Source organism: Rhizobium sp. BK491, from assembly GCF_014194925.1.
GTDB lineage: Bacteria > Pseudomonadota > Alphaproteobacteria > Rhizobiales > Rhizobiaceae > Rhizobium.
The window spans coordinates 1-230686 of record NZ_JACIAR010000004.1 but is presented as its reverse complement, the minus strand read 5'-3'; the positions used below and the strand labels follow the sequence as shown (position 1 = coordinate 230686).

The window sequence follows — 230686 nt, the reverse complement described above, 5'->3', positions numbered from 1 at the left end:
TCCAGGCCGGACTCCACCAAGGCAAGTTTGCGACGAAGACGGGAGATATGCGCATCCAGCGTATTCGACTGGATATCTTCGCTGAACCCGTAAACAGCCTCTTCCAGAGCATGGCGCGGTACCGTGCGGCCAAGACGGCGCGCAAGCGCCTCGAAGACCAGAACTTCCCGGCGCGGCAATTCGAGTCGCTCGCCTCCAATCAGGATATCGTGGCAGCCGAAGTCATAGGACAGCTTGCCGAAATTCACCACCTCGGTCCGTAACTCGCCGGGGCGTCTCAGAATGGCGCGCAATCGCGCCAGCAGTTCTTCAATGGCAAATGGTTTGACGATGTAATCGTCGGCGCCGGTATCGAGACCACCGATGCGATCGCCGAGATCGCCGCGCGCCGTCAACACGATGACGGGCGTATCGATGCCGGCAGCCCTCAACTTTGGAATGATCGATAAGCCGTCTCCATCCGGAACCTGCCGGTCGAGGAGAATGACATCATAGGGAAGATTTATCGCAGCCTCTTCGGCATCAGCCAGTATCGACACGTGATCGACGATGGCATCGCGAGCCTGCAACCCAGCGCTCAGCGCCGCAGCCATTTCCGGCTCGTCCTCTAGTAACAAGATCCGCAATGAACCATCCCCAAAAATGGAACGACTGCATTGCATAAGCGGATTGCGGGAAGATTGCGACCCTATCCGGGCTACACTTTATTATTCATTGGAGAATTTGAACCGATATGCTGCCGGTATCCGAATATCTCAGCCAGTTCGGCTTTCGACGCCAGTCAAGTCGCAGGGGAAGGCATCGCCTCCCCCTGCGATATCCGCCGTGCGGTGGCCGATAGGTAAGCTACAGCGAACGGAGGAGTGAGCCCACCATGCAAATGGTTTCCCGCCCGTCCTGATTTTGCTGCCGCGCCGCCATTCTCGAAGCAACAGAGATCGAGAAGGAAGAGCCGTGAAGCGTTTACCTGCATCAAGCCCACCTCATTTGAGGCGGCTCATATGCAATGCCAGCAAGCTGCGATAGTCCAGACCTTCCTCACGCTCGGGAAGGCCGATATCACGAAGCTGATAATTCGATAGTTCAGATACCTGCTGATAGATCTGCCGCCGTTTCCAGGCGACAAACAACAGGGCACGTACAGTCCTCCAGGCACCGAATTTCTGGTACAGTTCATCGACCGTTGCCGTCAAACTTTTGGCAACTATAAATTGTGAATGAGTCATCGTTTTTCCTGGCGCAATCACGCGACCAGGTCCTCTTGAAGCTTGACCGACTTCAGGAGTGGATGCGTCAACGACGCACCAAGTCATTCCCTGGGCAGGTCATATAGGTTTAATGGGAAAACGCCTAAACGGCGACAGATAAAGCTATTTAAAGCTTTAATTATAGAGTCGTCGTGCAGTTGGTGCAGCACACACCAAGGCCATCGACATCATTCCGCCGGAGACGTATGTAAACATATGTAGATTATGCATATCACGCCTCCCTGTTCGATTTGCGGATGCGTCTATCATACGCAAGATTCGGAAATCGGCAACCCCACAATTTCGAATTGCAAATATCCGGCACAATATGTTGCATCAAAGCAACGGTGATGACGGTGTCAAATCAGCTGCAAGGCAGGTCCGACGACGAGCAGAACTTTCAGAGCTCACTAGAACGAATTGACGATGCCCCCTCCCGTGCGCATCTGCTGCACCATGATATGGGCATGGTAGTGCATGGCGCATTTGATCGCGTAGATTTGCAGGACGACGGGCGAGCGCCGATGCCGCAGGAGATTGAAAAGCCGTGCACGGTAAGTGGCGCGCAGATCCGCTTCCTTCACCCGGCGCATCAACCGGAGGAAAATCCCGACCGCCTCGAATGCCCATGTCGCGTTGAGCGCCAGCAAACGCAGCGGATGGCGGCGCAAGTGGCGTAAGCGGGTACTTTCCGGTTCGATACGCGCATCGATGTAAAGCGCATCCAGCCGATCAAAATAGGCGGCCGGCTCATGCAGATCGCTCAAGACCGAAAGATATCCGTCCCGCAAGGTTTCGCGCGAGAGCTTGAGCGGGATGACATTGGTGCCGTAGGCGGGCGGATCGTCATGATCGAGACGGCCCTCCTTGGCGAGACGTGTATAGAGCGGCGTCTTCGGGATCGCCGCCAGCATGCCGATCATGGCGTTGACGATGCGCGCATCCCTGATGAAGACCCGCTGCGCATCGAAAATGGTCGCATCGTCGCTATCGAAGCCCAGGATCATGCCGCACCAGACTTCCATGCCGGTCTGCTGGATCGCGTGGATTTTCTCCAGCATCGTCCCGCCCTTGCGGAGGTTCTGCAGCTTCTTGGTTTCGCGCAGAGCCTCTTCGTTCGGCGTCTCAATGCCGATGAAGACGGTGCGGATATTGGCATCGACCATCAGCTGCATCAGTTCGGCATCGTCAGCCAGATCGATCGATGCCTCCGTCAGGAACGTCATCGGGTAATGATAGCGCTCCTGCCAGGCGACGACATCGCGCAGCACCTCCTTGATCGCCTTCTTGTTGCCGATGAGATTGTCGTCGACGATAAAAGCCGTATCCATTCCGGAAGCGAGCAGGGCCTCCATCTCGGCGACGATCTGCGTGCTGGTCTTGATGCGCGGCTTGCGGCCGAAAACCACGATGATATCGCAGAAATCGCAGGTAAACGGACAGCCGCGCGAGAACTGGATGCTGCCAACAGCATATTCATCCATCTTCAGGAGATCGAAGCGCGGCACGGGCACCTTGCTCATATCCGTCTTGTCAGCCTGTTCATAGCGCCGGGCATGATGGCCCTCCTGCCATTCAGCCAGGAATTTGGGCCAGGTCTCCTCGGCCTCGCCGATGAAGGAGACATCGACGAGGTTGCCGAAATAATCCTCCTTGACCGTAACCCAAGGTCCGCCGACGACGGTGAAACAGTTGCGCCGTTTGAGCTCGGTCAGGATTTCCGTCATACGAAAGCGCTGGACGATCATCCCCGTCAGCGCAACGATATCGGCCCTCTCGCAAAGGCCGTAGTCTATCGGCTCGATATTCTCGTCCACCAGAGTGACGGTATGTTCCGCAGGCGTCAGCGCCGCCAGCAAAGGCAGGCACGCCACCGGAAGGTTAGCTTTGACGTCGAACAGCGGCAGAGCGTGCTCCATGCCCCAATAAGAGGTTTCGAAACGCGGATTGATGATGACGATATGAGCCATTGAATGGTCCGCTCCATGATATGAAGATCTGGTTCGGTATTGCTTTGAGCCTGTATGTCATTTGCAGCTGCATGCGCCGGCCTTTCGGCTGCGAAGCAGGGTCTTCCAGCATCGAGGCGGCTGTCTTAGCAGCCCTATATGAGCTCAGGATTAAATTCGGGATGCTGACGACGCCATTGCCTCCTGGCGATCTCGTCGGCAGGTACTCATAAACATGGTTTGCAATGCCGCTAAAAATTTTTTCGGCAGCAATGTCGAAATCGTCCCGATGCAATCGTCTTTATTCCAGACATGGCGCGAAAGCATATTATCGGATCTTTCGCGCCTTGAGCTGAACCGGATGAAGGGAGCTGCAAATGAGTTCGTCCTATCGTTGGGTGATCGTTGGCGCCGGCGCGCTGATGACCTGTGTTGCGCTCGGCGCGATGTTTTCCCTGGCAATCTTCCAGGTGCCGATCGCCGCCGATACAGGTTGGTCGCATGCCGGCATCGCCGCCGCCATGACGCTGAATTTCCTGACCATGGGCCTCGGTGCCTTTGCCTGGGGTGCTGCAAGCGATCGCTTTGGCATCCGCATCGTGGTTGTGATAGGCGCGCTGCTGCTCGGGCTGGCGCTTGTCCTGGCAAGCCGGGCGGGCTCGCTTCTGCAATTCCAGCTGACCTACGGCATTCTCGTGGGCCTTGCCGCCAGTGCCTTCTTCGCACCGATGATCGCGGCAACGACCGCCTGGTTCGACAAGGGCAGAGGCCTGGCGGTGTCGCTGGTCTCAGCCGGCATGGGCGTAGCGCCGATGACGGTGTCGCCTTTCGCCCGCTACCTGATTTCGGCTTACGATTGGCGTTTTGCCATGCTTGTCATCGGCATCATGGCCTGGGTTCTGCTGATACCGGCGGCGCTGCTGGTGCGGCGAGCACCGGTCTTAGCCGAGACGACCGGCGCAGACAGGCAAAGGGAAGAGCAGCGCCTGCCCCTTGGCCGGATCTTCCGCTCGCCGCAGTTCCTCGTGCTCGGCGCGACCTTCTTCGCCTGCTGTGCGGCCCATTCCGGACCGATCTTCCACATGGTCAGTTACGCCACCATCTGTGGTGTGGGGCCGATGGCGGCGGTCAGCATCTATAGTGTCGAGGGCCTTGCGGGTCTTGGCGGCCGCCTCCTTTACGGGACGCTGGCGGACAGGCTCGGTGTGAAACCGGTGCTGGTCGCCGGCCTCCTGGTGCAGGCGGCGGCACTTGCCACCTATCTGCTGGTCAGCGAACTCGGCGAGTTCTATGCGCTGGCGGTCGTCTTCGGCAGCGCCTATGGCGGCGTGATGCCGCTTTATGCCGTGCTGGCGCGCGAATATTTCGGGCCGCGCGTCATCGGCACCGTCTTTGGAGCGGCATCGATGCTCTCGAGCATCGGCATGGCAGCCGGACCTCTGATCGGCGGCTGGATCTTCGATACGTTCGCCAACTACTCCTGGCTCTTCATCGGCTCGTCGATGGTGGGGTTGGGGGCGGCCGCCATCGCACTTGCCTTTCCGCCAATGCGACGCCTGCAGCTGCAGCCGGCTTGAAACAAGCCGAAAACGGCCCGAATCCGCTTCTGTGAACCGTGCCGGGTGCCTCATATTTCGCCGCGCCCGGCAGCGCTTTTCTCGGCGACAAGCCCTTGCCGCCACGCTGGGGAGGACACATTCGTATTTCTTGATGCTTACACACAGATTTTCATAAGCGGCAGCGGTTGCAGCCATTGCAATTTTCAATTTTTGGCCAACACTCACATATGCATCAGGTGCGTGATCTTCTGGGGGAGGAAATCAGGAGAGCACCCACTGGCGCGACTTTCCGCGCCCGTCGGCAGGAAAGTCCTGCGTAATGTCATTATGGGGGACATGACACGGGTCTTTTGACCATGTCCCTGGTGCAATTGGGAGGATTGATTCATGGCATCCACGTCCGTGGCCGAGACGACGAGTCGAGGCATGACCAGGGAGGAGAAGAAGGTCATCTTCGCGTCCTCCCTTGGAACCGTGTTCGAATGGTACGATTTTTATCTTTATGGTTCTCTGGCCGCCTTCATCGGAACGGCCTTCTTCAGCGACTATCCGGAAGCAACCCGCAATATCTTCGCCCTGCTCGCCTTTGCCGCAGGCTTCCTCGTGCGGCCGTTCGGCGCCCTCGTCTTCGGGCGCATCGGCGATCTTGTCGGACGTAAATACACCTTCCTCGTTACGATCCTGATCATGGGTCTTTCGACCTTTCTGGTCGGCGTCCTTCCCGGATCGGCGAGCTGGGGTTTTGCCGCGCCTGTCATCCTGATCATCCTTCGCATGCTGCAAGGTCTGGCGCTTGGCGGCGAATATGGCGGTGCTGCAACTTATGTCGCCGAACATGCGCCCGACAACAAACGCGGCTATTACACCTCCTGGATCCAGACGACTGCGACGCTCGGCCTGTTCCTGTCACTGATCGTCATCCTGATCGTCCAGAATGCGCTGGGCAAGGAGGCTTTCGCGGCATGGGGCTGGCGTATTCCCTTCCTTCTCTCCTGCCTTCTGCTCGCCATCTCCGTCTGGATCCGGCTGTCGCTCAGCGAATCGCCGGCCTTCAAGAAGATGAAGGAGGAGGGCAAGGGCTCCAAAGCTCCGCTTTCCGAAGCCTTCGGCCAGTGGAAGAATGCCAAGATCGCCTTGATCGCGCTGCTCGGCCTCACCGCCGGCCAAGCGGTCGTCTGGTATGCCGGCCAGTTCTACTCGCTGTTCTTCCTGCAGAACGTACTTAAGGTCGACGGTCAGTCCGTCAACATCATGATCGCGATCGCGCTTCTGATCGGCAGCGGCTTCTTCGTGTTCTTCGGCTGGCTTTCCGACAGGATCGGCCGCAAACCGATCATCATGGCGGGCCTGGCGCTGGCAATCCTCACCTATTTCCCGCTGTTCAAGGCATTGACCCACGCCGCCAACCCCGCCCTCGCCCAAGCGGAGCAAACCATCCGGGCGACGGTGACAGCCGCTCCTGGCGATTGCACCTTCCAGTTCAATCCTGTGGGAACCGCCAAGTTCAACAATTCGTGCGATATCGCCACCTCCTTCCTGGCGAAGTCTTCCGTGCCCTATACGATTGTCGACGGCCCAGCCGGGCAGCCGGCGACAGTCAAGGTCGGCGACGCGACCATAACCTCTTACGATGCAACGGCGGCAGGGGCCGGTGCAGCGGCAAAGAATGCGGCATTCACGCACGACATGAACCTTGCCCTGCAGAAGGCCGGCTTCCCGCTGGCGCGCGATCCCGCCAAGGTGCCGGACGCCAAGCTTGATGCCTTCATCGCCGCCAATCCCGAACTGGGGCTTAACGCGGCGACCGTACGGGCGGGCGACAAGACCGTCACGCCGGTTACGGATCTCGTCAAGGCGAAGCTTCTGACCGCGGATCAGGCTGGCGGCGCCACCGACATGCCGGTCTACACCATCGCCAATGGCGGTACCTTCAAGATGGTTGCCGATCCCAAAGCCATCAATTGGCCACTGACCATCCTCATCCTGACGATCCTGGTGATCTACGTGACGATGGTCTACGGCCCAATTGCCGCGATCCTGGTCGAGATGTTCCCGACCCGCATCCGCTATACCGGCATGTCGCTGCCCTATCATATCGGCAACGGCTGGTTCGGCGGCCTGCTGCCGGCAACGGTCTTCGCCATGAGTGCTGCCACCGGCGATATCTATTATGGCCTTTGGTACCCGATCGCGATCGCTGCGATGACCCTTGTCATCGGCCTAATTTTCGTTCGCGAAACCAAGGGCGTCGATCTGAACAGCATCAAGTAACCGCATAAAAGCCCGGCGTTCACATGCGGCACGCCGGGCTTTTTTCTTCGTCTCATCCATTTCTGATCGAAGCTCGAATCTCAGCTTCCGCAAAATGCATGCAGCAGCACCAGAAGCGAAAAGAGGACCATCAGGCCCGCCAGAAAATGCTGCAGGATCGACCAAACGCGTTTGGTCGCAGCAAGACTTGGCCGCGTTGCGAGAGAAGCGAGATAGAGTACTGTATCCATGAAAACCCCTGCCGAACGTTTCCGCAAGCGCGACGTGAATACTCACCACCGCGGAAATTGCTGACATTTATTGGTTTTATATTGTCTACAAAAATAGTAGATTAAAGGAAGGGTTTTGCGGTTCCCCTGCAATTTCAGACAAATTAAACTCCCCGGAGACAGGCGTGAGCGAGGCTTACTTAGTCCCGCCGCCCACCTGTAGAGACCGGAACGGGAGCGAACAGAAGCGCAGAAAAAATTTATTCTATAGATTAAATAAACAAAGCAAGGCTTGTCCTTTTAATTGAATGCCAGTGGCTTACGAGTACCGCTGACAATCGGTGACCCCTTGCCCATGACCTTGCTGGATGCCCAAAATCTTTCGCTTGCTTTCGGCTCGACACAGGCTCTGGCTGGAGCGTCTCTGACCGTCGATCGCGGCGAGGTCGTCGCGCTGATGGGGGCCAACGGCGCGGGCAAGTCGACGCTGGTTAAAATCCTGTCGGGCATTCATCGCGCCGATTCAGGCAGTATTCTATGGAATGGCGCGGATTATCGCCCCGAAAGCCCCGCCGAGGCGACGGCGCGAGGCATCGTTACCGTGCATCAATCGACCGACGTCGTCGGGATCGCCGGCCTTTCGGTCGCGGATGCCCTGCTGCTCAACCAATATGTTGACGGACGCCAGCCCTTCTTTCTGTCGAAGCGTTCAGTCCGGCGGAAGGCGGAAGCAATCCTATCGGAAGCCGGGTTCGACCTGCCGCTCGACCGCGATTTTGGCGATCTGGGCACAGCCGACCGGCAGATGGTCGCCATAGCCCGCGCCCTTTCCAACAAGGCACAGCTGCTGATCCTGGATGAGCCGACCGCAAGCCTTTCTGCGCGCGAAACGGCCCGGCTTTACGATATCGTCCGCCGGCTGAAGGCCCGCGGCCTGGGCATTCTCTATATCTCGCACCGTACGGCCGATCTCGATGCGCTCGCCGATCGCGTTGATGTCCTGCGGGGCGGCCGCAATGTTGGAGCTTTCTCGCACCCAATCGACTTCGATGCCGCCATTGAAACCATGATCGGCCGCCCCTTGAAGGCGGCTCGCCCACATCGCCGTGAACAATTCGACCGGACCATACTGGAACTTCAGGCTGTCCGGCTGCTTGCCGACAGCCCACCGATCGATCTGAGGCTCCATGCCGGCGAGGTCGTCGCCATCACCGGCGTTCTCGGCGCCGGCAAGAGCCGGCTTCTGTCGACACTTTTCGGCCTTGAGCGCTTTGCCTCAGGCACTGCACTCCTGGACGGCATTGCATTTCAGCCGGGCTCACCCGCCGATGCAATCGCCCGCGGCGTCGTCATGGCCGCAGCTGACCGCCACCGCTCTTCTCTCATGCCATCGGACTGGCCGGGAGAGAGTATTGCGGCAACGATCAGCCTGCCGCATCTGAAACATTGGTACCCGTCGGGCTTCCTGTTTTCCGGGCGGGAAAGCCGCGAGGGAGAAAAGGCCATCCGGCGCCTCGGCATCAAGGCCCCCGGTCCCGAGGCATCCGTCTGGTCGCTTTCCGGCGGCAATCAGCAAAAGGTCGTGCTCGCCCGCTGGGAGGCGGAGCCAAGCCGGCTCATGCTTCTCGACGAGCCCTTCCAAGGGGTCGACGTCGGCGCACGCCAGGACATTATCGCGGCCATACGCGCCCACACCGACCGCGCCACGCTGATCGCGACATCCGATCCGGAAGAGGCGCTCGAAGTCGCTGATCGGGTGCTGTTGATGGAGCATCATGGTCTCACAGACGTCGCTGACGCGGCCGCAGGCGGCCGACAGAACAAGGAATATGCCTGATGAGTGAAGGTACCGCAGAAATCCCCGAACAGGTCAGGCCAGCAAGCAATACGGTTTCACCGCAGGAATTCGTGCGGCGGGGGGCGGTATTTCTCCTCCTTCTTGCCCTCGTCATCATCTTCAGTTTTGCCCAGCCGGCCTTCATCAACATCAACAATCTGATGAGCATCCTGCAGGCGGTTTCGGTTGTTGCCATCATCGGTGCCGGGGTCACGGTGACGCTCGCCATCGGCGGCTTCGATCTTTCCGTTGGCGCGGTGGCTGCCTCCAGTGTCATGGCCGCGAGCTATGCGATGATCGTATGGGGTCTCAATGCTTATGAAACCGTGCCGCTGGTGCTTGCCTTCGGCGCGATCGTCGGGCTTGCCAATGCTCTGCTGATCGTCAGGCTGAAGGTACCGGATCTGCTGGCCACGTTGGCCACCATGTTTCTCCTGACGGGGCTACAGCTGATTCCGACGGCGGGGCGCTCGATCTCGGTCGGCTTGATCCTTCCCGACGGGACGACGGCGTCAGGCAGGGTCGACTCCGCCTTTTTAACGATCGGACGTTCAAGCCTGTTCGGCATCATTCCCTTTCCCGTCATCCTCATGCTGATCGTCGCGCTCGCGCTCTATGTGCTGACCGAGCGTACGCGTCTTGGTCGCCTTCTCTACGCCACCGGCGGCAATGAAGCGGCGACACGGTTGGCCGGCGCCAATGTCGCCCGCCTGAAGACCTTTGCCTATGTGCTTTCGGGTACTCTCGCCTCGCTTGGCGGCATCATCGTCGCTGCCCGTGTCGGTCGAGGAGACGTTTCCTCCGGTGCCTCGCTGCTGATGGATTCCGTCGCAGCCTCGCTCATCGGCTTTGCCGTGCTGGGACTGCGCCGTCCGAACGTTCTCGGCACGACAATCGGCGCCGTCTTCGTCGGCGTGCTTCTGAACGGCCTGACGATGCTGAACGCGCCCTATTACACGCAGGATTTCATCAAAGGCGCCGTTCTCGTCGGTGCGCTCGCACTTACCTATGGGATCAGCCGCGGCAGAGCGTGACCCCGCCATCCTATCCGCAGACTTTTCCGCCCGTCGGAAATGAGCCACGGCTGTCGGGGCAGCACATATCGATATCGCTGCCATATTCCCGGCGTCCTAACGCAGCTTAGGCCAAAATGCATTCGGACAATCCCAAAGGCACTCCTGATAGACGTTAGAGCAGCTTTTCCAATGTGATCGGCAAGTCGCGAACGCGCTTGCCGGTGGCATGGAATACGGCGTTGGCAATCGCCGGCGCCACGCCGACGATACCGACCTCGCCGACCCCCTTGCCGCCAAGTGCCGAGGCATTGAAATCCGGCACACCGACGGAGATCACCTGTATATCCGGAATGTCGGAATTCGTCGGCACGAGATAATCGCCGACATTGTTGTTGACGGTTCGTCCGTTGCGCTGATCGATCAGGCCCTCCTCCAGAAGCGCTTGGCCGATACCCATGATGATGCCGCCGCGCCACTGGCTTTCGACCAGCTTGGGATTGTAGAGACGGCCGCAATCGAAGGCGGAGACCATGCGGGAGACGCGTACCGTACCGAAATCCTCGTCGACCCGCACTTCAGCGAAATGGGCGCACCAGCTGTGCATGGAATAATCGCCCATGGTCGGCCCCTGAACCTTAGCCATAGTGGTCCAGGCCTGAAGCTGTTCCTGTGCGTTCGCACCGTCGGGCAGGGTATTCCGCCGGACTTCGATCTCCTCACGTTTCAGCGCGGACATCAGCTCGGCCAGAGTCAGCGATGGGGTTTCGCCGCGCGGTGCCACGATGCGCCCCTCGGCGAAATTCAGCGTGTTCGCGCCCGTCTCGCGGAAGGGTGAGTTGGCATCGCTGAGGGCAAGGCCGATGAGTTCGTCGCGGGCCGCGACCGCTGCCTTATGGACGGCGCCCATGATCGATCCGGCCAGCATCGAGCCCCCAGCGATCGCCGAGCCCGGCAGGCGTGAATCGCCGAGATGGACGTCGATCTGATCGACCGGAATACCGAAGACTTCCGCGGCACTCTGGGCAAGGATCGTATAGGTCCCCTGCCCCATATCGATCGCACCGCTGACGACCTCGACGCGGCCGTTCCCGAGGATGCGGATCATCGCTTCGCTCGGTGCCCGGATGACCGGGAAAGTGCCGCAACCGATGCCCCAGCCGATCAGCGTCTTGCCATCGCGCATCGAGCGCGGCGCGTGGCTGCGCCGCGACCAGCCGAAGGCTTCCGCACCTTCCGTCAGCGCCTCGCGGAGCCGGCGAGTCGACCACGGTTTGCCGGACTGATAATCGTGATCGGCATAGTTCTTCAGCCGAAGCTCGAGCGGGTCTATGCCGAGCTTGTAGGCCAGTTCCTCGATCGCGCATTCGATGCCATAGGCGCTGGGATTCTTACCCGGCCCCCGCAAGGCGCCAGGCGTGACGCTATTGACCGGCACGACGCGGTGCTGCGAGGAGAAGTTCTCGACCTTGTAGAGGATTGACGTTGCCGCCCCCGTCTGTTCGGGCCAGTCCGCATTAAGCGAGGTTTCGCTGGCGCCGCGGTGGACGATCGCCTGCAGGATGCCATCCTCCGTCGCGCCAAGCGCGATCTTCTGTCTGGTCGCTGCGCGTCCGCCGTAGCTGGTGAAATTCTGTGGGCGGGTGACCGCGAGTTTCACTGGTCGGCCGAGCTTTCTGGCGGCCGCGATGGCGACTGCGCCATAGGCGAGCGGCTGCCCCTTGGAGCCGAAACCACCGCCGATAAAGGGCGAGATGATCCGGACATTCTCATAGGGCATGTCGAACCATTCGGAATACATGCGCGCCATGCCATGCGACCATTGGCTGGGTTCCCAGATGGTCAACTGGTCACCATCCCATTTCGCCGTCAGCCCGTGCGGCTCCATCGCCACGTGATATTCGCGCGGAGTGGAATATTCGGCTTCGATCCGCACCGGGGAAGCGGCAAGTGCAGCCTCGGCATTACCCCAGGCAACCGAGAGCGGCTCCATGAGCTTGCCCTCGCCGGCATTCGGATCGTTGAGATCGGCGACGTGCTTGCTCTCTTCATAGCTGATGCGCACCAGCCTGGCGGCTTCCGTCGCCAATTCCCGGCTTTCGGCGATCACGGCGGCAATCGACTGGCCGTTAAACTGCACCTCCCGCGGCAGCGGATAATACGGGCCGTCGGCAGGCTTGTTGCCGCCCCAATCAGCCGAAAGCTTGAGACCGAGATCGTCCTCCGGCGTCAGCACCAGCAGCACTCCCGGCATCGCAAGTGCTGCCGAAGCATCGACCTTGACAACGCGGCCAGCCGGAATCGTGCTCTGGATGAGGACGGCATAAGCGAGGTTTTCGACCGGATATTCCAGGGCATAGGTCGCCGTACCCGTCACCTTCATCCTGCCTTCGAAGCGCGACTGACGACCGCCGACCGTGCCGTCGGAAGCATCGCCATGTTTACGGGGTTCCATCATGGTCATGCGAGACCTCCCACTTTGAAAATGGCGCGGGCAATGACGCGCGGCGCAAGTTCGATCTTGTGACGATTGCCGCCATGATCGACGGCCCCCTCCATGGCCAACCGGCTGGCTTTTTCGACGGCTTCCGAGGTGAGAGCCTTACCGATCAGCGCTTGCTCCACATTGCGCGCCCGCCAGGGCTTGGTGGCGACCCCGCCGATGGCCACGCGAATATCGCGGACCGTCCTGCCGTCGGCTTCAAGCTCCAGGCCGACTGCGGCACTCGCGGCAGCAAATTCATAGGACTGCCGATCGCGAACCTTGAGGTAGGTGGAGTTCCGGGCGGCGGCGGAGGCAGGAATAGTAATGGCGGTGATGATCTCGCCACGCTGCAGGACGGTTTCCTTGTTCGGCGTCTCATCGGGAACGAGGAAGAAATCGTCGATGCCAACTTTGCGGCTATCCGTCTCGATTACGGCGTCAAATGCAACAAGGGCTACCGCCAGGTCGCCCGGATAGGAGGCGATACAGGCCTCGCTCGTTCCAAGTACGGCGTGATTGCGCGTGATACCGCCGATCGCCGAACAGCCGGAACCGGGATTGCGCTTGTTGCAGGCAGGAAAGGCGCCGGGATCACGGAAATAGGAACAGCGCGTGCGTTGCAGGAGATTGCCGCCGATCGTCGCCATGTTGCGGAGCTGGGCGGAGGCGGCCAGGGACAGCGATTCGGAAACTGCCGGGAAGGCAGCGTGGATATCCTTGTGGTCGGCGACTTCGCTCATCCTGGCAAGCGCGCCGATCGTTGCACCATCGGCGTTAATAGTGATGCCGCTCATGCCGGAGAGATGAGTAATGTCTATGACGGTATCGGGCTCGCCGACACCGCACTTGGCGAGATCGAGCAGCGTCGTTCCGCCGGCAAGCAGCAGGGCGCCGGCCTGTTGCGCCGCCTGGGCAGCCTCCGCTGTCGATGTGGCGCGCAGATAGGAGAAGTTTCGCATCATGCCACCTCCGCGGCCTGGCGCACCGCCGCAACGATGCTGTTATAGGCCCCGCACCGACAGAGGTTGCCGGACATATATTCGCGGATTTCCGCATCCGATCCGGCATGCCCTTCGCGAATGCAGGCGACCGCTGACATGATCTGGCCCGGGGTGCAATAACCGCACTGGAAGGCATCCTGCTCGATGAAAGCCGCCTGCACCGGATGCAGATCGCCGGCTTCGTCGGTGAGCCCCTCGATCGTCGTGATCTCGCGACCTTCGACCTGCGCGGCGAGCGTCAGACAGGATAGCACGCGCTTACCGTCGACATGGCAGGTGCAGGCGCCGCACTGTCCCTGATCGCAGCCCTTCTTGGTGCCGGTGAGGGAAAGATGCTCACGCAGCGCATCGAGCAGCGTCACACGTGGCTCGATATCGAGCTCGTGGCGCTGCCCGTTAATGTCGAGCGCGATATGGATGATTCGTGTCATGATAAGCTCCTGCCATCGTCACGAAGATGAGACCTACGAAATCTAGTAGAAACTCTTCGTCGGTCTACCGGTTGCTGTGGGTTTCTTTCAGGAAGACGGAGCCGATGGAATTGTGGTGTCACGGTCGGTTCTCATCTGAATAAGGAAGCAAAGGGCGCCATCAATAAACGGAGGCGCCTCCGTTTAAATTAATGCCTGGCTTGTTTTCGTCAAGCCCCCGGCAGGCGGGCAAATCTTGAACCGAGATGAGAAAGAGCCCCTGCTGTTTGTCCTACGTCGCCCACCACTGCACGCCGGCGGAATCAGGGAACTGATCAATGCCCATTCTCGGTCCGTAAAATCACTTGAAAAATGAAGCCCACGTCAGTTATGCTCAAACCGAGCAATAGTAGAGCACATCATCGAAAACGCCGTTTTGTTTCAGCACTACAAGGAATCACAACCCACTGTTATCGCTCAACTATTTTTAAATCTGGCTCGCGGGAACATGCTCGGCCTGCTCTGAATTCACCCAAGGAGGATTTTTCATGATCCATGAAATGCGCATCTATACTTGCTTGCCCGGCAAGCTGCCAGCGCTGCAGGAGCGCTTCGAAACGGCGACACTGGCGATCTGGAGCCGGCTCGGCATCCGCCCCCTCGGTTTCTGGACGACGATGGTCGGGCCCTCCAGCAACGACCTCATCTATTTCCTTGAATGGCAATCGCTGGAGGAGCGCCAGCGGAAATGGGCGGAATTCGTGGCTGATCCGGCCTGGAGGGAGGCTCTGGCTAGGAGCGAGAGGGCAGGCCCGATCATTGCCAATATCGCCAGTTCGATCCTGCAGCCGACTGAATTCTTTCGCCCCTTTATCTCCGTCGAGGCCGATGGCTGAAAACCGATGGAAGATTGATAAACCTGAGGTAAAAGCCGGGACATGCCCGGCTTTCAAAATCTTTTCGACGCGCGCGCCTGCTGCTTTCCAGTCAACCGTTCTGATCGCTGCTATTGTCGGCAGCCGGCTCCTGCTCTTTTTCCTTCAGCACGTCCGTCAGCTTGTTGACGCCTTCAAAGCCGGCGACGGCGGCGGCGGCCTTCGTCAGGAAACCGGCATTCGGGTCGACAGCCTCAACGGCCTCGTCGGCGGCCACGGCACCTGCAACTTCTTCAATCAGCTTTCCGATACCCATTTCAAGCTCCTGATCGTTTTTTGTCTGCCGCAAATTGCGGCGATCGAGCGTTGCGAACGCCTCGCAGTGGATGTTTGGAAGGTCACTGCAGGTGACCTTTTCCTCCCTGGGGCGAGGCATGGTTTTCCCCGGCTCCTGCCATTTAGGCAACCAAACTGAAAGCGGCCTTAGCCCATGATGAATCGAAGCTGATATCACGCAATCTCTACGGCACGCACCTGCCCGCATTTGACACTTGCCGCCGTCAAGCCGTCACATCAGCCTAATAGGTCTGTGCTAAGCCCTCCGGAATTTCGGGCAATGCCAAACCGTTTGAACCTGGGAAATTTCCTGCCATGACATTCTCGTGTCGCATTACGGCTCTTGCCGCATCCTTCCTCCCCCTCCTTTTCGCGCCGGCCTTCGCCGACTCTGACGTGCTCTGGAAGATCGTTCGTGACAAGTGCGTCGTACAAACTGCACCCTGCCTTTCGGTAAATACGAACGAGCACTATGCGATGCTGAAGGATCTTCGCGGCGTTGCGCAAGTTTTGCTGATTCCGACCGATAAGATCACAGGCATGGAGAGCGCGGCACTCCTCGATCCTGCAACACATAACTATTTTGCCGATGCGTGGGCGGAGCGGGGTGACGTCGAGGCCCGCTTGCCGCATGCGCTCCCGCGCGACGGCCTCAGCTTGGCCGTCAACGCACAGCAGGCACGCTCGCAGAACCAGCTGCATATCCACGTCGATTGCTTGAGCGCCGATGCTCGAGCTGCCCTCAAGGCCGATGCCGACAAGATCGGTACCGACTGGGCACCTCTTCCCGATACCATCGCCGGGCATAAGTTCACGGCGCTCCGTGTCAAGGGCGAGACACTGGGCGACTTCAATCCGTTCCTGGCGCTTGCCAGGATATTGAAGAACCCGACGAAGGAAATGGGCGATCACAATCTCGTGGTTGTCGGCGCCAATTTCGCCGACGGCCCCGGTTTCATTGTCCTCACCGATGTCGCAGTGCCCGGCATGGGCGGCGAGGACGTGCAGGATCATAGTTGCTCAATAACGCATTGAGATCAGTAAGTTACGGCGTAGATCGAAGACCGTATCGTCTCCCCATCGGCTAGGGAGGACCTTGCTTCGGCGGTCAAAATGGGCTTGGAAGCCAATTTATGAATCTGGCTTCTAACGTCTATCGAGATTCACCCACTAATCTTTTTGATGCAGGCGGTTCAGTGTTATAGTCCGGGTTGTGAGCCTGAGCTATGCGTCCGTTCGTTGAGCATCCAGATCATCGAACTGCGTTGGCATTGAAGGTTCGCGATCGAAAGCCTCAGGAGGCGCCTCATGAATCTTCAAATCAATAACCAATCCTACCAAGTCGATTCGGAGGGAGATACCCCGCTCCTCTGGATCATCCGTGACGAGCTTGGCATGACCGGCACGAAATATGGCTGCGGGTTGGCACAATGCGGTGCCTGTTCCGTTCTTGTCGATGGCGAAGTGGTGCGCTCCTGCGTAACTCCGCTCGACAGCGTCGCCGGCCGCCAGATTACGACGATCGAAGCGATCGAGGCGGACCCGGTTGGAAAGCGTGTTGTCGCCGCCTGGGTCAAGCATCAGGTCCCGCAATGCGGTTACTGTCAATCGGGGCAGGTCGTTGCAGCGACTGCGCTCCTCAAGCAAACGCCCAATCCCTCCGATGACGAGATCGCCGCGGCGATGATCAACCTCTGTCGATGCGGGACTTACAATGCGATCAAGGAAGCGGTCAAAGACCTCTCCTCCAAGCAAGGAGAGACGCTATGACCGAAACCAACCGCAATCTCGTTCCGGAGGATGAATTCCCCACCGGATCGCCGGTCAATATCTCGCGCCGGCACTTTCTCCTGACGTCTGCCGGCGCTGCAGCAGGCGCCTTCGTTCTCGGCTTCGGCGTTCCGGTTGGCCGCGCGCGAGCCCAGCAGGCGGCAAGCCCAATGCCTCCAGGCACCCGTGTTCCGGCATTCCTCGAAATCCGCCCGGACAGCAGCATCCGTTTCATGAGCCCCTTCGTCGAAGGCGGACAAGGCGTCTTCACTGCGATGGCCCAGATCGTCGGCGAAGAACTCGATGCGGACCCGAAAACCTTCGTCGTCGAAAACGCGCCCACGGGCAGCGACTATCTGGTCGTACATGGCCAGATGCGCATCACCGGCGGCAGCATGTCGGTGCGCACCAGCTATGAGACGATGCGCCGGCTCGGCGCGCTCGCCCGCAACATGATCCTGCAAGCCGCCGCCAAGCGCCTGGACGCACCGATTACCGAACTGACCACAGAGCCGGGCCACGTGATCCATGCCGCATCGGGCCGCAGCCTCGCCTATGGCGACGTAGCGAGCGAAGCACTGGATCTGCCGGTTCCTGCCCCTGAGAGCGTGGCGCTTCGGGACCCAAGCAAATTCCGCTGGATCGGCAAACCGGTTGAGCGGCTCGATATCCACGACAAGTCGACAGGCAAGGCAGTCTACGCCATCGATTGCAAGGTTGACGGCATGTTGCATGCCGCCGTGCAGCACGCGCCGCGCCTCGGCCTGACCGTCGGCAAGATCCGCAACAAAGAGCAGCTCAAGGCAATGCCGGGTGTTCATTCCGTCCACAGCCTGCCCGGCGCCGTTGCAGTCGTCGCCGAGCGCTGGTGGAATGCCAAGCGGGCAGCCGAGGCCGCTCAGGTCGATTGGCGCGAGCCCGGCCCGGACGCCGATCCCGCCTTCCGTTACATGCCCGCCGATTTCTCGACCGCAGCCTTTAACGACAGGCTCGCCAACGAACCGGGCAATGGCAAGGAAGCGGAGAATGTCGGCGATATCGCCAAGGCGTTCGACGGCGCCAAGACAGTCGTTTCCGCCACCTACAGGAGCCAGTATCTGCATCATGCGCAGCTGGAGCCTCCGTCCACGCTGGCCCGCTTCAACCCGGACGGCAGTCTCGAACTCTGGATGCCCAATCAGGCGCCCGAGCAATTCCAGGCCGACATAGCCAAGCTGACCGGCCTCGATCCATCGAAAGTGATAATCCACAGCCCCATCCTGGGCGGCTTCTTCGGACGGCATTTCCTGTATCCATCGGCCAATCCCTATCCGCAGGCCATCCAGCTCGCAAAAGAGGTCGGGCGGCCGGTCAAGCTCATCTGGAGCCGGGAGGAGGAATTCCTGCGCGATCCGATGCGTCCCATGGCCGCAGTACGCTTTCGCGGAGCACTCGACGCCAGCGGCATGCCGGTGGCACTCGAGGCCATCAGCGCTTGCGAGGGTCCGACGGAAGGCGTCTACGGTCATAAGGAGGATTCACTCGATCCGACGGCCCTGGAGGGCCTTGCCGGCAAATCCTATGCAATCCCGAACTACCGCATCGCGCAGATCTACGTCAAAAACCCGACGACGCTCGCCTATTGGCGCTCTGTCGGCAATTCCATGAACGACTTCTTCTACGAGACGTTCCTAGACGAGCTAGCCGACAAGGGTGGGCAGGACCCCTATGAGCTGCGCCTCAAGCTGCTGCAAAAGAACGAGCGGCTGAGTAATCTCCTGAAAGCGGCCGGCGACCTCTCCGGCGGCTGGAAACGGGGGCCCTTCACGGCAGGCGACGGTTCGCGGCGCGCGCGCGGCGTGGCAATGGCCTCTCCGTTCGGTAGCCACACTGCTGCCATCGCCGAAGTGTCGATCCGCAACGGCCAGGTCGTCGTCCATGACGTCTGGGAAGCGATCGACCCCGGCAGCATCGTCAATCCGGCAATCATCGAAGCTCAGGTCAATTCGGCGACCGCACTCGGCATGTCGCAGGTGCTGATGGAGGAGGCTGTCTATAAGAACGGCGAGCCGGTGGCGCGCAATTACGACCTCTATCCGATCCTGCCACCGGATCGCATGGCGCGCGTACACGTCCGCATCGTCGAAAGCGGGGCGGAGATGGGCGGTATCGGCGAGCCGGGCCTGCCAGCCATCCCGCCAGCGGTCGCCAATGCGGTTTCCACGCTGACAGGCAAGCGGATACGCAGCATGCCTCTATCCAACTACACCTTTGAAAGCTGAGGCGCAGCACTCGCTGCGCCAAGCACACTTCCGGCTCTCGGCTCATTTCTGGTCCGAGAGCCGGCTCGGTTGGCTCTAGCCGCGTAAAAAATCCCGAAGCAAAGACATGAGGGCACACCTTTGAAGAAACTTCTTCTGGTTCTTCTCCTGATTATCGTGCTTGTGGCCGGCGGCGTCGCATGGTTCGTAACCCGCACGCCGGCATCTCCCTTCGACAATGTCGCCGCGATACAGGCGCCCTCGGAGGACCTGCTGCAGCACGGCGAATATGTCGCGCGCCTCGGCGACTGCGTCGCCTGTCACAGCACGCCAAAGAGCGCCCCCTTTGCCGGCGGGCTGGAGATGGGGACGCCGCTCGGCTCCATCTTCACGACCAACATCACGCCGGACAAGGAGACCGGGATCGGCAACTATACGCTCGCCGATTTCGATCGCGCTGTGCGCCAGGGTGTTGCCCGCGATGGGCATCGCCTCTATCCGGCCATGCCCTATCCTTCCTATGTGAAGATGAGCGACGACGACATTCGTGCGCTCTATGCCTATTTCATGAATAGGGTCGAGCCTGTGAAGCAGGCGGACAAACCTTCCGACATCAAATGGCCGATGAACATGCGCTGGCCGCTGGCGCTCTGGAACGCGGTCTTCACCGAAGGCGGCACCTATCAGCCGAAAACGGCCGGCGATGACCAGTGGAACCGTGGCGCCTATCTCGTTCAAGGGCCAGGCCATTGCGGCAGCTGCCATACGCCCCGCGCCATCACCATGGCTGAAAAGGCGCTGGATGAGAGCAGCCCGCTCTATCTTTCCGGCGCTCTTCTCGACGGCTGGTATGCGCCGAGCCTGCGTGGCGACCCCAATACCGGCCTTGGGCGCTGGAGCGAGGACGATATCTATGCCTTACTAAAGACCGGCAGGAACGGTCATGCCGTCGTCTTCGGCTCGATGGCGGATGCCTTCAACAATTCGACACAGTTCATGAATGATGACGATCTGAAGGCAATAAGCCATTACCTGAAATCCCTGCCCGGCGATCCCGCCCGCGACGGCACCCCCTGGCAATATGACGAAGGTACCGCCCAGAACGTATCGCTTTCCAACCGCGAGAACATCCCGGGTGCCCAGACATTCGTCGCCAAATGCAGCTTCTGCCACGGCGTCGACGGACGCGGAAAGCAGCAATGGATTCCGCCGCTCGCCGGCTCTGCCGCTTCACTTGCGAAGGAAAACGCGTCGCAGATCAATGTAACGCTGAACGGCTCCAGCCGGGTCGTGGCGAGCGGCATTCCGGATGCCTATCGCATGCCGCCGTTCCGCCAGCAGCTTTCGGACCAACAGATCGCCGACGTCCTGACATTCGTGCGCTCATCCTGGGGAAATCATGGCGGAGCGGTTGCGGCAAACGATGTGAAGGCGTTGCGGGAGCATACGGATCCGGCCAGCAGCAGCCCGATCATATTGCAGATGCGGTAGCTTTCTACCGCATCTGGCTATTGCCGGCACAACGCAGTTGTCGCGAAGTGCTTTATGCGCCCCCCGCCGGGCAGCAGGGACCGTGTATCGTTCAATTGAATGCGACGGTTCGTATTCTACGGAGCGAGAACGCAATCAACAGGCCAGCCATCGCAGCGATAGCGCCCGCCAGGAAGACGCTGCCATAGCCGGCCCGGTCGGCCAAAAGGCCTGCGAATGGCCCGGTCAGCCCGTAGGCGAGGTCCTGAAAGGCCGAGAAGCCGCCAAGCGCCGTGCCGCGCAGATGCGGCTCCACCCGCCGGACGACCTCGCGGCCCATGGAAGGATAGATCAGCGAGCATCCGAGACCGGTCAAAAAGGCACCGGCGAGCGCGAGCACGGGATCGGTGGCACTCCAGATCAACAATTGGCCCACTGCTTCGACGGCCAGTGAGCCGAGGGCGACCGGCAAGCCACCGATACGATCAGGCAGATGGCCGAAGAACACGCGCACCAGAACGAAGCCGACGCCGAAGGCGGTCAAGCCCAGCCCAGCGTAGTTCCAGCCCTGGTCGAGGAAATAGAGCGTGAAGAAGGCGCCAATGACGGCAAAGCCTATGCCCTGAAGGCACACGATCGCCCCATACAGCCAGATCCTGCTGACGACATCCCAAAATGGCAGGCGCTGCTCATCGGGATGCGGCGCAACGCCGGGAACTCCCCAGATCGCCACCAGCCCGAGGAACGGCAGGACGGCGCTGATCGCCATCGTCCCGGCAAAGCCGAACCGGCTGAACGACATCAACCCGATCGGCCCGCCCACCGCAAGCGCTCCATAGATGGCAGCACCGACCAGTGCCAGGACCCTGCCCGAGCGCGCCGGGCCAACAAAGCCGATGCCCCAGGCGATGATGCCGACGGCAACCAGACTCTCACCCCACCCCAGAGCCAAGCGTCCCAGAAGGAGGAGCAGGAAGGATGACAATGGCATGTGCGCCAGCAGGCCGGCGACCAGAGCCGTCAAAGCCCCGACGATATAGAATGCAAGCCCCCGCGTCACAGCCACCTTGGCGCCACGATGGTCCGAAAGCACGCCGGCATAACCGCGCGTGAGGATCGTCGCCAGAAAGGCGATGCCGACGCCGAGCCCCGCCCAGACATTGCCGAGCTGCAGTTGTCCGCTCACGTAAAGCGGTACGATCGGAAACGAAATGCCGATGCAAAGATAGGAAATGAAGAGAATGGCGCTGAGCAGCATCAGCCGGCCGCGCGCCGGATCAGGTGTCGATTGAAAAGCCATGATAATCTCCAGGCTTTTCCTCGATCGGCGAAGGCATAAAAAAACGCACTCCGACCGACGAGGATCGTTGAGTGCGTTGCTTGACGTCAAACGCTTACGGCCAGCAAGGCTGACTACGTCTGCAATATGCGATTGCTAAATCAGAGTCAATCCGAGCTCGCCAAGCTGAGCGGTCGGCCAACGAAGCTTCAGGCTTGCGAGATCGGTTCAGACTTATTCGGCGACGGGGCCGCACCAGCCGGGCAGGTAATCCGCATCCTTGTGCTTGGCAAGATCGTGCGCCTTTTCCAGCGCGGCCTCGAAATTCTTCTCTAGATCTTTGCGCTTGATGCGGCGGCGCAAGAAATCAGCCCAGAGAAATTCGCTGAACGGGGTCGTGTCCTTGGCATAGCCGCCGACATGCCGCAGCTCGCCAGCCAAAGAGCGATAGGGATCGTCGATCAGATCCTTGATGCTCTTCGGGATGTCTTCATAGCCACGGCGTTTCCCCTCTTCGTCAAAGGGATGCATCCAGTCATGACAATCCATGACGAACCAGAAGGCGTCCCGCTCGAGCCGGGAGAGATCGGCAACGGTCGTGACGAGAACATCCTTCACTCCCTCCTCGTAGAGCGCGAGGGAAAGATGGTGATGATCGATGACATAGTATTTTCCGCGCGGTCCCCGAATGGTCGGCACCATGTGATTTCCGAGGAACTCACCGGCCTTGTCGCCCGCCGCTTCCGCCTTGAGGCGCCAAGCCTTGCGCTTGGCCTTAACCTCGCGCATGCCGACGGTGATCTGGGTGGGTCTCAATTCTTCGATGGGAACTGGATGCAGGATCGGTTCGCGCAGCGTAACCATTTGAAAGCTCTCCGCAAAGGCAGGACGATCCAGCCTAACATAACCGGCCGATCCGGCAAAGTCGGCGCTATATGCTCGTCGGCAAGCTGTATCGGCTGAAGGCGAACCTGCCGTGAGACGCACAGCTCATGTTTGGAGATCAATTGCCTGTCATGCGGCTTTCTTGATCACCGTAAACTGCGAACGCCTGTAGAAGGCCAGCATTTCCCGCTCGAAACTCTCGACGGCAAGTAGGACCCACGGCTCGTAATGGTCTTTGCGGGACCGCATCCTGCGCCGGCCATCCATCTCGAGCATTCCCCGCAACGCCCAATCTACCAACCCCATCCCATCACTCTCACCCTGACCAGGTCCTTTCGCCGTCCGCCTTACCGGCCTCGATCGCGTTCGGCGGCATGGCGAACGCTAAATAGGTAAACGCTGATCGAAGGAAAGGTGAAGAAACGTTGTGTTAAGGTTTGTAACATCCGTTTGCTTGGAACTGTCGCATTGCGGAGACACCCTGGCGATAGGGTCATTTGAACATAAGGCGCGTGACGTAGCGATCGATGGCCCGCGAATTCGCGCCGATCCAGCGCCAGATCATGGCCATGGCGAACATGGTCAAAAGCCACCCGAGCATGACATCCGACAGGAAATGAGCACCGAAGATCACGCGGTTGAATGCCACGAACAGCGAGCATGGCACCATGATCGCCGCGGCAATCCATCTGTGCCGTGCAGGCACGAGAATCAACAGAGACAACGCCGCCGCAGCCGCGGCGGCTTCGCCGGAGGGAAAGGAACAATTGCGGCTGCACGCCCCAGAAAACTGCCATACCGGCGTAAAGTCCGCCGTGCCCCCGAATTCGATCAAGTCACGGGGGCGTACACGTCCGATTGCGACCTTCAGCGTCTGCACGATCAATAGCGGCCCGGCGGCAAAGCTCAGAAGCACGAACAATGGCTTGTGGGGAGGGCAGAACCGCAGTCGCCGCGGCAGGAAGACATGCAGAACCACGGTGACAGCCATGGCGCCGACAATATAGGGCTGGCTTTGGCGAGCGATGTCCCTCACCGCTTTCAGCCGGGGATTCTCCACCAGCCAGAAAGCATGCCCATGGGCAAACAGGCGCGCGACCGCCAGATCGAGCTTCGGAAAAACCACAAAGACGAAGCTGGTCCAGACGATCAGCATGCCGATAACAGCCAATTCGCTATCCGCAGTTGCCTGCAGCTGACGCGGCCGCATTTGACCGGAGCCGGCGCTCCAAGAATTTGATGCAAATTTCCACATGCCATGTCTCCAGAGGCGGAACGGCGTCAAGCTGAAGCCCGATTGTCAAGAAATGGCGAAGATCGCATGAAGGCTCTGTTCAGAATCGGCCATCGGACGATCGGAAAACTGTTTGGAAATTGCGGAAGCGGGCTTAGTCCGCAATAGTAAGGTTCGGGCGACAAAGTCGAACGGAAAACGGAAGAAGCACAGGGCGCTAGGGGTGGATAACAGTCTCGTTCTTATTGTCGAGGATGAACCGGCGATCGCGCAGATACTCGAGGGCTATCTGACGCGGGACGGCTTTCGCACGGTTCGCGCCGGCGACGGCGAAACCGCGCTGCAGCACCATGCGCTTTTGAAGCCGGATCTCGTGCTGCTGGATGTTCGCCTGCCGAAACTGGACGGCTTCGGCGTGCTCGGCCGCCTGCGTCAGGCCGGCTCGACGCCGGTCATCATGGTTACGGCCGTTGCTGACGACATCGACCGCCTGAGCGGATTGCGCCTTGGTGCCGACGACTACATCGTCAAGCCGTTCAACCCGCAGGAAGTTGTCGCCCGCGTCAGAGCGGTCTTGCGCCGGACGCAGGGCGAGCGAGCAGACGCCATCAAGCGCTTCGGCGCGCTGGAGGTCGACTTCGGCAGCTATACCGTCTTCATCAACAAGGACGAGCGCCGTATTGCATTGCCGCTGACGCTCAGCGAATTCCGCATCCTCGCCTATATGATCCGCCATCCGACCCAGGCTTTCGCGCGTGCCGATATTCTCGATGCCTGCCTGCCGGAAAGCGATGCTCTGGTGCGTACCGTCGACACGCACATTTCCAATCTCAGGCGCAAACTGGAGGAAATGGGGCAGATCGGCTTCTTTCCTGCCGTGCGCGGCATCGGCTATCGCTTTTCGGACCCGAGATGAAGAAACCGAGATTTCCCAGCGCGCCGCTTGCCACGCTCACGGCCGTCGTCATCACGATCATGCTGCTGCTCAGCGTCGGCCTGACCTATCTGGGGGTCAACTGGTACGCGACCTATCTGGAGCAGGGTATCAGCGATGCCCTGCCGCCGCGAGCCGCAACCGCCTACAAGATGCTGAGTGAAAACAAGATCCCCGATGGGGATTCGCTCAAGCTGCTTGTCGAACATCTCAATTCGCTGACGGAGCCGACGGATCTCAAGGTGCAGCTTTCCGTGCTTGTCTTCGGCCTCATGTCAGCGCTCCTCTGCGCCGTGATCGGCGTCTTCCTGGCGCGTCGGCTCACACATCCGCTCGAAGAGCTCACCTCTGCCGCCGAGGGCCTTAAATCAGGCGACTTCTCCGTCCGCGTCCCCGCCCCCTATCGAAGCGCCCGCGAAGTCGCGAGCCTTGTCGAAACCTTCAACGCTCTTGCGACCAGCCTGGAGACGATGGAAGAGCGATTGCGTTTCAACAACATGGCGGTTGCACACGAGCTGCGCACGCCGTTGACCATCCTGCAAGGATCGCTGCAAAGCATGCTCGACGGCGTATTTCCAATGGACCGGAAAATCATTTCCGATCTCCTCCTGCAGGTCGAAGGCCTGGGGCGGGTTGTCGAAGACTTGCGCACATTGTCGCTCGCCATCGGCCAGAAGCTGGTGATGGAGCGCCAACGCATCGACGCATCGCGATTGGTCGAGACTGTCATCGCCGTGGCAAAGCCCATGCTGGAAGCCAGCAGGCTGCAGGTGGAAACGGAGCTGAAACCCGCCTGGATTTCAGCCGACTCTCCCCGTATCCGCCAGGCTGTATTGGCGCTTTTCGAAAATGCATGCCGCTACGCTGCAGAGGGCGGCTCGCTGCGATGCGAAACCGAGCAGGTGACGGACGATAGCGTCATCATCCGCGTTCTCGATCGCGGCCCCGGATTTCCGCTGGATATGGATGCCGTCGCCGTTAACCCGTTCTGGCGTGGCGACCCCTCGCGTTCGCGCGCGACCGGCGGCACCGGACTGGGGCTATCCGTGGTGCAGGCAATCGCGCTTGCCCATGGCGGGCACCTGGAATTCGCAAACCGGCCGGAAGGCGGCGCGATGGTGTCAATCCATTTGACGGACAGCACGCCAGGAGAAACACATGGTTTCGATGAGCAGGAAACAGCCTCCCGCCAATGCGGGCTTTGTTGAGCAAAACCGCTTCGCACTTTTGCTGGAACTGCTCTGGCGCAACATCGGTCTCACGCCGGGTCTTCCCGGTGGAGATCGTGGATGGCGACCGCATCATCCGTGAAGGGCGGCAACAGCCAGTCGGTATGGCGCAGCGTCCGCTTCGTATCCTCGAGGCCCATATCCCAGTGCTCTCGCATCGAGGTGCCAGAGAACTCGTAATCCTTGGCGTGACCTTCGTAGTTCTTGTGCTGATAGATCAGGTGCACAATGTTGACGACACCGGCATCGGAATAATCTGCGATCAGTTCTTCCTCTTCCGCGGTCAGCTGATCCCTAGGGACACGCTTCAGCGCACCCAGGAGCTTCATCTTCAGCCCGTGAATGCGCTTGAAATTATCGGTGTTCTGCCGCGTGCGGCTCGAATACATGATGTCCTTGTGGCGCGAAAGGACATCCGGCATGCTGCGCGGCAGGACGCCGCGAGCGCTGAAGAGATCCACCTGGAAAACGAGCGAACTGCGGTCTTCTTCCTGATCGAGCAGATATTGCAGCGGCGTGTTGGAGACGATGCCGCCGTCCCAGTAATATTCGCCCTCGATGCGGATGGACGGGAGCGCCGGCGGCAGAGCGCCGCTCGCCATGATGTGCTCGGGGCCGATGCGGATATTGTCGGTGTCGAAGTAGACGAAGTTGCCGGTACGCACATTCACCGCGCCGACGCTGAAACGCTTCTTGCCGTCATTCAGCACGTCGAAATCGATAAGCATTTCCAGCGTCTTCTTGAGGTCTGCCGAGTCATAGAAGCTGGTGGCACCTTCCGCACCCGGCAGCTCCAGCCAGGGATTGGGAAAGCGCGGCTTGAAGAAGCCGGGCTGGCCCATGGTCATCGTCATCCACGAGCTGGTGCGGTTGCGGATATCGCGAAAGAAATCGCCTTCGGGCGTATAGGCCCAGATCTTGCGGCCGGAGATGATCTGCCAGAATTGCTCCAGACGTTGCAGCCGCCGACCAGGCTCGTTGCCGGCGATGATCGCGGCATTGACCGCGCCGATCGAGACGCCGGAAAGCCAGGTCGGCTCGCATCCCGCTTCGGCAAGCGCCTCGTAGACGCCGGCCTGATAGGCGCCGAGCGCGCCGCCCCCCTGGAAAACCAGAGCGACGCGATCATATTGAGCGGCAATTTCCGGGATAGTCGGGGCTGCGGCCTTGGTGTTTCGTTCAAGCACGGTCCGTCTCCAGCATAAAATAGCAATGAGGTTTGGTTATCTGCGCTCTGCGAGATAGTCGTGAACGACTTCGCCGAGGCCGAGCGTCAGATCGGCGGTGAAATGAACCGCGGAAACCACTTCCAGCACAGGCAGCCGCGCGACGTCCGCCATGACATGCGGCCTGAGATCGAGGGCGGCTGGCGAGGTCCAGGCTTCCTTGATGGTGATATCGGTTAAGTAGTAGCGCACAAGCTCGCAGATGCGCGGGGTGGCGTCGACATGCGGCACGATCTTGATCAGGAAGTTGGGTTCCGAGAGAGCGGACAGAAGCGGTCCCTGGTCGATCGGCTTGTGCTTGTAACCCATCGTTCCCGTGGCGCAAAGGACGCTGCCATAATGCAGCGTGCCGACGATGACCTCGCCCTCGTTGACGATCTTCGGACTGGCTAGTTTTTTCGGGAAGCCCCAGATCTCGCGGCCGCCGGTGATCGGCGCATCGTCATCCAGATACATGGAGTGGACATAGCCGCCCTTTTGTCCACGATAGGTCACCAGGATGACCTGTCCGGTCTCGGTATAATCACCGAAGCCAGTGGAATCCGGCATGCGGATGAATTCGTATTTCACCAGCGGCTCGTCGATTTCGAGCGGGGCCGGCACGACGGCCTCAAGCGCCTCGCGCGAGGTCCGGTAGGTGATGATGATATATTCGCGATCGAAGAACCGATAAGGCCCCGGAGGATAGGAGGGATTGGTCAGCGGCATTGCATAGGCATGCTTGAGAATGTCTTCGACCTTCATCGTATTTTCCGTCGTTGGAGGAAACAGCGAGGCGCCGGCGGCAAATTTGCACGGTTGCATGACAGTGAAGTGTCAGGTGCCGAAGGGTTGCGGCGAGAGGCGAAACCGCACTGTTATCAAAGCGACATATCCGGCTGGCAGTGTGCACCCATCTTGAGCATTTCCCTTTACCCAACCACGTCATTACGATTGCAGGAGTTGCATCATGGGTTCGTTGACTTCGAAGAATGCGCTGGTCACCGGTTCGACGAGCGGTATCGGGCTTGCGATTGCGCGCGCCTTTGCCGCTGAAGGCGCGAATGTCACGATCAACGGCCTTGGCGATGCCGATGCGATCGAAAAGGAACGCGCTGCCATCGAGGCCGATTTCGGCGTGAAGTGCCGCTACTCCGGCGCCAACATGATGAATGGCGAGGAAGTGACATCCATGGTGCGCGAAGCCGAGGAAGCCTTCGGCAGCCTCGATATTCTCGTCAACAATGCCGGCATCCAGTTCGTTGCCCCGATCGAGGAATTTCCTGACGACAAGTGGGAAGCGATCATCCGCATCAACCTGCTTGCTGCCTTCTACGCCATCAAGGCTGCCATCCCCGGCATGAAGGCGCGCAAATGGGGCCGCATCATCAACACGTCCTCGGCGCATGCGCTGGTCGCCTCGCCTTTCAAGTCGGCCTATGTGTCGGCCAAGCACGGCATTACCGGTCTCACCAAGACCATCGCTCTCGAAGCCGCCCAGAACGGCGTGACCGTCAACTCCATCGCGCCCGGCTATGTCTGGACGCCGCTCGTCGAGAAGCAGATCCCCGAGACGATGAAGGCGCGCAATATGACGGAAGAGCAGGTCAAGCATGATGTGCTGCTCGCCGCCCAGCCGACGAAGGAATTCGTGACTGTGGATGAAGTCGCAGCCATCGCCGTCTTCCTGTGCGGCGATGCCGCCAAGCAGATTACCGGCACGACGCTTTCCGTCGACGGCGGCTGGACCGCCGAATAATACCGAAACCCATAGCCGGTATTTGTTCGAGGACCATACCGGCTTTCCGCGGCCGCAGGCCGCGGCACCAACATGAAAACAGAGCAGGAGGCGCACAATGACCGATGAAACCCAGGACCCGCTCAGCCGCATCAAGGATGAGATCGTCGACAGTTTCGACGAAGAGCTGGAGATGCAGCTCGAAGAGGACCGTATCGACGAGCTGGTTGCCGAAGGGCTTGTCAGCGAAGGCGAGGCAACCCTCGACCGCAGGGTCTATTTCCGCGAACTGTTCCGTCTTCAGCATGAGCTCGTGCGCCTGCAGGATTGGGTGCAGTACAAGAAGCTCAAGGTCGTTGTGCTGTTCGAAGGCCGCGATTCCGCCGGCAAGGGCGGCGCCATCAAGCGCGTTACGCAGCGCCTCAATCCGCGCGTCTGCCGCGTGGTCGCACTGCCGGCTCCGACCGAGCGCGAGCGGCACCAGTGGTATTTCCAGCGCTATGCCGCTCATCTGCCGACGGCGGGCGAAATGGTCCTGTTCGACCGTAGCTGGTATAATCGTGCAGGCGTGGAACGCGTCATGGGGTTCTGCACACCGGAGGAGCTGGAGGAATTCTTCCGTTCCGTGCCGGATTTCGAACGCATGCTGGTACGCTCCGGCATCATTCTTCTCAAATACTGGTTCTCGATCACCGACGAAGAGCAGGAATTCCGCTTCAGCATGCGTATTCAGGACCCGCTGAAGCAGTGGAAGCTTTCGCCGATGGATCTGCAGAGCCGCGTGCATTGGGAAGAGTACACCAAGGCCAAGGAAGAGATGCTGGAGCGCACCCATATTCCAGAAGCGCCGTGGTGGGTCGTCCACGCCGTCGACAAGAAGAAGGCGCGCCTCAACTGCATCGCCCATCTTCTGGGCCAGATTCCCTACGAGAGCGTGCCCAAGCCGGAAATCGTGCTGCCGGAACGCATGCGCAATGCAGACTATCACCGTACGCCGGTACCGCCGGAAATGTACGTGCCCGAAATCTACTGATCACGCCGACGAGGGGCCTGCCCGAGGCGGGCCCCTCTGAGGATTGCTTGAAAAACGAAATCACTAACTCCGCCGCCGGCAAGCAAGGCCGGTTCAAGATCAGGCCGAGCGATAGGCCCATTCGGATATGGCGCCCAAGCCCAGCCGCCGCAAGAGCTCATAGGCGACCCTCCGGTTGATGGGATCATGCAGCCTGAGGACTTTCGAGCCAAGAAAATCCATCTCCGCATGCTCGAACGGCAGAAGATGTCGTGCCCTGCCAAGTGCGGCCCGATAGAACTCATGAAAATCCCGGCGGCAGACGTAGGTCTTATACTTCGTCATGCAGAAGGCGGCAAATGTATCGCTGTTCCTGCGCAGAAAATCCGAGACGCCGACCGTCACCTCCGGCCAAGCCGGATTGAACGTGTCGTCGAAGGCGATGATGCCGTGATCGGCCAGTACGCACTTCGCCAACCGGCTGTCGGCAACGATGTGGCGAAGCAAATGTCCTCCATCGATGCTGAAAAAACGAACCTGCCCAACCCTGTCGATGATGGCCTGCGGATCGAGCCTGGTGCTATCACCTGTTATGACGAGGTCCTCATCAACGGGAATGCCCAGTGATCTTCCGTTGTCGAGAAAGCGTTGATATTGCGCACCATCCGCTTCTATGTCGAAAAGATCGATCGCAAGCACATTGTCGTCGGGGGCACTGATCTTGCGCAGCAAAAAATAGGACCGCCCGTAATAAACGCCGATTTCGGCGAGACCGCCGTAAAGTTTCTCCTGTCTTTGCTTTTCGATCAACGACAGGAAGACAAGTGCATCCGGCGGGTCGATGTAACCATCGATTTTCTGAAGATCGCGAAATACAAATTTTCGAACGCCCGATTTCAAATGTAAACCTCATTGGTTCTCTTCATGCATTTCACCTCCGAGCCTGCTCATCGGTTAGGACCGGTCGATCAAGAAACGCCCCATTTCTGCGGGACCGCGACAGCGAAGCCGGAAGCTCTCGAAAATTGGGGTGGTACGGCGTCAAGGCGAGCGCCACTCATGCATATAGCGACCTTTCTGTCGTATTCCGGATAGTCATGCGCTGGTTGGATAGTTTCGCCTCATATCGGGTTCAGAGCCAAAGCAGCATCGTAGATGATGACGAATAGCGAGCCGGCACTCTAAGTGATGTATAATGTGAGTCTAAAATTCACATCATCGGCCGAGGAGACCGTCATGACTGCGCCGCATCCGTCCAAAACGCATATCGGCAACCACCCCCTCCACCCCGAAACACAGATGCTGAATTACGGCTATGATCCTGAGCTCTCCGAGGGCGCGGTCAAGCCACCGGTTTTCCTGACCTCCACCTTCGTCTTCAAATCGGCCGAGGACGGGCGTGATTTCTTCAACTATATCTCCGGCCGCACCGAGCCGCCGGCGGGCACGGGCGTCGGCCTCGTCTATTCGCGCTTCAATCACCCGAACAGCGAAATCGTCGAGGATCGTCTTGCCGTCTATGAAAAGGCGGAAAGCGGCGCGCTGTTTTCCTCCGGCATGTCGGCGATCGCGACGGCCCTTCTCACCTTTACACGCCCGGGCGATGCGATCCTGCATTCGCAGCCGCTCTATGGCGGCACGGAAACGCTAGTCGCCAAGACATTCCTCAATCTCGGGGTCGCCGCCGTCGGCTTCGCCGACGGTGTCAACGAAGGCTCGGTGACGGCAGCTGCCGAGGAGGCCATGGCCAAAGGCCGCGTCTCGGTCATTCTCGTGGAAACGCCTGCTAACCCCACAAACAGCCTCGTCGATATCGCGATGATCCGCCGCGTTGCCGATGCGATCGGCAAGAAGCAGGGACACACGCCGATCATCGCCTGCGACAATACCCTGCTCGGCCCTGTCTTCCAGCGGCCGATCGAGCATGGCGCGGATATTTCCCTCTACTCGCTGACCAAATATGTCGGCGGCCATTCCGATCTGATCGCCGGCGCCGCACTCGGCTCCAGAGCCATCATCAAACAGGTGAAGGCATTGCGGGGAGCGATCGGCACTCAGCTCGATCCGCACTCCTGCTGGATGCTCGGCCGATCGCTGGAAACGCTGCAGATCCGCATGGAGCGGGCAAACAGCAACGCACGGGCGGTTGCCGATTTCCTGCGCGACCATCCGAAGGTCGAGCAGATCCACTATCTGCCCTACATCGATCCCTCTTCGGCGACCGGCCGCACATTCGCCGCCCAGTGCACCGGCGCGGGCTCCACCTTCTCCTTCGACATCAAGGGCGGCCAGCCGGCATCGTTCAAATTCCTGAACGCACTGCAGATCTTCAAGCTCGCCGTCAGCCTCGGCGGCACGGAATCGCTAGCCTCCCATCCTGCCACAACGACACATTCGGGCGTGCCTGTGGATGTGCGCCACCGCATCGGTGTGCTGGAATCGACGATCCGCCTGTCGATCGGGATTGAGCATCCCGATGATTTGATTGCCGATCTTGCGGCTGCCCTCGACGCCGCTTGACGAGACATGCAGATCAATCGGGGCGATCAGAAGATCGCCCCGCAAGCGAGGCGACGAAACTCTTGCGCCGGAGCGCCTGGAACGCGCTATCGCGATTTAAGCTGGGCAATCGAGAGCATGAGGTCCGCGCTCATGCCGATCCCGGCACCCCGTGTGAGAATGGCTGACGCGGCTGAGGCGGTGCTTCCGCCATTTGCCGCATCGAAAACGGCCGAGAAGCGCTTGAGCAGCTTGTCCACCTTCCCAGCATCGTGCAGATCCTTGACGGGGAATAGTTTTTCCAGCATCGCCGCCTGGCGGGTCACATCCATGTTCGACATGGATGCGGGCAGCGAATAGGTCGTCTTGATAACATTGTAGAGCGCAGGATCCGACATGATATCGTAGACGGAATTGACCTGCGGCGCCTTGCGCTGGAAATAGAGGGCGAGGCGGACGCCTTCGTTGGAGTCGCCCTGTTGCGATTCCAGGGTCTGATGAAGATAGAGATCGTTGGTTGCCAGACGCGCGCCCTTGTTCTGTCCCGCCTCGATCTTGGCCGTCGTCAGATTTCCCTTGGCATCGAAGTTGAAGACGTTCACCATCACCTTGAAGCGCTGGCCTGCCTGCGTATTCAAAAAGCCTTTGAGATCTTCGGCGTCTGCCGTGAAGGCCTTCTTCAAGGTAGCCTTGTCGACCGACTTAGGATCGATATTGTTCGCAACGAGGATAAATTCCGTCAGCTTCTTGTCGGCCAGGAGATCATCGACGGTCTTGATCTTGACGATCGACTTGTTGAATTCAGTCGCTGCGTCCTTGGCATCCTTGACCGCCTTGTCCCGCATCTCGCCGGTCAGTCCGAAGGTCTTCGACTTGGAATAGGCTGAGATCAAGCTGTTGATCGAAGTCTGCGACAGCGCCGTGACAGGCGCCCGCAGATTGCCTTTGCTGTCAAAATTGTATGCCTTGGCAAGCTCGACGAACCTGCTGTCTTTCAGCGAGTTGACATAGCTCTTGCTGTCATAGGGATCGCTTTCCAGGATCTTGCGCAGCTGATCTCTGGAGACCTCATTCTTGCCGATGCCAAAGGCGCGAAGCGCCATATCTTCCACGGTGGGAAGACCCTTGCTCTTTATGTCGTTGGCGGCAAAGAAGTCCGCGATCGTCTTTATCTCACCAACCGCGGTCTTGTAGTGTTTCTCGGCATCGGTGAACAGAGCCTGTTTCGCGCCCTTGGCCTGCTTCAAATATTTGATCGAGATATCGTCGATGGCCTGCGGCGTCTGTGCCGGCTGACCGGCCGGCAACGTTCCGTCGGATGCAAACTGGAAATGCGCGACCATATCCGTCATTCCGGTCAATGCGGCATAGTCGGAATTCGTGAAGACTAGGTTGAACTGGACCGGGGTGAGCTTGGGATCGAGGTTGAATGCCGTCTTGATATAGGAAAACAGCCTGTTGTCGCCAGTGATCTCGCTGAGCGACTGAACTTTCGTGATTGCCTGGCGATAATAGTCGTCATTGCTGGTGGCCGCAGCCGGTGTCAGCAGATTCGGGACCATGCTGTCATAGCGCGAGATCATGGCGTCCTTTTGCTGCGCTGTCTGGGCAGTCGCGCCGGAAAGCGTTCCATCCGCCTTGAAGCCGAACTGCGACGCAATCAGCTTATATGTCGCCTGGACCGATACGGAAGAGAAGTTGCTCGCCGTGTTAACGAAACTGTTGGGGTCGTTGACATCGCTGGTCAGAACCGACTTCAGGAACGTTTTCGATATATTGTCGGGGCTCAAACCGTGCGCCCGCAGAATATAGTCCGTCATCCTGCTGCTGTTGACGATATCGTCGACATTCGACACCTTGTCGATCCAGGTATCGTAGAACTTACTTTCCTTCTTGGCCAAGGTCGTTTCATTGGCGAAGGATTGCTCATAGAGCCCGATCGTATCGGTTTTCTGGGAATCGCTTTGGGCGGATTGATTTTTCGACGCGCCGCCAAAATTGAAAGCGGCGGCAAATTGCCGATAGCGGCTGTCCGTCAGCTTGTTTGCAAAGCTGCTCGCGTTGCTGAGATCGCTCGTCAGAACCTTTTTCATGAAGGCTTTGGCGTAGGCCATATCCTCCAGGCCATAGGCTTTCATCGCATAGCTGTACAGCTTGTAGTCGTTCAGAAATTCGTCGACATTCTTAACCTTGCCGATATGCGCATCATAATATTGCTGATCGCTTTTGACCGTCGCCTGCTTGGCGATGCCCGCCAGCGTCGATGTCATGTCCTTTGTCGCGGACACATAGCCGAGATACGTCGAAATCATAGATCGCCCCCACAGCGCAGTTCATCAGTAGTCAACCCCCCATCGGTTATCGCAACCAGACCTTGCGCGAGGCTATATCGGCAATCATAGCGCCACTGGGGCTACTGCGGGAAAAGAGTGGCCAAGCCCACGCGCGCAAGGGCGCTGCCGTCAGGCGCGCAGCGCCGCAGCGGGACTGGAGCGCAAGGCACTGACCGCCGGGACGACGGAGATGATCGCCGCAACGGCCGCGAAACCTCCGACAAGCCATAGATCGTCGAAGACGAAGCCAACCGGCAAATGCACCGCCGTCGCAGCCGCGAGTCTCGCGGAGATCGTCAGTGCTGCGAGATAACCAAACGCGATGCCGAGCGCGATGCCGGCGGCAAACAGAATGAAGAGCTCGCCCCAGACAAGCATGACGATCGAGCGGAGCGGCGTTCCGAGCGCCCGCAAGGCACCGATCTGCCGCCGCCTGGATCCGACATGCATGATGGTGACAAGCACGATGGCGGCAATGACGATCGCTTGCGTCCCAAGCGCGATCGCCAGAAGCAGACTGCGGGCATCGCCGAGCGTCGCATAGAGCCGGGTCAACACCTCCGCTGGAAAGACGCCAAGGGTCGTGCCGGTGCGGTATTCCTGCCTGAGGCGATAGGCATCGGCAATCGTCTTCGGCTTGACGAGAACGGCGGGCACGCCCGGTGTCTGCGCGTCGAAATGCTCATCCAGCGGCGCATCAGCGTCGATATGCCCGTGTTCGTGGCCTTCATGACGATCTTGTTCAGGATTGGCCGCGCCGTGCGCATCTGCTTCATCGCCATCATGGTCGTGATATTCCCCGCCATGCATGCCGTGCAACTGCCAGACCGCCCGGATCGGCACGAGGATCGCGCGGTCCCAAGCGGTTCCCGTCGGCGCCATGCGGCCCGTGATCTTGTAGGCGATGGCCGTATGGGTTTCGCCACCGGCCTCGGCCGTGCCGTGCATCGGCTTGACTTCCGCACCGGTCGACAAGGCGACATCGGAGCCGACAACCGCTTCGCCGAGGTGTGCAAACATCGCACCTTGCGAGAGCGTTGGCGAAAGGGACGAGATCAGGCCTGTGGTTGTGCCGACGATCGGATGCCTGTAGGCAGAATCGCCGAAGCCGACGGGTGCGGCCAATTCGACACGCGGATCGTTGGCAAGGCGGGAAAGGACGGCGCCGTCCATCAGCGGCAGCGGCGCGGGCTGCAGAAAGACGGCGGAAAGCGCCAGCTGCGTCTCGCTACCCGCGGCTCCGACAAGCAGATCGAATTTCTCGGCGGCGCGAGCGCTACCGAGACGGACGGCCCGCTCCTGCAGCGTCACTGTCACGCTCAGCGCGACCGACAGGGCAATCAGCACGACGACAGCCAGCGCCCCACTCCAGAAACGCCTGAGGTCGGCAAGGATGAAGGTTATCATTGCGCGGCCACCTCTTGGCTGTCTTCCTCGATGCGCCCGCTTGCCAGATTGATGCGGCGACCAAGACGCGCGGCGAGCGCTGTGTCATGCGTGACCACGATGAGCGTCGTCCCTTCTTCTGCCGACAATTGCAGCAGCAGCTCTGCAACCTCGTTGCCTGCCTGGCGATCCAGGCTGGCGGTCGGCTCGTCGGCGACGATGACGCCCGGACGCGACAGCAGTGCGCGGGCAACGGCAACGCGCTGCATCTCGCCGCGCGACAAGGTTTCGATCTTTTGCTGCGGTCGGGCGATACCGGTCACCGCCAGCAGATAAAGCGCTCGTTCCCGTTCGCTGGCCGCAAGGCGCCGTGTCAGCTTGATCGGCAACACGACGTTCTCGAAGGCGGACAGGCCAGGAAACAGATGAAAATCCTGCATGACGAGGCCGATATTGCGGGCGCGAAAGGCGTCGCGCCGGCCGGCAGAGAGGCGCGTGATTTCCGTTCCGCTCCAGGAGACGCTGCCATCCCTGACGTCTTCCAGCCCGGTAATCGCATTGACGAAGGTACTCTTGCCTGAGCCGGACGCACCCGTGATCGCAAGCCGACCGCCCGCTGGCAGATGGAAGCGGTCGATGGAGAGAACCGGTGCGGCAAGGCCGGGGAACTGCATCCTCAGGCCGGAAACATCGAGAGCGAGCATGAGGATCAGACAGTCCTGAACGAGGCGTCCCTGAGACGCAGCTGGCTGATGAAGCCGGTTTCGGGGTCGGTCCACGAACCGAACTCCAGCACGCCGCGCGCCATGATCGGCGCATTGTACTGCACGAATGTCTGCTTGGACGAGAGATAGACGACCACGATATTATCTGGCCAGTCGGCATCGGAAGAGCAGAAGGGGCAAAGCGACATCGGGATTTCCGTGAGCACGAAGAAGGCCGCCTCCGCCTTCAAGGGTGGTGCCATGAAGCCGTTGATGGCGACGTCCTTGCCGCTCGACTGCTTGACCTTGTCAGAAAATTCGAGCCCGAGCGGACCGAAACTCTTGTAGAGCTCGCCGAAGCCTAGTTTCTCGGAGGCATTGGCACGTACCACAATGCCCATGACAGGCAAGGCTGCAGCGGCGGCCAGAAAGTCTCGGCGATTGATGGTGGCGATCTGATGCTTCGACATCGCGTACCCTCATAAAAATGGAGAAAACAGGCGGTTTCGACACCGCCTGCCCTATTCACATGGCCTGTCAGGACTTACATCTTTTCGGTGCCGAGCGCGAAAGTATCGGCCAGCACCCGGTAGACATCGCTCTGTTCCATGTAACCACGGAAGCCTTCGGCACCTGGACCTGCCGCCTGGAGCACGACATCATCGACGGCGTGGACACCGCTGTCCTCGTCCTTCGGAAGGTTGCCCTGCACGAAGACGGCACCGGGCACATCCTTGTAGGCTTCATTGGCGACATATTCCTTCTTCTCGTTCTGGATCGCCGGAACGAAAGGACCATCGAGCTTCGGACGGAAGGTTTCGTAGTGGTCAGGACCGTTGTTGGCGGCGATGAACAGGCGGCGCGAAACGTCGACGCGGTCCGGATAGCCGTCGCCATCCTTGTCCTCATAGTTCGGGAAGCCGGCCGCCGCATAGGTGCCGACCTTCTCGCGCATTTCCGTGCCCGGCTTGTTATCGTCGACAGTGCCGATGATCGAGACGCCATGCGTGTGGTCGCCGGTGACGACAACAAGCGTATCCGGGTTCTTGGCTTGGAACTCGCGGGTGACGGCAACGGCCTTGTCGAACTCGATCGTATCGACCAGAGCGCGATCCCAATCGAGCGGATGGCTCATCTTGTCGATGGACGCACCCTCGACCATCAGAAAGAAGCCATCCGGATTCTTGGAAAGCTTGCCGAGCGCGATCTTGGTCATATCGACGAGGCCTGGCTGATTCGGGAACTTGTCGACAGTGCCCTTCTTGAGGAATTCGCGGTCGAGCGTGACGTCGAGATTGCCGGTATGGAAAAGGCCGAGCAGCCTGTCCTGGTTCGAGCCGGCGGCAGCCGCCAGTTCGTTCTTGTCGGTCGCAACGGCATAGCCGGCATCCTTGAAGAGCGCGATATAATCTTTATCGTCCTTGCGCTTGGAACCGGGCACGCTTTTCGCCAGGAAATAGGCCGAGCCGCCGCCGAGCAGGACATCCGGCTTGACGTCATACATCATGCCGACGATATCGGCCTTGTCGCCACGCTTGCGGGTATGGGAAACGAGCGCTGCCGGCGTCGCATCCTCGACTTCGGCCGTGGTGACGATGCCAAGCGACTTCTTGCCGGTGCGGCGCAGGGCCTCGCCGATGGTTTCGACCTTGGGATCATCGAGGCTTGCCGGCGTGCGGTCGGCATAGACGCCGAGGGCGTTCACGGCCGACTTGTGGCCGGTCATGTAAGCCGACATGGTGTTGGCACTGTCGGTGGCAATCGCCGAGGTCGAGGACGTGCCGATGAAGGCAACCGGCGGGATGTCGTCCATGGCGAGGCGGCCATTGGCCTTGCCTTCGGTCATGCCCTTGGACATGAGGCGGGCGCCGGTGCGATGCGCAACCGAGAGACCATCGCCGAGCAGGAAGATGATGTTCTTGGCTTTCGGCGTCGCCGAAGTGCCATAAACATCCCAGTTGACGGATTTCTTCTCGTCGCCGGCCGAAACCTCGACCTTGTACTGGCCGGGCTTTGCGAGCTTGACGCCACGCAGGATCAGGGCAGATCCGAGAACCTTGTCCTCAGCACCCTTTTCTTCGCCGACGAAATCAGCCGCCTTGCCGAAAACCGCGTCGTAGCTTTCGCCGTTGACCGTGACCTTCACGTCTTCCGGCTTCACGACCTGGCTGAATTCCACCTTGAAATCGAACGGAGAGCCGGCGAGTACCGTTGCCCGGTCCAACGGATAGACTGTCGCTGCATGGGCTGCGCCGGACATTATGGTCGCAGACATCATGGCGAGAAGAAGTTTACGCATTTACACCCCCTGCGTTTGGTTGCTTCCCGCTCCCCACATATAAAAGCCAGATGACAATCATGTAAAAATGGGTCAACTTTCCACAACCACTAATTCCAAAACATAAACCGATAAGCAATCCTGATTGTATGTGCCGCATCTAAAATGCTGCGTACACATGCAAACGGTCCCGTCAATTCGTCGTCATCCGCAATCCATTATCATGCAAGCTATACCGATCACCGTGAGTGAAAACTTGCTATCTTAACCGAAGGGGAAAATATTACGCACGTTTCGTGAGGACTTTGAGGATTTTTCGCAATGGAAGAACAGCTCGATAAACTGGATCTACGCCTGCTGGAGGAGCTTCAGAAAGACGGCAGACTGACGAACAACGAGCTGGGTGAACGCATCGCGCTATCGCCTTCGCAATGCTCGCGCCGCCGCACGCGACTGGAGGCGGAGGGCTATATTCGCAGCTACCAGGCCAATCTCGACCGGCAGAGGCTGGGGCTGGACATGCTCGTGGTCATTTCTGTGACGCTTGCCACTCACAACAGGGACAACGCCCGCCGGTTTTCGCAGCTCATCAACGGTCTGCCCGAGGTGCTGGAAGCCTATGCGTTGACGGGCGAAATGGACTATCACCTGAAGGTCGCCACCCGCGGGCTTACCGATCTCTCCCGTTTCGTCAACGACGTGCTGCTTCCGCATGAATCGGTCCAGCATGTGAAGACGGCGATCGTCCTCGATACCCTCAAGACCTTCGAGGGATTTCCGGTTCATTTGCCGCACGGCTGATATGGCGAAGGCGCTTGGCGGTCACCGCCACGCGGCCGTGCCCTGTTGAGCGTCAAGGGCAAGTTTTGAGGGGTTGCTTTCTGCGCATACAGCCCTTCCAATCATACCAAAGACAATCTCCTTGGCGAGGATCGGCTTGCATGACCACGGATGTACAGACGCGGCATTTCGAAGAATTTGCCGAAGTCCTGCTCAGATGCAATCATCTGTATCATCCCAGCAACGATTCCATCGCCTTGCGCAATGCCGTCGAAAGCAGGCGTCAGATAGAGATATTCGACTATAGCCGCGCCGCCGATGCCTTTATGCGTGCATTCGGGATGCGGAACTCACTAAAATGCCTGCAGGCGCTCACCAGCCTTCGTGCAACTGTTCACAAGTATAGAAGAGTATGTGACCTCGGCTGCGGCTCCGGCGCTTTCAGCCTTGCCTTTGCCTATCTCGCCGGCAATCCCGAGCTTCAGCTTCACGGTCTGGACATATCCGAACATCAGCTTTCTCTCGCCCGGGAACTGATATCGGCTGCCGGACTGCCTGGGCGTTTCCAGTTCGAGCAACGAAACCTGCCGGCACCGATCGGCTATCTTCCCGACCTGACGATCTCCTCCTACTGGTTTTGCGAAAATGAGCACGTTATCGCCGACGCGGAGCTTTTCAGCCTCATGGCGGGACGGGAGATGCTTGTTGTCGATTATGAAAAGATAATCGACCGCATCGCGACCTGTCTTCCAAAAGGATTCCACATCCTCGGGCGGCACAGCGGTCACGTCGAAATTCCCCCTGCCCTGGCGGATTTCGTCGCACAGGAGAGGGCAAGCGTTTACGGCGTTCACATCGGTCGGGCGACGGGTGAGACGGGCAAATGATGTTGCTGCTCTGCTGCAAAATGCGCGCAAGCCTCTTGAAAGGCTAACAGTCGCTTCCCAGCTATTGGCCAACCCGCTGGTCCGGGCCCCTCTGGTGAGAGCCGTCGGCGCTCTTGCGATGTCGGACCGTTTCCGACATTGCGCCGACAGGGGTTTTCTCTCATGGAAACGTCTTTTCTCTTCGTCGAGTGGCTGGGAAAGCCGCTCTGGATGTGGATGAGCTTCCTGGCGCTCGTCATCGCCATCCTCTCTTTCGATCTTGGCGTCCTGCATAAGGAAAACAAGGAGATCGGCGTCGGCGAGAGCATCAAGCTCTCTGTCCTCTATATCACCCTTGGCCTCGCCTTCGGCGGCTGGGTATGGTGGTATCTCGGCGCCGATTCCGGCCTTGCCTATATGACGGGCTTCGTCGTCGAAAAAACGCTGGCTCTCGACAACGTCTTCGTCATTGCCCTCATCTTCGCCTTCTTCGCCGTGCCCCGTCTCTATCAGCACCGCGTGCTCTTCTGGGGCATTCTCGGCGTCATCGTGCTGCGCGCCATCATGATCGGCGTCGGCGCGACATTGGTGGCCGAGTTCTCATGGCTGCTCTATGTTTTCGCCGCCTTCCTCATCATCACCGGCATCAAGATGCTGGTCGTGAAGGATACCGAGCCGGATGTGTCGAAGAACCCGCTCGTGCGCTTCATGCGCAGCCGCTTCAACGTCACCGACCATCATCATGGCGAGCGCTTCTTCATCAAGCAGCCGAATCCGCAGACCGGTAAGATGGTCTGGTTCATCACACCGCTTTTCATGGCGCTCGTGCTGATCGAAGTGGCAGACGTGATCTTCGCCGTGGATTCGGTTCCCGCAATCTTCGCGATCACCACCGATCCGTTCATCGTCTATACGTCGAATATCTTCGCTATCCTCGGCCTGCGCGCCCTCTACTTCGCACTCGCCGCCATGATCCATCGCTTCCAGTATCTGAAGCCGGCGCTCGCCATCGTGCTCGTCTTCATCGGTTCGAAGATCTTCGTCGCCGACATGCTGGGTCTGGAAAAATTCCCCGCCGCCCTCTCGCTCGGCATCACCTTCGCCATCATTGCAAGCGGCGTCGGCTGGAGCCTGCTGAAGACACGCAACAAAACCGAAACCGAAAGCGCCTGATGCCGTGAGGTGCCCCCACTCCGGGGCACGTCCCTCCCCGCTTCAAACAGATCTCCGACAAGGTACAAATATGATCTCCAATCTCCTCGCAGCCCTCTTTGCAACTTTCGCCCTTGGTCCGCTTCAAGCCGAAATTGAGCGGCATGCGGCTGCCGCCGGCCAGCCCGTCGAGATCATCAGGCAATCGCAGGCATGTCTCTCGTCCGAGGTCCCTGCCCTCACGCGGCGCGCCTCCGAAGACACCTTCTGGACGATTTCCACCGTCATCGGCCTCTCGACCGGCTGGAGCAGCCCCGCCAATCTGCTCGACAAAAGCAATCCGGACTGTGCGCCCATCATCAAGCTTATACAAGGAAGCGGCGAAGGTGCCGATGAAGCTTGATGCTTTGTGTAAGCAAGAAATTCCGGTGTCCTCATCTGGTGATGTCCGATGACAGAACAGGCTGCCGGCACGACTGAGCATGATGACCGGGCATCCACTCGCCTGCACCAGCTCGCCAGGTTCGCCCATGAACAGGGCGGCATCTCTATCGGCGAGGCGCTCTGTGGCCTCGGGCACCCGAGCTTGGCCTTTATCATCCTCTTTCTCTCGCTGCCGGCACTGATCCCGATACCGGGACCGTTCGGCGTCGTATTCGGCAGTGCGCTTGCCCTGGTGGCGGCGCAGATTGCAATCGGTCGCCGGACCATATGGCTGCCGGCCTTCCTCAGCCGACGCAGGCTTTCGCCATCAATCGTGGAACTCACCGTGCGTTACAGCGCGCCGATCCTCGCCAGGATCGAGGCGGTCGTTCGTCCCGGACGGCTGGCCCTTTTTACGGGCGCAACCATGCAATGGCTGCTCTCATTTCCGATATTCCTGCTGGCGATCGCCATTGCCCTTCCGATCCCGCTCGGCAACTATCTGCCGGTCGCTGCCCTCGTGGCGATCGCGGTCGCCCTGATGGCACGGGATGGCGTGCTGATCCTGGCGGCACTGTTCGTCTCCGCTCTGGCTTTCGTCGCCACGGCAGGTCTTATTCGGATGACCGTCACAGGTCTGAACGCAATCGGATCATAGACGCGCATCCCCAATATTTCGGGTCTTGCCAATGGCGGCGGGCCTGCCATTTATGCCAGCGACATTTTAGTCAGCCATAAGGCCTCGGCCGTAAAATCAAATCCGCCGGAGGATTTCAGCGCATGCCATCAAAGCCCCCGTCATTCGTCCGTATGATCACTCTCGGCAGTTCCCTCGCTGTTGCCCTTGGCACGCAGACGGCGATCGCGCAGGAGATGGCAGCTATTTCTCCGTGGCCCGACACGCCGACCTCGCGTCTGGAAGCACTGGCAATCCTGCAGACACTGAATGCCGATCTCCTCAGCAATGCCAGCGCCACGCTGACGCTCGATCGCTGGTGCGCTGCCCATAAGCTTGCCCCGGAAGGCTCGAAAATCGTTGCGCAGCGCGTGCGCGGTCAGGACAAGACTGCCGACACTGAAATCCGGAAACTGCTGGCGGTTGGAGCTGACGAGCCTATCGCCTATCGCCGCGTGCGCCTCGCATGCGGCGATCGCGTGCTATCGGAGGCGGATAACTGGTATGTGCCGGCAAAGCTTACGGCAGATATGAACAAGGCCCTTGAAACGAGCGACGTCGCCTTCGGTCGTGCCGTTCAGGCCCTTAATTTCTCCCGCACGAATTTGTCGGCAAAGTTGCTTTGGTCGCCTCTCCCGCAAGGTTGGGACACCGGTGCCGATCTCCCACCATCCGCCGGCGCGCCGCTCGCCCTACCTCCGTTTCTTCTCGAACATCACGCCGTATTGAAGCTGCCGGACGGCACGCCGTTCAGTGCGCTGATTGAAAGCTATACCAGCCGCGTGCTGGACTTTCCTGCCCCGCATCTGCCAGCGCAATAGGCACGCCCTGCACTCTAACAGCCCCGGAATTCAAAGCTCCGCCGCAAGCTGATTATCGAAGCGGAAAACTTTTCTCGACTTTGCAACACAGGAAAAAGCCAGCTTCACACAAGTCACCCTCGCTATCGTGGCGGCATCAGCAACGTGCGAGGAACCAATGAGCATCTTTGGTAGCATGAAAACGTCCGTTTCAGGCATGAACGCGCAAGCAAATAAGCTTAGCACCGTGTCGGACAACATCGCGAACGTCAACACGACGGCCTACAAGTCGGCAACGGCCAGCTTTTCGTCGTTGATTCTGCCATCGGGCGGCGGCAATTACAATTCCGGTAGCGTCGAGACGAATGTCAGCTATTCGGTCTCGCAGCAGGGCGACGCCATATCCACCAATTCCGGCACCGATCTATCGATCCGAGGCGCCGGCTTCTTCGTCGTGCAGGGTGCCGACGGCAAGACGGTTTTGACACGTGCAGGTGATTTCAAGCCGGACGCCAATGGCAATCTCGTCAACTCCGCCGGCTATACCCTGATGGGCTATTCCTATGCATCGGGCGCGCCTGCCGTCGTCGTCAACGGCTTCGACGGCCTCGTGCCGATCAACGTCAACCAGAGCGGCCTTGCCAACTCTCCCTCGACCTCCGGCAGCTTTACAGGCAACCTGAATTCGGGTGCTAAGGTTGTGGTGCCTAGCGCAACCGAGACGTTACCGGGCGCAAACTTGGCGACAACCACGACGGACACCCAGAAGAGCTCGGTGGTTGCCTACGACAAGCTCGGCAACACTGTCATGTATGACATCTATTATACGAAGACGCAGGCTGCCGACATCACCACAACACCGTCGAAGACGGATCAGTGGCAAGTCGCCGTCTACCGGAATGCCGACGCGGCGACGGGTACCGGCTCATCCTTCCCCTACTCATCCGGTCCTGTTGCAACGAGCACGCTGACCTTCGATACAAACGGCAATATGACGAGCGGCGGCAGCTTTACGATCACCGATCCGAAGACTGCGGGGTCAATCGCAATGGACCTGACCAAGATGACCCAGAAGGCCTCGGCTTTCGCCTCCACCGGGTCCACCAATGGACAGGCAGCAGCGCCCGTCACCGGCATCACCATCGACAAGAGCGGCGTCGTCTACGCCAATTATGCGAAGGGCGATCCGAAGGCGCTCTATCAGATTCCGCTCGCAACCGTCGCGAGCCCGGACAAGCTGACGCTCATGAGTGGCAACGTCTATCAGGCCAACGCCGATTCCGGCGTCACCGTCACCAGCTTCGCCAACAGCAACGGCCTCGGCTACATCCAGTCGAACTCGCTGGAGGCATCGAACGTCGACCTGGCCGGCCAGCTCACCGACATGATCCAGGCACAGAAGAGCTACACAGCCAATTCCAAGGTGTTCCAGACGGGCTCAGACCTGCTGGACGTGCTGGTCAACCTCCAGCGCTAAGCTTCGCGCCGATCGATCACAAAGGGCCCTTCGGGGCCCTTTTCTATTTCGCCTTGATGCGGCGGCCATGAGCTGGTGCACCCCCAAGCAATATGCATGGTTTTCTCCGCATCACAGGTTGAGCAGTTTAATCTTCATTCCGTTGGATAATGATCCAAACTCCACGGAGTTGAGAAGTAAGAGTTCCTTTGGGCATGCGTAATAGTCTCCCACTCAGCACGGGGGGTGTGATGGTAGTCCTGGACGATGGTTTCTTCTCAAGCTTCGACTGTAGCTATCGCATGGCTGCGATATTCCTCAGCAGTTTTCTGTTGCAGACAGCCATCGTCTCCAGTTTTGCCGCATTAGTTCGCAGGCCGAATCGTTATGGACCTGCGATCGAAATGCTCGACCAGGGTCCATTCTTCACGCGCAGGCGTTTGATCATATGGGCAGTCTGGGGTGTGATCTTCGCGATAGTTTCGGGGATATCAGCCTCTCTGCGAACGGTGACTGCGGTTCTGCTTGATTCGACGACGATTGTCGAAACAAGCTGTATCGGACCGTTTGCAAGTGCATACCGGCTCGATCGCGCGCAGCTGAACATAACATTCGGTCATGATTCCGACTGGCTCACGAAGCGGCCATTAGAAAGCGCCTATCTAATGCTTAATCAAACCAGCAAGCCGCGACCGATATTTATCCACCTCAAGGGGCGGCCGGCCTCGAAGGAGCTGCAGGATTTGGCACCGGAGGCAATAGCCGATTATGGCCGATATCGATCGAGCCATGGTGCCCGCTAGTATCCTCCACTCTCAATTTGACACGGCGGCTTCGAAAGAAGAAGTAGGATCCCGGACGTGGGATATTCAACCCAAGGGCTGCATGACGCCTGCCATATTTGCGCCGCGATCGCTGAGGAATGCTGACGCAAACCGGCAGAAAAATGAATCGCAGGCACAGAATTTTCCTAGTCAGCAGAGATTCCCGCGCCTGTTAGGGTCTCGTTCAGCAAAGCAGCGCACAAATATGATTTCTGGATTCGAGCGCATGATAGCCGGGCTTGTGGAGCAGGCCAGCTTTCAAGATTGCTTTAGGCGGCAGCGCCGGGTGTGGATCCAGGATATTTGATAGGAGAACCATTTCCGTGCGGTTGAGATATGCCCTTCGAAGCGTCGCCCAGATGCTCAGCCTTTGCTCCCTCGCCCTCGTCATCCCCGCCACATCGCAATCTCTGGCAGCAACCCGGCAGCCGGATATTCCGGCATGGCTCGGCGCCTATGTCGGCGCCGGTGACGGGCAGATTGCCCTGCCGGTCCTGCAGAGAGCCCGTGCGCTCTACATGCGGAAAGTGAGCGAAGGCACGGTCAAAAATCCCTGCTACTTCGCCATGGACGCCACCCGTCCGAACACGCCGAATGACGGCAAGTCGGCAGGCCGCTTCTATATCGTCTGCGAGGCGGCCCAGACCTTTCGTATCGTCTCATCGGGCCACGGCAGCGGTCGCGATCTCAAAGGTGTTGCCGATTTCGGTAATGGCCGCATGTGTGCGAAGAACTTCGGCAACGCGATGGATTCCAACCTGACGACGGGCGGCTCCTATCTGACGGAAGAGACGAAGACGACCTTCAAGGGTTACTACAAGCTCTCGCAGGCGAAGGAGGTCGCCTACCTTCGCACCTTCCTCCAGTTTGACGGCGAGGGCGAAACCGCCAATGCGCGGCAGCGGGCCATCGGCGGACATGCGGCGGCTAAGGTCGCCGGCATTTGCATGAAGAAAGACCCACAGAGCCCCTATGCCAACCGGGACGGATATGTTCCGCTCGGGAAGCTGGTCGAATATGCCGGCGGCCGCAGCGACGGCTGCACAAGCTGGTCGGCCTCAGACGCCAATCAGATCATCTCCATGGTGAAGGACAATCCGACGACGCTTTACATCTATCCCGAATCCTCGGATATCAAGGCGGTTGCCAAGGCCGTTGCGACCGGACATTCCCCTGCCCAATCCGGATTGTACTGGAACGAATCCTGCCTGAAAGAAATTGGCACGCCCAAGTTCTGGCCCAAGGAGACCCTCGAGCCGATCATCGTCCAGTATAAGAAGGACCATCCCGCACCGCCTGCCCGGCCGATCCCGATCTGCGATCAGCAGTGAGTCTCGCGAAGGCCAGGTCCGGAAATTCGACAAGCGACGGTCGGATTGATCGGCATTGCTCAGAATGACATATTCAAGGTTCTTACCATCGTGTCGATCGCGGGCATTCCGCCAACCCTTATTGCCGGCATCTATGGCATGAACTTCAAGAACATACCCGAATATGATTGGGCTTGGGGATATCAATATGGTTGGGCGGTCATCATATTGAGCACCGTCATCACACTGGTTTGGTTCAAGGTGAAGGGCTGGTTTTGACGCAGCATGTCTCGAGCAAGGTGGTCTTTCTGCATGAGGGCGTGATAGAAGAAGGCAAGCTGGCCGAGATGTTCACATTACCTAGATCGCTTCGGTTCCGCCAATTTCTCGCTCAAGAACGCGGCTGACTAAGTGCCGTAAAAAGTCGCGACGGTATATCCGAAATACCTTTCAATAGAATATCGACGGCTTGTTCGGCATCGGTGGTCCAAGGCGGATACGCCTTAATGGGTCATTGCCAATAGAGCGATGACGGAGGATGTCCATCACTCTCGGACTGTTGTGAACTGCCTTACCAGCCATAGCTGAAGGTGGCGCCAATACCGTTATCCCCATCCTGTACCACGTTGGTTTCCGTATTTCGCCCGTATTGGAAAATGCCATAGGCATTGTTATTGCCATTCTGCTGCAAGGTCGCGGAATGGCCATTGCCCCGTTGCTGGATGAAACCGATGTTACCGCGGCCAGCCTGAGCGATGCCGGCCGCATTCCCCCGTCCCAGCTGCCGGATGTCGGCACCCTTCAGATCGCGGTAGAGCGAATAGACCCGCAATCCGGTGGAGAAAATATTGGCATCCTCGGCATTATCCGGCGCGAGGTTGAACGAGATCCGGCCGCCGGCATAGGCTGGCGCGTCCAATGCCCCCTGCCCCAGGGTCCCGGCAAGAAGGGTGACGGTAAGGATCTTAAACACGCTGCGGGTCATCCTGATCTCCATGTGTCGGCTGCCTTGGCCGATGATCAACTCTCGCATTTCGCGGCTGAACCAATTCGGAATTACCCGTTCAGTTCTCGTTCAGTCATTTCAGGCTGATGAAAGACAAAAGGGCGCCGGAAGTCGGCGCCCTTTTAGGGAATTTGCGGGGTCTTGTAGGCCGATCAGTCGTCGCCGCTTCGCTTTATGCAGCTGAAACTCTTGTTTCCGATCACGACATCCAGCGTCGCCTTGTATTCCGTTCCTTTGGAGTCGAGCGAAACGGAGCTGAGGATTGCTGCCTGTCCCGCCTTGGCGTCGAAATCGCCACTTTGGTTGATTGCGGAACTTCCACCGTTTCCGGCTTTTTCGACATGGAAAGTGTAGGTCCCGCCGACATGCTTGTCGGCGTGGACGAGCGCATCCAGTCTCACCATACCTGCTCCAGGCGTTGCCTTGATTTCGCAAAGCCGTGCCCCATCGGATTGATTGGCCGCAGTCATGGCCGCTACCGCGCCGACGGGAAGCAGGACCAGCGCTAGAATCGCCATCAGGTGGCGCGGATATTTGACGTTATTTGCCATGGATCATCCTCCTAACGGCCTGCAGTTGGTATCCTGGTGTCTTTGTCGTTGCGCAGTCGTGTCCGTGCCTTAAGGGCATGCCTGGACGAAGGCCGCGACATTGCCGTTACCGCCCTGGCTGACATTGGCGCTGCAACCATGACCGACCTGTACGCCGGCCGCGATATTGCCATTCCCGTCCTGGGTAAGGATGGTTGTATGGTTGGAGCCGAACTGACCGATGCCGGCTACGTTACGGTCGCCGTTCTGATAGGTGGCGCCATAGTTGTCATGGCCCTCCTGGCCGACCGCCGAAAGATTGTGACGACCATATTGATGGCCGATGATCCGGTTATAACCGCCGTTCTGATAGGTTCTGATCCGATTTCCGTATCCTTCCTGAGCACCGCCTGCGGAGTTCGACCAGCCATATTGTTCGATACGCACATCATTGGCCATGGCGGGGGCTGCGGCGGTGATGCCGACGAGTGCGACGAGTGCGGTTGCAATGATAGACGTGCGGATCATGACTAAGTCTCCTCAGGCGGATAAGACCGCGGTTGAACGTCTCCCTTCTATAATTTGTCCTTGGAACGGAAGCTGAAGGCACTATTCAGACAGCGTTCATTCGCAGAGATCCGCACCCGCGCCGTCGAGGAGCGAGCGCCCCATGCTATGGCGACGCCGCTCCAACGCTCGCATTCGGGCACGTAAAACCTCTTCAATAAGCCGGAGGCAGATCAGGCACCGTTGCGATGCCTGATCTGGTCGTTCTCTTTGCGATCGTGCCTTAGATCTGGGCGTGACCGCCGTCGACGAAGAGTTCGATGCCGTTTATGAAGGAAGCGTCGTCGGAGGCCAGGAATAGGACGGCCTTGGCGATCTCTTCCGGTTGCCCGACGCGGCCGGCAGGGATGAGGCTCGCGAGGTAATTCTTCGTGTTCTCCGCGCTCTCACCATTGCCGAAGAGTTCGTTGAGGCCGGCTGTCTCCGTCACGCCAGGACTAATTGCATTGACGCGAATATGGCGATCCTTGAGATCGAGGATCCAGTTGCGGGCGAAGTTGCGCACGGCGGCCTTGGTTGCAGAGTAGACGCTGAAGGCAGGTGTGCCGGAAATGCTCGTCGTCGACGAGGTGAGGACAATCGAACCGCCGTCGCGCAGGAGCGGCAACGCCTTCTGCACGGTGAAGAGTGTGCCCTTCACGTTGGTGTCGAATGTCTTCTGATAGTGTTCTTCGGTAATCGCGCCGAGAGGCACCATCTCGCCGCCGCCGGCATTCGCAAAAACCACATCGATGTGCGAATGCTCCTGCTGAACAGCATCATACAGGCGGTCGATATCGACAAGCTTGCTCATATCGGCTTGCACACCTTTGACACGGCCGCCGATCTGCCGAATGGCAGCATCGAGCGCTTCCCTGCGCCGGCCCGTGATGAAGACCGCAGCTCCTTCCTGGGAGAAAGCTTTTGCGGTGGCAAGGCCAATGCCGCTCGTGCCGCCGGTTACAATCACGACCTTGTTTTCGAATTTCCTGCTCACTGTCATGCTCCTTTGTTGCGGCTGGTTGCCGTTGAGAAGAACATGCCAGCAGAACGATGCTGCAAATAGCAGGCAAATTTGATACTCATCGTTCCAAATGGAGAACGATGATGCGATCTGACCTCAACGATCTATTCTACTTCGCCGAGGTCGTCGCCCACGGCGGGTTCGCCGCCGCGGGACGAGCTCTGCGCGAGCCGAAGTCGAAGCTGAGCCGGAGAGTTGCGGGGCTGGAAGAACGGCTCGGAGTGCGACTGATCGAAAGATCGAGCCGCCGCTTTCGGGTGACCGATATCGGCCAATCCTTCTATGAGCGCTGCAAGGCGATGCTGGCGGAAGCCGAGCGCGCCGAAGCCCTGGTGGCCGAAGCTCAATCGGAGCCACATGGCCTGATCCGTATGAGCTGTCCGACAGGATTGGTCGAACCGATCTCAGCGCTTGTGATGCAATTCCTGACACGGCATCCGAAGGTGCGCCTGCAACTCGTCGCGATCGATCGCCCGGTCAACCTCATCGAGGAGCGGATCGATGTCGCGCTCCGGGTCCGAACATCGCTCGATGGCGATGCGTCGCTGACCATGCGGTCGCTCGGAAATTCGGTCCGGATTCTCGTCGCAAACCCACAGGTCGCCGCCCGCATCCACAGCCTCAATGACCTGTCGACCCAACCGACGCTTTCGACGACGGATGACCAGAGTGAGGTCAATTGGTTTCTCGAGTCGGAGGAGGGCAAGACGCATATATTCCGCCATGAGCCGAGAATGGGCTGCGCCGACTTTACTGCCGTGAGGGCAGCCGCGCTTGCAGGGCTGGGCGTCGCATTGTTGCCCGATCACACTTGCCGGCAAGCGCTCGATCAGGGCGAACTCGTGCGCGTATTGCCAACCTGGCGCGGGGTGAAGGGATTGGTCCATATTGTGTTCACGACGCGCCGCGGTCTTCCGCCAGCGGTCCGCAGTTTCATCGATAGCCTCGCCGCCGGTTTCCCCAAGGATGCACTGGTGCGCTAAGGCAATTCTCCGCCTTGTGCCAAGTCGAACGCACCCTTAAATTTGCACACTGTTTGTGCAAATTTTTCTATTGCTTAATTTTACACCAGAATCGTGACGCCCTCTTGGCAACAAAATCAATAGGTTACGATCTGGCACACCGCTTGCTTCGTATTTTGCTGAGTTGGTGGCTAGGGTTCCGGCGCTCCGTTGAGAGCGTGGCTGGTCCGAGAGCCACCACCGGCTGGGGGAGAAATCCCACCGGATGCACGGCGGGATAAAAGCCCGGGAGACCTCGTAAGCCAAGGGATTGGCGGCGCGATGGTCTTTGCCGATCCCTTTTTGACAAAAGCAAAAGGGGAATTTCAATGCAGACTTTTTCGAAAATCCTTTCCGTTACAGCCCTGTCCGTTTCGCTGGCCCTCGGGCTCGGTTCCGCCGCCAGTGCTGCGCCGAAGACCAGCTTCAAGGTCGCCTGGTCGATCTATGTCGGCTGGATGCCCTGGGGCTATGCAAGCGACCACGGCATCGTCAAGAAATGGGCCGACAAATATGGAATCAATATCGAGGTCACCCAGTTTAACGACTACGTCGAGTCGATGAACCAGTATACGGCCGGCGCCTTCGACGCGGTGACGCTGACCAACATGGACGGCCTGTCGATTCCCGCTGCCGGCGGCGTCGACACGACGGCCGTCATCGTCGGCGACTTCTCGAACGGCAATGACGCCGTCATCCTCAAGGACAAGACGAGCCTTGCCGACATCAAGGGCCAGAACGTCAACCTCGTCGAATATTCCGTTTCGCACTATCTGCTTGCCCGCGCCCTCGACAGCGTCAAGCTCAACGAACGCGACGTGAAGGTGGTCAACACCTCGGATGCCGATATGGTCGCGGCCTACAAGACGCCTGACGTCTCGGCTGTTGTCACCTGGAACCCGCTGGTTTCGACCATTCTCGAGGACCCGACGGCCAAGAAAGTCTTCGACAGTTCGCAGGTGCCAGGCGAAATCATCGACCTGATGGTCGCCAACAGCAATGTGCTCAAGGACAACCCGAATTTCGGCAAGGCACTCGCCGGTATCTGGTATGAAACGGCCGCGCTTATGAAGGCCGACACGCCGGAGGGCAAGGCCGCCCGCGAGGCCATGGGTAAGGCATCGGGCACCGACCTCAAGGGCTTCGAGGCGCAGCTCGCCGCAACCCGGCTTTTCGACAAGCCCGCCGACGCGCTTTCCTTCACCACCTCGCCGAACCTGCCGAAGACCATGGATCTGGTGCGCAACTTCCTCTTCCAGAAGGGGCTTCTGGGCAATGGCGCGCCTTCCGCCGATGTCATCGGCATCGAAATGCCCGACGGCAAGGTCCTCGGCGACGGCAACAACGTCAAGCTTCGCTTCACCGAAGCCTACATGAAGTCGGCCACCGACGGGTCGCTCTAAGCCTCCTTGAACGGCGGCGCGCCAGCGCCGCCAGCCTTTCCGCGGAGCCTTTCATGCGCTGGATCAATACCAAGCCAAGTCCCGGTGCGCAGCTTGCCTTGACGCTTTTGCCGTTTGCGCTGCTCATCATTGCCTATGCGATCGGCTCTGCCTCAAGGCTTGCCGAAAACGCCAATGACAAGCTGCTTCCGAATTTCGCCGGCTTTGCCGACGCCATCAACCGCATGGCCTTCATCGCCGATCCGCGCACGGGAGATTACCTTCTGTGGTCCGATACCGGGGCAAGCCTCGTCCGGCTGCTCTCCGGCCTTGGCATTTCCACGGCGATCGCGCTTTGCCTGGGCATGCTGATCGGCATGCTGCCCTATTTGAGAGCGCTTCTTTCGCCTTTCGTCGCCGTCATTTCCATGGTCCCGCCGCTGGCATTGCTACCCATCCTCTTCATCGTCATGGGCCTTGGGGAAACCTCCAAAATCGCCCTGATCGTCATCGGCGTCGCACCGACGATGGTCCGGGATCTGGCCCTGAAGGCGCTGGAACTGCCGCGCGAACAGATCGTCAAGGCCGAGACGCTTGGCGGCTCATCCTGGCAGATCGCCCTTCGTGTCGTGCTGCCGCAGATCCTGCCGCGGCTGATAACCTGCCTCAGGCTGCAGCTCGGCCCGGCCTGGCTGTTCCTGATCGCCGCCGAAGCGATCTCGTCCGATTCCGGCCTCGGCTACCGCATCTTCCTCGTTCGCCGCTACCTCTCGATGGACGTGATCTTTCCCTATGTTGTCTGGATCACACTGCTCGCCGTGCTCATGAACTACCTGCTCGATCGCATCCGCATCGCCGTCTTCCCCTGGTCCGAACTGGAGAAGCAGGCATGAGCGAACTCAAAATCGAAAAGGTCTGGAAGGAATATGGCGACCAGATCGTGCTTGAGGATGTCTCGCTGACGGTCGACTCGCGTGCCTTCGTCGCGCTCGTCGGGCCCTCCGGCTGCGGCAAGTCCACCTTCCTGCGCATGCTTTTGGGGCAGGAGCAGCCGACACGCGGGACGATCCTGCTCGATGGCGCGGCGCTGCCTGCGGAACCCGGCGCCGATCGCGGCGTGGTCTTCCAGCGCTATTCGGTCTTTCCGCATCTGACAGCACTCGGCAACGTGCTGCTCGGCAAGGAGCTCGCCGCCTCGCGCTACAAGGCTAGGTTGTTCGGCTCGGCGCGCCGGAACGCCATAGAGGAGGCACGCCAGCTTCTTGCAGAAGTCGGTCTTGCCGGCGCCGAGATCAAATATCCGGCCCAGCTTTCCGGCGGCATGCAGCAGCGCCTGGCTCTTGCCCAGGCGCTCATCATGCGGCCGAAAGTGCTGCTGCTCGACGAACCCTTCGGTGCGCTCGATCCGGGCATCCGCGCCGAAATCCATACGCTGATGAAACGCCTCTGGCACGAGACGCAGATGACCGTGGTCATGGTGACCCATGACATGCGCGAGGCCTTCACGCTTGCGACCCGCGTCGTCGCCTTCGAGCGCCGCCGCGACCGGCCGGAGGAGAAGGAGCGCTACGGCGCGACCATTACCAAGGACATTTCCATCTGGCCGCCGCGCATTGCCGGCACAGCCTCGATCTTTGGCCCCGACCGGGACGGCCCGGTCTCTTCCCTGGGGCACCACCGGGACGACCTGGCACCATCGGGAGACATTTAGCCATGCAGCACGTCAGACGTTCGCCGGAAGAAATCGCCGCCAATCGCGCGCGGTATGAAGACCATCAAAGGAAGGGGCTGGAATTCGCGCCCAAAGCATTGCCGGCGCCAAGCCCACTTCCCGCTCGGCCGATCGACCCCGCCCTTATCCTCCACCGGGAGACTGTCCCCGGCGGCTGGTACTGGTCGACACGCATCAGGGCGGGCGAGACGTTGCGCATCGCGCAGGAACAGGGCTTTTCCGCCGCATCCCTGATTGCCTGGAACGCGGCTGAGCCGAGCGAACGGCTGAACCTCGTCGATACGGTTAAGGTGCAATGGACGACGGCTCTGTCGAGGGGCCGCGTGATCTTTTCCGACATGGGGCGTATCATGTTCTCGGTGACGGAAGATTCGTCCGGCGCCCATGATTGCCTGATGGGAGGCTCCACCGCCGCCTCCAACGAGGCAAAATATGGCCAAGGCTTGCGCAACAGCCGCGACAACTTCATCCTGCTCGCAACGAAAGCAGGCTTGGATCGGCGCGATATTCCCGCCGCCTTCACGCTTTTCGCGCCCGTCCGGGTCGATGCGGACGGCAAGTTCGTGTGGAAGCCGGAACTACTGCACGATGGCGACTATATCCATCTTCGCGCCGAAATGGACATGATTGTCGGCTTTTCCAACTGCCCTCACCCGCTCGATCCAAACCCGCATTACGCACCGAAACCGGTGACCGTGACCCGCATTGCCGCTCAGCCTATCGCTGAAGACGATCTGTGTCGCACGGCCACCGCCGAAGCCGTGCGTGGCTTTGAAAACAACGCCTTCGCCAATCTTTGAGCCGGGAGAGACGATCATGAGCGATTTCATTCAGACCGCGCCGTCCCGCACGCTCGACAACGCGGTGCAGGATCATTTCATCGCTGCCGAGGCGCCATTTTCGATGATCGTGCGCAAGGGCCAGACGCTGCGCATCGAGGATAGCTACGGCCAGCAGGCAATCGACACGCTGTTCTACAATGCCGGGGATTATTCCGAGCGCTATTCCAACCAGGACACGATGCGCGAACAGGGTGCCGCCTATATCACCACAGGCACCCGGATCATCTCCAACGAGGGGCGCGTCATGCTGACGATGACCGCCGACAGCTGCGGCCGTCATGACACATCGGCGGGCGCCTGCTCCTGCGAGAGCAACACGGTGCGTTTCGGCCATGGCACGAAATATCTTCACGCCTGCCGGGACAATTTCGTGCTGGAAGTCTCAAAGCACGGCATGGGCAAGCGCGACGTTGTGCCCAACATCAATTTCTTCATGAACGTGCCGATCGAACCATCAGGTGAGATGACGATCGTCGACGGCATCTCCGCTCCTGGCGACTATGTCGAGCTCAAGGCCGAAATGGACGTGCTCCTCGTCATCTCTAATTGCCCGCAGATCAACAATCCCTGCAACGGCTTCGACCCGACGCCGATCCGTGTCCTCGTATGGGACGGTGAGGCCTGAGATGTTCAAGAAAATATTGATCGCCAATCGCGGCGAGATCGCCGTCCGGATCATCGGGACGCTGCGGCGCATGGGCATTGCCTCCGTCGCCGTCTATTCCGATGCAGACCGTTTCTCAAAGGCATCCCTGATGGCCGACGAAGCCGTCAGGCTCGGCCCGGCGCCGGCTTTGGAAAGCTATCTCAATAGCGACGCCGTCATTGCCGCCTGCAAGGCAACCGGCGCCGAGGCGGTGCATCCCGGCTATGGCTTCTTGTCGGAAAACATCGGCTTTGCCGAACGGCTGGCAAAGGAAGGCATCGTCTTCATCGGGCCGACGCCGGACAATATCGCCGCCTTCGGGCTCAAGCACACGGCGCGCGAATTGGCGCGCACAAGCGGGGTGCCGCTGCTTCCGGGTAGCGACCTCGTCGAAACCCGCGAAGCGGCGCTCGTTGCCGCGGCGGAGATTGGCTATCCGGTTATGCTGAAGTCTACGGCCGGCGGCGGCGGCATCGGCATGCAACTCTGCGAGGACGCTGCCAGCCTGAAGGCCGCCTTCGACAGCGTGCAACGCACGGCAAAAGCAAGCTTTGGCGATGCCCGTGTCTATCTGGAGCGCTTCGTTTCCAAGGCTCGGCATGTCGAGGTACAGATCTTCGGCGACGGCAAAGGCGGTGTGATCGCGCTTGGCGAACGCGATTGCTCGTTGCAACGCCGGAACCAGAAGGTGATCGAAGAGACGCCCGCGCCCGATCTTTCGCCTTCGGTGCGCAAACGTCTCCATGCAGCGGCGGTGGCACTCGGCACCTCCGCCCACTATCAGTCCGCCGGCACGGTCGAATTCATTTATGACCCCGCATGCGAGGAATTCTACTTCCTCGAGGTCAATACGAGGCTTCAGGTCGAACATCCGGTCACCGAGGCCGTCTATGGCATCGATCTCGTCGAGTGGATGATCCGCCAGGCGGCCGGCGAAGAGGTGATCACAGGCAACGATCGACTTGTTCCGAAGGGTGCGGCGATCGAGGCGCGCATCTATGCCGAGATGCCGCATGCGGGCTTCAGGCCAAGCGCCGGCCTTTTGACCGAAGTCACTTTTCCGGAAGGCACGCGCGTCGACGGCTGGATCGAGACGGGTACGGAGGTCACTCCCTATTACGATCCCATGCTTGCCAAGGTGATCGTTGCGGCCGAAGACCGGCCGGCCGCGATCGAGAAACTCAAAACCGCACTTTCGCAAAGCTCCATCTCCGGCATCGAGACCAACCTCGACTATCTGAAGGCAATTGCCGGATCGGAACTGCTCGCCAGCGGCAAGGTGGCAACGACGGCGCTGAAGGATTTTCCCTTCGTGCCTGACGTGATCGAGGTGGTGGCGCCCGGCGCGCAATCGAGCATCCAGGAGCTTCCCGGCAGGCTGGGGCTCTGGCATGTCGGCGTGCCACCGAGCGGGCCGATGGACGAGCGCTCGTTTCGCCAGGCAAACAGGCTGGTCGGCAATGCCGATGAGACCGCGGCTCTGGAGCTGACCGTCTCCGGCCCGGTGCTCAAGATCTTCTCCGACGTCATGATCGCGCTTGCGGGCGCCCATATGCCGATGAGCCTTGATGGCGTTCCATTACCGCATGGTGAGGCCGTCATCGCAAAAACAGGGCAGACGCTTGCCATCGGCGCCATAGAAGGCCCAGGCCAGCGCTCCTATCTCGCCGTTGCGGGCGGTTTCGCCGCGCCGCTCATGCTCGGCTCCAGGGCAACCTTCGGCCTCGGCCGCTTCGGAGGCCACGCGACCGGTACACTCCAGACCGGCCATGTGCTGCGACTGGCACGGACACGGCAGCCTCAGGCCAAGCCTGCGGACATGCCGGCAGCCCTCACGCGCACCTGGGAGGTCGGCGTTGTCTATGGGCCGCACGGCGCGCCGGACTTCTTTCTGGACGAAGACATCGAGACGCTGTTTTCGACCGAATATGAAGTGCATTTCAACAGTGCCCGCACCGGCGTCCGTCTGATCGGCCCTGCTCCCAAATGGGCGCGTAGCGACGGCGGTGAGGCTGGTCTTCACCCCTCCAACCTTCACGACAATGCCTATGCGATCGGCGCGATCGACTTCACCGGCGACATGCCAATCATTCTTGGTCCCGATGGACCGAGCCTTGGCGGCTTCGTCTGCCCGGCCGTCATTGCGCGCGACGAGCAATGGAAGATGGGCCAGTTCAAGCCGGGCGACAAAATCCGTTTTCACCCGGTGGCGCGCAGCCAGGACGCTATCGCCGGTCCGACAGTTCGCCGTGCACCCGAGGAGACCGGATCGGCGATCGTCGGCCAAAGCCAGGATGGGCCAGTGCCTGTCGTCTATCGCCGGCAGGGTGATGACAACCTGCTTATCGAATACGGGCCAATGACACTTGATATCGCCCTGCGTTTGCGCGTGCATCTGCTGATGCAGGCAGTCGTCGGGGCACGCCTGCCTGGGATCATCGACCTGACGCCCGGCATCCGTTCGCTGCAGATCCATTATGACGGTACGACGCTGACGCGGAAACGCCTCGTTGGCCTTTTGACCGAGATCGAAGCAAAACTGCTGCCGGCGCAAGAGGTCAAAGTCCCAAGTCGGATCGTGCATCTGCCGCTCTCCTGGAACGATCCGCAGGCCGAGCTTGCTATGCGTAAGTATCAGGAGCTCGTGCGCCCGAATGCGCCATGGTGCCCTTCCAACATCGAGTTCATCCGCCGCATCAACGGCCTGCCCGACGAGCAGGCGGTGCGCGATATCGTCTTCGATGCTAGCTACCTCGTGCTCGGTCTTGGCGATGTCTATCTCGGTGCACCGGTCGCCACACCGATCGATCCACGCCATCGGCTGGTGACGACGAAATACAATCCGGCGCGCACATGGACACCGGAAAACGCCGTCGGCATCGGCGGTGCCTATATGTGCATCTATGGCATGGAGGGACCGGGCGGCTATCAGCTCTTCGGCCGCACGATCCAGGTCTGGAACAGCTGGCGGCAGACGCCGGTTTTTGCCAAGGACAAGCCATGGCTTCTCAACTTCTTCGACCAGATCCGCTTCTTCCCCGTCACGCATGACGAACTGAACGAAGCGCGTGCGGCCTTCCCGCACGGTGGCTATCCAATCAGGATCGAGGAGACGGAATTCTCCTACGCTGCCTATGAGGCGGACCTCGCACGCGAGGCTGCGGCGATCGGTGCTTTCAAGTCCAGGCAGCAGGCAGCCTTCGAGGCGGAACGGCAACGCTGGAAGGAGCTGGGGCTCGACAGCTTCTCGGTCGACGAAGGAGCGAGCCCTGCCCTTGCCGGAGATATACCGGAAGGTTGCTTCGGCATCGAAAGCGCGGTGCCCGGCAATGTTTGGAAGATACTTGTCGAGGAAGGCCAGCCGGTCGCAGCCGGCGATACTTTGGCCATCATCGAGTCGATGAAAATGGAAATCAACGTCACCGCCCACGCTGCGGGACGCGTCCGCGATCTGCGCGCAGCACCTGGGCGCAACGTCAAGGCCGGCGACGTGCTTGTCATTCTGGAGGAAATCTGATGCTGCCTACTATTCTCGACCTAACCTCGTTGAAAGAGGCTTATGGAGCAGGTCTATCGCCGCTCGACCTCGTGGAGGAGATTATCGCCCGATGCGGGGCGTCAGATGATCCGGCAATCTTCATCACGCCGACATCTCCTGAGGCCTTGCGAGTTGCGGCGACGGAATTGCTGACGACGGCACCCGAGCCAAACAGCCTGCCGCTTTGGGGCATACCTTTTGCAGTCAAGGACAATATCGATGTCGCAGGCCTGCCGACAACGGCCGCCTGCCCGGCCTTTGCCTATCATCCCCAAGCGGATGCGACAGTGGTTGCGCGTCTGCGGGCTGCCGGCGCCATCGTCATCGGCAAGACCAATCTCGACCAGTTCGCAACCGGCCTCAACGGCACGCGCTCGCCTTACGGTGCGCCCCGCTCGGTTTTCGATCGCGCCTATGTTTCCGGCGGCTCCAGTTCCGGCTCCGCTGTAGCGGTCGCTGCTGGTCTTGCGAGCTTCTCGCTGGGAACTGATACTGCAGGCTCTGGCCGAGTGCCGGCTGCCTTCAATAATCTCGTCGGCATCAAGCCCACGCCAGGGCTTGTTCCCAATGTTGGCGTCGTACCGGCTTGCCGCAGCGTCGATGTCGTCACGGTGTTCGCCGCGACCGTTGGTGACGGGGTCGCCATTCGCCGGATCATGGAAGGCTACGACGTCCGTGATCCGTTCTCGCGGGAAGCGGCTCCAGCGAGCCTACCTTCGGTGCGCCCGCGCGTCGGCGTGCTGGATGGAGCCGAGCGCGAATTTTATGGCAACAGGCATGTCGAGGCCCTCTACGATGCCGCCATCGACAGGGCGAGATCGCTCGGGGCAGAGATCGTCCCGTTCGACTATGCGCCTTTCCGCCGGGCTGCCGAACTGCTCTACAACGGCCCCTGGGTTGCCGAGCGCCTGGCGGCGGTAAAGGACTTCCTCGCAAGCAATGCCGGCGATTTCGATCCGACGGTCAAAACCATCATCGAGGGCGCGAAAGGCTACGACGCGGTCGCGGCCTTCGAAGGCAAGTACAGGCTGGAGGCATTGCGGCAAAAGACGAAGGCGGAGTGGGAGAAGGTCGATTTCCTGATGCTGCCGACATCGCCCACGACCTATACGGTCGAGGAAATGCAGGCCGATCCGATCGTCAGAAACAGCCATTTCGGCCGTTATACCAATTTCGCCAACCTGCTTGATTGCGCGGCGATCGCCATACCCGCAGGCTTCGATGCCGACGGCCATCTGCCAGCCGGTGTAATGCTCGTCGGGCCGGCCTTTACCGACGATGCTTTGGCGCCTTTCGCCGATGCCATGCACCGAGCGGTAAATAGCGGAATGGGTAGAGATCGCATGGCGGCACTGCCGGACAGAAGCCGCGTGACACCCAAAACCGCTGACGTCGTTCCGATCGTCGTTGTCGGCGCGCATCTGACCGGTATGCCGCTCAACCACGAGCTCACCGGAAAAGGCGGATACAGAATGAAGACGGATCGAACGGACGGCAGTTACCGACTCTTCGCCCTGCCGGGGACGATACCACCCAAGCCGGGTTTGGTGCGCGATCCGAACTTTGCCGGCAACGGTATCGAAATCGAGGTATGGGCGTTACCGCCGACCGCATTTGCCCACTTCGTCCAGAATATTCCCGCCCCGCTGGGGATCGGCAAGATCCAGCTTGAGGACGGCAGCCATGTTTCCGGATTCCTCTGTGAAGCCCATGCCACGGCCGGTGCCAAGGATATCACCGGGTTTGGCGGCTGGCGAAATTTCATTCGCGCCGCGAATGCCACGGCTTAAAGGAGATACGAGATGAGAAAGATTCTCCTGCAGGCATTGCAAATCGTCCTTCATGGCCTGATCGCAAGAACCCAGGCAATTGGCAGCCATGAGCTGCCTCGCTCGCAGCAAAGCAGCCTCGGAGACCAATAAAATATTTTGTACGGGGCGGGTTCACCGATGCCGAACGGAAAAACGCCGACGAGTGAGTACCGTCATACGAGATGATTGCACTCACTCCGGTCACCCACATCAGCATCAGAGCAACATCGATGCACCACGGTCGAGATAGGTATCGAGGAATTGCTCAAGACGAGGATTTCTCGGCTTCTTGAACACTTCTTGAGGCGGCCCGCTGAATAGCACCTTGCCGTGATCGAGAAAGATGATCTGCTGGCCGACGGTCGCAGCGAAACCGATTTCGTGCGAAACGACAACCATCGTCATGCCTTCGGCTGCCAGGTCGCGCATGACGTTCAAGACCTCGCCGGTCAGTTCCGGATCGAGCGATGATGTCGGTTCATCGAACAGCATGATCTTCGGCTTCAAAGCGAGGGCGCGGGCGATCGCCACGCGTTGCTGTTGTCCGCCGGAAAGCTGTGACGGATAATGCCCTGCTCTCGCCTCAAGCCCAACCTTGACGAGTTGCACCATGGCCGCATCCTCGGCTTGCTTTCGGCTCATCTTGTGAACCGTCTTCAATGCCTCGCTGACATTGCCGAGCGCCGTCATATGCGGCCAAAGATTGAACTGCTGGAACACCATGCCAATCTGGGCGCGGATCGAGCGATTGGTGGCTGCCGAGATCCGTTCACGGCGCCCTTGAGAATCCTCGGCAAAGCCAAGGACCTCGCCGTTGATAGAGATCGTCCCGCGCGTTGCCTCTTCAAGAAAAGCCATGCATCGCAAGAGCGTGCTCTTGCCGGAACCGGATGGACCGATGAGGCAGGAAACCTGCCCCGGCTCGATGGCGAGATCGATGCCATGAAGGACCGTGGTCTCTCCGAACGTCTTGACGAGATTCCTGACTTCTATAGCGGGGACGCTCATGCGTTGAAAAACCTGAATCTGGAAAGTTTCGTTTCGGCAAGGTTGCCAAGCCAGCCGGTGACTTCGACCAGCACCCAGTAGAAGAGCGCCAGGGCCGAAAGCGCCTCGACGAAGGCATATTGCTGCGATCCGATCGCACTGAGCGTCGCCGTCAATTCCGGCACGGTGATGATGGAGAGGACTGCCGTCTCCTTCATCAGAATGACGGTCATGTTCACGCAGGGCGGCAGCACCAGCATCGTCATCTCGGGCAAGAGAATGCGCCTGATGATCTGCCCCCGCGTCAAGCCGACGCATTCGCCAGCCTCGATATGACCTTTCGGCACGGCCCGAAATCCGGAACGGAAGATTTCGCTGAAATAAGCCGCTCCATAGATCGAAATGCCGATCAGTCCGGCAGGCACTGGATCGAGCTCAAGGCCGACGAAAGGGCCGCCATAATAGACGAGGAAGATCTGGATAAGAAACGGCGTGCCGCGCAGCACCGCCACGATGGCACCCAGCACCTTGTCGACCACCACGCCGCCATATTGCCGGCCAACCGCCATCAGGAAACCGATAACGGCCGCGGCAATGGTGCCTATAATCCATATCATGATCGTTACGCCAGCGCCGCTGAGGATGGCGGGCCACTGCCCGATCAGGACGTTGATGTCGAAGGTCATCGCGCTACCCCCGGCAATCTGCTTTCGATCAGGCCGCCGGCAAGCGCGACTACCCAGTTGATCACGAGGTAGATAAGGCCGGCCGAGGCGAAGATCTGCAGCGGCAGAAAGGTGCTGCCGGCAAGATCCTGGGCCATGCGGGTCAGTTCGACGATGCCGACGACAGAGACCAGCGACGATGCCTTCAGAATGAGGATCGCCTCGTTGACAAGAGCCGGAAAGGTTAGCCGCAGCGCGATCGGAACCTTGATGCGGCGAAAGATCTGGCGCGGCGTCAGGCCAACCATCTCCGCCGACTCCACAAGGCCCAGCGGCACGCTGGCAAAGCCGCCGCGCAGATTCTCTGCCTGGTAGGCAGCTGTGCAGAGCGACAGGCCGATGACGGCGGCGACGATGCTTGGCACGTTGAGGCCGACGGCCGGGAGCAGATTGTAAATCAGCAGCAACTGCACCAGCAGCGGCACGCCGCGAAAAAAGCTGATGAAAAACTGGGCAGGTCGCACGAAAAGGCTACGCCCCGTCAGCAACATTCCCGAAATCAGGATCGCAATTGCAAAACCGATAAAGATCGACACAAAGCTGATCGTCACCGTGTAGATGGATGCCTGTACAAGCAATCCAAAGAGCTCGATGGACATTGTTGAGTGTTCGCCCGCGTGGTGACCAGGAAGCTGGGATCTCGGTCGTCAGCCGTGCCCGACAAGAAAGCGGGCACGGCCGGTTTCCGAGGACTGATCAGAATGCCGGGTCCTTGACAGCGTCAGGCGTGTCGAAGCTTGCGCCGAACCATTTCTTCTGCAGCGTCGCCATGCGGCCGTCGGCCTTGATCTTCAACATGGCGGCATCGATAGCGTCCATCAACGGTGCATGATCGGCGTCCTTCAGGCCGATGAAGCCGAAATAGGACTTCTTGCCGAAGGGCGGCAGCACGACTTCGAACGTGCCTTCACGCTGTTTGGCGACGAACGCAATATTCGGCAACGAGTTGGCAACGCCGGCGATACGGCCGGCTGCGAGGTCGGCGTAGGATTCCGTAAAGGCCGGATATTCGCGGATATCGACCTTAGTCGGCAAGGTTTCGGAAAACTCTTTGAGCTGATCAAGCTGCGCCGTCGCCTTACCAACGCCGATCTTCTTGCCGGCGATGTCTTCCGGCTTGCTGATCGTCTTGTCACCGGCCTTCTTCAGGATCGCAATGGTCGCTTCGGCCAACGGCGGCGTGAAGCGATAGCGCTCCATGCGCTTCTTGGTGATGGTTGCCGGACCGGCAACGACATCGAACTTGCCGGCTTCAAGCGCCGGGAAAACGCCGTCCCACGGAAGCGTGACCCATTCGATCTTCACGCCCAACTCCTTGCCGATCTCGTCGAAGAGGTCAACGTTCAAGCCAACGTGCTTGCCTGCATCGATGAAATCGAACGGGGCGAAGGCCGTCTCGGTGCCGACCTTCAGGGTGCCGGCGGCCTTGATCGCGGCAAGCGTGTCAGCCGCATGGGCCGAAATCGTTGCGCCAAATAAAAGTGCGGCGCCAACCAACCCCTTCAGAAGCGAATTCTTCGTCATGTCTTTCTCTCCAGTTTTGTACCCTTCCCTTGGAAGGTTCAGGTTCCCCAAGCATTGTCCCGTCAGGCCGATTTCTATGACCTTTTTTGTCTATACAAATAGATACAGCCTCGCCTACACTGTCAAATACAAAACATAACGAACGCAAGAATTATGCCGCATGATGCCCGATGGATCGGGCAGAAGCGGTTTTCACGGACATTGAATTCATTGCCGGAGCAAGGCGAGCGTTGGTCCCAATTCATCAGAAAATTCTGAAGGATATCGAAAGCAGGATCGTGAGCGGCATCTGGCCGCCGGGGTACCGAATACCTGTCGAACACGAGCTGCTGAAAGAATATCAATGCTCTCGGATGACCGTGAACAAGGCGCTCTCGACCCTGGCTGAGCGTGGCATGATCATACGTCGTCGCAAGCTCGGCTCCTTTGTCGCTTCGCGGCAAATCGATCGCACGGTCATGGACATCCAGGATATTTCCACAGAAGCGGAGTTGGCGGGACACGAACATAGCCACACGATGCTGATGCGGAAAGTCGAAAAGCTCGATTCTGCCACGGCGATGCGGCTTGGCGAAACCATGGGGGCGGAAATCCTGCGGCTCCATTGCCTGCATGCGGTCGATGGCAAAGCGAATGCGCTGGAGCGGCGCATCATCATGCTGGACCTGGTGCCTTCAGCAAGAACCGAGAGTTTCGCTTCGGTACCACCAGGCAAATGGTTGCTGGACAGGGTGCCCTGGTCGAAGGCCCGGCATGTCATTCGAGCCGTCTCGGCCGATGCTGCGACGGCTCGCTTGCTTGAGACCGAACGCGGTGAAGCCTGCCTGACGCTCATCCGTCAGACATGGCAGAGCAGTCGCACGGTCACTTATGTCGAATTCATCCATCCCGGCGATCGTTTCCAGTTCGCCGGCGACTTTCATCCCAATGAAAGAGGCGTCATCGATCAACCACCGCAAGGAAGCACTTCTTGAACGACAAACGGATTAACAGGGCAGTTCCGCTTAAGGGCTTGCAAGCCTTTGAAGCCGTCGGCCGTTGCGGCAGCGTGAGCGCCGCAGCCTTGGAGCTGAAGGTTTCGCCCGGGGCGATCAGTCAGCAGATTCGGAAGATCGAAAGCTTTCTCGGCGTCACCTTGCTTGAGCGCAATGGTCGAACGGTGGAGCTCACCCAATGGGGGCGGCTCTATCATCAGGAAATATCGAAGGGATTCGAACAATTCGCAGCCGCGGAGCAGATCCTGGAACGGGCTCGCAACGAGAATGCCCTGGTTCTCAGCGCGCTGTCTTCCGTCGTCAACAAATGGATCGGGCGCCGGATCTTCGACTGGCAGGTCCTTCATCCAAATGCGCATGTCAGGATCGTCGGTCGCGACAAGGAACCACGCATGGGCTTCGACGACATTGATTTCCGCATCAGCTACGGATCGGACGTACTGCAGCACGAACATTATACCGAGCTGTTCCGCGATTGGGTGGTTCCCGCCTGCTCGCCGGCCCTGATCAAGGGCAAAGCGCCTTCTGCGACGCAACTTCTTCAATATCCGCTCCTGCATGTCGAATGGGAGCGGCATTTCACGCCCTATCCAAGCTGGCTTGAATTCGCCGCGAAGACGGGAGCGGCACTCGAGGAAACCGCCGCCGGCCTTTCCTTCACGCTCTCGAGCAGCGCAATTGATGCCGCCGTCAACAAGCGTGGCGTCGTTCTCGCGCAGATGTCGATGATTGCAGATGAGCTGGAGGCGCAGACGCTCATCATTCCCCTCGACATACGTATTCCCCTGCGCGAAAGCTACTTTCTCGCCTGGGACCGGGCTGCCCTGGAAAAACCGCACGGGCGCCAGTTTCGCGATTGGCTCGTCGCCATTTCCCGCCAGCAGGGTCTGGTATCGGCGCCCGCACCAACATTTTAGAAAAACTAAAACGGAACTCAGGTGCACGATATTGATGAAATTTTGCGCTTGGCGATAATTTACGCATCCGCCGTCAACGGGACTGCGTGGCCGATATAAAGGGAGAATTCGATGGCACGGACCGACAAGATGAAACTCGGAACTTTCGTCTATACGTTCGGCTTTCATCCAGCCTCCTGGCTGCATCCGGCAAGCGATGTCAACGGCGCCAACGACTTCGCGCATCTGCTCGATGTCGCCAAACGATCCGAGGCGGCGAAATTCGATTTCATGTTCATGGCCGATTCTCCAGCAGCGGCTGTCGGCGATCCGAATGCGCTCGCCCGGATTCCAACCAAGATGAACCGCTTCGAGCCCCTGTCGCTGCTCTCGGCACTCGCGGTCACGACCAACGATCTCGGTCTCGTGGCAACGGTCTCGACGAGTTACTATGAGCCCTACAATGTAGCCCGTCTGTTTGCCTCGATCGACCATCTGAGCAAGGGCCGCGCCTGCTGGAATGTCGTCACGTCAGACCATGACGAAACCGGCTACAACTTCAATCGCGAGGGGCTCGATCCGCACGCGCTACGCTATGAACGCGGCAACGAATTCGTCGACGTTGTCTTCGGCCTATGGGACAGCTTCGAGGAAGGCGCGCTCCTTCTCGATCGCGAAAACGGTGTTTACTACGACAAGGACAAGCACCACACGCTCAACCATAAGGGCAAGCACTTCCAGGTTCGCGGACCCCTCAACATCGCCCGAACGCCACAGGGCCGTCCCGTCATCGCCCAGGCCGGCGGTTCCGAACCCGGAATGGATATGGCGGCACGCACCGCCGAGATCGTCTTCAGCCTCGCATCGAACATCGAACGGAACCGGTCCTTCTACGACAATGTCAAAAGCCGGATGGCCGCCCATGGCCGCGATCGGGATGATCTGAAAATCATGCCAGGCATCGTTGTCAATGTCGGTGAAACCGAGGCCGAGGCAAAGGCGAAGGTGGACTATCTGATCGACAAGATGCATCCCGATGTCGGGCGGTTGATGCTCTCCGAATTCCTGGAGGCGGACCTGCGTGGCGTGGCTCTCGATGCGCCTTTCCCGATGGACCGGCTGCCGGCCGCTCCGAAAGGGTCGCGTGCCCTGTTCGACGAACTGGTCGATTTCGTCAAGAGCGGTCACACCGTCGGTGAGCTGATCCGGCATTATGCGGAGAAACACACCGGCAATGGCATAACGGGCACGCCGTCCCAGATCGCCGACTGCATGGAAGAGTGGTTCGAGACGCGTGCCGCCGACGGCTTTATCCTGATGTTTCCGACCTTGCCATCCAGCCTTGACGACTTCGTGCGGCTCGTCCTGCCGGAGCTTCGCCGCCGCGGACTGTTCCGCGAGGAATATGAAGGCAAGACCCTTCGCGAAAACCTCGGCATTTCAACGCCGGCAAACCGTTTTGCCAAGAGCTGAGGGCCTATCCAATGGGTGACGAGGCTCTGATCAGCGACGCGGAATTCAGACTATCGATGCGTCATCTGGCCGGTGCGGTCAGCGTGATAACGGTGGGTGATGGCCAAGACCGCACCGGCTTCACCGCAACATCGGTTTCCTCATTTTCGGCCGATCGGCCTTCCGTCATCGTCAGCATCAACAGGACCTCTTCCTCCTGGCCGGCGCTGCAGCGGTATGGCTGTTTCTGCGTCAACGTGCTTGCAGCCGACCAACAGCACGTCGCGCAATCCTTTTCCGGTATTAGCGGACGCAAGGGCGCCGACCGCTACGAGGGTGCCGGGTGGTATCGCCTCAAGACAGGCGCCGCCGCACTTGAAAATGCCCTGACAGTCCTCGACTGCAAGCTCGAAACCGCATTCCATCACCATTCCCATGCCATTCTGATCGGGCATATCTGTGCGATGGAAATCCGGCAGGACATCGGACCGCTGCTCTACTGGCGAGGCGGCTATCATGACCTTCCGACCGCGGTTGACGAACGCTGCCTAGCGCAGCCGATCCGGCAATAGTCCGATCGAAGCGACATCGGCATTGGCAAAGGCAAGTCTAAGGTAGCGCTCCTGCCCCTCGCCGAAATATGCCCCGGGTATGCAGACCACGCCGCGTTCCCTCGCAAGTTCTTCGGCAACCTCGGACGACGATCGGCCCTCGAAAGGATGGCGAACAAAGGCAAAATAGGCGCCTATCGCTGCAATCTCCCAGCCAGCCAACTCGGAAAACGCTCCCCTCAAGGCATCGGCACGGCGAGCAATTTCCAGCCGGTTGCCGGCCCGCCAGTCGGCAACGACAGGCAGAGCCGCAGCGACTGCGATCTGAGCCGAACGCGGGGCGCAGATCTGCATATTGTCCATGACCTTCGCGATCTCTGAAATGAGCTCGGGACCTGCCGTGACAGCACCGAGGCGATGACCTGGGATGCAGAAGGATTTCGAAAAGCTGTAGAGAAGAACGAGCGTATCTTCCCAACCCGGCTCCGACAGCAGCGAGTGCGGCCGGCCGTAATCTTCGGCCAGGAAATCGCGGTAGGTTTCGTCAACGACCAGCCAGGCGCCATATTTTCGGCAGAGCCTGAAAAGCGCGTGAAGCAGCTCGGGCGGATAGACTGCTCCGGTAGGATTGTTGGGCGTCACGACGGCAAGCATCTTCGCGCCGGCGGAAAGCGCGGCCTCTGCTGAACCGAGATCCGGAAGAAAGCCGGTTGCGGGATCGCACTCGACCAGCCCCCGCCCGATTCCCAGCATCGACAGCGTCGTGTCATGATTGAAATAGAAAGGATTGGTGAGCGCGACCGTATCGCCGGCGCCAGCAAGAGCAATCGCCGTGCACATGAACGCCTGATTGCAGCCGGCCGTGATATGGATATTGCCGGCAGATATGTCCGCGCCGTAAACTTCTGCGACATGTGCGGCATAGGCCTGCCGCAGCAAAGGCTCGCCCTCGATCGGGCCGTATCCCGTCATCGCCTGTTGTGCAGCTGTCTCGCCAAGCAGACGCAGCATTTCAGGATGCGCAGGATAACCGGGCACGGCCTGCGACAGATCAATGAGTGGCCCCTTCAATCCCTTGTATTCGCGGCCCCAGGCAACGACGGAAGGGATGGGTGGAGGGGAGAGGCGGGCAACAAGCGAATTGGATTTTGCAGCGGTCATATCGATTTCTCTTTGATACCGATTGCTACAACGATACCAATTGCTTTCTCAACCTCTTTGTTGAGTGATACGGATCTCAAGTGGAGACGCATGCGCATGGTGTGGGACAAGATGCGGCTCGAACAGCTGCGTGCGGAATTTGCAGACAGCAAAGGCGGCGAGATATTCGACGAGAAGTTTCGCAAAGTCGCAGAGAAGATCATCTCCAAGAGCGGCACGAGACTGGCACCATATGCCGGTGTGCCGACTTTCCTCAGCGCGCCCTACATGCAGGTCGCAGCCGACGAGCCTGAATTCGGCAATCTCCAGGTCGCAATCACGGGAATTCCGATGGATCTCGGCGTCACCAACCGCCCCGGCTCCCGCTTCGGACCACGCGCACTTCGCGCCATTGAGAGGATCGGCCCTTATAACCACGTTCTGGGAACCGCGCCGGTCTTCGATCTGCGCGTCGCCGACATTGGCGACGTACCGTTCCAGAGCCGCTATAGGCTGGAGCTCAGTCACGACGACATCGAAAAGCGTATCGGCCAGATCGTCGATGCCGGCGTCGCGCCTCTCTCGGTCGGGGGTGACCACTCCATCACTCATCCCATTTTGAAGGCGGTCGGTCGGAAGGAGCCGGTGGCCCTCATTCATATCGATGCGCACTGCGACACCAGCGGCGCCTTCGATCAGACGAAGTTTCATCATGGCGGACCGTTTCGCAACGCCGTACTGGATGGCGTGCTTGATCCGACAAGGACGATCCAGATCGGCATCCGCGGTTCGGCGGAATATCTATGGGAATTCTCCTATAAATCGGGAATGACCGTGATCCACGCAGAAGACATCAGCGCAATGGGGATGGAAGCCATCATCGCCAAGGCCAAATCCATCGTCGGTGACGGCCCGACCTATCTATCCTTCGACATCGACAGCCTCGATCCGAGTTTTGCCCCCGGTACAGGCACGCCCGAGATCGGCGGATTGACAACGCGCGAAGTGCTTGAGCTGATACGCGGGCTGAAGGGCATAAATCTCGTAGGCGGCGACGTCGTCGAAGTCGCTCCCCAATATGACGCGACGACCAACACCGCACATGCCGGAGCTCAGGTGCTCTTCGAGATACTCAGCCTCATGGTGTTCAGTCCGTCGATCGGCAACCGCTGAGCATTGTGTTCAGCGAAAGGCAATTTCGCCGCATAGGCTGGGTTTTCATGGCGATACGGAACAGACAATAGTGTGTCGCCATCGGTCCTCTTGGAACGCATGTCGACACACTGTTGTCGCGACGTCTTTGAGCCAGTGGACATTGGGTGACGCAATGAGTGATACGTTGGTCTGCACCTCATGCGGACTAGACAAGACCGAATCGATCGTTCACGGAGGCTCATACATACTTCGATGCGCCGCCTGCGGCAAAGCAATCGTCGCAACGTCGTTCATGGCGATGCTCGATTCCGAAGACGACTGGGCCGCCTTTGTCGATGCGGGTCCTGGAAATGTCCCTCAGCCGGAGGCACTCGTCGCGCGTGGACCACTTCGTGAGATATCGACGGCGATCAAGGTCTCGGCACGTCATGGAACTCAGATACGCCTGATCCCCGAAAGAAGGGATTGACCGCTATTGACCTGATGCTGCCGTGACGGAAATCCGCCCGAACTCGACATTACTGTGGCTGTTGTCCCCCAGGCGTCGCTTGACGCTCATTTCATTTCGTCGGCTGAGACCGCGCGGACAATTTATTTCCGTCAGGATCGCGAAGATATGCGACGAATGCTCCGTTCGGGCGCTCGGAGGGCGGACTTTCGATCGCCATGCCACCATGCGCGACACCGGCGGCATGCCACGCCAGAACATGGCCGGGGCTCGCGGCGGCTATACCGATAGTCCCGCCGTTAGCCGCGGTCGCAGGCTTGCCATCAATCGGTTTCGTGATCATCAACCGGCCACCCTCGTGGATATAGACCAGCCTGCCTCGCTCATCCATCTCGCCCGGATTACCACCCAATGCACCGAATGTGGCGTCGTAAAAGCTTCTGGCTCGTTCCAAATCGTTGCTGCCGATCATGACGTGAGTGAACATGCTTCGTCTCCGGTAAAATACCCAATGGCTCCCATTCAATGCTAGCCTAACCTTGCCGTAGGCCAGCCGCAAAGCTCTTGATGGAGAGCGATCTCCTACTCATTCTGCTCATCTCGGCGATGAAGTCGAGGCCTTATCCGCAAATCGGGGATGCGTTTGGATGTAGTGCCAGAGTCGGCTGGCGATGGGTCCGTGCGGGCGGTCGCGGCGGCGTGCCGCCACAAGGTCGATATCCATGCCCGGGAAATGCTGTCCCGTGATGGAGAGCAGACGTCCGTCACGCAACTCCTCCTCGATCATGAAGCGGGGCAGATGCCCCCAGGCCATGCCGCGAAGGACGATCTCCTTTTTCATCGCGTGATCGGCGACCGTGCATTGCGGTGCACCCTCGACCACGTAGAAACTGGGTTTTGCAATATCGCGCGCCGTGTCTCGGATGATGCATTGGGTCAACCCACGCATTTGTTCTGGAGTGATCGATCGCGAGGGTGCGAATGGCAGGAAGTCGGGAGCAACCACCGGCACGAAGGAGATCGCGCCGAGATCGATCCATTCGAGCCGCGGATCGGATTTATCGATCCAATGGAGGATCAGGTCGGCTTCGTCTTCTAAAAGCCGCTCGGATGGTCCGCCAATCGTCTCGAAATGCAGATCGAGCCGCGTGTTCGCACAGGCGGCGAAGAAGCCACCGAGCAATTGCAGGCCATCATGCAACGGGCAGGTGTCGCCAAGGATCACGCGCAGATACGTCTCCTCTCCCATTGTGAGCTGACGGGCATGCACCCGCAGCGCTTCCATTTCGCCGAGCAGGGCCTGCGCCTTGCGATGAAAGGAGCGACCAGCTTCGGTGAGATCTACGCGATAGCCGGTACGATCAAGGAGGACGACGCCGAGATTGGCCTCAAGCTTGGCGATCGCTGCAAACACGGCCGTATGCGACCGGTTCAACACCGAGGCTGCCGCTTGAAAGCCGCCTTCGCGGACCACCGCATCGAAACATTGGATTTCCTGGAGCGTGAATGGCTGCATTGTAGATTCTATTTACAATGACTTTCCAATCTTTTCAATTTTTTTGGAAGGAAGAGAGAATTAGCGTCGGACTGTTCTCGACCCCGCCCCGCTTTCCGGAACCAGATTCTGCGGCAATGCGGCAGGTGCCAACAACAAGAGAAGGACCATATCGATGACGAATAATTCCGCAGAACTCGCCACACTCAATCCCGAAGAGCCGGCCGCCCTGTCGTTCTTCACCACCGGCGATGGCGTCCGGATCGCCTACAGGATCGATGGGCGGGACGACCGCCCGGCACTAATCCTTGCCAATTCCATTGCGACCACCCTGCAGATGTGGGATCTCCAGATTCCCAAATTCGCCGAACACTTTCGGGTCATCCGCTATGATTACCGCGGTCATGGCGGCTCGGACGTGCCGGCTGGCGCCTATTCCGACGGAAGGCTCGGCCGCGACGTGCTGGAGCTGATGGACTGGCTCGGGATTGAGAGAGCGCATTTTCTTGGCCTGTCCCTCGGCGGCTGGGTCGGCCAATGGCTTGCCATCCACGCGCCGGAACGGATCGACCGTCTGATCCTCAGCAATACCTCTTCCTACCTCGGCCCCGCCGAAACCTTCGACAGGTCGATAGCCGCAACGCTCGCTGCGCCGGACATGAGCGAAGCCGCGGAGACCTTCCTCGGCAACTGGTTTCCGAAAGCGATGATCGCGGCGAACGGACCGGTTGTTCGCCAGTTTCGAGAGATGTTGCTGAACATATCGCGCAAGGGACTCGCTGGCCTGTTTGCCGCCGTGCGCGATGCCGACATGCGCCGTACCAGCGCCCTCATCCAGAGCCCGACGCTCGTGATCGCCGGCGAGTTCGACACCGTGACGTCGCACGCCATGGGTGAAGCAATCGCCAGCACGATCCCAGGAGCAAGGCTGAAAACCTTTCCGGCCGTGCACTTCTCCAATATCGAGTTTGCGCAAGCCTTCACCGAAGAGGTTGTGGCGTTTCTCAACCAAAAATCCGCTTGAAATCCTGGTCGAGTCCGGACGAACACCGCCTGTGAAACCTGGGCAGGCGGCGCTTGTCCAGGCCGAAAACTGCAGGCGAAGGACAAGGCGTCGCGGGTCGACGCTCGCTCGATAGTGGCCTTCTTGTTCCGACTTTCGGTTGAGTATAAGGATGGTGAAGCTTGGGATTGTCTTTACCGCGGGGCTCGCTGAATGACTTGGACGTCGCTATGACGCAGGTGCCACATGTCACTTCCGCTGAGCGGATCGGCGTACTCGATGAGCTCAGGTTCCTGGCTGCACTTGCGGTGGCGCTCTTTCATTTCGGGTTCCGAGGCAAAACGCTTGGTTTTACCGAGATGAATCTTCCAGACTGGATATCCGTGTTGAAATACGGATATCTGGGCGTGCAGATGTTCTTCGTGATAAGCGGTTTCGTCATCGCCTACTCGGCGGAAGGGCGAACACCGGGGCAATTTGCTATCGCGCGCTTTGCGCGAATTTATCCAATGTTCGTATTATGCATGACATTGACGTCCCTGATCGTCGCCATCTATGGCGCGCCGCAGATCAACGCGACCGTTGCGCAATGGGCCGCTAATCTGCTCCTCCAGCCCGGACTGCTGGGGCAAGAGATCATGGACGGCTCCTATTGGTCGATCTCTTACGAGGTCGTGTTTTACGGTTGGGTTTTCGTTCTGATAAAACTGGGCGGTTTCAAGCCGCGGCTGTATCCGGCCATTGTTGTCGGCTGGCTGCTTGTTTCAACAGTAGATCGTGCTTTCTTTGCCAATCCTTTGATGCGCCATCTCGCGCTGACCGACGAAAGCGGTTTTTTCTGTATCGGCTTGGTTTTTTACGCCGCGTTTCGCAAAGGCTACACGCTTCGCAATTTCGTTTTGCTCGCCTTATCGGTTGCGGTTGCCCTGTACCAATCCTTGGAAATGACCCAATGGAATCGCGAAAATTACGGTGTGGACTATAGCGATCTGGTTGTTGTCAGTTCCTGTCTTGCCATTGTGGCAATTGTCGCCTTGGCAATAAAGCGACAACGTTCGCTTTTGCCTGGAGGCGTGATGCTCGCGCTTGGCGGCATCAGCTATCCCTTTTATCTACTGCATCAGCACATCGGTTACGTAATCTTCAATAAGGTCGGAGCGACGGCCTCGCCGGAAACCGTTGTGACGATGACCGTACTGCTTCTGATATGCATTTCATACCTGCTTTGGCGCTTCTTCGATGAGCCGTCCCGACGGCTGACCAGGTCAGTTCTGACGCGGCTATTTGAGAATGGGTTTTATCTACCTCGGCCGAAGAAAGGTATTTCCGAAGCGGAATGAAGATTCGCCGTGCGACGAGACGGTCATGGCAGTCTCCTTCAAAGGGAACTTTCCGCGCTCGTCGGTTCCGCTGGGCGCCCACTCAGAGCGCACAAAGCAATGACCATCGACCTTCCGGGAAGGCTTCAAAGCGATCGAACGACCCCACAAGACGCTTCATACCGGTGAGTTTCCCGAGATTGGGCACCTTAGCGAAAACATCATGCCGGACAAGTTCCGCGTCCGCTGCGAGACCTGCGATATCGAGGATACGAACCGGCACGTCAACTGGCTCCACCGCCGGATGGCGAAGGACGAGTTTTTGGGAATATGTGATACCGACGATCCTCCTCTCGGCATATGTATGGGCCGATCTACAGGCCGGCCAACGCTTGATCGATCGCCGCCATCACATCTGCTCGCAAGGGTCCCTTTGCCAGAGCACCGGCGTTTTCCTCGACTTGGGCAACTGTACGGAAGCCGGGAATTGGCAGCGTGCGGGGCGAACGCGCCCATAACCAGGCAAGCGCACCCTGCGTAAGCGTGCGTCCGTCCTCGGTCAGCAGATTACGGACCGCCTCTAAGCGAGCAGCAAATTGAGGCGCGATCCTGCCGTCTTTGAAGTAGACCATCCAGTCGAGGCTCGCACCGCGCACATCCTTCTCGCCGATAGCCTTGTCAGGCGTGAACTTGCCGCTAAGAAGCCCCATGGCAAGCGGACCGCGATTGATGGAAATCAAGCCGTTGCGCTCGATGACATCGATCATCGCCGGAACCGGCTCGAAGACGTTCATCGTATGTTGAACCGAGACGAACCCTGCGCGATGCACATGACGTGCCGCACGATCCGGGTGGTCAGTGCTCCAGCCGAAGGCCTCAATCTTGCCTTCAGCCTTGAGCATTTCGAGTGTCTCGAATACCTCGTCAGACGCTTCAAGCGGAAAATCGTTGAGATGGAACTGCAGCAGATCCAGACGATCGCGGCGCAGACGGCGCAAAGATGTCTCGGCGGACCGCCGGATAAAGGCGGGATCGGAGAAAGCGCCTGTAGCTTGCTTGGTCTTCTCGTCCGTCGCGAAGCCGAATTTGGTGGCGATGATGATATCGTCGCGATTGCCGAGCGCTCTGCCGACCACCTCTTCAGAATGCCCAGCCCCGTAATTCGAGGCAGTGTCGAAGAAGCGAATGCCGAGATCCACCGCCCGGTCGATAGCACGGATCGATTCATCGTCATCGACTTCGCCCCAGCCGAGAGGCACGTCGCCAGCGTAAAACGGTCCGCCGATTGCCCAGCATCCCATGCCAAGGCGTGGAATTTCCAGGTCATTCCAGAGCGTTATTGTGGTCGCACTATCGGCTTTGGTCAGCATGTCATCCTCCACGATCATCCACCGTTACAGGCAGACATAGGCAGAGATGCCGGAGTGATAAACAGCCAAATCTGCAGGGTGTTTTTCATTCATGAAAAGCGGTGGTTCAACCGTTTCGAGGGGCGAGACGCAACCAAGACAGAGTTGAATGCCAGAAAGCCCCGAGGAAAGCGGACCGCTGCATCAGCGATCCGCCGCCGCGGCATTCGTCACTCCTTCACGGCACCGGTCATCGACGAAACGTAGTAGTCGACGAAGAAAGAGTAGAGGATGACGACCGGCAGTGAACCGAATAATGCGCCGGCCATGAGCGACCCCCACTCGAAAACATCGCCGCGAACCAATTCCGTCAGGACACCGACCGGGATCGTTTTGTTTTCCGACGATTGAATGAAAGTGAGCGCATAGATGAATTCGTTCCAGGACAGCGTAAAGGCGAAGATGCCGGCCGAGATCAGTCCGGGCACCGCCAGGGGCAGAATAATTTTGACAAGGATCTGCCAGCGGCTGGCGCCATCGACCAGCGCACTTTCTTCCAGCTCGAAGGGTATCGACCTGAAATAGCCCATCAATAGCCAAGTGCAGAATGGAATGAGGAAGGTTGGATAGGTGAAGATGAGCGCAAGTCTGGAATCGTAAATTCCCAGCTTGAAGACGATGAAAGCCAAGGGAATGAACAGGATCGAAGGCGGAACGAGGTAGGCCAGAAAAATCAGCAGCCCGATCGAACGAGAGCCGGTAAAGCGCACACGCTCGATTGCGTAGGCGCCAAAAATCGACGCCAGCAGCGACAACGCCGTCGATCCCACCGCCACCAATATCGTGTTCCAGAGCCAGCCTGGATAGGAGGTCTCGAAGAACAGGTACTTGATGTGATCGAGCGTCGGCTCCACGACCCAGAAGGGGCTGTAGTTATTGTAGTCGGTCAGCTGTGCGTTCGGCTTGATCGCCGTCATGGCCATCCAGTAGAAGGGAAACAGAAGAACGAAGACAAAGACCGCCATCGGCAGATAGAGTATGACGATACGGCGAGGCAGGCGGTTCAAGTAGCCCATGCCTTGGATGTCGTCGGTCAGAACGGGATTGGCCGTTTCGGTTTTTATGGTCATGGCGTTCTCCCGATCTCAGTCCTGTCCGCCCTGCTGCCATTTGCGGCGCTGCAGACCGAAGAAGCTGAACATGATGGCGGCAAGCAGGAAGGGGATCATTGCCACGGCGATTGCCGCACCCTCGCCGAGCTGACCGCCCGGGATGCCGCGCTGAAAAGAAAGCGTCGCCATCAGATGCGTCGCGTTGACCGGCCCGCCCTTGGTCAGCACATAGATCAACTGGAAATCCGTGAATGTGAACAGCACGGAGAACGTCATCACGACGGCGATGATCGGCGTCAACATCGGCAGCGTTACATACCGGAAGCGCTGCCAACTTGTGGCGCCATCAAGGGACGCCGCCTCCTGAAGCGAAGCGGGAATCGTCTGCAGGCCGGCAAGCAGCGAGATCGCGACGAAAGGAATGCCGCGCCAGACATTGGCGATGATCACCGAGATCCTTGCATTGGTCGGATCGCCGAGGAAATTGATCGGACTATGGATCAGGCCAATTTTCATCAGGGACCAAGAGATAATGGAAAACTGGGAGTCGTAGATCCACCAGAATGCCAATCCCGAAAGTACCGTCGGCACGACCCAGGGCAGGAGCACGATTGCCCGGAAGAACGATTTGAATGGCAGGTGCTGATTGAGAAGCAGCGCCAGCCAAAGGCCCAGCACGAATTTCAGGACGGAAGCTACGAAAGTGTAGAGCAGTGTATTGAAGACCGACAGCCAGAAGACGGAATCATTGGCCAGGTATTGATAATTCTCCAAGCCGATAAAACTGCCGGCGCGCCCGATCCGCGTGTCAGTGAAACCGAGCCAGACACCAAGTCCCAGTGGGTAGGTGAGAAAGCAAACCAGAAAGATGGCTGCCGGCAACATGAAGAGGAAGCCGAGCATATTGTTGTTCTGCATGAGCGATCTGATCGGGCCGCGCGTCGTATCGCCAGATGTCACGGTCGACATGGCATTATCTCCTGATGAACGGTCGCAGCATGCCGGCGCCGGCATGCTGCAGATCTTCTGGGGGATCAAACCTTGTAATAACGGTTTGCGCGCCGCTCAGCCTCTTTCATCGCATCCTCCGGCGTCATCTGGCCGGTTACGGCGGCCGCGAACATGTCGACGAGCACGTAATCGGCCATCACACCTGCCGAAGCATAGCCGAGTGGGCCGGCATAGCCGTTCGGGCGCAGCGTTTCCGAGGCGCGTGCATAGGGTGCGTGAACGGGATCGGCGGTCCAGACAGGATTGTTGGCAAAGGCCTTCAACGGTTGGCAGCAATAGGCGCTCGATCCTTGGATCCAGGCGTTCATCTGGTCGCCTTCCATCATGAACTTGATATAGGCCTTGGCTGCTTCCGGATATTTGGTATGGCTGAATAGAACCAGCGAGCTCGTCTGGTGCAGTTCGACACTCTTGCCGACCGGGCCGATCGGGAAGTTTGTGGTTCTGATATCGGCCGCGATTTCGGCAAGCTTCGGATCTTTTTTAGCTGCGTAATAAACCGAAACGCCGTTTGCGATCAGCGATACCTGCCCGGCAAGGAAGGCCCGGTTGTTGTTGATGTCCTGCCAGCTTTCCGTGCCGGGGATGAAGGTTGCATAGAGGGCTTGCGCATAGTGGATGGCCGCCAGCGTTTCAGGGCTGTTGATGGTCACCTTGCCGCTTTCGTCCACCATCTTGCCGCCATGGCTCCAAAGCAGCCAATGGGCGTAATTGTTGCCGTCACCGACCGCCTTGCCATGCGGGAAGCCGGCGGGCGTACCTTTCGCCTTCATGGCCTTGCAAAGCTCAAGGAATCCCGCGGTATCCTTGGGGAATTCGCTGAAACCGGCGGCCTTGACATGGCTATCGCGATAAACGACGGCGTTGCCGATCGCCGTCAGCGGCATGGCGATGAACTTGTCACCGCGGGTCGCATAACCGCGCACGCCGTCATACCAGCCGCCGTATTTATTGCCGAGATAGGTGGCGAGCTCCGTCAGGTCGACGAGTTTGTCAGGGTATTGATGAGCATCGTCGAACCAACACATCACCATGTCAGGCCCTGAACCGACATTGGCCGCGACGGCAGCCTTCGGTCGGATGTCCTCCCAGCTTTCCTTGTCAACACGAACCTCGACGCCCGTCGCCTCGGTGAATTTCTTGGTATTGGCAAGCCAGGCATCCTCGTCTCCCTTGACGAAGGGTGTCCAGCGAAGCAGCCGGAGACTTGCGCCCTTTTCGGGCGTGTAGCCCGGTTCGGCTTGGGCGAAAGATGGGCGTATACCGAGTGGCGAGAGGCCGGCGATGCCGGCGGCGGCCGCCGATGCAGCTAGAAAGTCACGTCTCTTGAATGGCATGATACTCCTCCTTTGAAAAACGGGAGCAAATTCCCCCGGCGCCCACCTTCCCGTTTGGTGAACGACGACTATCGCATTCGAACCGGCCGAATGCTTCCGCATCGATGGGTGAGCAGGAAGACTCCTCTTCTTCCGGCTCCGCACCGAAGCGGCATCAAATCGTCAATCTCTGACCGCTTTCGGCGTCGAAGAGATGGACATGCGGCACATCGATGGAAATGCGCAGCGTATCGCCGGGTTTGGCATTGATCCTCTCCCGGAAGATGCAGTTGACATCGCTGCCGCCGAACCGGACCGTCATCTGCGTTTCATAGCCCGTCGGTTCGATCACGATGATTTCCGCAGGCAGCCCCTCGGCATCGAGCGTGATGTATTCCGGACGCAGCCCATAGACGAGGTCGCGCCCCCTGGCGCCAGCGGGCGGATTTGCGACGGGCAGGACAGTTCCGTCCGACGCGATGAACCGACCATCACTCTCCGTATCGAGGCGGCCTTTGATCATGTTCATCGCCGGCGAACCGATGAAGCCCGCGACGAAAAGATTGGCAGGCGTGTCGTAGAGATCCAGCGGCTTTCCCACCTGCTCCACGACGCCATCATGCATGACGACAATCTTGTCGGCCATCGTCATGGCCTCGATCTGATCATGCGTGACGTAGACGGTCGTGGTGCCGAGACGTTGGTGCAGCTCCTTGATTTCGGCGCGCATGGCAACCCGGAGCTTGGCGTCAAGATTGGAAAGCGGTTCGTCGAAGAGAAAGACCTGGGGATCGCGCACGATCGCGCGACCCATGGCGACACGCTGGCGCTGACCGCCGGAAAGCTGGCGGGGATAGCGGTCGAGAAGTTTGGTCAGACCCAGGATTTCCGCCGCCTTCTTGACGCGCTGGTCCATGTCCGCCTTCGGCGCGCGTTTGAGCATCAGCGAGAAAGCCATGTTCTGGGCCACCGACATATGCGGATAGAGTGCATAATTCTGAAACACCATGGCTATGTCGCGGTCGCCCGGCGCCATTCCATTGACCACGCGATTGCCGATACGGATCTCGCCGGCGGAAATATTCTCGAGCCCGGCAAGCATTCTGAGAAGCGTGGACTTTCCGCATCCGGACGGTCCCACCAGGATCACGAATTCCCCGTCCGCAATATCGATATTCACACCCTTGATAACCGGGAACGCCCCGAATGATTTCCTGACATCGACAAACTCGACACCTGCCATAAAAGCTCCTCCCAGAACCTTTCACCTGTCTGACTTGCGGTCAGCCCTCCTCCGAGGCACGAACCGCCAGAATGCATTAATCCGACTTCGACGTCCTATACCCCGCCGCCGACCGGCATCTTTGTCTCTCTCACGTGCATCTCAGCCATATCTCCTCATACTGGCCAGATCAGACAGGATTGCCGCTCGCCAGTTGAACCTTGGTCGTGTCGTAAATACGCGTCAGATGATGCTCGAACGCCGCAACGACGGCATCTTGGTCATGGCGAGCGAGCGCCTCAAAGATCGCCAGATGATCGCTGTAGCTCGCCTCGACGGCACCCGGCTTGGCCATGGCATGGCGGCGGTAATTCATCATGTAGGTGTATAAATCGGTGACGAAGTCGGCGAGGAGCGGGTTTCCGCAGGCTCGATAGATGGCCACGTGGAATTCGCGGTCGCAGATCAGGAAACGCATCGCATCGTCGCCCCCGAGACGCTGGGCCTCCAGCAGCGCCTGCAGCTTTGCCAGAGTGACGTCATCGATGCGCTCGGCGGCGTCGCGGACAACCTTGAGTTCGATGTGAAGACGGGCAGCGTGGACGGATTCCAGATCATAGCCGTCGATTGCATTGGGAGAGGCGATCGTCACCGTAATGTGGCTGAGATCGACCTCACAGACGCGGCTGCGGCTGCCATGCGAAACTTCGATAATGCCCTGCGCGGCGAGCGCCTGAATAGCGCCACGCACCGTTTCGCGGCTGACATGAAGAACGTTGGCCAATTCACGCTCGCCCGGCAGCTCGTCGCCCGGTCGCAACATGTTGGTGGCGATCAGGACCATCAGCTTCTCGGCGATGACATCACGCGCCGTTCGGCGGGCGAGACTCCGCGCGATATTCGGCACCTCGGTCAAGATCGGACTTTCGTCCATCGCGTCCCCCGGTCCACTGGTTGGTCCAGCAGATCAGTTAATTAAAGATCGTTGAGGAAATCCGTCAAGACAATTTCGTTGCCGCAACCGACGAGAGCCTAATCAAAGGCGCTGCCGCTGAAGAGGATTCTTTTTCGTTGCAGTCTCGCCTTTGGCCACGATGGCGGCGAGCCAAGAGGCTTGCGGCGCTCTTCTGCCTCAGCTTCGATCTGCGTGATCTTGTGCCAATTATGGTGCAGCTTGTTCAACAGCATTTCGGCAAGCGCCCGTCACGAGAAGCCGCCTTGGTCTTGCGTTAAGCCAATCGGAGGCGGTTTTGCGGAACTGCGTCGAGGTCAGCGGCGCATATGCGATTTCGTCCCGCAGCTTTCGCCAGATACAGTGCTCGGTCAGCCTCCCGACAAAGGCTCGCAAGTTCAGTCCCGTGGAAAGCTCTCGCAACCCCGCCACTTATCGTCACCGTAATCTCGGGACCAAGTGTAGGAAAGCGGAGTTCGGCTACGGTCTTGCGGATCCGCTCCGCATAAAATGACGCGTCCCCCGCCTTTGCCGGAAGGAAGACGATAAACTCTTCTCCCCCTTGGCGCGCTAGCAACGCCCCTTTCGGTAAGGTTGACTGAACCGCCTGCGCCATCGCTGAAAGAACCTCGTCGCCCGCTGCATGCCCCCAGCGATCGTTCAATTGCTTAAAATGATCTATGTCCAGAAAAAGAACCGCGTCTCCGGGATGTGGCTGGCTAGGCGCGTTTGCATTAAAAAAGCGACGATTGTAGAGGCCCGTGAGGTGATCGCGGTCAGCAAGATTTTTAATCTTGGCATGTTGACGCTCGCTGATGAAGATCACGATTGCAATCGCAAGCACGAACTTGGAAATGATCATCAGGAGGAAGCCGTTAGCCACAGCGAGCACAGGAAAGGACCTGGTGGAGAATTCCAGCGCCATAATTAACGAAAGCAGACTGGCGGCGGCAAGCAGTCCTACAATCAACCTGCGGATCGGCAGCGGCTCACGATATGCATCCCGAAACACGACAACAGCGGTAGCAGCCATCGTCAAACACCCGAGAACCGTGAAAGTTGTCGCCCGGTAGATGTTAGTCAGATGGAATGCTGTGATCAATCCAGCCGCCAAAGTTCCGATTGCTGGCAGGAATACAAGCCATGGGTTGATTTTACGATCGGGATCGCTGATCAGGACAAAGGCCAAGGCAAGAAGGCAATACCCCAGAACCCCAAGCGCGATATTGAAAAGACTTAGGAGGCCATAAAGCGCGGGATAAAGCTCTGCATACCCCGCCAGTGTCGATCCCGCGGCAAGGACCACAAAGCTCGCTGCGAGAAGCCCGACCCCACGGCTTTCCGCCGAGGTGAGCCGCAAGTAACCCAAGGTCAAAGCGCCAGCAATATAGGACGTTTTCTGCAAGAAGAGGACAGTCGGAAGATCAAGTTCGCTGGTCATTCAACACCAAGGGGTCGTTCGTCAGCACCGCAATATCCAGTATTGTTGAATTTTTTGCGAATATCCAAAGAGAAGTGGAATTTTGTTCTAATTCTGAGGGTTCTCTGGAGTTGCAATTGACGTGATGCTATCTGGTATCGCTGCTCGTCGGTTAGGCAGGGCGATCGCATATGAACTGAGGTAGGTTCACTGGCCGGGAATTTTCCGCCCTGCTGCCGTCGGTTGCCAATCGGCGCTTCGACATTGCTGTAGCGATGATCGGAGCGACCGAGGCAGGCAGGAGAAGGTCGCTTTCTCTGATGCCTATCTCACTTACATGCCTTTTGCGGCGACGAGCTATTATGGAACAGCTATGCGTTTTCTCGCCGCTTGCCTTCACTGCTGTCTAGAGGACGATGCGTCCTCCCATCGCGGCCGAGCGCTTGACGGCCTCAATGACTTTCAATGTCTCCAAGCCTTCCCGGCCGCTGACTAGAGGAGCTTCCTCGCCCCGGATAACGCTGCAGAACTGACGAATCTGCATGACAAGCGGATCCTCGTTTTCGAATGCGGCTCTGTCGCGCTCAAATGCCTCGGTCCAGCTTCGCTTCTCGGCATTGCTCCATATTTCCAGCGACGGCACGGCCATAGATCCGTGTGTTCCGCCGATCATGTAGCAAATCTCCTGAGTTTTCGGGTAAGCGGGATTTTCTCCCGTCGTCATCTCCCAACTCCATGGCGCGACAACGGAATCGGACACGGAAGCAGTGCCGAGAACACCGCTTTTGAACTCGATGAGGATAACAGCGGTTTCCTCGACGGCATTGCCTCGCACAGCGTTGGATTCACGCGCCTGTACCGCGTTTATATCGCCGCAAAGGAAACGGAGGTTATCGATGTCGTGAATTAGGTTGAGGAAGACCGGCCCCGCTCCACGCTCTCGCCGCCAGGGGATGTCAAAGTATTCGTCCGGCTTGAACAGCCAGAACATCGCATTCACGATCAGGATCCGACCGAGCGTCCCGCTGTCGATAATCTCCTTCGCTTTCTGCATCATCGGATTATACCGGCGGTGATGTCCCGTCAGCAGCGCCACGCCTTTGGCCTCGGCCGTTTGCACAAGCTTCTCGCCGGCAGCGATATCGTCCGCGATCGGCTTTTCGATCAGCGCCGGGACGCCCGCTTCCACGGCTTCCAACCCATTTTGAACATGCACCTGGTTCGGCGTTGCGATGATGACTCCGTCGGGGCGCTCGGAAATCATCATGTCGGCAAAACTGGGGAACCATCTGACACCAGCCTCACTCGCGATCGCCTGGCCGGCTGGCGTGGGATCCACAACTGCCATCAGCTCTGCGGCGGGCTCTTCCATCACGTGCTTGATATGACGCGTGCCGATCAGCCCCGCCCCAAGGACTGCCAGCTTGACCCGGCTCGCCATCGCTATCAGTCCTTCTTCGCAGTCTTGAGCATGGTCGCAACTCTGCGGATGCCGAGTTGATAGCCTTCGGTGCCGAGACCAGCGATGACGCCATCGGCCCGGTGGGACACGAAGGAATGGTGGCGAAAACTCTCGCGCTTGTGGACGTTGGAGATATGGATCTCGATGACGGGGCCTTCAAAGGTATTCAGGGCGTCGAGGATAGCGAGCGAAGTGTGCGTGAACGCGGCCGGGTTGATGACAATGCCGGCGCCGTCCTCGCGTGCCTGGTGGATCCAGTCGATGATCTCGTATTCGCGGTTGCTTTGATGGAAACGGATCTCGTGCCCCAGCTCCGATGCCAACTTTCGGCAGCCCGCCTCGACGTCAGCCAACGTCTCGTGCCCGTAGATATGTGGTTGGCGCTTGCCGAGGAGGTTTAGGTTTGGTCCGTTGAGAACGTAGATGATGCTCATTGCATTTATCCTTGTTGGGCGTTGCCGGGATCAGGCGAAGGCTATGTCCTGAAACGCGAAGTTTGGGTCGGATTCGTAGAGATCTGCGCGAAGCCCGAGCCGGCCGGTTTCCAGTGCGGGAGCCGCGACGTCACGCGCAGCTTCGAGCACCGATTTCAGCAGCTCTCGTTTGACCTCCGCAGGACGGCCTGGGGCCATGCGTACAATTATCTGCACAAAGTGGTTGTCGGGATGTTCGTCGCCGACGCAGGAGACGGTGGCTTCTCTAGCGAAGGTGCGCACCACGGTTGGCTTGACCAGCCCTCCGTCGCGGACCTGGCGATGAACAGCGCGGGTCAGCTCTTCGATGGCGACGCGTTCCGCTGCGCCTCGGCTGTAGTCGATGATAATATGCGGCATGGAGTAGTCCCCCGATCAGGCTGTCACCCTGCATAGCTCGTCGAAATGGCGCGACATTCGTTCCGTATCGGGCGACAGGCCTGTGAAAAGCTCGAAGGCTGCGGCCGCCTGAAACACGGTCATTCCTCCGCCTGGGAGTGTTCGGCACCCCTTCTGCTTTGCCAACGCAAGGAGCTCGGTCACCAACGGCATATAGACAATATCCGCCACCCAGTGATGATGCTGTATCCAATCGGGATCTATCGGAAGCCCCGGATGGCTTGGCATACCAGTCGGTGTGGCGTGGATCAGGCCATCTGCGTTGGCGAGCGCAGCACCGACGTTCCGGACCGGCCTCGCAACCTCTCCTGAAAATCTCTCGTTGAGCTGATCCGCGAGCGTGGAGGCACGACGCTCGTCCTGATCAAAGATCGAGAGCCTTTCTATGCCGAGTTTCACGGCAGCGTGCGCGACGGCCACCCCAGCGCCGCCAGCCCCAAGCAGAACAGCATGAGCCTTCGCGACGTCGGGCAATCCGCGCTCGAAATTCTTGTAGAAGCCATACCAGTCGGTGTTGTGTCCGATCCGCTCGCCGTTCTGAAGCACGACCGTGTTTACGGCCCCAAGCATCTTAGCGTCCTCGGACAGGCGGGTCAGGTGAGGCAGCACGGTCTGTTTGCATGGATGGGTGATGTTGGTTCCCGCAAAGCCGCGGCTTTCCAGTTCGTTCAAAAGATCTGGCAGCGCGGAAGAAGGCAATCCGCGCTCCGCCAGGTCCACGAGCTCGTACTCGTAATCAAGCCCCAGGTGGCGCCCTTCCGTTTCATGGAGCGCCGGCGACTTTGACATCTGGATGTCGGCGCCAATGAGGCCGACCAGGAATTTGTTGTTGTCCATATCTCTGCCCGATCAGTGATGCGCAAGGATTTCGCCGAGAAATGCCTTCGTCCGTTCATGCGTGGGGTTCTTGAAGAAGGTTTCGGGCTCCGCCTCCTCGATGATCTCTCCGGAAGCCATGAAGATGACCCTGTCAGCAACTTGCCGGGCGAAGCCCATTTCATGGGTCACGCAGATCATGGTCATGCCGTCTCTTGCGAGGCCGATCATGGTGTCGAGAACCTCTTTGACCATTTCGGGATCCAAGGCGGATGTGGGCTCGTCGAAAAGCATCGCTTTCGGCTCCATGCACAGGGCGCGCGCGATGGCGACGCGCTGCTGCTGTCCACCGCTGAGTTGTGCCGGATACTTTTCCGCCTGATCGAGGATGCGAACGCGCTCGAGATATTTTCGTGCCAACTTCTCCGCGTCGGCGCGGCTTGCGCCCCGCACTCTCATGGGTGCAAGCGCGCAGTTTTGCAGGACGGTCATGTGCGGGAACAGATTGAAGTTCTGGAAAACCATTCCGACTTCACGTCGAATGGCGTCGACCGCCTTGGCGGTGCCGTCCAGCAGTTGACCTTCCACCACGATCTTGCCGCCCTGAATCAGTTCAAGAGCGTTGATACAGCGGATCAGGGTGGACTTGCCGGAACCGGACGGTCCGCAAAGGACGATCTTCTCTCCTTTGCGAACCGACAGATTGATGTTCTTCAGGGCATGGAAGGCGCCGTACCATTTCTCCACTTTATCAAGGGATATCAAGGTCGACTGATCATTGGGAGAATTGAGCACGGCGCCCTCCATTTATGCTTTACTTGACCGTAAACGGGATGTTGGGGATGGATTCAGGGAACTTGGGAAGATCGATTGCCATCCACTTCTTGGTGATGGCTGCGAGTTCCCCGTTGCCCTTTATCTTATCGAGGAAGGCGTTGACGGTCTCGTTCCAGTCCTTCTCGCCGAGTCGCGTTCCCACGCCGTTGTAAGTCGTCAGGAAGTCGATCTTGCGTTCATAGGTGCCGGCGCTGGCTGCATCGAGCCTCTGCCCGTAGAACTGATTGCCGCCCACTGCCTTTACCTGTCCGGAGATCAGGGCCTGGATAGTGGCCGCGTCATCGTCGAAGCGGCGGATGGTGGCCTTCGATCCGACCGCGTCGGTTACGGCCTTGTCCTGCGAGCTGGACTTCGGCACGCCTATTTCCCAACCAGCCACATCGGCCGGCGATTTCACGGCGTCGGCTTTGGCGGCATAAAGCGAAATCGTGTTGGCCGCATAAGGTTTGCTATACTGGATCGCCTTGGCGCGCTCTTCCGTCATCGCCATCGTGGCGAAGAGAATATCGACCTTGCCGGTCGTCAGCGCGGGAATACGGTTCGCTACCGCGAGCGGTTGGAACTGGACTTTCACGCCGAGCTCCTTGGCGAACAGCGTGGCCACGTCGGCGTCGAAGCCGTCCTGTTTACCGCTCGAGTTCACAAAGCCCCAAGACGCGTTGTCGCCCTGAATGCCCACGACGAGCGTTCCCTTCGACTTGATCTCCTCAACAGATGCCGCGTTGGCTGCCGCAGCGCCAATGGCGGCGAAGGTAGCGGTTGCCAGCGCTAGACCGAGAAATTTCCGACGATTGGTATTCATTGCACTTTCCTCCTCTTGTGCTGTTTACTTCTCCCGAAGCAGGTTTAGCGGGCGGCTTTTGCCATCCGTTTCTCAAGGCCGCTTCCGACGTGGGAAAGAGGCCAGCAAATCATGAAGTAGATTATGCCGACGATCCCGAAGACGAGCAGCGGGCGGTAGGTCTGGTTCGATATGATCTGGCCAGCCCGGGTTAGCTCGATGAAGCCCACGATCGCAGCAAGCGACGTCCCCTTAATGAGCTGCACGAGAAAGCCGATGGTCGCAGGCATCGAAATCTTCAAAGCCTGTGGCAAAACCACGTCCTTCATTCGGGAGACGTAATGCAGGCCAAGAGCGTTCGCGGCTTCGGTCTGCCCTTTGGGAACGGCTTCAATCGAACCGCGCCATATCTCGCCGAGGAAGGCGCTTGCGTGGAGAGTGAACGCGATCGCGACAGCGACCCAGGCGTTGACGTCGATGCCAAGCAAGGCAACGCCGTAGTAGACGACAAAGAGCTGCATCAGGAGCGGCGTGCCCTGGAAGAGCGCGATATAGCCGGATGATGCAAGCCGGGCGAACCGATGCTTCGACGTGCGCGCAAGCGCGATCAAAATGCCGAACACGCCCCCGCCGATAAAACCGATAACCGCCAGCAATACGGTCCATTTCAGACCCTGAAGGATGAAGAACAGCTCGTTTTCGCCGATGGGACCCATGAGCGCCTCCTATCGAGTCGGATAGTTGAAGTAGGAACGGGAGATCAGGGAGAAGATTCCCATCATTAGGCTTGAGATGACCAGGTAGATTGCGGTCACGGTGAAGTAGACTTCGAAGCTTCGGAACGTATCCGACTCGATGCGTTGCGCCGCGGAAGTCAGCTCATATGCGGCGATCGAGGTGCACACCGACGTGGTCAAGGTCAGCATCACGAACTGGCTCGTCAAAGAGGGGTAGATCGCTCGCAGTGCCGGCTTCAGAACGATGAGCCGGAAGACGTCGGCCTTGTGCAGCCCGAGCGCAAAACCGGCTTCGATCTGTCCCTTGCTGATGCTCTCAACGCCCCCGCGGATGATCTCGATAGCGTAGGCGCCTCCGTTGATCCCCAGCGCGATGATTGCGGTGACCGTCGGGTTCAGGCGGATGCCCATAAGCGGGAGGGCGAAGTAGATGAAGAAGATCTGCACCAGGAACGGCGTGTTGCGGACGACTTCGACGAACGCGATCACCGGAGCGCGAACCCACGCGGTCTTCGAGGTTCTTGCTGCAACGCCCAGGATTCCGATCACGAGAGCGAGCAGCATCCCGGCGAAGGCGAGACCCAAAGTTCCGAGCGAACCCCAAAACAATTCCGGGGCGCGGTCGAAGACCGCGCCAAAATCAAACCTGTAACCCATCTGCTGGCTTCCTCCCTTCGGCGTAGCTCTCACCTCGCCGCCGCCGCGATCATTGACCCGGCTTAAATATTCGTAAGGTCCCTTCGAACAGGCGTTTCAAATGCTCCCCCGCGTCTGCCGAGCCTGAAAGAGGTACTTCGACCGAGACCGATGCTGCCCCGTTGGCTATCACGACCAATTCGCCCAAGGGCAATTCGCCCTCGCCAGGGGCAAGACGCTTGCCTCGGGCCTCAGCGATCATGGCCTCCGCCGTGCTCGGAGCGGGTCCGATGACGTCGCACAACTGAACGTGCTTGACCCTATCGATCTCGTCGCGCAGCGATGCCAACGTTCCGCCGTTCCTGAAGAAATGAACTCCGTCAACGAGTGCGCCGGCATTGGACGCGCCGCTCGATTTCAGGAGATCGACGCTATCAGCGAAAGTTCTGACCGTCCGCCATCCCATGTTCTCGATATCGACTGCCAATCCGTAGCTGCTTGCAAGGCCGCAGAATTCGGTGAAGTTCGACTGCAGCCTGCTCTGTTCCGGATCGTCGCCGCACACGCTTAGACGCCTGGCCCCGATGTTGGCAGCCGCAGCCACTACGGGCTCCAGAGACAAGGCATTGAATGAGGGATCGATGACAAAGAACTCGATATCGAAGACCTCGAGCGCTTCGCCGCGTAATACGGCTTTCAATTCTTCCGCTGCGCGGCCGCCTACGGGCAGCTCGTAGTATGGCGCTCCAGGAAATGCCGGGTTCAGCCTCAGTCCAATCCTGGAAAAGCCCGCCCCCGCCGCGGCCTTCGCAAAATCGCTCGGCGCCAGGGAGATGGCGGAGAAGTGCGCTACGCCAATCTGTTGCTCTGATTTCGATCCAGGTGTCACCATCACACGATCCCTTTCGTCGCGAGATGATTTCGAAGGTTCGTCCCAGTGCGGTGGATGTGCTGTCGCAGTTTCTCGGTGGCGTATTCGATGTCCCGCGCGACCGCTCCTTGCGCAATCTCGCTGTGCTCCTGCCCGACGTTTCGGTCGCCGGAAGTCCTGATGAGGAAGACCCGGCGGTATCGGTCATTCAAGTTCAACAAGAGGCCGCAGAAATGCAGCAGAAGCGGTTTGCCGCAACCGGAAATGAGCGTGAGATGGAATTCCCGGTGAAGAGTCTCCCATTGCTCGAGCGTCTCAGGCCGTGAGGCATCTCGTTCCGTGCGGTTCAGGCGATGAAGCGAGCGCATTATATTGCCCTCCCACTCGACATCGCCGATACGCATGGATTCCCGCAGCGCGAAGACTTCGAGCTCTTCGCGGAGCGTCGTGATTTCTTCCAGATTCGCCAGCGAGATCGGCGCTACGCGATAGCCGCGATTGTCCTGAAACTCCACCAGGCCGTCGGAGATCAAGCGGGCAAGCCCCTCCCTCAGAGGGCTTAAGCTGACGTTGAACGTGCGGCGCGCCTTGTCGAGATTGATCTTGCTGCCGGCTTCCAGTTCGCCAGAGATGATCGCCTCGCGCAGACGCGACGCCAACTGGCTTCCGATCGTGTTCTTGCCATCATCGGAAAAACCCGCGGACGCCGTCTCCTCGTCTGTCATCGGCGCAGAGGCGCTGTCGTCGGTCGAGCTCATCCCTACTCCTTGACAATTCTGATCAACTGTCGATGATCGATATGATAAACGATTATTTATGTCAACGAGAAAGCGAAAAAGGGCCCGCTTTATAGTTGAAACTCTATCGCATCTTAAATTTAATTCAATAAATTCAGTATGTTAATACAATTTAGAGCCAATCTTCCTCCCGCTAATGGAAAAAGCCGTCACAACGTTCATTGACAGATAATCGATTATTTTTAATAGTCGGCGCCAGTGGAGGTACCCTTATGGCCGTAAAAACTGAAAGCGAGTTGACGCCTGCCGTCCTCGCGGTGATGAACAAAACCGAGGATCCACGTCTGCGAGAAATCCTCATGGCAATGGTGAAGCATCTCCATGCATTCGTGCGCGAGGTGAGATTGTCCGAAGTCGAGTTCCGCGAAGCCACGGCGATACTCAACGAGATCGGACAACTGCAGACGGACAGCCACAACGAGTTTGTTCTCATGGCCGGATCTCTCGGCGTGTCCTCGCTGGTTTGCCTTTTGAACAACGGCGACGGCGGCCAGACGGAGACGTCGCAGTCTCTTCTTGGCCCGTTCTGGCGCCTGAACTCTCCCCGTGTCGAAAATGGCGGCACGATCATCCGCTCCGACACGCCAGGCACGCCGCTCTATGTCCGCGCCAGGGTCGTAGACCGGGACGGCAGGCCGATCGCGGGTGCCGAGGTCGATGTTTGGCATGCTTCTCCTGTTGGGCTCTATGAGAATCAGGACCCCGATCAGGCTGAGATGAACCTTCGGGGCAAGTTCACCACGGACGCCGACGGCCGCTTCTGGTTCAGTACCGTGAAGATGGTCGGATACCCGATCCCGGTCGATGGCGTCGTCGGCCGACTGCTAAAGGCGCAGGGACGTCACCCGTACCGACCAGCGCATCTTCACGCCCTGATCTTCAAGCAGGGATACAAGACGCTGATTTCCCAGGTCTTCGATCCAAGCGATCCCAACATCGATTCCGACGTTCAGTTTGGAGTGACGGCAGCCCTGACCGGCGACTTCGTCCGCCATGACGAACCGCATCCGTCCGAACCCGGCATCGAGGGACCCTGGTTCTCGCTCGACTACACCTACGTCATGGAGCCCGGCGAAGCCGTGCTGCCGCGCCCGCCAATCAAATAACCAACGACAGAGCCGAACCGATGATCACAGAACAGGAACGCCGAGAGGCGGCCAACGCCCTTCTGAAGGCCGAAACCGATCGCAAGCCAATCGTTCAACCGAGCAAGACCTATCCCGGTCTGGAGCTTGAAGACGCCTACAAAATTCAAGCGCTCTGGGCGGAGGCTCGGACTGCTAGGGGTGCTCGGGTCGTAGGCCACAAGATCGGTCTTACGTCGCGCGCGATGCAGATGGCATCCAAGATGACCGAGCCCGACTATGGTGTCATCCTCGACGACGCTCTCTACAACGACGGAGCGCAGATCAAGGCGGAGCTCTTTATCAAGCCCCGCCTCGAAGTCGAGCTCGCCTTCGTGATGGGCGAGGATCTCGAGGGGCCTGGTACGCGGATCTACGACGTGATGAGGGCGACCGAATTCGTAGTCCCGGCTCTCGAGATCATCGACTATCGCACCGAGGTTCCAAGGGCGATCACCGACACGATTGCCGACAATGCCGCTTTCGGAGCGATCGTTGTTGGCGGGCGCATCATTCGGCCAATGGACGTCGATATCCGCTGGGTGGGCGCCACCCTCTCGAAGAACGGCATTATCGAGGAATCCGGTGTTTCTGCAGCGATCATGGGCCATCCGGCAGCCGGGATCGCCTGGTTGGTAAACAAGCTCCATGCCGTGGGCGGGGGTTTGAAAAAGGGGCAGATCGTGCTGGCCGGCTCTTTCACCCGCCCTGTGGACATAGCCCAGGGCGACGTGATCCAGGCCGACTACGGTCCCGTCGGCTCAATTGGCGTCTCATTCGTGTGAGGATGTAATGGAACTCCCCGTCAACAGCTTCAAGCGAAAACTCCAGGCCGGTCAAAGTCAGATCGGATTGTGGTGCGGCCTTCCGGGCAGCTATACAGCGGAAATCGTCGCACCGTCCGGTTTCGACTGGCTGCTTTTCGATACCGAACATTCTCCCAGCGACGTTCTTACTGTGCTTCCACAGTTGCAGGCGGTCGCGCCGTACGACGTCGCCCCCGTGGTTCGCCCAGCCTTTAACGACCCCGTATTGATCAAACGTTTTCTGGATATCGGCGTCCAGACGCTTCTCATTCCATATGTGCAGAATGAACAGGAGGCGAAGGCGGCCGTGGCGGCGGCGCGTTACGCACCGCGAGGTATCCGCGGCGTATCCGCCCTCACCCGCGCCACCCGTTTCGGGCGCGTGCCGAGCTACGCGCAGACCGCCGAACAGGAAATCTGCCTCTTGCTGCAGATCGAGACGCGAGAGGCGCTCGATCGGCTTGAAGCCATTGCAGGGGTCGACGGAGTCGACGGGATCTTCATCGGTCCGGCAGACCTTGCAGCCAGCCTCGGTTATCCCGGCCAACCGGGACATTCCGAGGTAGTTTCGGCAATCGAGAATGCGATCGAGCGCTTGAAAGCCGTCGGTAAGCCCTCGGGCATCTTGACGCCTGACGAGAAGTTTGCGGCTCGCTGCATTGCGCAGGGAACGCTGTTCACCGCTGTTGGCGTCGATGTTGCTCTCCTTGCCAGAGGATCGGAAGCACTTGCGTCCAGGTTTTCGCACTAGAGCCGGATGATTTTAGGTCTGTTCGACCTAAAATCTGAATCCGCTCTAGACTCAAAGAAGTAGAGCCGGGTTTCGTCCGAAAACCGCCTACACTTTTCGGTATCACGCTCTGGGGGAGACGTAGCATGTTCAGTCTGGAGCAGGTCCGGTCGGAAATAGCGTCGGCTGGATCCATTAGGGCCGCCGTCAATATGTCGAACGCAGCATTGATCCGCTGGGACGAAAACGCGGGCGCCTTAGTAGGCCCGAGCGCGGAAATTGCGGATAGGATCGCCCGCGAACTTGATCGGGGGCTTTCCCTCATACGATACGGATCCGCGGCGGATATCCTTTCCGCTGCGGACGGCGGCGAGTGGGACATCGCCTTCATTGCGTCAGACCCATCAAGAACCGATCGCTTCAGCTTCTCGCCCCCCTACATCTCGGTCGAGGCCACCTACCTGGTTCCGGTAACTTCATCCTACCGGACGGCGGACGAGCTGGATACCACTGGAATTCGCATCGCTTCCGCGCGTAGCGCAGCCTATACGAAGCAGCTTGAGCGAACACTCAAGCGAGCGACGGTGCTGCATGTCGACAGCCCCACGGCGGCCCTCGACTTTCTCTCAAACCGAGAATGCGACGCGGCGGCTGGACTGACCGAATTCCTCTTCAACGCCTCGGAGCGGATGGAAGGCTTCCGGGTGGTAGATGGAGTGTTTTCGCAAATTCCTCAGACCATCGCGGTGCATAAACGGGCCACTAACGCCTCGCTCTTCCTCGCGGACTTCGTGCGGCGGCTCGGCGGTGCGGATGCTGGGGAAGAAAAAAACGGAGTTCCGTGAACCCTGCCTCTACGCATAAACCCTGCGCGGGCACAGTTTACCTCTAGATCAGCCGAACGCGCCGTGCCGCCACAACCCGATAAAGCGGATCACCCCAGACCAGTTGTTCCTGTAATGCCGAAAAGACCAAGCTAATGTCGTGTTCGTCGTTGGAGGCCACGGCCGTGGCCCTTATCTCTGGCCAGTCCGGTACCCGCATTTCACGCATCGCCTGAAGCGCTTCGGCGGTCGGAAGCGCCGGGAAGCCGATTTTCGGAACGAGTGTGGCAATCACCTGCCAGAAGGCACGGTAGAGCGGCAGGGGATCATCCAGATGCGGCGCGACCAGCCGAGCCCAATGCAAGCCGGTAACGGCGTGGAGCGCCGAGAAATCCATAGTCGAGGCGAATAGGGCGAGCGCCGTCTCCGCCATGCGCTTTGGCGTCGCTTCATCAATGCGCAAACGATCGATCACCGGCGGAAAGTCCGGTAAGGCGGCGACTTCGCGTATATTATGCCAGAGAAGATCGGTCTCAGGCACATAGTCATGTGCGCCGGCAACATCATTCATCGCAGCGAGAATCGCTGCCGGATCGTCCGTGTCGGGCTCTATTCCAGTCGGACCCGGCAAGGGCAGATAACAGGTCGCCCAGTATCCGAGCGCCGTTCCCACTTCCTTCGTGTCGCTGTTGAGTACCGCGTAGGCCAGCCGCATCAGCGGGTGCAGCGCACTGCCGGCCACACCCTGGATCAGCAGAGGCAAATAATGGCGGATCGCGGCATCGGTTCCGAGCCGTTCGACTTCGGCGATGAAATAGGCGCGGTAATCGGATTCCCGCGTCCGGTCACCCAGCGCCGCATCCCAACGCGCACGCTCGATCGGAACCACGGGCGGCGGCGCGGGAACAAGCTGGTTTGCCACGCGGTAAATCTCATACCATTCGTCGAGACGCTCAGGGGATGCGCCCATGCGATCGAGTGCCACGAGGACCATCGGAGCGTGATTGGCCAACAGATAGGGAAATTCCACACTCTCACACCGGGTCTTCTCCAGAACTCGGCCGAGCGGAAACGCTGGTATGATTGTCATGATGACACTTCCTTTATGCCTTGTCTCCACCGTGGCCGCGCGGATCGAAATGATGCTCCTGATAGGCCGCAAGGTCACGGAGAAAATCGTCGGCCGCCTCGTGAAAGAGACCGCCCACCACCGCATCGACGATCTGCGGCAGACCGTATTTCATGCCAGTCACACCGTTACTGATCGGGCCGAGGCTGGCAAGGGCCGAGCAGTTGAACAAATGGATATGCGACAGCCAGCCATGGGTCACCGCATTCTTCGGCGTCAGTTCGAAGCCGCGCCCGAGATAGGGGTGGGCCGCGATCTCGGCGGATGTCTCGCCATCCGGCGGCGTGAAGCGATCGGACCAGAAAGCCACATGCGGCGCAATGCTCTTCAATTCGGCGCGCAGGGTGAAATCGATCGTATAACCGGTACCAAGCAGAAGATGATCGGCGCTGAATGTACCGCTGTCGCTTGCGATCACAACCCGCCCGGCATCCAATGTCACGGACCGCACCTTATGACCCAGCGCCATGGTGAAGCGCGGATCGGACACTGCACGATCGAATTGATCCTGTGTCGGCGGGATCTTGAAGCCATTGTAGAGCCGGATATAGCGCCATTTCTGTAGGTCCGACAGGTCACCGAAATGACCAAGGAAGCCCGGAAAATTGGTCCAGGCCAAGACTTCCGTCCGGCCGAAATTGCGTGAGCGGCCGATCATAACAACGCTTTTTGCGCCCTTTTCCAAAGCCGTTGCCGCCCAGTCGAAGCTGGAAGTCGCCGAACCCAGAATGGCGACATCTCGATCCTTGAGATGACCATCGTCTGCGATCTCGGCACTATGGGTCCAATATGGCTTGGGCAAGGTACGAACGACATCGGGAATCATCGGCGCGCCGCCGCCATCAATACCGGTCGCCAGCACAAGCCGACGGCATTCGATCTGTTGCGTTTCACCGTCCGCTTCAAGCACAAGCCGCAGCCAGCCGTCGACTTGCGAGATACCGGCAAGGCTCTTGCCGTTGGCCACATCCGGCTTCGTCACCGCACGATACCAGCCGAGATAGGCCATCCAGTCTTGCCGTGACATCTTGTCGAGGCTTTCGTAGGCGTCTGTGCCATAGACCGCTTCGTACCAGGCGCGCGGCGTCAGCGACGGCAGGCCGAAATCCGGCCCCGCGAGATGTTTCGGCGAGCGCAGCGTCTTCATGCGCGCGCAGCCGATCCAAGGCCCTTCCCGCCCCGTCTCGGCCTTGTCGATCACCTGAACGCCCTCAATGCCGCGCCGTTTCAGGCCGAAGGCGATAGCGAGTCCCGACATGCCAGCCCCGCAGATCACGACATTATAGCGTGCGACGCGAGCAGGTCCTGGCTCTGGTGCTGAAGCCCAGACCCGCCCGAGCGCTTCCGTCGCCTCCATTTCGCCGACAAGCCGTTTTTCGAGCGTTTCAAGTCGCGATATGCTGAGAGCGCCATTCATGTTCGATCCTGACACTTCTTTCTTCAACACGGCCTCGCGCTAGTCCGCCATGACCGCAAGTCTTTTAAGCAACCCGACGGATGCGCAAAAACGAGGCATACTGCACAATCGTCAAGCAAAAAATGAGCGATATTGTTCAATTTTGTTATATTCAGGCCGTTATTGCTTTTTTGTCAAGTGTACTTGAGTGCGTTTTTGTTTGATGTATAGTGGCAACCAATCATGAAAAGGAGAACATTAATGACATTCATGAAGGGGAATTTTCGGAAATTTGCTACCGTTTGCATCGTTGCCCTGACAGCGGGCATGGCGCAGGCCGCCGACAAGCCGCTGGCCGGCATCACACTCAATCTTGCATCCATGAACGACCAATTTTCGGCCGTGCTGGCGCAGATCGCGCCCGAGTTCAAGGAAACGACGGGCGCGGAACTCAAGGTCGACATCATGGACTACGGCTCCCTGCTGACGAAAACGACCGCCGACTTCGTCGGGCACACCGCCGGTTATGACCTGATCACCATGGACATTGTCTGGGCAGGGCAGTTCGCCGCCAATGGTTATACGATCGATCTCAACGACCTGATGAAACGCGACGCCAAGGAGCTCGATGCCGCCGACATCTATCCTAAGCTCACGGAAGCGCTCGGCAACTACAAGGGCAAGCAGGTCGCCTATCCCTTTGCCGGCTATGCCAACGTCCTCGCCTATCGCAAGGATCTCTTCGATGCCGCCGGCCTGAAGGCTCCGGAAACGATGGAAGACCTCGTTGCCGCCGCCTACAAGCTGACCGACCCGGCCAAGAAGCAGTACGGCTTTGTCGCCAACGGCCAGAAAGGCCCGGCGGTCGCTCAGGACTGGATGCAATATAACGCTGAGATGGGCGGCGCCATCCTCGACAAGGACGGCAAGCCGGCGCTCAATTCCGAAGCCAATATCAAGAGCCTGACTGTTTATCGCGATCTCTTCAAGAAGGCAGCCCCTCCCGGCGCTGCCGACTATGACTGGGGCGGCCGCGAGGAAAGCTTCCGACAGGGCATCGCCGCCACGATGCAGACTTGGTCCGTCGGCGCGCCCGGCTATTACGATCCGAAGACGTCCAAGGTGGTCGGTAAGGTCGATATCGCGCTTGCCCCGCGCGGCAAGGGTTTGCCGAAGATCTACGGAATCGGCGGCTGGGGCATGGCCATCAATGCCGATGCGAAGGACAAGCAGAAAGAAGCCGCCTGGACCTTCATCAAGTGGGTCACCAGTCCTAAGATCCAGAAGGAGATGAACATGCTCGGCGCGGGCAGCTATATCCGCAAGAGCACGATTGCCGACAAGGAGCTGAACGCCAAGTATCCGTTCCTGCCTGTCCTCAACGAGGTCTTCGAGAACGGCGACGGCGACTATCGCCCGCGCATTCCGGAATATCCGGAAATCCAGGACATCCTGGGCACGGCGGTCAACTCCGTCCTCGTTGGTACGGTCGAGCCCAAGGCCGCGCTTGATGCGGCGCAGGAAGCAGCCGCCAAGCTGTTCTAAGAACAGGCCCGCTTCACGAAAGACCATGAAGCGGGCCTTTCATTTCGAGGGCGATGGTCGGGCCGGCTTTAGCGGCACGCTGAAGGCAAGATTCCGTTTGCGCACCGGCCCGTTTTCCTCTCAGATCGAAACGCGAAGCAATTGGCCATTCGGTGATGACGAATTACGCGATGAACCTGACCAGTTCCGTTGACAGCAAGGCGGCCACGCGCTTCCCCTCGGTCTCTTTTGCCACGCGACGAAAATTCTTCCTGTTTGCCATGGCGCTCCCCGCCGTCGCCTACGTGATCGCGCTCGGCGTCTTCCCGCTCGTAAAGGGCATCTGGTACAGCCTCTACGAATACAATCTCCTGAAGCCGGCGCGGACGCATTTCGTCGGCATCGACAATTACATCAACCTGCTGGCAGATGCCGATTTTCGCGGCGCCATCGCCAATACGGTGATCTTCACCGTCTTTTCTGTCGCCATCGAACTCGTCTTCGGCTTTGTCATCGCGCTGGCGCTCTGGCGCGACGACCGGTTCAATCGCGTCTGCCTGACGTTGATCCTTGTTCCCGTCACCATTACGCCGCTGGTCGTCGGCCTCATCTTCAAAGGCTTGCTGCTCGCCGACTACGGGATGGTCGGCTATTATCTTGCCCAGTGGGGTATCACCGATCCGCGCGGCCTCTTCGCCACGCCGTCGACTGCGCTGGCCACGCTCATCTTCATCGACGTCTGGGAATGGACGCCGCTCGTCGCGCTTATTCTACTGGCCGGCCTAAAGGCACTCCCAGGAGATCTCCTGGAAGCCGCCGCCGTCGACGGAGCAACCGCCTGGCGCACTTTCCGCTCCATTACATTGCCACTCATGCTCCCCGCCGTCATGCTGGCGCTGACGCTACGCACCATCGACGCCTTCCGCGTCTTTGACAGCGTGTTCGTTACCACCGGCGGCGGACCGGGCAATTCCACCAACACTCTCATGGTCTATGCGGTGAAGGAGGGCCTAAGCTTCTTCAATATCGGCAAGGCATCGGCGATTTCCAACATCGCGCTTCTGTGCGTAGCGATCATCGCCGCCTGCTTCATCTTCATGATCCGCCATTTCGACAAGAAGGCCAACGGCCGATGACGACACGCTCCATGGTCTTTGATACGGCGCGCCGCGGCTTCCTGCTGCTTACTCTCGCCTTCTTCCTGCTGCCCTTCCTGTGGCTCGCAATGACCGCCTACAAACCGTCGAACGAGATCTTCTCCATTCCGCCCCATCTCTTCTTCGCACCGACGCTGGACCAGTTCCGCAATGCACTGCGCATCTTCGATGTCGGCAGCCTCATCACTTCCAGCCTCTTGATTGCAGGCGGCTCGATGCTGCTTTCGCTGATACTCGGCGTTCCGGCCGGCTATGCGCTCGCCCGCTCGGCACATCCGGCCGCCATGGGCGTTGCCTATTTCTTCATGACGATCCGCATGGTCCCCGCTGTCGCGGCGCTTATCCCTTTCTATCTGCTCATGCGCGATATCGGCCTCATCGGCAGCTGGTTCAGCGTCGTCCTGATCAATTGCGTGCTCAATACCGCCTTCGTGAGCTGGATGATGTTTTCCTACTTCCGCGGGCTGCCGAAGGAGCTGGAAGAAGCGGCGTTGACGGATGGCTGCGGGCAGTTCGGCGCGTTCTGGAAAGTATCCTTGCCTGCGGTGCGTTCCGGCATCATCGCCTCTGCGCTTTTCTGCGTGCTCTTCTCGTGGAACGATTTCCTCTTCGCCATGTTCCTGACGCGGCTCGATTCCAAGCCGATCTCCGTGGCGTTGCTTTCGGCTTACGGCACAAAGGACATCACCTGGGGGACGCTCGGGGCGTTGGCGCATTTCTCGACCGTGCCAATCGTGCTCATCGTGCTCGTCCTCAACCGCTATTTCGTGCAGGGACTGACCAAAGGCATCAACTGAGCGAACAAACATTGGCGATTAAAAAGGCGTCACCTCGCGGAGCCGTCTTTCGTCATTTCGAACAAGTCAAACAAAAACATAAAGAGCGCTTCAGGCGATTTCGTTTTTACCGGAAACCCTCCCCCGAGAACCTTTCTCAGGCCGCTTTCGAAGCCAGGTAATTCTTCCAGCCGGCATGCGCCGTAATGTCGATCGCGCCGTCCAACGCTACGGTCTCGCAGAGAAAGCCGGATACCTGGCGACCGTTCTCAAGCGCGAGCTTACCGATCCCCAGCGGCTGCGGAATGCGCTCGACGAAATCGGCAAAGCCTGCAAGCGGCAGTGACCAGATCTCGACCTCGATGCCCGGCCCCTTGGCGCTTGGATCGCGAACGAGACCCGGCTTGGCCGGTGTCGTGCCGGTGAGCGCATAAAGCCGATAATCACCTGTCGTGCGGGTCTGGCCACGGAATACGCCGCCGCGCTCCGTCAGTTCATGATTGAGCGGCATGCCGGACAGATGTGCGCCGACAACGGCAATCTCGCGGTGACCGGCCGGAATTTCCGTTGGTGCGCCATAGGCCGGATAGGGATTGAGGTTCATGCCAAGCCCGATACCGGCGCGACGGTGGAATTCGGCCGCGATCGCCGCCGCTTTCGCTTCAGCCATGCCGGGGGCGAGGAAGGTGACACCCGAGGGCAGCCCATCGGCGCGGAAACCATTCGGTACGGCGATCCCGCAAAGGCCCATCAGATTGACGAAATTGGTATAGATGCCGAGCCGCGCATTGAGCGCGATCGGATCGGCGAGAATCTCGCTTTTGCGATAGATCGTCGGCGTCGTCGGCACCAGAAGCACTTCGATGTCGTCCCAGATCGGGCGTGTCGCGCATTTCAACTCGGCGATGCGGTGAATGGCGCGGAACGTATCGAGGGATGAATATTGCCCGCTGTTTTCGAGGATCTTCTTTGTCACCGGATGGATCGCGTCGCCATGCTGGGCCAGCACCTTGTCGAGACTGAGCGCGCGCTCCGAAATCCATGGGCCTTCATAGAGAATGCGCTGGGTTTCCTCAAACGCGGCGAAATCGACCTCGACCGCCGTGCCGCCCATGGCATCCAGTCGTTTGATGGCTTCCTGGAACAGCCGCTCCGCCTCGCTGTCGCCGAAGAAGCGAAGCGAAGCGCCAGCTGGAACGCCGAAGCGGAACTTCGGCGGGGCCGACCGCATGTCGAGCGCGACATGATCGGCCTCGGGCTTGGAAAAGGGATAGGTCGGATCGTATCCGGTGATGATGCGCATGACCGCCATGCCATCCTCCACCGTCAGCGCGAAGACGGATACGGTCTCGATCGTCTTCACGCAGCCGCCGCCCGATACGCAGGCATTACTGACAATGCCCGGCGTCGGCTTGATCCCGACGATATTGTTGAAGCCCGCTGGCACGCGGCCGGAGCCGGCAGCGTCGTTGGCGATGGAGAAGCTGGAAAGCCCGGCCGCCACCGAAACGCCAGAACCGGAACTGGAACCGCCGGAAATATAGTCATCGTTGAACACCGACGAGCATGCACCATACGGCGTGCGCATGCCGACAAGGCCGATGCCGAACTGGTCCATGTTGGTCTTGCCGATCAGGATCGCACCATTGTCGAAAAGGCGCGTCACCACCTGACCGGTGCTTTCAGCGATATAGGCCCCCTCTTTCAGCGCGTTGGTCGTCGGCAGGCCGATAACGTCGTTGCAATCCTTGATCGAAAAAGGAATGCCCCAGAGAGGACGGCCGTCATAGCCGGAATTCTCCAGCTTCTCGGCCGCTCTCAGCGCATCGGCGCGGGAGACGAGATAGATCCAAACATGGTCCTCCCCCCGCGCCTCGATCCGATCATAGATCGCATTGACGACCGTGTAAGGCTTGAGCTGACCTGAAGCATAGGCAGCAGTCAGCTTATGGAAGTCGAGGCTGCCGGTCTCGGCCGGCCAGTGAAAATCAGACATGTCGATCCTCTTCAGGTCGGGATGGGCGCCCTCAGCGACGAGAACAGTTGATCCGAGCGCGCCACGGTGCCGAAAAGCCCGTTGCCGAAGACGGTTATGCGCAATTGCCCGGCATGACGGGCATCCGTCGTTCCCTTGCAAGCATCGGAAACGGCGATGCATTCGAAACCCATGTCGTTGGCAGCACGCTGGGTCGCGTGCAGTAGGCCTTCGGTTGGAATACCGGCCAGCACCAGATTGCGGATGCCGCGCCGTCGCAACCAGGCATCGAGCCCGGTCGAATAGAAGGCGTTGTCGCCCGGATGATCGAAGATCGAAGCCTCCACCCGCAGGCCGAGCGTGTCTGAAAGCTCCCATTCCGGCGTCCCCGGCGCAAAGACCGGATCGCCCATGGCGGCGCGGCGGGCGGCAACCGGGGAAAGCGCCTCGCTGCGGCCGCGCCGGCTCGCAATCACCGGCAGGCCGGCCTCCTGGGCGCGTGCGATCAACTTTGCCGCGACAGCGGCCTCCGGCTCCGCTCCCAGTGCGGCGATCGTACCGTTCTGGAACCCCAGAATGAGAAGCGCGCTGTCGGCGGCGTTCCATTGCCCATCGAAGGGCCAGGAATAGGGAGTGGCGGCAATGCCGGCGAAGCTGTCAGCCATGAAGCGCCTCCATGGCGGCACGGAAGCCCGCGAGATCGGACACCATCCCCCAGCGCCCGCCGAAGGCTTTCAGGATATCCATCGTCGCTTCGTGATTAGCCGTTTCGACCGCGGCTGTGCAATCTTCGAGAATGACGCATTCGTAACCGCGCTCGAAGCCGTCGCGGAAGGTCGATTGCACGCAGCAATCCGAAGTGACGCCGATGATGATGAGATGGGTGATGCCTTGAGCCGTCAGCCTCGCATCGAAATCGGTCGCATGGAAACTTGACTTGCCCGGCTTGTCGATCACCGTTTCGCCGGTGAGCGGCACGAGCTCCGGAACGATTTCGAAGCCGGGTTCGCCGCGCACGAGGATGCGCCCCGAAGCACCTTCATCGCCGATGCCGAGCCCATGGATGCGGGTACGCCATTGCTTGTTAGCGGGCAGATCCGATAGGTCCGGCTTGTGGCCCTCCCGGGTATGGAAGACGGCGAGGCCCGCGTCCCGTGCGATTGCCAGAGCCTCCGCAACGGCCGGAATGACGGAGCGCGTATTGTTGACATCCTCACCCAATTGATCGACCCACCCGCCCGGCGCGCAGAAATCGACCTGCATGTCAATCACGACGAGCGCCGCTTTTGCTGCGCGTTCAGGCGGGCTGCATGGCCAGAAATTCGTCATGCGCGAAGTCTCCGCTCCTCGACGAGATTGAGGATCGCCGAGAAGTCGGTGAAATCCGCGCCATAGCGCAGCACAGGCATGCCCGCCGCCTGCGCCGAGGCCGCGCCCACGACGCTATCCTCGACGGCCAGCACGTGCGAAGCATCAAGGCCAAGACGCTCGCAGGCAAGCCGATAGGGCTCGGGATCAGGCTTGCCATGCATCACATCCTCGCGCCCGATCGCAAAGGCCATCGCGCGGTCGAGCCCCATGGCCTTGAGATTGGCCTCGACAATGCGGCGAGACGAGTTGGAAACCGCGCATTGAACAAGCCCCGCCGCGGCAAGCACAAGCACCGTCTCCGGCGCACCCGCCATCGGCTGCAACTCCGCGGTCCGCTCAATATAGGCCTCGACAATCTCGGAGTTCCAGGTCTCGGGGCGAAGTCCGGGCGGATAGAGCGGTGCGAGCACCGTCCAGACATCACTCATTGCCACCCCGATGAAACGCGTATCATCGGCCGCGATGTTGACGCCATGGCGCTCCGAGACAGCCATCAGCGCCTTATGGTGAACCGGTTCGCTGTCGATCAGCGTCCCGTCGACATCCCAGGCAATTGCCTTGATCATGGCTGGCCTTCACGCTCGAAGAAGGGTTTCAGCGACCGGTAGAGATCGCGGTAGTCGGCATAGATCCGGTCACCGGCGGTAACACCTTCGGGCGAAGGCTGCAGCACCGCGCCAAAACGCACGGAAGCCGCGGCATCGTCCCATGCTGCAATGCCGGAGCCTGCCGCCGCCACCCAGGCCGCGCCAATCGACGAACCGAAGGCGTCGGACAAGACATGAACCGGCTGACCGCAGATATCGGCGACGATCTGCATCCAGACGAGGCTTCGGCTTCCCCCGTCGGAGGCGATCAGCCGTGTTGCCGGGCGCCCGGTTTCCGCAAGCACATCGAGATGATGGCGGAAGCCGCAGGCAATCGCCTCCAGCACCGCGCGCCACATATGGCCGCGCGCGTGACCGAGACTGAGGCCCGTGATTGTACCGCGCGCCAACGGGTCATGAATCGGTGTCTTCTCGCCCAGAAAATAGGGCAGTGCGCGCACGCCGTCCGCGCCAGCTGGGACGGTCGCCGCTTCTTGGTCAAGCCGCTTTAAAACATCGTCGCTTTCCGAGCCACCGATGAGGGCGGCAAGCCACCTGAGAAGCGAGCCTGAGGAAGCCATGCAGCCGTTCGGCGCATAAAGGCCGGGAACGAGATGGTAATCAAGGAAAAGCCGGCGGTCGGGCTCCGGCCAGCCGGCAATGGCGATGATGTCGCCTGCCCCACCAAATTTGAGGAGGACATCACCGGCCTGCGTCAGGCCAGCTGCTAGCGCAGAGGCGATATGGTCGGCGGCTCCACCGAAGACAGGCAGGCCTTCCGGCAGGCCGGTCAGTTCCGCCGCTTCCGCCGTCACCGCGCCGATGACCTCATGCGATGCGACCAGCTCCGGCAGGACGCCGGGACGAAGCCCCGACAACGCCACAAGGTCGTCCGCAATCCGGTGATCGTCAAGATCGATGAAGCCCGCTTCAAGCGCCCAGTTGCGCTCGACCGTCAGACGGCCGGTCAGGTGCATGTTGATGAAATCATAGGAGCCGAGGACATGGGCGATCCGGCCATAGACATCCAGCTCATGCGCCCTCAGCCATTGCAGTTTCGGGGCGACCAATTGTTGGGTCAGGCCCTGGCCGGTGCGGCTAAGGAAGCGCTCCTCGTTCAACGCCGCTTTCATGGCTTCGACTTCCGCCCCACAACGCGCGTCACTCTGCTGGATGCTCGGGCGCAGTACGCGGCGTGCGCGATCGAGCAGCACCACAGCCGGCAGCATTCCGGTGACGCAGACACCGGCAAGTTCGCATCCTTCAGGCAGGCGCGCGATCATCTCCCGCACCACGACCTGCGTGTTCGCCCACCATTGCCCGGGATCGGCCTCGGCAAAGCCGGGATGCGGCGAGGACAAGCGCGAGGGGCGCGAGGCCGAGGCCAGCGGCTCGCCGGCCTCCGACATCGCTACCGCGATCGTCGAGGTCGTGCCAATATCGATGCCGATGAACACTGGCATGCGGAAGAACCTTTCAGTCGCGGATCGCGTTTTCGGTCTCGGCGTCGAAGAAATGCAGTTCTGCGGGATTGACCGACAGGGATAGCGTCTCGCCGAGGCGAAGCGCATACGTGGCCGGAACAGAGGCACGCAATCGAGGCCCGGAAAGCGAAACCTCGTCGGCTTCCGCCGTCACCTCCTCCAGCTTGCCAGCCCCGCCAATATCGAGATGGACGAGTTTCGTGGCACCGAAATCCTCAATGAAGGCGATCGTTCCTTCAATGCGCCCGAAACCGGGATCAACGGCGTCCGTGGCGCTCAACGCTTCGGCACGCACGCCGACAATGATCTCCTTGCCGACATGACGCACAAGTGCCGGACGCCTGGCAATGACAGGCTCGGGCACCGGCAGGCCGAACCCACCGGCAGCAGCAGCCAGACCGCCCTCGCCGACCACCAGCGTCGCTTTCAGGAAGTTCATCGACGGCGTGCCGATGAAGCCGGCAACGAAGAGATTGGCGGGCGTGTCGTAAAGCGCACGCGGCGTGCCGAGCTGCTGCAAAGCGCCAGCGCGCATCACGGCGACGCGATCACCCATGGTCATGGCCTCGATCTGATCATGCGTGACGTAGACGGTGGTAATACCGCTCAACTTCTGCAGCCGGGCGATTTCGGCCCGCATCTGGCCGCGCAGCCGTGCGTCGAGATTGCTCAAAGGTTCGTCCATCAGAAACGCCTTGGGCGCGCGCACCAGCGCCCGGCCCATCGCCACGCGCTGTCGCTGACCGCCTGAAAGCTGCCCTGGCTTGCGGCCGAGATAGGCATCGAGTTCGAGAAGCTTGGCCGTGTCCCTGACCTTGCGGTCGATCTCCGTCTTGCCGACGCCGCGCACGGACAAGCCGAAGCCGATATTCTCGGCGACCGTCATATGCGGATAAAGCGCGTAGGACTGGAAGACCATCGCGATATCGCGATCGCGGGGTGCAAGGCCGTTGGCAACGGTATCGCCAACCAACAGGCGACCGCCGGTGATATCCTCAAGACCCGCAATCATTCGGAGAGCGGTCGACTTACCGCAGCCGCTCGGGCCGACTAGAACCAGAAACTCACCATCCTCGATAGTGAGATCGAGGTGCTGGATTGCCGCATATCCGTCCGGATAACGTTTTTCCACTCCCTCAAAGACGATGGATGCCATGATCTCTCCGATATGATGCGGCTTGGGCGGCCGGCTTGCCCGTCAGGTCATATAGACGCCGCCAGTGACATTGACGCCCTGGCCGGTCATGAAACGGGCGGAATCCGAGCAGAGGAAAACGACGACATCGGCGACGTCCTCGGGCGTCTCCAGTCGTCCGAGCGGCGTCTGGGCGATGTAGTCTTCAACGACACGTTCAGGACTAACGCTGCGCAGTTTGGCTTCCCAATCGATCTCGCGCTCCTGCATGCCGGTCTTGACGAAACCCGGGCAGACGGCATTGACGCGGATGCCTTTCGAGGCCAATTCGCGGGCAAGCGCCTGTGTCCAGCCGAGAACGGCGAACTTGCTGGCAGAGTAATGCGCCAGCAGCGGCGCGCCGACCTTTGCGGCAAGCGAGGCCGTGTTGACAATCACCCCCTGGCCCTGCGCCACGAAGCGGCGCGCAGCGATCTGGTTCGTCAGAAAGATGCCGCGTGTATTGACGTCAAAGTTGAAATCCCACTCCTCGTCGGTGATCTCCAGCGCATGCTGCATGGTGGAGACACCGGCATTGGCAATCAGTATATCGTAGCCGCCCATGATATCGGCTGCTTGTTCGAACGTCTTTTCCACGAAGGAACGTGAGCGAACATCGATCTCCAGAGCGTGGCCGGAAATCGACTGTGCGACTGTGTTCGCCGCGTCCAGATTGATGTCGCAAATGGTGATCTTGACGCCTTGTTTCGCCAGCGCCCGCGCGATTGCGCGGCCTATTCCACTGCCCCCGCCGGTGACGATGGCCTTTAAACCCTCGAGTTCCGCAAATTTCGGATGTCCCACGAACCATGTCTCCGACCAAAAGAACACGTCGATCATATAGCAACAAAAACGTACAAATCAATCGAAATTTATGTTTGAATTTGTTCGCTTTCTGAGTTAAGCACTGATCATGTAATGGGAGGACTGGACTTCGGGTGTATGCGGCCGCAATCACCCAGCCGCCTTTTCTAAATGAAAGACAGACCAATGATCGCAGGCCATGACGCTGAAACGCAGACAATCGAAAGGACGAAAGTTCTTGCGCGCACGCGCCGCGCCTTCATTTTAGATGCGGTGGCCGAAACGGGCGCCGTATCCGTCACGGAAATTGCTGCGCAGCTCGGCGTGTCCGAAATGACTGTGCGGCGCGACCTGACCGAACTGGAAAAGGAAGGCCGGCTTGCCCGCACCCATGGCGGAGCAGTAAGCACCGATCTTACCGCAATTGCCGAACCCGGCCTTTCCGCAACCATCTCGCGCCTCAACGAGCCGACCTTTCAGGCCCGTCTTGCCAAGAACGCATTGCCGAAGCGGTTGATTGCGGAAGCGGCGGCACAGGTCGCTTCCGGACTTCGCACCATCGCGCTGGATGTCGGCACGACAACATTCCTGCTTGCCCGGTTGCTCGCCGGCCAGCAGCATGTGAAATTCTTTACCAACAGCGTGCGAAACGCTACCCAGCTTGGCGAAGGCTTGGCGGAAGTCTACCTGCCGGGTGGGCGGATGAGAAACGATGAATTGTCGATTTCCAATGCGACGGCGATTTCCCAGTTCGAAGCACTTTGGTTCGACATCGCCTTTGTCGGCGTTTCCGGACTGACGTCGGATGGTATTTATGACTATTCCTTCGATGATACGGAGATGAAGCGCGTCTATCTCCGCCGCTCGACAAAGAAGGTCGTTCTCTGCGACGCATCGAAATTCGATTGCATGTCGCTCGTCCACATCGCGCCGCTTTCACAATTCGACATGCTGATCACCAATGCATCGCCGCCGCCCGAACTGGCCGAAGCGCTTGAGGCTGCCAAGGTCGAAGTGATGGTCGCCGGCTCGCCCTCCTGAAACATCCGGTTTGTGAAAACACGCTTTCTCTAACGCCCAATTTCGGAGCTTTCGATGGTTTTTGAATTTTTTGGTGACAAGAAGAAGGTCGTCATTGCCATGGCGCATATCGGCGCCCTGCCGGGTTCGCCGAATTATGATCCGAAAGGCGGCGTCTCGAAGCTCATCGACGACGTGATGGAAGATATTCGCGCGCTGCAGGAAGGCGGCGTCGATGCCATCATGTTTGGCAACGAGAATGACCGGCCTTACGAGTTGAAGGCGCCTCCGGAAGGTATTGCTGCGATGACGGCGATCGTCCAGGCTGCAAAGGCCGAACTCAAGATCCCCTTCGGCGTCAACTATCTCTGGGATCCGACAGCCAGCGTTGCCATCGGTGCCGCCACCGGCGCAAGCTTCGTGCGTGAGATCTTCACCGGCGTCTTCGCTTCCGACATGGGTATCTGGGCGCCGGATTGCGCGACGCCGGCGCGGCTACGCGCCAAGCTCGGCCGCACCGATATGAAGATGCTGTTCAACATCAATGCGGAATTCGCCCATTCGCTCGACCAGCGCCCGATCGAGCTCCGCGCAAAGAGCGCCGTGTTTTCCTCGCTTGCCGATGCCATCCTTGTATCCGGCCCGCTGACCGGCCAGCCGGTCGATCAGTCCGGCCTGCGCAAGGTCTGTGAAGCCGTGACGGATGTTCCCGTTTTCGCCAATACGGGCGTCAACAAGGATAATGTCACCGGCATCCTCTCCTGCGCCAGCGGCGTCGTCATCGGCACTCATTTCAAATATGAGGGCAATACCTGGAACAAGGTCGAGCCCGCCCGCGTCAAGCGCTTCATGGACGTCGTCAGCACTATTCGCTGACGACGCTCTGGCTCAAAAGTCTCCATCTTGCAAAGTCATGAGTGGAGTGACGATGTGGACGCCTCCCCACCAGCGACGGAGTCCGCATAGGGAAGTACCCGAGGAGGAAGCTTGGAAAATCATCATAGTTCCAATCTCTTCGCCGCCGAGCCACCACGAGCTCCAGGTTTCCGATCAAGCCGGTCCGTATCCCCGGCTCGAGAGAACCTTTGAAAGTGACGATGAAGCAGCCTTCGCGGAGAAGACAAGCCAATCCCAGGTCAGTTCTCAGCGCAAATCAACAGCGCCTGCCGATGATCGTGAAATCATGCATCACTTCGACCCGATGGCAGCGGCGGTTCGACAAGCATCGCGACCTGCCGAAAACCTTCTCTTCCGCCACCTCTGTTGCCAATATTTCAATTTAACCTATATAAGGTCTATCGACCATTGCTTGCGACATCGTCGAGGAGCCTCTGCGCCCTCGCCGGATTTCCTCTCAAATAATCGATCTAATCCCGCAAGGTATCGCGGGGCAAACAACGATTGCTATGAAAGGAAATCGTTATGAACACTGGTACAGTAAAGTGGTTTAACTCCACCAAAGGCTTCGGCTTCATTCAGCCTGATGATGGCAGCACGGACGTTTTCGTCCATATCTCCGCGGTAGAGCGCGCCGGCATGCGTTCGCTCAACGATGGTCAGAAGATCACTTACGACATCGTGCAGGATCGCAGATCCGGCAAGAGCTCGGCTGACAATCTTCGGGCCGCATAAGTTTGTCACGGCTTTGTGCGACCACGGATGTACTGGCGCGCTGAAACCATGACCGAGGAAGGTCGGGATACGTCCCGGCCTTTTGTTTTTCATTTCGAACGGAGAACGACATGGCAAATGGTCGTTACCGGCCGGGCGACAGCATCGTCCTGAAGCCTGGAATTTTCGGAAACGCCCAGCCGGCCGGCCGCATCGTGTCTGTGCTGCCTGTGTCACAGGGCGTTGTCCATTATCGCGTCCGCTTCCAAAGTGAGAGTTTCGAGCGGAGCGTCCGTCAGGACGATATCGATGCCGGGGCGTCACCATCGTCGCTTTCACCGGCGCAAGCCGAGATATCGCAAACATCGAAATCGAGCTGGATCAACTCGAATTCAATCCGCACCAAGAAATAAATCCAGCGCGAGCTGAGAAGGAGAAGTTTTGCAGGTTCTGGTCAGAGACAACAACGTCGATCAAGCACTCCGCGTTCTGAAAAAGAAATTGCAGCGCGAAGGTGTATTTCGGGAAATGAAAGCCCGCAGCGCCTATGAAAAGCCGTCCGAAAAGCGCGCTCGCGAAAAGGGCGAGGCGGTCCGCCGCGCGCGGAAGCTTGCCCGTAAGCAGGCACAACGCGAGGGCTTGCTGCCGGCGCCGAAGAAGAAAGTCGTGGCGCGAGCTCGCTAACGTCCAGCGTCTTTTGGAACGCACCTGCTGAAATGGAGGAAGCATGACAAAGACGAGAGACAATCTGTTCAAGCCTGAAAAGCTGTCAGCGCAGACCAAGTCCGAACAGACGACGTCGATTGCCAAGGATATCCTGGCCGATGAGGCCTCCGCTCGACAGAAGAAGACGGACAGGCTTCGCGCGCTTCGTTTGGCGCAGGAGCCTGCGCCTGCGCCAGCGCCGAAAGCAAAAAAGAAAGACAGGAAGGGATAGCGGTTGTCTGGCGGTTCTTCGCCAGACAACCGCTCGCTTTCCCGCGGCGGAGCACTATGTGAGGTTTGGGAGGCAATGTCGTCGTCCGGCGGCACGAGGCCTAACAGTTGGGCCGGCCTCATCAGGTCTAGTCAATCGTCGCGCTCGTACCAACCGCGCGACAACACCTAAGCAATGTCTCCACCCTCCAAGCATCATCACCTTTTAGACGGCGCATTTCGCTCGCACTGAAGAGACTGCAGCCGTGAGCGCCCCGCCGGCCTGCTTCGATGTCGACGCCAGCTCCATCGTGCTTTTGTCGTCAAAGGCAAGATGCACAGTCATGCCTTTCGACATTAAGATTTGGACCCGGTCTTACAAACGCCTCGACAGCCCGAACAGCCATGTTCGATTCCCGGGAATGGACCCATGCCTGGGCTGAAGCGATGGATTTCGCGAAGTCTTTGCCAACCTGCGGCATTGCCTCAACTATCGCCGTGCAAAATTCTTCTCTCCATCTCTTCAATATTTTCATCATTGCATCGTGCACGGGAACAAAGCAGCGTATTATTCCCTGTGTAGCAGACCGATAGTTAGATTTTTGTATTTCTTCGAACCATTACTTATTGCCGGAGATGCAGGGCAAAGGGGCTGACACCATAATGGTGACGCGTGCGCAGCAAATTGGCGTCGTTATCGGCCTGGCCTTCGTCACGGCATTGACGACCCTGCGGGCAAGCGATCCTCCGTTGCTAAGGCTCGCCCGCGATTTGACATTCGACCAGTATCAGCGCCTGGTGCCCCGGACGTTCGAAAACCAGCCTGTCCGGGTCGTCGACATAGACGAGGCATCGCTGCGGGAGTTCGGTCAATGGCCCTGGCCAAGAAACCGGATTGCCGCGCTTGTCGACAGGCTTTCGGATCTGGGCGCGGCCGCCATCGCTTTCGATATCCTCTTCGCCGAGCCGGATCGTCTGTCGCCGCGCAACGTCGTTCGCGATGTCATGGGCGTCGATTCGTCATTGCTTGGCAAACTGCCTGATAATGATGAGATTTTTTCCCAATCGCTGTCGGGAAGGCCGGTGGTTCTGGGCTTCGGCCTCTCCAACGAAGGAAACTATCTGCCGCCGGTCAAGGCAGGATTTGCCTATACCGGCGAAGATCCCTCCGGTGCGCCGCCGGCGATCAAGGCCGCCACGCCGTTGCAGCCGCAATTGGAAACCAATGCTGCGGGGCTCGGCCATATCAGCCTCAATCCGGGCGCATCATCGGCGGTGGTGCGTGCGGTTCCGCTTTTTCTCAGCGACGGCAAGCAGCTTTATCCCAGTCTCGCGCTTGAGGCGCTTCGCGTCGCACAGGGAGCCTCCACCTACGTGCTTGACGCTGCGCCGCACACACCCAATACGCTCACCCGGGTCAAGATCGGCAATTTCGTCGTGCCGGTAACGGCCGCGGGCGAGCTGTGGCTCTATGTCAGCCGCGATACCGCGGAGCGCTATATTTCGGCAAGCAAGATACTCGCGACCGAAGGCGCCTCCGCCGATATGAGAGCCGCCATCGAAGGCAGTATCGTTTTCGTCGGAACCTCCGCTTCTGGCCTCCAAGATGTCCGCACGACGGCCCTTGACGAGAATGTGCCGGGTGTCTCCATCCACGCGCAGATCGTCGAGCAGATCCTGTCAGGCCGCTTCCTTTCCCGACCGGATTGGGCAGACGGACTGGAAATCCTGTCCATCGCCGTCCTGGGCAGCCTTTTGGTGATCGTCACCACCTTCGTCAATCCGGCCACGGCCCTCGCCTGCGGCCTGCTGATTACCTTTTTTGCCCTTGTGGCCTCCTGGGCTGCCTTTCTTTATGGGGGGCTTCTCTTCGACCCACTGGCACCGATCGTCTCGGGATCGATCACGCACTTCGCTGCAACGGCATTCCGCTTTCTCGTGACGGATCGGGAGCGGCGCGACGTGCGGCGGGCTTTCGGCCATTATCTTTCGCCATCGCTGCTCCATCGCATCGAGCATACGCGCAATGCCCTGCGTCTCGGGGGAGATGAACGCGAGCTGACGGTCATGTTCGTCGACGTGCGAAACTTTACCCAGATTAGCGAGGAGATGAGCCCGAGCGCCGTCGTCGCGTTTTTGAACACGCTGCTCGATGCGCTCAGCCACCATGTCATCGCCAATGAAGGCACGCTCGACAAGTTTATCGGAGACTCGATCATGGCCTTCTGGAATGCCCCCGTCGATGTCTCCGATCATGCCGGCAAGGCCGTGCGGGCGGCTCTTGGCATGCGCGAAACACTCGCACGCCTCAATGGCGACGATGCCTTCGGTTTCGGAGACGCGCGACGGGTCGGGATAGGGATCGGCATCCATACGGGGCTCGCCTGCGTCGGTAATATGGGGGCCGAGACCCGTTTCAATTACACGGCAGTTGGCGATGCCGTCAACATTGCCGCGCGTATCGAATCCGCCTGCAAGGACATCAATTTCGACATTCTGGTATCCGAACCGACGGCGGGCTTGCTGCCCGACTGCGCCCTGCTCGAAGCGGGAGCGCTGACGCTGAAGGGTAAGAGTATGCGAACCAAGCTCTTTGCGGTGGTCGGCGACGAACGCGTGGCGAGATCCGCCGGATTTGTCGAATTGCAGGCTACGCACAGGCAGCTTGTGAATGCCCTGCGAACTCGGTCAGCGAGCAGCCGCAAACTCATCAGTGCCGCCAAACTTAAGGCGCAAGCCGCGGCAACAGGACTGTTGCAGGGCTTTTACAGCCACATTTCGCGACGAGGCGGACATTTCGCCGACGAGACTGCGGAGGAAAAGGCAGCCGACATCTAGCTGATTTGGAAGCCATCCTGCGCAACCCACGGCGCTATCGCTGGTGATGCCCACCACCGTGATCGCCATGGTTGCCGCCATCGCCCTGGCTGTCCTTGTCGTCTCCTTGATGATCACCCCATCCGTGATCGCCTCCGCCATGATGGTCGTGATGTTCATGGTGATCGTGATGCTCGCCTTCGTCGCCATCATGCTCGTGCGGTTTGCCTGACTTGTCGGGCGCACTTGGCGGATTCGAGACATCCGGCGTGCTGGGAGTTTCGTGTGGTGCGGCAGGCGCCTCGGCGTGTGGCGATTCCTGGGGGCTGGGTGCGCTCGGCGTATCGTGCGGTGCCGGTGCTGGATTATTCGCCGGAGCGCTGCGCGGAGAGATCCCGTTAGGCTGGCCTCTCATCGCCGTCGACAGACCGCAGCCACCGCCGGCAAAACCCATTCGTCCCGAAAGTTGCTGATCCCCGGACAGAAAAGGCAGAGCCCGCTGATTGCCCAGTGTTTTGAGAACGTCGCGATTGACCCGACGAGGTTCACTGATCTGACCGTTGCGCTTCGCAACGACACAATCACATTGCTGTTTCAGTTGCCTGCAGCCGCCAGCGCCGCAGAATTGCGCAGCGCCGTTCAACAGCACGACCGCCGTCGTGCCGTTCGCCCCGACATAAAAATCAAACGCGGTTCCACGCACGCCGATCGTTCCGGCGGGCGTCACGATCTGATAGGCTGAGTGGTTCGAATTTCCGCTCATCCAGCGAAAGCTGCCCTTTGCCGCATTTATGGTCAGCTTTTTCACTGCGCCCGAGTCATCAAACACGAATTTGTCGATGGTAACGGACGATCCGGCTCCGACAGCCAGTCTCGTGCCGTCCCGAAATGTGAACTGTCCGAGGCCCGAAATCGAGGTGCGAATTTGCTCGTCCCGATGAACGGGATCGTCGACCGCGAGCGGACCACCAGCACCCGTAACTTCGGTTTTAATCAGCACCGCCTGGCCGACCTTCTCGGCGGCTTTCGAAGACAATGGTGCGAGTAGCATGGCGCTCAGCACACCGGTCACGGCGTGACGCAAACAAAACACCGCACCCTCCCAATATTACTTATATATTATCATAATATTTTAATAAATACAAATCGTAATTCATAATCACAAATATGTATATCTTTAGACCGTCGAATTAAAATTCGCCAAAACATGCGTGTATTCCGCTGAATATGTTTTTATATATATATTCTTGAAGGAAATTTATACAGTAATTACAATAATATGCCCGGCGGCAGCTCTTGCGGATATCTCAAAAAAGAGGTGCCTATTCAAGGCTGCTGAGCTCGAAGAATTTGAGGCAGGCTCCTTGAACAAGGCGTAAGAATATCGGCTGGCAGAGGCCCTCGAAAGAGTTGGCTTTGGTCGCGCGCAATGTAGACTGGCGAACTGTTCCGGATGTTGTCATACAAGTATAGGCCGATACGGAGTTCACATCATGGCGATCAGCGATGCTCGGTGGGAGCAAACATTCCCAACGCTTTCAGCTCTTCAAATCGGTGCGGCGCGACGCTTCGCGAGCGGTGAGCCGCATCATTTCGGCCCAGGCGATGTACTCTACGAGATCGGCACTCGCAACGTCCCTGCCTGGCTAGTTCTAGAAGGCTCTGCCGATGCAATTCAGCGTGGCGCGACTGGGAGATCATCCGTGATCGGCACCTACGGTCCCGGCCAGTTCACCGGCGAGACCAATCAATTGTCTGGTCACGCAACCCTCGCATCGGTCGTCGCGGGCGATAAGGGCGTATTGGCTATACCTTTCGATGCGCCGCATCTGCGTGCACTGGTGATCGGGTCGGCGGATGTGGGTGAAGCAATCATGCGCGCCTTTATACTCCGTCGCGTTGCGCTGATCGAAGAAGGGCGGATCGGAGGTGCGGGGTCGGTTCTGGTTGGACGCCGGGATGCTCCCGATATTGTGAGATTATCGGGATTTCTCACCCGGAACGGCTATCCCCACGCCCTTATCGCAGCATGCGAGGTCGAGGGGCGCGAGCTGGTGGAGCGGCTGGGCATCGCACCGGAAGATCTGCCATTGATGATCTGCCCAAACGGAACGCTGCTCAGAAATCCGAGCGACGCGGATGCGGCGTCTTGTCTCGGCATTATGCCGGATCTCGATCCGAAGAATGTCTATGACGTCGCAGTTGTCGGAGCCGGACCGGCTGGGCTGGCCACTGCCGTTTATGGGGCATCTGAGGGATTGTCTGTTCTCGTTGTCGATTCGCGGGCCTTCGGCGGCCAGGCGGGGGCATCCGCCCGGATCGAAAATTATCTTGGCTTTCCGACGGGTATCTCGGGACAGGCTCTTGCAGGTCGGGCCTTTAATCAGGCGGCGAAATTCGGCGCCGAGCTTGCGATCCCGCTGACCGTCGGAAAGCTTTGCTGCCATGGAACCGATTCGGCGGCTCCATTCTCCCTTGAACTTAGCAACGGATATACTGCACGGGCGCGTTCCATCGTGATCGCGTCAGGAGCGCGCTACCGGCGGCCCGATATTGCCAATGTCGAAGAACTGGAGGGGGCCGGCGTCTCCTACTGGGCATCCCCGATTGAGGCTCGCCTTTGCGCCGGAGAGGAAATCACTCTGGTCGGCGGCGGAAACTCAGCCGGCCAGGCCGTTGCTTACCTCGCACCGCAGGTAAGCCGCCTGCACCTCGTGGTCCGGCGGCCGCTCGAGCAAACCATGTCCCAATATCTGATCGACCGGATAGCGGCATTGCCCAATGTCGAACTCCATGTGGGTATCGAGATTACGGACTTGCATGGTGATCGAGAGACAGGTCTGACCGGGGCCACCTTCCGTAACGTTCGAACCGGAGAGACCGAGGAATGTGCCTCGCGCCACCTCTTTCTGTTTATCGGCGCCGATCCCTATACCGGCTGGCTCGATGGCTGTGTCGCGACTGATGGAAAGGGCTTCGTTCTCACAGGAGAGCTCATCAGTGATGGCGAGCGACTGCCGCTGGAGACGAGTTGCCCTGGCATTTTTGCCGTCGGAGACGTACGCGCCGGCTCCACCAAGCGGGTCGCCGCCGCCGTCGGTGAGGGGTGCGGCCGTCATCGCTCAGATCCATTCCTTTCTGGCGCGCAATGTCGGAGGTCAAAATAGCCACTAGCCGACCACGGGTCATCACCGGCTGGCTATTGTCGGCATCTCTACCTTTTTCACGCTTGACTGCATGCCTGGAGTTCCAGGAAAAGTGCGTAGCAGTTTTCCGTCCGGAATTGCGTGAAAACAAGGAGATAGAGCGGTTCAGGGATTCCGCGAAAAGCTGAACCGTTCTAAGTATTTCCCGACACGGCTTGGAACCTTTCTGGTCTCGCCAACCCAAGGGGACGCGCAATTTTCTGCAAGCTCCGCAGATGGGATCTACCAAATGATGGATATGGCTTAGGCGTTGCGCCTGATACGGCCGGCACCGGTGTCGTCGACGGTAATGAAGGGCGCCGAAACCAGTCCGGCGTCCACCAACAGTGGGCTTCGATACCTCTCACGTATGGACATCTCGGTTAGAAGCGGGAGCCCGTCGCACATGCGAAAGCTCCTTTCTAGTGCCTAATCGCGATGTTCGGGCATTGCCTTCAGCTGGTCCTTTGTCCAGGAAGTCACCCCATGGACCTCGCCGCTTTCGTCGCGGATGAAATCGAGATCGGTCACTCGAACGGACACCGGCTTTGCGCCGATACCAAGGAAACCGCCAACATCGATCACGACGCTGCTGCTGATGCCGGCTCCATGCACGTGGTCAACCGTGCCAACCTTGTGATCATCAGTACCATAGATCGATGCGCCTTCCAGGTTAGCCTGCGTGAGTTCCTCTTCGGTCAGTCGTATGTGGTTGCTATGATCCATGAGTTATTCCTCCTTTAGCTTCGGGTGTAGCGTCGATTAGCGATGTGATTGGCCTTGCATTCCCGTATGTCCGTCTACCTGGATTGATTGCCACTGGGGCTTGGCCTTTCCTTTTCCGTTCTTCAAAAGAACGAACGGCCATGCGAAAACTTTGTTCCGGAGGGCGCGGTTCGGAAGTCAGTCCTATGACCGACGTCTGCCAGCGTGTCGGCCAAACTCCCCTGGAAACACTTGGCGTCTGCCATTTAATCGGGGTCTTGCTCACTTTGCGTGGTTAAGAGATCACTAGTAGTGACGCCGCTATGGGCTGGCATGCGACCAAAATCGAAATGGTCGCCCGGTCCGGGCATCAAGATGCAGAGCGTAGTATTCGGCGAGGAAGGCTGTTGGCTGCGTCTGTTTGCGGACCATCCTAGGGCATATGCCCGGATTGCCGATATTGCGCCCGGCGAAGCCGATTGCGCCAAGGCATTTCAGACGCCTGCTCATGCGCCACCAGGTGCCTGCGCCGTTCCTTTTCCCAACGGCGGATGTATCGGGCAGCTCCTAACTCTCGAATGATCATAGCGACCGTGCATGAAGGATATCCAAAACGTTTTGACTTGACTACCAAAACGTTTTGGAGAATCCTTTGTGCCATTCGGGAGGATGATCTTGGCAAATCTCAAGCAACTCGCGCAGTCGCTCGGACTGTCGATCACAACGGTTTCCCGTGCACTCGACGATTACAACGACGTCTCTGCAGCAACCCGGAAGCGTGTGCGAGAGGCTGCAGACATAGTCGGCTATCGCCCCAACGCATCGGCACGTAGACTGAGAAAGCAACGTGCCGAACTGGTTGCCATCACGCTGCCGAGCGACCCCGGCCATATCGGTCCGCCGCATTTCCTCGATATGCTCTCCAACTGTGCTGAGCATCTTGCGGGTGCCGGTCTCAATCTGGTCATCGCGCCTGTACCACGCGGTGAAAGCGAACTCGACATCTGCCGTCGTTTCGTTGATGGCCGCCGCGTTGATGCCATGCTTCTCGTGCGCACCAGGCGGCAGGACGAACGCGTCGAATTTCTCCAGTCGCGCGGCATCCCCTTCGTCACCAATGGACGCACCGAAAGCCTCGTGCCGCATCCCTATATCGACGGCGACGGTTTTGCCGGGTTCCACGCGGCAACGGCCCGTTTTCAGGCCGCCGGCCACCGCCGCATCGGCCATATTGCCGGGCCGCAGGACTATTACTTCGCGCATGTGCGCTGCACGGGCTGGAAGGCCGCGATGGACGAGGCAGGTCTGGATGCCGATCTCTGCGCCGAAGGCGCGCCCACGGAACAGGGCGGTTATCTCGCCGCACTGGAATTGCTCCGGCAGCCTTCGCGTCCCACCGCGCTCGTCTGCTCCACGGACGAAATGGCGATCGGAGCGCTCAGAGCGCTACGCGAGATCGACGGCGGCGAAGCGATCAGCATTGTCGGTCACGACGACCTGCCGACGGGCGCTTTCACCAGCCCTTCCCTCTCGACCATGCGCATGACCGGCGAAAACCTCGGCGCGAGCTTCGCCTCGCTGCTGTTGCGGGCAATCGCCGGCGAGCCTGCGGAGGAACTGCAAGAGCTTCACGCGATCGAATTCATCGATCGCGACAGCCATCGCCGTCCAATGAAGGCAGCATGATCCGACACAGTGCATCACAGATAAAAACAATGAAGGAGGAGAGAATATGAAACGCATCACGTCATTCGGAATTCTGGCTTCCACTGTGCTGGCCTTTGCTTCGCCGGTGCTTGCCCAGACGGTTTTCGTATCCACCCAGCTTCGGCCGATCGAAGAGGCGACCGTCGTGCGGCAGGACCTGCTGAAGGATGCCGGCGAGGTGGATTATGTGGTTGAAGAACCGCCGCAGTTCGCCGTACGCATGGAAGCAGAGGCCAAGGCCGGTAAGCACACCGTCAGCCTGGTCGGCGCGCTGCACGGTGAACTTTCGCCACTTGCCGACAAGGATCAGCTCGAACCGCTTGATAACCTCGCTAAGAAGCTCGCCGGCGGCGGCATGCCGCAATCGCTCCTCGATCTCGGCAAGCTCGGCAAATCCACCCAGCAATACATTCCGTGGATGCAGGCAACCTATGTCATGGCCGCCAAGAAGGAAGCCCTGCAATACCTGCCGAAGGGCGCCGATATCAACGCCATCACCTACGATCAGCTGATCGAGTGGGGCAAGAACATGCAGCAGGCGACGGGCCAGCCGCAGATCGGCTTCCCGGCCGGTCCCAAGGGCCTGATGGCACGTTACTTCCAGGGTTATTTCTACCCGTCCTTCACCGGCGGCGTGGTGCGCACCTTCAAGAACGCCGATGCCGCGGCAGGCTGGGAGAAACTCAAAGCCCTCTGGGCCTATGTAAATCCCAACTCGACCAATTACGACTTCATGCAGGAGCCGCTGGCCGCCGGTGAAGTCATGGTCGCCTGGGACCATGTCGCCCGACTGAAGAATGCCATTTCCGCCTCGCCCGACGACTATGTCGTATTCCCGTCTCCGGCCGGCCCCAAGGGCCGCGGATACATGCCCGTTCTCGCGGGCCTTTCGATCCCGAAGGGTGCCCCGGATGCGGCGGGCGCGATGAAGATCATCGAAACACTGACGACCCAGAAGATCCAGCTGCTCACCGCATCCAAGGTCGGCTTCTTCCCGACGCTGAACGTCCAGCTGCCGCCGGATCTCGACAAGGGCGTCGCACTTCTCGCCGGTGCCGTCACCAAGACCCAGGCGGCCAAGGATGCCGTGATCTCGCTTCTTCCAGTCGGCCTCGGCGACAAGGGCGGCGAGTTCAACAAAGTCTATATGGACAGCTTCCAGCTGATCGTGCTGCAGAACCAGCCCGTCGGCGACGTGCTGGCCAAGCAGGGCGCCGTCATGGCCAAGCTGATGACCGATACCAAGGCTTCCTGCTGGGCACCGGATGCCAAGAGCGACGGCGCCTGCCCGGTTCAATAATCCTCCCTTGAGTGCCTGGGCGCGAATGCCCGGACATTCTTTCTGCAACCCTGCTTTTCGAGGCGGGAGCCCATGACCCAAAACCGACCCTGGATCCCCTATCTGCTGATCCTGCCATCCGTCGTTTTCCTCGGCCTGCTTTTCATCGTGCCGCTGGTGCAGACGATCTGGCTGGCGGTCTCGGATGATGGCGCACCGTCGCTTGCAAACATGCAGCGCATGGCGACGGACATCAATTTCATGCAATCGGTGCGCAACACGTTCCTGCTGACGATCGTGGTCGTACCGGTCCAGATCGCCATCGCGCTCGCCATGGGCACGATGGTCGCCAAGATCGGCCGCGGGCGGGAGACGATTCTGTGGATTTGGACGATCCCGCTCGGCATTTCGGATCTTGCCGCCGGCCTCGTCTGGCTGTCGATCCTTCAGAATACCGGTTATTTCAACTCGCTGCTCTTCAGCCTCGGCGTGATCACCCGCCAGGCGAGTTGGCTCTCCTATCAGACGCCGGTTGCGCTTTTCATCGCCATCGCGGTGGCGGAGATCTGGCGCGGCACGGCGATCGTCATGGTCATCATCGTCGCCGGCCTCAACCAGGTGCCGAAGGAGTTCAAGGAAGCCGCCGAAATCTTCGGGGCCGGTCCCTGGACGCGCTTCTGGAAAATAACGCTGCCGCTGATCCGCCCGGCGCTGCAATCGGCCCTCATCCTGCGCACCGTGCTCGCCTTCGAGGTCTTCGCAGTCGTATATGCGCTGGGCGGCCGTAATTTTCCGGTTCTCGTGGGCGAAGCCTACAACTGGCAGAACCAGAACCAGAATTACAGCGTCGCGGCCGCCTATGCGGTTCTGATCATGGTCATCTCGCTCGCCGCAACCCTCGTCTATCTCAAGGCCTTCAAGGTCGATCCGGAGCGCCTGCCATGAACATGCAAGCCATTAGTTCCGAAGCAGCGGCCGCCAATCCCGCAAGCTTCGTTTCATCGCGCCGCTGGTTGCTCTGGAGCGGTATCACCGCGCTTTGCGCCTGGGTTCTGGTGCCGATCTATCTCGTGGCGCTAGGCGCACTCGGCGGGCGACAGGGCGTCTACATCTGGCCGAAGACCGGCCTACCGACCGGCATCTCGCTCGAACCCTTCATCCTTTTCCTGCAGACGGAAGGGGTCGTCCGCTCCTTCCTCAATTCGCTGGGCGCCGCAGGCATCACGGTAGCCCTCTCCATCCTGCTCGGGGCGCCCGCGGGCTATGCGCTCGCCCGCTACAATTTTCCGGGCAAGGACAGCTACCGGCTGCTGGTCCTGCTGACGCGTGCCTTCCCGCTGGCGATCCTGGCGCTGCCGCTCACCGTCTCCTTCATCCGGCTCGGCCTTTACGATACGATTGTCGGCGTCGGCCTGATCCATACGGTCCTGGCGCTCCCCTTCGCGGCTCTAGTGACCCAAGGCATTTTCCTTGGCGTCCCGAAAGAGCTGGAAGAAGCCGCATGGGTTTTCGGCTGCACCCGCATCCAGGCCTTTTTCAAGGTCGTTGCGCCGCTCGCCTTGCCGGGCATCGTCGCGACGGCGGTCTTTGCGTTCGTCATCTCGTGGAACGAAGTCTTCGCCGCCTCGGTGCTGACGGTGCGCAACCGCACACTGACGGCCTATCTGCTGACGGTGCTTTCCGAAAGCCCGATGCATTATCGCTTCGCCGGCGGCCTGATGCTCATCCTTCCCTCGGTTGTCTTCATCTTCGCGGTCAGGCGCTACCTTTTCGCGATCTGGGGCATTTCCTCCAAATAACGGGACCAATTCCATGGCCAATATTGTCATCGACCGTGTCCGCAAGAGTTTCGGGGCATTTCAGGCCCTGAAAGAGGTCTCGCTGACGATCAACGACGGTGAATTCGTCTCGCTTCTCGGCCCGTCCGGCTGCGGCAAGACCACGCTCCTGCGCATCATCGCCGGTCTCGAAACCTCATCCGGCGGCGATGTCCGCATCGGCGACAAGTCGGTCCTCGGGCTCGCTCCCAAGGATCGCGGGCTCGCGATGGTCTTCCAAAACTACGCGATCTTCCCGCATATGACGGTCTACGAAAACGTTGCCTTCGGGCTGCGCATGCAGAAGGCAGATGAGGCGCGCATCAAGGCGCAGGTCGAAAAGGCCGCCGGCCTGCTGCATATCGAACAGTATCTCGATCGTTATCCGAACAAGCTTTCGGGCGGCCAGCGCCAGCGCGTCGCTGTTGCCCGTGCGCTTGCCGTCGAGCCCAAGGTACTCCTCATGGACGAACCGCTGTCCAACCTCGATGCGCTGCTTCGCCTCGAAATGCGTACCGAACTCAAGACGGTGCTGCAATCGGCCGGCACGACGACAATCTACGTCACGCATGACCAGACGGAGGCGATGGGCCTTTCCGACCGCATCGCCGTCATGCACGGAGGGATCGTCGAGCAGGTCGGCTCGCCGGTCGATGTCTACAATCATCCCGCAACGCGCTTCGTCGGCGGGTTCATCGGCAATCCGCCGATGAACTTCATCAAGGTACCCGTCCTGAACGGCCAGGTCTCCGCCGGTATCGAGCAACTGAATGCACCGCAGGAAGCCGGCAGGGAGATCATCCTCGGCCTGCGCGGCGAGGCGGTCGAGCTTGCGGGCCTGCCCGAGGGCCTCGAAATGAAAGTGCGGGTCGCCGAACCGATGGGCTCGCACCTGCTCCTGACCGGCTCGATCCACGATCAGCCCGTCCGCGTCATTCTGCCTGCCTCCGAAACCGTTGGGAGCGGCGATACGATCGGCCTGAAGCTCGATCGCAAGCGCATCACCTGGCTTTCGCCCGAAAGCGGCAAATCCTTTCCGGCCGTGATGGCCTAGGGGCGTCCCTCCCCGATACCGGAGTACCGACATGAACCTGCATATCGATCAAGCCAAGCGTATTCTCGTCGCCAACGACCGCGGCGGCTATACGGTTCCGACGGACCGGCTCTATCCCTTCCAATGGAACTGGGATTCCGCCTTTGTCGCCATGGGCTTCGTGCTCTACGATACGGACCGCGCCTATCGCGAACTGGAGCGGCTGATCGAGGGCCAGTGGGCGGACGGCATGATCCCGCATATCGTCTTCCACCAGCCGAGTGATACCTATTTTCCAGGCCCGAGCGTCTGGCGCACTCGCCATACGATCCCGACCTCCGGCATCACCCAGCCACCCGTTTTTGCCATCGCGCTCCGCAAGCTGCACGAAGCCACCGGCGACAAGACCCGCACCCTACCGCTCTATGAGGCGGCCCTGAAATGGCATCGCTGGTGGTATGCGGCTCGCGACCCTGAGGGGACCGGCCTCGTTGCCCTGCTTCATCCCTGGGAAAGCGGAAGCGACAATTCTCCCGCATGGGACCTCGCGCTCGCGCGCGTTCCCACCACTACCGACACGCCGGTCGTGCGCAAGGATACCGGCCATGTGAACGCTTTGATGCGCCCCCGCAACGAGGACTATCAGCGCTTCATCCACCTGGTTGATAGCTATGCCGCCTGCGACTGGGAGCCGGCCAGACAGTGGGCGAAGGCCCCCTTCAAGGTCGCCGAGATCCAGACCACCGCGATCCTGCTCAAGGCCGGCGAAGACCTCGAAGCGCTCGCCCACGAATTCGGCCGCATGGAAGACGCGTCCGAAATCGCCGCGCTCAATGAAAAAACTCGTAACGCGATCCTCGCCCAGTGGCGACCCAATCTGTCACGTTTCGTATCCCGCGATCTCGTTTCGGGCTGGGATATCGAGGCTCCGACACAGGCGGGCTTCATCCCGCTTCTGTCGCTCGATCTCGACCAGGCGGTCGTCGGCGCTCTCGTCGATGAAATGAAGGCATGGTCCAAGGGGATGAAAGTCGCCTTCCCGACAGTAAAGCCCGGCGTCGCCAGCTGGGAGCCGAAACGCTACTGGCGCGGCCCGGCCTGGGCGATCATCAACTGGCTGCTGATCGACGGCCTGAAGCGCAACGGCCGGGCCGACGATGCCGAGAAGCTGCGCAAGTCGACCATCTCGGCGATCGAGGCGGAGGGTTTTGCCGAATATTTCGACCCGGTCACCGGAGAGGGCTGCGGCGGCCTTGGCTTCTCCTGGACGGCTGCAGCTTATATGTGGCTCGTCGCATCATAAATTTAGGTGCCGGTCGTGCTACGCATAAATCTTAGATTGTGCAAGCAAATCAAGGCAGTAGAAGCAGAGACACTCGCCGGTAAGCTGAAATCAAGCTACCCCTACCAAGCCCGGCGAGGCGCGCAAGCGGGCTATGTCGCGCGCCGGCGGTTCTCCAAAGTGGCGCCGATATTCGCGAGTGAACTGCGACGGGCTTTCGTAACCCACGCGGAAGGCGGCAGTCGTGGCGTCGATGTCATCGACCAGCATCAGGCTGCGCGCGTCCTGAAGCCTTAGCTGCTTCTGGAATTGCAGCGGCGTCATCGCCGTCACGGCGCGAAAATGCTCGTGCAGGCTCGACGGACTCATGCCGACTTCCGCAGCAAGCTGCTCAATGCTGAACCGTTCCCGGAAGTTCTGCCCGATCCACGCGATGGCGCGGCCGACCTGTGCAACCCGCCCCTGGCTGGAGGTGATCTGGCGCATCCTGGCAGCATCCGGACCGGCGAGCAGGCGATAGAGAATTTCCTGCTCGGTCAACGGCCCGAGTACGGGCAACGCTGCCGGATCGTCGAGCAGAAGCAGCAGGCGCAGCACCGCATCGAGCAGATTGGCGCCGGCGTCGGACACCGTCTTGCCTATGGGCCGAGCGGGCGCTCCCGGTGGCGGCGACACGTGCAACGCCAGCTGTCCCAGCATGACTGGATCGAAATCGAGGAACAGGCAGAGATAGGGCTTGTCAGGTGTCGCCTCGACCACCTGGCCCGTCACGGGCAGATCGTAGGTCACGATCCCATAGCGGCCCGGAGCATATCTGAACACGCGGTCGCCCAGGGTGACCTCCTTTTGCCCTTGTGCGACAAGGCATAGTTGCGGCCGGTATACGTTCGGCATCGGCATCGTCACCGTGGAGGATCGAGCAAGCGTCACACGTTCGAGTGCGGTCGCGTGGAAGCCATCCTTCGAGACGTGCCGGGCAATCACCGCAGCGATTTCAGACAATGTTTCCATGAAGTGGACCATCGCATGCGAGCAGGAAGGCGGCAAGGCGAAACCCGCGCGTTTCTGGAGGATTGGGCAGTAATCCCGGCGCATCGGGCTAACGGTTCAGCGTCGCCACCCATCATAGTGTCTGCAGCGCCTGAGTCACTGCGAACCTGGCTGCAGAACAAGTATGGAGCAAACATGACAATCGATAATCTGAAGACCCCCAAGGTCGCACTGGGCACCTGGGCCTGGGGCGACAGCGGCGAGGCTGGCGACGGCTACTTTGGCAGCCGCCTCACTCAGGTTGGCCTCGAAGAGGTCGCGGAAAAGGCGCATGCGGCCGGCTTTACCCTGTGGGATACCGCCATGGCATACGGCATGGGCCGTTCAGAGACCACGCTCGGGAAGATACTGGAGCGCTACGCTCGCAGCGACTACCAGCTCTCCACGAAGTTCACCCCGCAAGCGGCAGGGACCAGTGATGATCCGGTGGCGGACATGCTGGAACAAAGCCTGGCGCGCCTCGGCACCGACTACATCGACCTCTACTGGATTCACAATCCAGCCGATGTGGCGCGGTGGACCCCGCGCCTGATACCGTTGCTGAAGAGTGGAAAGGTCAAACATGTCGGTGTTTCGAATCACAACCTGAGCGAAATCGAGCTCGCCAACCAGATCCTCGGGGAAGCCGGATTCCAGGTCGATGCCATTCAGAACCACTATAGTCTCCTCTACCGCAGCTCCGAGCAAGCTGGCATTCTGGATTACTGCCGCAACCGAGGTATTCCGTTCTTCGCCTACATGGTGCTTGAGCAGGGCGCCCTGACCGGCAAGTACAGTCCGGAGAACCTGCTGCCTAAAGGAAGCAGACGGGGGGAGGCTTACAATGGCATGCTGCCTCAGCTGAAGGCGCTGACGGACAAGCTCGCATCGATCGGAGAGAAGCACGATGCGGCAGCGCCCGATGTCGCGACGGCATGGGCCATCGCCAAGGGCACGACGCCGATCATCGGCGTCACCAAGCCCCATCATGTCGATGGTCTGGTCCGAGCCGGCAGCATCACCCTTACCGACGCCGACATTGCGGAGCTGGAGGCTCTTGCAGGTGCCACTGACGTGGACACCCGCGGCTGGTGGGAAAAAGAGATGTAGGCTCGTAGTTCCGCGATCCTAAGATCTCGGAGCCGTTCCGAAGGCGCACTTCGCTCGCGCTGAAGAAGCCTTGGTGCGAGCGGCCTACATAGGCCGCTGCAATCGATGGCAGCAAGATCTATTCAGCTGCCACCACATGCCTGCTCTTCAGCACTGCGATCGAAAGGAGAAGCACGATGGCCGAGCAGATAGCGATGACGACCACCATCGGTCTCGCCGTACCGTCCATAAACATACCGCCGATGCCAACCACCAGCGCCGATGTCATGAACTGGACCGTCCCCATCATCGCCGAGGCCGTGCCAGCGATGCGGCCATGGTGTTCAAGCGCCAGTACCGCAGCATTCGGCACGATCATTCCAAGGAAAGCGTAACCCGCAAACAGGAAGGCCGCCATAATGTCGAGGCGGTCGACGCCACCGGCCATCACGACAGCCAGCGCCAACATCGTCAGCGCATAACCAGAAACCGCACCGCGGATCACCTTGCGCAGACCGATCCGGCGGGCAAGCCAGCCGTTCATCTGCGACATGCCGATGAAGCCAACGGCATTCACCGAAAACACCATGCTGTAAAAGCTCGGAGAGAGCCCATAATGGCCGATGAGTACGAAGGAGGAGTTGGCGACATAGATCATGTAGCTCGACATGCCGAAGGAGGCCATCAGCACCAGACCGAGATAGTACGGGTCCTTAAGGAGTGTTCCATAGGCCTTCAATGCCCCGCCGAGGCTGCTTTCACTGCGAGCCGCAACCGGCCGGGTTTCCTCGAGGAAAAAGCGGCCCGCGACGAAGCCGACAACGCCGGCGAAGACCATGACCCAAAAGATCAGTCGCCAGTTTCCGAACATTGTCACGATGCTGCCCGCGAGCGGAGCCAGAATCGGTGAGATACTGAAGACCAGCATAAGCCGCGACATCAGTTGCGCGGCGGCCGCCCCCGTATGCAGGTCGCGCACGATGGCGCGGGCAATCACGACGCCGGCACAGGCGCCTGTGCCCTGAATGAAGCGGAAGGCGACCAGCCAGCCAATATCGGTCGAAAGCGCGCAACCGATCGCGCCGATGATATAGAGCACCAGACCGACATACAGAGGCCGCTTGCGGCCAAACATGTCCGACAGTGGACCATAGACAATCTGCGACACGGCCATGGCGGCAAAGAAGGAGATCAGGCTTGCCTGAACTGCATGGGTGTCGGCGCGAAGATCCAGACTGATCGTCGGCAACGCAGGTAAATACATGTCGAGGGCAAAGAGACCCACGGCTGAAAGAATGCCAAGGACGATGGCATGGTGGGAGCCGCCGGCCCCGAGGGATGAAACGGAATCCTTGCTCTGCACGGAAGAAACCTTTCCCGCACACCATTCCCCGGACGAAACAAAGTCTCATACAAAAAGCATGTGACGGGGATTGAGTGGGCGATTATAGATGGGACAGCGGAAAGACGGCAATGGTTCCAACGCATGGCCCGTCATTTCTGTAAAATATTTTGGACAGTATTGTCCAATTGGTCAAGTGCTATATGGTGGTGTCATGAAAACTTCGCCCGCAGCGGTTTCTTCTGAGACAGAGAGTCCGCCCGCCACCAGCAAACGGCAGGCAATCCTCAACGCGGCCGCAGACGTTTTTGCCGAGGACGGGTTTGCAGCGGCGAGCATCGATGCCATCGCAGCACGAGCCGGCGTGTCCCGTCAGACGGTGTACAATCAACTCGGCGACAAGGATAATCTGTTCAAGGTTGTGGTTGCGGAGATCACCGAGAAGTCGAGCGCCGACTTCTTTCGGGTGTTGGACACATTTCCCGCGGCGCCTATCGATCTCGAAAAGGAACTGACGGAATTTTCAGCGTTGCTCCTGCGCAAGGCTGTCTGCGATCCGAATGGCCGCTGGCTACGCAAGCTCGTCGAGACCGAGGGCGGCAGATTTCCCGAATTGTTCGAGACCTGGAAGGAATACGGACCAGGCAAGAAATACCCAGCCATCGCGGCTCGCCTGGCGCAGCTCGCGCTCGCTGGTCATCTCGACATAGAGGATCCGGCACTTGCCGCGCGCCAGTATATGGCGCTGCTCGCAACAGATCTGCGGATCAACCAACAGATCGGCCGTCAAACTCCAGAGGAAGAAGTCGACCGTATGGCAAGAGAGGCAACGAAGACCTTTTTGCGCGCATTCGCCAAGCGCCAAGCACCGGGTGTTGGCTCCGCTCCTGTGACTAACGCCGAGTAGTTTTCGAAGGCTCTTGAAGGGAATAGACCGGCGACGCTGTTGTTGCAAAAGCCGTCCGCTCGAGTTTCCTCAATATCGGCGCATTGATACCGCCGACGGTTAACATGGTAGCGTCGGCTTTTGGGAAAGAGCCATTGCGGGCTTTTCGGCCGAATGGGGACGCATTGCTGCCCTCGGATACCGATCTAATTTAAGTCATTCCCTTCTTGCCATCATCGCCAGGCCGACTTGTCAGGATGGCGCTTGTAATAAGGTGGACGAGATGGTCCGCCCGTGGCGCGAATGAGGGTTGGTCGGCCGCCCAGCCGAGAGCCGTTATCAGAGCGAACAGGTCGTCCCCATTCATATCGGCGCGCGCTGTTCCCTCGTCCTGAGCACGAAGCAATAGTCGCGCGCCTGCCGAGTGCACCGCTGCGCACGAAGCATAAAGAGCGGAGTCGGGGTTTGTGTGGGCGGCCGCCATCATGGCGACAACGCCCCTAGAGCTTTGGGTGAATTCCACCAATTTTCGAAACCAGGAGAGAAGTGCTTCGTCGGCCGAAGTCGACCGTTCGAGTTCGGCTGCGCTCCGCGTCAGTGCGTCCAGATGAGTACACAGCAGCGCTTCGAACAACGCCTCTCGCGTCGGGAAATGACGGAGCAGCGTGGCCAACCCGACGCCGGCCCGGCGGGCAATGTCACGCATCGACGCGTCCACGCCATGCTCGGCAACAACGTCACGCGCGACGGTGAGAATTTGGCTGCGATTTTTTTCTGCGTCGGCTCGCATGGACTACCTTGCTAAACGGATCAGTGATCCATATATGTGGATCGGCGATCCGTTTTACGAAGCGGATCAATGATCCATTGAGGTAGCGTGCGTCTGCGCAGATGGCAACAGGCGCCCTCCGACGCGACAAAGGAAAAGTCATGGGAAAGCTTGAGGGTAAGACCGCCGTGATCACTGGCGGCGCCACCGGTATCGGCCTTGCCGCCGCAAGGCGCTTTATCGAAGAGGGTGCCTTCGTCTTCATCTATGGCCGTCGGCAGCAAGCACTCGATGCGGCTGTGGCCGAGCTTGGACCCAACGCCCGCGCGGTGAAGGGCTCGGTTTCCAATGAAGCCGATCTCGACCGGCTCTATGCGGCGGTGAAGGCCGAGCGCGGAACCCTCGACATCGTGTTCGCCAATGCTGGAATAGGAAGCCCGCTTCCTCTCGGCCAGATCACCGCCGAGCATATCGACGAAACCTTCGACACCAATGTGAAGGGCACGATCTTCACGGTCCAGAAGGCGCTACCGCTGATGAGCGACGGCGGTTCGATCATCCTGACCGGATCGAGCGCCGGCACCACGGGCGCCCCCGCATTCAGCGCCTACAGCGCGAGCAAGGCAGCGGTGCGCAATCTCGCGCGGACCTGGGCCGAGGACCTGAAGGGCACCGGTATCCGCGTAAACGTGCTGTCGCCCGGCGCGACGGCGACCGAACTTGCGAAGGAAGCGCTTGGGGAGGAGGGCCAGAAGGCCTACGGCGCGATGACACCACTCCAGCGCATGGCCGATCCGGCTGAAATCGGAGCGGTGGCTGCCTTTCTCGCTTCCTCAGACAGCAGCTTCATGACCGCTAGCGAGGTCGCCGCCGACGGCGGCCTGGCGCAAATCTGACCCCGGCGCGGTTCCGTGCCTATCTCACACACAACGAAGGACAAAAGATTATGAATGCACTCGAAGGTAAAATCGCAGTCATCACAGGCGGAAGCAGCGGGATCGGCTTGGCCACAGCCGAGCGTTTCGTGGAGGAAGGTGCGCAGGTCGTGATTATCGGGCGACGCGAGAAAGCCTTACAAGAGGCCGCCGCCTTTATCGGGAAAAACGTGACGACGGTCGTGGGCGACGTCTCGCGCTTGGAAGATCTGGACCGGCTCTACGCCACCGTGAAGGAGAGACATGGTCATATCGATATTCTCTTCGCAAACGCGGGCGCAGGCACGGTCGCACCACTCGCGGCAGCTACTGAGGCTCATTTTGACCAGACCTTCGATGTGAACGTGAAGGGGCTGTTTTTTTCCGTACAAAAGGCCCTTCCTCTCTTCAAGGACGGCGGATCGATTATCCTGAACTCTTCGGTCTCGAACGTGATGGGGCTGCCAGCGTTCAGCGCCTACGCAGCAAGCAAGGCGGCTGTTCGCAGCTTCTCGCGGTCCTGGACCCTGGAGCTGAAGGATCGCAATATCCGCGTCAACACGATGAGCCCTGGCGCGATCGAGACTCCCGCCTTGGCGACAACGACCGGCCTCACCGCAGAGCAAGCCGAGGAGGCAGTCGCCCAGTTTGCGTCGCAGATCCCAATGGGTCGCAGGGGCAAGCCAGAGGAAATCGCAGCCGCCCTCACCTTCCTCGCCTCCGATGAAAGCTCCTACATCACCGGTATAGATCTCGCCGTCGATGGCGGTTGGGCGCAGGTCTGAGCCAACGTCGACACAGGATAGGAAAAGCATTATGAGCTATGCAATCATCGGCTTCGGCAATATCGGCCGAGCGCTGGCCAAGACCTTTGCCCGCAAGGGCATCGAAGTATCTGTTGCAACCACGCGGGACCCGGAGAGCTTTGCAGCTGATGCGGCCGCGATCGGGCCTAAGGTCATTGCAAAAACATTAGCGGAAGCCGTCAAGGCGGACATCATCTTCTTGGCAGTCCGCTTCGAACAGCATCCAGATGTCGCGAAGGCGCTCCCCACCTGGCAGGGGAAGACGATCGTCGATGTGACCAATGCCTACGGCGTGTCCCCTGAGCAACTGGGAGGACAGCCTTCTTCCAAGGTCGTCGGGCAGGCTTTCTCTGGCGCAAGGTTGGTCAAGGGCTTCAACCACCTGGTTGCCGCCGTTCTTGACCAGGATCCGGCGGTCCATGGCGGCAGGAGGGTCGTGTTCCTGGCGAGCGACGACGTCGCTGCGGCAGACGCGATTGGCGCGCTTGCGGAAAGGCTCGGTTTCGCGCCCATCCAGCTCGGCGGACTTTCGGAGGGTGGACTGCTTGTGCACGCGCGCGGAAAGAGCTGGGGGCAACTGATCTTTAAGGACTTAGTCAAGTTCGAGTGATGCGGCCACGAGACGCCGAATTGGCTTAACGAAAATGGCCCGCACAAAGTGTCCGGGCCAATCTTCGCTTCATGAGCCGCGGTAGAATTGCGGCATCCGTCTTCACATCAGACCAATCAGAACTCCGACCACTCTTGCTGGAGATGTTTAAGCGCAGCATTGCCCTGTGTAGCGGGAGCGGCGCGCGCAGCAAGCCGGCCTGTTGTCGGGGCGGAGGCAGGCCGGGCCACGGGCCTCGCCTGCGGCTCCATGCGCTCGGCTTCGCCTGTGCGGAATGCGCTCAGAAGCTCGCCAAGACGCTTGCTCTCTTCGGCCAAACCTGCGCCGGCCGCGTTCATCTCTTCGACCATGGCGGCATTCTGCTGTGTCGCCTGGTCCATATGATTGACGGCACTGTTGATCTCAGAAAGACCCATGGACTGCTCCTGAGCGGCGGTTGCAATCGCATCCATGTGCTGATTGATCTGCAGGACCAGGTCGGCGATAGCTGAGAGACCCTCGCCGGTGTCGTTGACGAGCTTCACGCCTTCGCTGACTGCGACTTCGGAGTTGCCGATCAGGGCCTTGATCTCTTTGGCGGCATTGGCCGAACGCTGGGCCAGCTCCCGGACTTCCTGGGCGACAACGGCAAAGCCTTTACCGGCTTCGCCCGCACGCGCCGCCTCGACGCCGGCGTTAAGCGCAAGCAGGTTGGTCTGGAAGGCGATCTCGTCGATCACGCTGATGATCTGGCTGATCTGCTTGGACGAATGCTCAATTCTTCCCATGGCGCTGACGGCATTGCCGACGACCTGGCTGGAGTTTTCTGCCCGTGATCGGGCACCACGTACCAGGTCACGTGCATCGCCAGCTCGTTTGGAGGTTGACTGAACGTTGGCCGTTACCTCTTCGAGCGCTGCTGCGGTCTCTTCCAGCGAGGCGGCCTGCTGCTCCGTTCGCTTGGAAAGATTGTCGGAAGCCTGCGAGATCTCGTAGCTGCCGCTGTTTACCAGCGACGCGGCCTGGCCGACCTGGGACATGGCAGCGCGCAGCTGGCTGACCGATGAATTGAAGTCGTGACGCAGAGCTTCGAACTGCGCAGCCAGCGGCGTTTCGATCTCACAGCGCAGGTTGCCTGATGCCAAATGACGAAGTCCCGTCGCAAGCGAACCCGTTGCCTGCAGCAGCCTCTCTTCTGCCTCTGCCTCGGCACGGCGCTGGACTTCGACGCGTTCATTCTCCGATGTAATGCGTGCCTCGGCAGCTTCGGCTTCCAGCGCCTTGTTGCGCAAGGCTGCCTGTTGGAAAATCTGTACGGAACGGGCCATGGCGCCGATCTCATCGCGCCGTTCGACGCCACCGATCGAGACCGAGAGGTTGCCTTGGGCGAGTTCGGTCATGGAATGAGTTAGCACCCCGACGGGCTTGGTGACGCGATAGATGATGACGCAGATGCCCGTAATGCTCAGAGCGACGGCAACAAGGAAAGTGAGCCCGTAGGCGATGAAACTGACGAATGCATCGCTCTGCCTGACGGCTGCATTGGCGACCATGCCATCTGCTGCTGCCGCGGCGGTGTTCGTGATCGTCAGAAGGGCGGCATTGCCGACCGGACGCCAGTCGTCGAGAGACATGGCTTTCTTCTCACCGGCTGCGAACTTCGCAAGCAATGCATTGTGTTTTGCTGCAAAGTCACCGCTGAAAAAGGTCGTGCTGCTGATTTTATAGGCGTCTTTGACGACCTGTGGTGTCGACGGATGATTGACCAGAGTGCCGATCTGCCCCCAGGTGAAGTTCGCGGCGTAATCGAATTGTTGGATCTTGCTGACGTCCTCAGGCTTCATCGCCTCTTCAGAGGCGAGTGTGTTGACGTACAACAAGTTTGCAGCACCGGCCGTTGCGCGCGTGTACCATGTCAGCGCACGGATCTGAATAAGGGCCGTCATTGAAGGATCGCTCGCGCGAATCCGGTTTTCAATGGCGGTCGAACCTGTCTCCAACGCGGTCAAGAACTGCTGACCGAGGTCCAGCGTCGTGGCCTGCAATGTCGGGTCACGATCAGCAAGCTTCTTAGAGACTTCGTTGTCGAGCTTTGAGCGGAATGCGACCACGCGGTCATAGGCATTCATGACATCGGCAATCGGAGCTTTGAGCGTCGTGTCGTCGATGTTTGCAAAGACCGATTTTGCATCAGCCATATATTTATCGACGATGCCCCTGTCCGTTTTCAACAAGGTAAGCGTTGCATCTTGCGCGCCAAGCTCAAGTTTGGCGAGCGACGACCCGTCACCTCGCTCGTTGCGAAAATTCGCAAGTGTTTGGAAGAGCGCGCGATCCAGCATGGTGAACTTCGAGACGTCGGCATACTTGCCTGCATCGCGATAGGCATCAAGCGTCGAAGATCCCGTTAGCACGCATAGGGCGATGCTGAGAAAAAGGAAAATCCCAAGAAGTATATTGCGAAGAGAAAAAATCATAATTGCTCACCTACGTTCGGGGTGCCGTAACGCTAACCCGCTTCGCCAAAACACGTACTTCTGGAGCTCTTGAGGTGAAATTTTCTAAAAGAAAAGCAGTCCGTGAGCCATCGAGGCGCCGCCCGATCACAGGCGCATCATGCCCTGCCCAATCAAAGGAATAATTAGCCCAGCTTTGTTGAAACAGGATTAATGCCCCTAAAAATATACGGGCTGTTTCGCACCAACCAATCCGGCGGCGAGAATGAATCGTGAAATGCTCCAAGCCGAAGCGACATTTGCGATGCCTCGGCCCCATGCAGGACCGCGCCCCGACGTCACCTCAAGCCGGTATCGCGAACTGCGTACTGCGGCCACGAGCCTGCCGGACGCAAATCGCGTAGTCTATCGGGAAGAGCTTTGGGCTGAACTTACTTGGCGAATAGACATATGCCTGTCATCCGGATCCGGGGACGAAATCATGGTCTGCGCTTCCTCCGGACCGAGGGACCAGAAATTTCCGCGCCACACACGAGCGCGAACGCGCCGTCTTCGCTTAAGACGTTTCCCCCGATCTACAATCGCAGCCGCGCTGCAAGCCACGAGCCAGAAATCAGAGCCAGTTCAACGACAGGCAGATGGTGCAGGCAATCGTAAGCCACGCAACAATAATCGCTGCAAGCAGAACGAATTCGACCCTCATATTTCCATGAGGGTCCTTAAATTCCAGAACAATGCCCCCTGTATCAGCGGAGCTTACTTTTTTCGCGGACCGGCTCACCCTGGCTGGTATTCTTCCAAGCAAACTAGACCTCTTGAAGTTTCCAAGTACCAAGCAGGCATCGGTTAATGTATTGATCGGTAATTTCTGCAAGACGAGAGCCTGCTAGCAGTGACCATGCGTGTCACTGACAAGCCCGCCCAGATGCGCATTTGAGAGCGCCGCGCTTTCGGTCTTTAAGACGGAAAGAAGAGCATCTTGTGCCTCCTTTATCAGGAACACGGCCTGCGGTGTATCGAGCCCGCTGGCGATCTGACCGGCATACTGCATCATTTTGACAAGCGCCAAGATCTCGCAATGACGCTCATGACTTTCAAAATCAATCACTCTTAAAGCCCCCAACAAAATTTCCTGAGGCGAGATTGGCATATTTCAAGTGATGAGGTGCGTTGCAAAAGCGTTGCACACGCAAAGCCTGCACTAGAGAATCGGCTACGTGCGGCAAAATTGTGGGAAGAGTTCGCGCCACAGCGGAGTTGCATTGAAGGACCAGCCCGCCTTAGGTGCCGATGATGGTATCTCCGCTATTGCGCGCATCAGCTCTATCGCATCCTGGCGCTTCTGGTCACTCCACGCAGTTGCGACGAGAGCCCTAACCTGCCCTGTGTCCATACTGCTGGTTTCGGCAACACGCCTCCAGGTCCGGTCCTTGAAAAATACACGACGGGCTGCTTGGGAGAGCTGTAGAGCGGCTTCTCCACCGATAACGCCTTGGTCAATTGCAGCTTCGATCGTCGCATCAACATTGACCAGCGGGACTGACAAGGCCGGATAACCCAGTTCCGCCGGGCCATGAAGGAGGGCGACATCCGCATCATCCACCCGGCGCCCGGAAGCATAGTCATCGAAGATCCTGCCAACGCCGACCATGCCGTAAGCCTGGCACTCCACTGCGCGGAGCGCTCCCATACTGGCTGCCCCGAACACCGGGACATCTCTGGATAAGGCAAAGAGCAACTCCTTATGCCACACCGGCGCGACAAACTCGAACTGGCCGTCGACAAGGCCGATGGCCGTCGCCCCATCCTCAAGGGCTCTGACGACGTCGCCCTGACGCGCCGGGGGCCGTATAATCATCGTGTCGTCTGCGAAAGCGTCGGCATCGGGCAGGCTCGGGCCTACAAAGATCACTTTCATAAGAGGCTCGCCGAGAATGCGCGACTGCCAAAACGAGTTCGGCGGTTCCCATCCGGATGTTCGAGTTGTGGCGCGAAAACCTTTGCGACCGATGCCGGCAGCCATTCAGGTGCGAGCTCGATTGCATAAAGCTGGTCGATCCCGCGCTCCGACAGAGCCTCGACAAGATGGTCGAGCGCATCCTGCGCAGGCCCGATAGGCATCGATGGCAGTTCATCGAGGTTCGTCGTATATCGCGCCCGGAACGACAGCAGGTGGGCTGGATCAGCGCGGCGTGAGAACAACTCCGGGACAAGATCATCTCTGGCACCGGCGATGAAGGTCATCCGCGACTGCACGGCCTCGGAAATTGCCCGGGCTGCGGCTACATAGGGGGACAAGGATGCGCCTGCCCCCATGGTCAAGTCGACATATCTGAGCGAACCGTCATCGCCTTTCGGCCGTAGCAACGCGACGACGGCGGCAACGGCCAAATCGCTCGTCACATCGAAAAGGGCGACATCGAAATCGGCGGAGAAAATCTTCTCCAACATCTCGCGAATATCGTTATCCTCGATGCTTTGTGGATCTATCCGGCGTGCATACCGATACTCCGGCTCGTCGACGTTCCAAAGGACGCAAGCATCCCGCTCTACCCGCTCCAACAGCCCGTGCAGGACTGCCTCATGCCAGGTATTCCCCGACGCCAATCCGTCCGATGATACCCAAAAGCGTGGGCTGACATGCGTCCTGTCAAGATGAACGGCCTCGAAAGGTACGAATATCGAGGCGTTCTTTGCCAGATCGTAGGCTTGAGACCATCTGATCTGTTCACCGGCTTCTACCGGGTGCGCGCCGGTCGCCAGCAGATCCTCCAGGCAATCCGTGGCTTGGTCGCTTGCGGCAAGATCATCCTGGCTTGCCATCAACGCTGAACAGAAAGGTTGGGTCGCGACCGATCGCTCGATCGCTTCCATCACGGCGGATGTCTTCGCGGAGACGTCGTCCAGACCTTTTCCCTGAGCGATGACGATCGCCCTGGAATTCGGGGCGTAGGCACACCAAACGGGAATGCCTATGCGATCGAGTTCGGTCTGGCGGCCGACACGGGTTATGCCAAGCCGCTCCAGATAGGGCGAAACCCTCGACAAGGTTTCCCGAGGGGGGCATGCTCTAAAATTGTTCGACACGGATGAACAAGCGCCTAGCCCTCATAAAGGCCTGAGGCCGCGGAGCTTGCCGACCTTAACGCCACAGCGAAATCGACATCTTTCTCCACTCTAACCCCTTTGGCCCGCCAGGACGCCGCCTTCGCCAGATCACCCGACAGCCGCCGCGTGTATCGGACGACAGTCCCCTTTTCGAGGTCAACCAGCCAAAGCCCCTCTTGGCCCTTGATTCCAAGCAACACTGCGCCTGCCATAATATCTTCCTTTCAAAACCCGGCCTTCAGCAGGCCTTCCCTGTAATGCTCAGTCTGCCACTTTTCCTTGTTTGGAATCATGGACAGCCATGCCTCAAGATCGAAATTCGGATTATCGCGTAAGGCGCGCAGCCGATATGTCTTGGCCTTGGCAGCATCGCCAAGCATTGCCCAGCTTGCCGCCGCAAGCCTGCTTGCCGGTCCTGGCTCTCTCATCCTGTCAAGATAAGCCAATGCGTCTGTATACTCCCCAAGAAAATAGCTGGCTCCCGCTGCGGTCCAGTAATAATAGTCCGGAGCAAGCGGATTGAGATCGAGAGCCATTGCGACCTTTGCCAATGCCGCTTTCGGATTGGCGCCATGGGTAAGACTGTCGGCATGACTACAAATGACATCCGCGTAGTGGGGGCTAAGATCCTCGGCATTTGACAAGGCTTCCAGGCTACCGTCGATATTTCCGCGATAAAGCCGAGCAACCCCAATTTCCTTGAAACCTCCGGCAAACCGACTGTCATCGCGGATCGCATCCGCCGCCATTTTTTCCGCCTGACTCAACAGATCGCTGTCGCCCCGGGCCGTCAAAACCCATTCCATGGTCAAGGTTCGGGCGATGCCCGCAAGGGCCGCCGCGAAACCGCGCTCGTGCTCAAGAGCTTCCCTGAAGTGCTTGCGCGCGCGGCGGACATTCTGAAGGCCCAGTCGGGAAAGGCATTGCACGCCCTCAAGATAAGCAAAATAGGCCTGAGGCTTGCAGCTGAAATCAGAAACTATGTGGTGGAAGGCGCCCACACGCTCGATGATGGAGTGCTGGATCGCAGTGGCGATCTCGTTGCGATGCTCCGTTATGGCCGCGCTATCCAATTGAACGCGCGTTGCCCAAACAATCTCGTCGCGCGGCATGAAAATCAGCTGCGCAAAAAGACTGTCGCCAGTCCTCTTCGTATCGAGCGCGTAGACCACGTTATGTTGCCTGAGAAGCCCCGCCTTGTCGTTGGAAGACCGAATCTGCTCAGCCGTGTAGGGAGCGACCACGGAGACGCTTCGATCGACGCAAAGGCTGATCGTGAGGTCTTCGATGACCGCATTGGCAACCGAGCCGGCTCGCTCTGCTGCCTCCAGCGTCTCGGGAGGAAGCAGGGCGATACGGGGCACCCTGCCATCGGCGGAGAGCGGAATCGTGTCTTCAGCCGGGTGGCTTGAAGTCGGATCTTTCGTTTCGCCGATCACCTGAATGTAAGAGGTGATTTTCTCGCCAAGCGCTATCCTGACCTCATCATCGGAGTGATCCCTGTCCAACAGAAGCGTGGCTGCACGCTTCAATTCACCGCGATATTGAGGCGACGAGGGTTCATTCAGCGCCTTGAAGAATTCGGTTCGCAGCTCTCCCGCGAGCCGTGCGCGCACGTCGCGTACCCAGACGGCCACAGCTGTAGAGCCGCTGCCGTAAATGGGTAGAAAATTCTTGGCAACCGCATCGCTAAGGGCGCTAAGCTTGGCAACGCCGGACGCATTTTCGATGGTATCCAGATCGCAGCGCAGCGCGTCGAAATTCAAAGCGATGTTCGCAGCGACGCCGCTGATCAGCGGCTTTGGGGAGTTGGACGTCGCAGTCGCCAAACGCAGCAGGGTCGATCTCAAGTTGACGCTGGCCGCTTGAAGATTGCCGGACCAGAGAAATGCTGCCAACTCCTTGCGTGGTATCGATTGCCGGCAATCACAGAGATAGGCAAGCATGAGCAGCGCCTGTTTGGGCACATTCACACGATCGCCCTTCTCATCGTAAAGGGCACAGCTTCCGAGGGTCGTTAAATGAAATGTCATTTTACCAGATCAGCGCTCACTGTCAGATTCGCTTGATTGCACAAAGGCGAGGATCTTCGCCCGCAACCGCTTGTCCACGATCCCCGATAAGGCTGTTCGCAGAACGGCTTTATGATGCTTCGCAAATCGAAAGCCAGCTAGTGCCTCCTTGGAGGGAAGCGCCTCGTCCGATCCGCTTTTGAAGAAAAACATGATTGGGACATCGAGAATTTCGGAAACATGCAGAAGGCGACTGGCGCTGATTTTCTCGAAGCCGCATTCGTATTTCTCGAGCTCTTGGGGCCTTATGCGAAGCTTCTCGGCCAATACATCCTGCGTAATTGACAATTCCTCGCGACGCAGCCGGATGCGCAATCCAAGCTCAACGTCGATTACATCCGGTTTTTTGTTCATAAAGAAACCATCAGGAGAAAAACTGCCTTCATGTTCGCAGGTTTCCCTCGAATTCACAATCTTCCAGCAAGGCACCCAAGATCAATTTTACACAACGCCAGGAGTTTCCAATCCGCTATATTATGCGGCTGCAAATTCGGAGAGCCGCCGCGGCATCGCGCAGACGACATTCTTCTCGACGAGAACGAGATATTTCTCCGGGAGCGCCCGTTTCCCAATGTCGTTTTGCATTTAACCGGGCTCATCCTCACTCCGTGCGGTTCAGCGGCAGCATTCTCGTGGGTGATGTCAGGTTAATTCTGCGGAGAGTATTTTGGACAGATGCGCTTGGATCAGTTGGCCATGCCAGCAACGGCCTTCCAATGCGATATGGCGCTTAGGCGATGTAAATGGACGGCGATAGCTGAGCGTTTTGAGTGAGGCGGAACGAAGAGATTTCCGGCCGCCGAGAAGACGGGCACGAAACGCTGTAATCCGCCAATCGTCACGACCACTTCGTCGAGATACCACACATCGCTGGCGCTCGGCGATTTCCGCCGGAAACGGCCGGCATAGTCCGGGCCGAACTTTCTCGCCCAGCATCAAACCGCCTCATAAGAAACGACGATGCTGCGTTCCAGCAGCATCTCTTCCACCAGCCGCAGGCTCAGCGGAAATCGCGCGTATAGCCAGACTGCATGGCCAATCACAGCGGGCGGAAAACGATGACGCTTATAACTGACACTGGCTTGGATCATGGCTGCCGATTATCAGCCAAGGGCTTCAGCTACCGTTAACCTCGCATCACCAGGGAAGCAGCTTCAGCTTCCACCGGCAGGGCTATTGATAACTGAGGGGACTCCTTTGCAATTAGCCGAAAGACTGCGACGCAAGTGCAAATACGATCGGAGAACCTGTGTTCGGGGCTCCATAGGAGGCCCTCTCAGAGGAAACCATAGTGGTCACGGTGTCAAAGACGGACATTCCGCTTTGCTGGATAAAACTGGCGAACAGTCCGGCACCAAAATGGGTGTCGAGGCGCAAAAAACTGCCGACATGCGCTACGACATGCGGATGAACGACAGCAATCGCGTCTTCCTCGCAATAAGCGACGACAGGACCGACGACGTGACCGCGGCCAAACCGGCGCCGCATGGAATAAGCCATTAGCTTGCCGCCATCATAAAGACCGTAGCAGATGGAGCTTTCAAACAATCGCTTGAGATGTTGATAGCGCAGCGTACCGAAAGCAGGCTCGTCCAGGGCCGCAACCGCATCCAGATCGCTGCGTTCGAGCCGCCTAAGATCAAGCCCCGGCCTGATATCGCCCGCCTGAGGTACGGATAGAATCTCCCCCTGACACTGGAAGACCGTCTGTTTCGGCATAAATCCAAAAGTTGCACACATCCGGCGTGCCGCTCTTGTCGCATTCAACCGTATCCGTTTATGGTGGCATTCCTCCAGCATCCGCTTAACCAGCCACTCCGCCGTACCGTTCGTCTGCAGGCGCGGTGCGGTGATCAGCATTCCGAATGTGGCGAAGCTCTCCTCGTGCGGGAACCACATGGTGGAACCGGAAACCCTGCCGATTTCGTCAAGCGCCACGAAGCCGCGGCCGACATCCCGCAGGTGCTGCCAGTCCTGCGATCGATGCGGCCACCCGACCGACATCGAGAGAGCCTGAAGCTGCGACAAAGAGACCTCTGAGATGTCAGCAAAGCGCAGTTCGAATGCATCGACATGCAGCTTTTCGGGTATTTTTGTGTCCATTGGTGATCCAGACGCCATCCGATCCTCCCGGCTGCATATTCGCTCACGCCGGCATCATGCTTTGGCGAGCTTAGCCGAGACTCAACGAAACATTTCACTGCCTATGCAAACGGCGGCGCAAGAATTCACCGTATGATCCATACTTTCGGCAGGTATTCTACTGATTGAGGCTTAACCTTCCTTTGATCAAGACGTCGCTTGTACAGACGAGGACGGCAATCGGAGATTGGCAACACCAATGCAGGCATCGGACATTCTGGCAAAACTGGTCGGCTTCGATTCCGTCGTTGGAACGCCCAATGCCGAGATTGTCGAGTGGATCTCCGCCTACCTGAAGTCCTTCGGCGCCACGGTTGATATCCTTGCTGGCCCCGAGGGAGACCGGTCGAACCTTTTTGCCACGATCGGTCCCCGTGATATACGCGGTTATGTCCTCTCCGGTCACATGGATGTCGTGCCGGCCAACGAAACGGGATGGACGAGCAACCCCTTCGCGCTGCGGGCCGATGGAGATAGACTCTATGGCCGCGGCACCAGCGATATGAAGGGCTTTCTGGCCGCGTCTCTGGCGGCCGTACCAATGCTCGCCGCAAGCCCTCTGATGCGGCCGATCCATCTAGCCTTCTCCTATGACGAGGAAGCAGGCTGCCGCGGCGTACCGCATCTCATTGCGCGCCTGCCGGAGCTTTGCGAGACGCCGCTCGGCATCATTGTCGGAGAACCCAGCAACATGCGGGCCATCCTCGCACATAAGGGGAAATCAGCCGCGCGCATCATCTTGAAAGGACGCTCCGGTCATTCGTCGCGGCCCGATCTTGGTCTCAACGCAATCCATGCCGCCGCCGAGGTTTTGCAGGCCGCCGTTTCGACCGCGCATTCTCTGGCCCAGGGGCCATTCGAAGCGGAGTTCGAGCCGCCTTATTCATCGATCTCTGTCGGCACCATTCACGGCGGGCAGGCCCTCAATATCATTCCAGATCTCTGCACGCTCGAAGTCGAAGCGCGGGCAATTTCCGGTGCGGACCCGGCGGCACTGCTCCTACCGGTGCACGAGGCCGCTGCAGCACTTGAGCGTCGGGGCTTTCAGGTGCAATGGGAGGAGCTGAGTTCTTACCCCGCCCTCTCGCTTCCGCGGACAGTGCATCTTGCCGGTCTGCTGGCCGAGCTGACTGGCATCGAACCGCTGGCAGCCGTCAGCTATGGCACTGAAGCCGGGCTCTACCAGCGTGCCGGCCTTGAGGCGATCATTTGCGGCCCGGGCGATATCGCTCGCGCACACAAGCCGAACGAATTCATCCTCACGCACGAACTCGACGCCTGCCAGGCCATGATCGAGGCTCTCGGCCGTCGTTGCCTGGCGTGATGCCGTAAGACCGAAGGATAGAAGCCCATGACGTTCCTCTTCAATTCGGATGCCCGCCGCGGCCATATCTTTCAGCAAGCCTTCGCCCGCGAGCTGCCGGATCTCCCCTTCTCCATGGATCCGACGTCCGTCGACCCGGATGCCGTACGCTATCTGATCACCTGGACGGTTCCGGACGACTTGCCGCGCTACCGCAATCTCGAAGTTCTGTTTTCAATCGGTGCCGGCATCGATCAGTTCGATACGACAAATGTCCCCGATCACGTAAAAGTCGTGCGTATGGTCGAAGACGGCATTACGCGCATGATGCAGGAATATGTGACGCTCGGCGTCCTCGCACTCCACCGCAATCTGCCCTCCTATCTCAGCCAGCAGCACCGTCAGGTCTGGAATGCCTTGCCGCAGGTTCAGGCTCACGAGCGTCGCATCGGCGTGCTGGGGCTCGGGAACCTTGGTCAGGCTGTGCTCGAAAGACTGAAGCCGTTCGGCTTTGTGCTTTCCGGCTGGAGCCGCAATCAACGCGAACTGGAGGGCGTTACCTGTTTTGCCGGCGAAGCTGGACTCCACGCCATGCTTTCCACGACCGATATCGTGATCTGCCTCCTGCCGCTAACCGACGAGACTCGCGGTTTTCTCAACGCCGATCTCTTCGAAAAACTGCCGCAGGGCGCAAGCCTTGTGCATGTCGGCCGCGGACCGCAGCTTGTGTCGGAAGATCTCCTGGCAGCGCTCGACAGCGGCCGGCTTGCCGGCGCCGTGATCGATGTCACCGATCCCGAACCGCTGCCGACCGGACATCCGTTCTGGAACCACGACCGCATTCTGCTGACACCGCATATTGCGAGCGTCACCCAGCCCCATAGCGCTGCACGCACCGTCATCGACAACATCAAGCGGATCCGGGCGGGCTTGGACCCGTTCGGCCTCGTCGACCGCCGCCGCGGCTACTGACCGCCAACCCGAAAGGAACTCCATGTCCCTCCTCAAGACGATTGACCCCAACCCTTCCTTCGCACCGCGCGAAAACGTCGTCGCTCCGGAGCGACTGATCTCGGGCGATCCGAAGCTTAAGACCTGGGCACAGGACGTTGCGCGCAACGAGACTGTGCACACCGGCGTATGGGAAGCCACACCCGGTGTCAGCCGTTCGATCAAGGGCGAAACCTTCGAATTCTGCCATATTCTCTCCGGCGTCGTCGAATTGACACCGGAAGGCGGCGAGTCCGTCGTCTATAAGGCGGGCGACAGTTTCGTCATGAAACCGGGCTTCGTCGGAATCTGGAAGACGATCGAAACGGTCCGGAAAATCTACGTGACCGTTACCGCTTGAGGTCTACTGCCCGGCGCGGCTTTCAGGGCCGGCCGCATCGGGCCTCGCCGAAGAATACACTGCGGGACCTTCTCAAAACGGCTTTTTCCGCCGCGACAGCCGACGCGATCGGATCAAGCTACTTCGCCGATCCTATAGCATCTCGGTAAATTGACCGGAGGTATCATTATGGACCTGAGCTTCGATCCCGATAGTCTTTCGCTCCCCGTCGGGCATTTCATCGGCGAGCATTTCAGCGCCGCGAACGGTGTCATTCCGATGCACCGCCCTTCCGATGGCAAAGCCTATGCCGGATGCCCGGTCGCGGACGCCTCCATTGTCGACCAGGCCGTTCAGACGGCCAAGGCCGCGCTGAAGCAAAGCAATTGGGGCGGCGTCCGCCCACGCGAGCGCCTGAATGTCCTGCACCGTTGGGCCAACCTCATCGAGGAGGAATCCGAAACGCTGGCAAGGCTAGAGGCCGTCGCTTCGACGCGCCCCGTCGGCCAGCTTGTCGAGGGCGATATCGCGATCTCGGCAGAGCAGATCCGCTTCTTCGCCGAATTTGCCGACAAGGAAGGCAGCGACCTCGTGCCGACCGACGACGGCAATATCGGCATGATCATGACCGAGCCCTACGGGGTGGTGGGTGCCATCACGCCCTGGAACTTTCCGATCAACATGGCCGCCTGGAAACTTGGCCCGGCGCTGGCTGCCGGAAATGCCGTCATCCTGAAGCCATCCGAAATGACGCCGTTTTCATCCATCTATCTGGCAGAGCTCGCCGTGCGTGCCGGCCTTCCCGCCGGCCTAATCAACGTGGTACTGGGTGACGGCGCGACGACCGGCCAGGCGATCACCGGCCATCCCGACATCGCCAAGATCAGCTTTACCGGCTCGGGCCGGGCTGGATCGGCGATCATGGAAAACATCGCCCGTACGGGAATAAAGCCAATGACGCTGGAGCTCGGCGGCAAGAGCCCCCAGATCGTCTTTGCCGATGCGGACCTCGACAAGGCGGCCGCGGCCGTTACGGCCAGTATCGTCGGCAATGCCGGTCAGGCCTGCGTCGCCGGATCGCGGCTCATCGTCGAGAAAAAGATATCGGCCGAACTGATCGACGCCATCCGAAATCGGATGAAGGGCGTTGTTCCCGGTCCCACCTGGGATGCCGCAAGCCGCTACTCCCCCATCATATCGGAGAAGCAGAGACAGCGTATCGATGCGATCGTCTCCGCCACCGTCGCGGCCGGCGGAGAATGTCTTGCCGGCGGCGCAATCATGGACGCACCGGGCTATTTCTACGCCCCGACACTGATGGCCGGAGTCGATCAGACTTCTCCAGCCATCATCGAGGAGATCTTCGGTCCGGTGCTGACGCTCCAGACATTCGAGGACGAAGAGGAAGCCCTGCAGCTTGCCGACCATCCAAGCTACGGGCTCGCGGCAGGCCTCTTCACCCGCGACCTCTCCCGCGCCATCCGGCTGACCCGCCGTCTCCAAGCCGGTACCATCTGGGTCAACCGCTATAGCCGCTCACTTGACCACATCCTGCCGACCGGCGGCTATAAGCAGTCCGGTATCGGCAAGGATCTAGGCCGCGAGGCATTCCAGGCCAATCGCAAGAGCAAGAGCGTTTTGATTAGTCTTTAAGGACAGTGAACATGAAAACCTACAAGATCGCATTGATCCCGGGTGATGGCATCGGTCGCGACATGACCGCCGCCGCCTGGTCGGTTCTGCAAAAGGCAGCGGGCAACCGCGGCTTTATACTCGACGGCACCGAATTTCCCTGGTCCTGCGCCTTCTACAGGGAAACCGGCACCATGATGCCCGCCGACGGCATTGCAACGCTACGCGGTTTCGATGCCATCCTGCTCGGAGCCGTCGGCTGGCCGGCCGAAGTGCCGGATGCGGTATCCCTGCACGGGCTACTGCTGCCGATCCGCAAGAACTTCGTACAATATGCCAATATTCGCCCGCACAGGCTGCTGCCGGGTGTCCAGGGACCACTCAAGGCTACCGCCTTCGACATTCTCTGCATCCGCGAAAACACCGAGGGCGAATATTCCGGTGCAGGCGGCCGCATCCATCAAGGCACGCTCGACGAGGTCGCGGTCGAGACCTCGATCTTCACCCGCAAAGGCGTCGAGCGCATCCTGCGTTTCGCCTTCGAGCAAGCAAGGACCCGCCGCGGCAAGCTCGCCTCGGTGACGAAATCCAACGCCCAGAAGCATTCGATGGTCTTCTGGGACGACATTACCCGGCAGCTCGCGCAGGATTATCCGGATGTCGAAGTCACCAGCTATCACATCGATGCCATGGCGGCCCGCATGGTGATGGCGCCGGAAACCCTCGACGTGGTCGTCGCATCCAACCTCTTCGGCGACATCCTCACGGATCTCGGCGCGGCAATCCAGGGCGGCCTCGGTTTTGCGGCATCGGCCAATATCAACCCGGAACGGAGCGCTCCCTCGATGTTCGAACCCGTGCACGGGTCTGCGCCCGATATTGCCCATCTCGGCATCGCCAACCCGATCGCAACGGTGTGGTCCGGCGCCATGATGCTCGAACATCTGGGCGAGCAGGCCGCGGCAAATGCCGTCATGGCGGCGATCGAGGCGACAACCGCAAGCGGCATCGGCACGGTTCCGGGCAAAGACCCGACCGACGCGATCACCGCAGCACTGCTCGCCGCAATCTGAAGTCTTATCGAGGTTTGAACATGCAAAATCTGAAAATGCCATCCCTGTTCCGTGAGCAGGCGCTGATCGGCGGCGACTGGCTTCCCACCCGTTCGGGCAAGACCGTGGCCGTCGTCGATCCGGCAACGCAGGCTGTCATCGGAACGGTGCCGGATATGGGCGGTGATGAAACCCGGGCAGCGATCGAGGCCGCCGAGGCGGCTTATGGCTCCTGGAAGAAGCGGACTCATGCCGAGCGTGCGGCGCGGCTGGAAGCCTGGCACGATCTGATGCTCGAGCATATCGATGATCTCGCGCTGATCCTGACGATCGAGCAGGGCAAGCCGCTTGATGAAGCCCGTGGCGAAATCCGCTACGGCGCCTCCTTCGTCAAATGGTTCGCCGAAGAAGCCCGCCGCATCGGTGGCCAGACCATTCCGTCGCCGACGCCCGACCGCCGCATTCTTGTGCTGAAGGAGCCGGTCGGTGTTTGCGGCATCATCACGCCCTGGAATTTTCCGAATGCGATGATCACGCGCAAGCTTGCACCGGCGCTCGCGGCCGGCTGCACCGTCGTGGTGAAGCCTTCCGAATTCACCCCCTACTCGGCCCTGGCGCTCGGCGTGCTCGCAGAAATGGCCGGCATTCCGGCCGGCGTCATCAATATCGTCACCGGCATGCCGTCCGAGATCGGCGCAGAGATCCTTGCCAATCCGACCGTGCGCAAGATTTCCTTCACCGGCTCCACGCCCGTCGGCTCGCTGCTGATGCGCGGGGCGGCGGCCAGCATCAAGCGGCTTTCGCTCGAGCTCGGCGGCAACGCCCCCTTCATCGTCTTCGATGACGCGGATCTCGACCTTGCCGTAGAGGGAGCGATCGTCTCCAAGTTCCGCAACGGCGGCCAGACTTGCGTCTGCGCCAATCGCATTCTGGTCCACGCCGGCGTCTATGATGCTTTCGCCAAGAAGCTCGCCGCTCGCGTCGATGCCATGAAGGTTGGCCCGGGCACCGAAGCCGGCGTTGCGATCGGTCCGATGATCAACGAAGCGGCGATCGCCAAGATCAATCGTCATGTCGAAGACGCGCTCTCGAAGGGCGCGACAATCGTGACAGCCAAGCGGGACTTGCCGGCCGGCCCGCAATACACCGCGCCGATCGTCCTGACCGGGGCCACCACCGCCATGCAGCTCGCCGCCGAGGAGACCTTCGGCCCGGTCGCACCGCTCTTCCGCTTCGAGACGGAAGAAGAGGCGATCACTATTGCCAATGGTACGCCTTACGGGCTTGCGGCCTATTTCTATACCGAGAGCCTGAAGCGCGCGTGGCGGGTGGGCGAGGCGCTCGAATTCGGCATGGTTGGCCTCAATACCGGCCTGATTTCCACGGAGGTCGCACCGTTTGGCGGCGTCAAGCAATCCGGCCTCGGACGCGAAGGCTCGCAGCTCGGAATCGAAGAATATCTGGAAACAAAGGCCTTCCATATCGGCGGTCTTAACTGAGTTGTCGCGTCTCAGACTGGAAAAGGGGCCGCAAGCGCGACCCCTCTTTTTATGCTGCTGATTTCGCCAAAACCCACCGCCGGCTGATATCACTGAAATCTGTCGAGCGTTTTGTAATACAGGCCGACCAAGGGTAGGAACCACGGCTTGCCGAAATGGCCGGGAACGGCCGGCCAATCGAGCCCCTTGAGCGGGTTGCGGTCAGGCCTTCCGAGGATCGCATCCGCAATGGTCATGCCGAGATGCGTGGAAAGTTGCGCGCCGTGACCTGAATAGCCCATGGCGTACCAGATGCCGTCATGATAGCCGGCACGCGGATAGCGATCCTTGGTGATATCGACGAGACCGCCCCAGCAATAATCGATCTCGACCTCGGCGAGCTGGGGAAATATCCGGGCAAGGCTTTCGCGAAGGATCTCGCCGCTCCGGGCGTCGGAACGCTGGTCCGAGGTCGCCGAAAAGCGGGCGCGCCCTCCGAAGATCAGCCTGTTATCCGGTGACAGGCGCCAGTAGTTGCCGATGTTCATCGTGTTCACGCAGGTGCGATTGCCGGGCATTGCCGAGGCAACTTCCGCATCCGTCAAGGGCCGTGTCGCGACGATGAAACTGCCGACCGCCATGATGCGGCGACGGAAATAGCTGAAATTGGCTGTCGTGTAGGCGCCGGTCGCGATCATGACCTGGTCTGCCGTAACTGTGCCCTTGCTTGTCTTGAGGACGTGCCTACCGCCAGCTTGGCTGCGCTCGGTCACGGCAGCGCCTTCCACGATGACGGCGCCGCGTCGCCTGGCCGCCTCGGCCAATCCGGCGACGTAGCGGCCCATATGCATCATGGCGCTCTTCTTCGACAGCATCGCGCCATGAAACGGCGAGCCGATCTCATCCTTGAGATCGGTGGCGGAAAGCAGCGCGGTGTCGGGATCGACCTCGGCATGCACCGCCTCGAAATTCCTGGCCAGACCTTCGAAATGCTGTGGCTTGGAGGCAAGCTTCAGCTTGCCCGCGCGGAGGAAATTGCAGTCGATCCCCTCTTCGGCGATAATCGCTTCGAGCGTGTCGATCGAAGCGTCCAGCGCGTGATAGAGGGCGATCGCCCGCTCCTTGCCCAATTCCGCCTTTGCCGCGATGTAACTATGCGCCAGGCCATTGTTCAGATGACCACCATTGCGACCGGACGCGCCGAAGCCGACGGTCTCAGCCTCCAGAACAAGGACCTTCGCCCCCGCCATGGCGAGCTGCCGGGCGGCGCCAAGCCCGGTGAAGCCGCCGCCCACGACGACGACATCATAGTGCCCTTCGAACGGGCCGGCAGCGGCACCCGCAAAGCGTGGCGCCGTATCATGCCAATAAGAGGAATATTTCATCTGGCTGCCCTTTCTCAGAGCCCCACAACACCGGGCAGACCGGAAATATCGGCGATTTCGACATAGCCATAATAGGGATTGGCCGGCTCGTGACCACGGTTGACCCAGACCTTGTTCTTGATGCCGAGATCATGGGCCGACATGAGGTCGTAGCGGAAGGAGGACGAGCAGTGCAGAATGTCTTCCGGGCCGCAGCCGAGCATATCGAACATGTATTCGAAGGCCTGGAAGCGCGGCTTATAGGCATTGGCCTGCTCGGCCGTATAGACGGCATGGAAGGGCGCGCCGAGCTTTGCGACATTCGACATGATCTGGCTATTCATCGCATTCGACAGGATGACGAGCGGAATTTCCTTGGCGACCTTGGCAAGACCTGCCGGAACGTCAGCATGCGGCCCCCAGGTGGGGACGCGTTCATAAACAATCTTGGCATCTTCCTCCTTGAAGGCAACGCCGTTGCGCTTGCACGTCCGCTCGAGCGAATTGTGCACCACGTCGGCATAGGGCTTCCAGGCGCCCATGATCTCGTCGAGCCGATAAGCAGCGAAATTGTTGATGAACTGCAGCATGGCCGCCTCGTCGAGACGATCGCCATAGAGGTCACGGGCGGCTTCCGCCATCTGGAAATTGATCAGCGTGCCGTGGCAATCGAAGGTGATATATTTCGGGCGGAAGGTGGTCATGCGCTTCGTCCTTACGTGTTGCCCCTCGAGGCGTTTGGTGGAGAACACGATAATAGGATTGCTTTCGGCGCGTGAGCCCACTGATTTTGCGAGGTTCAGAGCAGAAAGTTTCGTATAGCGGCGTTCGTTTGGCATTTGCTTGCAGGGACAGCCGACGAAGACGCCTTTCGCTTACACTTTCGCGACTGCTGTCTGTGGCGTGACGGCATAAGATGCGGCAAGAGCGACCAGCTACGGCGAAAGATACCGTCAAGGACATCGCCTTCAGATAATCTTCCGGCACCGACGCTCCGACACTTGGGCAAAAGAAATATGAGGAGCACCATGCAGGAGCGACAGATAGAAATCAGGCCTTTCGGTCCCGACCATTTGGACGCTGCGGTCCGCCTGTCGCAGGAGGCCGGCTGGCCTCATCGCCTGGAGGACTGGGAAGTCGCCGTGGACCTCAGCACAGGTGTCATTGCAATCGGAGCCGATGGTGAGGTGGTCGGCACCACGCTACTGACGCCTTACGAAACGGACTGCGCTACGATCAACATGGTGATCGTCGCTGCAAGCATGCGCGGACGCGGACTGGGACGCCGCCTCATGGAAGCCGCCTTGGCTCTCGCGGATGACCGTCCCCTGCGCCTCACCGCGACCACCGATGGCCTGCCTCTCTATGAAAAGTTGGGCTTTCGCCAGACCGGCGCCGTCGTTCAACACCAAGGCCTTGTGGCGGCGGTTGCGAAACCGGCAAACACCGAAGCGGCGACCAGGGCCGATATCTCGGCAATTACAGCTCTCGACCGCGAGGCCTTTGGCGCCGACCGTTCCGCCCTGGTTGAACGATTGGCGGATCTGGGTGAATTTGCGATCATCCGCCGCAACGGCAAGGTCGCCGCCTTCGCCTGCCTTCGTCCCTTTGGCCGAGGCGAGGTCGTGGGGCCGGTCGTCGCCCCAGACATAGAAGATGCAAAATCGCTGCTGTCCCACTTCATGAGCCGGAAAACCGGCGCGTTCCTGCGTGTCGACACCGGCGCGGAAACCGATCTCGGACCTTGGCTCGCCAGCCATTCGCTTGTCCATGTCGGCGGCGGCATTACCATGGCGAACCCCGTTATCAAGCGCAGCAATTCCTCGACAGTCACTACTTTCGCCCTCGCCAACCAGGCGCTCGGCTGATCCGGAGAAGACCATGTACAGCAATTCCCTCATCGAGCTCGATCGCGCCCATCTGGTGCATCCGGTCGCCTCCTATCGCGGCCATGAGCAGCAAGGCGTGCGAGTGCTTTCATCCGCCAAGGGAGCGACGGTCACCGATGCTCAGGGCCGCCAGTTGATCGATGGCTTCGCGGGGCTTTGGTGCGTCAACGCCGGCTACGGTCACGAAACGATCGTGGAGGCGGCGGCTCGCCAGATGCGCGAGCTTCCCTATGCGACAGCTTATTTCGGCCTCGGCAGTGAATCGGCCATCCGCCTTGCCGCCGAGCTCGCCGAACGTGCCCCCGGCGACCTCAACCACATCTATTTCACGCTGGGCGGTTCGGACGCCATCGACAGTACCGTCCGCTTCATTCGGTACTATTGGTTTGCGCGCGGTGAGGCGCAGCGCGATCAGTTCATCTCGATCGAGCAGGGCTATCACGGCTCTTCGACGGTCGGCGCGGGGCTGACCGCTCTGCCCAACTTTCATGCCGGCTTCGGCGTTCCGCTCGACTGGCAGCACAAGATTCCATCGCCCTATCCTTATCGCAATCCCGTCGGACAGGATGCGAATGCCATCATCCAAGCGTCCCTCGCGGCACTCAGGGCGAAGGTCGAAGCGATCGGAGCAAACCGGGTTGCTGCCTTCTATGCCGAACCGATCCAGGGCTCGGGCGGGGTGATCGTCCCGCCGAAGGGATGGATGAAGGCCATGCGGGACCTCTGCAAGGAACTCGACATTCTCTTCGTCGCAGACGAAGTGATTACCGGCTTCGGCCGGACAGGCCCGCTTTTTGCCTGTTCCGAAGACGAGATCGTTCCCGATTTCATCACCACGGCGAAGGGGCTCACCTCCGGCTACGTTCCAATGGGCGCGGTGTTTATGGCCGATCATGTCTATCAGGTCATTGCCGACGGGGCGGGAGCCTCTGCCGTAGGTCACGGTTACACCTATTCCGCCCATCCCGTCAGCGCGGCCGTCGGGCTGGAAGTCTTGAAACTTTATGAAGGCGGACTGCTCGAAAACGGCATAAAAGCCGGCGCGAGGCTGATGGCCGGCCTCGAGAGCCTGAGAGATCATCCCCTGGTGGGCGATGTCCGCGGGCGCGGCATGCTGGCTGCGATCGAGCTGGTCGTTGACAAGGCCGCAAAAACGCCGCTGCCGGCAGAAGCCCAGCCATCACGCCGGATTTTCGACCGGGCTTGGGAAAACGGTCTCGTGGTCCGCGCCTTCGCCAGTGGCGTGCTGGGATATGCTCCGCCGCTTTGCTGCACGGACGCCGATATCGACGCGATCATCGAACGAACGGAAAGGACGCTTGATCAGACGCTCGAAGATCCCGACGTCCGCCGGGTGCTGAAGGACTGAACCGGCCGAGGGCTAGGATCGATATACCGCGCGCAGGCGTTTTTCAGAATTTTGTGCCGCATCGCTAGTCCGATTCGGCGCAAACGGCGCGGTCGAAGTGCCAAACTTATCCTTAATGAAGGTCCATCCCGGCAAATTCGGGAGCGTCAGAAAACAAGTGGACCTGGGAACAGCATAATCTTCCGCAAGGCGGCCGCCCGGCGCCGCCAGCAAGCAGACTGGGGTAAGATATGACTAAGTCATTGGCAGAATTCAAATATATGAGCTTCGACGTTGTCGGAACGCTGATCGACTTCGAGGGCGGCCTGAAAACCTGCCTCAACGAAATTGCAGCTGAAGCGAAGGTGACGGTCGACGGCGAGGAGGCGCTCGCGCTCTATCGAGCCGCGCGCTACGCCGATGATGCGGATCTGTTTCCCGACGATCTCGCACGTGTCTATCTCGCCATCGCCCCAAAACTCGGTTTGCCGGCCGAAGAGGCCTATGGTCGGCGCCTGCGCGATTCCGCCAGACTATGGAAAGCCTTTCCCGACAGTGCCGAAGCCCTGGCGCAACTTGCCCGCAAATATCGGCTGATCGCCATGACTAACGCCCGACGCTGGGCCTTCGAACATTTCTCGGCGGAATTGGGGCATCCGTTCCATGCTGCCTTCACCGCCGACGACACCGGCACCGAGAAGCCCGATCCGGCGTTCTTTCATAAGGTCTTCGACTTCGTCGCCGGCGAGAATGCCAGCAAGGACGATATTCTCCACGTAGCGCAGAGCCAGTACCACGATATCGGGGTATCCCGGCAATTGGGGATGACGAATTGCTGGATCCAGCGCCGTCACGCGCAGGCCGGTTATGGCGGCACGATCGAACCGGCCGAATTCACCACGCCGGACTACCACTTCAAATCCATGGCCGAGCTTGCCGAAGCCGTGAGGGCGCTGGAGGCGGCCTGACCAGCCGTCATCATCGTCGCATCCAATAAAAAGCAGACTGCCAACCAGAAAAAAGGGGAATGACATGAACGACAAGATCATGAACTGGACTGCCTCGGATGACGCGATGGTCGAGAACGCCATTCGTCGAGGCGCCACCCGCCGCGAACTTCTCACCATGCTTCTGGCAGGCGGTGTCGCGATGTCGGCGGGCGGCCTGGTGCTCGGCCGGGCTTCGAATGCCGTCGCGGCCACTCCCAAATCCGGCGGCAATCTGAAAGCAGCCGGCTGGTCATCCTCGACCGCCGATACGCTGGATCCCGCCAAGGCATCGCTGTCGACGGACTATGTGCGCTGTTGCTCGCTCTACAATCGCCTGACCTTCATCGACAAGGCCGGCGTGACGCAGATGGAACTCGCCGAAAGCATCGAAAGCAAGGACGCCAAGACCTGGACGGTCAAGCTGCGCAAGGGCGTGACATTCCATGACGGCAAGGAGCTGACGGCCGATGATGTCGTCTTCTCGCTCAAACGCCATCTCGATCCTGGCGTCGGCTCGAAAGTCGCCAAGATCGCCGCGCAGATGACCGGCTTCAAGGCTGTCGACAAGTCTACGGTCGAAATCGCCCTGGCCGACCCGAATGCCGACCTGCCGACCATTCTAGCCCTGCATCACTTCATGATCGTCGCCAACGGCACGACGGACTTCTCGAAGGGCAATGGCACCGGAGCCTTCGTTCTGGAAACCTTCGATCCGGGCAATCGCTCGGTCGTGGTGAAGAACAAGAACTACTGGAAGTCCGGCCAGCCCTACCTCGAGTCGTTTGAGTTCTTTGCGATCAGCGATGACAATGCCAGGGTCAATGCGCTGCTTTCGGGCGACATTCACTACGCCGCTTCGATCAATCCCCGCGCCATGAAGCTCATCGACGGACAGTCGGGCTTTACGCTGTCGAAAACGACGAGCGGCAATTATACCGATCTGAACATGCGCCTCGACATGACGCCGGGCAACAAGAAGGATTTCATCGATGGCATGAAGTCGCTGGTCAATCGCGAGCAGATCGTCAAGTCGGCCCTGCGCGGGCTTGGCGAAGTTGCCAATGACCAGCCCGTTTCCCCCGCCAATATCTATCACAACAACGATCTGAAGCCGAAGGCCTTCGATCCGGACAAGGCGAAGTTCCATTTCCAGAAGGCCGGCGTGCTCGGACAATCCATTCCGGTGATAGCCTCCGACGCTGCAACTTCGTCGATCGACATGGCGATGATCATCCAGGCGGCCGGCGCAAACATCGGCATGAAGCTCGATGTCCAACGCGTTCCTTCCGATGGTTATTGGGATAATTACTGGCTCAAGGCACCGATCCATTTCGGCAACATCAATCCGCGCCCGACGCCGGACATCCTGTTTTCACTTCTCTACGCTTCGAATGCACCGTGGAACGAAAGCCAGTACAAGTCGGAAAAGTTCGACAAGATGCTGATCGAAGCCCGCGGCTTGCTCGATCAGGCCAAACGCAAGCAGATCTACGCCGAAATGCAGGTGATGGTCGCTGAAGAAGCCGGCACCATCATCCCGGCTTACATCTCGAATGTGGATGCGCTTTCGGGCAAGGTGCACGGATTGGAAGCCAACCCGCTCGGTGGCATGATGGGTTATGCAATGGCGGAGTATCTGTGGCTCGATGCCTAACGGCAGCTGAGCCCCCCGGACGGCGCAAACCCGTCCGGGAACCTCCGTCTCGCGAACGCCGTTCGTGTCGTAGATCGCCGCAGGAGCATCGCCATTGAGATCCGAGGTCTCCAATCTCATCCTAAACCGGCTCTTTATCACGATCATCACCTTGCTGATCGTGTCATTCGCCGTCTTCTTCGCAACGAGTATGCTGCCGGGAGACACGGCCTCCATTCTGCTCGGCCAGGCAGCTACGCCAGAAGCGGTTGCCGGCTTGCGCAAGGCAATGCATCTCGACGAGCCGGCGATCCTGCGGTTCCTGGAATGGCTTCTGGGCCTGATCAGGGGTGACCTCGGCACGTCCTATGCAAACAATATGCCCGTTGCGGAGCTGATCGGCCGCCGTCTGGTTGCGACGCTGGAGCTTGCCGCCATCACGACGCTCGTCTCGGTCCCGCTTGCGCTCCTGCTTGGCATTACCTCGGCCATGCTTCGAGGCTCCTATTACGATCGGATTGTCACGATCATTTCCATCGGCGTCATATCGGTGCCCGAATTCATGGTGGCAACTCTTGCGGTGCTGCTGTTCGCCGTCTATCTGCGCTGGCTGCCAGCACTGTCCTCCATCAGCCAGGTGCATACGGTCTTCGACCTTCTGAAGATCTACGCCATGCCCGTTATCACGCTCACCTTCGTCATCTCAGCTCAGATGATCCGCATGACCAGGGCGGCCCTGATCGAGACGCTGAAGACGCCCTATGTGGAAATGGCCCTGCTCAAGGGCGCCTCGCGCGGCCGCATGGTGTTCAGGCACGCATTGCCCAATGCGCTGGGGCCGATCGTCAATGCGATCGCACTGTCGCTCTCCTATCTCGTCGGAGGTGTGATCATCGTCGAGACCATCTTCAACTATCCGGGTATCGCCAAATTGATGGTTGACGCCGTCGCGACCCGCGATCTCCCGCTCATCCAGAGCTGCGCGATGATCTTCTGCGTCGGTTATCTCCTGCTGATCACCATGGCCGATATCGTTGCAATCCTGTCAAATCCGAGGCTGCGATGACCACGAACAGCTTGGCTTCCCGCACCCCTTCCCTTCTCGGCTATAATGTCAGCCTTGTTGGCGTTGTGGCCTTTGCCATAATCCTTGGCTGGACGATCGTCGCATTGTTCGCACCCTACATGCTCCCCTATTCCGTCGGCGATATCGTCGATACGGACTATTTCGGCCCTATAAGCCGGCAATTGTGGCTCGGCTCGGACTATCTCGGCCGTGATATGTTCTCGCGCGTTTTGATGGGCGCTCGCTATACGGTCGGCATTTCATTGGCTGCGGTCGCGCTGTGCTGCTTTTGCGGCGTTACGCTCGGCATGACCGCCGCAGTTGTCGGTGGATGGTTCGACACGATCCTGAGCCGGTTTCTCGATGCTTTGAACTCCATTCCAAGCAAGCTTTTCGGCCTGGTCGTCGTTGCCGCCGTCGGCTCGTCCATTCCGGTGCTGATCATCACGCTTGCCGTCATCTATACGCCCGGCGCCTATCGCTTTGCTCGCGCGCTCGCGGTCAATATCAACACGATGGACTTCATCACGGTTGCCCGCACCCGCGGCGAGCGGGTCGGCTACATTATCGGTTCGGAAATCCTGCCGAACATTATCCGACCGGTTCTGGCGGATTTCGGCCTGCGTTTCGTCTTCGTCGTGCTCCTGTTGTCCGGTCTTTCATTTCTCGGCCTCGGCCTGCAGCCGCCCTATGCCGACTGGGGAGCCCTGGTCCGCGAAAATATCGGCGGGCTGCCCTTTGCCGCCCCGGCCGTACTCGTGCCCTCCTTTGCCATTGCCAGCCTCACCATCAGCGTCAACCTGCTGATCGACAACCTGCCGCGCAGGATCAGAGACAGGAGCGCATGACGATGACAAGCCTCGTTGAAATCAAGAATCTGAAAGTCGAGGCGACGACCGATTCCGGGCGTATCGTCGAGATCATCAAGGGCGTCAGTTTCAATATCGCCAAGGGCGAGATTGTCGCGCTCATCGGCGAAAGCGGCTCGGGCAAGACGACGATCGCGCTGACGCTCATGGGGCATGCGCGCGAGGGCTGTCGCATCTCCGGCGGGGAGATCCAAGTCGATGGGCAGGACATGGCCGCCCTTTCCGAAAGCGAGCGTTCAAAGGTCCGCGGCACCACGGTTGCCTATATTCCGCAAAGTGCAGCGGCCGCCTTCAACCCCGCTACGAAGATCATGGAGCAAGTGATCGAGGTCACTCGCATTCACCGGCTGATGCCGCCTGAACAGGCTCGCCAGCGCGCGATCGAGCTCTTCCGGGCGCTGTCGCTGCCGAACCCCGAAACAATCGGCGAACGATATCCGCATCAGGTCTCGGGAGGTCAGTTGCAGCGGCTGGCGGCGGCCATGGCTCTGATCGGCGAACCCAAGCTTGTCATTTTTGACGAACCGACGACCGCACTTGATGTGACGACGCAGATTGATGTGCTGAAGGCATTCAAATCCGTCATCCGTGCCGGCGACATCGCCGGCGTCTATGTGTCACACGATCTGGCCGTCGTCGCACAGATTGCCGATCGGATTGCCGTGCTCAAGGGTGGCGAAATTCAGGAAATCGCGGAGACGGAAACTATCCTAAGACGGCCGAGCCATCCCTATACGCGCGAGCTGCTGGCGGCGTTCGAGCCGAAGCAAGCCATCCGCGACGGCAAAACAGGTGGGACGACTGCATCCGTGCTGAGGATCGATAATCTGGTGGCGGGCTATGGCGATATCCAGACTAATGGCCTACCCGCGGTCTGTGCGGTTCAATCCGTAAGCCTGGAGGTGGAAAAGGGGAGGAATCTCGGCATTATCGGTGAATCCGGATGCGGAAAGTCGACGCTGGCGCGCGCAATTGCCGGCATATTGCCGGCCGTATCAGGCACTATCGGCTTCAATGGCAGCGACATGAATCGTGCTGCCAAATTGCGCTCGCGCGATCAATTGCGGGAGATGCAGATCGTCTTTCAATATGCCGACACCGCGCTCAATCCGGCAAAATCGATCGCCGATATTCTCGAGCGGCCCCTGGCCTTCTATCACGGGATGGACCGCAGGGCTCGAGCGGCCAGAGTCGACGAATTGCTTGACATGGTGCGATTGCCGCGCGCGCTTCGCTATCGCTATCCGTCGGAATTGTCAGGCGGACAGAAGCAGCGCGTGAATTTCGCGCGTGCGCTTGCGGCAGAGCCACGGCTGATCATTTGCGATGAGATCACATCCGCGCTCGACACGGTGGTTGCGGCGGCGATTATCGACCTGCTTAAGGAACTGCAGCGGGAGCTGCATCTGTCCTACATCTTCATCAGCCACGATCTGTCGGTTGTCGAAGCGATCTGCGATGAGATCGTCGTGATGTATGGCGGCAAGAAAGTCGAACAGATCACGCGCGAGGCCGCAGATGCACCGCGCCACCCCTATTCCCAGCTGCTGTTCGGGTCCGTTCCCAAGCTCGATCCGACTTGGCTCGACAATCTCGTCCAGGACCCGGAACTCAAGCGCGAGTATGGCCACGGCTAGCCGGACACAGTCCGGAAACTGGGCGCTACATGGGAAACAGGCTGGTCAAGGGCATATGCGCCTTGACGATCGGCGACTTGAGCACCACGAAGCTGAAATACTTGTCGATGCCGATATCCAGGTCGGTTAGGCGTTCCATGATCGTCTGATATTCTCCGATCCCAGCCGTCACGAACTTCAGCATATAGTCGTAGCCACCCGAAACGAGGTGGCATTCGATGACCTGATCGACCTTTTCGACTGCCGAAAGGAAACGGGCGAAATCGATCTGCCGATGGTTCTTGAGCGTGACTTCCGTAAAGACTGTCAGCGTCTGGCCAAGTTTACCGATATTGATCTGGGCCGAGTATCCCTCGATATAGCCTTCCTGCTGCAGCTTCTTCACTCGCATCAGACAGGGGCTCGGCGACAGGTTGACCAGTTCCGCCAATTCGACATTGGTGATGCGGCCGTTCTTCTGAAGTTCGTACAGGATCTTGATGTCGATACGGTCGAGCTTCATCGGCAGATCTTTCCCATTTAAGGCGGCATTTTATGCTGCGAATTCTCGAAGATCGAGCATAACACCATGGTCCATCTTGTCTATTTCATTCTGAAGGAATCGAACCGGCACAATCGACCGCTTGGTTCCCCATGAGCAGAATCTTATGCCGCATGGCGCGGTTGTGCGGCAGCTTCATGTCCGATCATTTGGCTATGCTGTCGGCTCGATAGGAGACCCGCATCCATGCCCGCACCGCTTACCCTTGTCGAAAACTCGCCGGAATTGCCGGCCTCTGCCGATGTCGTCGTCATCGGGGCTGGGATTGTCGGCGTTTTTACCGCCTATTATCTGGCAAAGCGGGGCCTCAAAGTCGTTCTCCTCGAAAAAGGTCGCGTCGGCGCCGAGCAGTCCAGCCGCAACTGGGGCTGGTGCAGGCAGCAGAACCGCGATGCCCGCGAGCTGCCGATGGCGACGAAAAGCCTGGAGCTTTGGGACCGATTCGACGCGGAGAGCGGAGAGAACACCGGCTTTCGCCGCTGCGGCCTCTTCTATCTGAGCAATAGTGACGAAGAGCTTGCCGGATGGGCCCGCTGGCGCGACTTTGCCCGCGGCATGGGCGTGACCACGCATATGCTGGATAGCGCTCAGGCCAGCGAACGCGGCAAGGCGACCGGCCGCACCTGGAAGGGTGGGGTCTTTTCCCCAACCGATGGCATTGCCGATCCCGCCAACGCCGCCCCGGCGGTCGCTCGCGCCCTTATGAAATTGGGGGGCTGTCTGCGCCAGAATTGTGCGGCGCGCGGCATAGAAACCGAGGGCGGCAAGCTCTCCGCAGTCGTGACCGAGGAAGGCGCGATCAAGACCAAGGTTGCCGTCCTGTCGGGCGGCGCCTGGGCTTCGTCCTTCTGCCGTCAGCTTGGGGTTCGCTTTCCGCAGGCGTCGATCCGCTCATCGATCCTTTCCGTCAGCCCCGGCGACGGCGAACTCCCGGATGCTCTTCATACCGCGTATGTTTCGGTGACGCGCAGAGGCGATGGCGGCCATACGCTCGCGATCAGCGGGCGGGGCCGCGTCGATCCCACGCCGCAGAACATTCGGTTTGGCGAACAGTTTCTGCCGATGTTCGTTCGCCGCTGGCGCGCGCTTTCGCTGGGCGGCGTCGAGGGCTTTCGCAGCGGCCACGAAAGCCTGGCGCGCTGGCGTCTGGACCAGCCGACGCCGATGGAGCGGATGCGTATCCTCGATCCGGCCGTCGATAGAGGCACGATCCAGCTTACCTATGACCGTGCGCGCGAATTGCTTCCTGCCATCGCAAACCGCCGCATCACCGCAAGCTGGGCCGGCTATATCGATTCCACCCCTGACGGCGTGCCCGGCATAGGCGAGATCGCATCCATACCGGGCTTCGTGCTGGCGGCCGGTTTCAGCGGCCACGGCTTCGGCATCGGACCGGGTGCCGGCCACCTGATCGCCGATATCGTCACCGCTGTCACGCCGATGGTCGACCCGAAACCCTATCACCCAGACCGTTTCCTGCAATCCGCATGGGGCAAGGTAGCCGACTTCTGAAATGGGTCACCCATGCTAGACTTCGCCGGCAACCGAACCAGACAATACGGAATTTCCTGATGCAGGCCCGTCAGCTCGAAGTCTTCTGCATGCTGATGCGATCCGGAACGGTGACCGGCGCTGCCGCCATGCTCAACATCACGCAGCCGGCGCTAAGCCAAATCCTGCTGCATGCCGAAGACCAGCTGGGGTTCAAACTCTTCAACCGCGTGCGCGGCAAGCTGGTCCCGACGAGAGAGGCTGAAGAACTATATCCGGAAGCCGAGCGCATCTTTTCCGAGCTCGGAGCGCTTCGGCGCCGAACGACCGATATGCGCTTCGGGCGGACCGGCTTGATCAGGATCGCGGCCACGACACCGCCGGCCATGTCGATCGTCCCCAAGGCGCTTCTCGCCTTCAGAACGACCTATCCGGATATCGTCGTCCGCTCGCTGATCGCACCGCTGATCAATGTCGTCGATATGATCCGCAATGGTGATGCCCCGCTCGGCATCGTCATGAACAACATCGCGCGGCCCGGCATCGATGTCGAAACGCTCGGATATGCCGAACTCATCTGCATCGTGCCGGAAGGGCACCATCTTGCCGCGCGCGACTGCATCACCTTCGCCGATCTTCAGAACGAGACGCTGATCTCCTACCGCGCCGATACCTTCCCCGGCCAGCTGCTTGCCAACGCCGCAGCTTTAGAAAATCAGTCGTTCAATCCCGCGATCGAAATCGATATTTCCATTACCGCCTTGCCCTTCGTCCGCAATGGCTTCGGTGTCGCGATCGTCGATGGTCTGCTGCCGTGGGAACAGTTTCCCGGCCTTGTGCGCCGGCCGCTGTTGCCACGAAAGACAGTTCCGATCGCGCTGCTGACCAGCCGGGACCGCCCCTTGACGGGTAGCCACCTTATGATGCGCGACTATTTGCGCCAGGCCTGTGCCGGCGTGCTGAAGAATGGCGAAGCCCCGCCGGAGTAAATCGCGTCGGCATAGCCAAACGAACTTGGTCAGGTCTCGTTTATCCAGGATCCGATCGGCAGCGGACGAACAGGCGCCTGCTCACGCAGGCGACCGACCTCGCAAACCGGGATTCCCGCACGCTCCGCAATCACTTCGGCGCCGGCGAGCTGACAAAACCGTCCCTGGCATCGTCCCATACCCACCCGCACCATTGACTTCACCCGGTTTGCCTCACCCCCGGCATGGTCGACGCTTTCACGCAGATCGCCGGCGCTGATGCCCTCGCAGCGGCAGACCATCGTTTCATCGGGAACGGATCGGACCATGTCGGCAGGCCAGGGAAAGGCGCGGGCGATTGCGCGAGCAAAGCGTTCGTAGCGGGCGAGCCGCCGGAGATCCCGTGCCGGATTGGGATAAGGCAATCCCATATCGGCAAGGCAGGCGCTCGCGGCTAGCCGTCCCGCAACCTCCGCGCCATCGGCGCCAAGGATCCTCAGGCCATCGCCGGCAAGATAGACACCATCGGCAGCTCGGCCCATTCGATCCGCCCGTGGGAGCCATTGGGCCCAGCCCGGATCGTAGTCGAACCTGCATTGAGCGAGGCCGGCAAGCTGCGTTTCGGCTCTCAGATGCCAGCCAATGCCGACCATATCGCATTCGGTATGATGGTCGCGCCCGCCGGCATCCCGCCAGCGAACGGCCGTCGGTCCGGTCTCGTCGCTGACGATATCGGTCAGCGTCACGCCTGCGCGATATATCAGGCCGAGTTTCAGTCGCATCGCCAGACCCCGCAGGACCACAGCCGGCCTTGCCATCATGTGCGGAAGTGCAAGGATCTGGTTTCGAAGCGAGGCGGTATCGAGAACGGCCGCAACATTCGCTCCGGCCATCAGAAGCTGGGCCGCAACGAGGGTCAGCAGGGGGCCGGAACCCGCGAGAACGATCCTTCGCCCCAAGGCGACACCCTGCGCCTTCAGGGCGATCTGCGCAGCTCCGAGGCTATAGACGCCGGGCGCCTGCCAGCCAGGTATCGGCACCAGCCGATCGGTCGCACCGGTTGCCAGTATCAGCCTGTTATAGGCGAACTCCCGTCGACCGGCTGATGTCAGCACCTGCAGCATATTGTCCGCGAGCGCCATCGCTGAACTTTGAGGATGGTATTCGACCTCGCCGCGAGCGACCATACGATCGAAGAGGGAATGAAGGGCAAGGGCTTTGCCGGCCTCCGAACCATAGAGCTGCTGGGCTGACCGCATAAACCCCGCCGGTGGCCGGCGATATATCTGGCCGCCCGCCCTCATCCCCTCGTCAATCACGACGGGCCGGATACCGGCGGCCACCAGAAGCTCGGCTGCGCGGATGCCCGCCGGACCAGCGCCGACAATCACCGTTGCCTTCCGATCATTCGTCGTCATAGCCAATCTCCCGGCGCCCGGGTTAACAGGGACATGCCGTTGCCGACGAGGGTCGAACAGGCGCGCAGGCGGATTCCATTCTGCTGCCAGACCCAGCAATCCTGGCAGGCGCCCATCAGGCAGAAGCCGGCCCTCCCCTCCGGCCCGAATTCGGATTGCCGAAGAACCGACGAGAATGTCAGCATGGCCGTCAGTACCGTGTCACCGGCCAAGGCTTCCCGTTCTATGCCGTCAAGCAGGAAGCGGACGGATGGCCGGTCCTGTTCGGCGAGACGGACGATGCGCCCCGTTTCTCCAGTCGGACGCGGCCCCTTGCTCATTCGGCCGCCTCCACCTCTTTGATTTGAAGACAAACCTCCGGCATTTCCGGGAACCGGGCGCGGACATCGGCAAAAGCCGCGGCAACGCCCTCATGTCCCGCACGTCCCTTCATTCGGCGGAAAATCTCCGTCTTGGTGAAGAAGCGCCAATGGATCGGAAGACAGGCGAGAATATCCGTGAGCAGGTTATAGGCCGCGGGTGTCCATTGTGCCTCGTAGCCTTCACGCTCCGCGCCGTAATGGAAGTGGGCCGTTGGAACCGCGCGCGACGCTCTGAGACGAGAGGTTTCGGCTTCGTCCACCTTGCCGTCGCCAATGACCACGCCATAATCGCGCTCGGCCACTTCCAAGGAAACATAGCCGCGCTCCACATCCTGCAGCACGCGCCAGGCCTCGCGCTCAAGCGGATTTCCGCGACCGCCGCCTCCAGCCGAGCGGATCTCGAGCACATCTCCCGGCTGCAAGACGGCGGTATCGATATTGCCGAGCCGGCGATAATCCTCACGGCCGGGGTTCAATGCCATGTCTGAGAGCCCCGCCGCCTTGCCGCCGAGCACACCCCAGGGGCGGAAGAAGCTGCGGTCGCGGTTGCGGGCCGTGATACGGCTTCCGGGCGAGAACACGCGGAACGCCATCTCGGTCGCAAGACCCCCACGCCAACGGCCGGCCCCACCGCTGTCTTTGGCAAGCCCGTATTTGACAAACTCGATCGGCACTTCGGTTTCGGTGATTTCGATTGGCGTATTCTTCAGATAACCTGCATCGGCACCCGAACCGTTGGTCCCGTCACGATGCGGCATCCCCCCGCCGCCACCGACCACCGGGTTGACGGCAGCAATGACGCTGCGGCCCGTGCGTTCGTCCGTGGTCATGACGTTGATGATGCAATTATTGCCGGCCGGCGCGGCAGGCAGCAATCCGGGAACCGCCTGGCTGAAGGCGCCAAAGATCACGGACCGCAAGCGCGCGCAGGTGAGCGAACGCATACCGACAGCCGCCGGCGATACCGGATTGAGAACACTTCCCTGCGGCGCAATGCAGGTGAAAGGACGGGTCAGCCCGGTGTTGAGCAGGATCTTGGGGTTCAGCGTATAGAGAATGTAATAGACGCCGACCAGCAGCATGGTGTGGCGCGGATCGCCGCCCGAGGGAACGTTGAGCGACGAGCCAAGCTGCGGATCGGATCCGGTAAAATCGAGGATCGCCGCATCGCCGCTGATCGTCAGCGTCAGCTTCAGGCGGCATGGATTGGCCTCGACGGAATCCTCATCCGCATAATCGACGAATTCCCACGTGCCATCCGGCATTGTCCGCAGGAGATCGCGCGCCTGCGCTTCAGCGTGATCCAGAAGCACGTCGGCGCCTTCGAGAAATGCCTGCTTGCCGAATTTTTCGACCATCGCCAGGATCTTGCGCTCGCCGGTGTTGAGCGCTCCGACCAGCGCCTTGATGTCGCCGATGTTGAGGTCGGGTTTGCGCACATTCGTGGTCATGATTTTGAGGATGTTTTCATCGAAGATGCCTTCGTTGACCAGCTTCATCGGCGGAAAGCGAATGCCTTCCTGATGAATTTCCGTCAGCGCGCGCGACAGGGAAGCCGGCACGGCGCCGCCCATGTCGGTGTTATGGATATGCCCGCCGGTCCAGGCGATGATCTCGCCGCCATAAAAAACCGGCTTCCAGAGATGCGTGTCCGGTGCGTGCGTCGCCACGAAACAGGAATAGGGATCATTGGTAAAGGCAACGTCGCCCGGCTTGTAATCCCCGACCATTTCGATGGCCCGGGTATAGGTAAGCCCCGGATACCATGTCGCGCCAAGGCTCATCGGGACGCCGAAGGTTTCCCCTTTGCGATTGATCAGCATGACGGTGAAATCCTCCGTCTCCTTGACGAAGGCCGAATGTGCCGTCCGCTGCAGCGTATAGGCCATGTTTTCGGCGGCGGCCCGGGTATGGTTGGCAAACACTTGAAGGTTCGAACGGTCGAACATGGGCCGTTACTCCGAGAAGGTGAGATGAAGGTTCAGGTGGCGGTCGATCGTCACCTGCGTGCCGGCAGGAATGGCAAAAGTCGTATCGTCCTGGGCTACGACGGCGGGGCCGCTGAAGCGGCCGCCCGGATGCAATTGGTCCCGCCGGTATAGCCCGATCCATTCGAATGCCTTGCCGGTATAAACCGGTATTTCGCGTTCCGGCTCGGCCATGCCGGCAATCTCGTCGAGGCCGACGGTCGTTTGCAGCATCGGTCCGGCGCCGATCGCGGACAGACGGAGATTGACGATCTCGATCCCGCCGTCCGGGTCGGCAAAATCATAGAGGCGGGCGTGCATGGCATGGAACGCCTCTTCCATCGCGGCGAGATTGCCTTCCGCTACCCAAGCCGCCTGCAGCGGAACCTCGATTTCAAAGCTTTGACCGACATAGCGCATGTCGGCGGAAATCCGCAATTCGGCAGGTCCTGCATGGCCCTGCTTGATGAGCCAGCTCCGTCCTTCGTCCGACAGCGCCTCCAAGGAACCGCGCAGCAATGGCACGGCTGCCGGCGATAGATGCGTGAAGACCGTCTTGATGAAGTCGCCGCGCAGATCCGCAACCAGCCCGCCGAGAGCCGACACCACCCCCGGACGTGGCGGTCCGATGACCTTGGCCATGCGGAATTCGCGAGCAAGGAACGCGCCCAGCATCGGGCCGCCACCGCCGAACGGCATGAGGGTAAACTCCCGCAGGTCGACCCCGGCCCGCGATGCCAGCTTCTCCACCTCGACGAACATCTCCGAGATAGCGATATCGAGAATAGCCTGAGACACCTCTTCAACCGAGCGACCGATACGCTCGGCAAGCGTCGAGACGGCTGCGCGCGCGAGCCCGACATCGACCTGCAACTGACCGTAGGCCATTTCGCTGTGCCCCAGCCAGCCGCAGACGGCCATGGCATCGGTCACGGTCGCTTGCGTGCCGCCGCGGCCATAACAGGCGGGACCGGGTGTAGAGCCGGCCGATTCAGGCCCCACCCGCAAGACGCCGTGGGCGTCGATGCTGGCAATGGAACCGCCGCCGACGCCTATGGAGCTGACGGAGACCGAGGGAATGTGAAGCGGAAACTCGCCGATCAATTCGCCTGTCCCGAATTGCGGCTCGCCGTCGATGATCAACGCGAAGTCTGCCGAGGTGCCGCCGATGTCAAGGGTGAGGACATGTTTCTCACCGGCGAGACGCGCCAGCCAGGCGGCGCCGATCACGCCCGAGGCCGTACCGGACAGCAGCATCTGGACGCAGGAACGCTTTCCTTCCGCCGCGTTCATGACGCCGCCGTTCGATTTCGTCAGCAGGGCCGGCGCCTTCACTCCGCGCGATGCGAGCTTGTCTTCGAGAGCCGTCAGGTAACCCGAAACCCTCGGATGGACGTAGCCGTTGAGGATCGCGGTCGTCGTGCGCTCGTATTCGCGAATGACCGGCCACACTTCCGAGGAGGTGAAAACGAAGAGATCGGGTGCGAGTTTTTCGATTTCGCTCTTGATGGCGGTTTCCTGAGCATCGTCGCGCCAGGAATGCAGAAAGGATATGATAATGCCCGCCGCGCCCTTGGCTCTTGCGGCAGCCACCGCCGCGGCAACCGCTTTCATGTCCGGCGCCCGCGCTTCGCTGCCATCGGCCCGCAAGCGCGCGGGGATGCCGAAGATCATGTCGCGTGCGATCAGCTGTTCCGGCCGCGAGCAGAAAAGAGAATAGACGTCAGGCATTTTCAGCCGTGCGAGCTCGATGACATCTTCGAACCCGGCATTCGTCAGGAGCGCGAGCGACACGCCGCGTCTCTGAATGACGGTGTTGATACCGACCGTGGTGCCGTGAACGAAGCGACTAATGGCCTCCGGCTGCAACCCCTCGCGCTCGGCAAGCAGGGAAAGCCCGGTCATCAACTCCGCACCCGGATCATCGGGCGTTGTCAGCACCTTCAATGAAGCAATGCGACCGGAGCGGCTTTCCAGCGCGCAGAAATCGATGAAGGTGCCGCCAATATCGACGCCGATCTTCCAATCCTGCTGCGAAGCCTCTACTGCTTGTCTTGCCGCATCCGCCATATCCGTTCCTTTCCTTTGCCTGTTCCGAAACTGGCATGGACGGGTCGGCAAGGTCCAAGAGCGAAAACGCCAAATGTCATAAGCCGGACTTATGCTCTGACGACCGGCAAACCCCATAGGCCGGACTTATGGGCATTGCGTAATCCCGACTTTGACAGCGCCGAGCCGGGTCGGACAGGATGGGGACTGTTTTCAGCCCCTGGAGATCCTCAATGGATGCTATCGTGCTGGGCGGCGGGCTCATGGGAGCTGCCTCCGCCTTTTTTCTCGCCCGGCGCGGCATCCGCGTGACACTTATCGAACGCAATCGGGTCGGGAGCGGCGCTACGATAGCGTCATTCGGCAACGTCAGACGAAGCGGCCGGTATATTCCGCAATTGCCGCTTGCTCACCGCTCGCTTGCCCTGTGGCGAGAGGCTGAGGCCATGCTAGGACGAGACGTGGAATTCCGCGCAACCGGCCATCTACGGCTGGTGTTCAGCCAGGAAGGGCTTGCCGCGATGCGGTCCTTCGTCAAGGAGGCCCGGCCGTGGGGACTGGAGCTGGAGGAACTGACCACGAAAGACGTGCGGTCTCGCTTTCCCGGTCTTGGCCCCGATGCGATCGCGGCATCCTTTTCCCCGAAGGATGGAAGCGGCAATCCGCGTCTTATCGCACCGGCTTTCGCTCATGCCGCCCGAAAATTGGGCGCCGACGTTATCGAAAATGTCGGCATCGGCGCCATCAGAAAAAGTGCCTATGGATTTCAAGTCGAAACGTCGAAGGGCTCGCATGAAGCCTCGATGTTGCTGAACACCACGGGTGCCTGGGGTGCGCGCATCGCAAGCCTGTTCGGGGAGGCGGTTCCTATCATTGCCAAAGGTCCGCAAATGGGCGTGACGGAACCTCTCCCCTATCGCATTCTCCCGGTCCTCGGCGTCTGGGCACATGATCACGGAGGCGGTTATCTGCGGCAGGTGGAACGGGGCAACATCGTCTTCGGTGGCGGCGCCGAGCGCACCGACGTTTCACTCGATACCGGATACGCCAAGGCAGACCCGGCTCGCTTGCCGGGACAGCTTCGTTCGCTGCTGCCGATTTTGCCGGCGCTGAAAAACGTTGCGGTGATACGCACTTGGTCGGGTTGCGAGGGCTATGTCGAGGATGGCCTTCCGGTGATGGGACGGTCATCGACGACACCGGGGCTCTTCCACGCATTCGGCTTTTCCGGCCATGGTTTCCAACTCGGACCCGGCGTTGGCGACGTCATGGCGGAAATCATTGCGACTGGGAAAACGGATATTCCGCTGCAGGATTTCCGCATCGAGCGCTTCGCAAAGCCGAATTGACTTTCAGGCCGATTTGCCTCGCCGGCTTCTGCTAAACTGGTTTCGTCAACAATCGACGACGGAGCCGCATAAGCACTTGGGATCGCTCTCCGAGATCCGCTTTCATCTGGATGCCAGGGCGAGAGGGATCGTGCGCAGCGAATAGCGCCGTAACAAGCGCCGAAGGTGCCTGTCGCCGCTTGACGCCCCCGGTGAGCGATGAACAATTCGCGCTCAAGCACCATGCAATTCCCGCCTACCTCAAGGAACGAACATGACAGTCACTTTGACGAAAAGGGCAGATATCAATCTCCAGTCCGTTCTTCGCGTCGCCTGGCAGGGGGAGAATGTGAAGATCTCCGACGCGGCCATCGCCGAGATTGCCCGTTGCCGTGAAGCATTCCTGCTGCTGATCGACAATGATCCGACGATCATGATCTACGGTGTCACGACGGCGATGGGAGAGCTGGCAAGCACGCGTCTTTCCCGGGAAGAGCGCGACCGCCACGCCCGGATCAAGGCCTTTGCCGCCGCGACATCCTTCGGCGATCCCTATCCCGAACGTGTCGTCAGGGCGATGGTGTTTGCCCGTCTTGCTAATTTCATCGAGGGCAACGCTGCGACCACCCCACGTATCGCGCTGGCGGTCGCCGACATGCTCGATGGCTCTCCGTTGCCGACGGTCGCATCGTCAGGCCAAGGCGGCGCCGGAGAAATTCTTGCGCTCTATCCACTGTTTGCCGAGCTGACGGCTCGCTTCGACCTTGAAGTCAAGGAAAGAGGATCCCTCATCAACGGCTCGCCCTGCGCGGCGGCCCTTCTGGCGGATGCTGTCCTTGCAGCGCGGCGGCGTCTTCATCTTGTGGAACAGGTCTTCGCCCTGTCGATCGAGGCGTTCCGCGCGCCTATGGAGCATTATGACGCAGCGCTAGAGCAGCTCTGGGGCGACGAACATGAAGCAGCCGCCCTTCGCGCATTGCGCACGCTTCTCGCGGGCGCCGGCAGCGATCGCCGCAACTATCAGGCTCCGGTGAGCTATCGCATCGTGCCTCGCGTGCTGGGCCATGCCCATCGCGCCGTCTCCGCCGCCGAGCGCGCGGCAAATCTGTCGCTTGCCTCGGCCTCGGACAACCCAGTCTACATTCCGCCCGACGAGGAGCATCCGCTCGGCCGGTGCATCAGCACGGGTGGCTATCATAACGCGATGGCCGCGCCGGCGCTGGATGATCTTGCCGCCATCTGGGCCGACATCTGCCTCCTGTGTGACCGCCATGGTTCCAAGCTCCTGAACGGTGCGGTGTCGCATCTGCCCGACATGCTGATGGTCGACCGTCATCCGAGCGACAGCGATGGCCACGGCAGCCTCGGCTATGTACCGATGGCGACAACCGGATATCTCGAACAGGCGAAACTCGCCGCACAGCGGACCTTCATACCCGGCACGGAATCGGCAGGATCAGGTCAGGACGATGTCGCCGCTACCGCCTTCCTGGCCTGGGCCAAGGAAGAACGAGCGGGCCGCTGCCTGGACGCCTGCCTGGCGAGCCTTGCCGTGATCGCTTCGCAGGCACTTCACGTTACCGGCCGTCAGGCGCCGGCTGCATTGCATGATTTCGTTTCGGAGGTGCGCGGCGTCGTGCCTCCGGTCAATGACGATCGCGTTCTTGGGCCGGAGTTGTCGCGCCTGGCAACACTGTTCACCTCGAAGGCATTCACACCCTGACTCCCCCTGCGTCTTCGCACAGTCATCACCGGGATCTTGTTCTCATGAACGGTCGCCTGGCTGATCACGAGAGCTTCGATGTCATTGCCAGGGGAAGGCCAGTCCGCAGCCGCCTGCGTGACCCAGGAGTAGACAAAGCACGCTAATGTCGAACATCTGGTGGAACTGCGCTTCGGTGACCGTTTCCCGCGGACCGAACTCATAGACACCCGAGTTGTTCACCAGAATATCGATCCGGCCATACCGGCGACGTAAGCTGCTGATTAAAGGAGCAATCATGCCCTTTCGTGGACGGTGCCGACCTCAACATGCGTTCAGCGTTTGCTCGTGCCCGATTTGGCTGATCATGGACGGCGAAAGGATGCCCCTATGTGACGAGCCGGCAATCTGTCACCTTCGCCAAAAAGCTTTCTGCGAAGCGAACCCTGTTCATAAGCGGTTTTGTAGAGGTCGCGCTCCTGAAGCGCCGGTACCACAATGTCGATAAAGTCCTCAAAGCTCTCCGGCACGACGGTGCGGGTAAGATTAAAACCATCAATCTCGCCTTCATCCATCCATGACGAAAGCTCGTCGGCAACCTCCGTGGCATCGCCGACAACGACCGGGTAACGCCCACCCATGGCGAGCTCCTGCAGCAACTGTCGCTTTGTCCAGCCGCGTTGTTGAGCAATCTGCGTTGCCGATTGGCTCGCATTGGACTTGCCGTAGATGATGGTCTCATCGAGATCGTACCTGGAAAAATCGATGCCCGTGCTGGCCGAAAAATGTGCAAGCCCCGCCTCCGGATTGGCATACCGCAGATATTCTGCGTGCTTGTCTCGTGCCGCCGAGACGGAGCGATCGGTTATGACGGTGATACCGAGGAAGATCTTTATGTCCTCTGGCCTTCTGCCCGCCGCGACCACTGCCTCGCGCAACGAACGGGAGGCCGCGCGAGCGGAGTTCTTGTCAGGGGCTGCGATGAAGACGCATTCAGCATGTCGCGCTGCAAACTGCTTCCCACGGCCGGACGTTCCGGCCTGATAAAGAACCGGCGTGCGCTGGGGCGACGGTTCGGCCAGGTGATAGGCCTGCGAGCGGTAAAACGGCCCTTGATGGTCGATCACGTGTACCTTTGATGGATCGGCATAGATACGCCTTTCCTTGTCGGTCAGGACCGCATCATCCTCCCAGCTTCCCTCCCACAGCTTGTAGAGCAGGTCGAGATAGTCATCGGCGCGATCATAGCGGGTGTCATGCTCGATCTGGTTGTCAAGACCCAGGCCGCGCGCCGCGCTGTCGAGATAGCCTGTCACGATGTTCCAGCCGACGCGGCCATTGGTCAGATGATCCAGGGTCGAGATCCGTCTGGCGAAAATATACGGCGCGTCAGCACTGGCATTGACGGTGATACCAAATCCAAGGTTCCGGGTCACGGCCGCCATCGCGGAGACGAGCAGGAGAGGATCGTTGACCGGCAACTGAATGGATTCACGAAGCGTCAAATCGGCGGAGCCCTGGTAGACGTCGTAGACGCCCAAGATGTCGGCAAGAAAGATACCGTCGAACAGCCCGCGTTCCAGCGTGGCGGCAAGCGAGGTCCAGTAGTCGAGTGTCTTGTAGCGATGCGACTGATCCCTCGGATGCGCCCATAGTCCATGATTGATGTGCCCGACGCTGTTCATGTTGAACGCATTGAGCAATATCTGTTTTTTCCTGGTCGCCATCTTCAGCTATTCCGATTTCAGATCGCGCCGTGGCGCGGTGGCCGTTTGCCATTGAGATAATAGTTGCCGATGGCCTGATATTTCCAGCGCACCGGGTCATGCAGCGTATGGGTGCGGGCATTACGCCAATAGCGATCGAAGTTGTCATCCGAAAGCGTCGATGAGGTGCCAGACAGCTCGAACAGCTTGTTGGCGGCAAGCAGGCTTGCCTTGGTCGTCAATATCTTCGCTTCCGCAACGGCGATCGAGGCGTGGGCAACGCTGTCCTCGGTCATATCAGCACGAGCCGCATCCGTTGCGTCTGCGGCTCGCTTCAGCAAGCCTTCCGCAGCCCGCAGCCGCAGCCAGACATTCCCGACGTTTTGCAGCGTCAAGGGATCTTCCGAGGCACGTTCGACCTTTGAATCCAGCCAGGGCCAGGCCCGTTCGCGGATGAACTGCAACATTTCCCGATAGGCACCCTGCCCTATGCCAAGATCGATGGCCGCATGCATGATTTGAGCGACCGGACCGATCGTCGTCGGGCGTTCGAAGGAAGACTGAAAGGGGACGATCCATTCCGGATCGATCTCCACCTGATCGAATCCGACCGAGCCACTTCCGGTAACCCGCTGCCCGAAGCCGTCCCAATCGTCGACGATCGTCACACCGGGTGCATTTCGTGGGATGAAGGCGAGATAAGCGACGTCCCTAGCGTCCTCCTCGGCAACGACTAGGGTCGGAATCCAGTGCGCATAAATGGCGCCTGTGCAGTAAAATTTTTGCCCGTGAACTATCCACTTTCCCCGCTCGCGAAAAAGCCGGGTACGTCGCTTGAAATCGCGCTGGCCGATTTCCGCCAGCGCATTGCCGAAACGTTCGCCAGCCAGCACACGCTCAAAAAAGAAGCGTTGCTGTTTGGCTGAGGCTCCGACACGCAAGACTTCAAGCGCGTAAAAGTGGTTTTGAGGAATCTGCGACAGCGATCCATCCGCGGCGCCGATAATGGCAATCACCTGAGCTAGCGTGTGCGTCGACACATCAGCTCCGCCGAACTCACGCGGCACGGTAATGCCCCACAAACCAGTTTCGCTGAAACGCTCCAGTTCACGCCATGGCAGGATGCGATCCCTGTCCCGTTCCGCGCTACCGACGGCAAATTCTGCCGCCAGGACGGTTGCCACCGCGATCGCCTGCTCGTCGTCGGAGATGAGATCGGGTCGCCGCAGCGGCGGCGGTGCGGGTTCGACGGGGATGCGAAAGTCGGTATCAGTCACGGTTTTCCTCGCTAGTTCCATTGATGGCGGGCCGGGAATATGCCGTTGAGCTGATAATTACCGAGCAAATGATATTTCCAGCGTACGGGGTCGTGAAGCGTATGCACGCGCGCATTTCGCCAATGCCGATCCAGATTGTGGGCAGCCCGCGTCGCCGCGGATCCCGCGACATCGAAGAGCTTTTCAGCCGCCTTCAGCGCGACTTCCGTCGTCAATATCTTGGCCTCGGCAACCGCAACGGAAGCTCTGGCGCTCTCCGCTTCGCTGACAGGCGCCTTTGCCACCTCGTCGATAACGGCCGCCGCTTCGTAAAGAAGTGCTTGCGCTGCGTGCAAATCCGCGTGGAGATCGCCGATCTCATGCAGGATCGTCGGATCCTCGCAGGCCGACTGCAGGCCGGAATCCATCCAAGGTCTTGCGTGATCGCGGACAAAGGTCACGGCATCGGCAATCGCAGCCGCCGCTATACCGGAATCGATCGCCGCCTGAATGAGCTGCGAGACGGGACCGGAGACACCGGGCCTGTCCCCATAGGACCAGACTGGGAAAACCAAAGCTTCATCTATCGGTACGTCTGTAAATTCCACCGAGCCGCTGGCCGTCGTACGCTGGCCGAAAGAAGACCAGTCGTCGATAACGCGCACGCCCGGCGCGTCATAGGCAGCCCAAACCTGGACCGCACGCCCGTCATCGTCGACGGCGCGCGTCGGAATCCAATGAGCGAAGATGGCGCCAGTGGAATAGAAGCGCCGCCCGGTCAATCTTAATCCATCTGCCCCGCGCGCCAGGCGAGTTGAGCTGTGGTTGACCGCCTTCTGGCCACGCTCAGGCCCTGCATTGCCGATGCGATAACCGGCAAGGATATCGCCGTAGATACGGGCTTTCTGCTGTGGCGACCCCACATCGCGCAGCAGCGCCAGCACGCCGAACTGGTTCTGCGGAATCTGACCGAGTGCAGGGTCGGCTGCGCAAAGGATTTCGAAGACCTTGGCAAGCGTTACGCAGGAGACGTCGGCGCCTCCGTATTCCTTCGGCACGGTGATGCCACCGAGGCCGCTTGCGGTATATTCCTCCACCTCATCCCAAGGAAGGCGACGAACGCGGTCCCGTTCTGCCGCACCCGCCGCGAAACGAACCGCGAGGCCGTGGGCAATCTCCAACGCCTCTGCATCCGAGCGGATCAGATGTGGAGTACGCGGTCGCAACGGGCGCCTGATGGCGCTTTCTTCTTTCGAGCCGGACGCAGCCGGCACGGCATCAGGTTCAGTCATGGAGCTACTCCGGATATTGTTGCTGATATTAGCGCGCTCGCAGGCGCCGCACGGCATGGTCGCCTGCGAACTGCACCAAACAGACCATGGCAATGAGCACAGCAATGACAACCGCCATGACGGTGGTATCGAAGCGCTGATAACCATAGCGGATCGCCATATCTCCGAGACCGCCGGCGCCCACCGCGCCTGCCATGGCCGAGGCGCCGATCATGCTGACGATAGTGATGGTAAAGCCGCCGACGATGCCCGGAAGTGCTTCAGGCAGGAGCACATGGCGCACGATGTGCCAGCGTCGGCAGCCGATCGCCTGGGCAGCTTCGATCAACCCGCCGTCGACCTCGCGGAGGCTGACTTCGGCAATGCGCGCAAAAAACGGCGTAGCGCTGATGGAAAGCGGCACGACGGCGGCCCACACACCAATCGTCGTTCCGGTGAGCCATCGCGTCAATGGCAACAACGCCACCAGGAGAACGATGAACGGCGTGGCCCGAAAGCCGTTGATGATTGCGGCGAGAATGCCATGCAATCGCGGCGCATGGATGAGGCCGCAAGACGCCGAAAGCACCAGGAAGACGGCAAGAGGAATGCCGGCGATAAATGCGATGAGAGCAGAAGCACCGACCATCGCAATCGTATCAAGAAACGCCTGCCACAGGCGTTCATACATCATGGTCGACATAACCCAATACCCTGACTTGATGAGCAAGATCGGCAAATTGCGAGGGGACCGTCGGATTGCCCCCCGTCCGGCGTACTGCAATCAACAGCCGGCCGTGAACGCGACCCTCAATGCGGTCGAGCGAGCTCTGCAGCAACCGCACGGAAGCGCCGGTCGCGCTGGCTATTCTAGAAAGGTCGGGTTCCAAGCCACCCTCACCAGTATAGACCAGTTCCCAGATAGCCTGCGAATGCTCGTTGCGCGGCGAAGATCGCAGATGCCTGGCTATATCCTCCGGGATTTCGCGGTTGAGGGGTCGCAAGAGCGCCTGCGTGGCAGAATGCTGCGGATTGCCGAAAATGCGCCAGACCGGCCCGGCTTCGGCAATCTCACCTTGATCGAGAACAAGCACGTGGTCGCAGATCTCACGGATGACGCTCATTTCATGGGTGATGAGAATGATGGTCAGCTTGAGACGGCGATTGATATCCTTGAGTAGGCCCAGGATGGAAAGCGTCGTCTCCGGGTCGAGCGCCGATGTCGCCTCATCGCAAAGGAGGATTTCCGGCCTATGAACAAGTGCGCGCGCAATGCCCACGCGTTGCTTCTGACCACCAGAGAGACGCGAGGGATAGGTGCTCTCCTTGCCCTCCAAACCCACCAGCGACAGGACTTCGGCCACTCTTTCTTCGATCTGCCGGCGCGGCACGCCTGCAACGATCAATGGCAAAGCGACATTGCCCCAGACAGTCTTGGCTGAGAGAAGATTGAAGTGCTGGAAAATCATGCCGATGCGTCGTCGCAATGCGACCAGCGCATCCTCATCGAGCACCGCAATGTCTTGTCCGTCGACCAGGACCTTTCCGCCGGTCGGCTTTTCCAGGCGGTTTATGGTCCGCAGCAAGCTGGATTTTCCGGCCCCGCTTCGCCCGATGATACCGTAGATCGCACCCGCCGGCACATCGAGGCTGATGTTCTTGAGGGCATGGACCGGACCAGCCGCCGACGAATAAATCTTCTCGACACCGTCAAAAGCTACCGACCCTATCGGAGAGCCTGACAGCGGCTGACCGACAGCGGCGTGCTGCAAGGTGCCGCCGCTCGCCGCCGTCTTATGTTCCGGATCCTGCCTTATCCGCTCGATCAATTCAGCCATGGGAGCGTATAAAGCTTCTGATCATTGGCGAATGCTTTGCTGATTGCTGCCCGTACGGCCGGCGAATTCTGATAAAGCGCCACGAGCTCCTTAATCCCGGCATCATCTACCTTTTGCTTTTGTACTGCAAAAATGATCGCAAATTGCTTGTCGTCCACACCGGAATAGATAAGGCCCGAGCTCGGATCGAAGGCTTTGGATGCGACGATGAAGTGCGGATAGCCCTGGGCCAGGTCGACATCACCGGTCACGCGCGCAAGCTGCGGGCCCTCGACCTCGTTGAAGGTCAGCTTCTTGGGATTGTCGACGATATCGTCGAGCGTGCCCTTGAAGCCCACGCCATCCCTGAGCTTGATAAGCCCAGCCTTTTGCAGCAGGAGCAGCCCACGACCTTGATTGACGGGATCATTGGCGATCGCAACCTTTCCGTTTTGCGGCACATCGGCAAAATTCTTGTACTTCAAAGAATAGATGCCGATATTGGCGAGAACGCCGATGCCTGCGCTGACAAACTCATAGCCCCGTTCTTTGATCGCATTGTTCAGGAATGGCTGGTGCTGGAAATAGTTGACATCGATATCGCCGGACTGAAGCGCGATGTTTGGCGTCGTCCAGTCGCTGAATTCGACAACCTGAATATCCAAGCCCTTGGCCTTTGCCTCGGGGATCACCGCCTCGATGGAGTCGGCATAAACGCCCGGCACAACGCCCACTTTGATTGTCTCGGCCTGTGCAACCCCCGTCGCTGCAAGTAGAATTGCGGAAAAAAGACCTGCAATATGAATTTTCATGTCATCCTCTCGGTTCAATGACACGAAAGATAAAGACCACAAATTTTATAGGCAAAGACGAAAATACCCGCCAACGAGCCTATTTGGAATATTTTTTCCCCAGTCCGTCCGATTTGCCATGATGTCTCTCAAAACCGCTTAGGCAAAAGCCGCAATCCTTCCTCTGCGCCCTATTGCATCGGGAGCGGGAAAAGGTGGGCTAGCCTGTCGGCTTCGGCAAGCCGGACGATATCACCTCCCGGCTTCGCGATCGCTTCTGGCCATGATGGATGAGACGTTTCCGCATCGACGATAACGTGCTCGCCGTTATGTCCTGTGACTATGGGTGGCGGTCACCTAGACCCCAAATCGCTAACGATGTTCGACAAAAGCAACGCTGGCATCGCTGACGATGGCGACATGCGAATAGGCCGCCTGTCTGGCCGCCTGAGCGTCTGCGCGCATGATTGCGGTAACGATGATGTCGTGCTCATCGAAGGACTTGGCAAGGCGTCCGGGAAGGCGGAATTGTGCGCGACGGAAGGGGGCAAGCCGGGCGCGCGTTTGCGTCACAAGCTCGAGGATATGGTCGTTATGCGCGCCGCGATAGAGCTGGTTGTGAAACTCGACATTGTATGTGGCATAATCTTCCTCGGCGCCGGCACGCACCAGCCGGGCGGAAGCATGATGTTGGCGCTCGAGGGTGCGACGTTCATCGACGGTCATTCGTTCCGCCGATAAGCGCGCGCAAATGGCTTCAAGCTCCGCCATTGCCTCAAACATCGAATGCAGATAGGCACCACTAACATTCGTCACAACAGCACTGCGGTTCGGTTCGCGGCCGACAAGCCCCATCGCGCCAAGTTCGCGTAAGGCTTCGCGAACCGGGGTCCGCGATACCTCGAAGCGGGCCGCCAGCGTTATTTCGTCAAGCTTCTCGCCCGGCAGGAGCGCTCCCGTCACAATCATATCGGCCACAGCCCGCACCATCTGTTCGACGGTCGTTCCTGGCCTCACAACTTCCCTACGCTTGATCTGCTTCACAGAAATAGGCGAATCCTCAACATCTTGCATACAGATGTATGCACGAACGAACCAAAGTCAATTGTCAATTTAATTAGTTGTTTTTCAATGATATTTTTTAAAAGAAAATCTCTGTCGAATTGGTCGTTGCGGCGCTCCTCGCAAAATGAAGATTAAAAAAAGTGCATTGCTTATTTCAGGGCATTATTTCAATAGAATCTGCATACACTTTTTGCGGTCAAGATTTCTATTAGAATTTAATACAATGATATCATCTACTTAATATCTGGCATGATGATTGCATACACTTTCATGTGATCCTTTTTACGAACCGGGCGCCAGCCCCAAGGAGCATTCCCATGACCAGACTCCTTCACATGACTCGCCGCAACTTTCTCCAGGCTTCGGCTGCAGGTGCAGTCACCAGTGTGGCGCCGGGCCTTCTGTCATCTCGCGCCTACGCCCAAACCGCCCTCACCGTCGGCTTCATCTATGTCGGCCCAAAAGATGATTATGGCTACAACCAGGCCCATGCCGAAGGCGCTGCCGTGGTCAAGGCGCTTCCTGGCGTCACCGTAGTCGAAGAGGAAAACGTCCCTGAAACCGTCGACGTTCAAAAGACGATGGAATCGATGATCAATCTTGACGGTGCCACGCTGATCTTCCCGACGTCATTCGGTTATTTCGATCCGCATATGCTGGCCATGGCCGCCAAATATCCCAACATCCAGTTCCGCCACTGCGGCGGTCTCTGGCAGGCCGACGAGAACCCGGTCAATACCGGCTCCTATTTCGGTTACATTTTCCAGGGTCAATATCTGAACGGCGTGACCGCCGGTTATGCCACGAAGAGTAAGAAGATCGGCTTTGTTGCAGCCAAGCCGATCCCGCAGGTTTTGCAAAACATCAACGCCTTTCTGCTCGGTGCGCGCTCCGTCGATCCGGCCATCACCTGCCAGGTGATCTTCACGGGCGAATGGTCACTGGCTGTCAAGGAGGCCGAAGCGACCAACGCGCTGATCGACCAGGGGGCGGATGTCATCACCTGCCATGTCGACAGCCCGAAGGTTGTCGTCGAAACCGCCGCCGGCCGCGGTGCCTTTGTCTGTGGCTATCACGCCAACCAGAGCCCCCTTGCACCGGCGAAGTATCTGACTGGCGCGGAGTGGGCCTGGGGGAATGTGTACTCCGATTTCGTCAAGAAGGCGCAGGCCGGCGGAAAGCTCGGCAATTTCGTTCGCGGCGGTCTGAAGGACGGCTTCGTCAAGATGAGCCCGCTCGGCCCCGGCGTTTCGGATGAATCCCGCAAGAAATTCGAGGCGACGCTTGCCGAGATGATGGCGGGAAAATTCTCGGTCTTCAAAGGCCCGATCAAGGACAACAAGGGCAATGTCGTCATCACCGCGGACAAGAGCTTCGCCGAGGACGCAATCGAACTCGAAAGCATGAACTATCTCGTCGAAGGCGTTGTCGGCTCCACGGCCTGATTATCGAGGGAGAACCGTCATGACGGTTGAAGTCAACGAGCCCGTATTGTCGATCGTTCAGCAAAGGCGGGCGCAGCTGCGCCCGGCCCTCGAATGGCTCGCGCGACGGGCCGAGCCTGTGGTGATCACGCTTGGCGCAATCCTGGTCGGCCTCGCACTGTTCTCCCTCTTCATCCTGGCCGTCGGCAAATCGCCGGCCGACCTCTTTCGCTTCATGTATGCCGGCGGCTTCGGCAGCTGGTTTTCCATCCAGAACAGCTTGAGCCGCGCCTCCCCCCTGCTACTCACTGCGCTTTGCGTTGCGCTGCCGGCAAGACTCGGTCTCGTCATCATCGGTGGCGAAGGCGCCGTCGTCCTCGGCGGTGTGGCGGCCGCAGCGATCACATTGCCGATCATCGGCCTGTTGCCGCCGATCATCGTTCTTGTCCTCATGGCGCTTGCCGCCATGACGATCGGCGGCATTTGGATCGGTCTTGCCGGCTTCCTTCGCCATTATCGCGGCGTCAACGAAACCATCTCCTCACTGCTGCTCGCCTATATAGCCATCGCCTTGATGAACCAGTTCGTCGAAGGACCGCTGCGCGATCCGGCAAGCCTCAACAAGCCCTCCACCAAGCCACTACCACACGACTATATGCTCGGCAATATTCCAGGCATGGACGTGCATTGGGGCCTCGTCATCGGCATTATCGCCTGTGTTTTCTCGTGGATATTGCTCGAGATGACCAGTTACGGCTTCGCCGCTCGCATCGCGGGCGGCAATGTTCGAGCCGCGCAGATTCAGGGCTTGCCCGTGGGGCGGCTAATTGCCGGTTTCACGGCAATTGCCGGCAGCTTCGCCGGCCTTGCCGGCATGATCGAGGTCGCCGCGGTCCAGGGCAGTGCCAATGCTTCGCTTGCCGCCGGCTATGGTTATACCGGCATCCTTGTCGCTTTCCTGGCGCGTCACAATCCGCTTGCGATCATCCCGGTCGCCATCCTTCTCGGCGGCATCGACGCATCCGGCGGCCTGATCCAGCGCCGCATGGGCCTGCCCGACGCGACCGTCCTCGTGCTGCAGGGCACGCTCTTCGTCGTCATCCTTTTTGGCGAAACCTTCTACGGCCGCTTCAAGATCTTCAATCCCGACCTCTGGAAAAGGAGCGCATGATGGACGATACCGCTATCGGTCTCTGGGGCGTGCCCCTTGCCATTCTGGCCGGCGCGATCCGCGTCTCGACGCCCTTCATCTTCGTCAGCCTCGGCGAGACGATCACCGAGCGTTCCGGCCGCATCAATCTCGGCCTTGAAGGCACGCTCGTATTCGGCGCCATGACGGCCTACGCGGTCGCCGTGATGAGCGGTTCGGCCTGGCTCGGCGTGCTCGGCGCGATGGCAACCGGGGCGATCTTCGGCGCTGTACACGGCTGGATCTGCAAATGGCCGAAGGTCAACGACATCGCCATCGGCATCGCCATGATGCAATTCGGCCTCGGCCTCGCTTTCTTTCTCGGCAAGTCCTTCATCCAGCCTGTCGCGCCGCACCTGCCGGCGATCCCCTTCGGTTTCTGGTCAAACCTGCAGCCGGTACAGGCAGCGTTGAACATAAACATCCTTTTTATTCTCGGTGCAGCTCTCGCCCTTGTCCTCTGGTGGGCATTCAGGAACACCAGGATTGGCCTCATGCTGCGCGTCGTGGGCGACAGTACGGACGCGGCGCGCGCCATGGGCATCGACCCCGATCGTGTCCGGCTTCTGGCAACCGCTGTCGGCGGTTCGCTGGCTGCGATCGGCGGCGCCTATCTATCGCTCTACTATCCAGGCTCCTGGAATGAGCGCATCTCCTCTGGACAGGGCCTGATGGCCGTGGCGCTGGTGATCTTTGCGCGCTGGAACCCGATCGGCTGCTTCGTTGCCGCACTTCTCTTCGGCGGTGCCGGCGCGCTTGGCCCAGCTTTGCAATCCGTCGGCGTGACGCAGGGATATTATCTCTTCTACGCCGCTCCGTACGTGCTGACGCTCGTCATCATGATCATCACCTCCTCGCCCACCCGTGCGCTTAGCGGCGCTCCTGGCGCGCTTTCGCTCACCAAATAGGAAGATCAGCCATGAACAGTCTCGCAGCCGCAGCCATAGGGCAGAAACTGAGCTATATCGATGCCGATCCCTATAAGTGGCCCTATAATGGAGCCCTCGGACCGGACAACACAGCGCTCATCATTATCGACATGCAGACGGATTTCTGCGGGCCTGGCGGCTATGTCGATCACATGGGCTATGATCTATCGCTGGTACGCGCGCCGATCGAGCCGATCAAACGGGTTTTGGCCGCCATGCGCGCCAAGGGCTATCATATCATTCATACCCGCGAGGGTCATCGCCCCGATCTTGCCGACCTGCCTGCCAATAAGCGCTGGCGCTCGCAGCGCATCAATGCGGGCATCGGCGACCCCGGCCCCTGTGGCCGCATCCTCGTGCGCGGCGAGCCCGGCTGGGACATCATCGAGGAACTGAAACCGATAGACGGCGAGACGATCATCGACAAACCCGGCAAGGGTTCCTTCTGTGCCACAGATCTGGAGCTGATCCTGAACCAGAAGCGCATCGAGAACATCATTCTCACCGGCATCACGACCGACGTCTGCGTTCACACCACCATGCGCGAGGCGAATGATCGCGGCTTTGAGTGCCTGTTGCTCGAAGATTGCTGTGGCGCGACCGATTACGGAAATCACCTTGCCGCCATCAAGATGGTGAAGATGCAGGGCGGCGTCTTCGGCTCGGTTTCCAATTCCAAGGCCTTGATCGAGGCATTGCCCTGATGCCTTCACTACGCGCCCATGTCTATCGTGTCTCTGCGCAAGGACCGGACGATACCTCCGGGGTCGAAGCGCTTTTTGCCGACGGCCTGGCGGCCAAGAATGTCGTAGCGATACTCGGCAAGACCGAGGGCAATGGCTGCGTTAACGATTTCAGCCGCGGCTATGCTACCCGCAGCTTCGAAACGCTCTTTCGACAGCACGGCGCCGATGACGTCTCGCTCGTCATGTCCGGGGGGACGGAGGGGGCACTCTCGCCGCACTGGACGGTGTTTACGCGAGAAGTGGTCGATGCGCCGGCCGAACGCGCGCTGGCGATCGGGGTTGCGCGTACGCCTTCGCTGCCAGCCCAACATCTCGGACGGCGCAAACAGGTTCTGCTTGTGGCTGAAGCTGTGCGTGTGGCGATGCGTGACGCCGGCATCTACGACCCAAGCGATGTCCATTTCGTCCAGATCAAATGCCCGCTCCTCACGCTCAGCCGCATCAGCGCGGCTGAAGCCGAGGGAAAGACACTCGCCACCCGCGACACATTGAAATCGATGGGCCTGTCGCGCGGCGCATCGGCGCTCGGCGTGGCGGTCGCGCTCGGCGAGGTTGACGAAAGAGCGCTCCGCGACACCGACATCTGTTACAGCCATGAACTCTTCTCGCGCCGCGCCTCTGCCTCGGCCGGCGTTGAATTGACGGATCACGAAATCATCGTGCTCGGCATGAGCGATCGATGGTCGGGGCCGCTGGCGATCGACCATGCGGTAATGCGTGATGCCGTCGATGTAGCCGCGGTGCGCGAGGCATACGAACGCCTGCCGGCCAACAGCCGCCTCGCTGCCGTTCTCGCCAAGGCCGAACCGGATCCGACCGGAAAGATTCGTGGCAAGCGCCATACGATGCTGGACGATTCCGATATCTCAGGCACGCGCCATGCGCGCGCCTTCGTTGGCGGCGTGCTCGCTGGCTTCTTCGGCATCACGGATCTCTACGTCTCCGGCGGCGCCGAACATCAAGGGCCTCCCGGCGGTGGTCCTGTCGCCATCATTGTCGAAAAGGAGCATTGAGGTGAGCATAATTCGCGATACCCCTCTTCCACAGGCCGGCAAGGCGGTCGGCATCGAAACGCTCGACATGACCATGCGTTTTGGCAGCTTCACAGCACTCGACCACGTATCCGTAAGTATTCCTGCAGGTACCTTCCACGCGCTGCTCGGTGAAAATGGCGCGGGGAAATCGACGCTCGTCAAGTGCATCATGGGCTTCTATCACCAGACCTCAGGTTCCCTGTCTGTCGACGGTCGCGAGGTGGCGGTCGCCTCCCCGAAGGACGCAGCTACTTATGGTCTCGGTATGGTTTACCAGCATTTTACGTTGGTGCCGTCGCTCACAGGTGCGGAAAATCTCGTCATCAGCCGCACCGAAGTACCCGCTATCGTCAACTGGGCCAAAGAACGTAAGGCGCTTGCCGCCTTCATGGAGCGGATGCCCTTCAAGATCCCGCTCGACCGGCGGGTCAGCGAGCTTGCCGCCGGCGAAAAGCAGAAGCTCGAAATCGTCAAGCAGCTTTATCTTGGCCGCAACTTCCTCGTACTTGACGAACCAACCTCGGTGCTGACGCCGGCGGAGGCAGATGAGATGCTCGGCCTGGTGAGGGGCATGACCGAACGCGGCGAGCTGACCGTTTTGATGATCAGCCACAAATTTCATGAGGTGACGAAATTCGCCGACGCGGTCTCGATCCTGCGACGTGGCAAGCTTGTCGGCGGCGGCAAGGTAGGCGAACTCTCAACGGCGGATATGGCGGCGATGATGATCGGCGACATCAAACTCGCTGAACTCGATACTCGCATTCCCGTCGCAGATACAGCAAAACCGGTGTTGCAAGTCGAACGGGTCAAGGCTCCGGACCGTTCCGGCCTGAAGACGATCGAGATCGACAAGCTGACGGTGCGTTCCGGCGAGATTGTCGGCATCGCTGGTATTTCCGGCAATGGCCAGAAAGAACTCACGGAAATTCTCGCCGGGCAGCGGCCGACCGAGACTGGAGCGATCAGCGTCAACGGCGAGATCTACGGTGCAACGCGGCCCGAAACACGAAAGAACAACGTCCGCTTCATTCCGGAAGAGCCCCTGCAAAATGCCTGTGCGCCGCGCATGACCGTCAGCGAAAATCTCGCCTTCCGCACCTTCGACCTGACGGAGACCGGCACTGACGCGATCTGGCTAAACAGGGGCCGGATGAAGAAGCGGGCGACATCGCTGATTTCCGACTTCAAGGTGAAGACAGCATCATCCTCTTCGCCGATCGCGGCCCTTTCTGGCGGCAATGTTCAGCGTGCCGTGTTGGCGCGGGAGCTGACGGGCGACGTTGATCTGTTGATCGTCTCCAATCCCTGCTTCGGCCTCGATTTTTCTGCCGTCGCCGAAATCCGCGCCCGTATCATGCGTGCCCGCAACGCCGGGGCGGCCGTGCTGCTTTTGTCGGAGGATCTCGACGAACTTCTGGAAATGTCGGATCGCATCATGGTGATCTCCGAAGGCAGGCTCGTCTACGAAACACCGGCGCGGACCGCCGATGTCTCGGTGATTGGCGCTCACATGGCGGGACATCACTGATGACCGACGTCAAGGCTCAACCGTTCCCTTTCCCGCTGCGACGCGAGACCGTGGCATTGATCGTCATCGACATGCAGCGTGATTTTGCCGAGCCCGGCGGCTTCGGCGCCAGCCTCGGCAATGATGTCAGCCGCATCACGAGGATCATCCCCGATGTGAAGCGGCTGATCGCGGGTTTCCGTTCAGCCGGCCTGCCGGTGATCCATACGATGGAATGCCACAGACCTGACCTTTCCGACCTGCCGCCCGCCAAGCGCGACCGCGGCAATCCTTCGCTCAGGATCGGTGACAAGGGACCGATGGGCCGCATCCTGATTGCCGGCGAGCCTGGCACGGCAATTCTTCCCGAGCTCGCACCCATCGATGGCGAGATCGTCATCGAAAAACCCGGCAAGGGCGCCTTCTACGCCACCGGACTCGGCGACATCCTGAAGCGTAAGGGTATCAAGCAGCTTGTCTTTGCCGGTGTCACCACTGAAGTCTGCGTCCAGACCACCATGCGCGAGGCCAACGACCGCGGCTATGAATGCCTCCTCGCCGAAGAGGCAACCGAAAGCTATTTCCCCGAATTCAAGTCTACCGCCATCGCAATGATCCAAGCACAGGGCGCTATCGTCGGCTGGACGGCGCATATCGATGACATTCTGGAGGCCATCAACCATGCCTGAAACGACTCGCGAACTGTTGACGGCGGGTGGCTGGAAAGAACTGGAATTCGGTCCCTTCCGACCTGACGTGACGATCCACTGGATCCGTCCCTTCGAAGGCGACCAGCCCGGCGTGGCACTGCTGAAATACGAGGCCGGAGCCTCGGTGCCGCGCCATCGCCACGAAGGGCTCGAAACCATCCTGGTGCTTGAGGGCACCCAATCCGACGAGGCCGGCGACTACGGCAGGGGCAGCTATGTGGTGAATGCTGCCGGCACCGAACATTCAGTCTGGAGTGACACCGGTTGCGTCGTGCTCATCCAATGGGACCGGCCCGTCAAAATACTCGAAGAGAAAACAACATGAGAGCGGGACCAGCTTTCGACATCGCCTCCCTACACGCAGCCTACCAGAACGGTCTGACGACCGCCGACATGATCGGCACGGTGTTTGCGCGCATTGCTGAGGTGAACGATCCCGGCATCTTCATCCATCTTGTCGACATAGGGGATCTGCTCGTCGAAGCTGAAGCGCTAGGCGCCTTCGACCCGGCGACAAAACCGCTTTGGGGCATTCCCTTTGCCGTAAAGGACAATATCGACGTCGCCGGCATGCCGACGACCGCTTCGTGCCCCGACTACGCCTATATGCCCGACACAGATGCCACCGTTGTTCGCCTGCTGAAAGAAGCCGGTGCTCTGGTAATCGGTAAGACGAATCTCGATCAATTCGCAACTGGCCTCGTCGGTGTCCGCACTCCGTATCCCGTTCCGCGCAACGCCATGGATGCCGATTTGGTGCCAGGCGGATCGAGCTCCGGTTCAGCCGTGGCGACGGCGCAGGGTATCGTCAGCTTCGCGCTTGGCACTGATACTGCCGGATCGGGTCGCATTCCAGCCGGCCTCAACAATATCGTCGGCATGAAACCCAGCCTCGGCGCATTGTCGACAAGCGGCGTTATTCCCGCCTGCCGCACGCTGGATTGTGTTTCAATCTTCGCGCTGACGGTCGACGACGCCTGGCGGGTATTCGAGGCTGCCGCATGTCACGATGCCAAGGACGCCTATTCGAAAACCATTCCGGCCAATGGGTTTATGCAAGCACCGCCGGTCCTGACCATCGGCGTGCCGGCGAAGGCCGACCGGTTGTTCTTCGGTGACGCCGTCATGGAGGCTGCCTATGACGAGGCCTTGCTTATGTTGACGAAACTGGGCCATCGCTTGGTGGAAGTACCATTTGGCGATTTCTACAGGGTGGCAAACCTGCTTTATGAAGGCGCCTGGGTGGCGGAGCGCTATGCGGCGGTCAAGGATTTCTTCGACGCCAAGGAGGCGAGCTTCCATCCCGTCACCCGCGGGATCTATGGCGGCGCCAAGCAGCTTTCGGCCGCGGACGCCTTCAAGGGTCTCTATGCGCTGCAGGCCTTGAAACAGAAGGTTGCTCAGCTGATCGCCTCGGTTGATCTCTTTTGTGTACCGACGGCGCCGACACATTACACACATGCCGACCTCGAGGCCGAACCGATCCGTGAAAATTCGCGTCTCGGCACTTACACCAACTTCGTCAATCTGCTCGACATGTGCGGCATCGCCGTGCCAGCGGGCATACGCAGCGACGGTCGTCCAGCCAGCGTGACCCTGCTGACATCGTCGGGACGCGACGGCCTCACGGCTTCGCTTGCCCGTGACATTCACGCAAGCAGCGGCTTGGCGCTCGGCGCAACCGGATGGCTGCAGCCGAAGCCGAACGATACGATCAGCGTTGACGAAGCCGGGCTGATCGATATCGCGGTGGTCGGCGCCCATCTCTCCGGCATGCCGCTGAACGCACAACTCCTTGCCCTCGACAGCCGCTTTCTGCGGAAAGCACGAACATCGGATTGCTATCGGCTTTACGTCTTGCCGGGGCAGAAGCCGGCAAAGCCGGGACTTATCCGTGTTCCACAGGCGACCGGCGGTCAAATCGATGTCGAAATCTGGCAAATGACCCCGGCCGCGTTTGGCCAATTCGTTGCGGCCATCCCCTCACCTCTCAGCATCGGCACCCTTTTTTTATCGGATGGCACGTCGACCAAGGGATTTCTGGTCGAAGCCACCGCCATCGCCGACGCGACGGATATCACGCATTATGGCGGATGGCGCACCTATGTCGCTGCGACGGCGTAAGGCTTCAAAGAAGCGCCGATAATGCGCCACCGCACATCTAAAGAAGTTCCTGCAAATCCATTTTTCAGATGAAGATTAGGAAACGGATTGGAACCCGCGACCTCGGTCATTCGACGCCTTCAGTGACGGTTCACGGTCGCTCCAAAAACGGTCTCTCTTAAAAATGCGAATGCTACCTATTGACGATAGGAGTATATGCTCTTATTTTCGCCTTTATAGGAGCATATGCCCCTATGTAAAGAACAGGAGCGAGATTATGAGTGAAGCTGAGGTACTTGTAAGCGGAGCAACCGGACGGACCGGCGGTGCCGCAATCGATGAATTACTTAAGATGGGCAAGTCGGTGCGCGCCTATGTGCGTTCGGACGATGAGCGAGCAACCGCCCTCAGGCAGCGGGGAGTGGATATCGCTGTCGGAGATTTCACCGACATCGATGACATCCGCGCTGCCATGGAAGGCGTCCGATCGGCCTATTTCCTGCATCCGATTGCGCCAGGCATCATCGGCGCCGCGGCCTATTTCGCACAGGCCGCAAAGGAAGCGGGCGTCACAGCAATCGTCAACATGTCGCAGATATCGGCGCGCCGCGAATCGGCGAGCCACGCGGCGCAGGACCATTGGATTTCCGAGCGGGTCTTCGACTGGTCCGGCGTGCCAACGACCCATCTTCGTCCCACCTTCTTCGCCGATTGGCTCGTTTATCCGCATTTCGCAAAGGAGATATGGGCGACGAAAAAGATCGAGTTTCCCTTTGCCAACGGTCGTCACGCACCGATCGCGACCGATGATCAGGGGCGGGTGATTGCGCATCTTTTGGCAAATCCGCGGGGGCATGAGGGCAAGATTTATCCCCTCCATGGACCGATCGAGATGAACCATACCGAGATCGCCGCCGCCATGAGCGAAGTGCTCGGCGCACAGATCGACTATGCGCCGACTTCGATCGACGTGTTCAAGGACAAGATGGAAAATCTCTACAAGTTTCCGCCTTTCCTCGTGCAGCACCTGGTCGAAGTCGCCCAGAACTATCGTGATGGCATCTTTGCGGGCACGAACGATGCTGTTGAGAAAATCACCGGAACGCCAGCACTCTCGGTCCAGCAATTCATCACCAACAATCGTGCCGCCTTTGCGTGAGCACCGTCGAGGTAAGGAGCTTGAACAATGTCGAATATTCAAGGCGAGCGTCACCCGTTTCTGGACGACCTGACTGCGGACGCGGAGCTGACAAGCTCCGTGCTGCGAGGTCCCGTCATCGGACGCGACGAGATCAAGCTGGCCGTCAACACAGTCGGGACCTTCTACGCTTCGCAGGATCCCACGTTTCTCGAGACTGTCGGTGCGCGCCTCTTTCTTGAATACGAGGCGGTTCTGACAAGCGGGGAAAGGCTGAACGCCACCGTCGTCGTCGATCACAACTCTGATGGTTCGGTACCACGCGTCAGCGTGCGGATGAGCCCGCTTGGTGCTGTGTTATCTCTTGCCGCCAATCTTCGCGAGGCACTGTCCGGCCGGTTGCCGGAAGACCTTTTTCTTTAAACCGAACGCCCACGGGCAGGTATCGATATCGGATGCCCTGATCTGTGGCTTTAGAGAGGTAATTTGTCATGGATATCACCAACGCCACCGTCTTCATTACCGGAGCTAATCGCGGCCTGGGCCTCGCCTTCGCACGCGAAGCCCGTCGTCGCGGAGCAAAGAAAGTCTATGCAGGCATGCGCAATACGAACAGCTTCGACGAGCCGGACATCATTCCCGTCCGGATCGATGTCACGGATAAAGCATCAATCGCTGCGGCAGCGGAATTGGCGACGGATACCGATCTGCTGATCAACAACGCGGGCATCGCTGCACTTATCGACGGGCCTCTGGCAAACGATGTCGAAGAGCAGTCGCAACGTCTGTTCGATACCAACTATTATGGCGTCGTCCGCGTCACGCAGGCCTTCGAGCCGATCCTGTCGGCCAAGCCGCGTGCTGCCATCATCAACGTGCTATCCGATATCGTGTGGTTTCCGCGGCCTATTTTGACACCCTATGCTGCATCAAAGGCGGCGGCATGGAGCTTCACGAACCAGCTTCGCTTTCACCTTCAGGATCGTAACATCCAGGTTCTCGGTCTGCATGTGGGTTTCGTGGATACCGACCTGACCAATGGCATCGATGTGCCAAAAGCCAGCCCGGGAGATGTGGTGCGCCAAACCTATGAAGCGCTCGCCGCCGGCAAGAGCGAGGTCATGGCTGACCAGGGAACGGTACTGCTGAAGAGCACGCTCGCTGCCGAGGTACCCGGTTATATCACGCCGCCGGCAGGATTGTTCTAAGCGCCAAAATGGTGGAGAAACCGCCAAGCCGCAGGCTATGTGATGCGGAGGCCTTGGCCTTTGCGCCATATAGCCTGCGGACAATAAGCAGGATTCGAAAGGAAAGCGACATGTTGTCAGCGAACCAACCGCTTGGAATCGATCAATGCAATTGCTCCGCCATGAGAAAGGCGAGCCGACAGATCACGCGGTTCTACGATGCCCATCTTGAACCCGTCGGGCTGCGTATCACGCAGTTCCTGACCCTGGCGGCTCTCGACGAAGCTGACGGTGCCACCGTCAACGCTCTCGCGGAACGGCTCGATATCGAGCGGACGGCGATGGGAAAGATGGTTGGCTTTCTGGAACGCGACGGTTTCGTCACGATCAAGCCATCACCCACGGACGGTCGAGTTCGTATCATTGAACTCACGGACCAAGGCCGACGCCTGCACGAGAGAGCGGCTCCTCTCTGGCGGGATGCGCAGCAAGAATTCGAGCGACTAAATGGTACCACCCAGGTTGCAACGCTCCGGCACAGCCTGAAAGAGATCGTTGTCGGCTACTTGCCGGCCGTCTCTTCCGAAGACTGAGCCTTCGGAAGAGACGGCCGATGACGGACCAATCAAATGGACGACCGCCAGCCGGAGCGGGAAAAAGGCTGGGGTTAGGCTGTGAGGTCGAGCTTTGCCTGTTTGAGACGACCGTATGGCACTACACGCCATCCACCGAGATGTCGATGAGGTGTGCACCATGGGCGTAGAACTCGACGTGTGCGGCGTTGTCGAGGGCCATCTGATCGCCGCAGACGGGACTCCAGTTGGCGGGATAGAAGGCCAAGATCACAGGAGCGCCGCGAAGGTCTTCCAGAGCGACGGTCTGGTCTCGATAGTCTCACAGTCGTGGCGCTAACACTCAGTTGACCAAATCGCGGAAGATCCCAATTAAGCGCAAAGCGACGAAATTACCGGTCTCCCTTAGGTTGCAGTAACGAGAGATGCTGGTGAAGCATATTTGTCGAAAGCGTTGGTGATACGACATTGCGGCATCTCAGTCTTCGCCCGGTTCATCTTCCGTGATCTTTTTCAACAGGAACAGTAGCGCAACCCGTTCGGCAGGGTTAAGCCGTCCCATCGTCTTTTCGCTGATGATATGCGCGTTCGGATACATGGAGCGCAGGACTGCTTCACCCTTCGCCAGCAGCGAGATGATAACCTTGCGGCCATCGGCAGCGTCCTTGGAGAGATTGATGAGACCACGCGCCTTGAGGCGCTCCACGATGCCGCGAATAGTTGCCTGATCGACCGAGGTTGCCTTCACCAACTCGGCCTGCGAACTCGGGCCACGGTCGTGGAGCGTACAAAGGGTGACAAACTGCACGGAGGTCAGGTCGGGATCGCTAGCATTTTCCTGGAAAATCGCAAGATGCCGCTGATAGGCCTTGCGCAACAGATGTCCCACCTGCTCGGTCACCTGATAGCCCGCCCGCGGGTCCGCTTCTCCGAAGTCGCTATTTTCTGCCATGCTCGCGTCGTCCGCTCCTATTGACGCTTCTAATCCTCCAAAATCCAACAAATCGCAAGCGGGCCGAAGCGCAGCGTGACCTGGAGGAGAGGCGGACGAGCAATCGCTTCCTGAGAGAATCCCCGTGAACGGCATAGGGCCGACCACGGGGCTGCTACTCTATTCGAGAGCCATGTTTCTGGATTCAGCATTGATGAAGGCTACGCTGGCTGCCGCAAGCAACAGAAGACCGGAGATGACACCGAGCGCCAGACCAAAATTCGAGGTCATGACCGGCGCGACAATCGACGGCGCCAGAAGCCCCCCGAAACGCGCGACGGACCCGGACAAGCCCATACCGCTGGCGCGAAGCGTGGTCGGATAGATTTCCGGCGTGAAGGCGTAGATCGCGCCCCAGGTGCCGAGCAGCGCAAAGCTGAGCAGCAGCGTTGCGGTGATGACGATCTCGACCGACTGGCCCAGCCCATAACCCAATGTGCCGATGGCGCTCAGGATCAGGAAACCGATCAGGGTCGGCTTGCGCCCCCATTTCTCGACGCCGTAGGCTGCCAGCGCATAGCCCGGAAGCTGGGCGATCGCCAGCACGAGGAGGAACAACTGACCGCGCATGAAGCCGAAGCCTTCTCCTGCCAGCCGCACCGGCAGGTAGACAAACACGCCATAGTAGGAAACCGAGATCAGCATCCACGCCAGCATCAGGAAGATGGTCCGACGCCGAAGCTCCGGCGACAGCAGCGCGGCAATCGACTTGCGCTGTGGCGCCTGTGGCGTCAGCGGTGCGATCTCGACGACGTTGCCGTTGGTGGCGGCGACGCGCTGAAGAACCTTGCGTGCCTCTTCCGATTTTCCCTGTTGGCTGAGATAGAGTGGTGACTCCGGCACATAAAAGCGCAGGAAAACACCGACAAGCGCCGGCAGACCGGTCACGAAGAAGATCGTGCGCCAGGGCTCTCCGCCCTGCGAACCGGCGACCAGTGCGAGAAGCGCCAGTGCCACAGTTCCCACAGCCCAGAAGCCTTCGAGCAGCACGAGCCAGCGACCGCGTCGGTCTGACGGAAGAAACTCGGCCATCATGGCGTAGTCAACCGGAAGCGTTCCACCCACACCGAGACCTGTCAGGAAGCGCGCGACGAGCAACCAGTGCAGATCAGGAGCAAAGGCCGATGCCACACCACAGATCGCATCGAGAATGATTGCGATGAACAACACCGGCCGACGGCCGATCCGGTCGGCAAGGCGACCAAAAGTGAACGCGCCGACGAGCATGCCGAGAAAGAAAAACGTACCGGTCTGGAGCGCCTGTGGAACGGTGATGCCGAAGCTTGCAGCGATTGAAGGTGCGGTGAAGCCGATTGCCAACACCTGCATGGCATCGGCGGCCCAGACAAGCCCGAAAATGATGAACAGACGCTTCTGGAAGCTGCCGACGCCGGCCGCCCTAAGACCCTGTTCCACGGTGATTGGAGTTTGCATGTTACCCCTCGTTCCTTTTTATTTGAGATTACAGTCGAAGCGGTGATCTTCGCCACCTTGGCGCCAGTGAATTGACGCACGAACTCATCCGTTCCGGTCGCGCGACGGGAACGTTGGGATTGACCGAATATGCCGGAAACCCGGCGCTTCTATCAGTCGAACTTTGCCTGCATTTCCTTCACGGCGATTTTGCCATTGAGCACCATCGGCTCATCATCCAGGAACAGTGAACAACCGCGCATCGGAATATCCAAATGGCAGGCAGTGTCGTTCGGGCCGCCGAGCTCGTTGTTCGGACCGGTGGAGAACATAACGTTGCCGTAGAAGGAGCGAGCTTCCATGCCCATGCCGCCCGGGAATTCTCCCGGCACCATGCGATGCCACTTGGCGTTCTGGTTCAGACCCCAGCCGACATGGCTCATGCCCATACCGCGCGGATCGTTGAAGCCTTCCATGTAGGACTTGACCAGATCGGCATCGAGCCCGCCTCTGATGTCGGTGATCCAGCCCTTTTCGATCGTGTAGGTGATCGGATCGCGAACGTAGATGTTCTGCGGCAGCAGGATATCGCCCGGTGCAACGACGATTGTGCCGTCGACGCCATCATCGTCACCGCCGGTGAAGACGAAGCCGGACGGCCAGTGGTCCCAGCGGCCGGGTTCGTCGGTGCATGCATATTCGGTGATGGCAGGATAGGTGTTGAGCTTATAGGTGACGTCGGTGCCGTGTGGCGAGGTGATCCGCATGACCTTCGCCTTGGAGAGCAGGTCACCGGCGAACTCGACGCGCTCGCGCAGTTCCTTCGTCGGCAGCATGCGGGCGAGAACTTCCGGCGGTTCGACAGCGGTCAGGATGCGCGTCCCGGCTGCCTGGATCGCCATCTGCTCCGGACTGAAGAGCAAGAAGATGCAGTCGATCAGCATGTCGGCAGCCTTGAGGGCCTCAACCGCTTCCGGCATGGAGGCGAGGCCCGTTTGGCCGACCGCCCATGCACCTGCCGGCGGCACTGGCGGCAAACGCATGTGATACATTTTAGCGCCGAGACGCATGCCTGCCGCCATGAAGGCGTCAGCATAGTCCAGACGCTCGTTACCCTGTGTCAGGACGATAAGTTTTTCGCCCTCGTGGACGCCCGACATCTTCAGCTGATGCAGGCAGATTTCCGTGAAGCTGAATTGATCCATGCTCGTTCCCCTTGTTGGTTTAAGGCTCAGGTGCTCTTGCGGTTACGGACTATTGGGCTTGACTTTAGCGATTTCGGTAATCGCCTCCTCCCGTGAAACGACGTCGCCATACTTGCTATCGATATCGAAGAGGTTGGCATTGTGCGGGTCCGGATGGCGGTCGCCGACGCAATCACGCACGACAATGGCCCGAAACCCGTGCTGCACGGCATCGACCGCGGTGGCGCGGATGCAGCCGCTCGTCGAGCATCCTGCCATGATGACGGTATCAATGCCCTGCGCATGCAGGTGCGAAGCAAGGCTGGTGCCGAAAAAGGCGCTGGCATATTGCTTGACGATGACCAGCTCGCCGGCCGCCGGCTCCACGCCCTCGCAGAATTCGGCCAGCACATTGCCTTCGACCATGGCCTTCATGACTGGCGACTTCTTGACCCACATGCCGCCATCGGCGCAGTTTTCCGCTAGATAGAGAATGCGTGTGTGGATCACGGGGATGCCTGAAGCCCGGGCGGAGGCAATCAGCGCCGGTGTTTGTGCCACCGCTTCGACGACGCCGGGTGCATAGAGCGGCGCTCCTTCGATTGTGTATGCCTTGAGAAAATCGATAACGACGAGCGCTGGCCGCTGGCCGAAGCCGATGCGGTTGCCCCAGACACCCTGATAATTGGCTTCGGCAGTTTGCATTGTCGTCTCCCTTAGTAGGCGCCGGACAGAAGCGCGCCGGCGCCCGGCACAACGGCTTCCAGCCCGAGCGATTTCAGCATGCAATAGGTCGTGGCGACAGCAGCGGTCAGCACCGGCTTGCCGGTCATGGCTTCGACCTTCGCGATAACGGGCAGCGAAGGCATCTGGACGCAGGCCGAAAGGACGATCACATCGACATCCGTTAGATCTAGCGTCTGGACGATGGCCGGAAGATTTTCCGGGTCGTGCCGGGCGACATCGAGATTGTCCGGGATTTCCAGCGCGCGCCAGTCCATGACCTCGAAGCCCTCTTCGCGGATATAATCGACCACGAGCTCCGTAAGCGGCTTCATATAGGGCGCAACGACGGCAATCTTCCGTGCATTCATTACCTTTAGGCCCTCGATCAGGGCACCGGCGCTGGTAACGACTGGAATGTTCGCGCCGTTTTCCTGCGTGCGCCCCGTCAGGCGCTTTTCCGACTGGCGGTGGTAGCCGAGACCCATAGCCATGATGGCAACAAGGCAGGCATAACCCAGCACATCGACGCGGGCATCCGAAAGCTCGACGGCGCAGCGGTCCGATTCCGCATCCATCGCCGCCAGCTCTTCCTTGACTACCTTCTTCATCCGCATGCGGCTTGAATGGAACGTGAAGCGTTCAGGCCGGATGGACTGGCGGGCGGTCAGCATGGCCGGAATTTCGGTTTCCATCGTGGTGTTGGAACTCGGAACGATCTGGCCGATACGGTAATATTTCTGCACGGATGAAATCCTCTGCTGCATGGAAGGCGAAAAACAGGCAAGCGGCGAAGCAAAACGCTCCGCCACCACAATCAGCGGGACAGGAAGTCGCCGAGCGCCAGGAAGAAGCCGTCGAAGTCATCCCACGGGATCATGTGACCGGCGTCTGGCACGCGGGTGATCTGCAGCGACGGATTGAGACCCTTGATCTCTTCTTCGTCGGCCGCCTGGATCACGCCGCCGCGGCCCGCGACCATCAGCATCGCGGGAACGGTCAGGGTGGCGAAATCAGGCAAGATGTCGATGTCGTGGAAATCGTTGAACGCCCTGACGATCCCAGGCGCATAGCAGGTATGGAGCCATTCGGCGCGCAGCTGTAGCTGTTCTCCGGTCCAAGTCGGGCAGAACGCCTTCATCGCCTCGGCATCCATTCCCTTCTCGGCAAGTGCGATCGAATCCGTATACCACGGCAGCTTGCTCGGATACGGGCGACGACCGGGACCGGAGACCGGCGGATCGATCAGCGCCAGACGGCTGAAGGAACCGGGGGCGCGGTTGGACGCCCGCATCGCGATGCGCGCGCCCATGGAATGGCCGAGAATAGCGGGCTGTCTCAGTTCAAGCTCGCTGGCGAAGGCGATCACATCATCGGCCATCGCATCGAGGCCGTAGTCGAGGTCCGGGCCCGTCGACGAAAGACCACGGCCGCGGACGTCAAGAACATAAACGTCATGGTGCAGCGACAGGCTTTCGGCAACGAAACCCCAGGTGATTGCCGGCGATGTTATGCCGGGAACCAGAATGACCACCGGCCCCTTGCCGCCATAGCGCAGATAGTGCTGACGGATGCCGTTGGCGAAGACATTCGCACCATGGAGGAACCGGCTGCTCATGCTGCATTCTCCGTGCGCAGCGGTTCGGCATAGACGTCATAGCCGTATACCCAGGACGGATCCTCCTGCGTCAGCAGGAAGGTATTGGCATTGGAGACGCTCTGCACGCGGGTTGCACGATCACGGCGATTGGCTTCGTAAAGGCCGAACGCGGTGGCGAAATCGTTGACGCCGGTCTCCTGGAGGCAGCGCGTCAACATGGCGGCATCCTCGATGGCCATGGCCGCACCCTGCGCCATGTGCGGCTTCATCGGATGGCAGGCATCGCCCAGCAGGACAAGTCGGCCGCTGCTCCAAAGAGGCAGCGGGTTGCGGTTGAACAGCGGCCACTTGGTGACCTCGTCCGTGCTTTCGATCAACGCCTGGATGATGGGGTGATAACCCTCGAACTCGGACGCCATTTCCTCGCGACTGCTGGGTACGAAGGCAGTATCGAATTCCCAGGCCGGATGAGGCACGCCGGTGACGTAGTAATATTCATCACGACGAGCCTTCGTGTAGTAAACCATCATGTGGCGGTCCGGACCCCACCACTTGACGCAATCTTCGAAGGTCAGGTTGTATTTCCGCAGCTTGTCGGAGGAAATTAGCGCACGATGGCCGACCCAGCCGCTGTAGTTTGGCTTCTCCGCACCCAGCAGCGTTTCGCGGACGCGTGAATTGATGCCGTCGGCGCCGATCACGATGTCCGCCCTTACAGACGTGCCGTCTTCGAACTCGATGAGAACATCCGTGCCATTATCGTCGATACGGGTCAGCTTCTTGCCGAAATGCAGCGTTCCAGGCTGCAGGGCGTCGCACTGGATGCCCTGAAGATCACCGCGGTGCACGGTGCAGTAGGTCGCGCCGTAACCTTCAAGCGGAATACGCGACAGATAGTCGCCACTGATGCCATCACGGCTGAACCAATGACTAGGCGTACTGCTGATGCTGACAACCTTTTCGGCAACGCCGATGCGCTCGAAGATCTTGAGGACATTCGGCCCCATGTGGATGCCGGCGCCCAGCCGCGAAAAGCTCGGCGCCTGTTCATAGACGTTCACGTCGAAGCCGGCATGCTGGAGCAGCGCTCCCGCCACGGCGCCGCCGAGGCCGGCGCCAATAATCGCGATTCTTTCCTTGCTGCTGGACATGGCCGACCCTTCTCGCCGTCACCTGGACGCGTAAACTGGAATTGGAAGTATGACAAATTTTGTAGCGCATACGCTGTAAATAGCAAGTACAGCATCTGCACTTTTGCAAAAATTCCTTCTGGCTTTTCCGCAAAATATGATTATCGTCGCTGTTGCCGGCACATGCATACGCATGGAGAAACGGTCATATAAAGTGCATACGCTTTATAAATGAGCAAGGAACAGCAAATGCGTGATGTGATCTGCAATCGCGTCATTATGAATTGCAGGCACCAGGAAGAGGCCTTCAGCATAATGGCGTATTTGAGTATCGGCGGCCTCACTTTGGCCGGTGACTGCCCAGTGGAGCGGGGCTTTTGAAAGAGGCCGCCTCATTCAGCCTGAACGTCAACGGCACTGTCAGCGGCATCGAAGCCGGCGGCGCAACGCCGCTGCTTTACATCCTCAGGAACGATCTCTGCCTCAACGGACCCAAATACGGCTGCGGCCTCGGCGAATGCGGAGCCTGCGCGGTCCTCGTCGACGGCCGGCCCGTGCGCTCGTGCACCGTGCCGCTGAAGGCGATCGGCGACCGCAAGGTCACGACGCTTGAAGGGCTGGGAAAGCCCGGCCATCTGCATATCGTCCAGCGCGCCTTTATCGAAGAGGCCGCGGCGCAGTGCGGCTACTGTCTGAATGGCATGATCATTGCCATCGTTGGCCTGCTGGAAGCGAAGGCGGAGCCCGACGAGAGCGATATTCGCGCGGCGCTCCGGCATCATCTCTGCCGCTGTGGCACGCATATGGAAATACTTGCCGCAGCACGCCGCGCCGTCGCCTATGCGAAGGCCGAAAAGCCCGCGGGCTCGGGAACGGAAGACAGGATCGAGGTTTCGCCATGAGCATCCACCGCGAAACGCCGAGAGCTACCTACCTCGCCACATCAGACATCCTACTGATCGTCTCCGATGCATCCCTGGGCGATGCAGCCGAGCTCTACATCGCCATCGATAGCAACGGTCGCGTCAAGGCATTCAACGGGCATGTCGATCTTGGAACCGGCATCCGTACATCGCTGGCGCAGATCGTCGCTGAGGAACTGCATGTTCCCTTCGAGCATGTGGAAATGGTGCTGGGCGCGACTTCCGCCGCCCCCAACCAAGGCGCCACCATCGCCAGCGAGACGATCCAGATCACCGCCGTGCCGCTTCGGCAGGCCGCGGCAACGGCGCGTCATCACCTCATGGCGGAGGCTGCTGCCCTGAAGGGCACCGCGGTCGAGCACCTTGTCCTTGAAGACGGCGTCATCCGCGCCGGCAACGGAGCGAACTGGAGCGTCACCCTCGGCGAACTCGTCGCGGGAGAGCATGTGCGCCTGTCGATCGACGCCAGTGCGGAGCTGAAGCCCGCGTCTGCCTACCGCATCGTCGGCTCCTCGCGACCGCGCGTGGACATCCCGGCCAAGGCAACCGGTCAATGGACGTATGTGCATGACGTGCGCGTGCCCGGCATGCTGCATGGCCGGGTCATCCGGCCGCTCTATGCCGGCTTTGATCACGGCGAGCATGTCGGCAACAGCCTCATATCCATCGACGAAGGCTCGATTGCCCATATCCATGGTGTTGTCGGCGTCGTAGCCATCGGCGATTTCGTTGGCGTCGTCGCAACGCGCGAGGAGATCGCCATCGAAGCTGCGAAGACGCTGAAGGTCTTGTGGCGGGAGCCGCCGCAGCGGCCGGATCTGAATACGCCGGAGATGGCGCTGCGTGCTAATCCCGCCACGCCCCGCAAACTCATCGATCGCGGCAATGTCGAAATGGCGCTCGCCGGCAGCGCCGAACCCATGAACCGCACCTATATCTGGCCCTATCAGATGCATGGCTCGATCGGGCCGTCCTGCGCCGTGGCCGATTACAGCGACACAGGGCTGACCGTCTGGTCGGGCACGCAGAACCCCTTCCCCATGCGTCGCGATCTGGCACTCCTCCTCGACATGCCCGAGGACATGATCCTCGTGGAGCGCCTGGAAGCCGCCGGCTGCTATGGCCGCAACTGCGCCGACGATGTGACTGCCGATGCGGCGCTTCTGTCCCGCGCCGTGCGCGCGCCAGTGCGCGTGCAGCTCACGCGCGAGCAGGAACATGTCTGGGAGCCAAAGGGCGCTGCCCAGATCATCGACGTGCGCGGCGGCCTCGATCTTGAGGGCGGTCCTTCGGCTTATGATTTCGAGACGCGCTATCCGTCCAATCTCGCACCGACATTATCGTTGATCCTGACCGGCAAGGTCCCGCCGGTGTCCGACGTAGTGCAGATGGGTGACCGAACGGCGATCCCACCCTATGCCTATGGCAATCTCCGGGTCACCGTCCACGATATGCCGCCGATTGCCCGGGCCTCGTGGTTCCGCGGCGTTTCCGCGATGCCGAACACCTTCGCGCATGAATGCTATATTGATGAACTTGCGGCCGCGGCCGGCGTCGATCCGATCGAATACCGGCTGCGATACCTTCACGATCCCCGTGCCGTGGACCTCGTGCACGCCCTGGCAGAGCGGGCGAACTGGGTGCCCCACACGAAATGGGGCACGCTTGGCGGCGAAGGCGACCTGCTTTACGGCCGCGGCTTCGCCTATGCCGTCTATATCCACGGACCGTTTCCGGGCAAGGCTGCCGCCTGGGCGGCCTGGGTGGCCGATGTCGCCGTCAACACTAAGACCGGCGAGATCGCCGTAACCAAGGTGATCTGCGCACAGGATTCCGGGATGATGATCAATCCCGACGGCGTCCGGCATCAGATCCACGGCAACGTCATCCAGTCAACCAGTCGTGTGCTGAAGGAGCGCGTCGAGTTTTCCTCCACCGGCGTCACCTCGAAGGAATGGGGCGGCTATCCGCTGATCACCTTCCCCGAATTGCCCGATATCGACGTGCTGATGGTTCCAAGACAGGACGAGCCGCCGCTCGGCGTCGGTGAATCCGCTTCCGTCCCGAGCGCATCGGCCATCGCCAACGCGGTCTATGATGCCATCGGCATACGCTTCCGCGAACTGCCGCTGACACCGGAAATGGTGTTGGCGGCGCTGAAGGGCGATACGTCCACGCCGCCTCCGGCAGCGCCCGCGAAAAGGAAGCGGTGGTGGAATATCGGCATCTCGACTGCCGGAGCCGCGGCGGCAATTTCAGGGCTTGTGGCGATGGCATCCCCATGGCGGCCGGCGATCGCCACGATCGAGCGGCCGGACGTGAATGTCTACAGCGCAGCGACGATCGAGCGCGGCCGCCTGGCCGCCGCGGCTGGCGCCTGCAATGTCTGCCATGTCGGCAACGACGGCACGCCCTTCGCCGGCGGCCGACGCTTCGACACGGCATTCGGCACGGTCTATGCCACCAACATCACGCCGGACGTGAAAAACGGCATCGGCGCCTGGTCCTACACCGCCTTCGAGCGGGCCATGCGTGAAGGCATCAGCCGCGATGGCCACCACCTCTATCCGGCACATCCATACACATCCTTCGCTGGCGCTGAGGAAGCGGACCTGCAGGCGCTCTACGCCTACATGATGACGCAGACGGCAGTGGCAGGAAAGGCGCCGGAGACAAAGCTGAAGTTTCCCTACAGCATCCGCATGATGATGGCAGGGTGGAATGCGCTGTTCCTGAGGTCGACGCCCATGACCTACGACCAGACGCGCAATGCCACCTGGAACAGGGGCGCCTATCTCGTCGAGACGCTCGGCCACTGTTCCGCCTGTCACACCGAACGCAATGCGCTGGGTGCTGAAAAGACCGGAAGTGCCCATCTCTCGGGCGGCTTTGCCGATGGCTGGGAGGCGCCCGCGCTCAACGCCATGGCCAAGGGTCCGGTTGGCTGGACAGAAGATGCCTTCTACGACTACCTGCGCACGGGCCATTCGCGCGACCACGGCAGCGCCGCCGGTCCGATGGCCCATGTGGTGGAGGTCATGCAGCCATTGCCGGACTCGGACATCCGCGCCATGGCAAATTATCTGGCCAGCCTGAATAAGGACAGCGACCCTTCGAAGGCCGTGGCCCAGAGCCAAGCAGCGATTGCAGCCAGCGAGGCGGCAAAGGTTAGTGCGGGACTGGTTTCGCCCAAGGGCGAGCGCATCTTCAATGGCGCCTGCGCCACCTGCCATACCGGCAACACTGTCCTCTCATCGCTGGCGCTGAACAGCAATCTGCATGCCGATACGCCCGACAATCTCATCCAGGCGATCCTCGGCGGTGTCGAAGCGCCGGCGATCCTTGCGGAAACCACCGGCCGCGAAGCGCCGGAAGTCATGTCCATGCCGGCATTCCGCGATACGCTGAACGAGACGCAGCTGAAGGATCTCACCGACTACCTGCGCGCCCGTTTCGCGCCGGACAAGCCGGCCTGGAGCGACACATCGGCGGCATTGCAACGCATTGCCGCCACCGCACACTGAGGAACACACATTGCCTGAAACAGCGGCCATTGCGGATATCGAAAGTCGGGCCCTCTTTGAGCGCCCGACTGCCGCATTTCGTCCTTCAGCCTACTGGTTCTGGCATAGCATTCCCGATGAGGCGACCTGCCGGACACAGCTTGCCGATTTCCAGGCGAAGGGCATCGGCACCATCCTGATCCAGGCGCGACTCGCCCTGCCGCGCGAGCAGTACCTGTCACCGCACTATCTGTCGGCCTACAGGCAGGCAGCCGACATCGCGGCTCAACTCGGGCTCAAGCTTGGCATTTATGACGACTATAACTGGATCAGCGGCCATGCCGGTGGCAGGACGGTAGAAAGGCGTGACGAACTGCGCGAGCGTCACCTGTTCTGGTCGTCTTCGGCAGATAGGCAGGGCACGATAAGCAGGATCCATCCGGCATTCACACTGAAGATGGGCGCCGACATCATTGCCTGGCAATATGAAGGCGGGCGCATCGAATGGTGCGAATGGACTGTCGAGACAGCAGTGCTGCATCCCTCCGGCCCAATTGAGGCATGTGATCGGATCGTCGACGTGACATCGCAGGTCAGCATCACAGGTTCCGATCGTGCGTCCTGCAGCTATTCCTATGAAGGCGCGGTCGCATTCGGCTGGACGCTGACGGTCTTCATAAGCGCGCGTTCCGCGACATCACGGATCATCAACTATCTGCTGCCGGAGGCAGCCCAGCGTTTCATCGACGTTGGCCTCGAACCCATCGTCACAGTCCTTGGCAAGCGCGTGCCCGATCCCGTTGGATCTGTATTCTACGATCAGCCGGCCCCCGGCTTCTATCGCTGGGACCAGATGGCGGGAAATCTCGGCAACAGCCTGCTGTTTGCGCCTGCGCTGAAAGACTGTGTCCTGTCCAAGACGGGCGTGTCGTTCGCCGTCGCCCTTCTCGCGGTGGTGCGCAACGTTGGGCCGGAAACCTTGCGGCTGCGTGCGTTGTTTCACGCAGCCTATTCCACCTTGATGAACGAGGCATTCTTCGGCACGCTCAGGGCCTGGGCGGAAGGAAAAGGGATCGTCCTCACGGGGCATGAGATCCTCGCTCATGTCAGCTCATGGGCACCCAATGGCGGCTTCACAAGCATCGATCCGCGCGTCGCGCCGGCGGTGGACTTCTTCGGCATCGACGCCATCAGGCACGAAACGGCCGTGGACGCAAACAATCTCACGCCACAGTTGGCTCCCAAGATGGGTGATTCCGTCGCCCGCTCGAACGGACGCAGCCGCTGCGTCGTCGAGACCTATTTCACCGCCGAACGCACTGAAGTGCGCGCTGCCGGCCAATGGGAGGTGACGCTGGAGGCATCGCGCGCCCAGGCGATCCGGCTTGCCTGCCTTGGCACACGGCAGTTCCTCTGGCACGGCGTCTACCAGACCGATGGACTCGACAACGACCCGACGCCCTTCACCAATCCGCGCTTCGACTTCGCGCCCGGCATCAACTTCGAGCCGTGGTGGCCCTATCATGATCTTTTCGCCGAAGAGATCGCACGCGTTTCCGCCTTCATAGAGGCTGCGAAGCCGCGAGCGCCGGTTGCTATTCTTTATCCTCTCTACACTGCCTTTGCCGAAGGGCCTCGCCACGGCCATGCCACCCATATCGCCGCCTGGTGCGAGCAGCTGTTGGCGCAGGGCTGCGATTTCATGTTCGTGAGCGAGGCGGATATCGCAAACGCGGCTATAGAAGATAGACATCTGCTTGCATCCGGTCTCGCGTTCGACGTGGTGGTGCTGCCTTCGGTGACGGTACTGGAAACGGCTGTTACGATTCAAAAGCTCGATGCCTTTACGAAGGCCGGCGGTCGGATCTGGTCTTCGGGCGAAACCGTCTCCACGGTTTGCACGGGCGAGAGAGTCTCCGGCTCGGTTGGCGTCACATCGCACACCACAGCGATGCCCAATGCCGAAATGGTGTCCGCCCTCCTGTCGACCCTGACGCTCGACGGTCCGCAGATTTTGGGCCAAAGGCCGTGGCAATGGATCGGTCGTGATGTTGACGGCTGGTGGAGGATGGTCGTTTTCAACGATGGCGCAGAAGATATCAGCTTTGACATCCTGCTCGGAGATGGCTTCGATTATGCGATATGGGACGCGGAACACGGATCTGTCGAAACCTTCGCCGCCGTTCACAAGCTGACCGTAGAGTTGGAACCGCACGAAGTTTGCTGCATCCGTCTCCGTCAAAACGGACAGATGGCTGTCGCCATCGGCCATCTATCGAGCCGACCGGCGCTTGAGCGAAACCGGCTCACTGCTCTGGCAGACGGCTGGACATTCGCGCCCGGCCAAGATCAGGCGTTCGTGCCTATTTCCGTTGACAGCGGCTGGGAAGAGCAAGGCTTTCCGGCCTTCAGCGGCACGGGCATCTACCGGCTTTCCTTCACAACGGAAACCGAGGCCGACTGGATGCTGGAACTGCCGACCGTTTATACGGCGGTCACAGCTTATATCGATGGAACCGAAGCGGGACGCCGTGGCTGGCGGCCCTATCGCTTAGGGCTCGGCCGCCTTGCCGCCGGCACCCATGAACTCGAGCTTCACGTCGCCAACACGGCAGCAAACCGCTATTACGACAACACACCCTATCTCGGCAGCGGCCCGGACAAGAGCGGGCTGACAGCCACACCCCTGCTCATACCGCTGCAAAACAGACCGGAATAAGAACCATGCTGAAACATTCTACCGTTCCCTTGATGCGCGCCTGGAACAGCTGGTCCGACAGACCGGCGGAAATGGTGTTTCTGCCGCTCGGTGTGCGCATCACGCCCGTTCTCTATTCCACGCGCAGCCGGACGACGTCAGCCATCGAGCCGCGTCGCGACACGGTGCGGCTCGGCCGCCATGCCATCGACGGATCGTTGATCGAACTGGAAACGGAGCATAGCGGAACCACCGTCGCCTTCAGAACCGAGAAGTCCGATCCCTTCGCGGTTCGCGGAAATTGGGAGGGCAAGGCTGGCGGCGAGTGGGGACTGCGCTTCTGGCTGACCCTGGCGATTTCGGCTGACAGCGGAGAAGTGGTCACGCACGAAGCCGGCCGCAACGTCACACTCGTCAAGATCGGCACGCGCTTCGTGGCGGTCGCAACGGCGGAAGCTCCGGTGCATGTGACTGGCCATGACACGATCGACGACCTGCGCGCCGATTTCGAGACGAACGGATATTTCTACACTGCGAGCCGGAAAAACGAGGCGCCAGTGATCGCCTTGCGCTTCAATCTGGAAATGATGCGCCAGGGAGCCTATGCCGCCGCCGTGGCCGACAGCGCCGAACTTGCGATCGTCAAGGCACAGACCTGCCTCGCGGCCGGCAACCCGAGCACCGCTCCCACCGCCCATAATGGCACCTACGAAGGATCCCTGGACGCGATCCGCGACGTCGTCGCCTGGAACACGATCTGGGATGAGACCAACTCCCGGCCCTATACGGCTGTGACGCGTATCTGGAATCTCGGTAAATTCGCCGTCTGGTACAACGACCAGCTGTTTGCCGCTCTGCTGGCCGGTGTCTTCGACGCTGATCTCGCTCGCGAGAATATGGCAACGGCGATGGCAAGCGCCACCCCCCAGGGCAATATCGCCTGCATCGTCACCTCGAATGATGCCTGGGTGGACCGCAGCCAGCATCCAAACGGCGCGCTCGTTGCCTGGCAGCTTTACCAGCGCACCGGCGAGCGTTCGCTTCTGGCGGCAAGCTATGATGCGCTGGCCCGCAATCAGCGTTGGTGGCGCGAACACCGCGATCCCGACGCCTTCGGCCTGCTGTCCTGCGGCACATCGGACGTCGGCGAAGGTCTCTATAAGGGTACGCACTTTGCCGCGCGCAACGAAACAGGCATGGATAATTCGGCCACTCATGACGAGGCCCTCTACGATCCCATCACGCGTACCCTGTCGACATTCGATCTCGGGCTGAATTGCGCTGCGGCGCTTGATGCTGAAATGCTGTCGAAGATGGCCAAGGTTCTCGGCAAGGAGGATGATGCCCGCGAATTCGCGGCCATCGCCGAACGCTGCCGCAAGCTGATCTCGGAAAACCTGTGGGATGAAAGCCGCAACATCTTCGCCAACCGGCAGCGCCACGGCGGCTTTGTACGGTCGCTTTCGCCGACCAGCTTCTATCCCCTGCTATGTGGCGCGGCCACGCCCGAGCAGGCCGATAAGTTGCTCCAGCACCTCAGCGACGAAACCACCTTTGGCGGGGACTACGTCCTGCCGAACGCCACGCGTGACGATCCCGCCTTTGCCGACAATATCTACTGGCGTGGCCGCATCTGGCCGAACGTCAACTACATGGTCTGGCTCGGGCTGCGCCGCTACGGCTTTGCAGCAGGGGCAAGCAAGCTCGCGCGGCAGAGCTACGAGCTCTTCATGAAGTCCTGGAGCAAGGACCGGATCGCGGCGGAGAACTACAACGCCACGACGGGCGAAGCGATGGACCAGGGCGATACGGATCCCTTCTACATCTGGGCCGCCATGCTGCCGCTGATGGCTGTCGGCGAGATCATCGACTTCGATCCGTGGAGCGGCTGGACCCTTCACAATGCCGGCACTGACCTTTCCGTCGGTCCGATGCTGTCGCCTTCAGGAATGCTTTCGGTCTCGATCGCCGACGGCCTGCTGGAAATGAGCCTGGACGGCCGCGCATCGCTGAAGACTAACCTGCAAACATCGTTCACGCAGATCACTGTCAGTGATGCACGTTTCTCCTGCACCATCACTCCGACGGGCAACGACGGGTTTGTCACGCTTCCGAATGTCGAGCCAGACCGCATCGTGGCAGCACGTCTCGATGGCCAGGAAGTTCGGTTCGAGGCGAGTACCGATGGCGCGCGTCTCGAAATCGCAGGGGCCGCGCACGGCCGGAAACTGGATGTCTATTTTTTGACAGTGTGAATGGTATTGACGCCCGATGGAACTTGACAGGCGCCGATCAGCCATATTACTTTGCATACAAATAAAAAGAATGCCGGAAGAGCATGAGGGTTGAACGGAATTGCCTATCAGGAGCGACACGCTCACGATAGCAACTTTATAACGGCAATGCCTGATAGAATGGCTAGGATTTAACGCTGCGCCGAAAGGCGCTGGGAGAACCCGTACGTTCCAATTGGGTATGACCAGTCGTCAGCCTCACGTCAATTTAGTTTGCATACAAATCATATGGCCGCTTTTTAATAGGCGGACTGCCGATGATTTGCGTGAAGCCTGAGGTCGTCGGCTGTCGCCGCGGCCGTTGACAAGAGTAGATTTTCAAGAGGGGTTCCAAATGACTGAAATCACAAGACGCAACACGCTGAAGCTGATGTCCGGAGCGGTGATTGCCGGCGCTGCCTTCTCGGCCATGCCGCGCATGGCCTTTTCCGCCGGTAAGATCACGGTTCTAAACTGGCAGGGCTACGGCACTGACGAAGCCTGGTCGATCAAGGCCTTTGCCGAGAAGACCGGTATCGAGGTCGTCCACGACTACTACAGCTCCGAGTCGGAAATGCTGACCAAGCTGCGCACCAACCCGGGCGCCTATGATCTCGTCGTTCTCAACGCTGCGCGCTGCGCGCAGGCAACCGCGGAAGACCTCCTGCAGCCGATCGATTTCAGCAAGGTTCCGAACGCTGCCACGATCGACGCAAATCTGCGCTCCAACGCCAACTTCCTGAAGGATGGCAAGGGCTATGCGGTGCCATGGGTCTGGGGCATGACTTCGCTCGCCATCCGCGACGGCATGCCTGTTCCAGACAGCTACAAGGTTCTTGCGGATCCCGCCTACAAGGGCCGTGTTGCCATGGACGACGATGCGATTATCTGCGTTGCCGCCGGTGCCCTGATGACCGGTCAGGACATGAATAACCCGAAGGATCTCGGTGCCATCCGCGACGCGTTGAAGTCCATCAAGCCGAACGTCAAGCTGCTGTGGTCAACGGAAGACCAATGGAACAAGTCCTTTGCAGCCAAGGAATTCGACCTTTCGCTCTTCTGGTCGGGCGGCTCTGTCCGTTCAAAGCGCAATTCGAAGCTGCCTGTCGATTTCGTCGTTCCCAAGGAAGGCGGCATCGGCTGGGTCGATGGTCTCGGTATTCCGGCGTCGGCTCCCAACGCCGAAGGCGCACTGGTCTTCGCGAACTGGCTGATCGACCCAACCTTCTATGTCGAATGGGCCACCAAGGTCGGTGCACCGGCATCGTCCAACTCCGCGGCACTTGCAACCCTTCCGGCCGACGACCTGAGCCGCCAGGTTCACAAGCCGGAATACCTGAAGACCATGGGCATCATGTCGGCTCTGCCGGATGACCGTCGTGAAGCCTTCAACAACCTGTGGCAGGAAGTGAAAGCCTTCTATGCAGAATGACAATCTGACATCGGCGTCAGAGCGCGGACCTTCGGGTCCGCGCGTGCGGCGTCCCCTGCCGTCCTGGGTGTCAACGACGGCGCTGCTGATGCCAACCTACGGCTGGCTGACGCTTGCCGTCTTTCTCCCGCTGCTGACCATGTTGGTCTTCAGCTTCATGGCGGCAACCCCAATGGGCAAGGCGCCGATCGTCTTTACCCTGAAGCAGTATCGTGCCTTCATCGACCAGCCTTATCTGATCGGTATTGCTTTCACGTCGCTGCTTATCGGCTTCTGGACGACGTTTGCCTGCGCCGTGCTCGGCTTCCTGGCAGCCGTTGCGCTTGCTCGTTCCACCTTCGGAAAGACGCGCGAGATGCTGCTCATCCTCATTCTGCTGCCATTCTGGACGAATGGCCTTGTCCGTATCTTCTCATGGACAATGGTGCTGCGCGAAAACGGCTTCCTCGACACCATCTTCCACATGGTCTTACCGGATGCTGGATCGATCGGATTCCTCTATACGCGCTATGCAGTCGTTGTTGGCCTGGTACATGGTTATCTGCCTTACATGATCCTCACCTGTTATATCGCGCTGGTTACGATCGATGACGCGATCATCGAAGCGGCCGCCAGCCTTGGTGCGCGCTGGTGGACCATTCTCTTCAAGATTCTCGTGCCTATGGCTGCTCCAGGCTTGATCTCGGGTGCCGTATTGACCTTCGTCCCGGTCATAGGGTCCTTCATGGAGCCCCGAATCCTGGGCGGCCGCGTGGGCGTCACCATGGGCACCGTCATCGAGGACCAGTTCACGCAGGCCTTCAACTGGCCGCTCGGCGCCTCGCTGTCCTTCACGCTGCTTGCCGTCGTACTTGCAATCTTCGGCACGTTCTCCGGCGTCCTGCGCCGCGGCACGGCAGCTTAAAGGAGGGAACACCGAATGAGATCGCTTGGTCGTTTCTATCTGATCGTCGTACTGGTCTTCCTCTACACGCCGATCCTCGTGATGATGGCGATGGGCTTTAACGCCTCGCCTCTCTACGAACTGCCGTTCAGCTTCTCGACCCGCTGGTACGAGGCGCTCTGGAACAACAGCATCCTGCTCACTGCTGGCATGAACAGCATCATCATCGCCATCATTACGGCGGTTGTCGCAACCACGCTTGGCACCATGGCATCTGTTGCCCTGTCGCGCAGCACGTTTCGTGGCAAGAGCTTCCTGCAGATCATGCTGCTGCCGCCGATCGCCATTCCATGGCTGATCACCGGCACGGCGATGCTGATCTTCTTCTACTGGACCGGTATCGGCCGCGGCATGCACGCGATTATCATCGGTCACGTTGCCCTTGCCATCCCTTATGTGGTCCTGGTGGTGGGAACCGGCTTCCGGACAATCCGGGCCGATCTCGAAGAGGCAGCCATGAGCCTGGGGTCCACCCCCGTTCATGCGTTCTTCTCCGTCACCCTGCCGCTGCTTTACCCCAGCATCCTGGGCGCCGCCCTGTTTGCCTTCGCGGTCTCACTCGACCAGTTCGTGATTTCCTATTTTCTCGCAACGCCCGGCTTCACCACGCTGCCGGTTCAGATCTACTCCTCGATCCGCAAGGGCTTCACCCCTGAAATCAACGCCATATCGACCGTACTTCTACTCGGCTCGATGACCGTGATCCTGATTTTCGCGCGCTTCGCCAAGCCCGGAGACACCCGTGACAAACGTTAACGTCAATTCCGTCGCCAAGACCTACGGTACCACGCCGGTTCTGGCCGATATCACCACCGAATTCCCAGAGGGCTCGTTCACCAGCCTTCTTGGGCCTTCAGGCTCCGGCAAGACGACGCTCCTGCGCATCATCGCCGGCTTCATCAAGCCCAACCAGGGTGTGGTGACCATCGGCAGTAGGGATGTCACGAACGTACCCGTATGGGGCCGCAACATCGGCATGATGTTCCAGTCCTACGCGCTGTTCCCGCACATGACGATCGCCCAGAACGTGGCCTTCGGTCTCGAGCGGCGCGGCATCAAGGGTGCCGCAGCCCGTAAAGAAGTCGATCGCGCTCTCGAAATGGTTCGCCTGCCCGGCTTTGGCAATCGGATGCCAAAGCAGCTTTCGGGCGGTCAGCAACAGCGTGTAGCGCTGGCACGCGCCATTGTCATCAAGCCGAGCGTGCTGCTGCTTGACGAGCCGCTGTCCGCGCTCGACCGTAGGTTGCGGCAGGAGATGCAGGTCGAACTGCTGCGGATCCAGCGCGAGAGCGGCCTGACGACGATCTTCGTCACCCACGACCAGGAAGAAGCTCTGACGCTGTCCGACAAGGTAGCCATTCTCGACAAGGGCCGTATCGTTCAGATCGGCGCGCCCGAGACTGTCTACGAGAAGCCTCTGACGCGTTTCGCCGCGGAGTTTCTGGGTGATTCCAACTTCCTTGTCGGCACCGTCGAGAACGGTGCGGTGCGGCTTTCCGACGGCACGACGGTGCGCAGCGCAAGCCCCCTGCCCGGCAATGGGACCAAGGTCACGCTAGCAGTGCGCCCGGAGAAGATGTCGATCTCGGCGGGGAATGCCGAAGGCAACAGCCTCACGGCGCGGATCACCACGGTCATCTACGCTGGACCGGTGCTCTCCTATCTCCTGGAGACCAAAGACGGTCTGCCACTAAAACTCTTCGTTCAGAACCGAGACGGCACCGTCCTCAAGGAAGGTGACAGCGTGACGCTGAACTGGTCGCCGGAACACACCGTCTGCGTTGTGGATTGACAATGACGAGGGCACCGTTGTCCCATAACACGTTGCATGTCGTCATCGACATGCAACGGCTCTTCGCCGAGGAAACGCCCTGGTTTACGCCAGCCCTCGCAGGCATCGTGCCGAATGTGCAGCGGCTTGCCGAGGCCAGGCCTGAAAGGACGGTCTTTGCCCGCTTCATCGTCGCGCAACGTCCCGAGAAGGCGAAAGGCCGATGGCAAGCCTATTATGAGCGCTGGAAAACGATAACTCTCGACGAACTCGATCCGGTGATGCTGGATCTCGTTGCACCGCTGGCTGCGCTCGCGCAGCTGGGGTCAATCGTCGACAAGGAAACCTTTTCGATCTTCGGAGCGCCCGGCTTTATCGATCGTCTTGATAGCGAAGGCGTCGATACGCTTGTGTTCACCGGTGTCGAGACTGATGTCTGCGTGTATGCGAGCGCATTGGACGCGATCGATCTCGGCTACAGGGTGGTCCTCGCCAGCGACGCTCTGGCGAGCGGCGACATCATGGCACATGAGATGGTACTGACGCGTCTGGCACCGAGGTTTTCGGAGCAGATTGAAATTTTGACAACTGAAGCCATTCTGGGTTTGTGGACTGTATGACGTTGATTTGGATTGCCCGATTCGGCGGCAGCAAGCCCGGCTGAGAGACAAGATGGATATTCCACTCAAGGACAAGACCCGGGGAGCGAAGGGTGCAGATATGGCAGCGAAACCGAACCACACCCAATATGCACTGGGCGAGCAGATCGGCTTCTTCCTGCGCCAGGCGAACCAACGCCACGTCTCGATCTTCGCCAGCCTGATCTCCGAGAAGCTGACGACCACCCAATGGGCGGCGCTCGTCAAGCTCAAGGATCTGCAGCCCTGCTCGCAAGGTAATCTCGGCCGCGAAACCGCAATGGACATGGCGACCATCAAGGGGGTCGTCGACCGCCTCGTCAAGCGTGGCCTGGTGCACACCGCGCCCGACCCCGCAGATGCACGACGCCTGGTCTTGACACTGACCGACGAAGGCGAGGCCACTGTAGAGCGTAATCTCTCCATTGCGCTGGAGATTTCGCAAGAGACCCTGGGGCCGCTGACAGCTGCCGAGCGCATGATGCTGATGGAACTGCTCCAGAAGATCTGTTGACGGCATCACACGCGGTCCGCGCCCATTCACTCAGACGGAGGAAGACACACCATGCCCGGAGCGGACGATGGGGAAATCAGAGCGCTGGTCACCTCCATGACCACGAATGAGAAAGTCGCTCTCGTCAGTGGCCAAGGCCTCTGGAGAACTGCCGCAATCGAAAGGCTGGGGATCGACTCAATTCTGATGACGGATGGCACCTACGGCGTGCGCTACTCGACAACCCAGATAGATGCCGGCACCGGCGATGAAGAAAGTCTCGCCGCATTCCTCGACCTGATTAACCAACAGGCCGACGATAAAGGCGGCATGTTCGGCACGACGCGACCGGCCACCTGCTTTCCGAACGGCAATCTCGTCGGCTGTTCCTGGGATGTGGACCTGCTGTATCGCATGGGCGAAGCGCTTGCCCTCGAATGCCGCAGCCTGGGAATTCATCTCCTGCTCGGACCGGGTATCAACACACGAAGGACGCCGCTCGCCGGCCGCGCCTATGAATACTACTCGGAGGATCCGGTCATCAACGGCGATCTTGCCGGCGCTCTGATTTCCGGCCTGCAGGACAACGGTATCGGTGCCTCGCTGAAGCATTTTGCCTGCAACAACTCGGAAATCGATCGGACAACGACAAGTTCCGATGTGGATGAACGGGCTCTGCGGGAGATCTATCTCGTAGGCTTCGAGCGGGCGATCCTGAAGAGCCCGCCCTGGACCGTGATGAGCGCCTATAATCCGGTGAACGGCGTTCAATCGGCGGAAAGCCACTGGTTGCTGAAACACATCCTGAGGGATGAATGGGGATATGACGGGCTTATCCTGTCTGATTGGCACGCGATCAAGGATCGGCCCGCATCGCTTAAAGCCGGTACGGACCTCGACATGCCGGAAAGCAAACCTCGCAAGGCACGGCTTCTGTCGGCTATCGAAGATGGCAAAGTCGCCGACGACATACTCGATCGGGCTTGTGAACGGGTTATCGGCCTCGTCCGCCGCTGTCAGGCCGAGAGGCTGCCCGCAGCCCCTGTCGATCTGGACCGCCATCACGCCCTCGCCCAACAGATCGCAGCTGAGTCGATCGTGCTGCTGCGCAACGAACAGCAGACACTGCCGCTCGATGCGGCCGCTACCGGCGAGTTACTCGTGGTTGGCGATGGCGCGGTGGTCCCGACGATCCAGGGATCGGGGTCGGCGACGACCAATCCTTATCGCGTCGACAGCCCGTTGGAACGGATCGCAGCGCGTGCGGGAGAACATCTGAAGGTACGTTATGTGCCTTTCCCGACAGCGCAAGGTATTCCGACGGAGAGTGAAACACAAGCCGTTCTAGATGCTGCGACGACAGCGGACGCAGTCATCATCTTCACCGAGAACGAGAAGTCGCGCAACGGCGAAGGCAATGATCGCGACACCTTGAAACTGGCGGCCGGCCACGACAGCCTGATCCGCTCGCTCACTGAGGCCGGCCGGAAAGTAATCGTCGTTCTAACGACACCGGATGCGGTCGAAATGCCGTGGCTGGCTGCCACGCAGGCCGTGCTGGCCTGCTTTTATCCTGGCCAGGGCGGCGGCGACGCGATTGCCCGCATTCTGTTCGGCGAACAGAACCCTTGCGGAAAACTGACGACGACGATGCCCATCCGCATCGAGGACATTCCCGGTTGGCACACCTATCCCGGTGAGAACAGCCGGCATGACTACAGCGAAGGAATTTTCGTCGGCTATCGCTTCTATGACCTCAAGGCAGTGACGCCCCTGTTCCCCTTCGGTCATGGCCTAAGCTACACGCGTTTTTCTTACGAGAGCATGGCACTCGACAGGCAGGAAATCGGCCCGTCGATGGGCTGCAGGGTGAGCGTCACCATCTGCAACATCGGCGAAGTGGCTGGCAAGGAAATCGTCCAACTCTACGTCCGTCCGGTAAAGCCCGGCCTCCGGCGGCCGATCCGGGAACTCAAGGCGTTTACCAAGGTCGAGCTTCAACCGGGCGAAGCCAAGGTCGTGACCCTGGCGCTTTCCGCTCGGGATTTCCAATATTTCGATACCGCGCGCGGTGCATGGGTGCTCGATGCAGAAGCTTTCATCATCGAGGCGGCGGCTTCCTCGCGCGATATCCGCCTCCAAAACCGACTCGCTTGCCGTTCCGAGCGCTTCCCTCCGGCAGCCCTTTCCGCGCTTTCGCCGCCAGCGCTAGTATTCGCGAATGAACGGGCGATACCTGCGTTGAGAGAATTGCTGGCGAGGAAGCTCCGCATCTCCGGCGATGAAGCGATGGCCATCCTCGAAAAGCTCAACGGCTCTTTCCTGGGCTTCTACGATACCTTGAGCTGGTATGTCGGTGACGCGATCAACGAAGCTGACATCACAGCGCTCTTTGACACCCTGAATCGAGCGCCTTGACGGAAGCTGTAGCTTTACTCACCCAGACCTTGAGGGTCAGCCCACGTGACGGCGGATTAAGCTAGTTTTCTTCAGTCATCTGGAATATTTGCAACAGAGCCCGTTCAAAAACGGTGCATGGCGCCAATGATCTGAATGCACCAACAGTGATCACCACCGGCCTCAGACATCGAAGAAGTTAAAGTGGAACGCGCTGACACCCATCAAAGCATGTTGCGCGCCGGAGACATCCGCGCCGTTGTAGGTAGCACCATCCAAATACAGATTTCGGTCGGTGGTGGGTGTCCCGCCCCACGCGTCGTTCAGGAACGTCACGCTCGCGTCATGGACACCTTTGTCCCAATCACCCTGCACCACCAAGTGATCTGACTGGCCAGAGCCGTGAAGAAAGTGCGCCGTCTGTATATCACCGATTTGCTTTCCGTCGACGGTAACCCTGTACTGGGCGTCGCCAAGATAGGCATCCTCGCTGATCAACAAAACGAGTTTGTCGGCTCCGGTACCGATCGTGGTCCCGCCGCTCGCTGGCGGAGGAACGGTTACCGGAGGTGTCGGAGCGGTAGCGGGAGGGTCAGAAACTATATTGAAGTGGAATGCACTGACACCCATCAAAGCATGCTGCGCGCCGGAGACATCTGCGCCGTTGTAGGTAGCACCATCCAAATACAGATTTCGGTCGGTGGTGGGTGTCCCGCCCCACGCGTCGTTCAGGAACGTCACGCTCACGTCATGGACACCTTGGTCCCAATCACCCTGCACCACCAAGTGATCTGACTGGCCAGAGCCGTGAGGAGAGTGCGCCGTTTGTATATCACCGATTTGTATTCCGTCGACGGTAACCCTGTACTGGGCGTCGCCAAGATAGGCATCCTCGCTGATCAACAAAACGAGTTTGTCGGCTCCGGTACCGATCGTGGTCCCGTCGCTCGCTGGCGGAGGAACGGTTACCGGAGGCGGCGGAGTGGTAGCGGGAAGGTGAGAATACACGCGGATATAATCGATCTGCTCTGAAATCGGCGCTTTGGTAACATCCGCATTGTTATTGGGATCGTCCTGCGTGGCCAGATCGGCCAAGAGATACATTGGCCCATGCATATCACTGGGTGTGGCCTTCGTTCCCATAAGCTGACCATCGACGTAGAAGCCTAGGGTATCGGCGTTCCAATCCAATCCATATGTATGAAAACCGGATGGCTGAGCGAGCTCGCTATAGACCTGCAAATTTTGTTGCCAGTTAAGATTCGGCGCGGCATCGGTCGTGTGAATACCGCTATATATGCCCTTCTCGAAACTTCCATAGTTTTCGACGACATCAAGTTCCTGCCAGTGCCCGGCATTATTGGGATCGGCTATCATATGGTCCGGTAGAAGCCAGAATGCGGCCCATGCTCCCGGAAGGTTCGAGAAATCAGCCCGCATCTCGAAGTAGCCATATGTTTGCGAAAAATGCCCTTGCGTCGTGATCAGGCCGGACTCCCAGCTGCCGGGGAAGCCGGATGCGGTGCGGTCGGGCACGGCCGTAATCGTCAACACACCGTTGTTCACCTCGAAAGGATCGTAACCCGACGAAGGGTCAACGAATGAAGAATGACCAAAGCCGATATCGGAATTGGCGTCATAGCGCCATTGCGGACGGATATCGGCCCAAGTCGTGCCGTTACCAGTCTGAGAAATGCTGCGTGTGTTGAACTCGTCGTCAAACGTCAGTTGGTATTGGGTAAGATCGATCGTAGACATCTCTACCTCCACGACAAATTGGTCCGCTCCGGTTTTCGCCATTGCGTGGACCGCCAACATGCAATGCCAACAAAATGCAAATACGCGACAATACAGGGGGGTACTATATCCCCCTGTCCGATGGCACCCTCGTCAAATTGACGCTGCTGCCTCTCGGCTCATCCCCAAAGGGCCTTAACTCCGCTGCTTATGCAAACAGAAAATCATGCGCCAGCAGCGCATGCTGACTGTGCACGACCACACCACCCGTACCGAATGCAATCGTGGTGTCGTGCGTAACTGGATCGAACGCTGAGATAATATTAAGCTGACTGAAGTCTTTGATTCCCAGTGCCGAGACGTCGATATGGTCGACTCCCCAATTCGATCCTGGGCCGCAAGCGCCTTGACCAAAATCCTCGATTTTGTCACTGCCGTTACTGGGCTTGAATATAAACGTATCATTTCCACCTTCGGCGTGGCCGACCATTACCTGTGCATCACCCCACATGTCCTCGTTGCCGTTGCCGCTGATCAGGGTGTCGTTGCCGCCATGGGAATTACCGGACATCTTCACCGCGTCGCCAATCAGAGTAATAGGCCCGTCCGTGTGACGAACCGCAGAGACGTTCAGTACGTCGTCGCCTCCATGCGCATGGCCCGACATCGTTTGCGCATCGCCTATGAGTATATCATTCGCGGTTTGTTGCGCCTTAACAATAAGACTGTCATCGCCACCACGGGCATTATCCGACATGCTATTCGCATCGCCATAGGCCAGAACGGCCCCGACGGAAGCAACGTTCATTGTATCGTTGCCGCCGATGGCATGATCGCGGAGATCACCACCAGCATCGCCGTAAAACGTTACGCTGTCTTCGAGGCCTGTACTAAGAACATCATTGCCGCCATGCGCATGGCCGGACATGTTCTTGCCCGCATCGCCGTAGAATGTAACGAAGCCCTCGGAGCTACCGTCCGTGACTGTGTCGTTGCCGCCGACAGCATGATCCTTCATGTTGCCGCCAGCGTCGCCATAGATTGTGAAAGTGTTCTGAAACGCAGAAAGCTGAAACGTATCGTTGCCTCCCGCCGCGTGCCCTGACATATCCTTTCCGGCGTCACCATACATGGCGACTGTGATGTTGGTTGGGCTTGGAGCTACGCTGAAAACGTCGTTGCCGCCTTTAGCACCGTCAGAGAGGCTTCCTCCCGCGTCCCCATACAAATTGGTCGTAGTACTGCTTGATCCGGTTATCTGGACGAACAGAAAATCGTCGCCACCGATCGCGTGATCAGCGATATTTCTGACGGCATCGCCATAAAAGCTGCCCGAGCCATGTATGGTCAGATTATCGTTGCCGCCCGTGGAGTGATCCAACAGGCTGCCTCCGGCATCCCCGTAAAGGATGTTCGTCGAATCCGGCGCTATCAATATATCGTCCGAGCCGATTTGATGATCGGTTAAATTCGCCGTTGTTATGGGAATTACTTTAACCATCTCGGCCCCTCCAAGCTTAAATGAAATTTCACCTTGCGACCGAACCCCCCTGAAATCAAGGGTCAAATCAAGCTCGCCCCCTATCCTATTGATCCTGCAGACTAGGTTTTTTAGCTGCAGCGAACTAAGCGAAGCGAAATAGGAGCGCGCAGCGCTATTCTTCGCGAAAGGCTCGCGCCATCTGATCTGCCATCGGCTTCGTTAGATAGGTCAATACTGTTCTTTCGCCGGTCTGCAAGAAGGCCTCGACCGGCATCCCGGAGACGGGCGTCAGCTTTCCGAGCCGCGCCCACTCTTCCTTCGATATGCTGGCGCGAAGGACGTAATAACTTGCACTGGAATGCTGGTCAGTAGTCGGCTCGGCCGAGATCTTGGTGATTTGCGCGTTCAGTTGAGGCGTATCCCGCTGATTGAACGCTGAAAACCTGAGCATGACCGGCTGCCCGACGGTCACCTGGTCGATATCCTGCGGCGACAGTTTAAGCTCGGCGACAAGCGCATCCCGATCCGGCACAATCTGCATAATGGTTTCTCCGGGCGATATCACGGCACCCGCCGCATGCACGCTCAGATGATCGATGATACCGGCCTGTGGTGCTCTTATGTCGATCCGCTTCAGATCATCCTTTGCGGCGACCAGTCGCTCCATGAATTGCCCGGTGTCGCTCTGCGTTTGACGCAGTTGCTCCGAAACCTCGGCGCTGTGATCGTCGTCAACTTGCGTGATTTGCAGCTCCGTCTCGGTCATCTTGCCTTTCGCCTGTGCGATGCTTGAAACGAGATTACCGAGTTCTCCGGTCAAGCTGGCACTTTCGCGCTGTAGCGCATAGACCTTCGCCGCAGGGATGATGCCCTTATCGAACAGCCCTTGAAGGCTGGAAAGCTCCTTGGCGATCAGATCGATCTCCCTGCGCTTGCCATTCTCTTGCGCAACCAGACCCTCCACCTCCTGGCTCAGTTGCTGGATACGCTCGCTCAGCTGTGATTTGCGGCTTTGCCTGGATGCCAATCGATCTTCGAACAGACGCGTCTCGCCGGCGATCGTGCGCGAGACTTCGTCTTCGTCGGCCCGCGAAAGCAGTTCCGCCGAAAAGGCGATCGCTGGCGCGCCGTCGCGTTCCGCTACCAGCCGCGCCGTTCTCGCGGACAGTTCATCCAATCGTTTTCGTATGATCGCGAGATTGGCGTTCGTTTGCGTATCGTCGAGATGGATCAAAAGCTGCCCAGCATCGACACGATCACCGTTTTTGACTTGAATGTCGCCGACAACTCCCCCTTTGAGATGCTGAACTGATTTTACATAGCTGTCGACCGCAAGCGTTCCGGGGGCAATGACCGCACCCGAGATCTCGGTGGTCGCAGCAAGGCCACCTATCACGCCGACGAGCAGGACGATCGTCCCAAACGCCGCAACGGAAAGCCGGCGTATCGAACGCTCGCTGGGTGACGGCTGCGCTGTGCTCATGATCCGGCGTCCTCGCCGGCGACCATCAGCCGGACCGCACTCTGTTTGATTGGTTGCTTCACCGGCTTTCCGAGGACCATGTCCTTAGGTCCAAACGCCTGCAGCCGTCCCGCGGCTATGACCATCAACATGTCGGCCGCCACCAAAGCGCTCGGCCGGTGGGCGATGACCATTGCGATGCCGCCCCGCGCACCAACGCCGAGGAGAGCTTGGGTCAGAGCCGCATCGCCTTCTGCATCGAGATTGGAATTGGGTTCATCCAGCACCACCAAAAACGGATCGCCATAGAGCGCTCGCGCAAGCGCAATACGCTGCCGCTGCCCAGCGGAAAGCCGGGAGCCCCCCTCCCCGATCATCGTATCGAAGCCCTGCGGCAGTTCTACGATCATGTCATAGACGCCGGCAGACTTTGCAGCAGCGACAACCAATTTCGATGAAGGCTGCTTTTCAAAACGGGCGATGTTCTCAGCAATCGAACCATCGAAGAGGCTGACATCCTGTGGAAGATAGCCGATGTGGCGCCCAAGTTCCGAGGGATCCCATTGCGCGAGAGCGGCGTGATCAAGGCGTACCGCGCCGATCGTCGTCGGCCAGAGGCCGGTGACCGCGCGGGCAAGGGACGACTTTCCCGAGGCGCTGGGACCAATGACCCCCAATATGGTCCCGGCCGATATGTCAAACGAGATGTTACGAAGGATGAGTTCACGGCTTCCCGGGGAGGCGAGGCTCAGACCGTCCACCGTCAATTTTGATCTGGGTGCCGGCAAGCTGATGCTCCGCTCTCCAGCAGGCAGGATTTCAAGCAGTTTGACAAGGCGCAACCAGCTTTGCCGGGCGGCAACGAATGCCTTCCATTGGCCGATAGCAAGCTCCACCGGTGCGAGCGCCCGGCTAACCAGGATCGAGCTTGCGATCATGATGCCACCCGTCGCTTCCTGCCGGATGACGAGGATTGCGCCGACCGCAAGCACAGCAGACTGAAGCATCATGCGAAGGATGCGGGAGGTGGTCGTCAGGATTCCGGTTACGTTGGCGGCGGCAAGTTGATTTTCGAGATAGGCGCCGTTCAGATCGGCCCATCGCTCCGCCATCCGACCGACGAAACCCATTGCGACAACCGCTTCCCAGTTTCGTCGTGCACCTTCAGCAAAAGCAAGGCGCGCTGCCGACTGTTTGGCCGCCTCGGCTGCCGGACGTTGCGACAAAATCTCGGCAAGAACGGTCAGAACGATGAGGACGATGGCACCGCAGGTCGCGGTCAGCCCGATCCAGAAGTGGAAAAGAAAGCACAATCCGAGATAAAGCGGTATCCATGGCAGGTCGAACAGGGCGATCGGACCGGTGCTGGAGAGAAAAGATCGAACTCTGTCCAGATCGCGAACCGACTGCATTCCATCGCCTGCCGCCGGCATTACTTGTGGTTGAAGCACCAGCGAGGCAAAGACCTTACCGTTCATCCGCTCGTCCAGCGCCACGCCAACGTGCGCCAGGAGCATCGAACGCAGCAGCTCAAGAGCGCCGTGAAACACAAAAAGGGTTGCAGCGATGATCGCAATACCGACCAGTGTCGAAAGGCTGTGGCCGGGAATGACCCGGTCGTAGACCTGAAGCATAAAAAAGGAACCTGTCAGGGCCAGTACGCTGATTACGGCACTCGTAATCGCGATGCTGAAGAACGCCTTTCGAAGGGACGTCAGCACCGCCATCAGAAATGTTCGAGGCAATTTTTTCGACGGAAGAGCCATGTAGCTTCAGTCCTTCATTTATCGCCGCCCGAGGATAAATATCGAAATTGATTATTATTACGAAACTACATGTATATCTATTCACAAATACAGCAAAATATCCAATTCTTATTTGCATATACAACTTAAAAGTCGATCTGAAGTGCAACACAACTCGGCGCGCGACTCGCCACGTCTACTGGAAGCGACACTTTTGAGATGAAAACTGGCCGCGACTCTGGTGCACAAGTCTATCAAACAGTGGCTGACATGGTGGTGTTCCGCTGCAGGCAAACGCGTTCGGAAGATGATCTAAGCTCTTGATGGGGATCGAACTGTCGAACCCGACTTTGAGAAAGTTCTTCATCTCAAATTTTTCGATAGCATACATCGGCTTGATCTCGATGGAATGCCGGAGGCCGAGAACGGAATGTCAGCTTATGATCGCAAGCCATAGTGATAGAACAGCCTCTGGACTAGCCGCCCAGCTTTGCCGATGCGAACTTACTTCCGGCAGGTGTCGCAGATTCACTCTTCTCGTGATGGCGATCATCCATTTCTCCCCACTATGGTTTCCTTGAACAGAGCGAGGTTGCGGATCCCTCCGGCTTAACAGCCACTATACACTTTAGAGATCCTACGGGCTCGCAACGCCTGTGGGAGCAGAGTTCACATTTGCAATTCTCGCTGCCAACTGAACATAGAAAGTATAATGTCATAATGATATTGTCATCATGGGAGAAAATTGGGAGGATTAACGTGGACAATTTCTTTATCACAAGAAATTTCGATTGGGGTTTACGGAGATCGTCTCATGCCGATCGAGCGCTTAATCTCATAACAAGGCGCTTCGGCGTCGAATCGCGAACCGCTTCTTTTGTCGATGCGGCCTTATACCGGATAACAGGCATGAAATTTTCTGCTGTGCATTCAGGTGTTTCCACCAATGTCGAGCAGAGAATGAACATGTTCCATCTGGTCTCCCAGACACTCGCCTATGACGTGGAGGGAGACCTGGTGGAGGTTGGCTGCAATCAGGGCCAGTCCTCCGTGCTGATCGCAAAGGTGATCAGCGATTTCGGATCTTCAAAGCAGCTTCATGTTTTCGATAGTTTCGAAGGCCTTCCACCGGCGAGCGATGTGGATGGCGCTTCCTACAGGGAGGGCGATCTCGCGACCTCGGAAGAGGTTCTGGTTCACAATTTCAAATTGCATGGATTACGCCTCCCGATAATTCACAAAGGCTGGTTCAAGGATACGTTGGCCGATGGGCTACCAAAAAAGATAAGCTTCGCCTATCTGGATGGAGATCTCTACGACTCGATCATGATCAGCCTGGAAAATGTTTATCCGCGGCTTTCGAAAGGTGGGATTTGTCTTGTCGATGACTATTGCGACACCGAGATCAATCCGGACGGATGGAACTATCTTCCCGGCGTAAAAAAGGCCTGTGACGATTTCCTGTGCGACAAGCCCGAACAGATGTCCTACATCTATTCAGGGGCATTCACGCATGCCTTTTTCCGCAAGCATTGAATGCCGGCGTCTTTCGCGATCAACATGACATGCTCTTCGCACGGCAAATCACTGACTTTTACGATTGTTCCATCTATTCCGTGCGTAGGCGTCCGCCTATATCCGACATGTTTCTGAGGGTATGATCCTCGCCCTATTCCTGCAATGGCGAGGATCGGAAGATCCGGCACTTTCCGATTGCATTACCTCGCAAAGCGTTCCGGCCGGAAGGAAGCCAGAAGCGGATGCCGTTTGCCGGTGGCGATCTCATCGGCAAGCAACTCGCCCGCGATCAAGCCGAGAGTAGCACCGCTATGGCTGAAAGCGACGAAGTACCCCGGGATCGCCTGCAATTCGCCGAATACCGGCTCGCCATCGCCCGGAATAGGTTTGAGGCCGACGCCGTAGTCACCGATCTCGAGCTTCGGATTCCCTTCCAGCACCTTGGAGGCTTCAAGCAGCAAGCCTTCGAGCGTTGAGGGCTTGATTTCGTAGCTACCGTCGACATTTTTGATCACCTCTTCCTCCGACCAGGCCGAATCCAGCGCAAAGGCGCCGTCGGGTGTGGGGCGGATGGCGACGCGCGGCGTGTTGAGGACCGCCTTCAGCGGGTGCTTGATCGGCTTTGTGCGAACGAGAAGCGCAATTGGGGTGTCATCACCGATATGCTGGCCTGCCTCCGCAACGATCGCCGGCACTTCACCACCAGCCGCCAGCAGCACGGCATCCGCGGCCCAATCGGCACCGTTCGCTGTCGTAACGCCCGTAGCGCGGCCATTCCGCACATTCACCGTTGCCCGGCCGGCATCGGTGACGACTTCGCCGCCCAGTGACCGGAACTCCTCGGCAAGAACACCGATCAGCGATGGCAGGTCGACCCAACCCTCCCCCGGATTGAAGATCGCTCCCTGTCTGGTCACCGAGCCGGCATCGACGCCAGGCGTCGCCTTGGCGATCTGATCGGGCGTCAGCAACAGCGCGTGATAGGCAAGGTCACGCTCATACTCGAAAACGGCGGCAATGTCGTTGCCGGCATCATCAGCATCCCAGGTGAGACCACCATCGAAGCGCAGCCAAGCCGCATCCGGATATTTGGCGGAAAGTGTACGATAACGGTCGATCCCAGCCAGGCGCAGCCGATGATAGGCGTCGGACCGACGCCTTGCGGAATTGAGCCAGGCGAGTGAGCGGCCGGATGCGCCATTTGCCAAAGGACCGTCATTGATCAGCGTTGTTTGAACGCCAAGCCGAGCCAGATGAACGGCCGTGGAAACTCCGAAGATACCGCCGCCGACGACAACGACTTTCGAAGGGCGAGTGGAAGCATGCATGTTGGGAAACCTTGTCAGTTTGAATGTTGCAATCGAAAGGCCGTCGGAAGTCTCGCCGACCCTGTTTGTCAGAGAACCTCAGCGAGGAAGCGCTTCAGGCGTTCGCTTTGCGGACTGTCGAAAATCTGTTGCGGCGTGCCGGCTTCGACGACGTGGCCTTCATCCATGAAGACGACCTGGTCGGCCACCCTGCGGGCAAATCCCATTTCGTGGGTGACGACCGCCATGGTCATCCCCTGGCGTCCGAGATTGGCCATCAAATCGAGAACGCCCTTCACCAGTTCGGGGTCAAGTGCGCTCGTAACTTCGTCGAAAAGGATGACTTCCGGATCCATGGCGAGAGCCCGGGCGATGGCGACGCGCTGCTGCTGGCCCCCGGAGAGGCCGGCGGGCCGATGGTCCTTGCGTCCGGCGAGCCCGACCTCGGCGAGGCGGCTTTCGGCGATCCGGCGAGCCTCGTTTCTTGGCATCTTCTTGATCTTCGTCAGCGACAGCATGACGTTTTCAAGCGCCGTGTGATCCGGAAAGAGATTGAAGTGCTGAAAAACCATGCCGACGCGGCGGCGCAGGCTTTCCGGCTTCATCGACAGAATGCTTTCGCCATCGAGCTGGATATCGCCGCGCTTTGGCTCCACCAAGCGGTTGATGCATCTGAGCAGCGTCGACTTGCCCGAACCCGACGGGCCGATAATGCAGGTTACGGTGCCTTTTTCTATATCGAGATCAATGCCCTTCAGCACTTCGAGGTCACCGTAGGACATGCTGAGATCGCGGATTTGAACGGCCCCGCCCTTGAAGCGCAAGGCGCCGGAAGCCTGAACATTCGAAGCCGCCTCGAGTTCGCCGACCTCGACAAGACCGCTTGTCGCACCGGAACTGCGGCCCTGCCGCCCAAGACGCAGGCGTGCATCGATATAGTTGACCAGGTGCGTCAGTGGAACGGTGATGACGAGGTAGAAGACGCCTGCCAGCAACAAGGGTGAGAGATTGCCGGTGACGACGGCCTGGTCCTGGCCGACGCGAAAAATCTCGCGCTCCGAAGCCAGCAATCCTAGAAAGTAGACAAGGCTCGAATCCTTGACGTTGCCGATGAACTGGTTGACGAGGGCCGGCAGGACGCGCCGTACGCCTTGAGGGATAATAATCAGCCGCATCCCCTGCCCGTAGCTCATGCTAAGCGCACGGCAGGCCTCCATCTGCCCACGTTCGACGCTTTGAATGCCGGATCGGAAGATCTCGCCGATATAGGCGCCGGCGATCAGGCTGAGTGCGATGATCCCCAGCGGAAAGGGCGACGGACCGAAGATCTCGCGGCCGATGCGGGCAAAGCCCTGGCCGATGATCAGGATCGTCACGATCGCCGGCAGGCCGCGAAATATATCGGTGTAGATGCGCGCCGGCAAACGCAGCCAGCGCGACTGCGAGATACCCATCACGGCCAGCACCATGCCGATCACAACGCCGAGCACAGTGGAGGCTGCCGCCAGGATAAGTGTGTTCTTCAGTCCGACCGTGATCATGCTCGGCAGGACTTCGGCCATCGCATTCCAGTCAAGAAAGCTGCGACGGAGGTTTTCAAGCCAATCCATTCAATTCCCCATGAAATTCGCGAGGCAGGTCAATGGCCGCCGCCCAGAGCACCCGGACGGCGGCGCAGCCTTATTTCTTGGGAAGATATTGATCGGGCATCGGCGAGCCGGGGAACCACTTCTCATAGAGCGTCTTCCAGGTGCCGTCCTGCATTGCCTCATGCAGCGCCTTGTTGAGCGCCAGACGGAAGGCGTCGTTGCCCTTGTGGACGACGAAGCCCGCCGGTGCGTCGAAGGATGGGATATTCACCGCGATTTTCAGCGCGGGATAGCGTTCGCCATATTGCTTGGCGGCTTCATAGTCGAGGAAATGCGCGTCGATGGTACCGTTGTTCAGCGCCGCCACGGCGGAATTGTTGTCCGGAAACTTGACGAGATCGGTGCCGGCAAAATTCTTCGTCGCATAGATCTCCTGCAGCGTGCCCTGCACAACGCCGAGGCGCTTGCCCTTGAGGCCGGCTGCATCCTTGATCGAGGCATCCGATGTCAGAACCGAGAGATAGCCGGCGAGATAACCATCGGAGAAATCGACCGTCTTCTTGCGTGCCTCGGTGGTTCCGATTGCGGCAACGGCGACGTCGAAACGCTGGTTGGCAACGGAGGGCAGCAAGGCCGAGAATTCCTGGCCGGTGAACGTCACCTTGTCCTTGGGAAAGCCCATGCGCGAAACGACGTTCAGAAAGAGTTCGATATCGAAGCCGGTGAATTGGCCGTCGGCCGTTGTGAAGGTGTAGGGCTTGGAATCTCCCATCGTGCCGACACTGATGACGTTCGGATCGATCAGATTATAGGGATTGTCGGCCGCAACTGCTGGGACCGCGCTTGCTGCGACGAGGCAGGCCAGCAGGCCGGCGCCCAAGGGCAAGGCAAAGGCCGAGAATATGGCAGATAGTTTCATGTTCGTTCTCCGCTCTGAAGGATGCTCTTATTGGCATTCATGGATGCGCGCCCATCCCTCACCCATACATCGGAAAGAGGTCATCTGGACAAGAGACCGGTTTCATATTAAAAGAGACCGGTCTCATTTTTATTTGTTACCGTGAGATTGACCGTCCGTCAACAACTCTTGTAATCGTCATCGAATGGAAGAATCCCTCACCTCGAAACGCTCCGTCACTGTCGCCGATGTCGCAAGAGCCGCGAATGTCTCAAAGGCGACTGCGGCGCGCGTACTCGGCGGCTATGGCGTTGTCAGCGACAGGGTTCGCGAGCAGGTGCTAGCCGCGGCGACGGCACTCGAATATCGACCCAACGAACTCGCCCGCAGCATGACCACAGGCAAATCCGGCATCATCGGGGTTGTGGTCGGCGATATAGAGAATGCTTTCTTCAGTCTCGCCGTCAGAGGGATCAGCGATGTCGCACGCATGGCTGGTTTCAACGTCATCATCGCCAATTCCGGCGAGGAGATCGAGGCGGAGAAGTCAGCGGTCGACCTGCTCATTGGCAAGCGTGTCGATGGATTGATCGTAACACCGGCACGATGCGATCGGATGGAGCATCTCCAGGATATACGCCGCGTCGGCGTGCCGCTCGTTCTATTTGACAGAACCATTCCGGAACTAGGCGTCGATGCGGTCACCGGTGATGATTTTGACGCTGCCGCGAGCGCGACCCGCCATCTTATCGACATGGGGCATCGGCGGATCGCCTATATATCGGCGATGGATGCTGAGAGCGAATTCCTTGACGATATCAGCAGCATTTCCAATTCCGCGGTGCGCGAACGCGTGGAAGGGGCTCTGAGGGAGCAAGCCGACGCCGGCATAGAGGAGGCTCGGCATTACGTGCGTCTCGGCGCCACGGACCAGCCGAAAACGGATGGTGTCGTCGAGCGCCTGTTGCAAGACGCAGCACCCCCAACCGCCCTTATCGCTTCGGACAGTCTCGTCGGCCTTAGAGTTTTCAAGTCTCTGCAAACCCTCGGGTTATCGATACCGCGCGACATCTCGATGATTTCGTTTCTGGACGCCGATTGGACGACCGTCACGACACCGCCGATCACCGTCATCGACCAGCCTGTCTACGAGATGGGCAAGGAGGCGGCCGAACGGCTGATTTCGCGCCTGAGCGGCAAGGACATTCCTGTCGGACGCGCTACCATAAAGACAAGTCTGATTCCGCGCGGATCAGTCGCCTCGCTGTCTCGCAGCGACCATTAGCGCTGGACTGACGCAACTCGGCCAACTCGGCCGCCGCGACGATATCAAACATTGCGTGCTCCTTTCGTTATATTCCATGCTCGAAGGAACTTTTAGCTCGCCGATCGAGTTGCTTGGATCGGAGTTAGGAGGATCATCAGATATGGAAATGCAACGGTCTTTCGAACGGCGCCGGCCGACCAGAGGCGTCCCCTATAGTCTGTCGGATTTCCAGAAGAAATACGGACTCGATGACGCGACGGCCGAGGACCTGTTCGTTCGGTTCGGCCCTTCTTCGATCGAGCTTGATCTGCTCATGGCGGCGAAGCGCAAAACACTTTCCTTCGATGAACTGACGAACGAGATGCCCTTACGATCAGCTTGTCCGAAGGAAACCAATCCGTCTTCAGGAACGAGGAGAAACTTCAACGGCCGGCAACGAAGAACAAAATGACGAAAAGCGCCGCGAGCGCGCCTACAGGATTTGGGAGGAAGAGGAGGCCAGAGAGCTGCCATCTCGACAACTGGCAATGGGGAGGAACCACATTGACCACGACCCTTAGTCTAGAGCGCGTCCATTGAACGCGGAATCGGATTGAGGATTCCGTTGTCCGTTGATTTCTGATTCCATTGTCCGACTGGTGATTTGGTCGGAGGCA

The 230686-nt window shown here is 59.5% G+C and carries 208 protein-coding genes, 6 pseudogenes and 1 riboswitch (1 of these 215 cut by a window edge); of the genes and pseudogenes, 112 read left to right on the top strand and 102 right to left on the bottom strand.

Going from position 1 to position 230686, the window contains the following annotated elements; genetic code table 11:
• The 3 genes from FHX05_RS19430 to FHX05_RS19420 all read right to left on the bottom strand — a co-directional run.
• Positions 1-626 carry the 5' portion of a response regulator transcription factor gene (locus tag FHX05_RS19430; protein WP_183873895.1) on the bottom strand. Its footprint begins 49 nt before the window's first position, so only the first 626 of its 675 coding nucleotides appear in the window; its start codon is at positions 624-626; its stop codon lies beyond the left edge, outside the window.
• A gap of 357 nt (positions 627-983) precedes the next feature.
• Positions 984-1226: a DUF1127 domain-containing protein gene (locus FHX05_RS19425; protein ID WP_183873893.1), complete on the bottom strand. Its 243-nt coding sequence runs from the start codon at positions 1224-1226 to the stop codon at positions 984-986.
• Positions 1227-1657: 431 nt separating this feature from the next.
• Positions 1658-3217 carry a DUF4070 domain-containing protein gene (locus FHX05_RS19420; RefSeq protein WP_183873891.1) on the bottom strand — a complete coding sequence of 520 codons (1560 nt, stop codon included), beginning with the start codon at positions 3215-3217 and terminating at the stop codon, positions 1658-1660.
• 356 nt (positions 3218-3573) lie between these two features.
• On the opposite strand from FHX05_RS19420, the gene FHX05_RS19415 reads away from it, so the two are divergent.
• Both FHX05_RS19415 and FHX05_RS19410 read left to right on the top strand, forming a co-directional pair.
• The gene (locus FHX05_RS19415; protein ID WP_112608639.1) at positions 3574-4773 is read left to right on the top strand and encodes an MFS transporter; all 1200 of its coding nucleotides are present in this window, start codon (positions 3574-3576) and stop codon (positions 4771-4773) included.
• 369 nt (positions 4774-5142) lie between these two features.
• The gene (locus tag FHX05_RS19410) at positions 5143-7026 is read left to right on the top strand and encodes an MFS transporter (protein WP_112608637.1); all 1884 of its coding nucleotides are present in this window, start codon (positions 5143-5145) and stop codon (positions 7024-7026) included.
• 80 nt (positions 7027-7106) lie between these two features.
• Here the strand turns inward: FHX05_RS19410 and FHX05_RS19405 are convergent, their stop codons facing one another.
• Positions 7107-7256, bottom strand: coding sequence for a hypothetical protein (locus tag FHX05_RS19405; RefSeq protein ID WP_154660813.1), 150 nt, complete (start codon positions 7254-7256; stop codon positions 7107-7109).
• A 334-nt stretch (positions 7257-7590) separates the two neighbouring features.
• Here FHX05_RS19405 and FHX05_RS19400 point away from each other — a divergent pair, with 334 nt between their 5' ends.
• Positions 7591-9072 carry a sugar ABC transporter ATP-binding protein gene (locus tag FHX05_RS19400; protein WP_183873889.1) on the top strand — a complete coding sequence of 494 codons (1482 nt, stop codon included), beginning with the start codon at positions 7591-7593 and terminating at the stop codon, positions 9070-9072.
• On the top strand, positions 9072-10106 hold the full coding sequence (locus FHX05_RS19395) for an ABC transporter permease (RefSeq protein ID WP_183711415.1): 1035 nt from the start codon (positions 9072-9074) through the stop codon (positions 10104-10106). The genes FHX05_RS19400 and FHX05_RS19395 overlap by 1 nt, the downstream gene beginning before the upstream one ends.
• Positions 10107-10260: 154 nt before the next feature.
• Here FHX05_RS19395 and FHX05_RS19390 read toward each other — a convergent pair whose 3' ends face one another.
• From FHX05_RS19390 to FHX05_RS30450, 4 genes and pseudogenes are all read right to left on the bottom strand, one after another.
• Positions 10261-12549 (bottom strand): xanthine dehydrogenase family protein molybdopterin-binding subunit, encoded by a 2289-nt coding sequence (locus tag FHX05_RS19390; protein ID WP_183873887.1) that lies wholly within the window; start codon positions 12547-12549, stop codon positions 10261-10263.
• Positions 12546-13529: a xanthine dehydrogenase family protein subunit M gene (locus FHX05_RS19385; RefSeq protein WP_112609135.1), complete on the bottom strand. Its 984-nt coding sequence runs from the start codon at positions 13527-13529 to the stop codon at positions 12546-12548. The genes FHX05_RS19390 and FHX05_RS19385 overlap by 4 nt, the downstream gene beginning before the upstream one ends.
• Positions 13529-14002, bottom strand: coding sequence for a (2Fe-2S)-binding protein (locus FHX05_RS19380; protein ID WP_112608629.1), 474 nt, complete (start codon positions 14000-14002; stop codon positions 13529-13531). The genes FHX05_RS19385 and FHX05_RS19380 overlap by 1 nt, the downstream gene beginning before the upstream one ends.
• 267 nt (positions 14003-14269) lie before the next feature.
• Positions 14270-14404 (bottom strand): annotated as a pseudogene (locus FHX05_RS30450) (IS5/IS1182 family transposase); the annotation flags it as partial.
• A gap of 125 nt (positions 14405-14529) precedes the next feature.
• On the opposite strand from FHX05_RS30450, the gene FHX05_RS19375 reads away from it, so the two are divergent.
• Complete coding sequence (locus tag FHX05_RS19375) at positions 14530-14877, top strand: NIPSNAP family protein (RefSeq protein ID WP_183873885.1); 348 nt, start codon at positions 14530-14532, stop codon at positions 14875-14877.
• A 91-nt stretch (positions 14878-14968) separates the two neighbouring features.
• Here FHX05_RS19375 and FHX05_RS19370 read toward each other — a convergent pair whose 3' ends face one another.
• Positions 14969-15172, bottom strand: coding sequence for a hypothetical protein (locus FHX05_RS19370; RefSeq protein ID WP_112336114.1), 204 nt, complete (start codon positions 15170-15172; stop codon positions 14969-14971).
• A 335-nt stretch (positions 15173-15507) separates the two neighbouring features.
• Here FHX05_RS19370 and FHX05_RS19365 point away from each other — a divergent pair, with 335 nt between their 5' ends.
• The 4 genes from FHX05_RS19365 (at position 15508) to FHX05_RS19350 (ending at position 20693) form a co-directional block, all read left to right on the top strand.
• On the top strand, positions 15508-16227 hold the full coding sequence (locus FHX05_RS19365; protein WP_183873883.1) for a CDP-diacylglycerol diphosphatase: 720 nt from the start codon (positions 15508-15510) through the stop codon (positions 16225-16227).
• 273 nt (positions 16228-16500) lie between these two features.
• Positions 16501-16962 (top strand): (2Fe-2S)-binding protein, encoded by a 462-nt coding sequence (locus tag FHX05_RS19360; RefSeq protein ID WP_183873881.1) that lies wholly within the window; start codon positions 16501-16503, stop codon positions 16960-16962.
• Positions 16959-19223 carry a xanthine dehydrogenase family protein molybdopterin-binding subunit gene (locus tag FHX05_RS19355; RefSeq protein WP_183873879.1) on the top strand — a complete coding sequence of 755 codons (2265 nt, stop codon included), beginning with the start codon at positions 16959-16961 and terminating at the stop codon, positions 19221-19223. The genes FHX05_RS19360 and FHX05_RS19355 overlap by 4 nt, the downstream gene beginning before the upstream one ends.
• Before the next feature lie 120 nt (positions 19224-19343).
• Positions 19344-20693, top strand: a complete 1350-nt coding sequence (locus FHX05_RS19350) for a cytochrome c (protein WP_183873877.1) — start codon at positions 19344-19346, stop codon at positions 20691-20693.
• A 91-nt stretch (positions 20694-20784) separates the two neighbouring features.
• Here FHX05_RS19350 and FHX05_RS19345 read toward each other — a convergent pair whose 3' ends face one another.
• From FHX05_RS19345 to FHX05_RS19335, 3 genes are all read right to left on the bottom strand, one after another.
• Entirely contained in the window at positions 20785-21972 is a 1188-nt protein-coding gene (locus tag FHX05_RS19345; RefSeq protein WP_183873875.1) for an arabinose transporter, read from the bottom strand.
• Between the two features lie 213 nt (positions 21973-22185).
• The gene (locus tag FHX05_RS19340; RefSeq protein WP_183873874.1) at positions 22186-22815 is read right to left on the bottom strand and encodes a ParB-like protein; all 630 of its coding nucleotides are present in this window, start codon (positions 22813-22815) and stop codon (positions 22186-22188) included.
• Positions 22816-23329: 514 nt separating this feature from the next.
• Positions 23330-24091, bottom strand: a complete 762-nt coding sequence (locus FHX05_RS19335; protein ID WP_183873872.1) for a phosphatase PAP2 family protein — start codon at positions 24089-24091, stop codon at positions 23330-23332.
• Between the two features lie 202 nt (positions 24092-24293).
• Between FHX05_RS19335 and FHX05_RS19330 the strand changes: the two genes are divergently transcribed.
• Positions 24294-24986 carry a response regulator gene (locus FHX05_RS19330; RefSeq protein ID WP_112414097.1) on the top strand — a complete coding sequence of 231 codons (693 nt, stop codon included), beginning with the start codon at positions 24294-24296 and terminating at the stop codon, positions 24984-24986.
• Complete coding sequence (locus FHX05_RS19325) at positions 24983-26212, top strand: ATP-binding protein (RefSeq protein ID WP_183873870.1); 1230 nt, start codon at positions 24983-24985, stop codon at positions 26210-26212. Before FHX05_RS19330 ends, FHX05_RS19325 begins: the two co-directional genes overlap by 4 nt.
• A gap of 50 nt (positions 26213-26262) precedes the next feature.
• On the opposite strand, the gene FHX05_RS19320 is transcribed toward FHX05_RS19325, so the two are convergent.
• Together FHX05_RS19320 and FHX05_RS19315 are read right to left on the bottom strand one after the other, a co-directional pair.
• The gene (locus tag FHX05_RS19320) at positions 26263-27420 is read right to left on the bottom strand and encodes a patatin-like phospholipase family protein (RefSeq protein ID WP_183873868.1); all 1158 of its coding nucleotides are present in this window, start codon (positions 27418-27420) and stop codon (positions 26263-26265) included.
• Between the two features lie 36 nt (positions 27421-27456).
• Positions 27457-28203 carry an acetoacetate decarboxylase gene (locus FHX05_RS19315; protein WP_183873866.1) on the bottom strand — a complete coding sequence of 249 codons (747 nt, stop codon included), beginning with the start codon at positions 28201-28203 and terminating at the stop codon, positions 27457-27459.
• 205 nt (positions 28204-28408) lie between these two features.
• On the opposite strand from FHX05_RS19315, the gene FHX05_RS19310 reads away from it, so the two are divergent.
• A complete protein-coding gene (locus tag FHX05_RS19310) occupies positions 28409-29197 on the top strand; it encodes a 3-hydroxybutyrate dehydrogenase (protein WP_015343521.1) in 789 nt (262 codons plus the stop codon).
• 97 nt (positions 29198-29294) lie between these two features.
• The gene (gene ppk2 / locus FHX05_RS19305) at positions 29295-30209 is read left to right on the top strand and encodes a polyphosphate kinase 2 (protein WP_183873864.1); all 915 of its coding nucleotides are present in this window, start codon (positions 29295-29297) and stop codon (positions 30207-30209) included.
• 99 nt (positions 30210-30308) lie between these two features.
• Here the strand turns inward: ppk2 and FHX05_RS19300 are convergent, their stop codons facing one another.
• Complete coding sequence (locus FHX05_RS19300) at positions 30309-31088, bottom strand: class I SAM-dependent methyltransferase (RefSeq protein WP_183711394.1); 780 nt, start codon at positions 31086-31088, stop codon at positions 30309-30311.
• A gap of 336 nt (positions 31089-31424) precedes the next feature.
• On the opposite strand from FHX05_RS19300, the gene FHX05_RS19295 reads away from it, so the two are divergent.
• Complete coding sequence (locus FHX05_RS19295) at positions 31425-32708, top strand: cystathionine gamma-synthase family protein (protein WP_112608609.1); 1284 nt, start codon at positions 31425-31427, stop codon at positions 32706-32708.
• An 86-nt stretch (positions 32709-32794) separates the two neighbouring features.
• Here the strand turns inward: FHX05_RS19295 and FHX05_RS19290 are convergent, their stop codons facing one another.
• The 5 genes from FHX05_RS19290 to FHX05_RS19270 all read right to left on the bottom strand — a co-directional run bounded on the left by FHX05_RS19290 (position 32795) and on the right by FHX05_RS19270 (position 39409).
• Positions 32795-34999, bottom strand: coding sequence for a DUF1217 domain-containing protein (locus FHX05_RS19290; RefSeq protein ID WP_183873855.1), 2205 nt, complete (start codon positions 34997-34999; stop codon positions 32795-32797).
• A 150-nt stretch (positions 35000-35149) separates the two neighbouring features.
• Positions 35150-36427, bottom strand: a complete 1278-nt coding sequence (locus FHX05_RS19285) for an ABC transporter permease (RefSeq protein WP_183873853.1) — start codon at positions 36425-36427, stop codon at positions 35150-35152.
• The gene (locus FHX05_RS19280) at positions 36424-37110 is read right to left on the bottom strand and encodes an ATP-binding cassette domain-containing protein (protein ID WP_183873851.1); all 687 of its coding nucleotides are present in this window, start codon (positions 37108-37110) and stop codon (positions 36424-36426) included. The genes FHX05_RS19285 and FHX05_RS19280 overlap by 4 nt, the downstream gene beginning before the upstream one ends.
• A 5-nt stretch (positions 37111-37115) precedes the next feature.
• Positions 37116-37580 (bottom strand): twin-arginine translocation signal domain-containing protein, encoded by a 465-nt coding sequence (locus FHX05_RS19275; RefSeq protein WP_183873849.1) that lies wholly within the window; start codon positions 37578-37580, stop codon positions 37116-37118.
• A gap of 74 nt (positions 37581-37654) precedes the next feature.
• Positions 37655-39409 (bottom strand): alkaline phosphatase, encoded by a 1755-nt coding sequence (locus tag FHX05_RS19270; protein ID WP_183873847.1) that lies wholly within the window; start codon positions 39407-39409, stop codon positions 37655-37657.
• Between the two features lie 300 nt (positions 39410-39709).
• Between FHX05_RS19270 and FHX05_RS19265 the strand changes: the two genes are divergently transcribed.
• The 11 genes and pseudogenes from FHX05_RS19265 to FHX05_RS19215 form a co-directional block, all read left to right on the top strand.
• Positions 39710-40189, top strand: a complete 480-nt coding sequence (locus FHX05_RS19265; RefSeq protein ID WP_015343530.1) for an Lrp/AsnC family transcriptional regulator — start codon at positions 39710-39712, stop codon at positions 40187-40189.
• A gap of 140 nt (positions 40190-40329) precedes the next feature.
• A complete protein-coding gene (locus FHX05_RS19260) occupies positions 40330-41055 on the top strand; it encodes a class I SAM-dependent methyltransferase (protein WP_112608599.1) in 726 nt (241 codons plus the stop codon).
• Positions 41056-41217: 162 nt separating this feature from the next.
• On the top strand, positions 41218-42207 hold the full coding sequence (locus tag FHX05_RS19255; protein ID WP_183873845.1) for a TerC family protein: 990 nt from the start codon (positions 41218-41220) through the stop codon (positions 42205-42207).
• 70 nt (positions 42208-42277) lie between these two features.
• Positions 42278-42589 carry a hypothetical protein gene (locus FHX05_RS19250; protein WP_183873843.1) on the top strand — a complete coding sequence of 104 codons (312 nt, stop codon included), beginning with the start codon at positions 42278-42280 and terminating at the stop codon, positions 42587-42589.
• Positions 42590-42637: 48 nt separating this feature from the next.
• The gene (locus FHX05_RS19245; RefSeq protein ID WP_183711376.1) at positions 42638-43267 is read left to right on the top strand and encodes an exopolysaccharide biosynthesis protein; all 630 of its coding nucleotides are present in this window, start codon (positions 42638-42640) and stop codon (positions 43265-43267) included.
• A 122-nt stretch (positions 43268-43389) separates the two neighbouring features.
• Complete coding sequence (locus FHX05_RS19240) at positions 43390-44106, top strand: hypothetical protein (protein WP_183873841.1); 717 nt, start codon at positions 43390-43392, stop codon at positions 44104-44106.
• Positions 44107-44263: 157 nt separating this feature from the next.
• The gene (locus tag FHX05_RS19235) at positions 44264-45562 is read left to right on the top strand and encodes a flagellar hook protein FlgE (RefSeq protein ID WP_183873839.1); all 1299 of its coding nucleotides are present in this window, start codon (positions 44264-44266) and stop codon (positions 45560-45562) included.
• A gap of 194 nt (positions 45563-45756) precedes the next feature.
• Positions 45757-46344 (top strand): hypothetical protein, encoded by a 588-nt coding sequence (locus FHX05_RS19230; protein ID WP_183873836.1) that lies wholly within the window; start codon positions 45757-45759, stop codon positions 46342-46344.
• Positions 46310-46672 (top strand): hypothetical protein, encoded by a 363-nt coding sequence (locus FHX05_RS19225; RefSeq protein WP_183873834.1) that lies wholly within the window; start codon positions 46310-46312, stop codon positions 46670-46672. Before FHX05_RS19230 ends, FHX05_RS19225 begins: the two co-directional genes overlap by 35 nt.
• A 16-nt stretch (positions 46673-46688) precedes the next feature.
• The gene (locus FHX05_RS19220; protein WP_183873832.1) at positions 46689-47696 is read left to right on the top strand and encodes a hypothetical protein; all 1008 of its coding nucleotides are present in this window, start codon (positions 46689-46691) and stop codon (positions 47694-47696) included.
• A 33-nt stretch (positions 47697-47729) separates the two neighbouring features.
• A pseudogene (locus FHX05_RS19215) lies at positions 47730-47954 on the top strand (CorA family divalent cation transporter); the annotation flags it as partial.
• 292 nt (positions 47955-48246) lie between these two features.
• Here FHX05_RS19215 and FHX05_RS19210 read toward each other — a convergent pair.
• From FHX05_RS19210 to FHX05_RS19195, 4 genes are all read right to left on the bottom strand, one after another.
• The gene (locus FHX05_RS19210; RefSeq protein WP_183873831.1) at positions 48247-48660 is read right to left on the bottom strand and encodes a curlin; all 414 of its coding nucleotides are present in this window, start codon (positions 48658-48660) and stop codon (positions 48247-48249) included.
• A gap of 173 nt (positions 48661-48833) precedes the next feature.
• Positions 48834-49232 carry a curli-like amyloid fiber formation chaperone CsgH gene (gene csgH, locus FHX05_RS19205; protein ID WP_112608583.1) on the bottom strand — a complete coding sequence of 133 codons (399 nt, stop codon included), beginning with the start codon at positions 49230-49232 and terminating at the stop codon, positions 48834-48836.
• 69 nt (positions 49233-49301) lie between these two features.
• Positions 49302-49739: a curlin gene (locus FHX05_RS19200; protein ID WP_112398897.1), complete on the bottom strand. Its 438-nt coding sequence runs from the start codon at positions 49737-49739 to the stop codon at positions 49302-49304.
• A 262-nt stretch (positions 49740-50001) separates the two neighbouring features.
• Positions 50002-50754: a glucose 1-dehydrogenase gene (locus FHX05_RS19195; protein WP_112410304.1), complete on the bottom strand. Its 753-nt coding sequence runs from the start codon at positions 50752-50754 to the stop codon at positions 50002-50004.
• A gap of 110 nt (positions 50755-50864) precedes the next feature.
• Here FHX05_RS19195 and FHX05_RS19190 point away from each other — a divergent pair, with 110 nt between their 5' ends.
• From FHX05_RS19190 to atzF (FHX05_RS19155), 8 genes are all read left to right on the top strand, one after another.
• Positions 50865-51764, top strand: a complete 900-nt coding sequence (locus tag FHX05_RS19190) for a LysR substrate-binding domain-containing protein (RefSeq protein ID WP_112608581.1) — start codon at positions 50865-50867, stop codon at positions 51762-51764.
• 159 nt (positions 51765-51923) lie between these two features.
• Positions 51924-52037, top strand: a riboswitch (guanidine-I (ykkC/yxkD leader).
• 74 nt (positions 52038-52111) lie between these two features.
• Positions 52112-53185, top strand: a complete 1074-nt coding sequence (locus tag FHX05_RS19185; RefSeq protein WP_112608579.1) for a putative urea ABC transporter substrate-binding protein — start codon at positions 52112-52114, stop codon at positions 53183-53185.
• 53 nt (positions 53186-53238) lie between these two features.
• Complete coding sequence (locus FHX05_RS19180; RefSeq protein WP_112608577.1) at positions 53239-54057, top strand: ABC transporter permease; 819 nt, start codon at positions 53239-53241, stop codon at positions 54055-54057.
• Positions 54054-54875, top strand: a complete 822-nt coding sequence (locus FHX05_RS19175) for an ABC transporter ATP-binding protein (RefSeq protein WP_183873829.1) — start codon at positions 54054-54056, stop codon at positions 54873-54875. The genes FHX05_RS19180 and FHX05_RS19175 overlap by 4 nt, the downstream gene beginning before the upstream one ends.
• Positions 54876-54877: 2 nt before the next feature.
• A complete protein-coding gene (locus FHX05_RS19170) occupies positions 54878-55696 on the top strand; it encodes an urea amidolyase associated protein UAAP1 (protein WP_183873827.1) in 819 nt (272 codons plus the stop codon).
• Between the two features lie 16 nt (positions 55697-55712).
• Positions 55713-56363, top strand: coding sequence for an urea amidolyase associated protein UAAP2 (locus FHX05_RS19165; protein ID WP_183873825.1), 651 nt, complete (start codon positions 55713-55715; stop codon positions 56361-56363).
• Position 56364: 1 nt separating this feature from the next.
• Positions 56365-59901, top strand: a complete 3537-nt coding sequence (gene uca / locus FHX05_RS19160; protein WP_183873824.1) for an urea carboxylase — start codon at positions 56365-56367, stop codon at positions 59899-59901.
• Positions 59901-61712, top strand: a complete 1812-nt coding sequence (gene atzF / locus FHX05_RS19155; protein ID WP_183873821.1) for an allophanate hydrolase — start codon at positions 59901-59903, stop codon at positions 61710-61712. The genes uca and atzF (FHX05_RS19155) overlap by 1 nt, the downstream gene beginning before the upstream one ends.
• A 237-nt stretch (positions 61713-61949) precedes the next feature.
• Here the strand turns inward: atzF (FHX05_RS19155) and FHX05_RS19150 are convergent, their stop codons facing one another.
• From FHX05_RS19150 to FHX05_RS19135, 4 genes are all read right to left on the bottom strand, one after another.
• Positions 61950-62741, bottom strand: a complete 792-nt coding sequence (locus FHX05_RS19150; protein WP_112335937.1) for an amino acid ABC transporter ATP-binding protein — start codon at positions 62739-62741, stop codon at positions 61950-61952.
• Positions 62738-63406, bottom strand: coding sequence for an amino acid ABC transporter permease (locus tag FHX05_RS19145; RefSeq protein WP_183873819.1), 669 nt, complete (start codon positions 63404-63406; stop codon positions 62738-62740). The genes FHX05_RS19150 and FHX05_RS19145 overlap by 4 nt, the downstream gene beginning before the upstream one ends.
• On the bottom strand, positions 63403-64044 hold the full coding sequence (locus tag FHX05_RS19140; protein ID WP_112415755.1) for an amino acid ABC transporter permease: 642 nt from the start codon (positions 64042-64044) through the stop codon (positions 63403-63405). The genes FHX05_RS19145 and FHX05_RS19140 overlap by 4 nt, the downstream gene beginning before the upstream one ends.
• A gap of 97 nt (positions 64045-64141) precedes the next feature.
• A complete protein-coding gene (locus tag FHX05_RS19135) occupies positions 64142-64969 on the bottom strand; it encodes a transporter substrate-binding domain-containing protein (RefSeq protein WP_183873817.1) in 828 nt (275 codons plus the stop codon).
• A gap of 230 nt (positions 64970-65199) precedes the next feature.
• Between FHX05_RS19135 and FHX05_RS19130 the strand changes: the two genes are divergently transcribed.
• The 4 genes from FHX05_RS19130 (at position 65200) to FHX05_RS19115 (ending at position 68884) form a co-directional block, all read left to right on the top strand.
• On the top strand, positions 65200-65943 hold the full coding sequence (locus FHX05_RS19130; RefSeq protein WP_183873815.1) for a UTRA domain-containing protein: 744 nt from the start codon (positions 65200-65202) through the stop codon (positions 65941-65943).
• A complete protein-coding gene (locus tag FHX05_RS19125; protein ID WP_183873813.1) occupies positions 65940-66881 on the top strand; it encodes a LysR family transcriptional regulator in 942 nt (313 codons plus the stop codon). The genes FHX05_RS19130 and FHX05_RS19125 overlap by 4 nt, the downstream gene beginning before the upstream one ends.
• 111 nt (positions 66882-66992) lie before the next feature.
• Positions 66993-68333: an LLM class flavin-dependent oxidoreductase gene (locus FHX05_RS19120; protein ID WP_183873811.1), complete on the top strand. Its 1341-nt coding sequence runs from the start codon at positions 66993-66995 to the stop codon at positions 68331-68333.
• Positions 68334-68344: 11 nt separating this feature from the next.
• Positions 68345-68884: a flavin reductase family protein gene (locus tag FHX05_RS19115; RefSeq protein ID WP_183873809.1), complete on the top strand. Its 540-nt coding sequence runs from the start codon at positions 68345-68347 to the stop codon at positions 68882-68884.
• Here the strand turns inward: FHX05_RS19115 and FHX05_RS19110 are convergent.
• The gene (locus FHX05_RS19110; RefSeq protein WP_183873807.1) at positions 68861-70024 is read right to left on the bottom strand and encodes an aminotransferase; all 1164 of its coding nucleotides are present in this window, start codon (positions 70022-70024) and stop codon (positions 68861-68863) included. The genes FHX05_RS19115 and FHX05_RS19110 overlap by 24 nt on opposite strands.
• Before the next feature lie 96 nt (positions 70025-70120).
• Between FHX05_RS19110 and speB the strand changes: the two genes are divergently transcribed.
• Both speB and FHX05_RS30440 read left to right on the top strand, forming a co-directional pair.
• Positions 70121-71176 (top strand): agmatinase, encoded by a 1056-nt coding sequence (gene speB / locus FHX05_RS19105; RefSeq protein WP_183711349.1) that lies wholly within the window; start codon positions 70121-70123, stop codon positions 71174-71176.
• Positions 71177-71330: 154 nt separating this feature from the next.
• A complete protein-coding gene (locus FHX05_RS30440) occupies positions 71331-71627 on the top strand; it encodes a hypothetical protein (protein WP_246699007.1) in 297 nt (98 codons plus the stop codon).
• Positions 71628-71718: 91 nt separating this feature from the next.
• Here the strand turns inward: FHX05_RS30440 and FHX05_RS19100 are convergent, their stop codons facing one another.
• Both FHX05_RS19100 and FHX05_RS19095 read right to left on the bottom strand, forming a co-directional pair.
• Complete coding sequence (locus FHX05_RS19100; RefSeq protein WP_112608551.1) at positions 71719-72093, bottom strand: VOC family protein; 375 nt, start codon at positions 72091-72093, stop codon at positions 71719-71721.
• A 108-nt stretch (positions 72094-72201) separates the two neighbouring features.
• A complete protein-coding gene (locus FHX05_RS19095; RefSeq protein ID WP_112335948.1) occupies positions 72202-73122 on the bottom strand; it encodes a LysR family transcriptional regulator in 921 nt (306 codons plus the stop codon).
• A 154-nt stretch (positions 73123-73276) separates the two neighbouring features.
• Between FHX05_RS19095 and FHX05_RS19090 the strand changes: the two genes are divergently transcribed.
• Together FHX05_RS19090 and FHX05_RS19085 are read left to right on the top strand one after the other, a co-directional pair.
• Complete coding sequence (locus FHX05_RS19090; RefSeq protein ID WP_183873804.1) at positions 73277-74125, top strand: alpha/beta fold hydrolase; 849 nt, start codon at positions 73277-73279, stop codon at positions 74123-74125.
• A gap of 209 nt (positions 74126-74334) precedes the next feature.
• Positions 74335-75444, top strand: coding sequence for an acyltransferase (locus tag FHX05_RS19085; RefSeq protein WP_183873801.1), 1110 nt, complete (start codon positions 74335-74337; stop codon positions 75442-75444).
• 353 nt (positions 75445-75797) lie between these two features.
• Here FHX05_RS19085 and FHX05_RS19080 read toward each other — a convergent pair whose 3' ends face one another.
• The 7 genes from FHX05_RS19080 to FHX05_RS19050 all read right to left on the bottom strand — a co-directional run bounded on the left by FHX05_RS19080 (position 75798) and on the right by FHX05_RS19050 (position 83826).
• Positions 75798-76793, bottom strand: coding sequence for an aldo/keto reductase (locus FHX05_RS19080; protein ID WP_183873799.1), 996 nt, complete (start codon positions 76791-76793; stop codon positions 75798-75800).
• Positions 76794-77002: 209 nt separating this feature from the next.
• A complete protein-coding gene (locus FHX05_RS19075; RefSeq protein WP_183873797.1) occupies positions 77003-77902 on the bottom strand; it encodes a carbohydrate ABC transporter permease in 900 nt (299 codons plus the stop codon).
• Positions 77903-77917: 15 nt separating this feature from the next.
• Positions 77918-78853, bottom strand: coding sequence for a sugar ABC transporter permease (locus tag FHX05_RS19070; protein WP_041678257.1), 936 nt, complete (start codon positions 78851-78853; stop codon positions 77918-77920).
• A 65-nt stretch (positions 78854-78918) separates the two neighbouring features.
• The gene (locus FHX05_RS19065; protein WP_112335953.1) at positions 78919-80232 is read right to left on the bottom strand and encodes an ABC transporter substrate-binding protein; all 1314 of its coding nucleotides are present in this window, start codon (positions 80230-80232) and stop codon (positions 78919-78921) included.
• A 154-nt stretch (positions 80233-80386) separates the two neighbouring features.
• Positions 80387-81454 carry a sn-glycerol-3-phosphate ABC transporter ATP-binding protein UgpC gene (gene ugpC / locus FHX05_RS19060; RefSeq protein ID WP_183873795.1) on the bottom strand — a complete coding sequence of 356 codons (1068 nt, stop codon included), beginning with the start codon at positions 81452-81454 and terminating at the stop codon, positions 80387-80389.
• Between the two features lie 169 nt (positions 81455-81623).
• Positions 81624-82367, bottom strand: coding sequence for a FadR/GntR family transcriptional regulator (locus FHX05_RS19055; RefSeq protein WP_183873793.1), 744 nt, complete (start codon positions 82365-82367; stop codon positions 81624-81626).
• Between the two features lie 295 nt (positions 82368-82662).
• On the bottom strand, positions 82663-83826 hold the full coding sequence (locus tag FHX05_RS19050; RefSeq protein ID WP_183873791.1) for a GGDEF domain-containing protein: 1164 nt from the start codon (positions 83824-83826) through the stop codon (positions 82663-82665).
• A 185-nt stretch (positions 83827-84011) separates the two neighbouring features.
• Here FHX05_RS19050 and FHX05_RS30435 point away from each other — a divergent pair.
• Positions 84012-84119 (top strand): annotated as a pseudogene (locus tag FHX05_RS30435) (amino acid ABC transporter substrate-binding protein); the annotation flags it as partial.
• 92 nt (positions 84120-84211) lie between these two features.
• On the opposite strand, the gene FHX05_RS19045 reads toward FHX05_RS30435, so the two are convergent.
• The 10 genes from FHX05_RS19045 to FHX05_RS19000 are packed head-to-tail and all read right to left on the bottom strand — an operon-like array spanning position 84212 to position 91575.
• The gene (locus FHX05_RS19045) at positions 84212-85246 is read right to left on the bottom strand and encodes a Gfo/Idh/MocA family oxidoreductase (protein WP_183873789.1); all 1035 of its coding nucleotides are present in this window, start codon (positions 85244-85246) and stop codon (positions 84212-84214) included.
• Between the two features lie 5 nt (positions 85247-85251).
• Positions 85252-85701: a type II 3-dehydroquinate dehydratase gene (gene aroQ / locus FHX05_RS19040; protein WP_183873787.1), complete on the bottom strand. Its 450-nt coding sequence runs from the start codon at positions 85699-85701 to the stop codon at positions 85252-85254.
• A 30-nt stretch (positions 85702-85731) separates the two neighbouring features.
• Positions 85732-86100, bottom strand: coding sequence for a 5-carboxymethyl-2-hydroxymuconate Delta-isomerase (locus tag FHX05_RS19035; protein WP_183711329.1), 369 nt, complete (start codon positions 86098-86100; stop codon positions 85732-85734).
• Between the two features lie 15 nt (positions 86101-86115).
• Positions 86116-86976, bottom strand: a complete 861-nt coding sequence (locus FHX05_RS19030) for a shikimate dehydrogenase (RefSeq protein ID WP_183873786.1) — start codon at positions 86974-86976, stop codon at positions 86116-86118.
• A 12-nt stretch (positions 86977-86988) separates the two neighbouring features.
• A complete protein-coding gene (locus tag FHX05_RS19025; protein ID WP_162708053.1) occupies positions 86989-87762 on the bottom strand; it encodes an amino acid ABC transporter ATP-binding protein in 774 nt (257 codons plus the stop codon).
• A 7-nt stretch (positions 87763-87769) separates the two neighbouring features.
• Positions 87770-88594, bottom strand: coding sequence for a transporter substrate-binding domain-containing protein (locus FHX05_RS19020; protein WP_183873783.1), 825 nt, complete (start codon positions 88592-88594; stop codon positions 87770-87772).
• Positions 88595-88638: 44 nt separating this feature from the next.
• Positions 88639-89289, bottom strand: coding sequence for an amino acid ABC transporter permease (locus tag FHX05_RS19015; protein ID WP_112410279.1), 651 nt, complete (start codon positions 89287-89289; stop codon positions 88639-88641).
• Positions 89290-89298: 9 nt separating this feature from the next.
• Entirely contained in the window at positions 89299-89967 is a 669-nt protein-coding gene (locus FHX05_RS19010) for an amino acid ABC transporter permease (RefSeq protein WP_183873781.1), read from the bottom strand.
• Positions 89968-90016: 49 nt separating this feature from the next.
• Positions 90017-90838, bottom strand: a complete 822-nt coding sequence (locus FHX05_RS19005; protein ID WP_183873779.1) for a sugar phosphate isomerase/epimerase — start codon at positions 90836-90838, stop codon at positions 90017-90019.
• Positions 90838-91575 (bottom strand): GntR family transcriptional regulator, encoded by a 738-nt coding sequence (locus FHX05_RS19000; protein WP_112335964.1) that lies wholly within the window; start codon positions 91573-91575, stop codon positions 90838-90840. Before FHX05_RS19000 ends, FHX05_RS19005 begins: the two co-directional genes overlap by 1 nt.
• A gap of 251 nt (positions 91576-91826) precedes the next feature.
• Here FHX05_RS19000 and FHX05_RS18995 point away from each other — a divergent pair, with 251 nt between their 5' ends.
• From FHX05_RS18995 to FHX05_RS18980, 4 genes are all read left to right on the top strand, one after another.
• The gene (locus tag FHX05_RS18995; protein ID WP_183873778.1) at positions 91827-92720 is read left to right on the top strand and encodes a dioxygenase; all 894 of its coding nucleotides are present in this window, start codon (positions 91827-91829) and stop codon (positions 92718-92720) included.
• Positions 92721-92740: 20 nt separating this feature from the next.
• Positions 92741-93523: a 2-oxo-hept-4-ene-1,7-dioate hydratase gene (hpaH, locus tag FHX05_RS18990; RefSeq protein WP_183873776.1), complete on the top strand. Its 783-nt coding sequence runs from the start codon at positions 92741-92743 to the stop codon at positions 93521-93523.
• Positions 93524-93530: 7 nt separating this feature from the next.
• Complete coding sequence (gene hpaI, locus FHX05_RS18985) at positions 93531-94295, top strand: 4-hydroxy-2-oxoheptanedioate aldolase (protein WP_183873774.1); 765 nt, start codon at positions 93531-93533, stop codon at positions 94293-94295.
• Positions 94296-94420: 125 nt separating this feature from the next.
• A complete protein-coding gene (locus FHX05_RS18980; RefSeq protein WP_112608511.1) occupies positions 94421-95119 on the top strand; it encodes a transporter substrate-binding domain-containing protein in 699 nt (232 codons plus the stop codon).
• Positions 95120-95162: 43 nt separating this feature from the next.
• On the opposite strand, the gene FHX05_RS18975 is transcribed toward FHX05_RS18980, so the two are convergent.
• The gene (locus FHX05_RS18975; RefSeq protein WP_183873772.1) at positions 95163-96188 is read right to left on the bottom strand and encodes a questin oxidase family protein; all 1026 of its coding nucleotides are present in this window, start codon (positions 96186-96188) and stop codon (positions 95163-95165) included.
• Positions 96189-96201: 13 nt separating this feature from the next.
• Positions 96202-97644, bottom strand: a complete 1443-nt coding sequence (locus FHX05_RS18970) for an NAD(P)/FAD-dependent oxidoreductase (RefSeq protein ID WP_246699006.1) — start codon at positions 97642-97644, stop codon at positions 96202-96204.
• A 306-nt stretch (positions 97645-97950) separates the two neighbouring features.
• Here FHX05_RS18970 and FHX05_RS18965 point away from each other — a divergent pair, with 306 nt between their 5' ends.
• The 3 genes from FHX05_RS18965 (at position 97951) to FHX05_RS18955 (ending at position 101101) form a co-directional block, all read left to right on the top strand.
• Entirely contained in the window at positions 97951-99168 is a 1218-nt protein-coding gene (locus tag FHX05_RS18965; RefSeq protein WP_246699039.1) for a sugar ABC transporter substrate-binding protein, read from the top strand.
• 170 nt (positions 99169-99338) lie between these two features.
• Entirely contained in the window at positions 99339-100283 is a 945-nt protein-coding gene (locus FHX05_RS18960; RefSeq protein ID WP_112398863.1) for a sugar ABC transporter permease, read from the top strand.
• Positions 100280-101101, top strand: a complete 822-nt coding sequence (locus FHX05_RS18955; RefSeq protein ID WP_183873768.1) for a carbohydrate ABC transporter permease — start codon at positions 100280-100282, stop codon at positions 101099-101101. The genes FHX05_RS18960 and FHX05_RS18955 overlap by 4 nt, the downstream gene beginning before the upstream one ends.
• A 136-nt stretch (positions 101102-101237) precedes the next feature.
• Here the strand turns inward: FHX05_RS18955 and atzF (FHX05_RS18950) are convergent, their stop codons facing one another.
• From atzF (FHX05_RS18950) to FHX05_RS18920, 7 genes are read right to left on the bottom strand one after another with little or no spacing between them, the layout of a single operon-like run.
• Positions 101238-103076 (bottom strand): allophanate hydrolase, encoded by a 1839-nt coding sequence (atzF, locus tag FHX05_RS18950; RefSeq protein ID WP_183873766.1) that lies wholly within the window; start codon positions 103074-103076, stop codon positions 101238-101240.
• Between the two features lie 11 nt (positions 103077-103087).
• Positions 103088-103720 carry a cysteine hydrolase gene (locus FHX05_RS18945; protein ID WP_183873764.1) on the bottom strand — a complete coding sequence of 211 codons (633 nt, stop codon included), beginning with the start codon at positions 103718-103720 and terminating at the stop codon, positions 103088-103090.
• Positions 103713-104384 (bottom strand): isochorismatase family cysteine hydrolase, encoded by a 672-nt coding sequence (locus FHX05_RS18940; RefSeq protein ID WP_183873762.1) that lies wholly within the window; start codon positions 104382-104384, stop codon positions 103713-103715. Before FHX05_RS18940 ends, FHX05_RS18945 begins: the two co-directional genes overlap by 8 nt.
• Positions 104381-104992: an HAD family phosphatase gene (locus tag FHX05_RS18935; RefSeq protein ID WP_183873760.1), complete on the bottom strand. Its 612-nt coding sequence runs from the start codon at positions 104990-104992 to the stop codon at positions 104381-104383. Before FHX05_RS18935 ends, FHX05_RS18940 begins: the two co-directional genes overlap by 4 nt.
• Complete coding sequence (locus FHX05_RS18930; RefSeq protein WP_183711298.1) at positions 104989-106476, bottom strand: FGGY-family carbohydrate kinase; 1488 nt, start codon at positions 106474-106476, stop codon at positions 104989-104991. Before FHX05_RS18930 ends, FHX05_RS18935 begins: the two co-directional genes overlap by 4 nt.
• A gap of 13 nt (positions 106477-106489) precedes the next feature.
• Positions 106490-107653: an ABC transporter ATP-binding protein gene (locus tag FHX05_RS18925; protein WP_183873758.1), complete on the bottom strand. Its 1164-nt coding sequence runs from the start codon at positions 107651-107653 to the stop codon at positions 106490-106492.
• 42 nt (positions 107654-107695) lie between these two features.
• Positions 107696-108475 carry an SDR family NAD(P)-dependent oxidoreductase gene (locus tag FHX05_RS18920; protein WP_183711294.1) on the bottom strand — a complete coding sequence of 260 codons (780 nt, stop codon included), beginning with the start codon at positions 108473-108475 and terminating at the stop codon, positions 107696-107698.
• A gap of 186 nt (positions 108476-108661) precedes the next feature.
• Here FHX05_RS18920 and FHX05_RS18915 point away from each other — a divergent pair, with 186 nt between their 5' ends.
• From FHX05_RS18915 to FHX05_RS18885, 7 genes are all read left to right on the top strand, one after another.
• Positions 108662-109516: a DeoR/GlpR family DNA-binding transcription regulator gene (locus tag FHX05_RS18915; protein WP_183873756.1), complete on the top strand. Its 855-nt coding sequence runs from the start codon at positions 108662-108664 to the stop codon at positions 109514-109516.
• A 54-nt stretch (positions 109517-109570) separates the two neighbouring features.
• Positions 109571-110371: a BtpA/SgcQ family protein gene (locus tag FHX05_RS18910; RefSeq protein WP_183873754.1), complete on the top strand. Its 801-nt coding sequence runs from the start codon at positions 109571-109573 to the stop codon at positions 110369-110371.
• A gap of 546 nt (positions 110372-110917) precedes the next feature.
• Positions 110918-111127, top strand: coding sequence for a cold-shock protein (locus FHX05_RS18905; RefSeq protein ID WP_075852595.1), 210 nt, complete (start codon positions 110918-110920; stop codon positions 111125-111127).
• A gap of 110 nt (positions 111128-111237) precedes the next feature.
• Positions 111238-111519, top strand: a complete 282-nt coding sequence (locus FHX05_RS18900) for a cold-shock protein (protein ID WP_112335990.1) — start codon at positions 111238-111240, stop codon at positions 111517-111519.
• Between the two features lie 28 nt (positions 111520-111547).
• The gene (gene rpsU, locus FHX05_RS18895; protein WP_095436084.1) at positions 111548-111790 is read left to right on the top strand and encodes a 30S ribosomal protein S21; all 243 of its coding nucleotides are present in this window, start codon (positions 111548-111550) and stop codon (positions 111788-111790) included.
• A 43-nt stretch (positions 111791-111833) separates the two neighbouring features.
• Positions 111834-112043 carry a hypothetical protein gene (locus FHX05_RS18890; protein WP_183873752.1) on the top strand — a complete coding sequence of 70 codons (210 nt, stop codon included), beginning with the start codon at positions 111834-111836 and terminating at the stop codon, positions 112041-112043.
• Between the two features lie 641 nt (positions 112044-112684).
• Positions 112685-114859: an adenylate/guanylate cyclase domain-containing protein gene (locus FHX05_RS18885; protein ID WP_246699005.1), complete on the top strand. Its 2175-nt coding sequence runs from the start codon at positions 112685-112687 to the stop codon at positions 114857-114859.
• Positions 114860-114893: 34 nt separating this feature from the next.
• On the opposite strand, the gene FHX05_RS18880 is transcribed toward FHX05_RS18885, so the two are convergent.
• Complete coding sequence (locus tag FHX05_RS18880; RefSeq protein WP_183873749.1) at positions 114894-115931, bottom strand: FecR domain-containing protein; 1038 nt, start codon at positions 115929-115931, stop codon at positions 114894-114896.
• Positions 115932-116331: 400 nt separating this feature from the next.
• Here FHX05_RS18880 and FHX05_RS18875 point away from each other — a divergent pair.
• A pseudogene (locus FHX05_RS18875) lies at positions 116332-118012 on the top strand (FAD-dependent oxidoreductase).
• A 275-nt stretch (positions 118013-118287) separates the two neighbouring features.
• On the opposite strand, the gene FHX05_RS18870 reads toward FHX05_RS18875, so the two are convergent.
• Together FHX05_RS18870 and FHX05_RS18865 are read right to left on the bottom strand one after the other, a co-directional pair.
• On the bottom strand, positions 118288-118431 hold the full coding sequence (locus FHX05_RS18870) for a hypothetical protein (protein WP_183873747.1): 144 nt from the start codon (positions 118429-118431) through the stop codon (positions 118288-118290).
• A gap of 21 nt (positions 118432-118452) precedes the next feature.
• Positions 118453-118749 (bottom strand): PRC-barrel domain-containing protein, encoded by a 297-nt coding sequence (locus FHX05_RS18865; protein ID WP_183873745.1) that lies wholly within the window; start codon positions 118747-118749, stop codon positions 118453-118455.
• 654 nt (positions 118750-119403) lie between these two features.
• On the opposite strand from FHX05_RS18865, the gene FHX05_RS18860 reads away from it, so the two are divergent.
• The 6 genes from FHX05_RS18860 (at position 119404) to FHX05_RS18835 (ending at position 125867) form a co-directional block, all read left to right on the top strand.
• Positions 119404-120414, top strand: a complete 1011-nt coding sequence (locus FHX05_RS18860) for a substrate-binding domain-containing protein (RefSeq protein WP_183873743.1) — start codon at positions 119404-119406, stop codon at positions 120412-120414.
• A 46-nt stretch (positions 120415-120460) separates the two neighbouring features.
• A complete protein-coding gene (locus tag FHX05_RS18855) occupies positions 120461-121735 on the top strand; it encodes an extracellular solute-binding protein (RefSeq protein ID WP_183873741.1) in 1275 nt (424 codons plus the stop codon).
• A 72-nt stretch (positions 121736-121807) separates the two neighbouring features.
• The gene (locus tag FHX05_RS18850) at positions 121808-122659 is read left to right on the top strand and encodes a sugar ABC transporter permease (RefSeq protein ID WP_183873739.1); all 852 of its coding nucleotides are present in this window, start codon (positions 121808-121810) and stop codon (positions 122657-122659) included.
• The gene (locus FHX05_RS18845) at positions 122656-123513 is read left to right on the top strand and encodes a carbohydrate ABC transporter permease (RefSeq protein ID WP_183711280.1); all 858 of its coding nucleotides are present in this window, start codon (positions 122656-122658) and stop codon (positions 123511-123513) included. The genes FHX05_RS18850 and FHX05_RS18845 overlap by 4 nt, the downstream gene beginning before the upstream one ends.
• 13 nt (positions 123514-123526) lie before the next feature.
• On the top strand, positions 123527-124585 hold the full coding sequence (locus FHX05_RS18840; protein ID WP_183873737.1) for an ABC transporter ATP-binding protein: 1059 nt from the start codon (positions 123527-123529) through the stop codon (positions 124583-124585).
• A gap of 31 nt (positions 124586-124616) precedes the next feature.
• Complete coding sequence (locus tag FHX05_RS18835) at positions 124617-125867, top strand: neutral trehalase (RefSeq protein ID WP_183873735.1); 1251 nt, start codon at positions 124617-124619, stop codon at positions 125865-125867.
• A 90-nt stretch (positions 125868-125957) separates the two neighbouring features.
• Here the strand turns inward: FHX05_RS18835 and FHX05_RS18830 are convergent, their stop codons facing one another.
• Positions 125958-126857, bottom strand: coding sequence for an AraC family transcriptional regulator (locus FHX05_RS18830; protein ID WP_183873733.1), 900 nt, complete (start codon positions 126855-126857; stop codon positions 125958-125960).
• 174 nt (positions 126858-127031) lie between these two features.
• On the opposite strand from FHX05_RS18830, the gene FHX05_RS18825 reads away from it, so the two are divergent.
• The gene (locus FHX05_RS18825; protein WP_183873731.1) at positions 127032-127985 is read left to right on the top strand and encodes an aldo/keto reductase; all 954 of its coding nucleotides are present in this window, start codon (positions 127032-127034) and stop codon (positions 127983-127985) included.
• Positions 127986-128103: 118 nt separating this feature from the next.
• Here the strand turns inward: FHX05_RS18825 and FHX05_RS18820 are convergent, their stop codons facing one another.
• Positions 128104-129327 carry a multidrug effflux MFS transporter gene (locus FHX05_RS18820; RefSeq protein ID WP_112398844.1) on the bottom strand — a complete coding sequence of 408 codons (1224 nt, stop codon included), beginning with the start codon at positions 129325-129327 and terminating at the stop codon, positions 128104-128106.
• Between the two features lie 193 nt (positions 129328-129520).
• On the opposite strand from FHX05_RS18820, the gene FHX05_RS18815 reads away from it, so the two are divergent.
• Positions 129521-130213 (top strand): TetR/AcrR family transcriptional regulator C-terminal domain-containing protein, encoded by a 693-nt coding sequence (locus FHX05_RS18815; RefSeq protein ID WP_183874452.1) that lies wholly within the window; start codon positions 129521-129523, stop codon positions 130211-130213.
• 190 nt (positions 130214-130403) lie between these two features.
• On the opposite strand, the gene FHX05_RS18810 is transcribed toward FHX05_RS18815, so the two are convergent.
• Positions 130404-130982 (bottom strand): TetR/AcrR family transcriptional regulator, encoded by a 579-nt coding sequence (locus FHX05_RS18810; protein WP_183873729.1) that lies wholly within the window; start codon positions 130980-130982, stop codon positions 130404-130406.
• A gap of 140 nt (positions 130983-131122) precedes the next feature.
• On the opposite strand from FHX05_RS18810, the gene FHX05_RS18805 reads away from it, so the two are divergent.
• The 3 genes from FHX05_RS18805 to FHX05_RS18795 are packed head-to-tail and all read left to right on the top strand — an operon-like array spanning position 131123 to position 133291.
• A complete protein-coding gene (locus FHX05_RS18805) occupies positions 131123-131857 on the top strand; it encodes an SDR family oxidoreductase (protein ID WP_183873727.1) in 735 nt (244 codons plus the stop codon).
• Positions 131858-131907: 50 nt separating this feature from the next.
• The gene (locus tag FHX05_RS18800) at positions 131908-132660 is read left to right on the top strand and encodes a glucose 1-dehydrogenase (RefSeq protein WP_183873725.1); all 753 of its coding nucleotides are present in this window, start codon (positions 131908-131910) and stop codon (positions 132658-132660) included.
• A 31-nt stretch (positions 132661-132691) separates the two neighbouring features.
• Entirely contained in the window at positions 132692-133291 is a 600-nt protein-coding gene (locus tag FHX05_RS18795) for an NAD(P)-binding domain-containing protein (protein ID WP_183873723.1), read from the top strand.
• 116 nt (positions 133292-133407) lie between these two features.
• Here FHX05_RS18795 and FHX05_RS18790 read toward each other — a convergent pair whose 3' ends face one another.
• The 9 genes and pseudogenes from FHX05_RS18790 to FHX05_RS18755 all read right to left on the bottom strand — a co-directional run bounded on the left by FHX05_RS18790 (position 133408) and on the right by FHX05_RS18755 (position 143009).
• A complete protein-coding gene (locus tag FHX05_RS18790; RefSeq protein ID WP_183873721.1) occupies positions 133408-135747 on the bottom strand; it encodes a HAMP domain-containing methyl-accepting chemotaxis protein in 2340 nt (779 codons plus the stop codon).
• An 865-nt stretch (positions 135748-136612) separates the two neighbouring features.
• Positions 136613-136834 (bottom strand): hypothetical protein, encoded by a 222-nt coding sequence (locus FHX05_RS18785; RefSeq protein ID WP_183873719.1) that lies wholly within the window; start codon positions 136832-136834, stop codon positions 136613-136615.
• Positions 136835-136939: 105 nt separating this feature from the next.
• Positions 136940-137644, bottom strand: a complete 705-nt coding sequence (locus FHX05_RS18780; protein WP_183873717.1) for a TfuA-like protein — start codon at positions 137642-137644, stop codon at positions 136940-136942.
• Positions 137641-138813 (bottom strand): YcaO-like family protein, encoded by a 1173-nt coding sequence (locus FHX05_RS18775; protein WP_183873715.1) that lies wholly within the window; start codon positions 138811-138813, stop codon positions 137641-137643. The genes FHX05_RS18780 and FHX05_RS18775 overlap by 4 nt, the downstream gene beginning before the upstream one ends.
• 14 nt (positions 138814-138827) lie before the next feature.
• Positions 138828-139046, bottom strand: coding sequence for a hypothetical protein (locus FHX05_RS18770; RefSeq protein ID WP_112336020.1), 219 nt, complete (start codon positions 139044-139046; stop codon positions 138828-138830).
• A gap of 12 nt (positions 139047-139058) precedes the next feature.
• The gene (locus FHX05_RS18765; protein ID WP_183873713.1) at positions 139059-140867 is read right to left on the bottom strand and encodes a hypothetical protein; all 1809 of its coding nucleotides are present in this window, start codon (positions 140865-140867) and stop codon (positions 139059-139061) included.
• A gap of 9 nt (positions 140868-140876) precedes the next feature.
• Positions 140877-141317 (bottom strand): helix-turn-helix transcriptional regulator, encoded by a 441-nt coding sequence (locus FHX05_RS18760; RefSeq protein ID WP_348648327.1) that lies wholly within the window; start codon positions 141315-141317, stop codon positions 140877-140879.
• A gap of 527 nt (positions 141318-141844) precedes the next feature.
• Positions 141845-141997: pseudogene (locus tag FHX05_RS30430) on the bottom strand (IS6 family transposase); the annotation flags it as partial.
• Between the two features lie 112 nt (positions 141998-142109).
• Positions 142110-143009, bottom strand: coding sequence for a GNAT family N-acetyltransferase (locus tag FHX05_RS18755; RefSeq protein WP_246699004.1), 900 nt, complete (start codon positions 143007-143009; stop codon positions 142110-142112).
• A 238-nt stretch (positions 143010-143247) separates the two neighbouring features.
• Here FHX05_RS18755 and argE point away from each other — a divergent pair, with 238 nt between their 5' ends.
• The 6 genes from argE (at position 143248) to FHX05_RS18725 (ending at position 149864) form a co-directional block, all read left to right on the top strand.
• Complete coding sequence (gene argE, locus FHX05_RS18750; RefSeq protein ID WP_112608433.1) at positions 143248-144372, top strand: acetylornithine deacetylase; 1125 nt, start codon at positions 143248-143250, stop codon at positions 144370-144372.
• A 27-nt stretch (positions 144373-144399) separates the two neighbouring features.
• A complete protein-coding gene (locus tag FHX05_RS18745) occupies positions 144400-145323 on the top strand; it encodes a glyoxylate/hydroxypyruvate reductase A (RefSeq protein ID WP_183873710.1) in 924 nt (307 codons plus the stop codon).
• Positions 145324-145345: 22 nt separating this feature from the next.
• Positions 145346-145702: a cupin domain-containing protein gene (locus tag FHX05_RS18740; protein WP_183873708.1), complete on the top strand. Its 357-nt coding sequence runs from the start codon at positions 145346-145348 to the stop codon at positions 145700-145702.
• Between the two features lie 168 nt (positions 145703-145870).
• Entirely contained in the window at positions 145871-147334 is a 1464-nt protein-coding gene (locus FHX05_RS18735; RefSeq protein ID WP_183873706.1) for an aldehyde dehydrogenase family protein, read from the top strand.
• Positions 147335-147345: 11 nt separating this feature from the next.
• A complete protein-coding gene (locus FHX05_RS18730) occupies positions 147346-148386 on the top strand; it encodes a tartrate dehydrogenase (RefSeq protein WP_183873704.1) in 1041 nt (346 codons plus the stop codon).
• A 20-nt stretch (positions 148387-148406) separates the two neighbouring features.
• Positions 148407-149864: an NAD-dependent succinate-semialdehyde dehydrogenase gene (locus FHX05_RS18725; RefSeq protein ID WP_183873702.1), complete on the top strand. Its 1458-nt coding sequence runs from the start codon at positions 148407-148409 to the stop codon at positions 149862-149864.
• A gap of 89 nt (positions 149865-149953) precedes the next feature.
• Here the strand turns inward: FHX05_RS18725 and FHX05_RS18720 are convergent, their stop codons facing one another.
• Together FHX05_RS18720 and FHX05_RS18715 are read right to left on the bottom strand one after the other, a co-directional pair.
• Entirely contained in the window at positions 149954-151228 is a 1275-nt protein-coding gene (locus tag FHX05_RS18720) for an FAD-binding oxidoreductase (protein ID WP_183873700.1), read from the bottom strand.
• Positions 151229-151242: 14 nt separating this feature from the next.
• Positions 151243-151911 (bottom strand): haloacid dehalogenase type II, encoded by a 669-nt coding sequence (locus tag FHX05_RS18715; protein ID WP_112336127.1) that lies wholly within the window; start codon positions 151909-151911, stop codon positions 151243-151245.
• A gap of 324 nt (positions 151912-152235) precedes the next feature.
• Between FHX05_RS18715 and FHX05_RS18710 the strand changes: the two genes are divergently transcribed.
• The 7 genes from FHX05_RS18710 (at position 152236) to FHX05_RS18680 (ending at position 160638) form a co-directional block, all read left to right on the top strand.
• Positions 152236-153075 (top strand): GNAT family N-acetyltransferase, encoded by an 840-nt coding sequence (locus FHX05_RS18710; RefSeq protein ID WP_183873698.1) that lies wholly within the window; start codon positions 152236-152238, stop codon positions 153073-153075.
• Between the two features lie 13 nt (positions 153076-153088).
• A complete protein-coding gene (locus tag FHX05_RS18705; RefSeq protein WP_183873696.1) occupies positions 153089-154465 on the top strand; it encodes an aspartate aminotransferase family protein in 1377 nt (458 codons plus the stop codon).
• A gap of 230 nt (positions 154466-154695) precedes the next feature.
• Entirely contained in the window at positions 154696-155412 is a 717-nt protein-coding gene (locus FHX05_RS18700; protein WP_112608415.1) for an HAD-IA family hydrolase, read from the top strand.
• A gap of 64 nt (positions 155413-155476) precedes the next feature.
• Positions 155477-157087 carry an ABC transporter substrate-binding protein gene (locus FHX05_RS18695; protein WP_183873694.1) on the top strand — a complete coding sequence of 537 codons (1611 nt, stop codon included), beginning with the start codon at positions 155477-155479 and terminating at the stop codon, positions 157085-157087.
• 94 nt (positions 157088-157181) lie between these two features.
• Positions 157182-158132, top strand: a complete 951-nt coding sequence (locus FHX05_RS18690) for an ABC transporter permease (RefSeq protein ID WP_183873692.1) — start codon at positions 157182-157184, stop codon at positions 158130-158132.
• Positions 158129-158980 (top strand): ABC transporter permease, encoded by an 852-nt coding sequence (locus FHX05_RS18685; protein WP_183711235.1) that lies wholly within the window; start codon positions 158129-158131, stop codon positions 158978-158980. The genes FHX05_RS18690 and FHX05_RS18685 overlap by 4 nt, the downstream gene beginning before the upstream one ends.
• A gap of 2 nt (positions 158981-158982) precedes the next feature.
• Complete coding sequence (locus FHX05_RS18680) at positions 158983-160638, top strand: ABC transporter ATP-binding protein (protein ID WP_183873690.1); 1656 nt, start codon at positions 158983-158985, stop codon at positions 160636-160638.
• A 25-nt stretch (positions 160639-160663) separates the two neighbouring features.
• Here FHX05_RS18680 and FHX05_RS18675 read toward each other — a convergent pair whose 3' ends face one another.
• On the bottom strand, positions 160664-161140 hold the full coding sequence (locus FHX05_RS18675; protein WP_015343674.1) for an Lrp/AsnC family transcriptional regulator: 477 nt from the start codon (positions 161138-161140) through the stop codon (positions 160664-160666).
• A gap of 225 nt (positions 161141-161365) precedes the next feature.
• On the opposite strand from FHX05_RS18675, the gene FHX05_RS18670 reads away from it, so the two are divergent.
• Both FHX05_RS18670 and FHX05_RS18665 read left to right on the top strand, forming a co-directional pair.
• Entirely contained in the window at positions 161366-162691 is a 1326-nt protein-coding gene (locus tag FHX05_RS18670) for an FAD-binding oxidoreductase (protein WP_183873688.1), read from the top strand.
• Positions 162692-162750: 59 nt separating this feature from the next.
• The gene (locus FHX05_RS18665; RefSeq protein ID WP_112608403.1) at positions 162751-163659 is read left to right on the top strand and encodes a LysR family transcriptional regulator; all 909 of its coding nucleotides are present in this window, start codon (positions 162751-162753) and stop codon (positions 163657-163659) included.
• 29 nt (positions 163660-163688) lie between these two features.
• Here FHX05_RS18665 and FHX05_RS18660 read toward each other — a convergent pair whose 3' ends face one another.
• From FHX05_RS18660 to FHX05_RS18645, 4 genes are read right to left on the bottom strand one after another with little or no spacing between them, the layout of a single operon-like run.
• Positions 163689-165056, bottom strand: coding sequence for an FAD/NAD(P)-binding oxidoreductase (locus FHX05_RS18660; RefSeq protein WP_183873686.1), 1368 nt, complete (start codon positions 165054-165056; stop codon positions 163689-163691).
• On the bottom strand, positions 165053-165376 hold the full coding sequence (locus tag FHX05_RS18655; RefSeq protein WP_183873684.1) for a (2Fe-2S)-binding protein: 324 nt from the start codon (positions 165374-165376) through the stop codon (positions 165053-165055). The genes FHX05_RS18660 and FHX05_RS18655 overlap by 4 nt, the downstream gene beginning before the upstream one ends.
• Complete coding sequence (locus FHX05_RS18650) at positions 165373-167367, bottom strand: hydantoinase B/oxoprolinase family protein (protein WP_183873682.1); 1995 nt, start codon at positions 167365-167367, stop codon at positions 165373-165375. Before FHX05_RS18650 ends, FHX05_RS18655 begins: the two co-directional genes overlap by 4 nt.
• A gap of 6 nt (positions 167368-167373) precedes the next feature.
• Complete coding sequence (locus FHX05_RS18645; RefSeq protein WP_183873680.1) at positions 167374-169455, bottom strand: hydantoinase/oxoprolinase family protein; 2082 nt, start codon at positions 169453-169455, stop codon at positions 167374-167376.
• Between the two features lie 212 nt (positions 169456-169667).
• On the opposite strand from FHX05_RS18645, the gene FHX05_RS18640 reads away from it, so the two are divergent.
• Entirely contained in the window at positions 169668-170783 is a 1116-nt protein-coding gene (locus FHX05_RS18640; protein WP_183873678.1) for an FAD-binding oxidoreductase, read from the top strand.
• Between the two features lie 253 nt (positions 170784-171036).
• Positions 171037-172485, top strand: a complete 1449-nt coding sequence (locus FHX05_RS18635) for an aromatic amino acid lyase (RefSeq protein WP_183873676.1) — start codon at positions 171037-171039, stop codon at positions 172483-172485.
• A gap of 81 nt (positions 172486-172566) precedes the next feature.
• On the opposite strand, the gene FHX05_RS18630 is transcribed toward FHX05_RS18635, so the two are convergent.
• The 8 genes from FHX05_RS18630 to FHX05_RS18595 form a co-directional block, all read right to left on the bottom strand.
• Entirely contained in the window at positions 172567-172764 is a 198-nt protein-coding gene (locus tag FHX05_RS18630; RefSeq protein WP_210294934.1) for an SDR family NAD(P)-dependent oxidoreductase, read from the bottom strand.
• A 65-nt stretch (positions 172765-172829) separates the two neighbouring features.
• Positions 172830-174191 (bottom strand): LLM class flavin-dependent oxidoreductase, encoded by a 1362-nt coding sequence (locus FHX05_RS18625; RefSeq protein ID WP_183873674.1) that lies wholly within the window; start codon positions 174189-174191, stop codon positions 172830-172832.
• Positions 174192-174208: 17 nt separating this feature from the next.
• Positions 174209-175447 (bottom strand): SfnB family sulfur acquisition oxidoreductase, encoded by a 1239-nt coding sequence (locus FHX05_RS18620; protein ID WP_183873672.1) that lies wholly within the window; start codon positions 175445-175447, stop codon positions 174209-174211.
• 11 nt (positions 175448-175458) lie between these two features.
• Entirely contained in the window at positions 175459-176718 is a 1260-nt protein-coding gene (locus FHX05_RS18615) for an SfnB family sulfur acquisition oxidoreductase (RefSeq protein WP_183873670.1), read from the bottom strand.
• Between the two features lie 28 nt (positions 176719-176746).
• Positions 176747-177400, bottom strand: a complete 654-nt coding sequence (locus tag FHX05_RS18610) for a methionine ABC transporter permease (RefSeq protein ID WP_183873668.1) — start codon at positions 177398-177400, stop codon at positions 176747-176749.
• Positions 177381-178535 (bottom strand): ATP-binding cassette domain-containing protein, encoded by a 1155-nt coding sequence (locus FHX05_RS18605; protein WP_183873666.1) that lies wholly within the window; start codon positions 178533-178535, stop codon positions 177381-177383. The genes FHX05_RS18610 and FHX05_RS18605 overlap by 20 nt, the downstream gene beginning before the upstream one ends.
• Entirely contained in the window at positions 178523-179326 is an 804-nt protein-coding gene (locus tag FHX05_RS18600) for a MetQ/NlpA family ABC transporter substrate-binding protein (protein ID WP_183873664.1), read from the bottom strand. The genes FHX05_RS18605 and FHX05_RS18600 overlap by 13 nt, the downstream gene beginning before the upstream one ends.
• A 351-nt stretch (positions 179327-179677) precedes the next feature.
• Positions 179678-180349, bottom strand: a complete 672-nt coding sequence (locus FHX05_RS18595) for a GntR family transcriptional regulator (protein WP_015343694.1) — start codon at positions 180347-180349, stop codon at positions 179678-179680.
• Between the two features lie 338 nt (positions 180350-180687).
• Here FHX05_RS18595 and FHX05_RS18590 point away from each other — a divergent pair, with 338 nt between their 5' ends.
• The 13 genes from FHX05_RS18590 (at position 180688) to FHX05_RS18530 (ending at position 192933) form a co-directional block, all read left to right on the top strand.
• A complete protein-coding gene (locus tag FHX05_RS18590; RefSeq protein WP_183873663.1) occupies positions 180688-181815 on the top strand; it encodes a BMP family ABC transporter substrate-binding protein in 1128 nt (375 codons plus the stop codon).
• A 19-nt stretch (positions 181816-181834) separates the two neighbouring features.
• Entirely contained in the window at positions 181835-182965 is a 1131-nt protein-coding gene (locus FHX05_RS18585; protein WP_183873662.1) for an ABC transporter permease, read from the top strand.
• Positions 182965-183891, top strand: coding sequence for an ABC transporter permease (locus tag FHX05_RS18580; protein WP_112398939.1), 927 nt, complete (start codon positions 182965-182967; stop codon positions 183889-183891). Before FHX05_RS18585 ends, FHX05_RS18580 begins: the two co-directional genes overlap by 1 nt.
• A gap of 11 nt (positions 183892-183902) precedes the next feature.
• On the top strand, positions 183903-184616 hold the full coding sequence (locus FHX05_RS18575) for an isochorismatase family cysteine hydrolase (protein ID WP_183711199.1): 714 nt from the start codon (positions 183903-183905) through the stop codon (positions 184614-184616).
• A complete protein-coding gene (locus FHX05_RS18570) occupies positions 184616-185671 on the top strand; it encodes a ring-opening amidohydrolase (RefSeq protein ID WP_183873660.1) in 1056 nt (351 codons plus the stop codon). The genes FHX05_RS18575 and FHX05_RS18570 overlap by 1 nt, the downstream gene beginning before the upstream one ends.
• Position 185672: 1 nt before the next feature.
• The gene (locus FHX05_RS18565; protein ID WP_183873658.1) at positions 185673-187223 is read left to right on the top strand and encodes an ABC transporter ATP-binding protein; all 1551 of its coding nucleotides are present in this window, start codon (positions 185673-185675) and stop codon (positions 187221-187223) included.
• Complete coding sequence (locus FHX05_RS18560) at positions 187223-187891, top strand: cysteine hydrolase (protein WP_183873656.1); 669 nt, start codon at positions 187223-187225, stop codon at positions 187889-187891. The genes FHX05_RS18565 and FHX05_RS18560 overlap by 1 nt, the downstream gene beginning before the upstream one ends.
• The gene (locus tag FHX05_RS18555; protein ID WP_112410222.1) at positions 187884-188237 is read left to right on the top strand and encodes a cupin domain-containing protein; all 354 of its coding nucleotides are present in this window, start codon (positions 187884-187886) and stop codon (positions 188235-188237) included. Before FHX05_RS18560 ends, FHX05_RS18555 begins: the two co-directional genes overlap by 8 nt.
• Positions 188234-190036 carry an allophanate hydrolase gene (gene atzF, locus FHX05_RS18550; protein ID WP_183873654.1) on the top strand — a complete coding sequence of 601 codons (1803 nt, stop codon included), beginning with the start codon at positions 188234-188236 and terminating at the stop codon, positions 190034-190036. The genes FHX05_RS18555 and atzF (FHX05_RS18550) overlap by 4 nt, the downstream gene beginning before the upstream one ends.
• A 256-nt stretch (positions 190037-190292) precedes the next feature.
• On the top strand, positions 190293-191174 hold the full coding sequence (locus FHX05_RS18545) for an NmrA family NAD(P)-binding protein (protein ID WP_183711187.1): 882 nt from the start codon (positions 190293-190295) through the stop codon (positions 191172-191174).
• 27 nt (positions 191175-191201) lie between these two features.
• Positions 191202-191576: a hypothetical protein gene (locus FHX05_RS18540; RefSeq protein WP_183873652.1), complete on the top strand. Its 375-nt coding sequence runs from the start codon at positions 191202-191204 to the stop codon at positions 191574-191576.
• A gap of 68 nt (positions 191577-191644) precedes the next feature.
• On the top strand, positions 191645-192361 hold the full coding sequence (locus FHX05_RS18535) for an SDR family oxidoreductase (protein WP_183873650.1): 717 nt from the start codon (positions 191645-191647) through the stop codon (positions 192359-192361).
• 110 nt (positions 192362-192471) lie between these two features.
• Positions 192472-192933 (top strand): MarR family winged helix-turn-helix transcriptional regulator, encoded by a 462-nt coding sequence (locus tag FHX05_RS18530; protein ID WP_183873648.1) that lies wholly within the window; start codon positions 192472-192474, stop codon positions 192931-192933.
• A gap of 121 nt (positions 192934-193054) precedes the next feature.
• Here FHX05_RS18530 and FHX05_RS18525 read toward each other — a convergent pair.
• The 8 genes and pseudogenes from FHX05_RS18525 to FHX05_RS18490 all read right to left on the bottom strand — a co-directional run.
• A pseudogene (locus FHX05_RS18525) lies at positions 193055-193213 on the bottom strand (redoxin domain-containing protein); the annotation flags it as partial.
• Between the two features lie 177 nt (positions 193214-193390).
• Positions 193391-193864, bottom strand: coding sequence for a MarR family transcriptional regulator (locus tag FHX05_RS18520; RefSeq protein ID WP_183873646.1), 474 nt, complete (start codon positions 193862-193864; stop codon positions 193391-193393).
• A 159-nt stretch (positions 193865-194023) separates the two neighbouring features.
• Positions 194024-195337, bottom strand: coding sequence for an MFS transporter (locus FHX05_RS18515; protein ID WP_183873644.1), 1314 nt, complete (start codon positions 195335-195337; stop codon positions 194024-194026).
• A gap of 152 nt (positions 195338-195489) precedes the next feature.
• Positions 195490-196521: a leucyl aminopeptidase gene (locus tag FHX05_RS18510; protein ID WP_112336068.1), complete on the bottom strand. Its 1032-nt coding sequence runs from the start codon at positions 196519-196521 to the stop codon at positions 195490-195492.
• 42 nt (positions 196522-196563) lie between these two features.
• Positions 196564-197205 (bottom strand): N-carbamoylsarcosine amidohydrolase, encoded by a 642-nt coding sequence (locus tag FHX05_RS18505; protein WP_183873643.1) that lies wholly within the window; start codon positions 197203-197205, stop codon positions 196564-196566.
• A gap of 11 nt (positions 197206-197216) precedes the next feature.
• Entirely contained in the window at positions 197217-197969 is a 753-nt protein-coding gene (locus FHX05_RS18500; RefSeq protein WP_041678490.1) for an Asp/Glu racemase, read from the bottom strand.
• 71 nt (positions 197970-198040) lie between these two features.
• Positions 198041-198841: an alpha/beta hydrolase gene (locus tag FHX05_RS18495; protein ID WP_183873641.1), complete on the bottom strand. Its 801-nt coding sequence runs from the start codon at positions 198839-198841 to the stop codon at positions 198041-198043.
• On the bottom strand, positions 198838-199974 hold the full coding sequence (locus FHX05_RS18490) for an FAD-dependent monooxygenase (protein WP_183873639.1): 1137 nt from the start codon (positions 199972-199974) through the stop codon (positions 198838-198840). Before FHX05_RS18490 ends, FHX05_RS18495 begins: the two co-directional genes overlap by 4 nt.
• Positions 199975-200330: 356 nt before the next feature.
• Here FHX05_RS18490 and FHX05_RS18485 point away from each other — a divergent pair, with 356 nt between their 5' ends.
• The 11 genes from FHX05_RS18485 to FHX05_RS18435 all read left to right on the top strand — a co-directional run bounded on the left by FHX05_RS18485 (position 200331) and on the right by FHX05_RS18435 (position 217045).
• Positions 200331-200855 (top strand): (2Fe-2S)-binding protein, encoded by a 525-nt coding sequence (locus tag FHX05_RS18485; protein ID WP_183873637.1) that lies wholly within the window; start codon positions 200331-200333, stop codon positions 200853-200855.
• The gene (locus tag FHX05_RS18480; RefSeq protein ID WP_183873635.1) at positions 200852-204400 is read left to right on the top strand and encodes a molybdopterin cofactor-binding domain-containing protein; all 3549 of its coding nucleotides are present in this window, start codon (positions 200852-200854) and stop codon (positions 204398-204400) included. Before FHX05_RS18485 ends, FHX05_RS18480 begins: the two co-directional genes overlap by 4 nt.
• Before the next feature lie 10 nt (positions 204401-204410).
• The gene (locus tag FHX05_RS18475) at positions 204411-207098 is read left to right on the top strand and encodes a carbohydrate-binding protein (protein ID WP_183873633.1); all 2688 of its coding nucleotides are present in this window, start codon (positions 204411-204413) and stop codon (positions 207096-207098) included.
• 5 nt (positions 207099-207103) lie between these two features.
• Positions 207104-209332, top strand: coding sequence for a trehalase family glycosidase (locus FHX05_RS18470; RefSeq protein WP_183873631.1), 2229 nt, complete (start codon positions 207104-207106; stop codon positions 209330-209332).
• 373 nt (positions 209333-209705) lie between these two features.
• Positions 209706-210782 (top strand): extracellular solute-binding protein, encoded by a 1077-nt coding sequence (locus tag FHX05_RS18465; RefSeq protein ID WP_112410209.1) that lies wholly within the window; start codon positions 209706-209708, stop codon positions 210780-210782.
• On the top strand, positions 210772-211686 hold the full coding sequence (locus tag FHX05_RS18460) for an ABC transporter permease (RefSeq protein WP_112608341.1): 915 nt from the start codon (positions 210772-210774) through the stop codon (positions 211684-211686). Before FHX05_RS18465 ends, FHX05_RS18460 begins: the two co-directional genes overlap by 11 nt.
• Before the next feature lie 15 nt (positions 211687-211701).
• Complete coding sequence (locus FHX05_RS18455) at positions 211702-212481, top strand: ABC transporter permease (RefSeq protein ID WP_112336078.1); 780 nt, start codon at positions 211702-211704, stop codon at positions 212479-212481.
• Positions 212468-213517 carry an ABC transporter ATP-binding protein gene (locus tag FHX05_RS18450; RefSeq protein WP_183873629.1) on the top strand — a complete coding sequence of 350 codons (1050 nt, stop codon included), beginning with the start codon at positions 212468-212470 and terminating at the stop codon, positions 213515-213517. Before FHX05_RS18455 ends, FHX05_RS18450 begins: the two co-directional genes overlap by 14 nt.
• A gap of 2 nt (positions 213518-213519) precedes the next feature.
• Entirely contained in the window at positions 213520-214116 is a 597-nt protein-coding gene (locus FHX05_RS18445) for a cysteine hydrolase (RefSeq protein WP_183873627.1), read from the top strand.
• A gap of 100 nt (positions 214117-214216) precedes the next feature.
• Positions 214217-214648: a MarR family transcriptional regulator gene (locus tag FHX05_RS18440; protein ID WP_246699036.1), complete on the top strand. Its 432-nt coding sequence runs from the start codon at positions 214217-214219 to the stop codon at positions 214646-214648.
• Between the two features lie 51 nt (positions 214649-214699).
• On the top strand, positions 214700-217045 hold the full coding sequence (locus FHX05_RS18435; protein ID WP_183873623.1) for a glycoside hydrolase family 3 C-terminal domain-containing protein: 2346 nt from the start codon (positions 214700-214702) through the stop codon (positions 217043-217045).
• A gap of 162 nt (positions 217046-217207) precedes the next feature.
• Here the strand turns inward: FHX05_RS18435 and FHX05_RS18430 are convergent, their stop codons facing one another.
• The 4 genes from FHX05_RS18430 to FHX05_RS18415 all read right to left on the bottom strand — a co-directional run bounded on the left by FHX05_RS18430 (position 217208) and on the right by FHX05_RS18415 (position 223472).
• On the bottom strand, positions 217208-218782 hold the full coding sequence (locus tag FHX05_RS18430) for a carbohydrate-binding domain-containing protein (protein WP_183873621.1): 1575 nt from the start codon (positions 218780-218782) through the stop codon (positions 217208-217210).
• 187 nt (positions 218783-218969) lie between these two features.
• Entirely contained in the window at positions 218970-220262 is a 1293-nt protein-coding gene (locus FHX05_RS18425) for a calcium-binding protein (RefSeq protein WP_112611535.1), read from the bottom strand.
• Positions 220263-220416: 154 nt separating this feature from the next.
• Positions 220417-221727 carry an HlyD family type I secretion periplasmic adaptor subunit gene (locus FHX05_RS18420; protein WP_183873619.1) on the bottom strand — a complete coding sequence of 437 codons (1311 nt, stop codon included), beginning with the start codon at positions 221725-221727 and terminating at the stop codon, positions 220417-220419.
• Positions 221724-223472, bottom strand: coding sequence for a type I secretion system permease/ATPase (locus FHX05_RS18415; RefSeq protein WP_183873617.1), 1749 nt, complete (start codon positions 223470-223472; stop codon positions 221724-221726). The genes FHX05_RS18420 and FHX05_RS18415 overlap by 4 nt, the downstream gene beginning before the upstream one ends.
• Positions 223473-224126: 654 nt before the next feature.
• Here FHX05_RS18415 and FHX05_RS18410 point away from each other — a divergent pair.
• On the top strand, positions 224127-224987 hold the full coding sequence (locus FHX05_RS18410; protein WP_246699001.1) for a TylF/MycF/NovP-related O-methyltransferase: 861 nt from the start codon (positions 224127-224129) through the stop codon (positions 224985-224987).
• 182 nt (positions 224988-225169) lie between these two features.
• Here the strand turns inward: FHX05_RS18410 and FHX05_RS18405 are convergent, their stop codons facing one another.
• From FHX05_RS18405 to FHX05_RS18395, 3 genes are all read right to left on the bottom strand, one after another.
• On the bottom strand, positions 225170-226297 hold the full coding sequence (locus FHX05_RS18405; protein ID WP_183873615.1) for an FAD-binding oxidoreductase: 1128 nt from the start codon (positions 226295-226297) through the stop codon (positions 225170-225172).
• A 68-nt stretch (positions 226298-226365) separates the two neighbouring features.
• The gene (locus FHX05_RS30785; RefSeq protein ID WP_183873613.1) at positions 226366-227886 is read right to left on the bottom strand and encodes an amino acid ABC transporter permease/ATP-binding protein; all 1521 of its coding nucleotides are present in this window, start codon (positions 227884-227886) and stop codon (positions 226366-226368) included.
• Positions 227887-227956: 70 nt separating this feature from the next.
• Positions 227957-228784 (bottom strand): ABC transporter substrate-binding protein, encoded by an 828-nt coding sequence (locus tag FHX05_RS18395; RefSeq protein WP_183873611.1) that lies wholly within the window; start codon positions 228782-228784, stop codon positions 227957-227959.
• A 184-nt stretch (positions 228785-228968) separates the two neighbouring features.
• Here FHX05_RS18395 and FHX05_RS18390 point away from each other — a divergent pair, with 184 nt between their 5' ends.
• Positions 228969-230048: a LacI family DNA-binding transcriptional regulator gene (locus tag FHX05_RS18390; protein WP_112410187.1), complete on the top strand. Its 1080-nt coding sequence runs from the start codon at positions 228969-228971 to the stop codon at positions 230046-230048.
• A 142-nt stretch (positions 230049-230190) separates the two neighbouring features.
• A complete protein-coding gene (locus FHX05_RS18385) occupies positions 230191-230481 on the top strand; it encodes a hypothetical protein (RefSeq protein ID WP_183874446.1) in 291 nt (96 codons plus the stop codon).
• Positions 230482-230686: the final 205 nt, after the last annotated feature.

Coding starts and splice junctions, on each gene's coding strand:
- FHX05_RS18430 (WP_183873621.1), bottom strand. CDS start 218,782: ATGTCTACGATCGATCTTACCCAATACCAACTGACGTTTGACGACGAG.
- FHX05_RS19295 (WP_112608609.1), top strand. CDS start 31,425: ATGACTGCGCCGCATCCGTCCAAAACGCATATCGGCAACCACCCCCTC.
- FHX05_RS19275 (WP_183873849.1), bottom strand. CDS start 37,580: ATGTCGAAGCATCAGATCGCCACCATCAATCGCCGAGACTTTCTGGCC.
- FHX05_RS18780 (WP_183873717.1), bottom strand. CDS start 137,644: ATGAAAGTGATCTTTGTAGGCCCGAGCCTGCCCGATGCCGACGCTTTC.
- FHX05_RS18665 (WP_112608403.1), top strand. CDS start 162,751: ATGCAGGCCCGTCAGCTCGAAGTCTTCTGCATGCTGATGCGATCCGGA.
- FHX05_RS18980 (WP_112608511.1), top strand. CDS start 94,421: ATGTTCAGTCTGGAGCAGGTCCGGTCGGAAATAGCGTCGGCTGGATCC.
- FHX05_RS18960 (WP_112398863.1), top strand. CDS start 99,339: ATGAACCTGACCAGTTCCGTTGACAGCAAGGCGGCCACGCGCTTCCCC.
- FHX05_RS18685 (WP_183711235.1), top strand. CDS start 158,129: ATGACCACGAACAGCTTGGCTTCCCGCACCCCTTCCCTTCTCGGCTAT.
- FHX05_RS18885 (WP_246699005.1), top strand. CDS start 112,685: ATGGTGACGCGTGCGCAGCAAATTGGCGTCGTTATCGGCCTGGCCTTC.
- FHX05_RS19250 (WP_183873843.1), top strand. CDS start 42,278: ATGATCTCCAATCTCCTCGCAGCCCTCTTTGCAACTTTCGCCCTTGGT.
- FHX05_RS18585 (WP_183873662.1), top strand. CDS start 181,835: ATGACGGTTGAAGTCAACGAGCCCGTATTGTCGATCGTTCAGCAAAGG.
- FHX05_RS19110 (WP_183873807.1), bottom strand. CDS start 70,024: ATGACCGCTGCAAAATCCAATTCGCTTGTTGCCCGCCTCTCCCCTCCA.
- FHX05_RS19180 (WP_112608577.1), top strand. CDS start 53,239: ATGCGCTGGATCAATACCAAGCCAAGTCCCGGTGCGCAGCTTGCCTTG.
- FHX05_RS18730 (WP_183873704.1), top strand. CDS start 147,346: ATGAAAACCTACAAGATCGCATTGATCCCGGGTGATGGCATCGGTCGC.
- FHX05_RS18605 (WP_183873666.1), bottom strand. CDS start 178,535: ATGGCTGAATTGATCGAGCGGATAAGGCAGGATCCGGAACATAAGACG.
- FHX05_RS18680 (WP_183873690.1), top strand. CDS start 158,983: ATGACAAGCCTCGTTGAAATCAAGAATCTGAAAGTCGAGGCGACGACC.
- FHX05_RS18795 (WP_183873723.1), top strand. CDS start 132,692: ATGAGCTATGCAATCATCGGCTTCGGCAATATCGGCCGAGCGCTGGCC.
- FHX05_RS18825 (WP_183873731.1), top strand. CDS start 127,032: ATGACAATCGATAATCTGAAGACCCCCAAGGTCGCACTGGGCACCTGG.
- FHX05_RS18440 (WP_246699036.1), top strand. CDS start 214,217: ATGGCAGCGAAACCGAACCACACCCAATATGCACTGGGCGAGCAGATC.
- FHX05_RS19405 (WP_154660813.1), bottom strand. CDS start 7,256: ATGGATACAGTACTCTATCTCGCTTCTCTCGCAACGCGGCCAAGTCTT.
- FHX05_RS19425 (WP_183873893.1), bottom strand. CDS start 1,226: ATGACTCATTCACAATTTATAGTTGCCAAAAGTTTGACGGCAACGGTC.
- FHX05_RS18835 (WP_183873735.1), top strand. CDS start 124,617: ATGAACCTGCATATCGATCAAGCCAAGCGTATTCTCGTCGCCAACGAC.
- FHX05_RS18670 (WP_183873688.1), top strand. CDS start 161,366: ATGCCCGCACCGCTTACCCTTGTCGAAAACTCGCCGGAATTGCCGGCC.
- FHX05_RS19200 (WP_112398897.1), bottom strand. CDS start 49,739: ATGATCCGCACGTCTATCATTGCAACCGCACTCGTCGCACTCGTCGGC.
- FHX05_RS19325 (WP_183873870.1), top strand. CDS start 24,983: ATGAAGAAACCGAGATTTCCCAGCGCGCCGCTTGCCACGCTCACGGCC.
- FHX05_RS19355 (WP_183873879.1), top strand. CDS start 16,959: ATGACCGAAACCAACCGCAATCTCGTTCCGGAGGATGAATTCCCCACC.
- FHX05_RS18705 (WP_183873696.1), top strand. CDS start 153,089: ATGTACAGCAATTCCCTCATCGAGCTCGATCGCGCCCATCTGGTGCAT.
- FHX05_RS18840 (WP_183873737.1), top strand. CDS start 123,527: ATGGCCAATATTGTCATCGACCGTGTCCGCAAGAGTTTCGGGGCATTT.
- FHX05_RS18675 (WP_015343674.1), bottom strand. CDS start 161,140: ATGAAGCTCGACCGTATCGACATCAAGATCCTGTACGAACTTCAGAAG.
- FHX05_RS18630 (WP_210294934.1), bottom strand. CDS start 172,764: ATGATTGCTCCTTTAATCAGCAGCTTACGTCGCCGGTATGGCCGGATC.
- FHX05_RS18850 (WP_183873739.1), top strand. CDS start 121,808: ATGACCCAAAACCGACCCTGGATCCCCTATCTGCTGATCCTGCCATCC.
- FHX05_RS19280 (WP_183873851.1), bottom strand. CDS start 37,110: ATGCTCGCTCTCGATGTTTCCGGCCTGAGGATGCAGTTCCCCGGCCTT.
- FHX05_RS18695 (WP_183873694.1), top strand. CDS start 155,477: ATGAACGACAAGATCATGAACTGGACTGCCTCGGATGACGCGATGGTC.
- FHX05_RS19050 (WP_183873791.1), bottom strand. CDS start 83,826: ATGACCAGCGAACTTGATCTTCCGACTGTCCTCTTCTTGCAGAAAACG.
- FHX05_RS18610 (WP_183873668.1), bottom strand. CDS start 177,400: ATGTCGACCATGATGTATGAACGCCTGTGGCAGGCGTTTCTTGATACG.
- FHX05_RS19150 (WP_112335937.1), bottom strand. CDS start 62,741: ATGAGCGTCCCCGCTATAGAAGTCAGGAATCTCGTCAAGACGTTCGGA.
- FHX05_RS19045 (WP_183873789.1), bottom strand. CDS start 85,246: ATGGCGAGCCGGGTCAAGCTGGCAGTCCTTGGGGCGGGGCTGATCGGC.
- FHX05_RS18515 (WP_183873644.1), bottom strand. CDS start 195,337: ATGCAAACTCCAATCACCGTGGAACAGGGTCTTAGGGCGGCCGGCGTC.
- FHX05_RS18935 (WP_183873760.1), bottom strand. CDS start 104,992: ATGATCAAGGCAATTGCCTGGGATGTCGACGGGACGCTGATCGACAGC.
- FHX05_RS19365 (WP_183873883.1), top strand. CDS start 15,508: ATGACATTCTCGTGTCGCATTACGGCTCTTGCCGCATCCTTCCTCCCC.
- FHX05_RS19010 (WP_183873781.1), bottom strand. CDS start 89,967: ATGGGTTACAGGTTTGATTTTGGCGCGGTCTTCGACCGCGCCCCGGAA.
- FHX05_RS19255 (WP_183873845.1), top strand. CDS start 41,218: ATGGAAACGTCTTTTCTCTTCGTCGAGTGGCTGGGAAAGCCGCTCTGG.
- FHX05_RS18570 (WP_183873660.1), top strand. CDS start 184,616: ATGCCTTCACTACGCGCCCATGTCTATCGTGTCTCTGCGCAAGGACCG.
- atzF (WP_183873766.1), bottom strand. CDS start 103,076: ATGTCTGATTTTCACTGGCCGGCCGAGACCGGCAGCCTCGACTTCCAT.
- FHX05_RS19120 (WP_183873811.1), top strand. CDS start 66,993: ATGGCACGGACCGACAAGATGAAACTCGGAACTTTCGTCTATACGTTC.
- FHX05_RS18655 (WP_183873684.1), bottom strand. CDS start 165,376: ATGAGCAAGGGGCCGCGTCCGACTGGAGAAACGGGGCGCATCGTCCGT.
- FHX05_RS19140 (WP_112415755.1), bottom strand. CDS start 64,044: ATGTCCATCGAGCTCTTTGGATTGCTTGTACAGGCATCCATCTACACG.
- FHX05_RS19080 (WP_183873799.1), bottom strand. CDS start 76,793: ATGCTGACCAAAGCCGATAGTGCGACCACAATAACGCTCTGGAATGAC.
- FHX05_RS18925 (WP_183873758.1), bottom strand. CDS start 107,653: ATGGCATCCATCGTCTTTGAGGGAGTGGAAAAACGTTATCCGGACGGA.
- FHX05_RS18385 (WP_183874446.1), top strand. CDS start 230,191: ATGGAAATGCAACGGTCTTTCGAACGGCGCCGGCCGACCAGAGGCGTC.
- FHX05_RS19115 (WP_183873809.1), top strand. CDS start 68,345: ATGGGTGACGAGGCTCTGATCAGCGACGCGGAATTCAGACTATCGATG.
- ugpC (WP_183873795.1), bottom strand. CDS start 81,454: ATGGCAGGTGTCGAGTTTGTCGATGTCAGGAAATCATTCGGGGCGTTC.
- FHX05_RS18740 (WP_183873708.1), top strand. CDS start 145,346: ATGTCCCTCCTCAAGACGATTGACCCCAACCCTTCCTTCGCACCGCGC.
- FHX05_RS19380 (WP_112608629.1), bottom strand. CDS start 14,002: ATGACACGAATCATCCATATCGCGCTCGACATTAACGGGCAGCGCCAC.
- FHX05_RS19070 (WP_041678257.1), bottom strand. CDS start 78,853: ATGTCGACCGTGACATCTGGCGATACGACGCGCGGCCCGATCAGATCG.
- FHX05_RS18465 (WP_112410209.1), top strand. CDS start 209,706: ATGACTGAAATCACAAGACGCAACACGCTGAAGCTGATGTCCGGAGCG.
- FHX05_RS19290 (WP_183873855.1), bottom strand. CDS start 34,999: ATGATTTCGACGTATCTCGGCTATGTGTCCGCGACAAAGGACATGACA.
- FHX05_RS19335 (WP_183873872.1), bottom strand. CDS start 24,091: ATGTGGAAATTTGCATCAAATTCTTGGAGCGCCGGCTCCGGTCAAATG.
- FHX05_RS18615 (WP_183873670.1), bottom strand. CDS start 176,718: ATGACTGAACCTGATGCCGTGCCGGCTGCGTCCGGCTCGAAAGAAGAA.
- FHX05_RS18870 (WP_183873747.1), bottom strand. CDS start 118,431: ATGTGCGACGGGCTCCCGCTTCTAACCGAGATGTCCATACGTGAGAGG.
- FHX05_RS18420 (WP_183873619.1), bottom strand. CDS start 221,727: ATGAGCACAGCGCAGCCGTCACCCAGCGAGCGTTCGATACGCCGGCTT.
- FHX05_RS18435 (WP_183873623.1), top strand. CDS start 214,700: ATGCCCGGAGCGGACGATGGGGAAATCAGAGCGCTGGTCACCTCCATG.
- FHX05_RS18995 (WP_183873778.1), top strand. CDS start 91,827: ATGGCCGTAAAAACTGAAAGCGAGTTGACGCCTGCCGTCCTCGCGGTG.
- FHX05_RS18490 (WP_183873639.1), bottom strand. CDS start 199,974: ATGTCCAGCAGCAAGGAAAGAATCGCGATTATTGGCGCCGGCCTCGGC.
- FHX05_RS18770 (WP_112336020.1), bottom strand. CDS start 139,046: ATGGCAGGCGCAGTGTTGCTTGGAATCAAGGGCCAAGAGGGGCTTTGG.
- FHX05_RS18765 (WP_183873713.1), bottom strand. CDS start 140,867: ATGACATTTCATTTAACGACCCTCGGAAGCTGTGCCCTTTACGATGAG.
- FHX05_RS18555 (WP_112410222.1), top strand. CDS start 187,884: ATGCCTGAAACGACTCGCGAACTGTTGACGGCGGGTGGCTGGAAAGAA.
- ppk2 (WP_183873864.1), top strand. CDS start 29,295: ATGACCGATGAAACCCAGGACCCGCTCAGCCGCATCAAGGATGAGATC.
- FHX05_RS19025 (WP_162708053.1), bottom strand. CDS start 87,762: ATGGAGGGCGCCGTGCTCAATTCTCCCAATGATCAGTCGACCTTGATA.
- FHX05_RS18810 (WP_183873729.1), bottom strand. CDS start 130,982: ATGCGAGCCGACGCAGAAAAAAATCGCAGCCAAATTCTCACCGTCGCG.
- FHX05_RS18800 (WP_183873725.1), top strand. CDS start 131,908: ATGAATGCACTCGAAGGTAAAATCGCAGTCATCACAGGCGGAAGCAGC.
- FHX05_RS19375 (WP_183873885.1), top strand. CDS start 14,530: ATGATCCATGAAATGCGCATCTATACTTGCTTGCCCGGCAAGCTGCCA.
- atzF (WP_183873821.1), top strand. CDS start 59,901: ATGCTGCCTACTATTCTCGACCTAACCTCGTTGAAAGAGGCTTATGGA.
- FHX05_RS19260 (WP_112608599.1), top strand. CDS start 40,330: ATGACCACGGATGTACAGACGCGGCATTTCGAAGAATTTGCCGAAGTC.
- FHX05_RS19420 (WP_183873891.1), bottom strand. CDS start 3,217: ATGGCTCATATCGTCATCATCAATCCGCGTTTCGAAACCTCTTATTGG.
- FHX05_RS18890 (WP_183873752.1), top strand. CDS start 111,834: ATGACAAAGACGAGAGACAATCTGTTCAAGCCTGAAAAGCTGTCAGCG.
- FHX05_RS19345 (WP_183873875.1), bottom strand. CDS start 21,972: ATGGCTTTTCAATCGACACCTGATCCGGCGCGCGGCCGGCTGATGCTG.
- FHX05_RS18930 (WP_183711298.1), bottom strand. CDS start 106,476: ATGCCAGTGTTCATCGGCATCGATATTGGCACGACCTCGACGATCGCG.
- FHX05_RS19100 (WP_112608551.1), bottom strand. CDS start 72,093: ATGTTCACTCACGTCATGATCGGCAGCAACGATTTGGAACGAGCCAGA.
- FHX05_RS19230 (WP_183873836.1), top strand. CDS start 45,757: ATGCGTAATAGTCTCCCACTCAGCACGGGGGGTGTGATGGTAGTCCTG.
- FHX05_RS30785 (WP_183873613.1), bottom strand. CDS start 227,886: ATGGATTGGCTTGAAAACCTCCGTCGCAGCTTTCTTGACTGGAATGCG.
- FHX05_RS18505 (WP_183873643.1), bottom strand. CDS start 197,205: ATGCAAACTGCCGAAGCCAATTATCAGGGTGTCTGGGGCAACCGCATC.
- FHX05_RS19005 (WP_183873779.1), bottom strand. CDS start 90,838: ATGGTGACACCTGGATCGAAATCAGAGCAACAGATTGGCGTAGCGCAC.
- FHX05_RS18415 (WP_183873617.1), bottom strand. CDS start 223,472: ATGGCTCTTCCGTCGAAAAAATTGCCTCGAACATTTCTGATGGCGGTG.
- FHX05_RS18590 (WP_183873663.1), top strand. CDS start 180,688: ATGACCAGACTCCTTCACATGACTCGCCGCAACTTTCTCCAGGCTTCG.
- FHX05_RS19015 (WP_112410279.1), bottom strand. CDS start 89,289: ATGGGTCCCATCGGCGAAAACGAGCTGTTCTTCATCCTTCAGGGTCTG.
- FHX05_RS18530 (WP_183873648.1), top strand. CDS start 192,472: ATGTTGTCAGCGAACCAACCGCTTGGAATCGATCAATGCAATTGCTCC.
- FHX05_RS18815 (WP_183874452.1), top strand. CDS start 129,521: ATGAAAACTTCGCCCGCAGCGGTTTCTTCTGAGACAGAGAGTCCGCCC.
- FHX05_RS18725 (WP_183873702.1), top strand. CDS start 148,407: ATGCAAAATCTGAAAATGCCATCCCTGTTCCGTGAGCAGGCGCTGATC.
- FHX05_RS18955 (WP_183873768.1), top strand. CDS start 100,280: ATGACGACACGCTCCATGGTCTTTGATACGGCGCGCCGCGGCTTCCTG.
- FHX05_RS19165 (WP_183873825.1), top strand. CDS start 55,713: ATGAGCGATTTCATTCAGACCGCGCCGTCCCGCACGCTCGACAACGCG.
- FHX05_RS19315 (WP_183873866.1), bottom strand. CDS start 28,203: ATGAAGGTCGAAGACATTCTCAAGCATGCCTATGCAATGCCGCTGACC.
- FHX05_RS19145 (WP_183873819.1), bottom strand. CDS start 63,406: ATGACCTTCGACATCAACGTCCTGATCGGGCAGTGGCCCGCCATCCTC.
- FHX05_RS18540 (WP_183873652.1), top strand. CDS start 191,202: ATGTCGAATATTCAAGGCGAGCGTCACCCGTTTCTGGACGACCTGACT.
- FHX05_RS18975 (WP_183873772.1), bottom strand. CDS start 96,188: ATGACAATCATACCAGCGTTTCCGCTCGGCCGAGTTCTGGAGAAGACC.
- FHX05_RS19020 (WP_183873783.1), bottom strand. CDS start 88,594: ATGAATACCAATCGTCGGAAATTTCTCGGTCTAGCGCTGGCAACCGCT.
- FHX05_RS18390 (WP_112410187.1), top strand. CDS start 228,969: ATGGAAGAATCCCTCACCTCGAAACGCTCCGTCACTGTCGCCGATGTC.
- FHX05_RS18425 (WP_112611535.1), bottom strand. CDS start 220,262: ATGGTTAAAGTAATTCCCATAACAACGGCGAATTTAACCGATCATCAA.
- FHX05_RS18865 (WP_183873745.1), bottom strand. CDS start 118,749: ATGGATCATAGCAACCACATACGACTGACCGAAGAGGAACTCACGCAG.
- FHX05_RS19395 (WP_183711415.1), top strand. CDS start 9,072: ATGAGTGAAGGTACCGCAGAAATCCCCGAACAGGTCAGGCCAGCAAGC.
- FHX05_RS18480 (WP_183873635.1), top strand. CDS start 200,852: ATGAGCATCCACCGCGAAACGCCGAGAGCTACCTACCTCGCCACATCA.
- FHX05_RS19190 (WP_112608581.1), top strand. CDS start 50,865: ATGCGATCTGACCTCAACGATCTATTCTACTTCGCCGAGGTCGTCGCC.
- FHX05_RS19390 (WP_183873887.1), bottom strand. CDS start 12,549: ATGACCATGATGGAACCCCGTAAACATGGCGATGCTTCCGACGGCACG.
- FHX05_RS18460 (WP_112608341.1), top strand. CDS start 210,772: ATGCAGAATGACAATCTGACATCGGCGTCAGAGCGCGGACCTTCGGGT.
- argE (WP_112608433.1), top strand. CDS start 143,248: ATGCAGGCATCGGACATTCTGGCAAAACTGGTCGGCTTCGATTCCGTC.
- FHX05_RS18445 (WP_183873627.1), top strand. CDS start 213,520: ATGACGAGGGCACCGTTGTCCCATAACACGTTGCATGTCGTCATCGAC.
- FHX05_RS18650 (WP_183873682.1), bottom strand. CDS start 167,367: ATGTTCGACCGTTCGAACCTTCAAGTGTTTGCCAACCATACCCGGGCC.
- FHX05_RS19385 (WP_112609135.1), bottom strand. CDS start 13,529: ATGCGAAACTTCTCCTATCTGCGCGCCACATCGACAGCGGAGGCTGCC.
- FHX05_RS19270 (WP_183873847.1), bottom strand. CDS start 39,409: ATGCGTAAACTTCTTCTCGCCATGATGTCTGCGACCATAATGTCCGGC.
- FHX05_RS18965 (WP_246699039.1), top strand. CDS start 97,951: ATGGCGCAGGCCGCCGACAAGCCGCTGGCCGGCATCACACTCAATCTT.
- FHX05_RS19035 (WP_183711329.1), bottom strand. CDS start 86,100: ATGCCGCATATTATCATCGACTACAGCCGAGGCGCAGCGGAACGCGTC.
- FHX05_RS18755 (WP_246699004.1), bottom strand. CDS start 143,009: ATGGACACAAAAATACCCGAAAAGCTGCATGTCGATGCATTCGAACTG.
- FHX05_RS19265 (WP_015343530.1), top strand. CDS start 39,710: ATGGAAGAACAGCTCGATAAACTGGATCTACGCCTGCTGGAGGAGCTT.
- FHX05_RS18830 (WP_183873733.1), bottom strand. CDS start 126,857: ATGGAAACATTGTCTGAAATCGCTGCGGTGATTGCCCGGCACGTCTCG.
- FHX05_RS18520 (WP_183873646.1), bottom strand. CDS start 193,864: ATGGCAGAAAATAGCGACTTCGGAGAAGCGGACCCGCGGGCGGGCTAT.
- FHX05_RS18945 (WP_183873764.1), bottom strand. CDS start 103,720: ATGGCTGACAGCTTCGCCGGCATTGCCGCCACTCCCTATTCCTGGCCC.
- FHX05_RS19410 (WP_112608637.1), top strand. CDS start 5,143: ATGGCATCCACGTCCGTGGCCGAGACGACGAGTCGAGGCATGACCAGG.
- FHX05_RS19310 (WP_015343521.1), top strand. CDS start 28,409: ATGGGTTCGTTGACTTCGAAGAATGCGCTGGTCACCGGTTCGACGAGC.
- csgH (WP_112608583.1), bottom strand. CDS start 49,232: ATGGCAAATAACGTCAAATATCCGCGCCACCTGATGGCGATTCTAGCG.
- FHX05_RS18700 (WP_112608415.1), top strand. CDS start 154,696: ATGACTAAGTCATTGGCAGAATTCAAATATATGAGCTTCGACGTTGTC.
- FHX05_RS18455 (WP_112336078.1), top strand. CDS start 211,702: ATGAGATCGCTTGGTCGTTTCTATCTGATCGTCGTACTGGTCTTCCTC.
- FHX05_RS19170 (WP_183873827.1), top strand. CDS start 54,878: ATGCAGCACGTCAGACGTTCGCCGGAAGAAATCGCCGCCAATCGCGCG.
- FHX05_RS19225 (WP_183873834.1), top strand. CDS start 46,310: ATGGCCGATATCGATCGAGCCATGGTGCCCGCTAGTATCCTCCACTCT.
- FHX05_RS18715 (WP_112336127.1), bottom strand. CDS start 151,911: ATGACCACCTTCCGCCCGAAATATATCACCTTCGATTGCCACGGCACG.
- FHX05_RS18625 (WP_183873674.1), bottom strand. CDS start 174,191: ATGGCGACCAGGAAAAAACAGATATTGCTCAATGCGTTCAACATGAAC.
- FHX05_RS18640 (WP_183873678.1), top strand. CDS start 169,668: ATGGATGCTATCGTGCTGGGCGGCGGGCTCATGGGAGCTGCCTCCGCC.
- FHX05_RS18845 (WP_183711280.1), top strand. CDS start 122,656: ATGAACATGCAAGCCATTAGTTCCGAAGCAGCGGCCGCCAATCCCGCA.
- FHX05_RS18405 (WP_183873615.1), bottom strand. CDS start 226,297: ATGCATGCTTCCACTCGCCCTTCGAAAGTCGTTGTCGTCGGCGGCGGT.
- FHX05_RS19175 (WP_183873829.1), top strand. CDS start 54,054: ATGAGCGAACTCAAAATCGAAAAGGTCTGGAAGGAATATGGCGACCAG.
- FHX05_RS19400 (WP_183873889.1), top strand. CDS start 7,591: ATGACCTTGCTGGATGCCCAAAATCTTTCGCTTGCTTTCGGCTCGACA.
- FHX05_RS19285 (WP_183873853.1), bottom strand. CDS start 36,427: ATGATAACCTTCATCCTTGCCGACCTCAGGCGTTTCTGGAGTGGGGCG.
- FHX05_RS18395 (WP_183873611.1), bottom strand. CDS start 228,784: ATGAAACTATCTGCCATATTCTCGGCCTTTGCCTTGCCCTTGGGCGCC.
- FHX05_RS18745 (WP_183873710.1), top strand. CDS start 144,400: ATGACGTTCCTCTTCAATTCGGATGCCCGCCGCGGCCATATCTTTCAG.
- FHX05_RS18560 (WP_183873656.1), top strand. CDS start 187,223: ATGACCGACGTCAAGGCTCAACCGTTCCCTTTCCCGCTGCGACGCGAG.
- FHX05_RS18915 (WP_183873756.1), top strand. CDS start 108,662: ATGATCGCAGGCCATGACGCTGAAACGCAGACAATCGAAAGGACGAAA.
- FHX05_RS19210 (WP_183873831.1), bottom strand. CDS start 48,660: ATGACCCGCAGCGTGTTTAAGATCCTTACCGTCACCCTTCTTGCCGGG.
- FHX05_RS19090 (WP_183873804.1), top strand. CDS start 73,277: ATGACGAATAATTCCGCAGAACTCGCCACACTCAATCCCGAAGAGCCG.
- FHX05_RS19135 (WP_183873817.1), bottom strand. CDS start 64,969: ATGACGAAGAATTCGCTTCTGAAGGGGTTGGTTGGCGCCGCACTTTTA.
- FHX05_RS19185 (WP_112608579.1), top strand. CDS start 52,112: ATGCAGACTTTTTCGAAAATCCTTTCCGTTACAGCCCTGTCCGTTTCG.
- FHX05_RS18545 (WP_183711187.1), top strand. CDS start 190,293: ATGAGTGAAGCTGAGGTACTTGTAAGCGGAGCAACCGGACGGACCGGC.
- FHX05_RS18905 (WP_075852595.1), top strand. CDS start 110,918: ATGAACACTGGTACAGTAAAGTGGTTTAACTCCACCAAAGGCTTCGGC.
- speB (WP_183711349.1), top strand. CDS start 70,121: ATGGTGTGGGACAAGATGCGGCTCGAACAGCTGCGTGCGGAATTTGCA.
- FHX05_RS19000 (WP_112335964.1), bottom strand. CDS start 91,575: ATGAGCTCGACCGACGACAGCGCCTCTGCGCCGATGACAGACGAGGAG.
- FHX05_RS18710 (WP_183873698.1), top strand. CDS start 152,236: ATGCAGGAGCGACAGATAGAAATCAGGCCTTTCGGTCCCGACCATTTG.
- hpaI (WP_183873774.1), top strand. CDS start 93,531: ATGGAACTCCCCGTCAACAGCTTCAAGCGAAAACTCCAGGCCGGTCAA.
- FHX05_RS18575 (WP_183711199.1), top strand. CDS start 183,903: ATGAACAGTCTCGCAGCCGCAGCCATAGGGCAGAAACTGAGCTATATC.
- FHX05_RS18660 (WP_183873686.1), bottom strand. CDS start 165,056: ATGACGACGAATGATCGGAAGGCAACGGTGATTGTCGGCGCTGGTCCG.
- FHX05_RS19340 (WP_183873874.1), bottom strand. CDS start 22,815: ATGGTTACGCTGCGCGAACCGATCCTGCATCCAGTTCCCATCGAAGAA.
- atzF (WP_183873654.1), top strand. CDS start 188,234: ATGAGAGCGGGACCAGCTTTCGACATCGCCTCCCTACACGCAGCCTAC.
- FHX05_RS18970 (WP_246699006.1), bottom strand. CDS start 97,644: ATGAATGGCGCTCTCAGCATATCGCGACTTGAAACGCTCGAAAAACGG.
- FHX05_RS18510 (WP_112336068.1), bottom strand. CDS start 196,521: ATGGATCAATTCAGCTTCACGGAAATCTGCCTGCATCAGCTGAAGATG.
- FHX05_RS18940 (WP_183873762.1), bottom strand. CDS start 104,384: ATGACGAATTTCTGGCCATGCAGCCCGCCTGAACGCGCAGCAAAAGCG.
- hpaH (WP_183873776.1), top strand. CDS start 92,741: ATGATCACAGAACAGGAACGCCGAGAGGCGGCCAACGCCCTTCTGAAG.
- FHX05_RS19085 (WP_183873801.1), top strand. CDS start 74,335: ATGACGCAGGTGCCACATGTCACTTCCGCTGAGCGGATCGGCGTACTC.
- FHX05_RS18580 (WP_112398939.1), top strand. CDS start 182,965: ATGGACGATACCGCTATCGGTCTCTGGGGCGTGCCCCTTGCCATTCTG.
- FHX05_RS19240 (WP_183873841.1), top strand. CDS start 43,390: ATGCCATCAAAGCCCCCGTCATTCGTCCGTATGATCACTCTCGGCAGT.
- FHX05_RS19415 (WP_112608639.1), top strand. CDS start 3,574: ATGAGTTCGTCCTATCGTTGGGTGATCGTTGGCGCCGGCGCGCTGATG.
- FHX05_RS18790 (WP_183873721.1), bottom strand. CDS start 135,747: ATGATTTTTTCTCTTCGCAATATACTTCTTGGGATTTTCCTTTTTCTC.
- FHX05_RS19370 (WP_112336114.1), bottom strand. CDS start 15,172: ATGGGTATCGGAAAGCTGATTGAAGAAGTTGCAGGTGCCGTGGCCGCC.
- FHX05_RS19235 (WP_183873839.1), top strand. CDS start 44,264: ATGAGCATCTTTGGTAGCATGAAAACGTCCGTTTCAGGCATGAACGCG.
- FHX05_RS18910 (WP_183873754.1), top strand. CDS start 109,571: ATGGTTTTTGAATTTTTTGGTGACAAGAAGAAGGTCGTCATTGCCATG.
- FHX05_RS19030 (WP_183873786.1), bottom strand. CDS start 86,976: ATGGACAACAACAAATTCCTGGTCGGCCTCATTGGCGCCGACATCCAG.
- FHX05_RS19075 (WP_183873797.1), bottom strand. CDS start 77,902: ATGACCATAAAAACCGAAACGGCCAATCCCGTTCTGACCGACGACATC.
- FHX05_RS19360 (WP_183873881.1), top strand. CDS start 16,501: ATGAATCTTCAAATCAATAACCAATCCTACCAAGTCGATTCGGAGGGA.
- FHX05_RS18645 (WP_183873680.1), bottom strand. CDS start 169,455: ATGGCGGATGCGGCAAGACAAGCAGTAGAGGCTTCGCAGCAGGATTGG.
- FHX05_RS18495 (WP_183873641.1), bottom strand. CDS start 198,841: ATGAGCAGCCGGTTCCTCCATGGTGCGAATGTCTTCGCCAACGGCATC.
- FHX05_RS19055 (WP_183873793.1), bottom strand. CDS start 82,367: ATGGACGAAAGTCCGATCTTGACCGAGGTGCCGAATATCGCGCGGAGT.
- FHX05_RS18470 (WP_183873631.1), top strand. CDS start 207,104: ATGCTGAAACATTCTACCGTTCCCTTGATGCGCGCCTGGAACAGCTGG.
- FHX05_RS18735 (WP_183873706.1), top strand. CDS start 145,871: ATGGACCTGAGCTTCGATCCCGATAGTCTTTCGCTCCCCGTCGGGCAT.
- FHX05_RS18900 (WP_112335990.1), top strand. CDS start 111,238: ATGGCAAATGGTCGTTACCGGCCGGGCGACAGCATCGTCCTGAAGCCT.
- uca (WP_183873824.1), top strand. CDS start 56,365: ATGTTCAAGAAAATATTGATCGCCAATCGCGGCGAGATCGCCGTCCGG.
- FHX05_RS18535 (WP_183873650.1), top strand. CDS start 191,645: ATGGATATCACCAACGCCACCGTCTTCATTACCGGAGCTAATCGCGGC.
- FHX05_RS18805 (WP_183873727.1), top strand. CDS start 131,123: ATGGGAAAGCTTGAGGGTAAGACCGCCGTGATCACTGGCGGCGCCACC.
- FHX05_RS18600 (WP_183873664.1), bottom strand. CDS start 179,326: ATGAAAATTCATATTGCAGGTCTTTTTTCCGCAATTCTACTTGCAGCG.
- FHX05_RS18855 (WP_183873741.1), top strand. CDS start 120,461: ATGAAACGCATCACGTCATTCGGAATTCTGGCTTCCACTGTGCTGGCC.
- FHX05_RS18635 (WP_183873676.1), top strand. CDS start 171,037: ATGACAGTCACTTTGACGAAAAGGGCAGATATCAATCTCCAGTCCGTT.
- aroQ (WP_183873787.1), bottom strand. CDS start 85,701: ATGAGCATCATCTACGTTCTCAACGGACCAAACCTAAACCTCCTCGGC.
- FHX05_RS19095 (WP_112335948.1), bottom strand. CDS start 73,122: ATGCAGCCATTCACGCTCCAGGAAATCCAATGTTTCGATGCGGTGGTC.
- FHX05_RS30440 (WP_246699007.1), top strand. CDS start 71,331: ATGAGTGATACGTTGGTCTGCACCTCATGCGGACTAGACAAGACCGAA.
- FHX05_RS19065 (WP_112335953.1), bottom strand. CDS start 80,232: ATGCCATTCAAGAGACGTGACTTTCTAGCTGCATCGGCGGCCGCCGCC.
- FHX05_RS19245 (WP_183711376.1), top strand. CDS start 42,638: ATGACAGAACAGGCTGCCGGCACGACTGAGCATGATGACCGGGCATCC.
- FHX05_RS18720 (WP_183873700.1), bottom strand. CDS start 151,228: ATGAAATATTCCTCTTATTGGCATGATACGGCGCCACGCTTTGCGGGT.